This window comes from Micromonospora sp. WMMA1976 (assembly GCF_027497335.1).
Classification (GTDB): domain Bacteria; phylum Actinomycetota; class Actinomycetes; order Mycobacteriales; family Micromonosporaceae; genus Micromonospora; species Micromonospora aurantiaca.
Window position 1 is genome coordinate 4,659,256 of the sequence record NZ_CP114912.1, and the last position, 203,245, is coordinate 4,862,500.

General features: G+C 72.9%; 193 protein-coding genes, 2 tRNA genes, 2 rRNA genes and 2 riboswitches (2 of these 199 running past the window's edge). Of the genes, 72 read left to right on the forward strand and 125 right to left on the reverse strand.

The window, feature by feature from the left end; translation table 11 throughout:
* Nucleotides 1–779, forward strand: partial view of a cation diffusion facilitator family transporter gene (locus O7546_RS21280; protein ID WP_194802239.1) — the 3' portion only. The gene continues 136 nt to the left of window position 1, outside the view; the window shows 779 of its 915 coding nt (coding positions 137–915); its start codon lies beyond the left edge, outside the window; its stop codon occupies nt 777–779.
* 144 nt (nt 780–923) lie between these two features.
* Nucleotides 924–1,054: riboswitch (cyclic di-AMP (ydaO/yuaA leader) on the forward strand.
* A gap of 4 nt (nt 1,055–1,058) precedes the next feature.
* Nucleotides 1,059–2,135, forward strand: coding sequence for a hypothetical protein (locus O7546_RS21285; protein WP_281599978.1), 1,077 nt, complete (start codon nt 1,059–1,061; stop codon nt 2,133–2,135).
* Nucleotides 2,136–2,160: 25 nt separating this feature from the next.
* Here the strand turns inward: O7546_RS21285 and O7546_RS21290 are convergent, their stop codons facing one another.
* Both O7546_RS21290 and O7546_RS21295 read right to left on the reverse strand, forming a co-directional pair.
* Nucleotides 2,161–2,613: an SRPBCC family protein gene (locus tag O7546_RS21290; protein ID WP_194802241.1), complete on the reverse strand. Its 453-nt coding sequence runs from the start codon at nt 2,611–2,613 to the stop codon at nt 2,161–2,163.
* Nucleotides 2,614–2,714: 101 nt separating this feature from the next.
* Nucleotides 2,715–3,074: an STAS domain-containing protein gene (locus O7546_RS21295; protein WP_013475611.1), complete on the reverse strand. Its 360-nt coding sequence runs from the start codon at nt 3,072–3,074 to the stop codon at nt 2,715–2,717.
* Between the two features lie 419 nt (nt 3,075–3,493).
* On the opposite strand from O7546_RS21295, the gene O7546_RS21300 reads away from it, so the two are divergent.
* The 4 genes from O7546_RS21300 to O7546_RS21315 all read left to right on the forward strand — a co-directional run bounded on the left by O7546_RS21300 (nt 3,494) and on the right by O7546_RS21315 (nt 5,840).
* Entirely contained in the window at nt 3,494–3,898 is a 405-nt protein-coding gene (locus tag O7546_RS21300; RefSeq protein ID WP_194802242.1) for a hypothetical protein, read from the forward strand.
* A gap of 159 nt (nt 3,899–4,057) precedes the next feature.
* Entirely contained in the window at nt 4,058–4,732 is a 675-nt protein-coding gene (locus O7546_RS21305; RefSeq protein ID WP_281599979.1) for a BON domain-containing protein, read from the forward strand.
* 59 nt (nt 4,733–4,791) lie between these two features.
* Nucleotides 4,792–5,289, forward strand: coding sequence for a redoxin domain-containing protein (locus tag O7546_RS21310; protein ID WP_269697429.1), 498 nt, complete (start codon nt 4,792–4,794; stop codon nt 5,287–5,289).
* Entirely contained in the window at nt 5,286–5,840 is a 555-nt protein-coding gene (locus O7546_RS21315; RefSeq protein ID WP_269697430.1) for a DsbA family protein, read from the forward strand. The genes O7546_RS21310 and O7546_RS21315 overlap by 4 nt, the downstream gene beginning before the upstream one ends.
* Nucleotides 5,841–5,843: 3 nt before the next feature.
* Here the strand turns inward: O7546_RS21315 and O7546_RS21320 are convergent, their stop codons facing one another.
* Nucleotides 5,844–8,606, reverse strand: coding sequence for a LuxR C-terminal-related transcriptional regulator (locus O7546_RS21320; RefSeq protein ID WP_194802245.1), 2,763 nt, complete (start codon nt 8,604–8,606; stop codon nt 5,844–5,846).
* 152 nt (nt 8,607–8,758) lie between these two features.
* On the opposite strand from O7546_RS21320, the gene O7546_RS21325 reads away from it, so the two are divergent.
* The 5 genes from O7546_RS21325 to serS all read left to right on the forward strand — a co-directional run bounded on the left by O7546_RS21325 (nt 8,759) and on the right by serS (nt 14,380).
* Nucleotides 8,759–9,202: a hypothetical protein gene (locus O7546_RS21325; protein ID WP_269697431.1), complete on the forward strand. Its 444-nt coding sequence runs from the start codon at nt 8,759–8,761 to the stop codon at nt 9,200–9,202.
* Nucleotides 9,199–10,335: an alcohol dehydrogenase catalytic domain-containing protein gene (locus tag O7546_RS21330; protein WP_194802247.1), complete on the forward strand. Its 1,137-nt coding sequence runs from the start codon at nt 9,199–9,201 to the stop codon at nt 10,333–10,335. Before O7546_RS21325 ends, O7546_RS21330 begins: the two co-directional genes overlap by 4 nt.
* A gap of 31 nt (nt 10,336–10,366) precedes the next feature.
* Nucleotides 10,367–11,542 carry a saccharopine dehydrogenase NADP-binding domain-containing protein gene (locus tag O7546_RS21335; RefSeq protein ID WP_281599980.1) on the forward strand — a complete coding sequence of 392 codons (1,176 nt, stop codon included), beginning with the start codon at nt 10,367–10,369 and terminating at the stop codon, nt 11,540–11,542.
* A 31-nt stretch (nt 11,543–11,573) separates the two neighbouring features.
* Nucleotides 11,574–12,668, forward strand: coding sequence for a MerR family transcriptional regulator (locus O7546_RS21340; RefSeq protein WP_194802249.1), 1,095 nt, complete (start codon nt 11,574–11,576; stop codon nt 12,666–12,668).
* A gap of 428 nt (nt 12,669–13,096) precedes the next feature.
* Nucleotides 13,097–14,380: a serine--tRNA ligase gene (gene serS, locus O7546_RS21345; protein WP_281599981.1), complete on the forward strand. Its 1,284-nt coding sequence runs from the start codon at nt 13,097–13,099 to the stop codon at nt 14,378–14,380.
* Here serS and O7546_RS21350 read toward each other — a convergent pair.
* Genes O7546_RS21350 through O7546_RS21365 form a run of 4 tightly spaced genes read right to left on the reverse strand, consistent with a single transcriptional unit; the run spans nt 14,367 to nt 19,065 of the window.
* The gene (locus tag O7546_RS21350) at nt 14,367–15,311 is read right to left on the reverse strand and encodes a cytochrome c biogenesis protein CcdA (protein ID WP_281599982.1); all 945 of its coding nucleotides are present in this window, start codon (nt 15,309–15,311) and stop codon (nt 14,367–14,369) included. The genes serS and O7546_RS21350 overlap by 14 nt on opposite strands.
* Nucleotides 15,308–15,895: a redoxin family protein gene (locus O7546_RS21355; RefSeq protein WP_194802252.1), complete on the reverse strand. Its 588-nt coding sequence runs from the start codon at nt 15,893–15,895 to the stop codon at nt 15,308–15,310. The genes O7546_RS21350 and O7546_RS21355 overlap by 4 nt, the downstream gene beginning before the upstream one ends.
* A 15-nt stretch (nt 15,896–15,910) precedes the next feature.
* The gene (locus O7546_RS21360; RefSeq protein WP_194802253.1) at nt 15,911–17,377 is read right to left on the reverse strand and encodes an NADH-quinone oxidoreductase subunit NuoF family protein; all 1,467 of its coding nucleotides are present in this window, start codon (nt 17,375–17,377) and stop codon (nt 15,911–15,913) included.
* Nucleotides 17,374–19,065 carry a hypothetical protein gene (locus O7546_RS21365; protein ID WP_281599983.1) on the reverse strand — a complete coding sequence of 564 codons (1,692 nt, stop codon included), beginning with the start codon at nt 19,063–19,065 and terminating at the stop codon, nt 17,374–17,376. Before O7546_RS21365 ends, O7546_RS21360 begins: the two co-directional genes overlap by 4 nt.
* A gap of 237 nt (nt 19,066–19,302) precedes the next feature.
* Here O7546_RS21365 and O7546_RS21370 point away from each other — a divergent pair, with 237 nt between their 5' ends.
* Together O7546_RS21370 and O7546_RS21375 are read left to right on the forward strand one after the other, a co-directional pair.
* Nucleotides 19,303–20,748, forward strand: a complete 1,446-nt coding sequence (locus O7546_RS21370; RefSeq protein ID WP_194802254.1) for an alpha-amylase family protein — start codon at nt 19,303–19,305, stop codon at nt 20,746–20,748.
* A gap of 98 nt (nt 20,749–20,846) precedes the next feature.
* Nucleotides 20,847–21,737, forward strand: coding sequence for a L,D-transpeptidase (locus tag O7546_RS21375; protein ID WP_194802255.1), 891 nt, complete (start codon nt 20,847–20,849; stop codon nt 21,735–21,737).
* 42 nt (nt 21,738–21,779) lie between these two features.
* Here the strand turns inward: O7546_RS21375 and O7546_RS21380 are convergent, their stop codons facing one another.
* On the reverse strand, nt 21,780–22,523 hold the full coding sequence (locus O7546_RS21380; RefSeq protein ID WP_281599984.1) for an SDR family oxidoreductase: 744 nt from the start codon (nt 22,521–22,523) through the stop codon (nt 21,780–21,782).
* A 137-nt stretch (nt 22,524–22,660) separates the two neighbouring features.
* Here O7546_RS21380 and O7546_RS21385 point away from each other — a divergent pair, with 137 nt between their 5' ends.
* From O7546_RS21385 to O7546_RS21395, 3 genes are all read left to right on the forward strand, one after another.
* On the forward strand, nt 22,661–23,512 hold the full coding sequence (locus O7546_RS21385) for an alpha/beta fold hydrolase (RefSeq protein WP_194802257.1): 852 nt from the start codon (nt 22,661–22,663) through the stop codon (nt 23,510–23,512).
* An 88-nt stretch (nt 23,513–23,600) separates the two neighbouring features.
* A complete protein-coding gene (locus tag O7546_RS21390; RefSeq protein WP_194802258.1) occupies nt 23,601–23,810 on the forward strand; it encodes a type II toxin-antitoxin system VapB family antitoxin in 210 nt (69 codons plus the stop codon).
* Entirely contained in the window at nt 23,807–24,226 is a 420-nt protein-coding gene (locus tag O7546_RS21395; protein WP_194802259.1) for a PIN domain nuclease, read from the forward strand. The genes O7546_RS21390 and O7546_RS21395 overlap by 4 nt, the downstream gene beginning before the upstream one ends.
* A gap of 68 nt (nt 24,227–24,294) precedes the next feature.
* Here O7546_RS21395 and O7546_RS21400 read toward each other — a convergent pair whose 3' ends face one another.
* From O7546_RS21400 to O7546_RS21410, 3 genes are read right to left on the reverse strand one after another with little or no spacing between them, the layout of a single operon-like run.
* Nucleotides 24,295–24,507 (reverse strand): hypothetical protein, encoded by a 213-nt coding sequence (locus tag O7546_RS21400; RefSeq protein ID WP_194802260.1) that lies wholly within the window; start codon nt 24,505–24,507, stop codon nt 24,295–24,297.
* Nucleotides 24,504–24,758, reverse strand: a complete 255-nt coding sequence (locus O7546_RS21405) for a hypothetical protein (protein WP_194802261.1) — start codon at nt 24,756–24,758, stop codon at nt 24,504–24,506. Before O7546_RS21405 ends, O7546_RS21400 begins: the two co-directional genes overlap by 4 nt.
* Nucleotides 24,755–25,069, reverse strand: a complete 315-nt coding sequence (locus O7546_RS21410) for a DivIVA domain-containing protein (protein ID WP_194802262.1) — start codon at nt 25,067–25,069, stop codon at nt 24,755–24,757. The genes O7546_RS21405 and O7546_RS21410 overlap by 4 nt, the downstream gene beginning before the upstream one ends.
* 273 nt (nt 25,070–25,342) lie before the next feature.
* On the opposite strand from O7546_RS21410, the gene O7546_RS21415 reads away from it, so the two are divergent.
* Nucleotides 25,343–26,179: a helix-turn-helix transcriptional regulator gene (locus tag O7546_RS21415; RefSeq protein WP_194802263.1), complete on the forward strand. Its 837-nt coding sequence runs from the start codon at nt 25,343–25,345 to the stop codon at nt 26,177–26,179.
* A 37-nt stretch (nt 26,180–26,216) separates the two neighbouring features.
* Nucleotides 26,217–26,399: a DUF397 domain-containing protein gene (locus O7546_RS21420; RefSeq protein WP_194802392.1), complete on the forward strand. Its 183-nt coding sequence runs from the start codon at nt 26,217–26,219 to the stop codon at nt 26,397–26,399.
* A gap of 30 nt (nt 26,400–26,429) precedes the next feature.
* On the opposite strand, the gene O7546_RS21425 is transcribed toward O7546_RS21420, so the two are convergent.
* Nucleotides 26,430–27,044 (reverse strand): DUF6082 family protein, encoded by a 615-nt coding sequence (locus O7546_RS21425; RefSeq protein WP_194802264.1) that lies wholly within the window; start codon nt 27,042–27,044, stop codon nt 26,430–26,432.
* Between the two features lie 151 nt (nt 27,045–27,195).
* On the opposite strand from O7546_RS21425, the gene O7546_RS21430 reads away from it, so the two are divergent.
* Nucleotides 27,196–28,335: a site-2 protease family protein gene (locus tag O7546_RS21430; RefSeq protein WP_194802265.1), complete on the forward strand. Its 1,140-nt coding sequence runs from the start codon at nt 27,196–27,198 to the stop codon at nt 28,333–28,335.
* A 22-nt stretch (nt 28,336–28,357) separates the two neighbouring features.
* On the opposite strand, the gene O7546_RS21435 is transcribed toward O7546_RS21430, so the two are convergent.
* Nucleotides 28,358–29,584: an FAD-binding protein gene (locus O7546_RS21435; RefSeq protein WP_281599985.1), complete on the reverse strand. Its 1,227-nt coding sequence runs from the start codon at nt 29,582–29,584 to the stop codon at nt 28,358–28,360.
* A 67-nt stretch (nt 29,585–29,651) separates the two neighbouring features.
* On the opposite strand from O7546_RS21435, the gene O7546_RS21440 reads away from it, so the two are divergent.
* Nucleotides 29,652–30,089, forward strand: a complete 438-nt coding sequence (locus O7546_RS21440) for a hypothetical protein (RefSeq protein WP_281599986.1) — start codon at nt 29,652–29,654, stop codon at nt 30,087–30,089.
* A 166-nt stretch (nt 30,090–30,255) separates the two neighbouring features.
* Here O7546_RS21440 and O7546_RS21445 read toward each other — a convergent pair whose 3' ends face one another.
* Nucleotides 30,256–31,185 (reverse strand): LLM class F420-dependent oxidoreductase, encoded by a 930-nt coding sequence (locus O7546_RS21445; RefSeq protein WP_281599987.1) that lies wholly within the window; start codon nt 31,183–31,185, stop codon nt 30,256–30,258.
* Nucleotides 31,186–31,272: 87 nt separating this feature from the next.
* On the opposite strand from O7546_RS21445, the gene O7546_RS21450 reads away from it, so the two are divergent.
* On the forward strand, nt 31,273–31,581 hold the full coding sequence (locus O7546_RS21450; protein ID WP_269697445.1) for a metalloregulator ArsR/SmtB family transcription factor: 309 nt from the start codon (nt 31,273–31,275) through the stop codon (nt 31,579–31,581).
* A 3-nt stretch (nt 31,582–31,584) separates the two neighbouring features.
* A complete protein-coding gene (locus tag O7546_RS21455; protein ID WP_269697446.1) occupies nt 31,585–32,106 on the forward strand; it encodes an SRPBCC family protein in 522 nt (173 codons plus the stop codon).
* Between the two features lie 9 nt (nt 32,107–32,115).
* Here O7546_RS21455 and O7546_RS21460 read toward each other — a convergent pair whose 3' ends face one another.
* A complete protein-coding gene (locus tag O7546_RS21460; RefSeq protein ID WP_013287882.1) occupies nt 32,116–32,499 on the reverse strand; it encodes a hypothetical protein in 384 nt (127 codons plus the stop codon).
* Between the two features lie 127 nt (nt 32,500–32,626).
* On the opposite strand from O7546_RS21460, the gene O7546_RS21465 reads away from it, so the two are divergent.
* Together O7546_RS21465 and O7546_RS21470 are read left to right on the forward strand one after the other, a co-directional pair.
* Nucleotides 32,627–33,583, forward strand: coding sequence for an ATP-binding cassette domain-containing protein (locus O7546_RS21465; protein WP_194802271.1), 957 nt, complete (start codon nt 32,627–32,629; stop codon nt 33,581–33,583).
* Nucleotides 33,580–34,404, forward strand: coding sequence for an ABC transporter permease (locus tag O7546_RS21470; protein ID WP_281599988.1), 825 nt, complete (start codon nt 33,580–33,582; stop codon nt 34,402–34,404). Before O7546_RS21465 ends, O7546_RS21470 begins: the two co-directional genes overlap by 4 nt.
* A 55-nt stretch (nt 34,405–34,459) precedes the next feature.
* On the opposite strand, the gene O7546_RS21475 is transcribed toward O7546_RS21470, so the two are convergent.
* Nucleotides 34,460–37,603, reverse strand: a complete 3,144-nt coding sequence (locus O7546_RS21475) for a BTAD domain-containing putative transcriptional regulator (protein ID WP_281599989.1) — start codon at nt 37,601–37,603, stop codon at nt 34,460–34,462.
* 56 nt (nt 37,604–37,659) lie between these two features.
* On the opposite strand from O7546_RS21475, the gene O7546_RS21480 reads away from it, so the two are divergent.
* Nucleotides 37,660–38,343 carry a hypothetical protein gene (locus tag O7546_RS21480; protein ID WP_194802394.1) on the forward strand — a complete coding sequence of 228 codons (684 nt, stop codon included), beginning with the start codon at nt 37,660–37,662 and terminating at the stop codon, nt 38,341–38,343.
* Nucleotides 38,344–38,370: 27 nt separating this feature from the next.
* Here O7546_RS21480 and O7546_RS21485 read toward each other — a convergent pair whose 3' ends face one another.
* The 3 genes from O7546_RS21485 to O7546_RS21495 form a co-directional block, all read right to left on the reverse strand.
* Nucleotides 38,371–38,757 (reverse strand): DUF6036 family nucleotidyltransferase, encoded by a 387-nt coding sequence (locus tag O7546_RS21485; protein ID WP_269697448.1) that lies wholly within the window; start codon nt 38,755–38,757, stop codon nt 38,371–38,373.
* 52 nt (nt 38,758–38,809) lie between these two features.
* The gene (locus O7546_RS21490; protein WP_194802274.1) at nt 38,810–39,202 is read right to left on the reverse strand and encodes a hypothetical protein; all 393 of its coding nucleotides are present in this window, start codon (nt 39,200–39,202) and stop codon (nt 38,810–38,812) included.
* Nucleotides 39,203–39,282: 80 nt separating this feature from the next.
* Entirely contained in the window at nt 39,283–40,044 is a 762-nt protein-coding gene (locus tag O7546_RS21495; protein ID WP_194802275.1) for a GNAT family N-acetyltransferase, read from the reverse strand.
* A gap of 156 nt (nt 40,045–40,200) precedes the next feature.
* On the opposite strand from O7546_RS21495, the gene O7546_RS21500 reads away from it, so the two are divergent.
* Complete coding sequence (locus O7546_RS21500) at nt 40,201–40,668, forward strand: SRPBCC family protein (protein ID WP_194802276.1); 468 nt, start codon at nt 40,201–40,203, stop codon at nt 40,666–40,668.
* Between the two features lie 50 nt (nt 40,669–40,718).
* A complete protein-coding gene (locus O7546_RS21505) occupies nt 40,719–41,906 on the forward strand; it encodes an FUSC family protein (protein ID WP_194802277.1) in 1,188 nt (395 codons plus the stop codon).
* Nucleotides 41,907–41,911: 5 nt separating this feature from the next.
* Here O7546_RS21505 and O7546_RS21510 read toward each other — a convergent pair whose 3' ends face one another.
* The 3 genes from O7546_RS21510 to O7546_RS21520 form a co-directional block, all read right to left on the reverse strand.
* Nucleotides 41,912–42,496 carry a GNAT family N-acetyltransferase gene (locus O7546_RS21510; RefSeq protein WP_194802278.1) on the reverse strand — a complete coding sequence of 195 codons (585 nt, stop codon included), beginning with the start codon at nt 42,494–42,496 and terminating at the stop codon, nt 41,912–41,914.
* 125 nt (nt 42,497–42,621) lie between these two features.
* Nucleotides 42,622–43,089, reverse strand: a complete 468-nt coding sequence (locus O7546_RS21515; protein ID WP_269697451.1) for a hypothetical protein — start codon at nt 43,087–43,089, stop codon at nt 42,622–42,624.
* Complete coding sequence (locus O7546_RS21520; protein ID WP_194802279.1) at nt 43,086–43,592, reverse strand: SigE family RNA polymerase sigma factor; 507 nt, start codon at nt 43,590–43,592, stop codon at nt 43,086–43,088. Before O7546_RS21520 ends, O7546_RS21515 begins: the two co-directional genes overlap by 4 nt.
* 108 nt (nt 43,593–43,700) lie before the next feature.
* Between O7546_RS21520 and O7546_RS21525 the strand changes: the two genes are divergently transcribed.
* Nucleotides 43,701–44,492, forward strand: coding sequence for an AAC(3) family N-acetyltransferase (locus O7546_RS21525; protein ID WP_194802280.1), 792 nt, complete (start codon nt 43,701–43,703; stop codon nt 44,490–44,492).
* Nucleotides 44,493–44,623: 131 nt separating this feature from the next.
* Here the strand turns inward: O7546_RS21525 and O7546_RS21530 are convergent, their stop codons facing one another.
* Nucleotides 44,624–45,064, reverse strand: coding sequence for a hypothetical protein (locus tag O7546_RS21530; protein WP_269697452.1), 441 nt, complete (start codon nt 45,062–45,064; stop codon nt 44,624–44,626).
* A gap of 586 nt (nt 45,065–45,650) precedes the next feature.
* Between O7546_RS21530 and O7546_RS21535 the strand changes: the two genes are divergently transcribed.
* The 3 genes from O7546_RS21535 (at nt 45,651) to O7546_RS21545 (ending at nt 47,599) form a co-directional block, all read left to right on the forward strand.
* The gene (locus O7546_RS21535; RefSeq protein ID WP_194802282.1) at nt 45,651–46,082 is read left to right on the forward strand and encodes a hypothetical protein; all 432 of its coding nucleotides are present in this window, start codon (nt 45,651–45,653) and stop codon (nt 46,080–46,082) included.
* A gap of 118 nt (nt 46,083–46,200) precedes the next feature.
* Nucleotides 46,201–46,878 (forward strand): hypothetical protein, encoded by a 678-nt coding sequence (locus O7546_RS21540; RefSeq protein WP_194802283.1) that lies wholly within the window; start codon nt 46,201–46,203, stop codon nt 46,876–46,878.
* Between the two features lie 46 nt (nt 46,879–46,924).
* Entirely contained in the window at nt 46,925–47,599 is a 675-nt protein-coding gene (locus tag O7546_RS21545; protein WP_194802284.1) for an HAD family hydrolase, read from the forward strand.
* Between the two features lie 170 nt (nt 47,600–47,769).
* Here the strand turns inward: O7546_RS21545 and O7546_RS21550 are convergent, their stop codons facing one another.
* The 5 genes from O7546_RS21550 to O7546_RS21570 form a co-directional block, all read right to left on the reverse strand.
* Nucleotides 47,770–48,153, reverse strand: a complete 384-nt coding sequence (locus tag O7546_RS21550) for a hypothetical protein (RefSeq protein WP_269697454.1) — start codon at nt 48,151–48,153, stop codon at nt 47,770–47,772.
* 168 nt (nt 48,154–48,321) lie between these two features.
* Nucleotides 48,322–48,398: transfer RNA gene (locus O7546_RS21555), tRNA-Ile, on the reverse strand.
* 120 nt (nt 48,399–48,518) lie between these two features.
* On the reverse strand, nt 48,519–49,754 hold the full coding sequence (locus tag O7546_RS21560; protein WP_281599990.1) for an FAD-dependent oxidoreductase: 1,236 nt from the start codon (nt 49,752–49,754) through the stop codon (nt 48,519–48,521).
* Nucleotides 49,747–51,882 carry an MMPL family transporter gene (locus tag O7546_RS21565; protein WP_281599991.1) on the reverse strand — a complete coding sequence of 712 codons (2,136 nt, stop codon included), beginning with the start codon at nt 51,880–51,882 and terminating at the stop codon, nt 49,747–49,749. Before O7546_RS21565 ends, O7546_RS21560 begins: the two co-directional genes overlap by 8 nt.
* Nucleotides 51,883–52,060: 178 nt before the next feature.
* Nucleotides 52,061–52,133, reverse strand: a tRNA-Asn gene (locus tag O7546_RS21570).
* Nucleotides 52,134–52,402: 269 nt separating this feature from the next.
* On the opposite strand from O7546_RS21570, the gene O7546_RS21575 reads away from it, so the two are divergent.
* Together O7546_RS21575 and O7546_RS21580 are read left to right on the forward strand one after the other, a co-directional pair.
* Entirely contained in the window at nt 52,403–52,789 is a 387-nt protein-coding gene (locus tag O7546_RS21575) for a hypothetical protein (protein ID WP_135241524.1), read from the forward strand.
* Nucleotides 52,790–52,885: 96 nt separating this feature from the next.
* Nucleotides 52,886–54,070, forward strand: coding sequence for an ROK family transcriptional regulator (locus O7546_RS21580; protein WP_281599992.1), 1,185 nt, complete (start codon nt 52,886–52,888; stop codon nt 54,068–54,070).
* A gap of 135 nt (nt 54,071–54,205) precedes the next feature.
* Here the strand turns inward: O7546_RS21580 and O7546_RS21585 are convergent, their stop codons facing one another.
* From O7546_RS21585 to O7546_RS21665, 17 genes are all read right to left on the reverse strand, one after another.
* Nucleotides 54,206–55,213, reverse strand: a complete 1,008-nt coding sequence (locus O7546_RS21585; protein WP_194802288.1) for a sugar phosphate isomerase/epimerase family protein — start codon at nt 55,211–55,213, stop codon at nt 54,206–54,208.
* 174 nt (nt 55,214–55,387) lie between these two features.
* Nucleotides 55,388–57,496: a ThuA domain-containing protein gene (locus O7546_RS21590; RefSeq protein WP_269697457.1), complete on the reverse strand. Its 2,109-nt coding sequence runs from the start codon at nt 57,494–57,496 to the stop codon at nt 55,388–55,390.
* A 17-nt stretch (nt 57,497–57,513) separates the two neighbouring features.
* Nucleotides 57,514–60,348 (reverse strand): RICIN domain-containing protein, encoded by a 2,835-nt coding sequence (locus tag O7546_RS21595; RefSeq protein WP_194802290.1) that lies wholly within the window; start codon nt 60,346–60,348, stop codon nt 57,514–57,516.
* Between the two features lie 289 nt (nt 60,349–60,637).
* Nucleotides 60,638–61,705 carry a polyprenyl synthetase family protein gene (locus O7546_RS21600; RefSeq protein WP_194802291.1) on the reverse strand — a complete coding sequence of 356 codons (1,068 nt, stop codon included), beginning with the start codon at nt 61,703–61,705 and terminating at the stop codon, nt 60,638–60,640.
* Nucleotides 61,702–63,096, reverse strand: coding sequence for a nucleotide pyrophosphatase/phosphodiesterase family protein (locus O7546_RS21605; RefSeq protein ID WP_269697459.1), 1,395 nt, complete (start codon nt 63,094–63,096; stop codon nt 61,702–61,704). The genes O7546_RS21600 and O7546_RS21605 overlap by 4 nt, the downstream gene beginning before the upstream one ends.
* Nucleotides 63,093–64,313 carry a metabolite traffic protein EboE gene (eboE, locus tag O7546_RS21610; protein WP_194802293.1) on the reverse strand — a complete coding sequence of 407 codons (1,221 nt, stop codon included), beginning with the start codon at nt 64,311–64,313 and terminating at the stop codon, nt 63,093–63,095. The genes O7546_RS21605 and eboE overlap by 4 nt, the downstream gene beginning before the upstream one ends.
* A complete protein-coding gene (locus O7546_RS21615) occupies nt 64,313–65,164 on the reverse strand; it encodes a TatD family hydrolase (RefSeq protein WP_194802294.1) in 852 nt (283 codons plus the stop codon). The genes eboE and O7546_RS21615 overlap by 1 nt, the downstream gene beginning before the upstream one ends.
* Nucleotide 65,165: 1 nt before the next feature.
* Complete coding sequence (locus tag O7546_RS21620; protein ID WP_194802295.1) at nt 65,166–65,771, reverse strand: EboA domain-containing protein; 606 nt, start codon at nt 65,769–65,771, stop codon at nt 65,166–65,168.
* Nucleotides 65,772–65,805: 34 nt separating this feature from the next.
* Nucleotides 65,806–66,702 (reverse strand): sugar phosphate isomerase/epimerase family protein, encoded by an 897-nt coding sequence (locus O7546_RS21625; RefSeq protein WP_194802296.1) that lies wholly within the window; start codon nt 66,700–66,702, stop codon nt 65,806–65,808.
* Complete coding sequence (locus O7546_RS21630; RefSeq protein ID WP_194802297.1) at nt 66,699–67,598, reverse strand: SCO3242 family prenyltransferase; 900 nt, start codon at nt 67,596–67,598, stop codon at nt 66,699–66,701. The genes O7546_RS21625 and O7546_RS21630 overlap by 4 nt, the downstream gene beginning before the upstream one ends.
* Entirely contained in the window at nt 67,595–68,743 is a 1,149-nt protein-coding gene (locus O7546_RS21635) for an inositol-3-phosphate synthase (protein ID WP_194802298.1), read from the reverse strand. Before O7546_RS21635 ends, O7546_RS21630 begins: the two co-directional genes overlap by 4 nt.
* A 206-nt stretch (nt 68,744–68,949) precedes the next feature.
* On the reverse strand, nt 68,950–70,155 hold the full coding sequence (locus O7546_RS21640) for a Gfo/Idh/MocA family oxidoreductase (RefSeq protein ID WP_194802299.1): 1,206 nt from the start codon (nt 70,153–70,155) through the stop codon (nt 68,950–68,952).
* 20 nt (nt 70,156–70,175) lie between these two features.
* Nucleotides 70,176–71,228 (reverse strand): substrate-binding domain-containing protein, encoded by a 1,053-nt coding sequence (locus O7546_RS21645; protein WP_194802300.1) that lies wholly within the window; start codon nt 71,226–71,228, stop codon nt 70,176–70,178.
* Nucleotides 71,229–71,319: 91 nt separating this feature from the next.
* On the reverse strand, nt 71,320–72,408 hold the full coding sequence (locus tag O7546_RS21650) for an ABC transporter permease (RefSeq protein ID WP_269697467.1): 1,089 nt from the start codon (nt 72,406–72,408) through the stop codon (nt 71,320–71,322).
* A 76-nt stretch (nt 72,409–72,484) separates the two neighbouring features.
* Nucleotides 72,485–74,065 (reverse strand): sugar ABC transporter ATP-binding protein, encoded by a 1,581-nt coding sequence (locus O7546_RS21655; RefSeq protein WP_194802302.1) that lies wholly within the window; start codon nt 74,063–74,065, stop codon nt 72,485–72,487.
* Complete coding sequence (locus O7546_RS21660) at nt 74,062–75,240, reverse strand: ROK family protein (RefSeq protein WP_194802303.1); 1,179 nt, start codon at nt 75,238–75,240, stop codon at nt 74,062–74,064. The genes O7546_RS21655 and O7546_RS21660 overlap by 4 nt, the downstream gene beginning before the upstream one ends.
* Nucleotides 75,241–75,443: 203 nt before the next feature.
* Complete coding sequence (locus tag O7546_RS21665; protein ID WP_194802304.1) at nt 75,444–76,535, reverse strand: YihY/virulence factor BrkB family protein; 1,092 nt, start codon at nt 76,533–76,535, stop codon at nt 75,444–75,446.
* Between the two features lie 1,019 nt (nt 76,536–77,554).
* Here O7546_RS21665 and O7546_RS21670 point away from each other — a divergent pair.
* The 5 genes from O7546_RS21670 to O7546_RS21690 all read left to right on the forward strand — a co-directional run bounded on the left by O7546_RS21670 (nt 77,555) and on the right by O7546_RS21690 (nt 84,600).
* The gene (locus tag O7546_RS21670; protein ID WP_269697469.1) at nt 77,555–79,849 is read left to right on the forward strand and encodes a TRAP transporter fused permease subunit; all 2,295 of its coding nucleotides are present in this window, start codon (nt 77,555–77,557) and stop codon (nt 79,847–79,849) included.
* The gene (locus tag O7546_RS21675) at nt 79,825–80,844 is read left to right on the forward strand and encodes a TAXI family TRAP transporter solute-binding subunit (protein WP_194802306.1); all 1,020 of its coding nucleotides are present in this window, start codon (nt 79,825–79,827) and stop codon (nt 80,842–80,844) included. The genes O7546_RS21670 and O7546_RS21675 overlap by 25 nt, the downstream gene beginning before the upstream one ends.
* A 65-nt stretch (nt 80,845–80,909) precedes the next feature.
* Nucleotides 80,910–83,246 carry a nitrate- and nitrite sensing domain-containing protein gene (locus O7546_RS21680; protein WP_194802307.1) on the forward strand — a complete coding sequence of 779 codons (2,337 nt, stop codon included), beginning with the start codon at nt 80,910–80,912 and terminating at the stop codon, nt 83,244–83,246.
* The gene (locus O7546_RS21685; RefSeq protein WP_194802308.1) at nt 83,243–83,635 is read left to right on the forward strand and encodes a roadblock/LC7 domain-containing protein; all 393 of its coding nucleotides are present in this window, start codon (nt 83,243–83,245) and stop codon (nt 83,633–83,635) included. The genes O7546_RS21680 and O7546_RS21685 overlap by 4 nt, the downstream gene beginning before the upstream one ends.
* Nucleotides 83,632–84,600 carry a TAXI family TRAP transporter solute-binding subunit gene (locus O7546_RS21690; protein WP_194802309.1) on the forward strand — a complete coding sequence of 323 codons (969 nt, stop codon included), beginning with the start codon at nt 83,632–83,634 and terminating at the stop codon, nt 84,598–84,600. Before O7546_RS21685 ends, O7546_RS21690 begins: the two co-directional genes overlap by 4 nt.
* Nucleotides 84,601–84,648: 48 nt before the next feature.
* On the opposite strand, the gene O7546_RS21695 is transcribed toward O7546_RS21690, so the two are convergent.
* A complete protein-coding gene (locus O7546_RS21695; protein WP_194802310.1) occupies nt 84,649–85,188 on the reverse strand; it encodes a GNAT family protein in 540 nt (179 codons plus the stop codon).
* Between the two features lie 78 nt (nt 85,189–85,266).
* Between O7546_RS21695 and O7546_RS21700 the strand changes: the two genes are divergently transcribed.
* The 5 genes from O7546_RS21700 (at nt 85,267) to O7546_RS21720 (ending at nt 88,231) form a co-directional block, all read left to right on the forward strand.
* The gene (locus O7546_RS21700) at nt 85,267–86,190 is read left to right on the forward strand and encodes an ABC transporter ATP-binding protein (RefSeq protein WP_269697470.1); all 924 of its coding nucleotides are present in this window, start codon (nt 85,267–85,269) and stop codon (nt 86,188–86,190) included.
* Nucleotides 86,191–86,307: 117 nt separating this feature from the next.
* Complete coding sequence (locus tag O7546_RS21705; protein WP_281599994.1) at nt 86,308–87,018, forward strand: ABC transporter permease; 711 nt, start codon at nt 86,308–86,310, stop codon at nt 87,016–87,018.
* A complete protein-coding gene (locus tag O7546_RS21710) occupies nt 87,015–87,572 on the forward strand; it encodes a TetR/AcrR family transcriptional regulator (RefSeq protein WP_194802313.1) in 558 nt (185 codons plus the stop codon). The genes O7546_RS21705 and O7546_RS21710 overlap by 4 nt, the downstream gene beginning before the upstream one ends.
* A gap of 33 nt (nt 87,573–87,605) precedes the next feature.
* Nucleotides 87,606–87,860, forward strand: a complete 255-nt coding sequence (locus tag O7546_RS21715; RefSeq protein WP_194802314.1) for a type II toxin-antitoxin system prevent-host-death family antitoxin — start codon at nt 87,606–87,608, stop codon at nt 87,858–87,860.
* A complete protein-coding gene (locus tag O7546_RS21720) occupies nt 87,857–88,231 on the forward strand; it encodes a type II toxin-antitoxin system VapC family toxin (protein WP_194802315.1) in 375 nt (124 codons plus the stop codon). Before O7546_RS21715 ends, O7546_RS21720 begins: the two co-directional genes overlap by 4 nt.
* Before the next feature lie 3 nt (nt 88,232–88,234).
* Here O7546_RS21720 and O7546_RS21725 read toward each other — a convergent pair whose 3' ends face one another.
* The 10 genes from O7546_RS21725 to ppdK all read right to left on the reverse strand — a co-directional run bounded on the left by O7546_RS21725 (nt 88,235) and on the right by ppdK (nt 99,993).
* The gene (locus O7546_RS21725; RefSeq protein ID WP_194802316.1) at nt 88,235–88,777 is read right to left on the reverse strand and encodes a hypothetical protein; all 543 of its coding nucleotides are present in this window, start codon (nt 88,775–88,777) and stop codon (nt 88,235–88,237) included.
* Nucleotides 88,777–90,672: a DNA primase gene (dnaG, locus tag O7546_RS21730; RefSeq protein WP_194802317.1), complete on the reverse strand. Its 1,896-nt coding sequence runs from the start codon at nt 90,670–90,672 to the stop codon at nt 88,777–88,779. Before dnaG ends, O7546_RS21725 begins: the two co-directional genes overlap by 1 nt.
* Before the next feature lie 73 nt (nt 90,673–90,745).
* Nucleotides 90,746–90,991, reverse strand: a complete 246-nt coding sequence (locus O7546_RS21735; RefSeq protein WP_013287928.1) for a helix-turn-helix transcriptional regulator — start codon at nt 90,989–90,991, stop codon at nt 90,746–90,748.
* A gap of 10 nt (nt 90,992–91,001) precedes the next feature.
* Nucleotides 91,002–91,853: an ABC transporter permease gene (locus O7546_RS21740; protein ID WP_018787372.1), complete on the reverse strand. Its 852-nt coding sequence runs from the start codon at nt 91,851–91,853 to the stop codon at nt 91,002–91,004.
* Entirely contained in the window at nt 91,850–92,824 is a 975-nt protein-coding gene (locus O7546_RS21745) for an ABC transporter ATP-binding protein (RefSeq protein WP_194802318.1), read from the reverse strand. Before O7546_RS21745 ends, O7546_RS21740 begins: the two co-directional genes overlap by 4 nt.
* A 44-nt stretch (nt 92,825–92,868) precedes the next feature.
* Complete coding sequence (locus O7546_RS21750; protein WP_194802319.1) at nt 92,869–94,488, reverse strand: BCCT family transporter; 1,620 nt, start codon at nt 94,486–94,488, stop codon at nt 92,869–92,871.
* Nucleotides 94,489–94,694: 206 nt separating this feature from the next.
* The gene (locus O7546_RS21755; protein WP_194802320.1) at nt 94,695–95,531 is read right to left on the reverse strand and encodes a siderophore-interacting protein; all 837 of its coding nucleotides are present in this window, start codon (nt 95,529–95,531) and stop codon (nt 94,695–94,697) included.
* A 39-nt stretch (nt 95,532–95,570) separates the two neighbouring features.
* The gene (locus O7546_RS21760; RefSeq protein WP_281599995.1) at nt 95,571–96,797 is read right to left on the reverse strand and encodes a deoxyguanosinetriphosphate triphosphohydrolase; all 1,227 of its coding nucleotides are present in this window, start codon (nt 96,795–96,797) and stop codon (nt 95,571–95,573) included.
* Nucleotides 96,794–97,141, reverse strand: coding sequence for a VOC family protein (locus O7546_RS21765; RefSeq protein ID WP_269697472.1), 348 nt, complete (start codon nt 97,139–97,141; stop codon nt 96,794–96,796). Before O7546_RS21765 ends, O7546_RS21760 begins: the two co-directional genes overlap by 4 nt.
* 116 nt (nt 97,142–97,257) lie before the next feature.
* Nucleotides 97,258–99,993 (reverse strand): pyruvate, phosphate dikinase, encoded by a 2,736-nt coding sequence (gene ppdK, locus O7546_RS21770; protein WP_281599996.1) that lies wholly within the window; start codon nt 99,991–99,993, stop codon nt 97,258–97,260.
* Between the two features lie 476 nt (nt 99,994–100,469).
* On the opposite strand from ppdK, the gene O7546_RS21775 reads away from it, so the two are divergent.
* The gene (locus tag O7546_RS21775; RefSeq protein WP_281601175.1) at nt 100,470–102,182 is read left to right on the forward strand and encodes a beta-N-acetylhexosaminidase; all 1,713 of its coding nucleotides are present in this window, start codon (nt 100,470–100,472) and stop codon (nt 102,180–102,182) included.
* A gap of 557 nt (nt 102,183–102,739) precedes the next feature.
* On the forward strand, nt 102,740–103,387 hold the full coding sequence (locus tag O7546_RS21780) for a C39 family peptidase (RefSeq protein WP_194801693.1): 648 nt from the start codon (nt 102,740–102,742) through the stop codon (nt 103,385–103,387).
* 64 nt (nt 103,388–103,451) lie between these two features.
* Here the strand turns inward: O7546_RS21780 and dusB are convergent, their stop codons facing one another.
* The 5 genes from dusB to O7546_RS21805 form a co-directional block, all read right to left on the reverse strand.
* Nucleotides 103,452–104,543 (reverse strand): tRNA dihydrouridine synthase DusB, encoded by a 1,092-nt coding sequence (dusB, locus tag O7546_RS21785; RefSeq protein ID WP_281601176.1) that lies wholly within the window; start codon nt 104,541–104,543, stop codon nt 103,452–103,454.
* 109 nt (nt 104,544–104,652) lie between these two features.
* A complete protein-coding gene (locus O7546_RS21790) occupies nt 104,653–106,077 on the reverse strand; it encodes an MFS transporter (RefSeq protein ID WP_269697474.1) in 1,425 nt (474 codons plus the stop codon).
* 156 nt (nt 106,078–106,233) lie between these two features.
* A complete protein-coding gene (locus O7546_RS21795; RefSeq protein WP_194802327.1) occupies nt 106,234–107,613 on the reverse strand; it encodes a glycine--tRNA ligase in 1,380 nt (459 codons plus the stop codon).
* 113 nt (nt 107,614–107,726) lie between these two features.
* Nucleotides 107,727–108,200 (reverse strand): hypothetical protein, encoded by a 474-nt coding sequence (locus tag O7546_RS21800; RefSeq protein ID WP_194802396.1) that lies wholly within the window; start codon nt 108,198–108,200, stop codon nt 107,727–107,729.
* A 94-nt stretch (nt 108,201–108,294) separates the two neighbouring features.
* Complete coding sequence (locus O7546_RS21805; protein WP_194802328.1) at nt 108,295–108,636, reverse strand: antibiotic biosynthesis monooxygenase family protein; 342 nt, start codon at nt 108,634–108,636, stop codon at nt 108,295–108,297.
* Nucleotides 108,637–108,663: 27 nt separating this feature from the next.
* On the opposite strand from O7546_RS21805, the gene O7546_RS21810 reads away from it, so the two are divergent.
* The 7 genes from O7546_RS21810 (at nt 108,664) to O7546_RS21840 (ending at nt 112,782) form a co-directional block, all read left to right on the forward strand.
* Nucleotides 108,664–108,927, forward strand: a complete 264-nt coding sequence (locus O7546_RS21810; protein WP_120568528.1) for a DUF6703 family protein — start codon at nt 108,664–108,666, stop codon at nt 108,925–108,927.
* Nucleotides 108,928–109,015: 88 nt separating this feature from the next.
* Nucleotides 109,016–109,963: a metal ABC transporter substrate-binding protein gene (locus tag O7546_RS21815; RefSeq protein WP_194802329.1), complete on the forward strand. Its 948-nt coding sequence runs from the start codon at nt 109,016–109,018 to the stop codon at nt 109,961–109,963.
* Entirely contained in the window at nt 109,960–110,724 is a 765-nt protein-coding gene (locus O7546_RS21820) for a metal ABC transporter ATP-binding protein (protein ID WP_194802330.1), read from the forward strand. Before O7546_RS21815 ends, O7546_RS21820 begins: the two co-directional genes overlap by 4 nt.
* Nucleotide 110,725: 1 nt before the next feature.
* Nucleotides 110,726–111,601, forward strand: a complete 876-nt coding sequence (locus tag O7546_RS21825; protein ID WP_135241564.1) for a metal ABC transporter permease — start codon at nt 110,726–110,728, stop codon at nt 111,599–111,601.
* 43 nt (nt 111,602–111,644) lie between these two features.
* Nucleotides 111,645–111,947 (forward strand): metalloregulator ArsR/SmtB family transcription factor, encoded by a 303-nt coding sequence (locus O7546_RS21830; RefSeq protein ID WP_013287947.1) that lies wholly within the window; start codon nt 111,645–111,647, stop codon nt 111,945–111,947.
* 52 nt (nt 111,948–111,999) lie between these two features.
* Nucleotides 112,000–112,605 (forward strand): hypothetical protein, encoded by a 606-nt coding sequence (locus O7546_RS21835; protein WP_194802331.1) that lies wholly within the window; start codon nt 112,000–112,002, stop codon nt 112,603–112,605.
* A 9-nt stretch (nt 112,606–112,614) separates the two neighbouring features.
* Entirely contained in the window at nt 112,615–112,782 is a 168-nt protein-coding gene (locus tag O7546_RS21840; protein ID WP_194802332.1) for a hypothetical protein, read from the forward strand.
* 52 nt (nt 112,783–112,834) lie between these two features.
* On the opposite strand, the gene O7546_RS21845 is transcribed toward O7546_RS21840, so the two are convergent.
* The 4 genes from O7546_RS21845 to O7546_RS21860 all read right to left on the reverse strand — a co-directional run bounded on the left by O7546_RS21845 (nt 112,835) and on the right by O7546_RS21860 (nt 117,091).
* Complete coding sequence (locus O7546_RS21845) at nt 112,835–114,808, reverse strand: acyl-CoA dehydrogenase family protein (protein WP_194802333.1); 1,974 nt, start codon at nt 114,806–114,808, stop codon at nt 112,835–112,837.
* Between the two features lie 108 nt (nt 114,809–114,916).
* Nucleotides 114,917–115,417, reverse strand: coding sequence for a DUF6328 family protein (locus O7546_RS21850; protein WP_194802334.1), 501 nt, complete (start codon nt 115,415–115,417; stop codon nt 114,917–114,919).
* Nucleotides 115,418–115,508: 91 nt separating this feature from the next.
* Nucleotides 115,509–116,258 carry an SIS domain-containing protein gene (locus O7546_RS21855; RefSeq protein WP_269697476.1) on the reverse strand — a complete coding sequence of 250 codons (750 nt, stop codon included), beginning with the start codon at nt 116,256–116,258 and terminating at the stop codon, nt 115,509–115,511.
* Entirely contained in the window at nt 116,255–117,091 is an 837-nt protein-coding gene (locus O7546_RS21860) for an alpha/beta hydrolase (RefSeq protein ID WP_281599997.1), read from the reverse strand. Before O7546_RS21860 ends, O7546_RS21855 begins: the two co-directional genes overlap by 4 nt.
* Before the next feature lie 76 nt (nt 117,092–117,167).
* Nucleotides 117,168–117,274: riboswitch (TPP riboswitch) on the forward strand.
* Between the two features lie 75 nt (nt 117,275–117,349).
* Between O7546_RS21860 and O7546_RS21865 the strand changes: the two genes are divergently transcribed.
* From O7546_RS21865 to O7546_RS21875, 3 genes are all read left to right on the forward strand, one after another.
* Nucleotides 117,350–117,940 (forward strand): ECF transporter S component, encoded by a 591-nt coding sequence (locus O7546_RS21865; RefSeq protein WP_194802337.1) that lies wholly within the window; start codon nt 117,350–117,352, stop codon nt 117,938–117,940.
* A 113-nt stretch (nt 117,941–118,053) separates the two neighbouring features.
* Nucleotides 118,054–119,487 (forward strand): ABC transporter ATP-binding protein, encoded by a 1,434-nt coding sequence (locus tag O7546_RS21870; protein ID WP_194802338.1) that lies wholly within the window; start codon nt 118,054–118,056, stop codon nt 119,485–119,487.
* Nucleotides 119,484–120,284 (forward strand): energy-coupling factor transporter transmembrane component T, encoded by an 801-nt coding sequence (locus tag O7546_RS21875; RefSeq protein ID WP_194802339.1) that lies wholly within the window; start codon nt 119,484–119,486, stop codon nt 120,282–120,284. The genes O7546_RS21870 and O7546_RS21875 overlap by 4 nt, the downstream gene beginning before the upstream one ends.
* 227 nt (nt 120,285–120,511) lie before the next feature.
* Here O7546_RS21875 and O7546_RS21880 read toward each other — a convergent pair whose 3' ends face one another.
* Nucleotides 120,512–120,874, reverse strand: coding sequence for a hypothetical protein (locus O7546_RS21880; RefSeq protein ID WP_281599998.1), 363 nt, complete (start codon nt 120,872–120,874; stop codon nt 120,512–120,514).
* Nucleotides 120,875–121,217: 343 nt separating this feature from the next.
* On the opposite strand from O7546_RS21880, the gene gndA reads away from it, so the two are divergent.
* Complete coding sequence (gene gndA / locus O7546_RS21885) at nt 121,218–122,660, forward strand: NADP-dependent phosphogluconate dehydrogenase (RefSeq protein WP_194802341.1); 1,443 nt, start codon at nt 121,218–121,220, stop codon at nt 122,658–122,660.
* Nucleotides 122,661–122,687: 27 nt separating this feature from the next.
* Here the strand turns inward: gndA and O7546_RS21890 are convergent, their stop codons facing one another.
* From O7546_RS21890 to recO, 4 genes are all read right to left on the reverse strand, one after another.
* The gene (locus O7546_RS21890) at nt 122,688–122,912 is read right to left on the reverse strand and encodes a thioredoxin reductase (RefSeq protein ID WP_128138750.1); all 225 of its coding nucleotides are present in this window, start codon (nt 122,910–122,912) and stop codon (nt 122,688–122,690) included.
* A gap of 147 nt (nt 122,913–123,059) precedes the next feature.
* Nucleotides 123,060–123,245 carry a hypothetical protein gene (locus tag O7546_RS21895; RefSeq protein WP_194802342.1) on the reverse strand — a complete coding sequence of 62 codons (186 nt, stop codon included), beginning with the start codon at nt 123,243–123,245 and terminating at the stop codon, nt 123,060–123,062.
* A 68-nt stretch (nt 123,246–123,313) separates the two neighbouring features.
* Nucleotides 123,314–124,090: an isoprenyl transferase gene (locus O7546_RS21900; RefSeq protein WP_194802397.1), complete on the reverse strand. Its 777-nt coding sequence runs from the start codon at nt 124,088–124,090 to the stop codon at nt 123,314–123,316.
* 32 nt (nt 124,091–124,122) lie between these two features.
* A complete protein-coding gene (gene recO, locus O7546_RS21905) occupies nt 124,123–124,995 on the reverse strand; it encodes a DNA repair protein RecO (protein WP_194802343.1) in 873 nt (290 codons plus the stop codon).
* A gap of 102 nt (nt 124,996–125,097) precedes the next feature.
* Between recO and O7546_RS21910 the strand changes: the two genes are divergently transcribed.
* Nucleotides 125,098–125,877, forward strand: a complete 780-nt coding sequence (locus O7546_RS21910; RefSeq protein ID WP_194802344.1) for a DUF4097 family beta strand repeat-containing protein — start codon at nt 125,098–125,100, stop codon at nt 125,875–125,877.
* 22 nt (nt 125,878–125,899) lie between these two features.
* Here O7546_RS21910 and O7546_RS21915 read toward each other — a convergent pair whose 3' ends face one another.
* The 8 genes from O7546_RS21915 to O7546_RS21950 form a co-directional block, all read right to left on the reverse strand.
* Nucleotides 125,900–127,075: an acyltransferase gene (locus tag O7546_RS21915; protein ID WP_194802345.1), complete on the reverse strand. Its 1,176-nt coding sequence runs from the start codon at nt 127,073–127,075 to the stop codon at nt 125,900–125,902.
* Nucleotides 127,076–127,226: 151 nt separating this feature from the next.
* Entirely contained in the window at nt 127,227–128,123 is an 897-nt protein-coding gene (era, locus tag O7546_RS21920) for a GTPase Era (RefSeq protein WP_194802346.1), read from the reverse strand.
* Nucleotides 128,120–128,506 (reverse strand): cytidine deaminase, encoded by a 387-nt coding sequence (locus tag O7546_RS21925; protein ID WP_194802347.1) that lies wholly within the window; start codon nt 128,504–128,506, stop codon nt 128,120–128,122. Before O7546_RS21925 ends, era begins: the two co-directional genes overlap by 4 nt.
* The gene (locus O7546_RS21930; RefSeq protein WP_228532661.1) at nt 128,499–129,923 is read right to left on the reverse strand and encodes a hemolysin family protein; all 1,425 of its coding nucleotides are present in this window, start codon (nt 129,921–129,923) and stop codon (nt 128,499–128,501) included. The genes O7546_RS21925 and O7546_RS21930 overlap by 8 nt, the downstream gene beginning before the upstream one ends.
* Entirely contained in the window at nt 129,899–130,372 is a 474-nt protein-coding gene (gene ybeY / locus O7546_RS21935; protein ID WP_013287968.1) for an rRNA maturation RNase YbeY, read from the reverse strand. Before ybeY ends, O7546_RS21930 begins: the two co-directional genes overlap by 25 nt.
* Nucleotides 130,373–130,411: 39 nt before the next feature.
* A complete protein-coding gene (locus tag O7546_RS21940; protein ID WP_194802349.1) occupies nt 130,412–131,470 on the reverse strand; it encodes a PhoH family protein in 1,059 nt (352 codons plus the stop codon).
* 135 nt (nt 131,471–131,605) lie between these two features.
* Entirely contained in the window at nt 131,606–132,982 is a 1,377-nt protein-coding gene (locus O7546_RS21945; protein WP_281599999.1) for a serine hydrolase domain-containing protein, read from the reverse strand.
* Nucleotides 132,979–133,323 carry a histidine triad nucleotide-binding protein gene (locus O7546_RS21950; protein WP_013475524.1) on the reverse strand — a complete coding sequence of 115 codons (345 nt, stop codon included), beginning with the start codon at nt 133,321–133,323 and terminating at the stop codon, nt 132,979–132,981. Before O7546_RS21950 ends, O7546_RS21945 begins: the two co-directional genes overlap by 4 nt.
* A gap of 80 nt (nt 133,324–133,403) precedes the next feature.
* On the opposite strand from O7546_RS21950, the gene O7546_RS21955 reads away from it, so the two are divergent.
* Nucleotides 133,404–134,165 carry an SDR family oxidoreductase gene (locus O7546_RS21955; protein ID WP_194802351.1) on the forward strand — a complete coding sequence of 254 codons (762 nt, stop codon included), beginning with the start codon at nt 133,404–133,406 and terminating at the stop codon, nt 134,163–134,165.
* Nucleotides 134,166–134,291: 126 nt separating this feature from the next.
* On the opposite strand, the gene O7546_RS21960 is transcribed toward O7546_RS21955, so the two are convergent.
* The 3 genes from O7546_RS21960 to hrcA form a co-directional block, all read right to left on the reverse strand.
* Nucleotides 134,292–135,026 carry a 16S rRNA (uracil(1498)-N(3))-methyltransferase gene (locus tag O7546_RS21960; RefSeq protein ID WP_194802352.1) on the reverse strand — a complete coding sequence of 245 codons (735 nt, stop codon included), beginning with the start codon at nt 135,024–135,026 and terminating at the stop codon, nt 134,292–134,294.
* Nucleotide 135,027: 1 nt separating this feature from the next.
* Nucleotides 135,028–136,173 (reverse strand): molecular chaperone DnaJ, encoded by a 1,146-nt coding sequence (gene dnaJ / locus O7546_RS21965; RefSeq protein WP_175438744.1) that lies wholly within the window; start codon nt 136,171–136,173, stop codon nt 135,028–135,030.
* A 73-nt stretch (nt 136,174–136,246) separates the two neighbouring features.
* Nucleotides 136,247–137,269: a heat-inducible transcriptional repressor HrcA gene (hrcA, locus tag O7546_RS21970; protein ID WP_135241584.1), complete on the reverse strand. Its 1,023-nt coding sequence runs from the start codon at nt 137,267–137,269 to the stop codon at nt 136,247–136,249.
* A gap of 232 nt (nt 137,270–137,501) precedes the next feature.
* Here hrcA and O7546_RS21975 point away from each other — a divergent pair, with 232 nt between their 5' ends.
* Complete coding sequence (locus tag O7546_RS21975; protein ID WP_269697482.1) at nt 137,502–138,122, forward strand: DUF4870 domain-containing protein; 621 nt, start codon at nt 137,502–137,504, stop codon at nt 138,120–138,122.
* Between the two features lie 39 nt (nt 138,123–138,161).
* Here the strand turns inward: O7546_RS21975 and hemW are convergent, their stop codons facing one another.
* On the reverse strand, nt 138,162–139,385 hold the full coding sequence (gene hemW / locus O7546_RS21980; protein ID WP_194802354.1) for a radical SAM family heme chaperone HemW: 1,224 nt from the start codon (nt 139,383–139,385) through the stop codon (nt 138,162–138,164).
* 19 nt (nt 139,386–139,404) lie between these two features.
* Here hemW and O7546_RS21985 point away from each other — a divergent pair, with 19 nt between their 5' ends.
* Nucleotides 139,405–140,190, forward strand: a complete 786-nt coding sequence (locus O7546_RS21985; RefSeq protein ID WP_135241587.1) for an enoyl-CoA hydratase-related protein — start codon at nt 139,405–139,407, stop codon at nt 140,188–140,190.
* A gap of 111 nt (nt 140,191–140,301) precedes the next feature.
* Nucleotides 140,302–141,162 (forward strand): hypothetical protein, encoded by an 861-nt coding sequence (locus O7546_RS21990; protein WP_269697483.1) that lies wholly within the window; start codon nt 140,302–140,304, stop codon nt 141,160–141,162.
* A gap of 13 nt (nt 141,163–141,175) precedes the next feature.
* Here the strand turns inward: O7546_RS21990 and O7546_RS21995 are convergent, their stop codons facing one another.
* The 7 genes from O7546_RS21995 to O7546_RS22025 form a co-directional block, all read right to left on the reverse strand.
* The gene (locus tag O7546_RS21995; RefSeq protein ID WP_013287980.1) at nt 141,176–142,009 is read right to left on the reverse strand and encodes a carbohydrate ABC transporter permease; all 834 of its coding nucleotides are present in this window, start codon (nt 142,007–142,009) and stop codon (nt 141,176–141,178) included.
* Nucleotides 142,006–142,992, reverse strand: coding sequence for a sugar ABC transporter permease (locus O7546_RS22000; RefSeq protein WP_013287981.1), 987 nt, complete (start codon nt 142,990–142,992; stop codon nt 142,006–142,008). Before O7546_RS22000 ends, O7546_RS21995 begins: the two co-directional genes overlap by 4 nt.
* Nucleotides 142,989–144,281 carry a sugar ABC transporter substrate-binding protein gene (locus O7546_RS22005; RefSeq protein WP_194802357.1) on the reverse strand — a complete coding sequence of 431 codons (1,293 nt, stop codon included), beginning with the start codon at nt 144,279–144,281 and terminating at the stop codon, nt 142,989–142,991. The genes O7546_RS22000 and O7546_RS22005 overlap by 4 nt, the downstream gene beginning before the upstream one ends.
* 223 nt (nt 144,282–144,504) lie before the next feature.
* Entirely contained in the window at nt 144,505–144,789 is a 285-nt protein-coding gene (locus O7546_RS22010; RefSeq protein WP_030503112.1) for a transglycosylase, read from the reverse strand.
* A 252-nt stretch (nt 144,790–145,041) separates the two neighbouring features.
* The gene (locus tag O7546_RS22015) at nt 145,042–145,329 is read right to left on the reverse strand and encodes a GlsB/YeaQ/YmgE family stress response membrane protein (RefSeq protein ID WP_116507974.1); all 288 of its coding nucleotides are present in this window, start codon (nt 145,327–145,329) and stop codon (nt 145,042–145,044) included.
* Between the two features lie 222 nt (nt 145,330–145,551).
* A complete protein-coding gene (lepA, locus tag O7546_RS22020; protein WP_194802358.1) occupies nt 145,552–147,429 on the reverse strand; it encodes a translation elongation factor 4 in 1,878 nt (625 codons plus the stop codon).
* 126 nt (nt 147,430–147,555) lie between these two features.
* Nucleotides 147,556–148,092 carry a DUF4240 domain-containing protein gene (locus tag O7546_RS22025; protein ID WP_135241591.1) on the reverse strand — a complete coding sequence of 179 codons (537 nt, stop codon included), beginning with the start codon at nt 148,090–148,092 and terminating at the stop codon, nt 147,556–147,558.
* Between O7546_RS22025 and O7546_RS22030 the strand changes: the two genes are divergently transcribed.
* Nucleotides 148,091–149,143: a phosphotransferase gene (locus O7546_RS22030; protein ID WP_281600001.1), complete on the forward strand. Its 1,053-nt coding sequence runs from the start codon at nt 148,091–148,093 to the stop codon at nt 149,141–149,143. The genes O7546_RS22025 and O7546_RS22030 overlap by 2 nt on opposite strands.
* 486 nt (nt 149,144–149,629) lie before the next feature.
* Nucleotides 149,630–149,896 (forward strand): 30S ribosomal protein S20, encoded by a 267-nt coding sequence (gene rpsT, locus O7546_RS22035; RefSeq protein ID WP_013287988.1) that lies wholly within the window; start codon nt 149,630–149,632, stop codon nt 149,894–149,896.
* Nucleotides 149,897–150,019: 123 nt separating this feature from the next.
* On the opposite strand, the gene O7546_RS22040 is transcribed toward rpsT, so the two are convergent.
* The 11 genes from O7546_RS22040 to pepN all read right to left on the reverse strand — a co-directional run bounded on the left by O7546_RS22040 (nt 150,020) and on the right by pepN (nt 162,607).
* Nucleotides 150,020–151,225 (reverse strand): IS30 family transposase, encoded by a 1,206-nt coding sequence (locus tag O7546_RS22040; RefSeq protein ID WP_281601177.1) that lies wholly within the window; start codon nt 151,223–151,225, stop codon nt 150,020–150,022.
* 60 nt (nt 151,226–151,285) lie between these two features.
* Nucleotides 151,286–151,777, reverse strand: a complete 492-nt coding sequence (locus tag O7546_RS22045) for a hypothetical protein (RefSeq protein ID WP_281600002.1) — start codon at nt 151,775–151,777, stop codon at nt 151,286–151,288.
* Nucleotides 151,774–152,754: a DNA polymerase III subunit delta gene (gene holA / locus O7546_RS22050; RefSeq protein ID WP_013287990.1), complete on the reverse strand. Its 981-nt coding sequence runs from the start codon at nt 152,752–152,754 to the stop codon at nt 151,774–151,776. Before holA ends, O7546_RS22045 begins: the two co-directional genes overlap by 4 nt.
* Nucleotides 152,755–152,877: 123 nt before the next feature.
* The gene (locus O7546_RS22055) at nt 152,878–155,289 is read right to left on the reverse strand and encodes a ComEC/Rec2 family competence protein (RefSeq protein ID WP_281600003.1); all 2,412 of its coding nucleotides are present in this window, start codon (nt 155,287–155,289) and stop codon (nt 152,878–152,880) included.
* Nucleotides 155,286–156,077, reverse strand: coding sequence for a ComEA family DNA-binding protein (locus tag O7546_RS22060; protein ID WP_269698143.1), 792 nt, complete (start codon nt 156,075–156,077; stop codon nt 155,286–155,288). Before O7546_RS22060 ends, O7546_RS22055 begins: the two co-directional genes overlap by 4 nt.
* Nucleotides 156,078–156,580: 503 nt before the next feature.
* Entirely contained in the window at nt 156,581–157,357 is a 777-nt protein-coding gene (locus O7546_RS22065) for an SDR family oxidoreductase (RefSeq protein WP_194802361.1), read from the reverse strand.
* Between the two features lie 9 nt (nt 157,358–157,366).
* Complete coding sequence (locus O7546_RS22070; RefSeq protein ID WP_194802362.1) at nt 157,367–158,221, reverse strand: DegV family protein; 855 nt, start codon at nt 158,219–158,221, stop codon at nt 157,367–157,369.
* 48 nt (nt 158,222–158,269) lie between these two features.
* Complete coding sequence (locus O7546_RS22075) at nt 158,270–158,899, reverse strand: histidine phosphatase family protein (protein ID WP_194802363.1); 630 nt, start codon at nt 158,897–158,899, stop codon at nt 158,270–158,272.
* On the reverse strand, nt 158,896–159,300 hold the full coding sequence (rsfS, locus tag O7546_RS22080) for a ribosome silencing factor (protein WP_194802364.1): 405 nt from the start codon (nt 159,298–159,300) through the stop codon (nt 158,896–158,898). The genes O7546_RS22075 and rsfS overlap by 4 nt, the downstream gene beginning before the upstream one ends.
* Before the next feature lie 110 nt (nt 159,301–159,410).
* Nucleotides 159,411–160,007: a nicotinate-nucleotide adenylyltransferase gene (nadD, locus tag O7546_RS22085; RefSeq protein ID WP_013475510.1), complete on the reverse strand. Its 597-nt coding sequence runs from the start codon at nt 160,005–160,007 to the stop codon at nt 159,411–159,413.
* A gap of 83 nt (nt 160,008–160,090) precedes the next feature.
* Complete coding sequence (gene pepN / locus O7546_RS22090) at nt 160,091–162,607, reverse strand: aminopeptidase N (RefSeq protein WP_194802365.1); 2,517 nt, start codon at nt 162,605–162,607, stop codon at nt 160,091–160,093.
* 66 nt (nt 162,608–162,673) lie between these two features.
* Here pepN and O7546_RS22095 point away from each other — a divergent pair, with 66 nt between their 5' ends.
* Complete coding sequence (locus O7546_RS22095) at nt 162,674–162,892, forward strand: DUF397 domain-containing protein (protein ID WP_013287999.1); 219 nt, start codon at nt 162,674–162,676, stop codon at nt 162,890–162,892.
* Nucleotides 162,893–162,899: 7 nt separating this feature from the next.
* Here O7546_RS22095 and O7546_RS22100 read toward each other — a convergent pair whose 3' ends face one another.
* Nucleotides 162,900–163,286, reverse strand: a complete 387-nt coding sequence (locus O7546_RS22100; protein WP_194802366.1) for a hypothetical protein — start codon at nt 163,284–163,286, stop codon at nt 162,900–162,902.
* A 237-nt stretch (nt 163,287–163,523) separates the two neighbouring features.
* Between O7546_RS22100 and O7546_RS22105 the strand changes: the two genes are divergently transcribed.
* On the forward strand, nt 163,524–164,807 hold the full coding sequence (locus O7546_RS22105) for a cytochrome P450 (RefSeq protein WP_194802367.1): 1,284 nt from the start codon (nt 163,524–163,526) through the stop codon (nt 164,805–164,807).
* A gap of 22 nt (nt 164,808–164,829) precedes the next feature.
* Here the strand turns inward: O7546_RS22105 and O7546_RS22110 are convergent, their stop codons facing one another.
* On the reverse strand, nt 164,830–166,008 hold the full coding sequence (locus tag O7546_RS22110; protein WP_135241602.1) for a zinc-dependent alcohol dehydrogenase: 1,179 nt from the start codon (nt 166,006–166,008) through the stop codon (nt 164,830–164,832).
* Nucleotides 166,005–166,643, reverse strand: a complete 639-nt coding sequence (locus O7546_RS22115) for a cyclase (RefSeq protein ID WP_194802369.1) — start codon at nt 166,641–166,643, stop codon at nt 166,005–166,007. The genes O7546_RS22110 and O7546_RS22115 overlap by 4 nt, the downstream gene beginning before the upstream one ends.
* Nucleotides 166,644–166,765: 122 nt before the next feature.
* On the opposite strand from O7546_RS22115, the gene O7546_RS22120 reads away from it, so the two are divergent.
* Complete coding sequence (locus tag O7546_RS22120; RefSeq protein WP_194802370.1) at nt 166,766–167,854, forward strand: glycosyltransferase family 2 protein; 1,089 nt, start codon at nt 166,766–166,768, stop codon at nt 167,852–167,854.
* A 65-nt stretch (nt 167,855–167,919) separates the two neighbouring features.
* Here the strand turns inward: O7546_RS22120 and O7546_RS22125 are convergent, their stop codons facing one another.
* Genes O7546_RS22125 through O7546_RS22135 form a run of 3 tightly spaced genes read right to left on the reverse strand, consistent with a single transcriptional unit; the run spans nt 167,920 to nt 169,824 of the window.
* Nucleotides 167,920–168,558: a DUF3618 domain-containing protein gene (locus O7546_RS22125; protein ID WP_194802371.1), complete on the reverse strand. Its 639-nt coding sequence runs from the start codon at nt 168,556–168,558 to the stop codon at nt 167,920–167,922.
* Nucleotides 168,555–169,007, reverse strand: a complete 453-nt coding sequence (locus O7546_RS22130; protein WP_018787295.1) for a phage holin family protein — start codon at nt 169,005–169,007, stop codon at nt 168,555–168,557. The genes O7546_RS22125 and O7546_RS22130 overlap by 4 nt, the downstream gene beginning before the upstream one ends.
* Before the next feature lie 31 nt (nt 169,008–169,038).
* Nucleotides 169,039–169,824, reverse strand: coding sequence for a hypothetical protein (locus tag O7546_RS22135; protein WP_194802372.1), 786 nt, complete (start codon nt 169,822–169,824; stop codon nt 169,039–169,041).
* 208 nt (nt 169,825–170,032) lie between these two features.
* Between O7546_RS22135 and O7546_RS22140 the strand changes: the two genes are divergently transcribed.
* The gene (locus O7546_RS22140; protein ID WP_194802400.1) at nt 170,033–170,497 is read left to right on the forward strand and encodes a DUF4383 domain-containing protein; all 465 of its coding nucleotides are present in this window, start codon (nt 170,033–170,035) and stop codon (nt 170,495–170,497) included.
* Nucleotides 170,498–170,582: 85 nt separating this feature from the next.
* Nucleotides 170,583–171,242 (forward strand): DUF6766 family protein, encoded by a 660-nt coding sequence (locus O7546_RS22145; RefSeq protein ID WP_194802373.1) that lies wholly within the window; start codon nt 170,583–170,585, stop codon nt 171,240–171,242.
* Between the two features lie 15 nt (nt 171,243–171,257).
* On the opposite strand, the gene O7546_RS22150 is transcribed toward O7546_RS22145, so the two are convergent.
* From O7546_RS22150 to O7546_RS22195, 10 genes are all read right to left on the reverse strand, one after another.
* A complete protein-coding gene (locus tag O7546_RS22150) occupies nt 171,258–171,707 on the reverse strand; it encodes a GNAT family N-acetyltransferase (RefSeq protein WP_194802374.1) in 450 nt (149 codons plus the stop codon).
* Between the two features lie 59 nt (nt 171,708–171,766).
* A complete protein-coding gene (obgE, locus tag O7546_RS22155) occupies nt 171,767–173,218 on the reverse strand; it encodes a GTPase ObgE (protein ID WP_194802375.1) in 1,452 nt (483 codons plus the stop codon).
* An 89-nt stretch (nt 173,219–173,307) separates the two neighbouring features.
* A complete protein-coding gene (gene rpmA, locus O7546_RS22160) occupies nt 173,308–173,562 on the reverse strand; it encodes a 50S ribosomal protein L27 (RefSeq protein ID WP_013288010.1) in 255 nt (84 codons plus the stop codon).
* A gap of 11 nt (nt 173,563–173,573) precedes the next feature.
* The gene (gene rplU, locus O7546_RS22165; RefSeq protein ID WP_018787289.1) at nt 173,574–173,888 is read right to left on the reverse strand and encodes a 50S ribosomal protein L21; all 315 of its coding nucleotides are present in this window, start codon (nt 173,886–173,888) and stop codon (nt 173,574–173,576) included.
* 294 nt (nt 173,889–174,182) lie between these two features.
* The gene (locus O7546_RS22170; RefSeq protein WP_194802376.1) at nt 174,183–177,491 is read right to left on the reverse strand and encodes an Rne/Rng family ribonuclease; all 3,309 of its coding nucleotides are present in this window, start codon (nt 177,489–177,491) and stop codon (nt 174,183–174,185) included.
* A gap of 130 nt (nt 177,492–177,621) precedes the next feature.
* Complete coding sequence (locus tag O7546_RS22175; RefSeq protein WP_281600004.1) at nt 177,622–178,317, reverse strand: TIGR03936 family radical SAM-associated protein; 696 nt, start codon at nt 178,315–178,317, stop codon at nt 177,622–177,624.
* A 384-nt stretch (nt 178,318–178,701) separates the two neighbouring features.
* Nucleotides 178,702–180,141 (reverse strand): type VII secretion-associated serine protease mycosin, encoded by a 1,440-nt coding sequence (gene mycP / locus O7546_RS22180; RefSeq protein WP_194802377.1) that lies wholly within the window; start codon nt 180,139–180,141, stop codon nt 178,702–178,704.
* A 10-nt stretch (nt 180,142–180,151) separates the two neighbouring features.
* On the reverse strand, nt 180,152–181,648 hold the full coding sequence (locus O7546_RS22185; RefSeq protein ID WP_281600005.1) for a hypothetical protein: 1,497 nt from the start codon (nt 181,646–181,648) through the stop codon (nt 180,152–180,154).
* Between the two features lie 14 nt (nt 181,649–181,662).
* Nucleotides 181,663–182,100, reverse strand: a complete 438-nt coding sequence (locus O7546_RS22190) for a hypothetical protein (RefSeq protein ID WP_135241614.1) — start codon at nt 182,098–182,100, stop codon at nt 181,663–181,665.
* Nucleotides 182,101–182,266: 166 nt separating this feature from the next.
* The gene (locus O7546_RS22195) at nt 182,267–184,252 is read right to left on the reverse strand and encodes a TIGR03960 family B12-binding radical SAM protein (RefSeq protein ID WP_194802379.1); all 1,986 of its coding nucleotides are present in this window, start codon (nt 184,250–184,252) and stop codon (nt 182,267–182,269) included.
* 207 nt (nt 184,253–184,459) lie between these two features.
* Here O7546_RS22195 and O7546_RS22200 point away from each other — a divergent pair, with 207 nt between their 5' ends.
* Nucleotides 184,460–186,466, forward strand: a complete 2,007-nt coding sequence (locus O7546_RS22200; RefSeq protein ID WP_269697490.1) for a hypothetical protein — start codon at nt 184,460–184,462, stop codon at nt 186,464–186,466.
* A gap of 4 nt (nt 186,467–186,470) precedes the next feature.
* Here O7546_RS22200 and O7546_RS22205 read toward each other — a convergent pair whose 3' ends face one another.
* The 3 genes from O7546_RS22205 to O7546_RS22215 all read right to left on the reverse strand — a co-directional run bounded on the left by O7546_RS22205 (nt 186,471) and on the right by O7546_RS22215 (nt 192,353).
* A complete protein-coding gene (locus O7546_RS22205) occupies nt 186,471–187,178 on the reverse strand; it encodes a lysophospholipid acyltransferase family protein (protein WP_194802380.1) in 708 nt (235 codons plus the stop codon).
* Nucleotides 187,179–187,319: 141 nt separating this feature from the next.
* The gene (ileS, locus tag O7546_RS22210; RefSeq protein WP_269697491.1) at nt 187,320–190,466 is read right to left on the reverse strand and encodes an isoleucine--tRNA ligase; all 3,147 of its coding nucleotides are present in this window, start codon (nt 190,464–190,466) and stop codon (nt 187,320–187,322) included.
* Between the two features lie 327 nt (nt 190,467–190,793).
* Nucleotides 190,794–192,353, reverse strand: coding sequence for an alkaline phosphatase D family protein (locus tag O7546_RS22215; RefSeq protein ID WP_281600006.1), 1,560 nt, complete (start codon nt 192,351–192,353; stop codon nt 190,794–190,796).
* A 196-nt stretch (nt 192,354–192,549) separates the two neighbouring features.
* Between O7546_RS22215 and O7546_RS22220 the strand changes: the two genes are divergently transcribed.
* Complete coding sequence (locus O7546_RS22220; protein WP_013288022.1) at nt 192,550–192,990, forward strand: carboxymuconolactone decarboxylase family protein; 441 nt, start codon at nt 192,550–192,552, stop codon at nt 192,988–192,990.
* Nucleotides 192,991–193,050: 60 nt separating this feature from the next.
* Here the strand turns inward: O7546_RS22220 and ndk are convergent, their stop codons facing one another.
* Nucleotides 193,051–193,476 (reverse strand): nucleoside-diphosphate kinase, encoded by a 426-nt coding sequence (gene ndk, locus O7546_RS22225; protein WP_013288023.1) that lies wholly within the window; start codon nt 193,474–193,476, stop codon nt 193,051–193,053.
* Nucleotides 193,477–193,621: 145 nt separating this feature from the next.
* Here ndk and O7546_RS22230 point away from each other — a divergent pair, with 145 nt between their 5' ends.
* A complete protein-coding gene (locus O7546_RS22230) occupies nt 193,622–194,995 on the forward strand; it encodes a VOC family protein (RefSeq protein ID WP_281600007.1) in 1,374 nt (457 codons plus the stop codon).
* 21 nt (nt 194,996–195,016) lie between these two features.
* On the opposite strand, the gene O7546_RS22235 is transcribed toward O7546_RS22230, so the two are convergent.
* Genes O7546_RS22235 through O7546_RS22245 form a run of 3 tightly spaced genes read right to left on the reverse strand, consistent with a single transcriptional unit; the run spans nt 195,017 to nt 199,388 of the window.
* Nucleotides 195,017–195,442 carry a DUF4233 domain-containing protein gene (locus tag O7546_RS22235; RefSeq protein WP_194802384.1) on the reverse strand — a complete coding sequence of 142 codons (426 nt, stop codon included), beginning with the start codon at nt 195,440–195,442 and terminating at the stop codon, nt 195,017–195,019.
* Entirely contained in the window at nt 195,439–196,773 is a 1,335-nt protein-coding gene (locus O7546_RS22240) for a folylpolyglutamate synthase/dihydrofolate synthase family protein (RefSeq protein ID WP_194802385.1), read from the reverse strand. The genes O7546_RS22235 and O7546_RS22240 overlap by 4 nt, the downstream gene beginning before the upstream one ends.
* Nucleotides 196,770–199,388 (reverse strand): valine--tRNA ligase, encoded by a 2,619-nt coding sequence (locus O7546_RS22245; protein WP_194802386.1) that lies wholly within the window; start codon nt 199,386–199,388, stop codon nt 196,770–196,772. Before O7546_RS22245 ends, O7546_RS22240 begins: the two co-directional genes overlap by 4 nt.
* A gap of 69 nt (nt 199,389–199,457) precedes the next feature.
* Here O7546_RS22245 and O7546_RS22250 point away from each other — a divergent pair, with 69 nt between their 5' ends.
* A complete protein-coding gene (locus O7546_RS22250; protein WP_194802387.1) occupies nt 199,458–200,135 on the forward strand; it encodes a hypothetical protein in 678 nt (225 codons plus the stop codon).
* Between the two features lie 424 nt (nt 200,136–200,559).
* Here O7546_RS22250 and rrf read toward each other — a convergent pair.
* Together rrf and O7546_RS22260 are read right to left on the reverse strand one after the other, a co-directional pair.
* Nucleotides 200,560–200,676, reverse strand: a 5S ribosomal RNA gene (gene rrf, locus O7546_RS22255).
* 80 nt (nt 200,677–200,756) lie between these two features.
* Nucleotides 200,757–203,245 (reverse strand): 23S ribosomal RNA (locus tag O7546_RS22260) (it continues 620 nt past the right edge of the window).

Below are 203,245 nucleotides of genomic sequence, written 5' to 3' on the forward strand. Positions count from 1 at the left end.
TGGCGCTGCTCTCCGACGCCGGGCACATGTTCACCGACGTCCTCGGCATCGGCATGGCCCTCGCGGCGATCACCGCCACCCGCCGGGCCGGCACCGACCCGCAGCGCACGTTCGGGCTCTACCGGCTGGAGGTGCTCGCCGCCCTCGCCAACGCCGTCCTGCTCGGTGCCGTCGCCATCTACGTCCTGGTCGAGGCGGTACGCCGGTTCGGCGAGCCGCCGGAGGTGCTGGCCGGACCGATGCTCGTGGTGGCGGTACTCGGCCTGCTCGCCAACATCGTCGCGTTCGCGCTGCTGCGCGCCGGGTCGAAGGAGAGCATCAACCTGCGCGGGGCGTACCTGGAGGTGCTCGGCGACCTGCTCGGCTCGCTCGGCGTGATCGCCGCCGCGCTGGTCATCGCGGTCACCGACTGGTGGTGGGCCGACCCACTCGTCGCCGTCGGCATCGGCGTGTTCATCCTGCCGCGCACCTGGCGGCTCGGCCGGGCCGCGCTGCGCATCCTGGTGCAGGCCGCGCCGGAGCACCTCCAGGTCACCGCCGTGCACGACCGGCTGGCCGCCGTACCGGGCGTGGCCGAGGTGCACGACCTGCACGTCTGGACCCTCACCTCGGGCATGGAGGTGGCCTCGGCGCACCTGACCACCGACCCGGGCGCGGACCCGGCCGGGGTGCTGGCCGCCGCGCGGGCCGCCCTGCACGAGGACTTCTCCATCGATCACGCCACGTTGCAGGTCGAACCCGGAGCGTCGGCCGGAGTGTGCGGCAAGACCGAGTGGTGATTAGGACACACTTAAATCACTGGGACTAATGTAGTCTTATGCCGGTTTTGCCCCGCCTAGTGGCGTTGCTCGACGGAGCCGCGCCCGGGCAGCGCCGGTAGTCTCGGTCGCGGCCGCACCCGCGGACGCCACCCGGCCCCGGTGGGGCGGCCGTCGCCTAATCGTCCGCAGGGACGAGCCGGGGAACCACGTACGTGGGGTGCATCCGCGTCAGCGGTAGGGATCTTCCGTCCCGAACCCGTCAGCTAACCCGGTCGGCGTTGACGGAAGGACGTGTGAATGCCCCCAGTGGCACCTGTACGACGGACGGCCGCCCGGTTGGCGGCCCTGCTCGTCGCGACGCTGACCCTCGGCGTCGCGACCGTTCCGGTCTCCCCCGCCTCCGCGGCGCCGGCGACCGGCCTGCTCGCTGCCGCGCCCGGCGGCAACGACGAGGGCGGCACGCCGGAACTGCGCGCCCAGCTCGACGCGGCCAGCAAGGGCTGGCTGGAGGCGAAGGCCGCGCTGAACCGGTCGGTGACCCGCCAGAAACAGCTCAACGACCAGCTCAAGACGGTCGGCGCCGAGCTTGCCGTCCGCGACGCCAAGGTCGGCGAGATCGCCGTCGTGGCGTACCGCAACGGCCGCCTGGGCACCGCCGGGGCGCTGCTCGGCAGCAGCAGCCCGGAGGGCTTCATGGACCGGGCCGCCGCCCTGGAACAGGTCGCCGCGCACGAGGACCGCACGCTGCGCGACCTGATCGCCACCCGCGACGAGGCCACCCGCACCCGCGCCCAGCTCGACGGGGAGATCCTCGAGCAGCGCAAGCAGGTGACGGTGATGGCCAAGCGCAAGGAACAGGCCGAGCGCGCCCTGGAGGTGGCGAACGACCGCGCGTCGCGCAGCAGCAGCGGCGGCGGCAGCGTCCAGGGCACCTCCAGCAAGAACGCGAAGCCGGCGCCGCGCAACTCGGACGGCTCCTGGCCGTCGGAGTCGTGCAGCGTCAACGACCCGACGCCGGCGAACGGCTGCATCACGCCGCGCACGCTGCACGCGCTGCAACAGGCGAAGGCGGCCGGCTTCACCAGGTACGTCTCGTGCCACCGGCCGAGCGGCTCGGGTGAGCATCCGAAGGGGCGGGCCTGCGACTTCGCCGCGCAGAAGAGCGGCTTCGGCGGCGTGGCCACCGGCGGTGACCGGACGTACGGCAACAACCTGGCCGCGTACTTCGTGCGCAACGCCGACCCGCTCGCCGTGCTCTACGTGATCTGGTTCAAGCAGATCTGGCTGCCCAGCAGCGGGTGGAAGTCGTACAGCGGCGGCAACGGCGACCCGTCCAGCGACCACACCAACCACGTGCACCTGTCGGTGTACTGAGCACGCCCCTGCAGGGTCGGCCGGATCAGACCGGCCGGCCCTCCAGGGTCGCGCCGAGGCGAGCCGCCAGGCCAAGGTGAGCCGCCCGGGCCTGGCGGAACGCGTACCCGAACAGCGGCGCCGGCGCGGTGAGCGTGATCTCCACGTCGATGCGTACCGTGCCGTCCGGCTCGTCGCGCAGGCGGGTGTGGTTGCGGACGGTCGTCGCGGGTTGCTGCCGCGCCACGGTGACGACCTCGTCCTCGCCCGCGACGAGCACGTCCGCCTGGTACGTGACCGGGAAGTGCAGCGGGCCGAGTTGCAGCCGGTCGGTGATCGCATAGCTGGCCAGCGCGCCCGGCCGGGCCGGCAGCTTCCGGACCCGGACGATCAGCGGATGCAGCTCACCCTGGCGACTCAGGTCACCCAGCAGGGCCACCGCTTCGGCCCGGGTGCACCGGGCCTGCACGGTGTAGCTGAAGCTGTCGCTGCTCTGCAAGCGGGCCCCCTCGCCGTCGTGCGTCGCGACGATCGTCCCGTACCGACGCCGGACTGGCAACGGGTAGAAGGTCCCCTGGCCGCAGGGGGTGTGAACGGCGCTCAGGCGCCGGGCAGCACCTCGGGGGTGTCGTCGGCGAACCACGGCTCGGGCGCGCCGAACAGGCCGAGCAGGCCGGTCACCCAGAGCTGCCGGTGCACGAACCGGCTCGGCTCGGTGACCACGAGCTTGACGCCGCTGACCTCGCAGGTCTGGAAACCCGCGACCATGGCGCTGATACCGACCGAGTCGATGAACGTGACGAGCCGCATGTTCAGCTCGATCCGCGCGGGACGGCCCTTCGCGAGCACCTCGGCGATCGCTTCCCGCACCTCGTACGCGGTGTCGACGTCGATCTCCCCACGGGGCGCGATCTGGACGACACCACCCGGCCGCACCGACTTCACGATCGACAGGCTCACGCGAGCACCTCCACTCGCCCATGACGGGCGCCTCATCAGTACGCGGGCCGCGACCGAGAGTATTCCTCCAACGGCCCGGTCGCCACCCCCCGGGATGAGCAATTCGCGAACTGGGCACACCTGGGCGTACCCAATCCGGACCTCCGGGTTCCAGTTTCCCCTGTACGGCGGGCCGCGGCCAACCGTGCGACCGGGCGGGCCCGCCGATCCGCCGACCAGGGTAGCTGGCGCACGCACGTCCCGTCGGCACCGGTCCCGGCGCGTTCGGGTGGTTCGTCCCGTTCGCTGCTCACGGCCCGGCACCACCCCGTGGGTTTGCCGCGTGCGCCGGTGGGGCACTGCCCGAGACAGTGAACCCGCCGGATGGACACCGGAGTCCGAAGTGGCCGCCGGCCTTCGGCACCCGAGGAGGTAGAACGATGTTCGGATCCAACCTGCTGGACCGCCGGGGCAAGGCCGAGCGGGTCGCCGACCAGGCGTGGCAGAACCTGCTCTCCGCCGTCGGTTCCGCCGGTGACAGCGTGCGCGACGCCACCCGGACCGCCCGCCGCAGCTCCTCCGGCCTGGCCGACGACGCCACCGACCTGGTCGGTTCCGCCGCCGACGAGGCACGCCGCCGGGCGTCCCTCGCGTTCGACGCGCTCGCCGGCCGCCGGCCCGCCCTGCCCTGGACGCTGCTGATCGCGGCGGCGCTCACCGGCGCGGCGATCGGCTGGGCCGCCGGCACCGCGGCGCGCGCTGCCGGCAGCCGGGACCGCGCCGCCGAGGAGATCGAGTTCGTGGACGTGGACCGGCCGAACTCGCCCGCCGGCCTGGACGGCTGACCCGCCCGTACGACTCGACGACGGCCGCCCCGGGAGGTTCCGGGGCGGCCGTCGTGCTGCCTCACCCGGACCGGGCGAGGGCCGCTCACCCGGGACGCGCGCAGGATCGCGGGTGCGGGACCACGTGCCCGTGCCGCGATCGACGGGAGGGAGAGCCGGATGACCACCGACACGATCACCCGTACCGACCGGGACATCCAGTCCGCCGTGCTCGACGAGCTGACCTGGGAACCGCGGGTCGGCGCGGACGAGATCGGGGTGACCGTCACCGAGGGCGTGGTGACGCTCACCGGCCGGGTCGACAGCTACGCCAAGAAGTGGGCCGCCGAGCGGGCCGCGCACCGGGTCGCCCGGGTCCGCGCGGTCGCCAACGACCTCGCCGTCCGGATCGACACCGCGGCCGGGCGGGAGGACCCGGAGATCGCCGTCGCGGCCGTACGGGCGCTGGAGTGGGACGCGTTCGTGCCGATCGAGGCGTTGCAGGCGACGGTGGCCGACGGCTGGGTCACGCTGCACGGCGAGGTCGAGTGGGAGTACCAGCGGCGGGCCGCCGAACGCTCGGTCGCCCGGCTCACCGGCGTGTGCGGGGTGAGCAACGGCATCGCGGTACGCCCCGCGGTGCGCGCCGACGGCGGTGACCTGGCCGAGCGGATCGTGGACGCGCTGGCCCGCAACCGCGCCACCGAGGCCGAGGAGGTCGACGTGCGGGTGCACGGCGACACGGTGCTGCTGGACGGGCGGGTCCACTCGCCCGGCGAACGCGAGGAGATCGAGCGGGTGGTGTGGAACGCACCAGGCATCCGGGAGGTGCGCAACCACCTCGCCGTGCGCTGACGGGAACCACCCCGCCCGGGTGAGCCCGCCTCACCCGGGCCGCGGGCATCGTGGGCGGCATGAGTGATCCGAACGGGCTGATCACACCGGGCACGGACGCGCCAGGGTTCACGCTGCCGGCGGCGCCGGACGGACGCGAGGTGGGCCCCGGGCAGTTCCGGGGCCGTCCCGTGGTGCTGGCGTTCTACCCCGCGGACTGGTCACCTGTGTGCGGCGAGCAGATGACCCTGTACCAGGCCGCCCTGCCCGAGCTGGAGCGGTACGACGCGGTGCTGCTGGGCATCTCGGTGGACAGCGTCGACTCGCACCGGGCGTTCGCCGAGAGCCGGGGCATCCGGTTCCCGCTGCTCGCCGACTTCGAGCCCAAGGGTGAGGTGTCACGCCGGTACGGCGCGTACGCGCCGCACGGGCAGTCGGACCGGGCGCTCGTGGTGATCGGCCCGGACGGCCGGGTGGCCTGGAGCCACCTGTCCCCGCCCGAGGTCAACCCGGGTGTGGACGGCATCCTCGACGCGCTGGCACGGCTGGACGCGGATCGGCGGGTGAGTGCCCGATGACCACGCCACTTCAGGTCACCACCGCGCGGCTGCGGATCCCGGTGACCGACCGCGACCATGTCCGCGGGCCGGTGGACGCGCCGGTCACCATCGTCGAGTACGGCGACTTCCAGTGCCGGTTCTGCGGCGCCGCGTACCCGAACCTGGCCGAGGTGCTGCGCCAGCGGGCCGACACGGTCCGGCTGGCGTACCGGCACTTCCCGATCACCAACGTCCACCCGTACGCGGAGAGCGCCGCGGAGACCGCCGAGGCCGCCGCCGCCCGGGGCCGGTTCTGGGACATGTACGACTGGCTCTACCAGCACCAGGACCAGCTCGACCCGGTGCACCTGTCGCTGGGCGTCGAGCAGATCGGCCTGTCGCCGGAGGAGATCGCCGCGGAGGTCGGCCGGCAGGAGTACGCCGACCGGGTCCGGCAGGACTTCGTCGGCGGCATCCGCAGCGGCGTCAACGGCACGCCGACGTTGTTCGTCAACGACGTCCGGCACGACGGCGGCTACGACCTGGCCGAACTGCTGGCGGTGGTGGACGCCGCCACCGACGACGGCTGACAGTCAGATCAGCCGCAGCTCGCGCGCCCGCCGGACGGCGTCACGCCGGCGGGTCGCGTCGAGCTTGCGGTAGATGTTGCGCACGTGCGTCTTCACCGTGTTCACCGACAGGGACAGCTCGGCGGCGATCTCCACGTTGGACAGGATGCTCTGGAGATAGCGCAGGATGGTCAGCTCCCGCTCGGTGAGCGGCTCGTCGAGCGTCCGGGCCGGACCGTCGGCGGTCGCGGCCACCGGTTGCGCGTCCACGCCGCGCACCAGCTCGCTCACCGTGGCCCAGTACGCGGTGCCGGAATCCAGGCGCGCGGCGAGCAGATCCCGTACCCCCGGGTCGGCGCGGGTGAAGACGCGCCGGAAGCCGTCCGGCTCGGCGAGCGCCAGCACCTCCTCCAGCAGCCGCCCGGCGCGCCGGGAGTCACCGGAGGCGTCGGCGAGCGCCGCGTCGAGCAACCCGGCGCCCAGCCGCACCGGCAGCGGCCAGTCCGCCGCGCCGGGCCCGGTCCAGTCGGGCAGGGCCCGCTCGGCCGCACGGGCGTCACCGGCGCGCAACCGCAGCCGGGCGTCCGCCAGCGCCGGCGCCGGCCCGTCGCCCGCCGCGTCGAGCAGCGACCGGGCGCCGTCGACGTCACCGACGACGGCGCGTACCTGTGCCTCGTCGGCGGCGAGCCACGCGCCCAGCTGCGGGCCGGGCGCGGCGGTCCGCGCCTCGGCGAGCGTGCGCAGCGCGCCGCCCGGATCCCCGCCGTCGGCGAGCAGCCCGGCCCGGCACAGCGCGGTGAGCGCCGCGCCGCCCGGCTCCGCGCCGGCCGGCCCGGCGAGCGCCAGGTGGGCCGTGGCCTCCGCCGGCCGGTCCCGCTGCCAGTCCACGATCGCCAGCGCCAGGTACGCGTAACCGCAGTCGGACCGGGACGACCAGCCCTGACACGGCGGCATCGCCAGCGCCTCCCGGGCCAGTTCCTCGGCGGCCCGCAGCGCGCCCCGGGCCGCCTCCAGCAGCGCCGAGCGGCTGACGCAGAGCAGTTCGGTACGCGGCCGCCCGGCCCGCCGCGCCGCCTCCCGCGCCGTGGCGAACCGGTCCCGGGCGGTGGACAGCTCCCCCTCGGCCAGCGCGGCCAGCCCGTGCGCGGCACCGGCCACCGCGCGCACGTCGTCCCGCTCGGCCGCCCCGGCGCGCGGATCGGCTCCCGCGTCGGCGGGCGGGCCGGACGCAGTGGCGAGCAGGCGGTCGGCGGCCCGGCGTACCTCCTCGTGGTCGCCGCCGAGCCGGGCGAGGCTCAGCTCCACGGCGGCGGCCAGCCGGCCGAACCGGTCGCGGCGCGGCGCGGGCAGGTCGGCGGCGGCGGCCAGCGCACGCCGCAGCTGCACGTCGGCGGCGGCCCGATCCCCGGCGTACGCCCGCTCGGCGGCGGCGGCCAGCGCCAGCTCCGGATCCCGGCGGATCGCCTCGGCGGGCGGCTCGGGTGGGGCGGGTACGGCGGCCGGTTCGTCCGGTGCCAGCTCGGGCCAGCGGGTGACGAGCAGGTCGGTGGCGTCGGCCCACGCACCGGCGAGAAGCGCGTGCCGCAGTGCCTCGGCCGGACGGTCATGGGTGCCGTACCACCCGGCGGCGCGCCGGTGCAGCTCCCGCACCTCGTCGGCGGGCAGCCGGTCCAGCTCGTCGCGCAACACGTCGGCCAGCAGCGGGTGCGGCCGGTACCACTGCGGGCTGCCGCCGTCCCGGTGCAGGAAACCGCCCTCCCGGGCCGCCTCGGCGAGCAGGTGCCCGGCGTCGGGCCGCCCGGTCAGCGCGGCGGCCAGGTCGGCGTGGACCGCGACGGCCACCGCCACCCGGCGCAGGACGTCGCGGGTCGCCGGTTCCAGCGGGGCCAGCACCTCGTCCCGCAGGTACGCGGCGACGTCCGGCTGGTCACCGGCGAACCGTTCCACCGCGCGGGCCGGGTCGGCGGCGTCGCCGAGCGCGAGCGCGGCGAAGCGCAGCCCGGCCGGCCAGCCGGTGGTGCGCTCGGCCAGGCGGGCCACGGCCGGGGCGGGTACGGCCACGCCGTGCGCGACGAGCAGGTCGGCCACCTCGTCGGCGGTGAACGCCAGGTCGTCGGCGCCGATCACGGTCAGCTCACCGGCCAGCCGCCAGCGGTGCAGCGCCAGCGGTGGTTCGCCACGCCCGCCGGCCACCAGCCGCAACCGGCCGTCGGAGTGCCGGAGCAGGAACTCCAGCCCGGTCAGGGCGGCCGGGTCGGTGACCCGGTGCAGGTCGTCCAGGACCAGCAGCACGGGCCGCTCCCGGGCGGCGAGCGCGGCGGCGAGCGTTTCGAGCTGCTCGGGCCGGGGCGGCCCGTCCGGCACCGGCGGCGGCCCGTCGTCCGGGTCGTCGGCGGCGGCGGTGCGCAGGGCCGCCGCGAGGTAGCCCCAGAGCCGCCGGGTGGTCTCCCCCTCGGCCACCGTCACCCAGGCCGGGGCCGGCCCGGCCCGCTCCCCCTGCGCCCACGTCGACAGCAGCGTCGTCTTGCCCCAGCCGGCCGGCGCGCAGACGAGCGTCACCGGGCCGGACGCGCCCTGTTCCAGCCGGTCGAGCAGCCGCGGACGCAGCAGGACCGGCTCCGGCGGCACGGGCGGCGTCAACCGGGACGCCAGCAGCGGCGGGCCACCCGGCAGCGCACCACCGGCGACATCGGGCGAATCGAGGCCGGTGGTGAGCAGATCGGGCGTACCGGTGATGTCGCTTGTGCCGCTCGGTGCGGTGACGACCTGGTCTGCCTCCTCCGGCATGCGTCCCTCCCCCCGTCGGTGCGGGCAGCGGTTACCCGCACCGCGCCGGTTCACCCCTTCCGGGCGAACCCCGCTCACCCGGGCGCCGCGCACCCTGTAGGCACGCGGAGCGGCGGCCGGGTGTCGGCGCCCTCGGGACGGCGGGAGGTCAGGTGGCGCGGAGCAGACGGCTCGCGGCGGGCGCGCTGGCGCTGGCGGGGGCACGGGTGCTGGCTCCGGCGGGCGCGCGGGTGCTGGCCCGCCGCCGGGTACGGCGGTCCGGCGCCGATCCACGGCCGGGCCGGTGGCAGGTGGTGACGATCGCCGGGGCGCCCGAGCAGGTGCTCCCGGCCGGGCGGTGGCCCGAGCCGCTGCGCCGCCTCGAAGGCGCGGTCGAGCTGTGGGCCCGTCCGGCTCCCGGCGGGCGCGGTACGGAGCTGGCGGTCCGCCCGCTGGGCGGGGAGTGCACGCTCCCGGGGTTCGCCGCCCACCTGGTCGGCGACGACCCGGGCCGGTTCCTGCGCCACGTGCTGCGGCAGACCAAGCAACTGCTGGAGACCGGCGAGGTGCTGCGGGCGGACCGTTCGCCGCTGGACCGGCCGGGGAGCGCGACGTGAGGGCGCTGTGCTGGGCCGGTACCGGCCTGGTGGAGGTGCGCCGCGTCCCGGATCCGGAGCTGCGCAACGCCCAGGACATGATCGTCCGGGTCCGGCGCAGCACGACGTGCGGCGCGGACCTGCCGCTTCTCGATGGGCAGGTGCCCGAGGCGTCCGCCGGAGAGGTGCTCGGACGCGAGTTCCTCGGCGACGTGGTCGAGGTCGGGCCGGAGGTACGCCGGCACCGGGTCGCCGACCGGGTGGTGGTGGGCGCGGCGGTCGCCTGCGGTGCGTGCTGGTTCTGCCGGCAGGGGCTGCCGGCGTGCTGCGACAACGGTACGAGCGGCGTGGCGGCCGAGCCGGAGTGGGGGCAGCCGCCCGCCGGGGGTTACGGCCGCCCGGCCCGGCTGGGCGGCTTCCCCGGTGGTCACGCCGAGTACGTGCGGGTGCCGTACGCCGATGTGGGCGCGTTCGCCGTGCCGGAGTCGGTGAGCGACGAGCGGGCGGTGTTCGCCGCCGACGCCGCGCCGGCCGGCTGGTACGGCGCCGAGCTGGGCGAGGTCGCCCCCGGCGACGTGGTGGCGGTGTGGGGTGCGGGCGCGGTCGGTCAGCTCACCGCCGACGCGGCGGTGGCCCGGGGCGCGGACCGGGTGGTGGTGGTCGACGACCGGGACGACCGGCTGCGGATGGTCACCGGGCACGACGGCGTGGAGGCGCTCAACCACAGGTACGTGGACGTGCTCGCCGAGCTGCGCGAACGCAGCGGCGGCCGGGGCCCGGACGTGTGCGTCGACGCCTCCGGGGTGCCGGCCGCGCCGGGCCGGTGGCCGGTGGCCGAGCCGGACGGCGGGGCGGCGCTGCGCGACGCGGTGCACGCCTGCCGTAAGGGCGGCGTGGTGGTGGTGCTCGGCGCCCGGCCCGGTTTCGTGGACCGGGTCCCGCTCGGCGCGTTCGCCGACAAGGGGCTCACCGTCCGCGCCGCCCGGCGCCGGGGCGGTGCCGCGATCCCGGCGCTGCTGGAACGGATGGCCCGCGACGAGCTGGTCACCGAGCACCTGGCCACGCACCGGATGCCGCTGGAGCGCGGCGCCGAGGGGTACGCGTTGTTCCGGGACCGGGCCGACGGCTGCGTCCGGGTGGTCTTCACACCGTGAAGGTGAGCGCCGTGGATGGCACACTCGGCGGATGCGCGCAGACCGTCCGTACGACCTCGTCCTGTTCGGCGCCACCGGCTTCACCGGCGGGCTGACCGCCGGATACCTGGCCCGGCACGCGCCGGACCGGCTGCGCTGGGCCCTCGCCGGGCGTAACCCGGACAAGCTCGCAGCGGTACGGGACCGGCTGGCCGCGATCGACCCGGCCCTGGCCGAGCTGCCGCTGCTCACCGCCGACGTGACCGACCCGGCGTCGCTGCGCGCGGTGGCGCAGAGCGCCCGGGTGGTCGCCACGACCGTCGGCCCGTACGTGCACCACGGCGAGCCGCTGGTCGCCGCATGCGCCGCGGCCGGCACCGACTACCTCGACATCACCGGCGAGCCGGAGTTCGTGGACCGGATGTACGTGCGGCACCACGCCGAGGCGGTGCGCACCGGGGCACGCCTGGTGCATGCCTGCGGCTTCGACTCGATCCCGCACGACCTGGGCGTCTGGTACACGGTCAAGCAACTGCCGGCCGACGGGCCGATCGCCGTGGACGGGTACGTCCGGGCCGGTGGCCGGTTCTCCGCCGGGACGTACCACTCGGCGCTCACCGCGTTCTCCCGTACCGGTGAGATGAGCCGCGCGGCGCGGGCCCGCCGGGCGATGGAGCCCGGCCCGGAGGGACGCCGGGTCCGCGCGGTCCCGGGCAAGGTCGGCCGGGTACGCGAGTTCGGCCAGTGGGCGGTGCCGCTGCCCACCATCGACCCGCAGGTGGTCCGCCGATCCGCGGCGGCCCGCCCGGAGTACGGCCCGGACTTCCGCTACCGGCACTTCGCGGCGATGAAGCGGCTGCCCACGGTGCTGGTCGCGGGCGTCGGGCTGGCCGGTGTGGTGGGGCTGGTGAAGGTGGCGCCGACGCGGCGGTGGCTGCTCGGGCGGCTCGCCTCCGGGCAGGGGCCGACCGCCGAGCAGCGGGCCAGGTCGTGGTTCCGGGTGCGGTTCGTGGGCACCGGCGGCGGCCGGCGGGTGGTGACCGAGGTGGCCGGCGGCGACCCGGGTTACGACGAGACGGCCAAGATGCTGGCCGAGTCGGCACTCTGCCTGGCCTTCGACGACCTGCCGGAGACCGCCGGGCAGGTCACGCCGGTTGCGGCTATGGGTGACGCGCTGCTGGACCGGCTGGTACGAGCGGGCATCACGTTCCGCACGCTGCCGGCGTGAGGTTGACCCTCGACCCGCTTGAGGTCACAGGATGACGGCTGTGGAGAGCGAGCTTCGCAGCATCGGCGAACTGGCCCGGGCCAGCGGGTTGACGGTCAGCGCACTGCGGTTCTACGACCGTTCCGGGGTGCTGGCCCCCGCCCGGGTGGACCCGGTGACCGGCTACCGCTGGTACACCGAGGAGCAGGTGGGCCCGGCCCGCCTGGTGGCCGGGCTGCGCCGGGTCGGGATGCCGCTGACTGGCATCGCCGAGGCGCTGCGGAACCGGCACCGGCCGGCCGAGGTGCACCGGCTGCTGGACGCGCACCTGCGCCGCCTGGAGGACGGCCTGGCCGACGCGCGTCGCGAACTCTCCCGGATCCGTAGCCTGATCGACCCGGAGGAGACCATCGTGACCACCCGCCTCGTGCTGTCCCGCACCGACCTCGCCGCCGCCGTGGACGCCGTACGCTTCGCCGTCGGCGCCGACCCCGGCCTGCCGGTCCTGTCCGGCGTGCTCGTAGAGGTCGAGCCGGACGGTGTCCGGCTGGTCGCCACCGACCGGCACCGGCTGGCAGTGGCCCGGGTCGGCGGCACCGTCGACGGCCCGCCGGTGAGCGCGCTGCTGCCGGTCGCATTTGTGGACGACCTCCGCGCGCTGCTGGACGCCGACGGCGCCGAATCCGCCGACGTCGTCGTCGCCACCGACCGGGTGACCGTCACGGTGGCGGGCCGGCCGCTCACCGCGGTGCCGCTGCCGTACGACTTCCCCGACTACCGGCGGCTGCTGCGGGCGCAGCTCGGCGACGTACCCGCGTACCGGATCCCGTTCGACGGCGCGGCGCTGCGGGCGGCGCTCACCGCCGACGGCGTCCCGGTCTGTCACCGCGCGCACGAGGGCGCCGAGCACGAGGTGGTGGCGCTCGGTCTGGACGGCCGCGGCGAGCTGCGCCTGGTCGACCCGAACGGCGCGGGCGGCGGCGCGGATGCGCTTCGCGTGGCGGTCAACCGGGAGTACCTGCTGGACGCCCTGGGGTCCGGCGACGGCCAGCTCGTGCTGGAGCTGGACGGCCCGATCGCCCCGCTGGCCGTGCGGCGGCCCGACGACGCGCACGCCTTCTCGGTCCTGATGCCGGTACGCCTCTGACGGTGCGCGCTCACCGGTGCCGGCACCCGCATAGCGACAGCGATCCGTGACCGTGCGTGACGCCGCTGCCCTCCCGCGTGCTTCACCCCTTGCGCACTTTGCTCTGCAGCCATCCGCGCGACGCTGACGCTCCGTCGAACGCCGCGTCGGTGGCTGCAGAGCAAAGTCGCCGGAGAGGCATGTCCGCCGGAGAGCGGAGCCGCGAGGTTGACCAGGTCAGCGGGCTGGCGATCCGCAGCGAGGCCGCACGGGCACCGGAGCACCATCACGGAACGTGAGCACGCCCCGTCGACGGCTGAACCACCACACACCGTCACCGGAAAGGGCCTCGCGGCGGCGGGCTGCGCGGGCCGGGCCAGGGCGGCGGGGGCGCGACGGTAGCATCTGGAGGTCCCACCTGACTGCCTGGACGGAGGCGTACGAGCAGCATGCTCGACATGGAGTTGATCCGGAAGGATCGCGAGGCGGTGGCGACCGCGCTGGCGAAGCGTCTGGATCCCGCCGAGGTCACCCGGGCGCTGGACGACATCCAGCGGCTCGACCAGGAACGACGCGCCCTGATCACGGAGATCGACGCCGAGCGGCAGCGCCGCAAGGCCGAGGCGCGCGCGTACGCGGAGGCGAAACGGTCCGGCGGCACGCCGCAGCCGGTCGCCCCGGAGGCCGAGCGCAAGCAGCTCGCGGAGCTGGAGTCCCAGCTCGACGAGGTGCAGTCCCGGCTCCGCTCGGCGATGAGCGAGCTGCCCAACCTGCCCGCCGACGACGTGGTCGCCGGGGGCAAGGAGGCCAACCGGGTGGTGCGGACGTTCGGTGCGGCGCCGGCCATCGAGAAGGTACGCGACCACGTGGAGCTGAGCCGTGCGCTCGGCCTGGTCGACCACGAGCGGGGCGTGAAGCTCGGCGGCTCGGGCTTCTGGATGTACACCGGTCTCGGCGCCCGGCTGGAGTGGGCGCTGGTGAACTGGTTGATCGAGCAGAACATCCAGGCCGGCTACGAGTTCCTGCTCCCGCCGCACCTGCTGCTGGACAGCGCCGGTTTCGCCGCCGGGCAGTTCCCGAAGTTCCACGACGACGTCTACCACATCGACAAGCAGTCGTCCTCGCGCGGCCAGTTCCTGCTGCCCACGGCGGAGACGGCGATCCTCGGCGCGTACCAGGACGAGATCCTGGAGACGCCGAAGCTGCCGTTGAAGGCGTTCGCGTACACGCCGTGCTACCGGCGCGAGGCGGCCGGTTCGCACTCCGACGAGCGGGGCACCGTACGCGGCCACCAGTTCAACAAGGTGGAGATCTTCCAGTTCACGCTGCCGGAGCAGGCGGGCGAGGCGCTGGAGGCGATGGTCGGGCACGTCGAGGGCCTGGTCGGCAAGCTCGGTCTGCACTTCCAGACCAGCCTGCTCGCCGCCGGTGACGCGAGCGCCTCGATGAAGAAGACGCTCGACGTCGAGGTGTGGATGCCGAGCACCGGCAAGTACAAGGAGGTGTCGTCGGTCTCCTGGGCCGGCGACTACCAGGCGCGCCGGGCGGCGATCCGCTACCGCGAGCCGGGCGCGAAGCAGACCCGTTTCGTGCACACGCTCAACGGTTCGGCGCTGGCCACCAGCCGCCTGTTCCCGGCCATCCTGGAGCAGTGCCAGCAGCCCGACGGCTCGGTGGTGGTCCCGGAGGTCCTCCGCGACAAGCTCGGCACCGACCGCCTCACCCCGCGCTGACCCGCTCCCCCGCCCCCGCCGCTCCCCCGCGATCTTGCTCTTCCGGCCCGCGAGAAGTCCGCTTCACCCCTTCTGCCCGGGCGCCAACTGCAAGATCGCGGGAGCGAGGGCGGGGGCGGGGGCGGGTGAGGGCGGCGAGGAGGAGCAGGAGCAGCGCCGCGAGGACGGCGGGGCCCAGCGTGTCGACGGCGCTCACCAACGACTGCTGGATGCGGGCGGCGGTGCGGATGACCGGGTCGGTGAAGGCGTCGTAGCGGCCCTGGGCGAGGCGTACCTCGTACCAGCCGTACCAGGCGACGTAGCCGCCCGCGACCAGCAGCACCAGGCCGCTCAGCCGCGGCACCCACGCGCCCGCGCCGCGCAGCAGCGCCACGACCCGGCCGCGCAGCAGCGCCACGGCGAGCGCGGCCACGCCGACCACGAGCGCCATCCCCAGCGCGTACGCCCCGAACAGCGCCAGCCCGCGCAGCGGCGACCCGGCCCGCAGGCTGGTCACCACGATCGCCAGGAACGGCGCGATCGCGCAGGTCAGCGACGTGAGCGCGTACGCCGCACCGAAGAGCACCGTGGACGGCCAGGTGCGGGTGAGCCGGGGCGCGACGCGCAACGGGCGCGGCGCGGGCAGCCGCCGGCCGGTGAGCAGCCAGCATCCGGCCAGTGCCAGCAGCACGCCGAGCGTCAGCGTCAGCCACGGCAACCGGGGCCGCAGCCAGTCCGCCGCCGGTGCCAGGGCCAGCCCGAACGCGCCGAACACCAGCACGTACCCGAGAGTGAGCCCGGCCGTCGCGGTGAGCGCGCGGCCGACCGTGCCGCGCCCGCCGTCGGGGCCGGCCACCAGCAACGACAGGTACGCGGGCAGCATCGCGAAGCCGCACGGGTTGACCGCGCCGAGCATGCCCGCGGTCAGGGCGAGCAGCAGCGCGCCGGTCATCCCCGGGCCAGCGTCTCGACCTGCCGGGTCAACGCCTCGCCGTCCAGGAATCCCTGGTGGACGACCCGGCCGGTGCGGTCCAGGACGACGAACGTGCTCTGCTCGGCCACCTTGAACCGGCGCCACAGCGCGCCCGCCCGGTCGTCGATCTGTGTCGTGCCGGCCAGGTCGAACTCGCTGACGAACGACTTCATGGCCTTCTGCTCGCCGAGTCCGGCGACGCCGACGATGGGGACGGTGTCGCGGTAGGCGGGGGCGATCTCGGCCACCGTCCACGCCTGGCTGGCGCAGGTGGCGCACCAGGGCGCCCAGAACCAGAGCACTACCGGCCGCCCGGCCAGGGCGGCGGCGTCGAACGCCGTACCGTCGAGGGTCTTGCCGGTGAACGACAGCGCGGCCGGCACCACGGCCGGTGACGCGGACGCCGGTGCGGATGCCGACCCGGACGGGGAGGCGGCGGCCGGGGGCGCCGGGGCGACCGCTGCGTCCCGCGCGCCGGGCTCAGGCCCGGCGGCGCAGGCGGTCACGGCGGCGAGCGTGGCGGCCAGCAGGGCGGCGGCTGTGACACGAACGGCGGTACGCATCGGCGGCTCCTGGTTCTACTCGGCCCGGACGAGGCGGAGCGCGAGTTCGGGACAGACCTTTACCGCCTTGAGCGCGCCCTCACGCAGCCACGTCGGCACCGGGGTGGGCGGGAACGCCGGGTAGCCGTTGCCGTCGAGCCGGATGAAGTCCGGCACCACGTGCGCGCAGAGTCCGTGACCGTCGCAGCGCGACCAGTCCAGGGTGAGCTTCTGCGGGTTGGCGTCGGGCGCGCCGGGCAGGCCCATCATGCCCTTGACCCGTTTTCCGCAGCCCTCGCCGGTGGCGTGCAGCCGCAGGTCGTCGGCGAACACCTCCATCGCGGACAGTGCGAACCGGGCGGTGCCGTCCGGGTGGCTGCACGCGCCGCGTCCCTTGACGTCGCCGGCCGCGGCCCGGACCAGTTCGACCGGTGCGCTGCCGGAGACCGCGAGGTCGACCGAGCGGGCCAGGTCGGGCAGGCCCATCTTGCACGGGCCGCACTGCCCGGCGGACTCGCCCGCGAGGTAGCGCACCACCTGCGCGGCCTCGCCGAGCGGGCAGGTGTCGGCACCGAGCGGCACGATGATGCCGGCGCCGAGCGTGCCACCCACGGCGGTGAGCCCCTTGCGGGACACCTCGGCCCGCTCGGCGGCCGCCGCGGTGATCCACTTGCCGTGGTAGCCGCCCATCAGGATGCCCGGGCCGGGCGGCACCTCGCACAGGTCGAGGATCTCGCGCAGCGGGGTGCCGGCGGCGCACTCCACCACGGCCGGACGCTTCGCCGACCCGGTGACGGTGAGCAGCACGGTGCCCGGCTCGTCGTCGGTGCCGAGCGCGGCGTACTCGTACGGGCCGATCCGGGCGGCGACGGCGAGCTGGGAGTACGTCTCGGCGTTCGACAGCAGCGTGGGCAGCCCGCCGACGCCGGAGTCGCTGGAGCGCTTCTTCGTGCCGGGCGGGATGTGCGGCAGGCCGTTGATGCCGTTGACGAGCGCGCCGCCCTCACCGGAGATGAACCGGTGCGGCACGGTGACGATCGTGGTGGGCACCGGCATCCGCCGTTCCCGCAGCGCCTCGGTCAGCGAGGGCCGGCCCACGTCGTCGTCGGCGACCCCGATCACGATCTCCTCGGCGTCGAGCGCGAACGCGGCGAGCGCGGCGCCGTCCAGGATGAGGTGCGGGGCGCGGGTGAGCAGCACCTTGTCCTTCCAGCTCGCCGGCTCCCCCTCGGTGGCGTTCACCACCACCACGGCGCCGAGGTCCTGCCGCTCGCAGGACTCCAGCACGGCGCGCAGCTTGCGGGCGAACGGGAAACCCGCGCCGCCCTTGCCCTTGAGGTCGATGGCTTCGGCGAGCCGCAGCAGCGCGGCCGGTTCCATCGGGCCGATCGGGCCGTGCACCTCCTCGTGGGCGAGCAGGTCGAGCCGGCCGAACTCGGCGAACCCGGCGGTCAGGCGGGGCTCGCCGACACAGGCGACCGGCGGGACGGTCGTACGCGTCACCGCGCCTCACCCCGCAGCCCGGCCCAGTACGCGCCGTCGACCGCGTCCGCGTCGGCCCGCTTGCGACGGCTGGACCGGCTCTCCTTGCCCGCGCGCATCGCCCGGCGGGAGGCGAGGTCGACGAGCGTCGGGGTGTCGTCGACGAACGCCTCGTCGGCGGCGTAGCGGGCCGGCGGGCGCCAGTAGTCCGGCTCCTCCGGCACGTCCTCCTCGTCCCGGTAGCGGCGGCCGGATCCGCTGAGCGGTTCGGCCGTGACCGGGGTGCCGGAGATGGGGCCGGCCGAGATCGGCTCACCGGAGACCGTGCGGGTCTCCCAGCGGCGCGGGCTGTCCCACGGCTCCTCCGGCTCGTCGGTGGCGCGCGGCGGCGCGGAGTAGCGGGCCACCTCGGCGGCGGTGGCGTACCGGCCGCTGTCCGGGGGTGCGGAGTGGCGGCCGCCGGTGTCCGGCGGCGCCGAGTGCCGGCCGCCGCTCTCCGGCGGCGCGGAGTACCGGGCCACCAGGTCCTCGTCGTCGCGGGAGCGGCGGCTCACCCGCTCCTCGGTCCGGGAGCGGCGGGTCACGCGTTCCTCGTCGTCGCGGCGACGGCGGCGGGGCCGTTCGCCGCCGGTCCGGCGGGCCGGCGCCACCTCCTCGTCGCGGGCGCGGGCGACGGGCTCGCGCTCCTCGTCGCGGCGGCGGGCGGCTGCTGCGCGGACCGGTTCGCGCAGCGACCCGGGTTCCGGCACCACGGGTACGGCGAACCGCTCCGGGTCGCGCCGCCGGGCGGTGCCGGCCGGGGCGGTCCAGGTGGCGCTCGCCTCGGCCCAGCGGCCCCGGCCGGCGCCCTTGTCCTCCTTGTCGGCGGCCTTCTTGCGGGTGAGCGCGGCGAACACGCCGGTACGCTCCTCGCCCTTGCCGGCCATCGCCTTGTTGAGCGCGACGGCCTGGTGCTGCTCGCGGCTGCGCTTGCCGAGGTGGACCGAGACGCGCACCAGCAACGCCATCACCACGAGCACCACGCAGGCGAGGTAGCTCAGCACCACCCAGCCGGCGGCGGGCCGGCCGGCGTTGAGGCCGTGTACGAGCGCGAACGGCCAGGACACGTACGCCATCGAGTGCAGTCCGCGCCAGAACCACTTCGGACCGACGCCGGCGAACCGGACCCGGACCAGCCCGGTCCAGAGCACGCCCACCATCAGCAGCGCGGCGACGGTGCCCAGTCCGACGTAGAGGCCGCTGCCGCTGAGGAACGGCACCACCGCGTCGGTCGGTCCGGCCCGGCCGATCGCGACCTTGGTGATGACGTGGAAGACCAGCCCGGCCACGCCGAGCACGCCGGTGGCGCGGTGTGCCGACTGGAGCAGCACGCGGTGCCGGATGAGCAGCACCAGGCGGTCGGTGGCGAGCAGGCCCAGCATCACGGTGATGCTGAGCGAGACCAGGGCGACCACCCCGGCGAAGAACTCGGTGAAGAAGAATCCGTACGAGTACATGACGCCGCCGGCGCCGGCCAGCTCCACACCCGCCCACGCGAGGCCGAGCGCGGAGGCGGTCAGCGCCACCATCGCGGACTTCGACATCGTCCGGGCACCACGGCTGGTGCTGGTGGTCCGGACGGTCGTCGCCTTCTCGTTCTGCTGTGCCCGGGCCATCTGCTCCTCGATCGTCTCGCGGCGGCGCCCCCACCGGCCGACCCTGCTCCCCACTCAGGTACGGAGGGACGGCGCGGACGGATCACCTCCGGTGGCGAATTTCTCGGCCGGTTTCTCGAACCGTCCGGACCGGACGCGCGTGTAGCGCCTGACGCAACGACGGATGCCCATGCGTTGACAGACTTTGCAACAGGCTCGTAACCTTGCCGCAAAATTTCAGTCCGGTTGCAAGAAGCCGGCACTGATACAGGCTCCACTCCCCCGCATCCCCCGCACCCCGCAGGAGTCCTGATGCATCGACGCCGATGCCGCGCCGCGGCGCTCGCCCTGAGCCTGGCCGCGAGCCTGCTCGTTCCCCTCACCGCGGCGGCACCCCCGGCCGCCGCCGCCACCCCCGGCGCCAAGAAGGTCATCGTCCAGCTCTTCGAGTGGAACTGGACCTCGGTCGCCGCCGAGTGCACCAGCACCCTGGGCCCGAAGGGCTACGGCTACGTTCAGGTGTCCCCGCCGCAGGAGCACGTCAACAGCAGCCCGTGGTGGGTGTCGTACCAGCCGGTCAGCTATCGGATCGAGTCCCGCAAGGGCACCCGGGCGCAGTTCCAGTCCATGGTGAACACCTGCCACGCCGCGGGCGTCAAGGTGATCGTCGACGCCGTGGTCAACCACATGTCCGGCCAGGAGAACGGCGGCACCGGCTGGGCCGGCTCGTCGTACGGCCACTACAACTACCCGGGCGTCTACTCGGCGCAGGACTTCCACTACTGCGGCCGCAACGGCAACAACGACATCGCCAACTACAACGACCGGTACGAGGTGCAGAACTGCGAGCTGGTCAACCTCGCCGACCTCAAGACGGAGTCGGACTACGTGCGCGGCCGGCTGGCCGCGTACCTCAACGACCTGCTCTCGCTCGGCGTCGACGGCTTCCGGCTGGACGGCAGCAAGCACATGCCGGCCGCCGACATCGCCGCGATCAAGGCCAAGCTGAACCGCAGCGCGTACCTGGTGCAGGAGGTCATCTACGGCGCCGGTGAGCCGATCCAGCCGACCGAGTACACCGGCAACGGCGACGTGCACGAGTTCCGGTACGGCAAGGACCTGGCCCGGATGTTCAACAACGAGCGGCTCGCGTACCTGAAGAACTTCGGCGAGTCCTGGGGCTACCTGTCGAGCGCGAAGGCGGTGGTCTTCACCGACAACCACGACACGCAGCGTGATGGCGGCGTGCTGACCTACCGCAACCGTGGCACGTACGCGCTCGCCAACGCGTTCATGCTCGCCTGGCCGTACGGCACCCCGGCGGTCATGTCGAGCTTCACCTACAGCGGCCGGGACCAGGGCCCGCCCGCCGACGGCAGCAACCGGATCACCAACGTCACCTGCTACTCGGGCTGGGAGTGCGAGCACCGCTGGCCGGTGATCGCCAACATGGTCGGCTTCCGCAACGCCACCGAGGGCGCCGGGGTCTCCAACTGGTACGACAACGGCTACCAGCACATCGCGTTCAGCCGTACCGGCAAGGGATATCTGACCATAAACGACGAGGACAGCGCGGTGAACGGCCGCTCGTACTACACCGGGCTGCCGGCGGGCCGCTACTGCGACGTCGTCCACGGCACGTTCAGCAACGGCTCGTGCAGCGGGCCGGTGATCACGGTGGACTCGTCCGGCTGGTTCGCCGCGAACGTCCCCGCGCACGACGGGATCGCCCTCCACATCGGCGCGAAGCTGAGCTGATCCAACCGGCGCGAAGCTGAGCTGAGCCACCCGGGCCGCGAAGCCCTCGTACCCGTAGTACCGGGTACGGGGGCTTCCGGTCGGTTACAGTCGGTTTCGTGCTGTTCGACCGGTTCGCCACACGTCGGCCTCCCGGCTGGCTGATCGCCGCGCTCGCCGTACCGCTGCTGCTCGTCACCGCGCTGCTGGTCGGCCGCGCGCTCACCGCCGCGCCCGCGCGCCAGGCGACGCCACCCGCCGCCGCACCCCCTGCCACGACCGCCGCGCCGAGCCCGTCGCCGGTGGAGTCGGTGCCGCCCGCCGCGCCGCCGCCGGACGACCTGCCGGTGGTCACCTACGACCCGGCGCCGCGCGGCTTCCCGCCCGACCCGGACCCGGCCGACACCCGCCCGCTGAGCGAGGGGCTGCGCCCGAACCGAAACGTGGCCGCCTACGACGCACCGGGCGGCCGCCCGCTGGCGTTCCTCGCGCCGACCATCAGCGGCGTACGGCTCACCGTGCCGATCGTCGACCGCCGCTCCGGCTGGACGGCGGTGCTGCTGCCGTCGGCGAACCGCACCATCGCCTGGCTGCCGTCGGGTGGCTGGACCACAGTGGTGCTGCGCGACCAGATCGTGGTGGAACGGCGCACCCACCGCCTCACCTGGAGCCGGGACGGCCGCGCGATGCGCACCTGGCCGGTCAGCCTCGGCATGTCCGGGCAGCTCACCCCGCTGGGCCGTACGTTCGTGCTGGGCCGCACCCCGCCCCCGCAGGCCGTCTACGGCGGCGTCGACATCTTCGCCCTCGGGGCGATCCCCGACGACCCCGGCGCGGTGCCGACCGGGCTGCGCGGCGCCCACATCGGACTGCACAGCTGGTACAACGACGAGACGCTCGGCAGGAACGTCACGAACGGCTGCATCCGGCTGACCCGCAGCGCCCAGCGCCTACTGCTGACCGAGGTCGAGCCGGGCACCGCCTTCGTGGTGGTCGACCGCCTGCCCTGACCGGACTCACCCCAGCAACCGGCCGTTGGCCTGGGGGTCCGATCAGGCCGTCGCGCCGCCGTCGATCGCGATCGACGCGCCGGTGATGTGCCGTCCGCCGACGCCCACCAGGTGACTGACAGTAGCCGCCACGTCTTCCGGCTCCGCGTACCGGCCGAGAGCGATGTGCGACCGCTGCCCGTCCGCGCCGACGCTGTCCGCCGGGTTCATGTCGGTGTCGGTCGAGCCGGGCAGGATCAGGTTGACGGTGATCCCACGCGGACCGAGTTCCCGGGCGAGCGCCCGGGTCAGCCCGTTCACGGCGCTCTTGGTCATCGCGTAGGCGCTCACCCCGGGGGCCGGGACACGACTGGCGAAGCTGCTGCCGATGTTGACGATCCGCCCGCCCGCACCCATGTGGCGCACCGCCGCCTGGGTGGCGAGGTAGACCCCGCGCACGTTCACCGCGATCGCCCGGTCCAGGGCGTCCAGGCTGACCGACTCGATCGGCCCGCCCGCGAACACGCCGGCGTTGTTGACCAGGATGTCCAGCCGCCCCAACTCGGCGACGGTCCGCTCCACGGCGCCGACCACGGCCGACGCGTCGGTACTGTCCGCGTTGATCGCCAGGCCGGTCCGCCCGTACGCCTCGATCTCGGCCACCACGGACTTCGCGCTGTCCTCCGCGGTGCGGTAGGTGAACGCGACGTGGATGCCGTCCTCGGCCAGCCGGCGCACGACGGCGGCGCCGATTCCCCGGCTCCCACCCGTCACCAGGGCGACCCTGTCGGCAAGTCTGACCGTCATGTCCTCATCCTGACAGTCGACTCAGGACAGCGATCACCCGGGTCGCCGGCCGGCTCCCGACTGTTCGATCAAACAGGGTTGCCGGCGCCCAGTCCGGGTACGCGCGGGCCGTCCAGCGGCGAAACGGGGAGGCGGACATGAGCGCACCGACGGGACGGGTCGACACGATAGTGCTCATCCACGGGCTCTGGATGACCTCGCGGAGCTGGGAGCACTGGGCGCAGCGGTACTCAGCGCGCGGCTTCCAGGTGCTCACGCCCGCCTGGCCCGGGATGGACCGCGAGGTGGAGGAGCTGCGGGCCGACCCCGCGCCGATCGCCGCGCAGCGCATCGCCGACATCGCCGACCACTACGCGGCGATCATCAGGGACCTGCCGCGCCCGCCGATCATCATGGGCCACTCGTTCGGCGGCCTGATCGCCCAGTTGCTGGCGGACCGCCGCCTCGGCGCCGCGGTGGTCGCCGTGCACCCCGCGCCGGTACGGGGTGTGCTGAAGCTGCCGCCCAGCACGCTGCGCTCCGGGTACTCGATCCTGCACAACCCGGCGAACCGGCACCGCGCCGTGCCGTTCACCCCGGAGGACTTCCGGTACGCCTTCGGCAACACCATCAGCCAGGAGCAGTCCGACGCGGCCTGGGAGCGGTACGCCGTACCGGGCGCCGGGCACGTGCTGTTCGAGGCCGCGTTCGCCAACCTGGACCCGAACTCGGCCACCGAGATCGACAAGAAGCGCAGCGACCGCGCCCCGCTGCTGATCACCGCGGGCGGCGAGGACCACGTGGTGCCCGCAACCTTGGCCAGCTCGATCGCCAACCTCTACCGGAGTTCGACGGCGCTCACCGGCTACCGGGAGTTCCCCGGCCGGTCGCACTTCGTCGGCGGCGAACCGGGCTGGGAGGAGGAGGCGGACTTCGCGCTGGAGTGGGCGGTCGAGGCGGCGAACGAGTTCTCCCCGACGGTGGTCGCCGAGGCCCCGCGACGGCGCTGACCCAGCCCGACACCTCCGCATGCGTATATCAAGAAACCGAAAACTTGATATCATCACCTCGTTCGCCCGCTGGACGAGGAGGCATGCCATGTCCCGCACCATTCTCGACGTCGACGATGAACTCCTGGCCGAGGCCGCCGAGATCCTCGGTACCGGCACCAAGAAGGCCACCGTCAACGCCGCGCTTCAGGAAGTGGTCAACCGGGAGAAACGACGGGAGTTCGCCGACTGGCTCAAGAGCGGCGGCCTGCCGGACCTCACCGACCCGGGGCAGGCGTCGAAGCCCGAAGCGGCATGACGCGGGAGCGCTACCTCCTCGACAAGTCGGCGCTGGCCCGGTGGCCGAAGCCCGCCGTGGCACCGGTCCTGGACGAGTTGTCCGATCGCGGCCTGCTGGCGGTCTGCGGCGCCATCGAGATCGAGGTCGTGCACAGCGCCCGCTCGGCCAAGGACGCGAAGCGCGCTCGGTGGCTGCTCCGCGGTTTCGACTGGCTCGCCATGCCCGACGACATCTGGGATCGTGCGATCGACGTCCAGGTGCAGGCGCTGCACAAGGGCAACCACCGAGCGCTCTCGATGGCCGATCTGCTGATCGCCGCGACAGCCGAACGGCATGGCGTGACCGTTCTGCACTACGACGGTGACTTCGACCTGATCACCGCGATCACCGGCCAGCCGACGACGTGGGTCGTCCCGGCCGGAAAGGCCGACTGACCGACTCCGGGCCTCGATGCCGGGTGGGGCCGCCGGGAGTAGCGCCGAGGTGTCCAGGACGAGCCCGTTCACGCGCCAGCCGCCCTGTCGCCCCCGAATTGGCGCAGCCACTCCATGTTCCGGTCGTGCTGCTCGTCGGTGATCGGCGGCTGTTGTGCCAGCCTCCGGCGGGCCCGCTCGACGTCCTCGTCGGTCACTGCATAACCGATGTTCTCGACCGCGGCTCGTGCATATTCCGCTTCCGGTTGCGGGCGTCCGACGCTGCTCCGGCGCATGCTCATCGCGGCCGGAACCGCCGGGAGCACTCGTCGTCGTGTCCGGGCCGTAGCAGACACCGCTGCCCACCGGGCAGCAACCGGTCGCAGAACACCCAGTGACGGACGTTCTGGTCGTCCTCCGCCGAGACAGTGGTGCCGCCCGGCTCGGTCTGCGGCAGGACGTGGGTCCAGTGCGCCACCACGCGGGCCAGCCGCTGAGCGGAGAGCAGGTCGTTGACGACGACCGGCAGGTGGATCACCCATCGCTCGGTCATCTGTCGTATCCCCGTTCGTTGCGCGCCTGGGCCTGCTCCGACTGCCAGCGGCGCAGCGCGTTCTTGATCCGGTCCGTCTCCCGGCGGCTCTGCGCCAGTGCGTCGTAGACGGCGGACAGGTCACCGGCAACGCGGTCGAGGAACTCCCGCACCTCCTGCGGATCGAGCCCGCGCCGTCCCAGCGGGGTCGGCCGGAAGCTCCGCTCACGAACCTGCCAGGGGCGCAGCGGGTGGTAGGCGGAGGAGCGGTAGCAGGTCGATCCGAGGACCGACCGTCGGCGACGCCGGACACGCCGGAGGAAGACGCGCATGACAGGACCTGCCTCTCTCACCGTCGAGATCGAACCGTGGAAGGGCGGGCCCGCCGGCCCGCCCCGCACCGGCGGACCCACCCCGGCACCTGCCACCGCAGCCTTCGACCAGCAGTACGTCAGCAGGGCACAGCACGTGACTCAGGTCGACAAACCGGTAACCCAGCCGATCCGGCCACTCACCCATCGTGCAGCGAACTGCACCCTCTACGCAACTCCCGATTCGGGAGCGTGTCATTGCGAAGCTCGTCCGGTTCCGCCACACTGACCGGCATGACTGGAAGCCCGACCGTCCGACGTCGACGCCTGGCCGCTGCGCTGCGTCGCCTCCGTGAACAGACCGGCATGACCGCCGACCAGGCCGCCAAGGAGGTGGGCATCTCGAAGTCGGCGATCAGCCGCATCGAGAACGCCCAGGTGTCCGTCATGCCGCCGGTCGCCCGTGGGCTCCTTGAGCTGTACGGCGTGGAGGGCGACGAGGTGGACGCGCTCGTCCAGGTCGCCCGCGACGCCCGCAAGCGGGGCTGGTGGCAGGCGTACGACGACGTGCTGCCGGACTGGTTCGAGGTCTACGTCGGGCTGGAGGCCGAGGCGTCCGAGATCCGCGCGTTCCAGCCACAACTGATTCCGGGTCTGCTCCAGACCGCCGACTACGCCCGCGCGGTCATCCGCGCCGAGCATCCGGACGCTCCGAGCGACGAGGTCGACCGGCGGGTGGAGTTGCGCATGCGCCGTCAGGACACCGAAACTCCGCCGAAGCTCTGGGTGGTGCTGGACGAGGCAGCGCTACGGCGGCCGGTCGGCGGCGCGGAGCTGTTCGCGGCGCAGTTGCGGCGACTGGCCGAGGAGGCCGATCGGCCCGGCCGCACCATCCAGATCCTGACGTTCGGCGCCGGCGAGTACGGGTCGATGGGCAGCGCCTTCAGCGTGCTGGCCTTCCCCGAGCCGGCCGATCCGGGGGTCGTCTACGTCGAGACCCGCGCGGGTAGCCTCTATCTCGAAGGCCAACAGGTCAGGGAGTACAGCCGCGTCTTCGAGCATCTGGTCGCCACGGCGGCCGGCGCCCGGGAGTCGCGCGACCTCATCCTGGGGGCGATCGACGAGCTATGAGAGGACGGCGCGGGTGGACGAGGCCAACCAGGCGACGATGACCTGGCGCAAGAGCACCCGCAGCAACGGTTCCGGAGACTGCGTCGAGGTCGCCGACAACCTGCCCGGCGTGGTCGGGCTACGCGACAGCAAGGACCCGCGAGGTCCTATCCTCGCCTTCGACCCGGCAGCCTGGTCGACCTTCGTTGCGAGCGTCAAGCACGAGACGTTCCGGAACTGAACGCGGCAGGCATCGCCTGCCCACCCTGCCCTACGATCCGGTGCCCGAAGCCTCCGCGCTTCGTAGCTTCGCAAGGGCGCGCAGGTACTCGTCCTCCACAATCCGGTCGAACGCTGCTGGCTGCGCCCCCGCGTGCACGACCTCCCGCGTAAGTCGCGCCTGTTCCCAGAACCTCAAGCCGATCTCGGTGGCGAAGATGTCAGCTGCCAGCAGTCCTCGCAACTGACTCTCAGGCATCCCGCCCAGCTGCCAGGTCGCGGCCCAGAAGTTGAGGATCAGGTTGATGTAGGCCCGCTGCCTCCGCCTTTCAGGGGCAGGGTCCTGGGTCAGCGACCCCCAGCACTCCATCAGCACGGCATCATCTATGGCCATCTTCAGCAACAAGGCATGCTGGTCACGTTGCGCGTATTCCAATGCGATGCGGGCCTGCCTGTTTTGACTGATGGTGGTGGCGACCACACCCACGAGAGCCAGCGCAGAGAGAAGCATGGATACCGAGCCGTAGGCTTGGCCGATATTCGCCAAGCGCTCCCAGTCGGTACTCGGATCGAAGGCGTAGTCGATCAGGGGCGGGGAGAGCAGCAGCGCAAGCCCTCCCAAGAAGACCAACAACGCCCAGACGGCTACGCCGCGAACACTCCTCATCTACGCAAGGCTAGTTCTCTCATCAAAGTTGATCAATCATGTGCGCTGCCTCCTGGCACCCCGATCCTCCTGGCTCTGCACTCACCGCAGGTCCGGCACGCCGTGCAGCAGGTTCTGGTGTGCGGGTGGGTGCGCCGGGTATGACGGGAACATGAGGGCGAGTTTCCGTCTGGGTCGGATCGCTGGCGTACCGGTCGGCGTCAACTGGAGTGTCCTGGTCATCTTCGTGCTGATCGCGTGGGCGCTGTCGGCGAGCCTGTTCCCTTCCTCGTACCCCGGTCACTCCCCCGTCGCCTACATCGCGGCCGGCCTGGCCGCCGCCGTGGTCTTCTTCCTCGGCCTGCTCGCCCACGAGGTGGCGCACGCGGTGGTCGCCAAGCGCAACGGCATCGAGGTCGAGGGCATCACGCTGTGGTTGTTCGGCGGCGTCGCCGAGCTGAAGGGCGAGGCGAAGGACCCGGGCGCCGAACTGCGGATCGCCGGGGTCGGGCCGCTGGTCAGCCTGATCATCGGCGTGGTGTTCGCGGCGATCGCGGTGGCCGTCGCCGCCGCGGGCGGGCACGGGCTGCTGCTCGGCGCGCTGGCCTGGCTGGCCGGCATCAACGTGCTGCTGGCGATCTTCAACGTGCTGCCGGCCGCCCCGCTGGACGGCGGGCGGCTGCTGCGCGCGGCGGTCTGGAAGTTCACCGGCGACCGGACCAAGGCGTCGGTGGTGGCGGCCCGCGCGGGCTGGGTGCTCGGCGTCGTGCTGATCGGGCTGGGGCTGTGGCGGTTCTTCACCGGCGCCGGGTTCGGCGGGCTCTGGCTGGCGCTGATCGGCTGGTTCCTGCTCGGCGCCGCCGGCCAGGAGGAACGCGCCGCCCGGATGGGCGACGCGCTGCGCGGCATCCGGGTCGGCGACGTGATGACGCCGCAGCCGCAGACCGCGTCCGGCGACCTCACAGTGGCCGACTTCGTCGACCACTACCTTTTCGCGTACCGGCACTCGGCACTGCCGCTCACCGTCGACGGCAGGCCGGTCGGCCTGGTCACGCTCGATCGGGTACGCGGCATCCCGGCGGACCGCCGCGCGTCGACCACCCTGGCCGAGGTGTCCTGCCGGGCCGACGAACTGGTGCTCGCCCGCCCGGAGGAACAGCTCACCGACCTGCTGCCCCGGCTCAACGAGTGCACCGACGGCCGGGCGCTGGTGGTGATCGACGAACAGTTGGTCGGCATCGTCTCGCCCAGCGACATCAGCCGGGCGGTGCAGCGCGGCAGCCTGCGCCAGCAGGTGCCGGCTGGACGCTGATCCAGTCCCGAGGAAAGCCGGCTCAGTCCCGGAGGAAGTAGCGGTCCATCTCGGCGGTGCGGAACTTCCCCTTCGGGTCGAACTCGCGCAGCAGCGCGGCGAAGTCGGCGTGCCGGGGGTACGCGCTGGCGGGATCGCGGTCGAACAGCTTGCCCCAGTGCGGGCGCGGCGCGAACGGGGCGAGCCGCTCCTCCACCTCCGCCAGCACCGGCGCCACCGCCACCGGATCGCCGATCCAGGTGAAGTGCAGCGCCAGCGAGTCGCGCCGGAAGTTCGGGCTCAGCCACAGCTCGTCGGCGGCGATCGTCCGCAGCTCGCAGATCTGGAGCACGGCGGCGATCCGGTCGGCAATCGGGTCGAGCGCGGCGAGCGCCGCCGACGCGTCGGCCCGGGCCACGTGCCACTCGGACTGCAACTCGTCGCCGCTGCTCGGCGTGAATCCGAGCCGGAAGTGCGGCAGCCGCTCGTGCCACGGCCCCGGCTCGCCGAGCTGCGCCGTGCAGTGCTCCGGCGACATTCCGGGCACCGGGTGCCGGGGCGAGTCGGCGGCCACCGTGTCCAGCCAGTCGGCGGGCGGCGGCGCCTGGTCCGCGTACTGCTTCACCCACACCTGGTCGAAACGCTCCGAGCGCCACGAGGTGAAGACGCTGACGCTGTACGCGGCGTCGAGCGCCTCGTCCAGCGCCGCACGAGGCAGGCCGAGGCGGACGTGCTGGCGCACCGCGTACATGGGCACCACGTCGAGCGTGAGCCGGGTGACCACGCCCAGCGCGCCCAGGTTGACCACCATCCCGGCGAACCGCGGGTCACCGCGGTCGACGGTGATCAGGTCGCCGTCGGCGGTGACCAGTTCCAGCCCGGCGACGGCGGCGGCGAGGTTGCGGTTCCGCGCGCCGGACCCGTGGGTGGCGGTGGCGACCGAGCCGGCCACCGAGATGTGCGGCAGCGAGGCGAGGTTCGCCAGCGCGTACCCCTGAGCCTGGAGCGCGGTGGCCAGGTCGCCGTAGCGGACGCCGGCCGCGACGGTGACGGTGCCGCGCTCGGGGTCGAGCGCGACGGCCGGTGGCAGGCCGTCCAGCGCGATCTGGACGCCGGTGGTGTCGCCGAGCCGGTTGAACGAGTGGCCGGTGCCGACGGCCCGGACCAGGTCGGCCTCCGCGACCAGCCGCCGCAGGTCGTCGGTCGAGGCCGGCCGCGATCGGGTACGCGCCGACCAGCTGACGTTTCCGGCCCAGTTCGTGTCCCTCATGCGCTGCATCATGCGCCATGATGCGCCGGCAGGGTTGCCCCGGCCACTCGGCGGGAATCCTGGCGGGATGAGCAGCTACCGCGACCCGAGCCTCCGCGGCGACGTGTACCCGTCGGAGGAGGAGATCGACCCGACCGGCGTAGACCCTGACGCTGCGGAGATGCCGCCCGGCGGTGTGGAACCCGTCGCTGTGGGGCCCGCCGGTGCAGGGCCCGCCGGTGTAGGGGTGACGCCCGCCGCGACCGCGCCGGTCCCGGGGCCCACGCCGGAGCCCGAGCCGGACCCGGTGCCCCACCCGGGGCCGCCGCCGCGCCAGGTGTCCGGCCGGTCGATCGTGACCCGGCACCTGGACGGTTCCGTCGAGGTGGTGACGGACCTGGACGGCGACGGCGTGGCCGACGTGGTGCAGGTCGACCTGGACGGCGACGGTGTGCCCGACGTGACGTACCTGGACAGCGACCGCGACGGCCGCCTCGACACCGTCCGCCGCGCCACAGCGAGCTGACCCGTCCGCCGCCCACCCGCACGCCCCGCCCCAGCCCGCCCCAGCCCGCCCCAGCCCGTCGATCTTGGAGTTTTGGCGCCCGGATTGTCGCTCGAGCGAGGCTTGTCAGGTGCCACAACTCCAAGATCGATGGGGACGGTCGAGCGGCGGGCGGGCGGGGGCCGGGTCAGATGTGGGGCATGACCTCGGCGGCTACCAGCTCCAGGTGGTCCAGGTCGGTCAGGTCCAGCACCTGGAGGTAGGCGCGCGCGCTGCCCGCCTCGGCGTACCGGCTGAGCGTGTCCACCACCTCGGCGGGCGTCCCGGCGGCGCCGTTGGCGCGCAGCTCGTCCGGGTCACGTCCGATCGCCTCGGCGCGGCGCCTCACCTCGGCCTCGTTGCGGCCGCAGCAGAGCACGAGCGCGTTGGACCAGGTCATCGTGGACGGGTCGCGGTCGATCGCGGCGCAGGCGTCGCGTACCCGCCCGAACTGCGTGACGGTGTCCTCGACCGAGGCGAACGGCAGGTTGAACTCGTCGGCGTACCGGGCGGCCAGGCGGGGCGTGCGCTTCGGGCCCATGCCGCCGAGCAGGATCGGCGGGCGGGGGCGCTGCACCGGCTTGGGCAGCGCCGGCGAGTCACTGACCGGGTAGTACGTGCCGGGGAAGTCGAACGTGGCGCCGTCCGGGGTGGACCAGAGCCCGGTGATGACGGCGAGCTGCTCCTCCAGCCGGTCGAACCGCTCCCCCAGCGCCGGGAACGGGATGCCGTACGCGGTGTGCTCCTCGGCGTACCAGCCGGTGCCGATGCCCAGCTCGACCCGGCCGCCGCTCATCTGGTCGACCTGCGCCACGGTGATCGCCAGCGGGCCGGGTAGCCGGAACGTGGCGGCTGTCATCAGGGTGCCGAGCCGGATCCGGGTGGTGTCGCGGGCCAGGCCCGCGAGCGTGGTCCACGCGTCGGTCGGGCCGGGGTCGCCGCTCACCGAGCCCATCTTCAGGTAGTGGTCGGAGCGGAAGAACGCGGCGAAGCCGGTCTCCTCCGCGCGGCGTGCCACGGCGAGGAGCTGGTCGTATGTGGCCCCCTGCTGGGGCTCGGTGAAGATCCGCAGTTCCATCCCCCGAGCATATGGAGCCCGCCGGGCCGGGGCAGCGCGACCTGTCATTCCTTGCCAGGCATATAACCAGTGAGGCATATTGCACGGGTGACCGTCGACGCCTTCGCCGTGCTGGCCGAGCCCTCCCGGCGCCGCATCCTGGACCGGCTGCGCCGGGCGGAGAGCAGCGTCGGCGAACTGGTGGACGCGCTGGGCATGAGCCAGCCGGCCGTCTCCAAGCACCTGCGGGTGCTCCGCGACGCCGGGCTGGTCACCTGCCGTACGGCGGCGCAGCGGCGGATCTACCGCGTCGACACCGCGCCGCTACGGGCAGTGGACGACTGGCTCGGGCCGTACCGGTCGATGTGGACCGCGCATCTCGACGCCCTCGAACGCCATCTCGACAGTCAGGAGTGACAGATGGACCGCGACTCGTTCCGTCCCGGCCCGATCGCCCGGGTAGAGCTGACACCCGAGAACGAACTGGTCTTCGTCCGCGACCTACGACACCCGCCGGAGAAGGTGTGGGCCGCGCTCACCGACCCGGACCGGCTCGCCGAGTGGGCGCCGTTCCTGGCCGACCGCGACCTGGGCCGCCCTGGCGACGCCGTGCTCAGCGCCATCGACGGCGACCAGAGCCACCCGGCACCGGCCCGGGTGCTGCGCGCGGACCGGCCGCACCTGCTGGAGTACACCTGGGGCGACGACAGGCTCCGCTGGGAGCTGACAGCGAACGGCGACGGCACCACTCTCACGCTGCGGCACCGGGTCGGCGGTCCGGACCTCGCCCCGATGACTGCCGCCGGCTGGCACATCTGCCTCGACGTCGCCGCGCATCTGCTCGACGGCGACCCGGTCGGCCCGATCCGGGGCGCGGAGGCGAAGGACTTCGGCTGGGCGGAGCTGCGCGACGCGTACGCCGAACGCCTGAACCGCGACTGACGACGGCAGTCACGCGGTCCGGCGGCGCAGCCACCCGGCGGCCCCGCCGACCAGCGTCGTCCCGATGGTGGTGCCGATCGCCACCAGTGCCGCACCGACCGCCCACAGGCCGGTGTCGTCGGTCGAGGCGGCGTGCACCGCCCACGGCACGGTGAACGCCACCGTCATCACTGTCGCCACCAGCCAGATGTTCAGCCACCAGCCGCCGACGGCGGCCAGCGCGCCCAGGGTCAGCACCGCGGCGGCGACCTGCCAGACCGCGTACGGCCCGCTCATGTCGCCGGTCTGCGGGTCCACGGTCCAGCCGGACTCCCAGCTCAGCCAGGCCACCCAGGCACCGGCAGTGGCCAGCGCCAGGAGCAGACCGCCGAGCAGCGTACGTCTCGTCGTCACGCCTCCGATCCTGCCCGGGCCGGCGGGGCGGGCGAATGAGCACGCGTACTCGATTCCGCCACCGCGCACACGGCGGTGTGCGCGGCGTGTGCGCCCGGTGCCAGCGGGCCCGGCCATCGTCGGCGTCATGAGTTACGCATTCGAGGCGGAGGGCCTGGTCAAGCGGTTCGGTACGACCACCGCGCTGGCCGGGATCGACCTCGCCGCACGACGCGGGACCGTGCTGGGGGTGCTGGGGCCCAACGGCGCCGGCAAGACCACAGCGGTACGGATCCTCGCCACGCTGTTGCGCCCGGACGGGGGGCGCGCCACTGTCGGCGGCCACGACGTGGTCACCGACGCCGCCCGGGTACGCCGACTGATCGGGCTGACCGGCCAGTACGCCTCGGTCGACGAGGACCTGACCGGCACCCAGAACCTGGTGCTGATCGGCCGGCTGCTCGACCTGAGCCGCCGCGAGGCCCGGGCGCGGGCGGCGGAACTGCTCGCCTGGTTCGGCTTGACCGACGCGGCCGGACGCCCGGCCAAGACGTACTCCGGTGGCATGCGCCGCCGCCTGGACCTGGCCGCGAGCCTGGTCGGCCGGCCGGAGGTGATCTACCTGGACGAGCCGACGACCGGCCTGGACCCGGCCAAGCGGGAGGAGATGTGGGGCGTGGTCCGCTCGCTGGTCGACGACGGGTCGACGGTGCTGCTGACCACGCAGTACCTGGACGAGGCCGACGCGCTCGCCGACGAGATCTCGGTGATCGACCACGGCCGGGTGATCGCGCACGGTACGCCGGGCGAGCTGAAGCGGATCGCCGGCAGTCAGACGATCGTGGTCCGGCCGACCGAGCCGGGCCGGATCGGCGCGGTCGCCGAGATCCTGCGCGCCGCCACCGGGACCGATCCCGAGCTGCCCCGGCCGGGCGTGCTCACCGTGCCGGTGGACGACGACGCCACGTTCACCGCTGTGGTCCGCCGGCTCGACGACGCCGGCATCGGGGTGGTGGAGCTGGCGTTGCGGCTGCCCAGCCTCGACGAGGTGTTCTTCACGCTGACCGGCCACGGCGCCGAGGAGCAGGCGGAGGTGGCGGCATGACCACGACCACTCGTACGGCGGCGATGCCGTCCCGGCCCGCCACCGCCCACGCTGCGGTCCGTCCGTTCGCAATGGTCCGGCACAGTCTCGCGCTGGCCGGCCGCAGCCTGGTCAAGACGATCAGGACCCCGGAGCAACTGCTCGACGTCACGCTCCAGCCGGTCGTCTTCGTGCTGATCTTCGTCTACCTGCTCGGCGGCGCGGTCGCCGGCTCACAGCACGAGTACCTCCAGTTCCTGCTTCCCGCGATCATGGTGCAGACCGTGCTGTTCGCGTCCATCGCCACCGGCGTCAGCCTCAACACCGACGTGGAGAAGGGCGTGTTCGAAAGGTTCCGCAGCCTGCCGATCGCCCGGTCCGCGCCGCTCGTCGGCTCGGTGGTCGGCGACCTGGTCCGGTTCGTGGTCTCCATCGTGGTGCTGCTGGGGTTCGGGTACGCGCTCGGTTTCCGGATCGGCACCGATCCGCTCTCCGCGCTCGCCGCGTGCCTGCTCACCATCGCGTTCGCGTTCGCGGTCAGCTGGATCGGTGTGCTGCTCGGGGTGCTGATGCGCAGCCCGGGCGCGGTGCAGGGCACGGCGTTCCTGCTGCTGTTCCCGCTGACCTTCGGCACCAACATGATGGTGCCGACGGACACGCTGCCCGGCTGGTTGCAGTGGTGGGTCGGGGTCAACCCGGTCGCCGACGTGATGGAGGCGGCCCGGGGCCTGATGATCGGTGGCCCGGTGGCCGGGCCGGTGAGCCGCTCGCTGCTCTGGACCGTGGCGATCATCGCGGTCTTCGCGCCGCTCGCCGTGCTCGCCTACCGCCGCCGCGCCTGACCGGCCGCGCCGCCCGGGACCGGTCCGCGCCGGGCCGGCCCGGGCCGCACGAGGATCAACCAGCCGGGTCGCCGCCCACGAACGCGAGGGCGTCGGCCCGGCTCAGGCCGTGACCCCTGGTGTACGCGGCGGCGTACCCGTCCTCACCCAGCTCCGCGCGCAGCCGCTCGGCGAGCCGCTGCGCGTCCGGGTTGGACCGGTCCGGCCGGCCGCGCAGCGAGTCGGAGACGCCGAGCAGTTCCGCCGCCCGCTCGTACCGGCCCTCCGCAGCGGCCAGCGCCACCCAGCCGACAGTGACGATCGCGACCACCGGCATGTCCCGGGCGGCGAGGGCCCGCGTCGTCGCCTCGTCGAGGCACCCGCGCGCGCCCGGCAGGTCATCGCGGGCCAGCGCCAGGTGGCCCATCTCGGCCAGCAGCAGGCCCCGGAACTGCGGGGCGACAAGCGGCGTCTCGGCCTGGCGGCGCATCGCCTCGGCGAGGCACTCCTGCGCCTCGTCCAGCGAGCCGTCGGAGCGGGCGATGCTGCCGAGCATCATCAGCCCGAACGCGCCGTCCCGGCCGTCCCGGTCGGTCACGAACCGGCGCAGTTCGGCCTTGGCGCCGGCCACGTCGCCGGAGCGGGCGCGGATGGCCGCGAGCCAGATCAGCTGGAAGCCCGGCTCGGAGGCCGGGTTGAGCTCCCGGGCCAGCCGAACCGACTCCTCCAGCGCCGCGGTCGCCGCCTCGAAGTCGCCGCGTTTGGTGAGCGCGTCCGCGTACTCGCTGAGCACGTGCGACAGGCTCATCCGCTCGCCCACGGCGCGCAGTTCGGCGGCGGCGTCGGTCAGGTCGCGCAGCATGCCCTCGGCGTCGCCGTCGTTCTCCTTGAACTTGCCGCGCATCCCCAGCAACGTGCCGTCGGTCCACGGGTCGGGGTGCCCGCGCGCCCGGTCGATCGCCGCGATCCCGGCCGCCGTGTCGTCGTCGAAGATCGACAGCATCGGTGCGAGCAGCCCCACGATCGGATGCTTGGTCCCCTCCGCCGCCCGCAGGGCCGTGGTCAGCTCGGCGAGCTGCTCCGGCGGCGGCACCTGCTCGCCGCGTGCCAGCTCGGAACCGATGCGGATGGCGAGCACCACCGCCCGCTCCTCCGCCGGTGCCGGGCCGGGCAGTGCCAGCGCGCGGGCCAGCACGTCACCGCCGATGCCGCCGTCGTCGCCCCAGATCACCAGCGGCAACGCCAGCCCGGCGCCGATGCGCAGCGCGGTGTCGGCGTCACCGGCGTCGCACGCGTAGTGCAGCGCGCCGACGATGTTCTCCCGTTCCGCCTCCAGCAGCCGCAGCCACGGCAGCTGACCGGCCGTGCGCAGGTGCGGCTCCGCGGTCCGGACCAGTTCCCGGAAGTACGCCGCGTGCGCGGCGCGCGCCCCGGCCACTGCCCCGGCGGCGGCGAGCCGTTCCAGCCCGTACTCCCGGATGGTCTCCAGCATCCGGAACCGCCCGTCGCCGACCACCTGGAGCAGCGACTTGTCGACGAGCGCGTCGAGCAGCGCGGCGGCGGCCGGGCCGGCGACGCCGGCCGCCGAGTCGGCGGTGACCGACGCCGGGAAGACCGCGAGCCGTTCGGCGAGCCGCCGCTCGTCGTCGGTGAGCAGCCCCCAGCTCCAGTCCACCACCGCCCGCAGCGTGCGGTGCCGGGGCAGCGCGGTGCGGCTGCCGCCGGTCAGCAGCCGGAACCGATCGTCCAGACCGGCCGCGACCTGCCGCGGCGACAGCGTCCGCAGCCGCGCCGCCGCGAGTTCGATGGCCAGCGGCAGGCCGTCGAGCCGCCGGCAGATCTCCACCACGGCCGCCACGTTCTCGCCGGTCACCGCGAACCCGGGCCGCACGGCGGCGGCCCGGTCACGCAGCAACTGCACCGACGGGTACGCGAGCGCGTCGCCCGGCGTCGCGTCCGCCGGTGGCAGCCGCAACGGGGGTACGGGTTCCAGCACCTCGCCGACGATGCCGAGCGGCTCCCGGGAGGTGGCCAGCACGCGCAGCCCCGAACAGTGGCCGAGCAGGTCCTCGGCGAGCCGGGCGGCGGCCTCGACGACGTGTTCGCAGTTGTCCAGCACGATCAGCGTCTCGTCGGTGGCGATCGTCTCCACCAGGCGGCCGAGCGGGTCGCGGGCCGGCGGGCGTACCGGCTCCAGCGTCCGGTCCCGGCGGCCGAGCGTGTCGAGCACGGCCCGTGGCACGTCCGCCGGGTCGGTGATCGGCGCCAGCTCGACCAGCCAGGCCCCGCCGGGTACGCCGTCGGCGAGCCGGCCCGCCGCCACGCTCGCCAGCCGCGTCTTGCCGGCTCCGCCCGGCCCGAGCAGGGTGACCAGGCGGTTGCCGGCGAGCAGCCCGGTGAGCCGGCGCAGGTCCTCGTCGCGCCCGACGAACGTGGTGAGCGCGGCCCGCAGGTTGCCCCGCGTCACGGCCGTCGGCTGCGGCGGTGCCGCCTCGCCACGCAGCAGCTCCAGGTGCGCGGCCCGCAACTGGGGCGACGGGTCCACGCCCAGCTCGTCGGCGAGCCGCTGCCGGATCCGCTCGTACGCCGCGAGCGCCTCGGCGGGCCGCCCGGCGGCGGCGAGCGTCCGCAGGTGCAGTTCGGCCAGCCGCTCCCGCAGCGGATGCGCGGCGGTCAGCTCCTCCAGTTCGGCGACGAGCAGCTCCGGCCGCCCGGTGCGCAGCTCCGCGTCGATCCGGTCCTCCTGCGCGGTGAGCCGCAGTTCCGCCAGCCGCGCCACCGCTGCCGCCGCGTACGGCGCGTCGGCGACCTCGGCCAGCGCCGGACCCCGCCACAGCGCGAGCGCGTCGCGCAACGTCGTCCGTGCCCCCGTCGCGTCCCCGTCACGAAGCGCCGCCCGCCCCTGCCGGGTCAGCCGCTCGAACCGCCCGGCGTCCACGTCGTCCGGGTCGAGGTCGAGCCGGTAGCCCGCCGGGCTGCTGCGTACCGCGAGCCCGGGCACCGCCCGGCGCAGCCGGGACACGAGCGTCTGCACCGCGTTGGCGGTGTCGGTGGGCGGCTCGTCACCCCAGAGCGCCTCGGCCAGCGCGGGCACGCTCACCGGCCGGCCCGGGTCCAGGGCGAGGCGGATCAGCAGCGCCCGCAGCCGCGCCCCGGCGACGTCGACCGGCCGCTCGCCGTCGCGGACCTCAAGCGGCCCGAGGATCCCCACCCGCACCATGCCACTCTCTCACCCGCCGTCGAACCGATGGTGGCAAGATCGCGGGCGTGACGAGTGTGTCCCGCCCGCTGCCACGGCTCGTGGAGGCGGAGGCGTTCGCTGACGTCCCGGCCGACCGGCTCCTGGCGGTGCTGGAGGTGGTCACGATGGTCCTCACGCTCCCCCACCGCGCCGCCGAGCGGGTGGACGCGCTGGTGGTGGCCACCGGCCAGGGCGAGGACTGGCGTCTCACCGACGCGATCCGCGCCTGGGAGACCAGTCCGGCGCTGCGGCACCTGCTGGTGGCGAACACCGATTCGGCCGAGCGGACGTACCGCCCGCTCACACTGGACCGGTTGCGCGGGCTCGGTCTGCGCCGGACCGACGGGGTCGTGCTCCAGCCCGAGCCGGTCACCGGCACCGGCCGGCAGGCCACCTGGGTCGTGGAGCAGGTACGGGCGCTGGGCGTCGGCAGCGTCGCGCTCGTCGTCTCGCCGTACCACCTGGTCCGGGTCTATCTCACCGTGCTGCGGGCCTGCGACGACGCCGGCCTGCGGATCCCGATGGTTCCGCTGCCAGTGGCCGTCGCACCGGACGCCCCGGTGCCGGAGACCGGCGCGGCCGGGTACGACCTGGTGGCCGGCGAGGTCAGCCGGCTGCTCCGCTATCCCGCCCAGGGGTGGATCGCCACCCCGGAACGGCTGCGCGACTACCTGCGCTGGCTCTGGTCCGAGCACCGCCCTCTGCTCACCGGCGTCTGAAGGTTCACCGCGCGGCTACTCCTGGCCTCAATCGGCGCCGAACACGTCGTCGAGCACAAGCCTTGCCCGGCCCGGCACCTCCTCCTCGGGAAAGATCTCGGCGCACAGATCCAGCACCTGCTCGGCACTCGTCAGCCCGAGGTGATCGATGAGGAAGCGGATGTCTTCGGCATCCCGCCGCCGGGCGCCACCGCCAGGAGCCACATAGGCGCTCGCCTGCTCGTTGAGCCACCAGTGCGGCAGGCCGAGTTCGTCCGCCACCGCTCGGGCCTCGTCGAGAACCACCCCGTGCGGCTGGAAAACGGCGTCGATGTCCCGCGTCGACCGCCGCGCGTCGTAGGCCAAGGCCATCGCCGCGCCGCCGAAGATGTAGAGGTCCGCGATCACCCCCCGCTTCGCGAGCCGGTCGCCCAACCTGCGGAAGCGTTCTCGATCGCGGCGCGATCCAGAAGGGGATCTTCCGGCCTCATGCCACATCCAGCTCATGTGCGGAGACGTAGACGCCCCGGCGACGGAACGCCGCCGGGGCGTGAACGACCGCATCCACTCGAGCAGCTTTGGTGTTGAACGGGAACCAGAACCGCCGCAGCGACCGCGTCTCGACCCACGGCGGCGGGCCGTGCCCGTCCTTCGCGCTCAGGTGCTCGACCAGCGCCGCGAGAAACACGTCCCAATGCTCGTCTCCGGTGGGTGCCGGCTCCCCCTGCAGCAACCGTATGCGGGTCTCGCGCGGCTCCCAGCGGAACTCCTCCAGAAACTCCGCAACCAACCGCCAGCGACGGCTGTCGTCCACCTCGACGAGCAACTCGCCCAGCCGCGCCACAGTCAACGGCTCGTAGCTCGCAGCATGCTTCCCCACCCAGCCGACGCTAGTGCATGGAAGGAACCGCAGTGGACCGGCGCGGCGACCGCGAACTACGCCGCGTTGACGCCAGCGGCCTACGCCTCGGGGATCCGGACCGTGAGCACCCGGGTGAGGACGCGGAAGCCGGCCGCGTCGTACATCCGGCGGGCCGGGTTGCCGTCGACCACCGACAGGCCGACCGACGGCAGTCCTGCCTCGCGCGCGCCGCGCAACGCGTGCACCAGCAACGCCCGGCCGAACCCGCGCCGCTGCGCGCGGGGCGCGACGCCCAGGTTGAGGATCCAGACGCAGTCGTCGTCGGTCCACGGCACCGGCCCGGCGCACAGGACGTGCCCGGCGCTGCGGCCGTCCGGGTCGACCAGCCGTGCCGAGGCGGGCACCAGGGGCGGCACCGGCTCACCGGTGTCGAAGATCGCCCGTACCTCTTCGGTGTCGCTCGGCTGCCAGCGGCCGTCCGGGTGGTCCGGGCCGTACGCCGCGTCCAGCCCAGCGGCGAGGTCGTCGTCCCAGCCGGGGGCGCCGAGCGACCAGCCCTCCGGCAGCGCCACCGGTTCGGGTACGTCGGCCAGGTCGTGCCGCATGTCCGTGGCGGCCCGGTCCAGCGTCAACCCGTCGGCCACCAGGGCCGACGCGAGCGCCTCATCCGGCGTCTCCAGCCGGTGCCCGGCCAGGTCGCGCCGCACCTGCGCGACGAGCCGGGTCAGCGGCGCCTCGGGCAGCGCCCGGACGTCGGCCGCGACCGCCGTGCCGTCGTCGTCCCGCAGCCGCATCCGGGCCAGCGGCGTGTCGTCATCCCCGAGCAGCAGCGAGTCGTGGAGGTGCGGTCGTACCGGCATTCGTGGCAGCGTACCGGGCGCGCCCCGCTCCCGCTCCCCGCCGATCTTGGAGTTGTGGCGCCTCAGATGCCCGCTTCGCGGCTTACGCGAGCTGCCACAACTCCAAGATCGCCGAGCACACCCGCGGCGGGGTGGGGCGGGGCCTAGGGTTGGGGGGTGAGCAGGGTCGATCGGGGCAGCAGGACGATCGCCGCCGATCCGGGGGCGGTGTACGGAGCGCTCGTGGACCGGGCGGCCCTGGAAGCGTGGTTGCCGCCGGACGGGATGCGCGGGCGGATCGAGCGCTGGGATCCGCGGCCGGGCGGCGGGTTCCGGATGGTGCTCACCTACCTCGACCCGGCCGGCAGCCCGGGCAAGACGTCGGACGCCACCGACGTGGTCGACGTCGGGTTCGCCGAACTCGTACCGGCGCGCCGGGTCGTGCAGACGGCCGTGTTCCAGGCCGACGACCCGGCGTACGCGGGCACCATGACCATGACCTGGCACCTCGCGGCCGCAGGCGACGGCACCGATGTGACAGTCGCCGCCACCGGCGTACCGCCCGGCATCGACCAGGCGGTGCACGAGGAGGGCATCGCGTCCTCGCTGGCGCACCTGGCCGCGTACCTCGAGCCGGGCGCCTGACCACGACGGACGCCGGGATTGGCGGCGGCTTTTGCGGGTAGCCGCCGGCGGTGACCGGGCAGCGGGAGGGGCGCGGCGGCCGGCGGGGGTCGTCGCGGCGCGCCGGCCTGGACGCGGAACGGTTCGACGAGGCGTGGGAGCGCGTGAACGAGCGCGGCCGGGCCGCCGGGCGGGACCGGATGCAACAGTTGCGGATCAAGTCCGTACTCGCCGTGCAGGCCGGACTGGCGGCGGCGCTGGCCTGGGCCGCCGCGCGCTGGCTCACCGGCATGCCGAGCCCGATCTTCGCCCCGGCCGCCGCGGTCGCGGTGATCACCTCGTCGTTCGGGCGACGCCTTTCCAACACGGTTGAGCTGCTCGCCGGGGTGACGCTCGGCATCATCGTGTCGGACCTGCTGATCGGCGCCGTCGGCGCCGGCGTGTGGCAGACCGGCGTGATCGTCGCGGCGTCCGTCCTGGTCGCGCTGGCACTGAGTACGCGGGGCGGGATCGTGGGCAACGCCAGCGGTACGGCGGTGCTGCTCGGCGCGCTCTCCTCCTCCCGGCACACGCTGGAGTTCCCCCGCTTCGTCGACGCGCTGATCGGCGGCGGCGTGGGACTGGTGGTGACACTGCTGCTGGTGCCGATCAACCCGCTGCGGGTCGTGCGGCGGGTGGCCGCGCCGACGCTGCGGCAACTCGCCGGCCAGCTCGCCGCGACCGCCGCCGCGCTACGGCGACGCGACCACGACCTGGCCGACCGGGCGCTGAGCCGGTCGCAGGCGATCGGCGCGGACCTGGGCCGGTTCTGGGACGTCTTCGGCGGCGCGAAGGAGACCGTCGACCTCGCCCCGGCGCGGTGGCCGAGGCGGCGTTCCGTCCGGCACTACCAGCTCAGCGCGCCGGACGTGGACCAGGCGGTCTGGAACACCCGCGTGCTGGCCCGGCGGGCCGTCGTGCTGATCGAGGACGGGGAGCCGATACCGGAGAGCCTGCCGGACGCCGTGGAGGCGCTCAGTGCGGCAGTGCACGCCGTACAGGAGGAGGTTCTCGCCGGCCAGGGCCCGGAGGACGCCCGCCGCCACGCGCTGCGTGCGGTGGCGGCGGCGACGCGCGCGGAGCTGGCCGGGACCGGGCTGTCCGGCACGGTGATCGTGGGGCAGGTCCGGACCGCCGCGAGCGACATCCTCCAGGCGACCGGGATGGACCGGGCGGAGGCGCTGCGGCGCATCCGGGAGGTCGCCGCCGCGCAGTCGTGAGCCGGTCAGTCGTCCTCGCGGACGCGGGCGTGCAGATGCATGTCGTGCCGTCCGTCGTGGTGCACTGCAGCGCTGCGCTTGGTGCCCTCCAGCCGGAACCCGGCCTTGATCGCCACCCGGCACGACGCGACGTTGCCGGTCGAGTGGTCCAGCCACAGCCGGTGCAGCCGGCCGTCGCCGAGCGCCCACGCGCTCAGCGCCCGCAGCGCACCGGAGGCCACGCCCGCGCCACGGGCGGCCGGAACCACCCAGTACGCGCACGCGGCCTCGCCGTCGTCGAGGTTGAAGCCGCCCAACGTCATACGGCCCACCACCTCGTCGCCTCGGGTCACCGCCCAGCTCGCGCCCGTCTCCTCCTGCCAGGCACGACGGAAGTGGGCGAACCACCGGAGGACCTGCTCCGGCGACGTGGGCCGGCGGGTGTGCCAGCGGCGGATCTCCGGATCCTGGTAGGCGGCCAGGACGGCGGGCGCGTCCCCGTCCTCCCAGGGGCGCAGGACCAGGCCGTCGGTAGCGAACAGCGTGGGTTGCGGGCCGGTGGTGAGCGTGCCGGCGGGTACGGCGGATGGCGTCGACAGCGGAAAGCTCATGCCCGACTCTCCCCCGCGGACCGCCCCGCGTGTCAATCCGGTTCAGATCGGCAGCAGAGCTGGGCCCGCCACCATCGGCGCGGACCCAGCTCTCGGCACCGATCCGATCGGATCGTGCGCGTCGATCAGCGCCTGACGGGGCTCGGCGACGGGCCGACGGGGTTGTCCGACCGCACGCCCGGCGAAGCCGGTACCGGACTGGCCGGCATGCTCGGGTCCGGGTCAACCGGGACGGGCGACGGTGCGCCCGGGCGAGTCGGGTCCGCGCCGTCCGGCATCCGCCGGCCGTCCGGGCCGACAGGGACGGGCGACGCCAGGCCCGGCGGGGGCGGAACCGGCTCGGTGCGGTCCGGCTGCGGGGCGCTCGTGCCCGGCTGCGGCGAAATCACCGGGTCGTCGTCCCGGCTGGCGTAGGCGAACGGCGCCCCGATCACCAGCACCGCCAGGACGCCCGCCGCACCTGCCGCCACCGTGTTGCGTCGACGGTTACGCACCCGCCGTTCCGCCCTGGTCAATGAGTCCTGCACAGTCGGTGCCTCCTCGGCGATGTCGGTGAGGGTGGCGCGGAGCAGACCTTCGAACGGATCACTCATCGCCGCATCTCCAGAAGCTCGCTGTCCGGCAGGATCTGACGCAGTCGGCTGACCGCCCGGTGGGTCCGGCTGCGCACCGTCCCGACCGAGCAGCCGAGCAGTTCGGCGACCCGGGCCTCCGGCAGGTCCTCGTAGTAGCGCAGGACCACGACGGTGCGCTGCGCCGGCGGCAACTGCCACAGCGCCGTCCGCAACGCCAGCCGCAGATCCGTACCGCCGGCCGGGTCGGCCACCACCGGCTCGTGCAGCCCGACCGGTGACTCCCGGCGACGACGCAACCGCCGCCACCAGCTCACCTGCTCCCGGTACATGACGGCACGGAGGTAGCCCTCCGGGTCGGCGTGCCGGATGCTCCGCCACTTCGGGATGACCTTCGACAGCGCCGACTGGAACAGATCCTCGGCACTGCTGCGGTCACCGGTGAGCAGGTAGGCGACCCGTATCAGCGCCGGCGCACGGCTCGCCACGAACTCGGCCAGCACCGCCCGTTCGTCCTCGTCCACCGCACCACCCTCGTTTTCTCGTTCACCAGTGACAGACGCCGGAGGGCACCGCCGCTATCCCGGGATCGGCGAGAATGCGGTGCGGCGGTTCCGCCTACACTGCGCCGCGTGGACCAGGCCGCACCGCACACCGTCACCTCGATCGCGTACGACCTGCGCGCGCTCGGCATCGTCCCGGGTGACGTTCTGCTGCTGCACTCGTCGTACCGGAGTCTCGGGTTCGTCGCCGGCGGCACCGAGGCGGTGGTGCTGGCGCTGCTGGCGGCGCTCGGGCCGGAGGGCACCCTCGTCGTGCCGACACACACCCCGGACAACACGGACCCGGCCGGGTGGCGGCATCCGCCCGTACCGGAGGCGTGGTGGCCCGTCATCCGCGAGCACACCCCCGGCTTCGACCCCGCGCGCACGCCGAGCCGGTGGATGGGCGCCGTCGCCGAGACGGTACGCACCTGGCCCGGCGCCCGCCGCAGCGACCATCCGCAGGTGTCCTTCGCCGCGCTCGGCGCGCACGCCGCCGACATCGTGGCGGGGCACCGCCTCGACGACGCGCTGGGCGAGCACTCCCCGCTCGGTGCGGTGTACCGGCTCGACGGCAGGGTGCTGCTGCTCGGCTGCGACCACAGCTCCAACACCTCGCTGCACCTGGCGGAGTGGCGGCAGGCGTCACCGCCGCGGGCGATGACGGGCTCGGCGGTACGGCTGCCGGACGGCACGAGCCGGTGGACCACGTGGACAGACGTCGTCACCGACGAGGACGATTTCGACCGGCTGGGCGCCGACTTCGAGGCGACAGACGGCGCGACGATCGGCCGGGTGGGCACCGCGACGGCCCGGCTGATGTCCCAGCGCACCCTGGTCGACTTCGCCACCGCCTGGATGGCCACGAACCGCGGGCGCTGACCGCCCGCCGCGCGGGTTCTTCGGCGATCTTGGAGTTGTGGCGCCTCGGATGTCCCGCACGCGGCTTTTACGAGGTGCCACAACTCCAAGATCGATGCGGACGAGGGCACCGGGTACGACGGGCCGCGCGTTCAGTCCGGCGGTTTGGGGGCGAAGGGGTTACGGCGGGGCTGGCGTAGTTCCCACTCCGCCGGGCACAGGTGGGTCCACGCGGCTCCCGTCACCGATCGCCGGTCGGGCAGCTCGTCGCCCCAGGCCGGCAGGTGGTTCTCGACCTGCCGGACGTAGCGCTCGTAGACGACAAGCTCGCGGTACTCCGGATCGTGCCGCCACAGCGCGTACGGCTGTTCGCGCAACCAGTCGCACGCCGCGTCGCCCTCGGCGACCAGATCCGCGGTCGGCGGCAACACCGCCAGCGGCCTGTCGTTCTGCCGGTCGCCGTACTGCTTCAGGTGCGCCAGGTATCCGTCCTCGTTCCGAGGGTGGGTCACGTGGACGCCGACGACGGTCACCGGCACGGCGAGCAGCGCGGTCGCGGCCAGTGCCGACACCACCCACAGGCGTCTGTTCACGCGGCAACCATAGGCCGCGGTGCATCTGTCCGTCGCCCCCTCGCAGCGGCGGACCCCGCCTACGATCCTGCGCATGAACTCGCCGCGCCTGCGCCTCCTCAGCTGCCTCGCCGTGCCGTTGCTGGCTGCCTGCGGCGCCGAACCGCCGAGATGGTGCCGCCGCCGGCATACACCTGCTGTACGGACCTGGACGTCGACAAGCCCTACCACCCGGGCCAGACCCTGACCGTGCAGTGGACGGTCGAGCCGGGCTCCACCTCGTCGCAGGTCGAGTTGACCGCGCAGCTCGCGGGCCCGTACGGCACGGTGGACGACCTGAAGGCCGCTTCGGCGGTGCCCGGGCTGGTCACCTTTACGGCGACACCGGTCCGGCCGGCGGCCGGTTCCGGCGAGCGTCCCGTCAGCACGATCGTGATCGGTCCCCCGATGCCAAGCCGGGCTTCTACGACCTGGTCACCTCAGTGGTCGGCGACGGCAACGCGCGACGCCGACGCGTGCAGGTTCTCCATCCGGCTAGCATGCCGACGCGAGTTGCGATCGGGAAGACAGGCGACGGCCGTCAGCGAAGACCATCTATCATCTGCCGGTGCTTCGCATACACCCCGCGTTTCTCGCCGTCGCCGTGGTCCTCGCCGCGTCAGGCTGCCAGGGCGACAGCCCCGCGCCGGAGCCCTCGTCGGGTGGCACCACGGCCCCCGCCTCGCATCCCGCCCTGGAGGGCGTCGCCCTGGCCGCCTGGGTGTGCGAGCAGATCAACGAGGTGGTGAAGAACGGCACCCACGGCGAACCGGCGACGATGCGCCCGATCGCCGAAGCGGCAAAGCGGTCCGGCGTCGATGGTTTCGACTTCAAGGGTTCGGTGCTCCTGAAGAAGGCCGACAAGGTCGAAGCGACGAGGGCGCACGATCCCTCAGTGGTCCTGGAGCTTCAGAGCAACGCTCTCGACCTCAGATGGACATGCAGAGGGGCGGTTCAGCGGCCCGGCTGGCCGAGTTCCACTCGCACCCCAGCCGAATGACCGGGACGGACGGCCTACTGCTACAGCGAAGAAGTGATTGCCCCGGGCGGCCGGCCCAGCCGGTTGATGGTCGCCACTGCGTCCGCCATGTATCGTCACGCTCCCGCAAGATCGCGAGATGGGACACGACGTGACGGTACGACGGTTCGGGCTCTGTGCGGCGGTCGCTGCGATGCTGCTCACCGCCTCGGCGTGTGGCCGCGCCGACGAGATGCCGGGCACGCCCACCGCCGTGGCGGCGAGCGCTTCCACGGAGTCACCCAGCGCTGCGGAGTCGCCCATCCCCACGCCCACGATGGCGACGGCCACACCGACCCGTGCACCCGAGACCTCGCCGCCCCCCCGGTCCTCGGGCACCCCGCGATCCTCGACGGCCCCCGCAGCTCCGACCACTACCAAGAAGGCCACGCAAGTGGCCACCGCCGGCAACAACAAGGCGGCCTGCACCGCCGTCAAGGGTCCGTTGGAGAAGGCCATCGCCGGCCTGATCATCCTGGTCGGGGTCGCCTCCAGCTCGACAGTGGAGGCCGAGCTCGTCAACGCCCGGGCAGAGGCGTCCACCCGATTGGTCAACCTCGAGGCGGTGGCGAACCGGGTGGCCGGCGAGCAGACCGACCGTACGCTGCGGAGCAAATTCAGGTCGCTCGCCGTGGCCGCAGGCCTGAAGGGCGTCGAAGTCCGCTCGATCAAGCCCAAGCTCGAACATGCGGAAGCGATCGTGAAGGTGGCGAGCGACACGGGCGACCTGGAGAGCGCGGTCGACAAGCTCGAGCCGGACTGCGGCAGGTACTGGTAGCTCGGCTGAGCCCACAGAACTCATCGTATTTATCTAGGGTGATGCGATGGCCGCCAAGCCCGTGACGACGGTACTGTTCGACTTCGCCTGGACTCTGTTCGCCAGGGACTCGGAACGCTGGGTGGGCAACGCGGCGGCATCGATCGGCCGGACATTGGCTGTCGGCGAGGAACACCGCATTGCCGGCGACTTCGCGGAACTGTTGCGGAAGACGGCCACGGATCCGGCCCACATCGCCCGGGATCTGGATCCGCGAGTCTGGGATCGGGCGATCCTCACCGTGTTGGAGCAGATTCCTGGGGTGGACCGGGCGCTGGCATCGGTCATGCACGAAACACACGCCGAAGCGATCGAGCCGTACGCCGACACCGTCGCCACCCTGTCCGCACTGCGTGACAGCGGTGTTCGCATCGGCGTCGTCAGCAACGTCGGCTGGGACATCCGCAAATGCTTCGCGCGGCACGGACTCGACGGCCATGTCGATGCGTTCGTCCTGTCGTACGAGGTCGGCTTCGTCAAACCGGACCCTCGGATCTGGGGCGTCGCCCTCGAAGCCCTCCATGCCGTACCGGGCCAGACCCTGATGGTCGGTGATCATCCCACCGGCGACGGCGGATCGGTTGCCGCCGGCATACCGGCGCTGATCCTGCCAATGGTGGAGTCACCGACGCAGAAACGCGGCTTCGAACACGTGCTCAGGCTTGCCCAGGTTGCGTCCTGACAGGTCTGTCGCCGGCACTCAGGGGAAACTTCTTGCGAAGTTGGTCCCTCGGCAGAGACCTTCGTGTGACGCGTCGCTCGTGCAGCCGGTGAGAAGCGTCGCGAGGGCTACCTGTCCCTTCATCTGCGAAATCAGGGGCGCGGCCGCCCAGCCGGCCGTCTCTGATGCCGCTACCAGATGATGATGCCGCCGCGTACCGCCTTGGCGCGCTCCACAGCGTGCTGCATGTTGGTCAGGTAATGGAGGATGCGATCCGCGTCGTATCCAGTCGCGGCGGACAGTTGCTCGACGTTCTCCGCCAGGAGTACGCACTCCTGCTCGAAGGCGTCGAGCCGGCCGGGCGGGACCTGGAGATTCCCACGGTTCTCGACCGTGATGTCAGCGAGTTGCGGCAGGATCATCGCGCCGAGACGCCGAGCGGCTGCGGAACCCCACAGCTCATGGCGGAAGCTCTCAGCTCCCACTCCAGTGCTGGTGCCCGGCGGATCCGCGACGACGTTCCGGCCGGCGTAGGCGTCGTCGTCCGGTATCCACACCGCGATGTCGAGGCTCATCCCACACTCCCGCCCTGTCGCGAATCATGGCGATCGTAAGCAACGACCGAATGCACCGATCCACCGTGATCACTGTGGTGTGGCAGATCAGTTGGCGAACTTGCGAGGTGAACGGGCGGGCGGTGTTCGGCACGTACGTCGGCAGCAGCACTGACCAGGGAAAACAGGTGGTGGGGCGGGCGGGGTTCGAACCCGCGACCGAGGGATTATGAGTCCCCTGCTCTAACCGGCTGAGCTACCGCCCCGTGACCGCGCCGGATCGTAACCCGCCGATCGCTGCGCGGACCACCACCTACCGGGCGGAAACACGGCCGCGACAGCACGATGGGCAACGCGAGGATAACAACGCGCTACCCGTCGGCGGCTCACCCGCGCCGCAAGTCCGCGAGGACCGCGCCGACCGTACGCCACCCGCTGGCGAGCGCCCCCTGGATGGACGGGCTGTCGCGGTGGTCGCCTGCCACGTACAGGCCGTCGCCGAGCGCCACCGGCTTGCGCAGCCGGCCCTGTGGTGGCGGTGCGGCCGGGAGCGCCTCCGGCACGGCGACTGTGGTGAGGTGGGTCCAGTCGGCGGTGGAGCGGCCGTAGAGGCGGTCCAGTTCGCGCCGGATCACCGGTTCGGGCGGGGCCTGCGGGCCGACCACCGAGGTGGCGACCAGGTGCTGGCCGTCGGGGGCATAGGTGGGCGCGGCCCGGCTCACCACCACCGTGTTGGCGATCATTTCCCGCCGGTCGCCGTCGAGCAGCAGGATCGGCTCGTCCAGCGGTGCCGTGCCGGTGCGGTGGTAGTAGGTGGTGTAGGCGTGCATGCGTACCCTCGGCAGCCCTGGCAGCAGCGTGGCCGCCGCGGGCGGGTCGGCGGCGACCACGACGGCGCGGCAGGTGATCTCGCCGGACGGGGTGCGGACCCGGCCGGGTGCGACCTCGGTGACCGGGGTGTTCAGCTCGATCAGCTCGGCGGGCAGCGGCGCGGCGAGCGCCGTCGGCAGCGCCGCCATGCCGTTCGCGGGCAGGCCGATCCGGCCCCGGGCGAAGGAGCGCATGATGACCGCGAGGACGTGGCTGGAGGTGGCCAGCTCGCGGTCGAGCAGCACGCCGGACAGGAACGGCCGGAGCAGTTCCTCGATGATCCCGTCGGAGAGCCCGGCCCGGCGCAGCGCCGTCTCGGCGCTGGTCTCGGGTGTGCCGAGCAGCCGCCCGACCGGCACCGTGGCGTAGCCGGCGGCGAGCGCGGCGAACCGCAACCGGTCGGTCAGTGAGCCGATGCCGGCGGTGAGCGTGCCGGGCGCGCCGGTCGGTTCGCGCAGCGGGTTGACCAGGCGTTCCAGCCGGTCGCCACGGCGTACCAGCACGCCGGGCGTGAACCAGCCCATCCCGAGCGCGCCGACGTCGACCAGGCCGGTGAGTCGCGGGTACGCGGCGTTGAGCACCTGAAAGCCCCGGTCCAGCAGGAACCCGTCGACCCGGTCGGTGGCGACCCGCCCGCCGAGCCGGTCGCCCGCCTCCAACAGCCGCCACGGCACGCCGGCGCGGTGCAGCCGCCGGGCGGCGGCGAGACCGGCCAGGCCGCCGCCGACGACCACCACGTCCGTGTCAGGCACGGTCCACCCCCGCCCCGGCTCGGTCGCCCTCGGGGTGCGACCGCGACAACCGGCCCGGCCACCAGACCTTCGGCCCGATGTCGTACGCGAGCGCGGGCACCAGCAGCGAGCGGACCACGATGGTGTCCAGCAGGACGCCGACGGCTACCGCCACGCCCAGCTCGACGAGCACCACGAGCGGCAGCACGGCGAGCGCGGAGAACGTGGCGGCGAGCACGATGCCGGCGGAGGTGATGACGCCGCCGGTGACGGCCAGTCCGGCGAGCACACCGGCGCGGGTGCCGCGGCGGACCGACTCCTCGCGGACCCGGCTCATCAGGAAGATGTTGTAGTCGATGCCGAGCGCGACCAGGAAGACGAACGCGAACAGCGGGAAGGACTGGTCGACGCCGGGGAAGTCGAAGACGTACCGGAACAGCAGCGCGCACAGGCCCAGCGTGGCCAGGAACGACAGCACCACTGTGGCGATCAGCAACACCGGTGCGACGAGGGCGCGCAGCAGCAGGGCCAGGATGACCGCGATGACGAGCAGCACCACCGGGATGATGACGTCGCGGTCGCGTACCGAGGCGTCGGCGGTGTCCACGTTGATCGCGGTGAAGCCGCCGACCACGGCGTCGGCTCCGGGTACCCGGTGCACCGCTTCGCGCAGGTCGCGGATGGTGCGTTCGGCGCCGTTGCTGTCCGGCGGGTCGGCGAGCGTGACGTTGAGCTGCACCCGCCCGTCGACCACCTTCGGGGGCGCGTCCGGGTCGGGCGGCGCGTTCTCGCCCCGCTCGCCGAGCGGCAGCACCGAGGCGACGCCAGGTACGCCCTGCGCCACCTGGGCGACCTGCCGCGCGGTGTCCTGGGTGGTGAAGATGGTGGCGGGGCTGCCGGTGCCGGCCGGGAAGTGCCTGTCGATGACCTCCTGCCCGGCCACCGAGTCGGTGCGCTGGGTGAACAGCTGGGACTGGCCGAGCGTGGTGGCGCCGAGCTGGGTCAGCCCGATCGCGAGGGCGGCGAGCACCACGGCGGTGACCACCCACACGGTACGCGCGCGGCGCGCCACGAAGCCGGCGATCCGCGCCCAGATGCCGTGTTCGGCGCGCGGGTCGGCCTGGTCGTACCGGGGTCGCCGGGGCCAGAACGCCCAGCGGCCGCCGAGGACCAGCAGCGCGGGCAGGAAGGTGAGCATCACCAGCAGCGTGGCGGCGATGCCGACGGCGCTGACCGGGCCGAGCGCGCGGTTGGAGTTGAGGCTGGACAGCAGCAGGCAGAGCAGGCTGACGATGACTGTGGCGCCGGAGGCGACGATGGCCGGGGCGGCGCCCTTCCAGGCGGTCCGCATCGCGTCCCAGGGGCGCTCGTGCCGGTGCAGTTCCTCCCGGTAGCGGGCGATGAGCAGCAGCGCGTAGTCGGTGCCGGCGCCGAAGACGAGCACGGTGAGGATGCCCTGTGCCTGCCCGTTGAGCTTGACGATGTCGTGGTCGGCGAGCAGGTAGACGAAGACGGCGGCGAGCGAGTACGACATCCCGGCAGCCAGCAGCGGGAAGATCCAGAGGACCGGGCTGCGGTAGACGACGAGCAGGATGACCAGCACCACTGTCAGCGTGACCAGCAGCAGCGGCCCGTCGATCGCACTGAACACCTCGATCAGGTCGCCGAGCAGCCCGGCGGGTCCGGCCACGTCGACGGTGAGCCCGTCGCGGTCCGGGCCGGCGATGTCACGCAGGCGTTCCACCACGGACCGGATCTGTTCGCCCTCGGCGCTGTCGATCGGCACGATCACCTGGGCGGCCTGCTCGTCCTGGCTGACGACCGGTGGCGGCAGCGGGCCGACCACGCCCGGCACCTCGGCGAAGCGGGCCGCGTCGGCCTGGATGCGCTGCTGGTCGGCGGGGGTGAGACCGCCGGGTCGTTCGTAGACCACGAGGGCCGGGGTGGTTTCCCGGTCGACGAATCCGCCGGCCAGGTCCTGCGCCCGGGTGGCCTCGGCGTCGGCCGGCAGGAAGGAGGCGTTGTCGTTCGTGGAGACCTCGCCGAGCTTGCCGGAGTACGGACCGGCGATGCCGCCGACGATCAGCCAGCCCAGCACCACCGCCACCGCGATCAGCGTCGCGGTCCAGCGGCTGCGTCCTGCGGCCATCTCCACCGTCCTCGAATCGACGCATCAATCGACGCAGCGGGAGTCTAAGTCGACGCCGACCATCCTGCCGGGCGAACGAGGCCTCGCGGGCGGAAACCGGGCAGCCGGGCACGCGCGAGGGGAGGCAGGAACGACGAACGCCCGCCGGATCTACCGACGGGCGTGAAGTGGAGCGAAGCTCCCCCGATTGGACTCGAACCAATAACCTGCCGGTTAACAGCCGGCTGCTCTGCCAATTGAGCTACAGGGGACCGTGCACCGCTCGGTTCGGATCTCTCCGCTCCGTGCGACGGGGACAAGAGTACAGGACATCGGGGGGTGGTGCGCCAGGGGGTTACCGGAGGAGGACCGGACCGGCTGACGCGCCAGGATTCCGGACAAATCGTCATCTCGGCACAGGGAGGCATGAGCGGAGAGCAAGATGGGTAGTTAGCCGTCGACAGAGAACGCAGGCGCGAGACGGTCGTTCCGCCGAGCTGGCGGGAAACCGGCGAGAGCGTCAGGTACGGAAGGAGCCGCCATGCGCGGAAAGATCATGTTTCTTGGCGGGCTGGCTGCGGGATTCGTCCTGGGCGCCCGTGCCGGCCGGGAGAAGTACGAGGAGCTGGTGGTCCGCGGGCGCAAGGTGCTCGACCACCCGACCGTCCAGGAGGCGGCCGGGGTCGCGCAGGCCCAGGCGAACCGGCTCTACTCGGAGGGCAAGGACAAGCTGGGGCAGACCAAGCTCGGTGAGAAGCTCGCCACCAACGGCGGCAAGCCGGGCATGACCGACGCCGACAAGCCGTTCGCCGGCACGCCGGCCGCGGTCGGCAGCCGCAGCGCCAACGGGACGGGCTCGACCAGCGCGTCCGGCTCGACCACCACCGGCACGAGCACCAAGCCGTCCAGCACCGGCAACACGCTCTGACGCAAGCGGACAGCGGGCCGGTCACCTCCGGGTGACCGGCCCGCTCCCGTGTGCGCGGGCGGCGGTGTGGCACATTCTCCCTGGGGAGGTGACCACATGCCGATGGTCGGACCGGAGACGGCGGATCAGGCGCGACTGCTGCGCCTGCTGCGCGACGACGGCCCACGCTCCCGGGTCGAACTGGCCGACCTCCTCGGCCTGCCCCGGGCACGGTTCGCCGCCGAGGTCGACCGGCTGACCACGCTCGGCCTGGTGGAGACCGCCGGGCCGGCCGCGTCCCGGGGCGGACGCCGCTCGTCGCTGCTGCGCATCGGCGCGCAGGTCCGGTTCGGCGCGGCGCTCGTCGGCGACGGTGTCCTGCGGGTCGCGCTCACCGACGGCGAGCTGAACCCGCTGGCCCGGCACGACGAGCCGGTGGACGTCCGGCTCGGGCCGGACGTGGTGGTCGGGCGCATCGTCGAACTGCTCGGCAAGCTGCGCGTCGAGGCGGGACTGACGTCGCTCACCGGCGTCGGCGTGGCGCTCCCCGCGCCGGTCGAGGTCCGCGACGGCTCGCCGGTGTCCGCGCCGGCCCTGCCCGGCTGGCACCGCTTCCCGGTACGCGACACGCTCGCCGCCGAGCTGGGCTGCCCGGTGCAGGTGGACAACGACGCCAACGCGATGGCCCTCGGCGAGCGGCACGCGGGCACCGGCCGGCCGTTCGACGACTTCCTCTACGTCAAGCTTGGCGAGGCGATCGGCTGCGGGCTGGTGCTCGCCGGCGCGCTGTACCGGGGCGCGGCCAGCGGGGCGGGCGACATCGGCCACTTCCAGCTCGCCGAGGACGGGCCGCTCTGCGGCTGCGGCAACAACGGGTGCGTCGAGGCGTACTGCGGGGATGTCGCCCTGGTGCGGGAGGCGGTGACCGCCGCGCGGGCCGGCCGCTCGACGGCGCTGGCGGACCGGCTGGTCGCGGCCGGGACGCTGTCGGTGGCCGACGTGGCGGCGGCGGCAACCGAGGGGGACCCGGCGGCGCAGACGCTGGTGCGCGACGCCGCCCGCCGGCTCGGGCGGGTGCTGGTCGGGCTGGTCAGCTTCGTCAACCCGGCCATCGTGATCATCGGCGGTGCGCCGGCCGGGATCGGGCCGGTCCTGCTCGCCGAGATCCGGGGCGTGGTCTACCGGCGGTCCACGCCGCTGGCCACCGGCAGCATGCCGATCGTCCTGTCCGACCTCGGCGACACCGCCGGCCTGATCGGCGCGGCCCACCTGGTAAGCACCCAGACCTACGCCGCCCGCTAGCCCCACCCCCCACCCCCCGCCCCGCCCTCCACCCCACCCTCCGCGCCGCCGATCTTGCACTTGCGGCCCTCCCGAAACGGGCATAAGCGGCATCACGTGGGCCGCAAGTGCAAGATCGCGCGCGCGGAAGGAGGGTCAGTCGCGGCTGCTGAAGGCGGCGTCGAAAGCTGCCGTGGGGGCGTCGAAGGCCAGGCGGCGGACGAACTGGAGCGCCTCCGGCGCGCCCACCAGGCGGTCCATGCCGGCGTCCTCCCACTCGACCGAGATCGGGCCGTCGTAGCCGATCGCGTTGAGCGCCCGGAAGCAGTCCTCCCACGGCACGTCGCCGTGGCCGGTGGAGACGAAGTCCCAGCCGCGCCGCAGGTCGGCCCAGGGCAGGTGGGAGGAGAGCCGGCCGCGCCGCCCGTCGCCGGTGCGGACCTTCGCGTCCTTGCAGTCCACGTGGTAGATCCGGTCGGCGAAGTCGAAGATGAAGTTCACCGGGTCCAGCTCCTGCCAGACGAAGTGCGACGGGTCCCAGTTGAGCCCGAACGCCTCCCGGTGCCCGATCGCCTCCAGCGTGCGCTTGGTGGTCCAGTAGTCGTAGGCGATCTCGCTGGGGTGCACCTCGTGCGCGAACCGCACGCCCACCTCGTCGAACACGTCCAGGATCGGGTTCCACCGGTCGGCGAAGTCCTGGTAGCCGCGCTCGATCATGGCCGGCGGCACCGGCGGGAACATCGCCACGGTGTGCCAGATCGACGAACCGGTGAAGCCGACGACTGTGCGGACGCCGAGCTTCGCCGCCGCCCGCGCGGTGTCCTTGATCTCCTCGGCGGCCCGCTGCCGCACCCCCTCCGGCTCGCCGTCGCCCCAGATCCGGGCCGGCAGGATGTCCTGGTGCCGCTCGTCGATCGGGTGGTCGCAGACCGCCTGGCCGACCAGGTGGTTGGAGACGGCGAACACCTGGAGGTTGTGCTTGGCCAGGGTGGCCCGCTTGCGCTCCACGTACGAGTCGTCGGCGAGCGCCTTGTCCACCTCGAAGTGGTCGCCCCAGCAGGCGATCTCCAGCCCGTCGTAGCCCCACTCGGCGGCGAGCCGGCAGACCTCGTCGAACGGCAGATCGGCCCACTGGCCGGTGAAGAGCGTGATGGGTCGCGCCATTGTCCTTCTCCCCTGTGGTGATGGGGGATTCCGTCACGGACCGGGGCGAGGACGACCGGAGGCGGCGGTCGCGTGGGCACCGGTGGACGCCGGAGCGTCTGCTCCCGGACGGGTTGCGCCTCCCGCCGGGTCACCGGCCACCTCGCGGTCGCCGCCTCCACTCTATGGCCTCCGTCAGGGCAGGGTCCAGCGCTGGTTCGCCGCACCCGTGCAGGTCCACAGGTGCACCGCAGTGCCGTCGGCCGAGTTGTTGCCGGACACGTCCAGGCACTTGCCGGACTGCGGGTTACGCACCGTGCCGTCCGCCTGCGCCGACCAGGTCTGCGCGCCGGTGCCGTTGCACGTGTAGAGCTGGATCTTCGTACCGTTGGCGTTGCCGCCACCCGACACGTCCAGGCACTTGCCCAGTGCCTTCACCGGCCCGTTCGGCGTCACCGTCCACGACTGCGCCGTCGAGCCGTTGCAGGTGTAGAGCTGGATCTGGGTGCCGTCGGCCGACGACCCGTTGCGCACGTCCAGGCACTTGCCGGCCAGGCCCCGGATCGGGCCGGTGCCACCGCTCGCGGTGCCGCGGACCAGTGTGAAGTCGTCGACGTCGAACAGCCCGGAGCCGCTGCCGGTGAACGTCAGGTGCACCGTCTGCGTACCGGACGGCACTCCGGTGAGCGCGGTGCTCACGTCGGCGAACGTGGTCCAGCTACCGGTGTTCGGCACCGCCACCTGGCCGAGCACCGGGCCGGTCGGCGAGCCGGTCCGCACCTGGAGCGTGCCGCCCGGGCCACCGGAGACCACCCGGGCGCGCAGCGACGTCACAGCGGTCAGGTCCAGCCCCGGGTACGCGGCCCAGTCGCCCGGATCCACGTACCCCAGGGTCTGGCCGCCGTTGGCACCGGCCTTGGGGTACGCGCTGACGCCGCTCGCCGAACCGAACGCCTCGGCCTGGACGGTGGTGTTGCCGGTCGGCGGCGGCGTGCCGCCGAGCTCCTTGATCCGGATGTTGCGGAACGACACGTCGTCGCCGGTGCCGTGGTTCTGGATACCGACGTGCCCGGCGAGCGACCGGGCCGGGTCGGTGTTGGTGAAGTCGTTGATCCGGACGCCGTTGAGGAAGACCTGGAGCCGCTCCCCCTCCACCAGGATCTCGTAGGTGTTCCACTCCCCCGCCGGGTTCAGCGCCGCGTCCCGGGCCGCCAGGTCGGCGGACTTGAAACCGTAGATCGCGCCGGTGGTCCGGTCGGCTGCGTCGGTGGGGTCGATCTGGATCTCGTAGCCGTTGTTCACCGCCGAGTTCGGGTCGCTCGACGGCGGGAAGCCGACGAACACGCCCGAGTTGTCGTCACCGGCCAGCCGCCAGTCCAGCTTCAACGAGTAGTCGGTGAACTGCTTCGCGCTGTACCAGTAGAGGCCCATGCCGCCGACCGAGGTGAGCGTGGCGTCGGCGTTTGTGAAGCTGCCCGGCCCGGCCTGCGACCAGCCGGTGGTGCCGCCGTTGTAGAGCGCGGTGTAGCCGGTCTCCGGCCGGCAGTCCGCCTTCGTACGCCCGGCGGCGTAGCGGATGCCGCCGAGCAGGTGCGACCGGAACGCCGCGTCGGCGTACGACGCCTGGGTGTGGCCGCCGCCGGTGTAGAAGGACCGGCCGCCGCTGTACGTCTTGCACCAGGCGTGCGGGTGGTCGCCGCCCATCGAACCCCCGGAGTACGTGGACTCGTCGAGGCTGGCCAGCACGTGCGCGGTGGAGCGGGCGTTGGTGCGGTAGTCGTACCACTCGTCGGTGCGGTTCCACCGCTGCGGCAGGTGCGCGGTGGCGGCGTGGGCCCGGTCCTCCACCGTCACGGTGGCCGGCTGGATGGCCGGGTGGGACGCGAACCAGGCGCCGACCAGGTTGCCGTAGAACGGCCAGTCGTACTCGGTGTCGGCGGCGGAGTGCACGCCGACGTACCCGCCGCCGGCGCCGATGTACGCCTCGAACGCCGACTGCTGGGTGGCGTTGAGAACGTCCCCAGTGGTGTTGAGGAAGATCACCGCCTCGAAGCGGGCCAGGTTGGCGGTGGTGAACTGGGCGGCGTCCTCGGTCGCGGTGACTGTGAAGTTGTTCGCCGCGCCCAGCTCCCGTACCGCCTGCGTGCCGACCGCGATGGAGTCGTGGCGGAAGCCGGCGGTCTTGGAGAAGACGAGCACGTCGTAGGGGGCGTCGGCGGCGGCGGCCGGGCTCGCGGGGACGGTGCAGGCGATGGTGGCGAGGACGGCGGTCACCGCCGCCAGCGCGGTGCGCACGAGTTTCATCTGGTTCTCCTTCATCCTCACGGCAGGGTCCAGCGCTGGTTCGCCGCGCCGGTGCAGGTCCACAGGTGCACCGCCGTGCCGTCGGCCGAGTTGTTGCCGGACACGTCCAGGCACTTGCCCGACTGCGGGTTACGCAGCGTCCCGTCGGCCTGCGCGGACCAGTTCTGCGCGCCGGTGCCGTTGCACGCGTAGAGCTGGATCTTCGTGCCGTCCGCGCTGCCGCCACCGGACACGTCCAGGCACTTGCCGAGCGCCTTCACCGTGGCGTTCGGCGTCACGGTCCACGACTGCGCCGTCGTGCCGTTGCAGGTGTAGAGCTGGATCTGGGTGCCGTCGGCGGTGGCGGCGTTGCGCACGTCCAGGCACTTGCCGGCCAGGCCCTTGACCGGGCCGGTGCGGACCGCCGACGTGGTGAGCGTGAACGCGTCCAGGTCGTAGAGCGCCCCGGTGCCACCGGCGAACGTCAGGTAGAGCGTGGTGGTGCCGGACGGCGGGTTGGCGATCGTGCCGGTGACTGTGGTGAACGTGTCCCAGGCGCCGGTGACCGGGACGGTGGCCGAGCCGAGCACGGTGCCGGTGGCCGAGCCGGCCCGCACCTGGAGCGTGCCGCCGGCTCCGGCGGAGGAGACCCGGGCGGTGAACCCGGTGGCGTCGGCCAGCAGATACGGCTGGAACGCGATCCAGTCGCCGTTGTGGATGTCGCCGACGGTCCTGCCGCCCTCGGCGGTGGCCTTGTCGAACGTGTTGATCCCGGACGACGTCCTGAAGTGCTCGGCCTGCCGGTGCCGGGGCTGGAGCGTGTGCTGGGTGTGCGTGGTGAGGCCGCCGGAGTCGGTGTACTCGGCGTCGAAGACGGCGAAGATGTTCGCCGCGTCGTCGTGCTCACCGTCGACGGGTACGGCGATCGAGCCGGTGCAGCCGGTCGCCGAGGTGATCTGGTGGCCGTGCTGGTCGTGGCCGAGCACGTAGGTCATCTTGACCTTCGTGCAGTCGATCGTGGCGTCCTCCGGGTCGGTGACGGTGATCCGGAACGGCACGGTGTCGCCGAAGGAGAACAGCTTGCCGTTGCCGGGCGTCTCGATGACCACCGTCGGCGCGGTGTTGCCCACTGTGACAGTCACGCTCGCGGTGCCGGTGGCGCCCTGCGGGTCGCGGACGGTGAGCGTGGCGGTGTACCTGCCGTTGGCGGTGAAGGTGTGCGACGGGTTCGCCGCGGTGGAGGTGCCACCGTCGCCGAACGTCCAGGCGTACGTCAGCGCGCCACCCTCCGGGTCGGACGAGCCGGCCGAGGAGAACGCCACCGCGAGCGGCGCGGCGCCGGAGGTCCGGTCGGCGGCGGCACGGGCCACCGGGGCGCGGTTGGCGCCGCCCAGGTAGTCGAAGCGGTACAGCGCCGAGTTGGCGTCGCCGTTGAAGTAGCCGGTGCCGTAGTCGAGCACGTAGTACGCGCCGTCCGGGCCGAACGCCGAGTCCATCACCTGCTTGCCGGTCCACGGGAAGCTGTCGATGGTGCCGGGTGAGCCGTCGGCGTTGACGTGGATCGGCTTGATCCAGCCCCGGCCGAACTCGGTGGCGAAGAACTGCCCGTCGAACGACTGCGGGAACTTGGTGGTGGAGGGGTTCGCCGCGTCGTACCGGTAGACCGGGCCGCCCATCGGCGACTCGGAGCCGCCGCCGAACTCGGGCGGGCTGCCGGCGTCGCCGGCGTAGCGGATCCAGGACGGCTTCGCCGCCGGCAGCGTGGCCAGGCCGGTGTTGCGGAACGAGTTGTTCGCCGGGCCGCCGGTGCAGTTGAACTTCGCGCCGGCGGTGCCGGTGGCGAAGTCCCACTCGGCGTACGTCTCGGCAGCCGTGTTGGTGCCGGTGCAGTACGGCCAGCCGTAGTTGCCCGGCCCGGTGACCCGGTTGAACTCGACCTGCCCGGACGGGCCGCGGGCGGTGGTGGTGCCGGCGTCCGGCCCGTAGTCGCCCACGTAGACGACACCGGTGGCCTTGTCGACGCTGATCCGGAACGGGTTGCGGAAGCCCATCGCGTAGATCTCCGGGCGGGTCCGCGCGGTGCCGGGCGCGAAGAGGTTGCCGGCCGGGATCGAGTACGTGCCGTTGGCGTTCACCTTGATCCGCAGGATCTTGCCCCGCAGGTCGTTTGTGTTGCCGGCGCTGCGCTGCGCGTCGTACCCGGGGTTGCGGTTGGTGCGCTCGTCGATCGGCGCGTAGCCGGCCGAGTCGAACGGGTTGGTGTCGTCGCCGGTGGACAGGTAGAGGTTGCCTGCGGCGTCGAAGTCGATGTCGCCGCCGACGTGGCAGCACAGCCCCCGGTCGGCCGGTACGTCGAGCACGTCGACCTTGCTGGCCTGGTTGAGCGTGAAGTCGGCGTTGAGCGTGAATCGGGACAGCCGGTTGACGCCCTGCCAGGCGGAGAAGTCGGTGCCGGTGGCGGGCGCGTCGCCGGCCGGGGTGGACAGCGGCGGCGCGTAGTAGAGGTAGATGTGCCGGTTGGAGGCGAAGCCGGGGTCGACGCCGACGCCCTGGAGCCCTTCCTCGTCGTGGGTGTAGACCGGCAGCGTGCCGATGACAGTGGTGGCGCCGGCCGCGTCGGTGCGGCGCAGCGTGCCGTTGCGGGCGGTGTGCAGGACCGACCGGTCGGGCAGCACCGCGAGCGACATCGGTTCGCCGGTCTCGGCGACACCGCGGGCGAGTTCGACCTGCTGGAAGTCGCTCGCGGAGATCGGGTGGGCGGACGCCGGAACGGACGCCGCGGCCACTGTGACGGTGCCGGCGGTGGCCGCGAGCAGCAGCGCTGCGGCAGCGGCGAACGGTCGTCGGGCACGGGGGTGGTGGTGGCTGGACATGCTGTGCTGTCCCTTCCTGACGCGCGCAGCCAGGACCGGGCGCGCGTCGCGCCGGATGCCGAGCAGGGGGATGCTGCGCCGGCCCGCCGGGAGGTCGGCGGGCCGCGACCTCCGGTCAGGGCCGGAGGTCACCTCGCCGAGGCGGGCGGTGCGGGGCGATCTGGTGCGGGGCGATCACCTCGGCGAAACAGCGTTGTGCTGTGCACGACATTAAGACCTTTCGATCAGCCTGTCCATAGCTTCTGATCGATCGGCTTTGACTTTCGCCGCTCAGCGACAAAAGTAGGTGTCACTCATGGCGGTCGACCGCCCGCTCCGCGAGCGCCGCCAGCACCTGTCGCGCCGGTTCCGCCAGTGGTAGCGCCTCCAGCGCGACGAGCGCCGCGTCGGCCCGGGTGCGGATCATCCGCTCCACCGCCTCCCGGGCGCCGGACTCCTCGACGATGCCCCGCACCTCGGCCGCGCCCGCCTGATCGAGTTCCCGATCGCCGACCAGCTCCTCCAGCCGGGCCGCGCCGGCCGGGGAGGCGGACGCCCGGGCCAGCGCCAGCAGCACCGTCGGCTTGCCCTCCCGCAGGTCGTCCAGGTTGGACTTGCCGGTCACCGCCGGATCACCGAACACGCCGAGCAGATCGTCGCGCAGCTGGAACGCGTCACCGAGCGGATCGCCGAAGCCGGCCAGTGCCGCCACCTCCTCCGGTGGGGCACCGGCGAGCGCGGCGCCGATCTGCACCGGACGGGTCACCGTGTAGCGGGCCGTCTTCAGCCGTACCACGGTGAGCGCGCTCGCCACCGAGCCGTCCCCGGCCGCCCCGACCACGTCCAGGTACTCCCCCGCGATCACCTCCGAGCGCATCCGGGCCAGCAGCACGTGCCCCCGGCGCAGCCGCTCGGGCGGCAGCCCGCATCCGTGGAACATCTGCGCCGACCAGGTGGCGCAGAGATCCCCGCAGAGCAGCGCCGCCTGCCGCCCGTACGCCGCCGGGTCGCCCGGCCGGCCGGAGCGGGTGTGCAGGTCGGCGAAGAACCGGTGCAGCGTCGGCGCGCCCCGGCGGCGGTCGCTGCGGTCCACGATGTCGTCGTGGATCAGCGCGAACGCGTGGAACAGCTCCAGCGAGGCGGCGGCGGTCACGATCGACGGGCCGTCCGGGCCACCGAACCCCCGCCAGCCCCAGTAACAGAACAACGGCCGCATCCGCTTGCCGCCGGCCAGGACGAACCAGCGCACAGCGGTGTGGACGGCCCCCGTACCGTCGTCCGGCCGATCCGGCTCTCTCGCGTCCAGGAACGCGGCTAGCGCGGCGTCGAAGCGGCCCCGCAGCAGGGCCGGATCGGTCGGTGCGACGGTTACGGTCATGGTGCCTCCCTGGCCAGTCCGGCGAGTTCGAGCAGCAACGCCTTCACATCGGTGGCCTCCACCCGGGGCCGGATCGCGGCCCGGTCGGAGCAGATCAGCACCGGGCCGTCCGCCGGGTCGGCGGGCAGGCGCCCGTGTGAACCACGTACCGCCCGCGCGCCCGCGTCCAGCCCCACCACGGACATCAGGTAGCGCAGCCCGAGCTTCTTGCGGGCCAGCGCCACCGCCGCGCGGCGCTTCGCCGCACCCGGCGCGGCCGGGTCGAAGAACAGCTCCGCCGGGTCGTAGCCGGGCTTGCGGTGGATCTCCACCAGCCGGGCGAAGTCGGGCGCCCGCGCGTCGTCGAGCCAGTAGTAGTACGTGAACCAGGCGTCCGGCTCGGCCACCAGCACCAGCTCACCCGATCGGGGGTGATCCAGCCCGTACCCGGCCTGCCCGGCGGCGTCGAGCGCCTCGGCCACGCCCGGAAGCGCGGCGCAGAGCTTCGCCACCACCGGCACGTCCGCCGGATCCCTGACGTAGACGTGCGCCACCTGGTGGTCGGCCACCGCGAACGCCCGTGACGTCCACGGGTCGAGGTATTCCATCCCGGCCTGGGTGTAGACCCGCAACAGCCCTTCGGCGCGCAGCATCCGGTTCACGTCCACCGGGCGGGACACGTCGGTGATGCCGTACTCGGACAACGCCAGCACTGTGGCTCCCTGCTCGCGCGCGGCGTCCAGCAGCGGACCGAGCACGGTGTCCAGTTCGGCCGCCGCGACGGCGGCCTCCGGACCGGACGGGCCGAAGCGTTGCAGGTCGTAGTCCAGGTGCGGCAGGTAGACCAGGGTCAGGTCGGGGGCATGGTCGGTGAGGATGCGCTGCGCGGCCCGGCTGATCCACGCCGAGGACGGCAGCCCGGCCCCCGGACCCCAGTAGCTGAACAGCGGGAACGTGCCGAGCGCGTCGGTGAGCGTGTCCCGCAGCTCGGGCGGGTCGGTCCAGCAGTCCGGCTCCTTGCGGCCGTCGGCGTGGTAGACCGGGCGCGGCGTGACCGTCCAGTCCACGTCCGCGCCCATCGCGTACCACCAGCAGACGTTCGCCACCCGGTAGCCCGGCTCGACGCGGCGGGCCGCCTGCCACACCTTCTCGCCGCCGACGAGGGCATTGTGCTGCCGCCAGAGCAGCACCTCGCCCAGGTCGCGGAAGTACCAGCCGTTGCCCACCACGCCGTGCCCGGAGGGCAGCTCACCGGTGAGGAACGTGGACTGCGCCGAGCAGGTCACCGCCGGCAGCACGGTGCCCAGCTCGGCGGCGAACCCGGCTTCGGCCACCGCGCGCAGCCGGGGCATGTGCGCCAGCAGCCGCGGCGTCAGCCCGACCACGTCGAGCACCACCAGCCGCCGGCTCACGAGGGCACGCCTTCCGCCGCCCGCGGACCCGGAGCACCCTGCGCGCCGCCGTCGGCCAGGCCGAGCGCGGTCAGCTCGTCGCGGGCGAACGCCAGCTCGGCGGCGATGCCGGCGGCGAGCTCCGCGTCACCGCGCGGCCGCCGCGCCTCCGGCAGCACCCCCCAGGTGTACGTCTCGACGTCGAGGTGGTCGCAGCCGGCGACCGGACCGGCGTAAAACGCGGCAAGCGCCTCGCGCAGCACCGGCACGGTGGAGCGCAGCGGCGGCTCGGGCGGGGCGTGCAACGGCACGTGGTAGTGCACCCGCCACGCCCCCGGCAGCCGCGCGTCCAGTGCGGCGTCGAGGTCGTCGGCCGCGTACGCCGGATCGGCCGGATCGGCGGCGCCGGCGCAACCGGCGGCCCGGGTCTGGTGCAGGAACCTCGGTTCGACGAAACGGTGCAGCGCCGCGCTCGCCCCGGCCGGGTCGGGCGCCTCGATCGCCGCTGACACCTGGACCTTGACCACCGGCAGCCCGGCGGCACGCAGCCCGGCCAGGGCATCCGCCGGCTGCTCCCAGGCACACGCCAGGTGCGCGAGATCCAGGCAGATCCCGAGCCGGTCGGTATCCATGTCTGAGAATACCTCGCGTGCTTGTCCCGTCGACTCCACCAGGCAGCCCGGTTCCGGTTCGAAGCCGACCCGGATCACCCGGCCGGTCTCCCGCTGCACGGCGGCCAGCCCGTCGGCCAGCGCGTCCAGCCGGCGCCGGGCGGTGGCGGCACGCGCGGCGTCCCACGGGGTGCGCCAGGCGATCGGCAGCGTCGAGATCGAGCCCCGGACGGCGTCGTCGGGCAGCAGGTCGGCGAGCACCCGGGCCAGGTCCAGCGTGTACGCCGACCGCTGCGGCCTGGTCCAGTCCGGGTGGTACACCGCGCCCTTCACCACCGGGGCCTGGAACGCGGCGTACGGGAAGCCGTTGAGCGTGACCACCTCCAGCCCGCGTACGGTCAGCTCGTGCCGCAGCCGCCGGCGGGCCGGCGGGTCGGCGGCGAGCGCGGCGGCCACCGGCGCGGCCAGCCAGAGCCCGAGCCCGAGCCGGTCGGCGTCGAGTGCCCGGCGCACCGCCACCGCGTACGTGTCGAGCTGGGCGACGATGCCCGGCAAATCCTCGGCCGGGTGCACGTTCGTGCAGTAGCCGAGGTGGACGACCGTGCCGTCGGCGTGACGCAGCCGCATCACTGCCCCCCGCGCGCGATCGAGTTGCCGGCGAAGGTGGGGTCTGCGGCCTCCAGGTCGGTCAGGTCGAGCCGGCCGGACTGGCCGTAGAACTCGACCGGGTTGCGCCACAGCACCCGGTCCACGTCGTCGGCGTCGAACCCGGCCAGCAGCATCGCCTCCCCGGTGGCCCGGGTCAGCAGCGGATCCGAGCGGCCCCAGTCGGCCGCCGAGTTCACCAGCATCCGCTCGGTGCCGTACCGCTTCAGCAGCTCCACCATGCGCGGCGGCGACATCTTGGTCTCCGGATAGATCGAGAAGCCCAGCCAGCAGCCGGTGTCCCGGACCAGCTCCACTGTCACCTCGTTGAGGTGGTCGACCAGCACCCGCCCGGGCGGGATGCCCGACTCGGTGACCACCGCGAGCGTCCGCTCGACGCCGCGCGCCTTGTCCCGGTGCGGCGTGTGCACCAGTGCGGGCAGGTCGTGCGCGACGGCCAGGGCGAGCTGCCCGGCCAGTGCGGCGTCCTCGGCCGGCGTCATCGCGTCGTAGCCGATCTCGCCGACCGCCACCACGCCGTCCTTGTCCAGGTAGCGGGGCAGCAGGTCGAGCACCGGCCGGCAGCGCGGGTCGTTCGCCTCCTTCGGGTTCAGCGCCACTGTGGCGTGGTGCCGGATGCCGAACTGGCCGGCCCGGAACGGCTCCCACCCGATCAGCGAGTCGAAGTAGTCCACGAAGCTGTCCACGCTCGTACGCGGCTGGCCCAGCCAGAACGCCGGCTCGACCACCGCGCGGACACCCGCGGCGGCCATCCGCTCGTAGTCGTCTGTGGTGCGGGACGTCATGTGGATGTGCGGGTCGAAGATGCGCATGTCACGCCTCCGTGGTGGGGATGGTCAGCCGGCGCAGCAGGTCGGCCGCGTCGGCGGGCATGTCGCGACCGGCGGCGTGCCGCTCGGCGGCGAACGCGGCGAGCATCCGGGCCAGCTCGCCGTCGGCCCGCTCCGGCAGGCCGTCGACCACGGCGAGCGGTACGCCGGTGAACACGCACTTGAGCACCGCCTGCCGCCAGGTCGCCTGCTCCAGGTGCCGGGCGTACGGGCCGAGCGCGGCGGCGACCAGCCGGGTGTCGTTGGTGCGGATCGCGTCGTGCAGAAGCGGCACGCACTCCGCGCCGATCGGCAGCAGCGGCAGCGCGCGCAGCACCGCGCGTTTCTCGGCGGCGTCGCCCTGCCGGTACAGCGTCTCCGCGGCGGCGGCGTGGCCGTGCGGCAGCGCGGTCAGCAGCAGCGCCCGGGCCGCCTCGTCCGCCGTCCAGCCCGGCGGGTCGGGCAGCGGCAGACGACCGCACCGCCGGGCGGCGGTGGCGAAGAACCGCCCGATCGCCGTGGGTTCGGTCGCGACGCGGCGCAGCGCCGCGTCCAGCCACTGCGGATCGGGTACGCCCCGAAGCGCGGCGCACAGTCGGTCGGGTGTCATGCCGTCTCCCCTCTGCCGGGTGGAAGGTGGTGGGTCACCGCCCCTCGCCGCGCGAGGCGGCGGTGCGCAGGAAGTCCAGTGAGCGGGCGGCGACGGCTGGGGCGGCGTGCGAGTGCCGGGGCAGTTCCACTGCCACCAGGCCGCGGTAGCCGGCGTCGGCCAGGGCCCGCAGCACCGGCGGGAAGTCGATCTCGCCGGTGCCGAACTCCAGGTGCTCGTGCACGCCCCGGCGCATGTCGTCGATCTGCACGTTGACCAGGTGCGCGGCGACCTCGGACACGCACTGCGGCACCGGCAGCGGCTCCAGGCAGCGGCAGTGTCCGATGTCGAGCGTGATGCCGAAGCCTGGTGGCGCGCCGAGCGCCTCGCGCAGCCACCACCACCCGGCGACGTCCTCCACGAGCATGCCCGGCTCGGGTTCGAAGCCCAGCGGCACGCCCACCTCCGCCGCCTCGTCGCAGACGGTCGCGCAGCCCGCGACCAGGCGGTCGGCCGCGACATCGGGTGGTACGCCGGGCGGGCGTACGCCGGCCCAGAAGGAGACCGCCTCCGCGCCCAGGTCGGCGCCGATCCGGACGGCCCGGCGCAGGAACTCCACCCGCCGGGCCGGATCGTCGTGCAGCAGCGTCGGCGCGTGCTTGTGCCACGGGTCGAGCAGGTAGCGGGCGCCGGTCTCGACCACCACCGCCAGCCCGAGCGCGTCCAGCCGGCGGCGTACGGCGGCGACCCGGCGGGCCAGGCCGAGGGCGAACGGGTCCAGGTGGTCGTGGTCGAGGGTGAGCGCGACGCCCACGTACCCGAGGTCGGCGAGCACCGCCAGCGCGTCGCCGAGCCGGTGGTTGGCGAAGCCGTTGGTGCCGTACCCGAAGCGCAGCGCACCGGGCCCGGACAGCAGGCTGGCGGCGGCCCGGGTGGCCGGCGCGGCGGTCATGTCGGTGAGATCAGTCGGGCCAGGCGGCGGCCGAGCGGGGCGGCGCCGGCCACGGCGAGGCCGAGCAGCCGGGCCCCGGCGCGGGCGGTCAGCGCGCCCTGCAACGCGGGCAGCCCGGTGATCCCGGCACCGACCGCCGCCCGCACCCGGGACGGCGACGGGTCGGCGAGCACCCGGGCCTGCGCCCGGCCGTAACGGGCGGCGTACCCGGCCGCGAGGACCGCCGGCACCAGCTCCCCGAGCCGGGCGGCGCGGCCGGCACCGCTGCGGCCGGAGCCGGTGGCGGACGGGGTGGGCCGGGCCGGGGTGGTGAGCGCGATCAGCGCGGTGCCGGCCAGTGTGAGGCCGGGCAGACGCCGGTCCGCGCCGGTCACCTCGCGGCGGGACAGCGCGGTCACGGTCCAGGTGTGCGCGGCGACTGTGAACGCGGCGGGCAGCGCCCGGACCACCCGGCCGCCGGACGCGCCGAGCAGCACGTCCAGCCCTCGGCAGGCGGCCATCACCGCAGGCCCGACGGCGGTGTTCTTCGCGCGCAGGTCGTACCCCCAGATCGTCGCGGCGAGTGGGAGCGCGACCGCTGCCGCGCGGCGGCCTCCGGCGGCGGTGGCGACGGCGAGCCCGGCGGCGCTCAGGCCGGACGCGACGCCGAGCGCGACCGACGGGCGCACCCGGCCGGACGGGATCGGGCGATCCGGCCGCTCGACCGCGTCCAGCCGCCGGTCCGCCCAGTCGTTGGCGGCCATCCCGGCCCAGTAGAGCAGCACCGACGCGCCGGCCAGGGCCGGTGTGCGCGGGCCGAGCGCACCGGCGGCCGCCGCGCCGGAGAGCACATCCCCCGGGACGGAGAGCGCGGCCGGCGCGCGCACCAGCTCGGCCAGGTCGGCCAGGCGGGTCACGGCGTCACCCGGGCGTGCAGGCCGGCGGCGAAGTCCCGCAGCACCGTCCACTGGTCACCGAGCGCGTGGCCGGTCGCGCCGAGCGGGTCCTTGAAGAAGAACGCCAGCTCGGTCAGCGGACCCTCGCGTCCGGCCGCGTGGGCGGCGGCGGTGAGCCGGGCCAGGTCCAGCACGAGCGGCGCGGCCAGCGCCGAGTCGCAGCCGTGCCAGGTGAACTCCATCCGCATGCCGGTGCCCAGGAAGCCGGCGAACGTGACCAGGTCCCAGGCGGTCTTGAAGTCACCGAGTTCCTCGACGTACTCGATCCGGGTGTGGCCCTGCGGACGGTAGCCGAGCGTCTCGGCGAGCACCCGCTGCTTGCTGCCCACCTTCGCGGCGTTGGCGGCCGGGTCGGCGAGCGTGGCACCGTCGCCGCCGCCGAGCAGGTTCGTGCCGGACCAGGAGCGCACGGCCAGGTGCCGCATCGCGAACATCGGTGCGAGCACCGACTTGAGCAGCGTCTCGCCGGTCTTGCCGTCGTGCCCGGCGTACGGCAGCTTCCGTTCGGCGGCGAGCGCGGCCAGGGCCGGCAGGCGGGCGCCTGTGGACGGGGTGAAGTCCACGTACGGGCAGCCGGCGGTGAACGCCGCGTACGCGTACGCGGAGCTGGGCGGCAGCACGTCGGCCGGGCCGGTCAGCGCGTCGCGCAGCGCGGCCGGGTCGCTGTGGGCCGGATGCGGTGCGTGCGCCGGTTCGGTGGCGGCGACGTTCACCACCACCACCCGGTCCAGCCCGTGCCGGGTCCGGAACCCGGTCAGGTCGCGCACCACTGCGGCGACCCGCTCGCCCTGGTCGCCCTCGGCCGGTGCGGGGCGCAGCGCCGCCTCGACGGCGGCCAGGTCGGGTGCCACGGCGTCGGCCAGCCGGGCGGGCAGCACCCCTGCGGCGGCGAGCGCCTCGGCGCGTTTGGTCAGCGGGGTGGCGACCACGTCGTGGCCGCCGAAGACGAGATCGGCGAAGCCCGGCAGGGCGGGCCCGCGCACGTCGGGCAGCTCGGTCACGCAGCCGGTCGGCGCGGTGAGCCCGGCCCGCAGGGCCAGTCCCCCGACCACGGCGGTGGTGGCGACCGAGCCCCGCGCACCCACCAGCCAGACACCCGTACGCATTCGCGCTACCTCCCCAGGTAAGGCCGGTCCGCCGGTGCGGCCGGGGAATCCCGGTCCGGCCGCACCGGAGGGCCGTGCTGGTCGTGCCGGCGGACACCGGCGGCACGCTCCCCGGAGCCGGCCTCGTCCCCACCGCGGGGCGCAACCGCGACGGGCCCTCGCCGGCCGGCGCCGGTGAGTGTCGGGCGGGCCTGGCCCGCCTCGGGTCAGGCGGAAGCTTCGGCCAGGGCGGGCTCCACCTCCGTCCAGGCGGCCCGCTCGGCCGAGCGGGTCACCGCGTCGAGCACGAGCTGGACCTGAAGCGCGTCGGCGAACGACGGTGCCGGGTCGGCGCCGGTGGCGACCGCCTCGACGAAGTCGCGCGCCTGGTGGGTGAAGGAGTGCTCGTAGCCGATGATGTGGCCGGGCGGCCACCACGCACCCAGGTACGGGTGGTCCGGCTCGGTCACCAGGATCCGGCTGAAGCCCTGCTCGGCGGCCGGCCGGGTGGCGTCCAGGAACTCCAGTTCGTTGAGGCGTTCCAGGTCGAACACGACGCTGCCGCGCGAGCCGTTGATCTCGACCCGCAGGGCGTTCTTGCGGCCGGTGGCGAACCGGGTCGCCTCGTACGTGGCGAGCGCTCCCCCGTCGAGCCGGGCCACGAACACCGCCGCGTCGTCCACTGTCACAGGCCCCACGGCGCTGCCGTTGCCGTCGGCCTGCGCCGCCAGGCCGCTCGACCCGGCGACGAGGGGCCGCTGACGCACGAACGTCTCGGTGAGCGCGCTGACCCCGCTGACCAGCTGACCGGTGACGTACTGGGTCAGGTCGATGATGTGCGCGCCGATGTCACCGAGCGCGCCGGAGCCCGCCCTGTCCTTCTGCAACCGCCACACCAGCGGGAACTGCGGGTCGACGATCCAGTCCTGGAGGTAGGTCGCCCGCACGTGCCGGATCTCGCCGAGCCGCCCGTCGGCCACCAGCTGCCGCATCAGGGCGACAGCGGGCACCCGCCGGTAGTTGAAGCCGCACATCGCGCGTACGCCGGACTCGCGTGCCCGGGCCGCGGCCTCGGTCATCTCGCGGGCCTCGGCGACGCTGTTCGCGAGCGGCTTCTCGCACAGCACGTGCTTGCCTGCGGCGAGCGCGGCGAGTGCGATCTCGCGGTGACTGTCCCCCGGTGTGCAGATGTCGACCACGTCGATCTCGTCGGACTCGACGAGCCGCCGCCAGTCGGTGGTGTAGCCGTCCCAGCCGAGCCGGTCGGCGGCTTCGGCCACCTTCGGCTCGTCGCGGCCGCAGACGAGCGCCATCCGCACCCGCGCCGGCAGGTCGAACACCCGGTTCACGGTGCGCCACGCCTGGGAGTGCGCGGCGCCCATGAACGCGTAGCCGACCATGCCGACCCGCAGGATGCTGTCGTGACTGGACAAGGTGGGTCTCCCCCCGTGTGTCAGAACCCGAGCTTCAGGTAGTCGCTCGCGTTCTCCTTGGTGATCGTCTCGGAGGCGAGCACGATCTCCTTCGGTACCTGGAGTTCGACCAGGTCGGACATGCCCTTGCCCTGGCCGATCAGGCGGGCCAGGGAGATGGCCGAGGAGGCCATCGAGGGGCTGTAGGTGACTGTGGCCTTGAGGACGGTGCTGTCGGCGGCGATGTCCTCCATGGCCTTCTTGGAGCCGGCGCCGCCGACCATGATGAATTCCTTGCGGTTGGCCTGGTTGACCGCCGCGAGCACACCGATGCCCTGGTCGTCGTCGTGGTTCCAGACCGCGTCGATCTTCGGCAGCGCCTGGAACAGGCCGGTGGCGGCCTGCTGCCCGCTGTCCACTGTGAACTCCGCGGGCCGCCGGTTGGCGACCTTGAACCCGTACGAGGCGAGCGTGTCGGCGAACCCCTTCGAGCGTTCCTGGGTCAGCTCCAGCGACTCGATGCCGGGGATCTCGCCGATCACCGGGTTGCTCACGCCCTTGGCCTTGAGCTGCTCGGCGATGTAGGTGGCGGCGGCCACCCCCATGCCGTAGTTGTCGCCCTTGATCTGCAGCCGGTAGGCGCGCGCGTCCGGGAAGGCCCGGTCCAGGTTGACCACCGGGATGCCGGCCTTCATCGCCTCCAGGCCGAACGCGTTGAGCTCCTTGCCGTCGTGCGGCAGCAGCACGATCACGTCGGGCTTCTGCGAGATCAGCGTGGACAGCGCCGCCCGCTGGGCCGCCGCGTCCGCGCCGGCCTCGACCGACTTCAGCTCCACGTCCTGGTACGCCCCGGCCTGCGCCTTGGCGTTGTTGGTGATCGCGGCGATCCAGCCGTGGTCGGCGGCGGGGGCGGAGAAGCCGATGCTCACCTTCTTGCCCGTCTCGGTGTTGGCGCCGGAACCGGCCGCCTTGGTCTGCGCCTCGGTCGGGCTCTGCTCGTTGCTGGTGCAGCCGGCGAGCAGCACCCCGGCGGAGACGGCGGCCCCGCCGAAGAGCAGCCGGCGGCGGGACAGGTCATGGCGCGGTGTTCTCATGACGCCTCCTGGGATGAGGTGGTGGGGTGGTTTCGGGTGTGGCGGGCCGGACCACCGTCGGTACGACGGCAGCCGGGGTGTGCGCGTGGGGTCAGGTGGTGGTGGCCCGGTTGCGGGCGAGGAACTGGGTGAGGCTGCCGAACTGCACCTGCTGGACCAGGACGGCGGCGACGATGATGCCGCCCTTGACCATGTTCTGGGCCTCGGCGGACAGGTTGTTGATGGCGAACAGGTTGGTGATCGTGGAGAAGATGATCACCCCGAGCAGGGAGCCGATGATCGTTCCCCGCCCGCCGCTGAGCAGCGTGCCGCCGATGATCGCGGCGGCGATCGCGTCCAGCTCGTAGAGGTTGGCCATCGCCGCCTGCGCGGAGGTGGCCTGCGCGGTCAGCATGACCGCGGCGATGCCGCAGCACAGACCGGACAGCGCGTAGAGCATCACGGTGTGCCGGCGGACGTTGATGCCGGCCAGCCGGGCCGCCTCCGGGTTGCCGCCGACCGCCACCGTACGGCGGCCGAACGTGGTGCGGTTCAACAGCACCCAGCCGGCCGCCACCACCGCCACCAGGATGTAGACCAGCAGCGGGATGCCGAGCACGTTCGTGCTGGCGATGCCGTTGATGAATGTGTTGCCCGACACCTGGGTCTGCTTGTCGGAGATCTCCGCCGCCAGCCCTCGCGCGGCGACGAGCATGGCCAGCGTGGCGATGAACGGCACCAGCCGCCCGTACGACACGAGCAGCCCGTTCACCACGCCGACGGCGAGCCCGACGGTGAGCGCGGTGAAGATCATGCCGCCCGCGCCGTAGCTCTGCGTCGCCACTGTGGTGCACCAGACCCCGGCGAGCGCGACGATCGCGCCGACCGACAGGTCGATGCCCCCGCCGATGATCACGAACGTCATGCCGACGGTGACCACGCCGACCACCGAGGCGAGCTTGAGGATGGTGAGCGTGTTGCCCCACACCCAGTTCGGGTCGCCGTAGAGGTCGGGGCGGGTCAGGATGCCGATGACCACCAGCACGACGAGCGTGGCGAGCAGGCCGAGGTTGCGCTTGACGCCCTCCCCGCCGTCGCCGCGCCACCAGGAGAGCTTCGCCGGCGCGTCGACCTTCGCGGTCTCCGTCCGCTCCACCGGCGGCGACTGCGCGGGCAGCGAGGTGTCGGTGGCTTCGCTCATGCCGGCGCCCCGCTTCGCGCGGCGCCGCCATGAGGCTCTCCGGCGCTGTGTCGATGATTCGCTCGCTGTCGCTCGCTCATGCCGGTGCGCCTTCCATGAGGGACCCCGCCATGACGAGGTCGAGCACGGTGTTCTCGTCCAGTTCGCCGGCCGGGGCCTCACGGACCACCCGGCCCTCCCGCATCACCAGCACCCGGTCGGCCAGGCCCAGCACCTCGGGCACCTCGCTGGAGACCAGCAGCACCCCGACGCCACGGGCGGCCAGATCGCGGATCACCTGGTACAGCTCGGCGCGGGCGCCCACGTCCACGCCCCGGGTCGGCTCGTCGAGCAGCAGCAGCCGGGTGTCACCGAGCAGCCACCGCCCGACCACCACCTTCTGCTGGTTGCCGCCGGACAGCGTGCGCACCGGCCGGCGTACGTCCCGGGGCCGCAACTCCAGCGACGCGGCGATCCGGTCGGCCTCGGCGCGTTCCCGTCCGGTGTCGGTGAAGCCGAGACGGGCGTACCTGCTGAACGTGGCGAGCGTGACGTTGCGGTAGATCGGTTCGCCGAGCAGCAGCGCCTGGCTCTTGCGCTCCTCCGGTGCCATGCCCATCCCGGCCCGTACCGCCGCGCCCACGCTCCCGGGGCGCAGCGCGCGGCCGTTCACCCGGACCGTCCCGGCGTGTGCCCGGCGCGCGCCGAAGATGGTCTCCAGCAGCTCCGACCGGCCCGAGCCGACCAGCCCGGCGATGCCGACGATCTCTCCCGCCCGGACCCCGAGCGAGACGTCGGCGAACTCGCCGGGCCGGGTCAGCCCGTCCACCCGCAACAGCTCCGCGCCGCCCCCGTGGTCGGCCGGGCGCTGCGGGAAGACGTACTCGATGGTCCGCCCGGTCATCCGGGCGACCAGGTCGCGGGTCGGTGTCTCGCGGGCCGGCAGGCTCGCCGCCGTGGTCCGGCCGTCCTTGAGTACGGTGACCCGGTCGCCGATCTCGCGGATCTCCTCCAGCCGGTGCGAGATGTAGATAACCGCGATGCCCTGCGCGGTGAGTTCCCGGATGATCCGGAACAGGTTCGCCACCTCGTCGTGGGCGAGCACCGCGCTCGGCTCGTCCATGATGATCAGCCGGGCCTCGTGGGACAGCGCCCGGGCCATGCTGACGATCTGCTTGCCGGCGGCGGGCAGGTGCCGCACCAGCCGTCCCGGCGGGATCTCCGGGTGGCCGAGCCGGGCCAGGATCTGCCGGGTACGCCGGGCCATGAGCCCCCGCCGGACGAAGCCGAACCGGCGCGGCTCGTGGCCGAGGAACGCGTTCTCCGCCACCGACAGGTCGTCGACCAGGTCGAGTTCCTGGTAGATGGTGGCGATGCCGGCGCGCATGGCGGCCTGCGGGTTGGCGAACGAGGCCGGCTCGCCCCGCCAGAGCACCTCGCCGGAGTCCGGCCGGTGCACCCCGGCCAGCACCTTGATGAGCGTGGACTTGCCGGCGCCGTTCTGCCCCAGCAGGCAGTGCACCTCACCGGCCCGTACCTCCAGTTGCACGCCGTCGAGCGCGCGTACCCCCGGGAACGTCTTGACCACGTCGGTGAGGCGCAGGACCACCTCGCCCGCGACGGCGTCCGCGGGCGCCTCGACGAGCGGCCGGGCCTCGGGCCGTCCGATCTCGCTCATGCTGCTTCTCCGAACGCGAGGTCACTTGCGAGCACCGCCGCGCCGGCGACGCCGGCGCGCGGGCCCAGCTCGGACAGGACGACCGGCAGGTTGCCGGTGGCCAGCGGCAGCGAGCGGCGGTAGACAACGCTGCGGATCTCGGCGAGCAGGATGTGGCCGAGCTGGGCGAGCCCGCCGCCGATGACGATCATCGACGGGTTGGTGAAGCTGACCAGCCCGGCCAGCACGCTGCCGACCCGCCGGCCGCCGTCGCGGATGAGCTGGATGCAGGTGACGTCCCCCTCGATCGCCCCCTGCGCCACGTCCAGCGCGGTCACCGCACCCCGGGCCGCCAGCCGCTCGGCCAATGCCGGGGACACCTCGGTGCGGGCCGCGACTGTCGCCTCCCGGGCCAGCGCGGCGCCGCTGAACACGGCCTCCAGGCAGCCGACGTTGCCGCACGAACACATCGGACCGTTCGGGTCGACCTGGATGTGGCCGATGTCCCCGGCGCAGCCGTCCGTGCCGCGGTAGACCTCGCCGTGCAGGTAGATGCCGCAGCCGATGCCGGTACCGATCTTGATGAACAGGAAGTCGTCGACGGAGTGGGCCACGCCGCCGTGCCGCTCACCGATCGCCATGATGTTGACGTCGTTGTCGACCACCGCCGGGCAGCCGTGCTCGCGGGTGAGCAGTTCACGGACCGGGAACCGGTCCCATCCGGGCATGATCGGCGGGGAGACCGGCACGCCGTCGCGGAAGCTCACCGGCCCCGGTACGCCGATGCCCACCGCGTCGAGCCGCTCGTACGCGCCGTCCACCTTGGCCTTGTGCAGCAGCTCGTTCACTCGCTGGAGCGTCACCTTCGGACCGGAGCGGATGTCGGCGGCCTCGGTGTAGGCGGCCACCGTCTCCAGCCGGCCGTCCACCACCTCCACGTCGATCGAGCTGGCGCCCAGGTCGACGGCGGCGAAGCGCAGGTGCGGGCTCAGCTCGACGAGGGTGGAACGGCGCCCGCCCCGGGAGGCGGCCAGCCCGGCCTCGGCCACGTATCCGAGGGAAACCAGGCGTTCCAGCTCGGCGAGCAGGCGCGGGCGGGGCATCTGGAGCCGGTCGCCGAGTTCGGCGCGGGACACCGCGCCCTCGTCCCGGAGCAGTCGCAGAAGCCGTACGTGCAGGGGGTCGACCGTCCGCACCGGCAGTCACCTCCGCATCGGCGTTGGGTGTTGTGTCCGACACAGTAGGAGCCTTCCGGGCCGCATGTCCATAGCTTCGGCACGCCTGATGCAAACTTTTGTCCATACGAACAAAAGCGAGTTACGGATCATGAAAACGTGACGCCCCGCCCGGGCGACTTCCGGGCGGGGCGACACGATCTCGGGTCAGGTGCGTTCTCGGGTCAGCGGGAGGGCGCGCGGCCCTTCTTGCGCAGCTTGCGGTCGTCGCGCAGCTCCACGTAGGGCTCCTCGTCGGCCGGGTGCCCCGCCGCGATGGCGCGGCTGCGCTCCAGTTCGGCGTCGAACTCCGCACCCAGCAGGATCGCGACGTTGCTCAGCCAGAGCCACACCAGGAAGATGATCACGCCGGCCACCGCGCCGTACGTCTTGTTGTACGAGCCGAAGTTGCTCACGTAGAGCGCGAACAGGCCGGACACGACCAGCCAGAGCACCACCGCGAGCACGCCGCCGGGGCTGACCCAGCGGAAGCCGCCGTGCCGGGCGTTCGGCGAGGCCCAGTAGAGGATCGCGAACATCAGGCTCACCAGCACCAGCAGCACCGGCCACTTGGCGATGTTCCACACCGTCACGGCGGTCTCGCCCAGGCCGATCGCGTTGCCGGCCTGCTCGGCCAGCCCGCCGGTGAACACCACGATCACGGCGCTGATCAGCAGCATCACGCCGATCACCGCGGTCACACCGAGGCGTACCGGCAGCGTCTTCCAGATCGGCCGCCCCTCCGGCACGTCGTAGATGCTGTTCGAGGCGCGCATGAACGCGGCGACGTAGCCGGACGCCGACCAGAACGCCGCCACCAGACCGACGATCGCCGCGATGCTCGCCAGCCCGCCGGACTGGCCGGCCTGGTCGATCGCGCTCTCGATGATGCGGCGGATGTTCTCCTCCGGCACGGCCTGCCCGACGGTGTCCCGTACCCCCTCGGTGGCCCGGTCGCCGAGCAGGCCGAGCACCGAGATCAGCACCAGTACGCCCGGGAAGATGGAGAGCACGCCGTAGTAGGTGAGCGCGGCGGCCCAGTCGGTCAGGCTGTCGTCCTGGAACTCCCGCACGGTCCGCTTGAGGGTCGCCATCCAGCCCGTCGCCGACAGGTCGGCCGGGCTGTCCGGCCCGTCGTCCGGCCCCACCGGCCCGGCGTGCTTCCGCCCGTCGGGCCGGTCCTGCCCGGCGCGGGCGTCGTCGCGCATGGTGGGGGCGTCCTCGCGCCCGTCACGGGTGTCGTCGTGGACGTCGTGGGCGTCGTCGCGGGCGGCCATGGCACCTCCTCGTCGTCATGTCGTCCCGCACGACATGCCCTGACGAGGGCAGCGATAACCACCGCACCCGCAAACCGGCCACTCGACCGCCGGCGACCGGTCCCCGCCCCTTCCCTGCCGGCCCGGCCCCCGGCCGAGCCCTGCCCTCGACTCCCACCCACGCCCCCACTCGCGCCCCACTGCTCGCACCCTGCCGCCGCCTCCCCCGTCGGCACGTTCACACCGCTGGCCGCCGCTTGCTCTGCAGCCATGCGCGCGACGGACACGCTCCGTAACCATGTGCGCCGATGGCTGCAGAGCAAAGAAGGCGTGGGCAGCGCTCCCACCGGCACCCCACCACTCCCCCGCCCGAAATCCTGGCGAGCCGCCGCTCCGCCGCGACCACCAATCGCCACCATCTCGACGACCGTCACGACGAGTGGAACATCATGGGTGTCAAACGGGACCGGAAGCACCCATGACGTTCCACTCACCGAGGGTCGATCACTGGCGTGCGCGGAAGCGAGAGCGCGGGGCACGGGCGGCAGAGGCCGGGGCGCTGAAGTGACGCGTGATCCGTCCTCCGATGCCACCACCTCGGGAAAGTGGAGATGACCGTGGAAACGCGAGCCGGCGAACACACTCTCCGGCCACTTCCCCACCGGGTGAGCGCGGCAGGCACGAGCGCGCACGACCCGGCGCGACGGGCGTCCCCCGCGCGAGCCGACACGGGAGACGCACCCACCTGAGTGGACACGTTGCGTGACGACAAGCATCACGGGCACGCCCATTGTTCATCGTTGTAAGCGATATCGGGAGAGAGTCGCGCGAGACCACCTCCCACCATTGCGAAACAGTTTCAAGAAATATGCGACGCGAATGAGCGAAGCTCCATTCCGTCACTCATTGCAATCATGATCGGCAATGTTCCCAACATGCGCGCTATTCGCGTATCGTGCCCCCTCGTGCCGCCCGTTCGCCCCTCCGACGCGACTCCCCCCAAACCCCGGCCGCCGTCCGGCGGACGACCGGGGTCCGACGTGGACGCCGAGGTGGTGTCGCTGCCGCCGGACGACGGAAGCGTCGCCGGGCCCGAGTGGGCCGACGACGGGCCGGGCGAGACGCACCACCACAGCCGAGCAGCGCACCACACCGCAGGCGAGCAGCACACTGCGGACGATCACCACACCCCGGACGAGAACGAAGCCCGCGACAAGGACGACGAGACCCGCGACAAGGGCGAGAGCCCGGACCAGACCCGGGACGCCCGTGAACTGGCGGCCCGGTTCGAGGAGGAGAAACCGGGACGGGTGCTCGCCGGCCCGGTCGGGGTCCTCTTCACCGGCGTCACCGTCGCGGTCGGACTGCTGACGCTCTGGCAGGTGTTCTTCCCGCTGGCTCAGGGCAGCAAGTACTACCTCATCTTCTTCCTGGCCGGCGTCCTGCCGGTGGTTTTCCTCGCGTACCCCTCGGGGGTGCGGCTGCGACGCGCCAAGGCCGACGCGGACGACGCGGACGACCGGCGCGGGCCCACGCCCGTGGACTGGCTGCTGGCCCTCGCAGCGCTCGTCGTCTGCCTCTACCCGGTGCTGCCGGTCACCATCGGTGCCGGTGGCGGCGGGTACGACGCCTTCCTCGACCGGCAGGGCCTGCTGGATCCGCTGGACGTGGCGTTCGGCACCGGGCTGCTGCTCCTGCTGCTGGAGGCGTGCCGGCGTACCACCGGATGGATCCTGCCCGCGGTGTGCGTGCTGTTCCTGGGGTACGGCTACTACGGCGGCCTGCTGCCGCAGTCCTGGCCGGTGGCGCACGCGGGGCTCGACTTCGGGCAGCTCGTGGACGCGTTCTACAACTCCGACAGCGGCTTCTACGGCACCCCGCTGGACGTGGCCGCCTCGTACATCGTGCTGTTCACGATCTACGGCGCGGTGCTCGACCTGTCCGGCGCGGGCCGGTTCTTCGTGGAGCTGTCCGCCGCCGCGTTCCGCCGCTCGCGGACGGCCGCCGGGCGTACCGCGGTCGCGTCGGGTTTCCTGCTCGGCACGGTCTCCGGCTCCGGCGCCGCCACCACAGTCAGCATCGGCGCGGTGACCTGGCCGATCCTGCGCCGCGCCGGCTACCCGGCCGAGCGGGCGGGCGGCATGCTCGCCGCCGCGGGTGTGGGGGCGATCCTGTCGCCGCCGACGCTGGGCGCCGCCGCGTTCATCATCGCCGAGTACCTGGGCGTGTCCTACCTCCAGGTGCTCGGCTGGGCCACGGTGCCGACGATCCTCTACTACCTGGGCATCCTGCTCTCCGTCGAGATCGACGCCCGGCGCTCGGGCGTGCGCCCGGTGGTCATCGACACCGGCTCGGCGTGGCGGCTGCTGGCCCGCTTCGGCTACCACTTCCTCTCGCTTCTCGTGATCATCGTGGTGCTGGCGCTCGGCGCGTCGGCGATGCGGGCGGTGGTCATCGCCACTGTGATCGCGGCGGCGCTGTCCTTCCTGGACCGCCGGCACCGGCTCACGCCGGCCCGGCTGGTGGCGGCGCTGCGCGACGGCGTACGCGGGGTGCTCGCGGTGAGCGCCGTCTGCGCCGCGGCCGGCATCATCACCGCCACCACCACGAAGACCGGCCTCGGGCCGCAGGCCGCCGCGCTGCTGATCGACGGCGCGCAGGCGGTCAGCTCGGAGCCGGCCGTGGTGCTGGCGCTGACCGCGGTGCTCGCCGCCGTCGCGCTCAGCCTGCTCGGCCTCGCCGTGCCGGTCACCGCCTCGTTCGTCATCGGCTGGGTGATCATCGGCCCCGCGCTGCTGAACCTGGGCGTCGAGGCGCCCGCCGCGGCCATGTTCGTCTTCTACTTCGCGGTGCTGTCCGAGGTCTCGCCGCCGACCGCGCTCGCCGCGGTCGCCGCCGCGGCCGTCACCGGCGGCCGGCTGGTGCCGACCATGTGGCAGACCCTGCGGTACGCGCTGCCGGCGTACCTGATCCCGCTGGCCTTCGTCATCACGCCCACCGGCCTCGGGCTGCTCGGCATCGGCGGGCCTGGGCGGATCGTGACGGCCGGCCTGGTGTCGGCGCTCGGCGTCGCGGTGCTGGCGGTCGCGGCCGGCGGCTGGCTACCCGGTGTGGGCCCGGCCGGCGTGCCGGAGCGGATCGTCGGGGCGATCGCCGGGCTGGTGCTGCTCTGGCTGGAACCGCTGCCCATGGCGATCGGCGCGGCACTCGCCGCGCTCGCGGTCGCGGGCGTGTACGTCCGACGTGGCGCCGCCGGACACCCCGGCTGCCCGGCGGTCGAAGAATCCGTGGACCTTGGGGAGGAGAGAGAGTGGGACGGATCGACGCGAGGATAGTGGCGGGTGTCGGGGCACTTGTCCTGGTCGCCGCCGGTGCCGCCGGCTGCGGGGGCCGTCAGGACGGCGCGGCGAAGGACGACGCCGCCCGCGAGGTCAGCTGCAAGGTCACCAAGGACACCCGGGTCGGCATCGCCACCGGAAACGCCACCGGCGTCTACTACGTGGTCGGCAACGCGCTCGCCGGTGAGCTGAGCAAGACCACAGACGGCAAGCTCACCGGGACGGCCGCCGAGACCGGCGCCTCCGTGCAGAACGTCGAGCAGCTCGTCGCCGGCCAGTACGACGTGGCGTTCTCGCTGTTCGACACCGCCGTCAACGCGGTGCAGGGCAAGGGGAGCTTCACCGCGCCGCAGCCGGTGAAGGCGCTGGCCCGGATCTACGACAACTACACGCAGGTGGTGGTCCGCGCCGACGCGGGAATCACGTCGGTGGCCGACATGAAGGGCAAGAAGATCTCCACCGGCTCGCCGAAGTCCGGCACCGAGGTCATCGCCAACCGACTGCTCACCGCCGCCGGGCTGGACCCGGCCACTGACATCCAGGCGCAGCGGCTGGACCTCACCAAGACCGTCGACGGCATGAAGGACGGCAGCATCGACGGCTTCTTCTGGTCCGGCGGCGTACCGACCGGCGGCGTCACCGACCTGTTCACCACGTCCGGCGACAAGGTGAAGTTCGTCGACATCAGCCCGCTGCTGCCGAAGATGGCCGAGCTGAACCCGGCGTACCAGGCGGGCACCATCGGCAAGGACATCTACCGGACCCCGGCCGACGTGCCCACCATCGTGGTGCCGAACGTGCTGCTGGTGCGGGACGACCTGGACGCCGACGTGGCCTGCGCGATCACCCGGACGGTCTTTGACTCCAAGGACGCCCTGGCCCAGGCGAACCCGGCGGCGAAGGGCATCGAGCTGGGCAACGCCCGCAAGACCGACCCGGTGCCGCTGCACCGCGGCGCGGAGCGGGCGCTGAGCGACCTCGGCGCGAGCTGACCTGAACGGGCCGGGCCCGGACTCGTGTCCGGGCCCGGCCCGCCCGACCCGACCCGGAGACCCCCGTGCCGCTGCCCCACCCGGCTCGCGTACGCCGGCATCACCGCTCCGCGGACCGCACCGGACGCCTCCGCTCGGTCCGCGTCCAACTGCTGGCCCCGATCCTGGTGGCCACCGCCGGCCTGGTCGTGCTGGGGGCGGCGCAGACCGGCGCCGCGCTCGACGCGTCCGCCGACGCCGACCGGGCCCGCGTGCTGGCCGGCACCGCCACCGCGACCGTACGGCTGGTGCACGAGCTGGAACGCGAGCTGGGCGAGACGGCCGCGTTGCGCCAGCGCGGCGGCACGTCCGGCCGCCCGCTCGTGGACGCGCAGCGTCGCCGGGTGGACACGGCCGTGGAGCGCTACCGCTCGGCACAGGGAGACGCGCGCCGGGCCGCCCCGGATCTGGCCGGGGTGCTGGACGACGCACGCGGACGCCTGGATCAGCTCGCGCCCACCCGGGAACAGGCGGTGGCCGGCGAGGACGCCGACCCGGCGTACGTGTCGCTCGTGGAGTCGCTGCTCGCGGTCGCGGACGCGCTGCCGAGCCAGCTCCGCGACGCCGACCTGGCCAACCAGGCCCGTGAGGTCGCAGCGGTGGCCGCCCAGGAGCACCTGTCCTCACTGGAGCGTGACCTGCTGCGGGCGGTGTTCGTCCGCGGTGGGCTGCAGAGTGGCGAGCTGGCCCGGCTGGGCCGGCTGCGGGGTGCCCGGGAGCAGCGGCAGGCCGAGTTCCTGCGGATCGCATCCACTCCGGCGAACCGGGCCTGGTACCGCCTGGTCGACGGCGTCGACGTGACCACGGCCCGCCGGATGCGGGACGCCGTTCTCGACTCCGACGGCGCGCCGGGCACGGTGAAGATCGACGGCGACGCCTGGTACGTGGCGCAGAGCGGCGCGATCCGCCGGTACAACCTGCTCGGCCGGGACCTGACCGACGGGCTGGACCGGGACGCGGCGGACCTGGCCGGGGCGGCCCGGTTGCGTGCGGTGCTGACCGCCGGCGCGACGAGCACGGTCGCGCTCGGCTCGCTCCTCACCGCCGTGCTGCTGGCGGTCCGTACGAGCCGCCGGTTGCGCCGGCTGCGGGTGGCCGCGCTGACCATGGCGAACCGGGAACTGCCGGAACGGATCACCGCGATCGCGGCGGGCGAGCGGACCCCGGCGGAGGGCCCGGCGACCCGGATGACCGACGGGATCAGGCGGGGCCGGGACGAGGTGGCGCAGGTCGCCGAGGCGTTCGACACGGTGAACCGGGCCGCGTTGCGGCTGGCCGGTCAGCAGGCCGAGTTGCGGCTGGACGTGACCCGGATGGCGGAAGCGCTGGCCCGGCGCATCCGGACGCTCATCACCCGGCAGCTGCGGCTGCTCGACGACTTCGAGCGCGAGGAGACCGACCCGGACGCGCTGGCCCGGCTGTTCGCGCTGGACCACCTCGCCGCCCGGTTGCGCCGCAACGGGGAGAACCTGCTGGTGCTCGCCGGCGGTGAGCCCGGCCGGGGGCACGAGGGCGCGTTGCTGCTGGACGATGTGGTGCGGGCGGCGGCGTCCGAGATCGAGGACTACCCGCGGGTGGAGATCGACGTGCCGACCGCGGCGGTGCACGGCACGGCGGCCGGCAACCTGGTGCACCTGCTGGCCGAGCTGCTGGAGAACGCCACCGTCTACTCGCCACCCGAGGCCCGGGTGCTCGTCGACGGCCGGCGCACAGTCGACGGGCTGGTGCTGCGCGTCCGCGACCAGGGCATCGGCATCAGCGAGAGCCGGCTGACCGAGATCAACGAGCGGCTGGCCGCGCCGGCCACGCTGTCCAGCGCGGCGGCGGGCAGCATGGGCCTGCACGTGGTGGCCCATCTGGCCGCCCGGCACGGGATCCGGGTGCAGTTGCACAACCCCGGTACCGGCACTGTGGCCCAGGTCGACGTACCGGAATCGGTGCTGACCCGGGTCGAGTCGGTGGCGTCCCGGCCTGCCGCCGAGCGGCGGCCGCGCGCCGCGGCCTGGTTCAAGTCCGGGCCGGCCGCCGGTCGCAGTCTCGTCACCAGCGCCACGGCCGTCGGGCCGGTGCGTGGCGTCGCCGCGGTCCGCACGCCGGGTGGCGCGTTGCTGGCGCCGAGCACGGCGCGGATCCGGCCGGTGAGTGTGCCGCCGACGCCCGTCCCGACCACCGCCGCCGGGCTGCCCCGGCGGCAGGTGGGCGGCCACCTGCCCGAGCCGATGCCGGACACCACCGCGCCGCCGCCGGCCACCGACCTGCTCGACCCCGAAGTGGTACGTGCCCGGCTGTCCGCCCTCGCCGAGGGGGTGGCCAGCGCGACCCGCCGTGCCCCGAACACCACACCCAACGGGAGAAGACCATGACCTCACCGTCCACCACCGGACTGGACTGGCTGCTGGCGAACTTCGCCGAGCAGGTGCCGGACGTCTCGCACGCGCTCGCGGTCTCCGAGGACGGGTTGCGGCTGGCGTCCTCGCCGGACCTCTCCCCCGACCAGGTCGACCAGCTCGCCGCAGTGATCAGCGGGCTGGCGAGCCTGACCGTGGGCGCGGCCCGGCTGATGTCCGCGGGCCGGGTACGCCAGCAGATCGTGGACATGGACGGCGGGGTGATGCTGGTGATGGCGGTGGGTGAGCGGGCACTGCTCGGCGTGCTGGCCGCTCCCGGCTGCGACCTGGGCCAGATCGGCTACGAGACGGCGACGCTGGTGCAGCGGGTGGCGGAGGCGCTGGAACCGGCGGTCCGCCGGTGACCGGCCGCGCGCTGCGGCTGACCGCCGCGCTGATGTCGGCGGTGCTGGTGGCCGGGTGCGCGGCCGAGGACTCCGCGCCGGAGGCGTGGCACGGCGGGCGGATCTTCCTGGCCACCGGCAACACCACAGGCGTCTACTACCAGCTCGGCGGCGGGTACGCCGACCTGATCACCCGCCACCTGCCCGGGTACGAGGCGCGGGCCGAGCCGACCGGCGCGTCGGTGGAGAACATCACCCGGGTGGCGAGCGGCGACATGGAGATCGCGTTCAGCCTGGCCGACACGGCGGCGGACGCGGTCGACGGGCGCGGGGCGTTCGACAAGCAGCCGCAGCCGGTACGCGCGCTGGCCCGGGTCTACAGCAACTACACGCACGTGATCGTCCGTGCCGACGGCAAGATCCGCAGCTTCGCCGACCTGCGCGGCAAGCGCATCTCCACCGGTTCACCGAAGTCCGGCACCGACATCATCGCCGGGCGCCTGCTCACCGCCGGTGGCATCGACCCGAACCGGGACATCCAGCGGTTCAACCTGTCGCTGCCGGAGACGGTCAAGCGGATGCGGGCCAAGGGCCTGGACGCCATGTTCTTCTCCGGCGGTCTGCCCACCCCCGGTGTCAAGGATCTGCTCTCGTCCGCACCGGGCACGTTCCGGCTGCTGCCGATCGACGAGCTGATCGAGCCGTTGAGCGCCCGCTTCGGCGCCGTCTACACCACGGCGACGCTGCCGAAGGAGGTGTACGGGACACCCGAGCCGACGCCGACCATCACGGTGGCGAACGTGATCCTGGTGGGGGCGGACATGCCGGACCAACTGGCGTACGACCTTACCCGGGTGCTGTTCACCTGGCAGGGCGAGTTGATCCAGGTGCACCCGGAGGCGGCGAACTTCAACCGGTCCAGCGCCGCGTCGACCCGGCCGATCCCGTTGCACCCGGGCGCGCAACGGTTCTACCGCACCGGCTGAGTGCGGGACCGCGCCGCCTCGACCGCGCCGGGGCGGGACCGCGTCTGCTCACGGCGTCCAGTCGCGTCGTAGCAGGCCGTAGATCGCCAGGTCGGTGAAGCCGTCGCCGTCGTACTCGCGGTCCCGTTGGGTGCCCTCGTGGACGAAGCCGCACCGCTCGGCGGTGCGTCGCATGGCCGTGTTGGCGGCGAGCGTCTCGATCTCCAGCCGGCGCAGGTTGCGGTTGCGGAAGCCGTACCGGCAGAGCAGCCGGATCACCTCGGTGCCGTAGCCCTGGCCGCGCGCCTCGGGGAGCAGGGTGATGCCGAGGTGGGCGTACCCGTTGAAGGCGTTGATGCCCCAGAGCACGCCGGTGCCGAGAAACGTGCCGTCGGCGACGGTCTCGGCCAGCAGCGACACCGGGGCGCCGGCTTCCGGCTGCTCGGCGGCGCGCTTCTCCAGCCGGGCCCGGACCTGGCCGACGTGGTGCGGCAGGAACGGTTCGTCGTCGGTGACCAGGTGCAGCTCCGGATCGGCGTGCAGCCGGAACAGGTCCGGCGCGTCGTCGGGGGTGGGGGGACGCAGGCGGACCCGGTCGGTGGCGAACATGCCGCGACGCTAACGGTGGGTGGGCAGGGCGACAACCGGATTTGGCTCCCCTACCGACGGGTCGGTAGGTTGGTGGGCATGACTCCGCTCGTGCTCGCCACCGCCCTGACCAAGACCTACGGGACGCGCCACGCCCTGCGCGCGCTCGACCTGACCGTCGCGCCGGGCAGCCGGTTCGTCGTGCTCGGCCACAACGGCGCCGGCAAGTCCACGCTGCTGGAGATCATCGCGACGCTGCGCACCCCGACGTCCGGCTCGGTACGCGTCGGCGGCTTCGACACCGTCACGCAGGCGCGGGACGCCCGACGCCTGATCGGCCTCGCGCCGCAGTCGAACGCCCTGGACCCGCTCGCCACCCCCACCGAGGTGCTCGACTTCCAGGGCGTCGCGCTCGGGCTCGGCCGCCGCGAGCGGGCCCGCCGTACGCGCGAACTGGTCGACCTGTTCGGCCTGGGCGAGCACCGCTCGACCCGGGTCGCCAAGCTCTCCGGCGGCACCCGCCGCAAGCTGGACCTGGCCGTGGCGCTCGTCGCCGAGCCCGCCGTGGTGATCCTGGACGAGCCGACCACCGGCCTGGACCCGCTCGCGCGCATCGACTTCTGGACCGAGCTGACCCGTCTCAACCAGGCCGGCACCTCGCTGCTCATCTCGACCCAGGACCTGCACGAGGCGGACGTGCTCGCCACCGACATCGCCGTGCTCCGGGACGGCCGGGTGGTCGCCCAGGGCCCGCCGGCGTCGCTGAAGCAGCGCGTCGGCGCCCGCACGCTCACGCTCGACCTGTCCGGCGCCGCCGCCGCTGCCGCGTTCGCCGCCGCGTCGGAGGCCGGGTTCCGCGCCGACCCCGACCGCCCGGACCGGGTACGCCTCAGCGTGCCCGACGACCCGCGTGCCCTGGCGAAGGCCCTGACCGAGGCCGGAGACGCCGCCGCCGACATCACCCGGCTGCATCTCGCCGAGCCCTCCCTCGACGACGTCTTCGTCGCCCTCGCCGCCCGCTGAGGCGAGACCCCACCGCACCCCGAAAGGCCCGAACCCGTGCTCCCGCTGGCAGTCGCCCCGCCCCGCCGCTCTCCTGCCCCGGTCGTCCTCGCGGCGATCAGACGCTCCACGCGTGCCGTGCTCCGTACGCCCGCGCTGCTCGTCGCCCCCGTCGCCCAGTCCCTGTTCTTCCTGCTCGTCTACGCCGGGCAACTCGACGCCGTGGGCAGCACCTACCTGGACGGCACGAGCTTCATCGCGTTCCTGCTGCCGCTGATCCTGCTCACCGGCGTCGCCACCGGCGCGGGCGCCGCCGGCACGCTGGTGCTGGGCGACATCACCAGCGGCTACCTCGACCGCCTCCGGCTCGCCCACGGCACCACCACACCGTTCCTCGTCGGGCCGCTCGTGGCCGCGCTGGTCGCCGTCGTCCTCCAGATGGCGGTGACGATCGCCGGGGCCGCGCTGATCGGCTACCGGCCGGCGAGCTGGTCCGGAGTCGCCGCCATGCTGCTGCTGATGCTGGCCCTGGGCCTCGGTGTCGCGCTGCTGAGCATGGCGCTCGCGATCCGGTCGGCCTCGGCGTCGGCCACGAACCTGGTCACGCTCGCCGTGTTCGGCCTGTCGTTCTTCACCGGCGTGTTCGCGCCGGTCGACCGGCTCGCCGGCTGGATGCGGATGATCGCCACCGTCAACCCGCTCACCTATATCGTCGACACCGCCCGCCAACTCGGCGGCGACGCGTCGCTCACCGCGGCTCCGGCCGGCGTCACGGCGGTCGCCGTCCTCGCCGTCGCCGGAACCGCCGCCTGCGCGCTCGCCCTCCACCACGCGAGGAAGAACCGATGAGTCCCACCGACACCCGCACCCAGATCATGGACGCCTTCGCCGAGCAGCTCGCCGCGACCGGCTACCAGGGCATCTCCCTGGTCGGCGTGGGCCGCAGCGTCGGCATCCAGAAGCCGTCCATCTACCACCACTTCCCCGGCGGCAAGGAGGACCTGTACATCGCGGTGGCGGAACGGTACATCCGGGACGTCGGCGGCCGGATCGCGGCGGCGCTTGCCGAGCCCGGCGACGTGACGCACCGGCTGCACGCGCTCGCCGCCGTCGCCGCCGGGCAGCACGGCGACGCGATCACGTTCGAGCAGCGCATCTACGACACGCTGCCGCTCGTCTCCGCCGGGACCAGCGAGCACGTGTCGGGCCTCTACGTCGCGCTGATGCTGGAGCCGGTGACCCGGTTCTTCGCCGACGCGAAGGCCGAGGGCGCCGTCACCGGCGACCCGGAGTTCCTGATGAACGCGTTCCTGCACCTGGCCCGCGCGGCCGACCTCACCGACGAGACCGGACCCGCCCGGGTCGTCGCGCTCTTCCTCGACGGCGCCCGCCCACGTGCCTAAACTAAGTACTTAGCTAACTGAGGAGGTCGCGCTGTGTCTGCTGAGGCTGCGCACTACAACATGCATGACGCCAAGACCCACCTGTCGCGCATCATCGAGCGGGTGGAACGCGGCGAAGAGATCATCATCGACCGGGCGGGCACCCCCGTGGCGAAGGTCGTGCCGCTCGTGCGCCGAACCGACCGCACGGCGGTCGGCTCCCTCGCCGGGCAGGTGGACCTCTCCGGTGACTGGGACTCGCCACAGACCAACGCCGAGATCGCCGCCGACTTCGGAATCGGCGCATGACCCTGCTGCTGGACACCCACGTCGCGCTCTGGGCCATCACCGGCGACGCCACTCTCGGCGTCGAGTTCCTCGACCGGCTACGCCACGACCCCGATGTCTTCCTCTCCCCGGTCAGCCTCTGGGAGATCACCATCAAGCAGCAGGCGGGAAAGCTCTCCGGTCCTCCCGACCTCGCGGAACGGGTGCGGGACATGGGTTTCCGTGAACTCCCGGTGACCCACGACCACGCCATCACCGCGGGCCGCCTGCCGCCGCATCACCGGGATCCCTTCGACCGGATGCTGGTGGCGCAGGCGATCACGGAGAACCTGACCCTGGCCACCCGCGACGCCTCCATCCCGCTCTACGACGTCGACGTCCTCAAGGTGTAGGCCTCAGGCGTCGGCGGGGGCGGTGGCGGCCCGCGCCGCCGCGACCAGCCGGGCGGTCTCGGCGGTCACCGCCTCGTCGTCGGCCGGCGTCCCCGGGTCGTAGCGGACCGTCCAGGTCAGACCGTCGACCCCGGACACCCGCCGGGCCGCGATCCGCCCGGAGCCGCCGGGCACCTCGTGGTGCGAGGTGTACGCCACCGAGCCGGTGACCCGGGCCCGGACCTGGTGCGGCAGGTCACCCGGGTCGACTAGTAGGTAAGTCTCGGGGAGGCCGTCCGCGACCACCAGGTAGCCGTCGCGCTCGGCGACCGGCTCGGCCGGGGTGACCGTCAGCTCCCGGCCGGACCAGACCGCCTTGAGGATGTCGTGCCAGCCGAGGCGGTCCACCCGGCCGGGCAGCCAGAGCCCGCGGTTGCTGGCGACCAGCACGCCGTCGTTGCCGCCCTCGCCGGTGCCGGCGGCGGCCCAGGCGAGGACCCGCTCGTCGGCGGCCAGCGGCGGCCGGTCGGCCGAGGGCAGTTTCGGCCGGCGGTTGAACAGACCCATCACAAACCTCCGGCGGCCTGCTCGCGCAGTGCCCGTGCGTGCTGTTCCAGCGAGAGCAGTTCCCCGAACAGGGCGAAGTACTCGTCCTTGTTGCTCACCGGGTTGACTCGCTGGATCTTCGACTTCAGGTCACGGATGCGGCCGGTGACCGAACTCCACTGGAGCCGGGCCATGGTGATCGAGACGTACCGCGGGTCGGGCTCGCCGTCGATGCGCAGCGGCTCCACCGCCAGCTCACCGATCAACGCCTGCCCGGCCAGGTCGTCGCACGCGTCGCGGACCCGCTCGATCCAGACCGCGCCGCCGGTGGCGCCGGACGCCCCGCCGGCCGCTGCGACGGCGGCGCGTACCGCGAGGTGCACCGGATGCTGGTAGTCGGTCGCCTCGACCGCGTCGAACATCGGGCCGGCCAGGACCGGCTCCTGCAACGCAAGCTTCAGCGCCTCCCGCTCCACCATGGAACGCGGGCTGTCCACACTCGGCGCGGCCGGGCCGGAGCGGGCGGGTGCTGCGGGCGCGCCACCGGCCTGCGGCCCGTGCGCGGCGGCCAGCACCGCGCGCTGCACCGGCTCGATCTCCATGCCGAGGTCGCCGGCGAGTTTGCGGACGTACTCCGGGCGCTTCTCCCGGTCCTTGATCTTCGCCACGAGCGGCGCGGCGCGGCGCATGGCCTCGACCCGGCCGTCGACGGTGTCCAGGTCGAACCGGTTGATCACGTGCCGGAGCGCGAAGTCGACGAGCGGCTCCCGGCGGGCCACCAGGTCGCGTACGGCCAGGTCGCCCTTTGCCAGGCGCAGATCGCACGGGTCCATGTTGTCGGGGCTGACCGCGATGAAGGTACGCCCGACGAAGCGCTGGTCGTCCTCGAAGGCGCGCAGCGCGGCCTTCTGCCCGGCGGCGTCGCCGTCGAAGGTGAAGATGATCTCCCCGGCCCGCTCGTCGCTGTCGAACAGCACCCGGCGCAGCACCGAGATGTGGTCGCCGCCGAACGCGGTGCCACAGGTCGCCACCGCCGTCGGCACGTCGGCCAGGTGACAGGCCATCACGTCGGTGTAGCCCTCGACCACCACCACCTTGCCCTGCTTGGCGATCTCCCGCTTGGCCTGGTCGATGCCGTAGAGCACGTGCGACTTCTTGTAGATCGGCGTCTCGGGGGTGTTCAGGTATTTCGGGCCGTCGTCGTCGTCGAACAGCTTGCGGGCGCCGAAGCCGATCACGTCGCCGGTGATGTCCCGGATCGGCCACATCAGGCGGCGGCGGAACCTGTCGATCAGCGAGCCGGAACGGGCCGGGCGGGACAGCCCGGCGGTGACCAGCTCGTCGTGGGTGAAGCCCTGCTGACGCAGGTGCTTGGTGAGCAGGTCCCACCCGTCGGGGGCGAAGCCGCAGCCGTACCGCTCGGCGGCGGCCCGGTCGAAGCCGCGCCCGGCGAGGAACTCGCGGGCCGGGCGGGCGCCGGCGGTGGTGAGCTGGGCCCGGTAGAACTCGACGGCGGCGGCGTGCGCGGCCACCAGGCGCTGCCGCTGCCCCTGCTGCGGCCGGGGACGCGGCGCCGACCTGTCGTCCTCGACGTAACGCAACTGGATGCCGGCGCGGGCGGCCAGCCGCTCGACCGACTCGACGAAACTGAGGTGCTCGGCGTCCATCAGGAACTTGATCGCGTCGCCGCCGACCCCGCAGCCGAAGCAGTAGAACACGTTGCGGGCGGGCGAGACGTTGAACGACGGGCTCTTCTCGTCGTGGAACGGGCAGAGCCCCTTGAGGTTGCCGCCGCCGGCCGACTTGAGCGTCACCACCTCGGAGATGACGTCCGCGATGGCGGTGCGCTCGCGGACCAGCGCGATGTCCTCGTCCCGGATCCGCCCCGCCATGACCGCCACCCCCTCGGCGTACATCCTGCCCTGCCGGACCGACGTTCCGGCGGCCGGGGGGACGGGCGTGTGGCCGGCCACGCCCGTCCCCGCCGGCTCAGGCCGAGCGGGCCGCCGCGGGGTCGCCGATACGCGGGAACGGCTCGATCGAGAAGACCACCTCGACCGGCACCTCGAAGTACGCGGCGATGCGCAGCGCCAGGTGCAGGCTGGGCCGGAACTCGCCGCGTTCCAGGTAACCGACGGTCTGGTAGTGCACACCGAGCGCGTCGGCCAGTTGCCGGCGGGAGATGCCCCGTTCGGCGCGCAGCACCGCGATACGGTTGTGCACGGTCTCGCTCATCGACGCCCTCTCATCCGACCCGCTGCATGGCCCGCTCCCGCCGGGCCGCGACCCGCGAGCCGGACTCCCGGCGGGCCATCCGGCGCAGCACCACCGGGGCCAGCACGAGCCCGAGCACCGCCCAGGCGCCGAGCACGCCGACCGTCTCCAGGTGCCGCCAGGAGCCGCCGAGTTCGACAGCAGCGAGGTCGCCGGGGAGCAGCGCCGAGCGCATGCCCAAGCCTAGCCAGTAGAGCGGGAAGACCTGGGCGACGCCCTGGAGCCAGCCGGGCAGGCCGTTGATCGGGTAGAAGATGCCGGACAGCGCGATGAGACCGAAGATCGGCATCACCACCAGGCCCATGTTGCGGGGGTTCTCCACCAGCGAGCCGATCACCGCGCCCAGCGGCAGCGTCGCCACCAGTCCGAGCGGCACCACCCAGGCCAGCGTGAGCCAGGCGCCGGGGTCGCCGAGCCGCAGCCCGTCGAGGAAGAACAGCCCGGGCGTGAGCTGGATGACCACGCCGATCAGCGCGACCGCCGAGACCAGCACGATCTTGCCGACCAGGTAGCCGAGCATGCCGTCCGGGATCGCCTTGGCGCGCAGCAGCGTGCCGTCCTCCCGGTCGATGACGAGCTGGTTGGCCAGCCCGAGCAGGCCGCCGAAGAGCAGGCCCATGCCGAGCGCGCTGGGCAGCGTACGGGCGCCGAGCGAGAAGTCGGTGCCGGGCACCGTCGAGCCGCGCATCCAGAACACGGCGATCAGCAGCACCACGGTGGGGAAGAAGTAGGTCCAGAGATCCTGACCGTTTGTGAACGTGGCGCGCAGTTCGATCGCGCCGCGCCGCAGACCGGCCCGTAGCGCGTTGGTGGTCGGATTCATCGGTTCGCCTCCTGCTGCCACACCCGCTCGGCCCGGCCGGTACGGATGCCGGTCTCCTCCTCGTGCACCAGCGCCAGGTAAGCGTCCTCCAGGCTGGCCCGGCGCACCTCCAGCTCTCGTATCCGGTCGCCGTGCTCGCGGAGCAGGTCGCGCAGGAACGCGGTGGCGTCGGCGGTGGCGTGCACGTACCGCTCGCCGTCGCGGGTCCAGCGCACCTCGGCGTCCCCCGCGACGCGCCGGGCGAGCTGGTCGGGCGACCCCTCGGCGATGATCCGGCCGCCGGCCAGGATGAGGATGCGGTCGGCCAGCTTCTCCGCCTCGGCCAGGTCGTGCGTGGTCAGCACGATGGTGGTCTCGTCCAGGTCGGCCAGGCGGTGCACCAGCTCGTGGAACTCGCGCCGGGCGGCCGGGTCGAAGCCGACGGTTGGCTCGTCCAGGAACAGCAGTTCCGGCCGGCCCACGATGCCGACAGCGACGTCGAGCCGGCGGCGCTGACCACCGGAGAGCCGGGACACCCGGCTGCCGGCGTGCGCGGCCAGGCCCACCGTCTCCAGCAGCTCGTCCACCGGCCACGGGCGTGGGATCCGATCGGTGGCGTACGGCGCGTAGAAGTCGCCGAGGTGGGCCAGCAGCTCCCGTACCCGCCACTTGCCGTGGTCGCGCCAGGACTGCAGCACCACGCCCAGTCGTGCGCGCCACCGCTCGTCGCCGCGGGCCGGATCGGTGCCGAGCACGCGCACCGTGCCGGCCGAGGGCAGCCGGAAGCCTTCGAGGATCTCGATGGTGGTGGTCTTGCCGGCGCCGTTGGGCCCGAGCAGCGCCACCACCTCGCCCCGCCGGGCGGTCAGGTCGACGCCGTGCAGCACGTCGACGGCGCCGTAGCGCATACGCAGATCCCGCACGTCGAGGACGAGATCCTCGTCGGGCGGTCGGGGGGACGCGACGGCCCCGGGAAGTTCGACCGCAGTCATGCCTCGGAATGTAGCACTCATGCTACAAACAGAGGTACCCCCACTCAGGAGCGTGGGCGGTGGAACCAGCGCGTGACGGGGGCCGGTTCCTCCTCCTCGTACGACCGGGCCGCGTTCACCGCGGCGGCCAGGCCGGAGCGGCGGGGCCGGGGCCCGGTGCGCAGCATCGGATCGGCGGCCATCTCCCGGAGCACCGCGACGGCCAAGCCCAACATCACCACGACGAACGGCAACGCGACCAGGATGGTCGCCTGTTGCAGCGCGGCCAGGCCGCCGGCCAGCAGCAACGCCGCCGCGACCGCGCCGATCAGCACGCCCCAGAGCACCACCACCCCGCGATGTGGCCGCAACGCGCCCCGCGAGCTGAGCGAGCCGAGCACCAGCGACGCCGAGTCCGCGCTGGTGACGAAGTAGAGACCGATCAGCACCATGGCGAGCACGCTCGTCAGCGTGGCCAGCGGCAGCGCGTCGAGCAGCCCGAACAGCCCCTGCTCGGACCCGGCGTCCACGTCCGCCACCAGATCGCGGGTGCCGGTGGTCTGCGTACGCAGGGCGGTCCCGCCCATCACCGCGAACCAGACGGTGCTCGCGCCGCTGGGTATCAGCAGCACCCCGATCAGGAACTGGCGGACCGTGCGGCCGCGCGAGATGCGGGCGATGAACGTGCCCACGAACGGCGCCCAGGAGATCCACCACGCCCAGTAGAAGATCGTCCACGAGCCCAGCCAGTCAGGATCGGAGAACGCCCCGGTACGCGTAGACATGCGCACCAGGCCGCTCAGGTAGTCACCGACCGAGGCCGGCAGCACCTCCAGCGTGTAGACGGTCGGACCGACCACGAACACGAACAGCATCAGCACGACCGCGATCAGCACGTTCGTGGTGGACAGCCACTTCACGCCCCGGTGCAGGCCGGAGAACGCGGAGACGACGAACGCGAGGGTGAGCGCGCCGATGATCGTCAGCTCGACGGCCCGGCTGTCCGGCACGCCGGCCACCAGATCCAGGCCGGCCGCCACCTGGAGCGCGCCCAGACCGAGGCTGGTCGCGGAGCCGAACACGGTGGCGAAGACGGCGAGCAGGTCGATCGCCCGACCGAGCGGGCCCTCGGTCCGGTCCCCGAGCAGCGGCGCGAACGCGGACGAGATCCGGTTACCACGCCCCTTGCGGAACGTCGAGTACGCCAGCGCCAGCGCCGCGATCGCGTAGATGCCCCACGGATGCAGCGTCCAGTGGAAGAGCGTGTACTGCATCGCCGTCGCCGCGGCGGCACCGGTCTGCGGCTCGACGCCGGACGCGGGCGGCGGCGTCGCGTAGTGCTGGATCGGTTCGGCGACGGCGAAGAACACCAGGCCGATGCCCATGCCGGCGCTGAACATCATGGCGATCCAGGCCAGCGTGTCGAACTCCGGCTCGTCGTCGTCGGCCCCGAGTCGGACCCGGCCGAACCGGGAGGCGGCCACGACCACCGCCAGCACCAGGAAGGCGTCCGCCGCGACCACGAAGAACCAGCCGAACGTGCTCACGGTCCAGGCCAGGCCGGACTCGCCGAACCGGGCCAGCGAGCCCCGGGCGAACACGCCCCAGGCCACCACGGCCAGCACGCCGGCCACGCCGAGCCCGAGCACCACCCGGTCGACCCGCTTGCCCACGTCTTCCCCCATGTCCCCATCCTGGGCAGCGCAGCCGCCCGGGTAGGACGAAACGCCCCACTCCACACCTCCGTCGATCTTGGAGTTGTGGCGCCCGGAATGCCGGCTTCACGCCGGTGTCAGAGGTGCCACAACTCCAAGATCGGCGTCGGGAGCGGGGCGGCGAGGGCGGGGCGGGGCGGGGGGGCGGGGGGCGGGGGGGGGTGGGGGGTGGGGGGTCAGGACACGACGGCGGCGGATTCCTCGGCCTCAACCGCGGCGTTCCAGGCCGGTTTGGTGGACCGCCAGCCCTCGTCGTCCAGGCCCTGCCGCCAGTAGCCGGAGATGGACAGGTCACCCCGGGGCACGCCGCGCTCGACGCGCAGCAGCCGCCGCAGCTCCTTCACCGCCCCGGCCTCACCGTGCACGAACGCGTGTACCCGGCCGGGCGGGAACTCCAGCGCCCGGACCGCCTCGACCAGCGGCGCGCCGTACGGGCGCCCGTCGCGGTGCAGCCAGCGCACCTCGACCCCGTCCGCACCGGCCAGGGGCAGTTCGTCGGCCGGGCCGCCGACCTCGACGTACACCTTCGCCGGAACGCCCGCGGGCAGCCGTTCCAGGGCGGCGGCGATGGCCGGCAGCGCGCTCTCGTCGCCCGCCAGCAGATGCCAGTCGGCGGCCGGGTCCGGCGCGTACGCGCCGCCCGGCCCGGTGAACAACACCCGGTCGCCGGGACGCAGCGCCGCCGCCCACGGCCCGGCCACACCCTCGTCGCCGTGGTGCACCACGTCCACCGTCATCTCACCCGCCGCGGCGTCCCAGGCCCGGACGGTGTACGCGCGCAGGCGCGGCCACTGCTCCGCCGGGAACTCCCGCTTGATCGTCGCCAGGTCGACCGGGTACGGGTAGGTCACCCCGGCCGGCGGGAAGACGAACTTCACGTAGTGGTCGGTGTACGCGCCCACCGGCAGCCCGGCCAGCTCCGGACCGCCCAGCACGAGGCGGATCAGGTGCGGGGTGGGCCGCGTGGTCCGGACGACCGTGGCGGCGGTGAGCTTCTTCGGACGATCCGTCATGCCGCTTAGGCTAGCCTAAGCTCCGCGAGGACGATCCGGTCAGCTCGGCGACACCAGGCGGGCGTGCCAGGCCAGCGCGGCCGGATCGGTGAGCGAAGCGACCTGGTCGATCACCACGCGCAGCCGCGCGGCGTCGTCCGCCGCGTCCCGCCACAGCGGCGCGAACACCGGGTCGAGCACGTCCGGCGCCCGGTCCAGCAGCGCCGCGACCAGCCCGGTCAGCACGTCCCGCTGCCGCCCGTAGCGGTCCTCGGCGCCGGGACGGCGCATCACGTACCGCAGGGCGATGCCCTTGAGCAGCGCACACTGCGCCCGGATCCGGCGCGGCACCACCAGGTCGGCCTCGTAGCGGCGGTGCGGGCCGGGACCGTGGCGCTGCTGCGTGGCGGCCACCACGCCGGCGACGAACCGGCCGGTGAGCACGCTCGTGGTGGCCTTCAACGCGGCGAGCGCGCGGTGGCTGCCGTCGTACGCGGCCAGCGGGGCGAGCACCGGATCGGCGAGCAGGTCGGCCAGCACCTCGCCCAGGTCCTCCGGCGCCTCACCCGAGTAGGTGGCGGCCACGTCGGCGCAGAGCGCCCGCCGCTCGTCCGCGTCGGCCAGCAGCGGGCGCAGGTCGACGTACCCGCCGTGGATGCCGTCCTCGACGTCGTGCACCGAGTACGCCACGTCGTCGGCCCAGTCCATCACCTGGGCCTCCAGGCAACGCCGCGCGCCGGGCGGGGCGCCCTCGCGCAGCCAGTCGAAGACCGGGTGGTCGTCGGCGTACACGCCGAACTTGCGCTCGCCGGGGCGGCGCGGCCACGGGTACTTGCTCACCGCGTCCAGCGCGGCCCGGGTCAGGTTCAGCCCGGCCGAACGCCCGTCCGGGGTGAGCACCTTGGCCTCCAGCCGGGTGAGCACCCGCAGCGTCTGCGCGTTGCCCTCGAAACCGCCGCAGGCGGCGGCCAGCTCGTCCAGCGCGTACTCGCCGTTGTGCCCGAACGGCGGGTGACCCAGGTCGTGGGCCAGCCCGGCGGTGTCCACCACGTCCGGGTCGCAGCCCAGCCGGGCGCCCATCTCGCGGGCGATCTGCGCGACCTCCAGCGAGTGGGTCAGCCGGGTACGCAGGAAGTCGTTCGTGCCGGCGGTGTGCACCTGCGTCTTCGCGGCGAGCCGGCGGAACGCCGCCGAGTGCAGCACGCGGGCGCGGTCCCGCTCGAACGGCGACCGGCCGTACCCGGTGTCCTTGGGCGCCTCGTCGACCAGCCGCGCCGCGTCGTTCACCTCTGCCGGAGTACGCAGAACTCGTTGCCCTCCGGATCGGCGAGCACCGTCCACTCCACGTCTCCCTGGCCGATGTCGACGTGCCGGGCGCCCATGTCGACGAGGCGCTCCACCTCGGCCTCCATGTCGGCCGGACGCAGGTCGATGTGCAGCCGGTTCTTCCCCTCCTTCGGCCCGGCGACCGGGACGAAGACGAGGCCGGGCAGCGTGTCGGGGGTCCGGCGGATCTCCACCTCGTCCGGCTTGTCGGTGATCACCTGATAGCCGAGGGCCTCCGCCCACCAACTGGCGAGCCGGGACGGGTCCCGGGCGTCGACTACCAGGTTCTCCCAGACGGCGGTCATGTGGACACCCCTCCTGATCGACACGCGGCGGAAGCTCAGGTTACGCCGAGGAGGCCGGAAAGGCGCGCTGGGCGTACGCGGGGCCGTCGATGAACACCGGCGGCCCCGCGTCCTCGTCAGCGGGAGTCGGAGCCGGTGGTGGTGATCGCCGCCCGTCCTGCCTCCAGGCGCGCCACCGGCACCCGGAACGGCGAGCAGGAGACGTAGTCCAGCCCGACCTCGTGGAAGAAGTGCACCGAGTCCGGGTCGCCGCCATGCTCGCCGCAGACGCCGAGCTTCAGGCCGGGACGTGCCGCCCGCCCCTCCTCGGCGGCGATGCGGACCAGCCGGCCGACACCGTCGGTGTCGATCGACTCGAACGGCGAGATGCCGAAGATGCCCAGCTCCAGGTACCGCCAGAAGAACGCGCCCTCCACGTCGTCGCGGGAGAAGCCCCAGCCCATCTGGGTCAGGTCGTTGGTGCCGAAGGAGAAGAACTCGGCCGCCTCGGCGATCTGCCCGGCGGTCAGCGCCGCCCGGGGCACCTCGATCATCGTGCCGATGAGCACCTCGACGCCGCTGTCCCCGACCACCTCGGCGATGATCCGCTCGGCCTCGGCGCGTACCGTCTCCAGCTCCTGCACGGCCCCGACGAGCGGCACCATGATCTCCGGACAGGCCTTGCCGCCGTCGCGGACGACCGCCACGGCGGCCTCGGCGATCGCGCGGACCTGCATGGCGAACAGGCCCGGGATGACCAGGCCGAGCCGGACGCCGCGCAGGCCCAGCATCGGGTTCTCCTCGTGCATCCGCCGCACGGCGGCGAGCAGCGCCTCCTCCTTCGCGACGTCCTCGCCGCGCTCCTGCGCGACCGCGACGTTCACCGCGAGCTGCTCCAGCGGAGGCAGGAACTCGTGCAGCGGCGGGTCGATCAGCCGCACGGTGACCGGCAGGCCGTCCATCTCGCGGAAGATCTCGATGAAGTCGGCGCGCTGCAGCGGCAGCAGCGCGGCGAGCGCGTCCTCCCGCTCCTTCTCGCCGGAGGCCAGGATGAGCCGCTCGACCAGCTCGCGCCGGTCGCCGAGGAACATGTGCTCGGTGCGGCACAGGCCGATGCCCTCGGCGCCGAAGCGCCGCGCCCGGGCCGCGTCCGCACCGGTGTCGGCGTTCGTGCGGACCCGCAGCCGCCGCGCGGCGTCGGCGTGCGTCATGATCCGGTGTACGGAGCGGACCAGCGCGTCGTCGGTGTTCTCCGGGTCGAGTTCACCCTCGAAGTACTGCACCACCTCGGACGGCATGACCGGCACCTCGCCGAGGTAGACCTTGCCGGTGGTGCCGTCGATCGAGACCACGTCGCCCTCGTTCACCACGTGGTCGCCCACTGTGAACTTCTTCGCCGGCACGTTCACGTCCAGCTCGTCGGCGCCGGAGACGCAGGTCTTGCCCATGCCACGGGCCACCACGGCGGCGTGGCTGGTCTTGCCGCCCCGGGACGTCAGGATGCCCTTGGCGGCGATCATGCCGTTGAGGTCGTCCGGGTTGGTCTCCCGGCGGACCAGGATCACCGACTCCCCTTCGGCGGCCAGCTCGACCGCCCGCGCCGAGGTGAAGACCACCTTGCCGGACGCGGCACCCGGGGAGGCGCCGATGCCCTTGGCGACCGCCTCGAACTCGTGGTCGAGCTGGAAGCGCGGGAACATCAGCTGGGCGAGCTGCGCGCCGTTGACCCGGTGAAGCGCCTCGTCCAGGTCGATCAGGCCCTCGTCGACGAGCTGCCCGGCGATGACGAACGCGGCGGCGGCGGTGCGCTTGCCGACGCGGGTCTGCAGCATCCAGAGCTTGCCGCGCTCGATGGTGAACTCGATGTCGCAGAGGTCCTTGTAGTGCTCCTCCAGCCGGGCCATGATGCCGAGCAGCTGGTCGTAGGAGGTCTTGTCGAGCTGCTCCAGCTCCTGCAACGGCACCGTGTTGCGGATGCCGGCCACCACGTCCTCGCCCTGGGCGTTGGCCAGGTAGTCGCCGTAGATGCCCTGTGCGCCGCTGCCCGGGTCGCGGGTGAACGCCACACCGGTACCGGAGTCCGGACCGAGGTTGCCGAAGACCATCGTCACCACGTTGACCGCGGTGCCCAGGTCGGCCGGGATGCGCTCCTGCCGGCGGTAGAGGATCGCCCGCTCCGCGTTCCACGAGTCGAAGACCGCGCGGATGGCGAGGTCGAGCTGCTCGCGCGGCTCCTGCGGGAACTCGCGGCCGGTGTGCTTGGCGAAGATCTTCTTGTACGCGTCGACCAGCCCGCGCAGGTCGTCGGCGTCCAGGTCGAGGTCGTTGTGCGTACCCTTGGCGCTCTTGATCTCGTCGAGCGCGTGCTCGAACTCCTCGCCCGGCACCTCGCAGACGGTCTTGCCGAACATCTGGATCAGCCGCCGGTACGAGTCCCAGGCGAACCTGTCTGCGCCGCCGGAGGCGGCCCGGTCAGCACTGCCGCCCGCCTGTCGTGCGAGTCCTTCGACGCTGCGGTCGTTGAGGCCGACGTTGAGGACGGTCTCCATCATGCCCGGCATGGAGAACTTGGCGCCGGAGCGTACCGAGACCAGCAGCGGGTCGTCCGGGTCGCCGAGGCGCCGGCCCATCTCGCGCTCCAGGGACTCCAGGTGCGCCTCGATCTGCGCGGCCAGGCCGTCCGGCTCGCGCCCGGTCGTCAGGTACGCCTTGCAGGCCTCCGTGGTGATGGTGAAGCCGGGCGGAACCGGCAGGCCGAGATTCGTCATCTCGGCCAGGTTGGCCCCCTTGCCGCCGAGCAGATCCTTGAGATCCTTGTTGCCCTCGGCGAAGTCGTAGACGTACTTCTGCTCGACCGAATCGTGCGCTGCCACCAGAGCCTCCCACGCGCGCCATTGACACTTAACGAAGGTTCAGTTCGGACATACCCCGGTAGTGACCACCGGCAATCCCGGCTCGTCAGCGTCGGTGGGCCGAAGGCTAGGCGAACTTCGAGAAACCTGGGAGCGTTCGGTGACTTTCGGCACAACGGTCACCACAATCCGCGTTCGTACGGGTTTTTGGGAACGCTTCCACGAGCACGATCACGCAATTCCGATTCCCCTCGTACTCTGGACGTCACTGCATCTCGCGGAACCTGACCTTTGCCATATCCCGCGCGAATACACCCCTCGGAGCCGTCGCCGTGCCGACAAACCCCGCCGCCCCGCAGATCGGGCCGGAGCCGTCCGACACCCCTCCCACCAGCCCTTCCGTCGACCTGCCGCCTTCGGAGGCGTCCTCGCCCGGCGCGCCCGCCCCGGCATCTCCCACCGGCCTGCCCGGGGCGGCGGCGCCCTCCTCCCCCGGCCTGACCGGTGGGGCGGCGCCCGCCGACGGCCTGCCGGGTGTGGCGGCGTCCTCCGCCGAGTTGGCCCGGGCCGCCGCGGGCCGGGCCGCCGGGGCGCTTGCCGGGCCGGCGCCGGTCCGGCTCGACGACGTGGTGCCGGCGCCCGAGCAGGTGCGCCCCGACCCGGCGGGTGACTTCACGCTGGACGCGGACGCGGTGCTGCGGGTCAGCCCCACCGGGCGGGACGTGGCCGAACAGCTCGCCGGCTGGCTGCGCCCGGCCACCGGCTTCCCGCTCCCGGTCACCGACACCACCGAGGGCGGCCCGCTGACGCTCACGCTGTCCGCGGCGGTTTCCACCGGGGCCGGCGGATCGGGCGGCCCGGGCAGCTTCGGCGGCTCCGGCGGTTCCGGCGGGCCGGGCGACGTGCGGCTCGGGGACGAGGGCTACCGCCTCGACGTGACCGCCGACGGCGTGCGGATCACCGCCGCCGGCCCGGCCGGGTTGTTCCACGGGGCGCAGACACTGCGGCAGCTGCTACCCGCGCCGATCGAGAACCCGGCCGCCGTCGCCGCGCGCTGGGCGATCCCCGGCGGCACGATCGTCGACCGGCCGCGCTTCCCCTACCGGGGCGCCATGCTCGACGTCGCACGCCACTTCTTCCCGGTCGAGGACGTACTGCGGGTGATCGACCACCTGGCCCGCTACAAGCTCAACCACCTGCACCTGCACCTCACCGACGACCAGGGCTGGCGGATCGCCGTCGACTCCTGGCCCCGGCTCGCCGAGGTCGGCGGCACGACAGCGGTCGGCGGCGGCCCGGGCGGCTGGTACACCCGTGACGACTACCGCCGCATCGTCGCGTACGCCGCCCGCCGCCACGTGACTGTGGTGCCCGAGATCGACCTGCCGGGCCACACAAACGCGGCGCTCGTCGCGTACCCCGAACTGGCGCCCGGCAAGGTCGCGCCGCCGCCTTACACAGGCACCGAGGTCGGGTTCAGCTTCGTCGACCCCGCCGACGAGCGGACGTACGCCTTCGTCGCGGACGTGGTCGGCGAGGTGGCCGCGCTGACGCCCGGGCCGTGGCTGCACCTGGGCGGCGACGAGGCGTTCAAGGTGCCGGCCGACAGCTACCGCGCGTTCGTGGCCCGGGCGCAGCGGCTGGTCGCCGCCACCGGCAAGACCGTCGTCGGCTGGCACCAGCTCGCCCCGGCCGAACACGTCGACGGGCGCGTCCTGCAATGGTGGGGTACGAACGGCGACGACCCGGAGACCGCCGACGCGGTACGCCGGGGCGCCCGGCTGATCCTCTCCCCCGGTAACCACGCGTACCTGGACATGAAGTACGCCCCGGACACCCCGATCGGACACGACTGGGCCGGTCTGATCGACGTACGCCGGGCATACGAGTGGGATCCGGCCAGTCACGTGCGGGGCGTACCGGCCGAGGCGGTGCTGGGGGTGGAGGCCCCGCTGTGGACCGAGTCGGTCACCACACTGGCCGAGGTCGAGTTCATGCTCTTCCCGCGTCTGCCCGCCGTAGCCGAGCTGGGCTGGTCACCCCGCGAGACGCATGACTGGTCCCGGTTCCGCAGCCGGCTCGCCGGCCACGGCCCCCGCTGGTCCACCGCCGGCATCACCTTCCACCAGTCCCCCGAAATCCCCTGGCCCACCACCCCACCCCAGATCCCCACCCAGCCCACTCCCCACCCCTCCCCAACCACCCCCTGACCCGCGCGGGGTCGCCGAACCCGGTCGATCATGAAGTTGACGGCGACAAACCGGACACAAGACACCGCCAACTTCATGATCGACGCCGTCATCCGGTGGGGGGAGCCCCTCGGGCGTGGCCGGGCCGGGTGGCTGCGGTGAGGCGGGCGGGGTCGGTGTCGGTGGCGGCGGGCCCGGTGGGGGCGGTGTCCGGATTTCGGGTGGTGGGGGTCACCGGTGGGGTGGAATCGGGGGTGGGTGCGGGGCGTTGTACATGGCAGACCGCGCCGCACCCACCGACCGCCCGCCCCCTCGGGCCGGGAATCGGGCCGGGCCGCCGGTCGTTACATCACCCGGGCCGCCGAGCAGGCCGACCGCCTGTCGAGCCGGCCCCACCGCCGGGCAGCGCCCCCGGGAATGACCCCGGGCCCCCGGTCGTTACATCCCCGAGCCGCCGGAGCAGGCCGTCCCCCTGGCCGCCCGAGCGAGCCACCGGCCCGACGCACATACCGGGCCACCTGATCTTTCTTCGCGGCATCCCCCATCGCCGCGTACCCCCGACAGAGAGGCAACTGATCATGGCTACCACTCTGCTGCGTAAGACCGTTCTGACCGCTGCTGGTGTCGTCGCCACCGCTGGTGGCATCGCCGGCCCCGCCATCGCCGCCCAGGCCACCCCGGCCGAGCGCGCCGCCGCCCAGGTCACCACCGACCGCAAGCACGGCGAGCGGGAACTGGACGTACGCTACGAGGCGCAGCCCAACTTCTACTTCTGCGGCCCGGCCGCGGCCCGCAACGCACTGAGCGTGCAGGGCAAGAACATCGACGTGCACGCGATGGCCGAGGAGATGGGCACCACCGAGGACGGCACCAACTCCATCAACGACATCACGCCGGTGCTGAACAAGGAGACCGGTAAGGACGTCTACAAGTCGACCGAGATCCCGGTGGACAAGGCCGGTGACAAGGTGGAGAAGCTGCGCGCCGACGTGGTGCGCACGGTCGACGACGGCCGGGCCGTGGTGGCGAACATCGCCGGCACCGCGACCGACACCGACGGCAACGCCCACTCGTTCGAGGGTGGCCACTACATCAGCGTGGTCGGCTACCGCGACGGCGGGAAGGTCGTGACGATCGCCGACTCGGCCAACCCGAACCAGGCCTCGTACCGCATGGACGTGGACGCCCTGGCCCACTGGATCGCCAGCCGCGGCTACAGCTCCTGACCGAGTGACAATGCCGAAGGGCCCGACCCCAGAACAGGGGTCGGGCCCTTCGGCGTGTCCGGGGTCAGCCGCCGGAGTCGTCCAGCTCGGCGCCGTCGGGCGGGGTGTCGTCGTCGCGGCTGGCCAGCCAGCCGTCGGGCAGGAAGACCTTGCCCGGGGAGTTGGTGCGGCCGCGCGGCTGCCCGAGGTTCTCCACCGGGAACGGTACGGCCGGGTCGAGCTTGCCGAGCAGGTCGTCGAGCTGCGCCAGGCTCTCGATCATGGCGAGCGAGCGGCGCAGTTCGCTGCCGATCGGGAAGCCCTTCAGGTACCAGGCGACGTGCTTGCGGAAGTCGGTGCAACCGTCCCGCTCGCCCCGGGCCGGGTTGCGCGCACCGGCCACGAACTGCTCCACCAGCAGCTCGGCGTGCCGCCGCATGGTCACCGCCACCTCGCCGAGGCTCGGCAGCCGCCGCTCGGCGCTCCCGTTGAACGCGGCCTCCAGGTCGGCGAACAGCCACGGCCGGCCCAGGCAGCCGCGCCCGATCACCACACCGTCGACGCCGGTGTGCGCGACCATCCGCAGCGCGTCGTCGGCCTCCCAGATGTCGCCGTTGCCGAGCACCGGCACGTCGAGCGCCGACTTGAGCGTGGCGATCGCGTCCCAGTCGGCGGTGCCGGAGTAGCGCTGCGCGGCCGTACGCCCGTGCAGGGCGACCGCCGCGACGCCCGCGTCCTGCGCGGCCAGCCCCGCCTCGACGTACGTCAGGTGGTCGTCGTCAATGCCCTTGCGCATTTTGACGGTGACCGGCACCCCGGCGGGTGACGCGGCGTCCACCGCGGCCTTGACCAGCCGGGCGAACAGCCGGCGACGCCACGGCAGGGCCGAGCCGCCACCCTTGCGGGTCACCTTGGGCACCGGGCAGCCGAAGTTGAGGTCGATGTGGTCGGCCAGGTCGCGCTCGACCACGATCCGTACGGCGGCGGCGGTGATCTCCGGGTCGGTGCCGTAGAGCTGGAGGCTGCGGGGCTGCTCCTCGGCGCCGAAGGCGATCATGCGCAGCGTCTTCGGGTTCCGCTCGACGAGCGCGCGAGTGGTGATCATTTCGCAGACGTAGATGCCGCCGCCCTGCTCACGGCAGAGCCGGCGGAAGCCGACGTTGGTGATCCCGGCCATCGGCGCGAGCACCACCGGCGGCCACACCCGGTGCGGGCCGATGGTCAACGCGGGCAGGATCGGAGCAGTCACCTGACCAGTGTAGGGAGGGGTTCTCGGGTATCGACGCCTACCGGGCCGCCACCCGCTGCGGCGCGGGCTCCGGCGCGGTCCCGGGGTTCCCCGCCGGCATGATCAGCAGCAACGCGAGGACGCCCAGCCCACCCGCCACGGCGCCGAAGAACTGCACGACGCCGTAGCCGACCCCGGCGGCGAGCAACGTGAGGAAGACCGCCACGGAGACGGCCCCGGCCACGTGGGTGGTCGACTCGAACACGGCCGAGGCCGTTCCCTGGTCGCCCGGCGGTGCGTCACCGACACACACGCGGGTCAGCCCGACGTAGATCGGACCGGCGCTGAGCCCCCAGGCGACCAGGATCGTCGTCACGAGGATCAGCGGGCCGCCCGCGTTGACCGCCACCAGCGCGAGCGTGACCGCGCACAGGGCAAGCGCCACCGCGACGACCCGCCGCGCGCCGAACCGGCGGATCAGCGCGCCCGCCGGAGCGGCGCTGACCAGCGCGCCGAGCAGCACCGGGGCCAGCACCAGCCCGGCGCCCGCCGGGGACAGGCCGTGGATCTCCTGGAGGTAGAGACTGCCCACGACCACCACCACCGCGTACGCCGCCGAGTGCGCGGCGAAGGCGAGGCAACCGGCGACCAGCGGGCGCGACCGGAACAGGGACGGCCGGACCAGCGGGTCGGCCACCCGCCGCTCGACCCGCACCAGCAGGAACAGCAGTACCAGGGAGGCGGCGACAGCGCCGAGCCCGACCGGGTCCGGACCCGACTCGGCGATCCGGTTGGCACCGAAGATCAGCGCGAGCAGCATGCCGGTGGCGAGGACCGCGCCGGCGAGGTCCAGCCGCTGCCGGCCGCCCGGTTCGGGCCGGCTCGCCGGCAGCAGCAGCCGGGCCGCCACCATCGCCACCAGTCCGACCGGCACGGTGGCCAGGAAGACCCAGCGCCAGCCCAGGTGCGAAGTGATCAGGCCGCCGACGATCGCCCCGGCCAGGCCGGCCGTGTTCGCGGCGGCGGCGACCACCGCGAACACCCGGCTGCGCCACGGCTCGTCGGGGAAGAACGTCGCCGCCGAGGCCAGGGTCGCCGGGATGGCGAGGGCCGCCCCGGCGCCCTGCAACACCCGGCCGAGCAGCAGCGGGAACAGCGCGGTCGCCAGCCCGGCCAGGGCCGAGCCGAAAGTGGCCAGCGCGAGGCTGACGACGATCAGGCGGCGGCGCCCCCACAGGTCGCAGAGCCGGCCCCCGAGCAGCAGCAGGCCGCCGATGCTCAGCGAGTACAACGTGACGACCCACTGGAGGCGGGCCGGGCCGAGGCGGAACTCGTCACCGATGCGCGGCAGCGCGGTGGCCACCGCCAGGCTGTCGAACAGCACCAGGAACATGGCGCTGGCCAGGACCAGTGCGGTGGGCCACCGATGCGCCACCACCGCGGGCGCCGGGGTGACAGTCGGTCCGCTGGTCGCCTGCCGCATCTCGCCCCCTCCGCTGCCGGTGAGGGATCTGCTACCCGGCGCTCCCGCCGGCTAACGCCACCGGCCTCGCGGGATCCAGACATGTCGACCTGTCGTCCCCGCGCGGAGGACATGAAGAAGGGCGCCGTCGGCGACGGCGCCCTTCTTCGTGCGACGTCAGCAGCCGGGCAGGCGCTCGATCAGGTAGCGCTCGACCTGATCCAGCGAGACGCGCTCCTGGGCCATCGTGTCCCGGTTCCGGACCGTCACGGCGTTGTCGTCGAGCGTGTCGAAGTCGACGGTGACGCAGAACGGCGTGCCGATCTCGTCCTGCCGGCGGTAGCGGCGGCCGATCGCCTGCGAGTCGTCGAACTCGACCACCCAGCGCTTGCGCAGGTCGGTGGCGAGCTGCTTGGCCTTCGGCGACAGCGCCTCGTTGCGCGACAGCGGCAGCACGGCGACCTTGACCGGGGCCAGGCGCGGGTCGAACCGCATGACGGTGCGCTTGTCCACGCCGCCCTTGGTGTTCGGCGCCTCGTCCTCGTCGTACGCCTCGAGCAGGAACGCCAGCACCGCGCGGGTGAGGCCGGCGGCCGGCTCGATCACGTACGGCATCCAGCGCTCGCCCTTGCCCTGGTCGAAGTACGACAGGTCGACGCCGGAGTGCTTGCTGTGCGTGGACAGGTCGAAGTCGGTGCGGTTCGCGATGCCCTCCAGCTCGGCGAACTCGCTGCCGCCGAACCGGAACCGGTACTCGATGTCGACGGTGCGCTTCGAGTAGTGGGAGAGCTTCTCCTTGGGGTGCTCGTAGAAGCGCAGGTTCTCCTCGGACAGGCCGAGGTCGAGGTACCAGTTCCAGCGCTCCTGAAGCCAGTACTCGTGCCACTGCTCGTCGGTGCCGGGTTCGACGAAGAACTCCATCTCCATCTGCTCGAACTCGCGGGTCCGGAAGATGAAGTTGCCCGGGGTGATCTCGTTGCGGAACGACTTGCCGGTCTGCGCGATGCCGAACGGCGGCTTCTTGCGGGCGACCGTCTCCACGTTCTTGTAGTTGACGAAGATGCCCTGGGCGGTCTCCGGGCGCAGGTAGTGCATGCCCTCGTCGCTCTCCACCGGGCCCAGGTAGGTCTTCATCAGGCCGTTGAACATCTTCGGCTCGGTGAAGGTGCCCTTGTTGCCGCAGTTGGGGCAGTTCAGCTCCGTCAGCGAGGTCAGCGGCTTGCCGTGCTTGGCCTCGTACGCCTCTTCCAGGTGGTCGGCCCGGAACCGCTTGTGGCAGGACTGACACTCGGTGAGCGGGTCGACGAACTCGGCGATGTGGCCGCTGGCCTCCCAGACCTTGCGGGCCAGGATGACCGCCGAGTCGAGGCCGACGACGTCGTCGCGCTGCTGCACCATGGTCCGCCACCACTGCCGGCGGACGTTCTCCTTCAGCTCGACGCCGAGCGGACCGTAGTCCCACGCCGACCGGGTGCCCCCGTAGATCTCGCTGGAGGGAAAGACGAAGCCCCGGCGCTTGGCGAGGCTGGTGACGGCGTCGATACGGTCGGCTGGCATGTTTCCTCCTACGCCGGCTGGCGGTCGGCGCGGTTGAGATGGATGGAACCGGGCTGTTCGGGACAACGGTACGACCGTGTCCGTCCCGAGCCCAGCAGAATACCGGGGGCCGGTCAGCTCACCCCGCAGACCTCCACGCCGCCCGTCTGCTGGTCCGGTGCCAGCGTCACGGTCTGCGCCTCCCGGCGGCCGCCGGCGAGTGTGACGTCCACCGGCACGGTGAGCGTGTTGAGGTCGACCTCGCCGACCCGGTAGCCGGAGATCTGCGGCTCGGTCGCCACCCGCCGCTCGAACTCGCGCCGGGGCTCGCGTCGCCGGATGTCGTCGCAGAGCGTGTCGTACGCCTTGGACCACTCCCGGGCCACGAGCGCCTGGTAGTAGTCGTTCGTGACGGCCCGGCCCTGCTCGCCGATCGCCTGGGCGTTGCTCACGGCCAGGCCGACCACCGCGGCGCCGCCTCCGCCGCAGCAGATCAGCACTGCGAGCGCGCCCGCGCCGAGGCCGAGCCAGAGCCGGGTCCGCCCGCCCTCGGTGGGCGGGGCGGCGAACGGCGGCACGGCACCGGGCCCCTGCGGCGGCGCGGGCACCCCGGGGTCCGCCGGCGGCGCGGGCGGAACTGACGACGGGGGTGGCGCGGCCGGTCCGGGAGCGGTCATACGCGCCAGGGTAGTGCCCCGGCACTCAGCGGTACGGGCCTGCGGCACGATCGCTGGCGACGACGACGATCTCCCCCTCCGGGGCGGCGCCGGCGAGCGTCTCGTACGCCGACGGCTCGTCCACCGATCGGGCGAGCAGCGGCACGGCGGTGACCTTGACGTCGAATCCGCCGAGCGCCCGGCGGTACGCACCGACCGACTCCCACTCGGTGACCAGGAGCCAGTGGTCCGGGTCGTCGAGCGCCCGCAGCAGTTCACCGCGCAGGTAGCCGGGGCGGGCGGCGAGCGCGGCCAGCGCGGCGTGCGCCTCCCGGGTGAACTCGTCCACCGTTTCGGCTTCCACCACGAACCGGTTGGTGACCAGCACGGCGTTCCTCCTCGTAGAGTTTGTGGCATGCAGCGTACGCAGAGTCCCGTGCTGTCCCGGCTGGCACGGCTCAACCCGACGGCGGTGTTCCTGGCCGCGCTGGCCCTGGTGCTTGTCGGCCTGTTCGCGCCCGGCCCGGCGGGTGGCGTCCTGCTGCTCGTGCTGGCCGGCGGGCTGGTCTGGCTGATGTCGGTCACCTGGCCGGTGCAGGCCCCGGCGACCCGGATGCTCCGGCTGGTGATGTTGACCTTGTTGATCGCGGTGGCGCTGGCGAAGCTCATGGTCGGCTGACCGCACGAAGCAGAGCCGAGCTGACCTGCGCTGACATGCAATCATGCGTTTTTGACAATAGTTTTCGTTGTCGCGGACAGTTGAGCCCATGACCGTTCGTGCACCGCGCCGCATCCTGACCGCCGCAACCACCGCCCTGCTCGCCGCCGCCGGCCTGACCGCCTGCGCCGACGGCTCGGGCGGCGCGAGCGAGCCCGGCAGGGTCGACGTGGTGGCCGCGTTCTACCCGCTCCAGTTCCTCGCCGAGCGGATCGGCGGCGACACGGTCGCGGTCAGCAACCTCACCAAGCCGGGCGCCGAGCCGCACGACCTGGAACTCAACCCGCGCCAGGTCGGCCAGGTGGTCGACGCCGACGTGGTCGTCTACCTCAGCGGCTTCCAGCCGGCGGTGGACGAGGCGGTGGAGCAGAACGGCGGCGACCGCGCGTTCGACGTGGCGGGCGTCACGCCGCTGCGGGACGCCGCCGCCGGTGGGCACGACCACGACCACGAGGGCGAGGCCGGGCACACCGAGGAGGGCGGCGGCAAGGACCCGCACGTCTGGCTCGACCCGACCCGGCTGGCCACCATCGGCGACAAGCTCGCCGAGCGGCTCGGCAAGGCCGACCCGGACCACGCCGCCGACTACACCGCCCGCGCCGGCGCGCTGCGCGCCGAGCTGACGAAGCTCGACACCGAGTACGCCGACGGCCTGCGCACCTGCCAGCGCCGGGAGATCGTCACCAGCCACACCGCGTTCGGCTATCTGACCGAGCGCTACCAGCTGGAGCAGATCGGCATCAGCGGGCTCACCCCGGAGTCCGAGCCGTCCCCGAAGCGCCTCGCCGAGGTCGCCGAGGAGGCCCGGGAGCACCAGGCCGGCACGATCTTCTTCGAGACGCTCGTCAGCCCGAAGGTCGCCGAGACGATCGCGCGTGAGGTCGGGGCGAAGACGGCGGTCCTGGACCCACTGGAGGGCCCGCCCGCCGACGGCGACTACCTCTCCGCGATGCGCACCAACCTGCAGACCCTGCGAACCGCTCTGGACTGTTCATGACCTCACCCGTGATCGAGATCGCGCACGCCACCGTCGGCTACGACGGCCGCCCGGTGCTGCGTGACGTCTCGCTGACAGTGACCGCTTCAGAGGTGGTCGCCGTGCTCGGCGCCAACGGCTCCGGCAAGTCGACGCTCGTGCGCGCCGCGCTCGGCCTGGTGCCGGTCGGCGCCGGGTCGGTCGCCCTGTTCGGCACGCCGCAGCGCCGCTTCCGGCAGTGGCACCGCATCGGGTACGTGCCGCAGCGGCTCGGCGCGGGCAGCGGAGTACCAGCCACCGTGCGCGAGGTGGTGGCGTCCGGGCGGCTGGCCCGCCGGGGCGTACTGCGTCCGGCCGGGCGGGCGGACCGGGAGGCGGTGGCGGCGGCGCTGGACGCGGTCGGGCTCGCCGACCGGGCCGGCGACCCGGTGTCGACGCTCTCCGGCGGCCAGCAGCAACGCACCCTGATCGCCCGCGCGCTGGCCGGCCGGCCGGAGCTGCTGGTGCTCGACGAGCCGACCGCCGGGGTGGACGCGGCGAGCCAGGAGGCGTTCGCCGGGGCGCTGCGCGCGTTCCGCGACGGCGGCGGCACGGTGCTGCTCGTCGCGCACGAGCTGGGCCCGCTGCGCCCGCTGATCAGCCGGGCCGTGGTGGTGCACCAGGGCGGGATCGCCCACGACGGCGCGGTGCCCGAACCGGCCGGTCACCACGCCGACCCGGACCACGAGCACGTGCACCCGCACTGCGACGAGGAGCCCGCCCGGCTCTGGACAGGCATCTGAGATGGATCTCTTCCAGTACGACTTCATGCTCCGCGCCCTGGTCGGCGCGCTGATCATCGGTTTGGCCGCCCCGGCGCTCGGCATCTACCTGGTGCAGCGGCGGCTGGCGTTGATCGGCGACGGGCTCGGGCACGTGGCGCTCACCGGCGTCGGCGCGGGGCTGCTGCTCAACCGCTCGCCCGTGCTGGTGGCGGTGATCGCCGCGACGCTCGGCGCGGTGGTGATCGAGCTGGTCCGCGCGTACGGGCGCACCTCCGGTGACCTGGCGCTGGCGCTGCTGTTCTACGGCGGCATCGCCGGTGGCGTGATGCTGGTCGGGCTCTCCGACGCCAGCAGCGGGTCGCTCAACGCGTACCTGTTCGGGTCGCTGACCACCACCTCCCGCACCGACCTGATCACCATCGGCGTCCTCGGCGTGGTGCTGCTGGTGACCATGCTGGTGCTGCGTCCGGCGCTGTTCGCGGTGTGCCACGACGAGGAGTACGCCCGGGTGTCCGGCCTGCCGGTGCGGACACTGAACCTGGTCATCGCGGTCGGTACCGCGGTCACCGTGACCATCGCGATGCGGGCGGTCGGGGTGCTGCTGATCAGCGCGCTGATGGTGGTGCCGGTGGCGACCGCGCAGCAGGTGACCCGGGGCTTCCGCTCCACCATGACGGCGGCCATGGCGCTGGGCCTGTTCGCCGCCGGCACCGGGGTCTGGGTGGCCGCCACCGCCGACACCGCGCCCGGCGCGTCGGTGGTGCTCGTCGCGATCGGCTCGTTCCTGCTGGTCGCGCTCGCGGCGGCCGGTGTGCGGGCGCTGCGGCGGCGGGTGCGGGCCGACCGGGCCACGCCCCCGCCCGAGCCGGTCGAGCACGAGGTGCTGCTGCGGTGAGGCCCTGCCCGCCGGCGCAGCTGGGATTGGTTACCGTTACAGGGTGACCGGCACGAACGGGTACGACGCCTTCGAGGGTGCGGGTGACCTGCTGCGCGCGCTCTCGGCCCCGATCCGGCTCGCGATCGTCAGCGAGCTGGCCGAGGGCGAGCGCTGCGTGCACGAGCTGGTCGAGAAGCTCGGTGCGCCGCAGCCGCTGGTCTCCCAGCACCTGCGGGTGCTGCGCGGCGCCGGGGTGGTGCGCGGGTCGCGGCGCGGCCGGGAGATCGCGTACGCGCTGGTCGACGACCACGTCGCGCACATCGTGGCGGACGCCGTCAGTCACGCCGGTGAAGGGTCGCACTGAGCGGGAAATCGGCCAGGTGCCGACGCGCCCGCGCCGTGGGACGCTGTCCGGCGTGAAGATCTACGCCGACCGTTTTCCCACCGCCGTCCGCCAGTTCCTCACCGACCTGCTCGTGGTCGTCTGGGTGTACGCGGCGATCCGCTTCGCGCTGTGGCTGCACGACGTGGTCGAGAAGCTCGCCGTACCCGGGCAGAAGCTGGAGGGGGCCGGCGGTGGTCTCGCCGACAACCTGGCCGACGCCGGCGGCAAGGTCGGCCGGGTGCCGATCGTCGGCGACGAGCTGACCGCGCCGTTCACCCGTGCCGCCGACGCCGCCCGCGCGGTCGCCGAGGCGGGCCGCGACCAGCAGGAGCTGGTCGGGCAGCTCGCGCTCGGGCTGACCGTCGCGGTGCTGGTGTTCCCGCTCGGCCTGGTGCTGTTCGGCTGGCTGCCGCTGCGCCTGCGCTGGATGCGCCGGGCCGGCGCGGCGAAGGCCCTGGCGGGCGTCCCGGCCGGCCGGGACCTGCTGGCGCTGCGCGCACTGGCGGGTCAGCCGCTGTCGAAGCTGACCCGGATCGCGCCCGACGTCGCCGAGGCGTGGCGGCGCGGCGACGACGCGACTGTCGACGCGCTCGCCGCGCTGGAGCTGCGCGAACTGGGGCTGCGCGGCGGCCGGTAAGGTGTGCGGGTGCTGTACTTCCTGATCGTCGTCGCCGTGCTGCTGCTCGGGTACGCGGCCGTGCTGGTGAGTTTCGTCCGCAAGGGCCGCAAGATCCCGCCGTCGGCGTACCTGGTGCTGGCCGGGCTCAACGGCCTGATCCTGGCCGGCGTCCTGGCCTGGGCGATCGCGCGCTGACCGCCCGCGGCGGCCGTCCGGGTGGGACGACCGCCGGGCGGGCGGGGCGGGGTCAGCCGGCGGGCGGGATGCGACGGCGGACGTCCTGCTCGGTGGACGCCCCCGGTTCCCAGCGGGCCACCCAGGGCAGGTCGGCGGGCGGGGTGACGACACCCTCCTCCACCGAGGCGTACCGGCCGGCGACGATCCGCTTGGCGGCGGCCACGTCGACCGAGTCGGTGTTCGACCACAGGCCGGTGAACAGCTCGTCGACGCGCAGCCGCGCCTGACGGCAGAACAGGTCGGCCAGCTCGACGTTCTCCGGGTGCGCGTCCCGCTCGGCGTAGGCCCGGACGCAGACCGCGCTCATCGCGAACAGCTCCGCGCCGATGTCCACCACCCGGCCGAGGAACGCCTGCTTGCGCTCCATCTTCCCCTGCCAGCGGGACATCGCGTAGAACGTCGACCGGGCCAGCTTGCGGGAGGTCCGCTCGACGTGGCGCAGGTGCCCGGCCAGCGGCCCGAACTCCTGGTACGCCCCGGGCGTCTGCCCCTTGCCGACGGCGAGCGTGGGCAGCCACTTCGCGTAGAAGGCGCCGGCCCGCGCGCCCGCCTTCGCCTTGCGGCCCAGCCCCGCGTCCGGGTCGATGATGTCGCCCGCGACGGACAGGTGCGCGTCGACCGCCTCGCGGGCGATCAACAGGTGCATGATCTCGGTGGAGCCCTCGAAGATCCGGTTGATCCGCAGGTCGCGCAGGAGCTGCTCGACGGCGGCCGGCCGTTCCCCGCGAGCGGCGAGCGAGTCGGCCGTCTCGTAGCCGCGGCCACCGCGGATCTGGATCAGCTCGTCGGCGATCCGCCAGGCCATCTCGCTGGCGTAGAGCTTGACCAGCGCCGCCTCGATCCGGATGTCGTTGCGGTCGTCGTCGGCGAGCATGCAGGACAGGTCGAGCATCGACTCCATGCCGTACGTGGTGGCGGCGATGAAGGACAGCTTCTTCGCCACCGCCTCGTGCTCGCCCACCGGGCGGCCCCACTGGACCCGGTCCGCCGCCCACTCGCGGGCCACGTTGAGCGCCCACTTGCCGGCGCCGACGCACATGGCCGGCAGCGAGAGCCGGCCGGTGTTCAACGTGGTCAGCGCGATCTTCAGGCCCTTGCCCTCGCCGCCGATCACGTTCTCCTTCGGCACGAACACGTCGTGGAACCGGGTGAGGCTGTTCTCCAGGCCGCGCAGCCCGACGAAGGAGTTGCGCCGCTCCACGGTGATGCCGTCGCTGTCGCCCTCCACCACGAACGCGGTGATGCCGCCGCGCCGCCCCTCACCGGCCGGCACCCGGGCCATCACCACCAGCAGCGTGGCGAGCGTGCCGTTGGTGGCCCAGAGCTTCACCCCGTTGAGCCGGTAGCCGGTGCCGTCGGCGGTGGGCTCGGCGGTGGTGGCGAGCCGGGCCGGGTCTGAGCCGACGTCCGGTTCGGTGAGCAGGAACGCGGAGACCTCACCGGCGGCGAGCCGGGGCAGGAACCGATCCTTCTGCTCGGGCGTGCCGAACATCTTCAGCGGCTGCGGCACGCCGATCGACTGGTGTGCGGAGAGCAGCGCGCTGACCGCCGGGTTCACCGAGCCGACGAGCATCAGCGCCCGGCAGTAGTGCAGGTTGCTCAGGCCGAGCCCGCCGTACTTCCGGTCGATCTTCATGCCGAACGTGCCGAGCCCGGCCAGGCCGTGGAACACCTCGTCGGGGATGCGCGCGTCCCGCTCGATCGCCTCGCCGTCCACCTCGGACGTCAGGTAAGCGCGCAGCGCGCCGAGGAACTCGTCGGCGCGGGCCACCTCGGCCGGGTCGGGGCGGGGCCACGGGTCGATCAGGTCGAGCCGGAACCGGCCGAGGAACAGTTCCTTGCCGAAGCTGGGCCGGTCCCAGGCCGACTCGCGGGCCGCCTCGGCGACCTGGCGGGCCTCCTTCTCGGAGACCTGGCCCGCCTCGGTGGGCAGCGGCCCCGCGCCGTCCGGTGACTCGGGCCGGCTGTTCTGGGTCGTGGTCACGGCTGCCTCCTCGTCGGTCCGGCTGCGTCGACACGTGCGACGAAAACGACGCTACCCCCGGGTGTTACCCAGGGGTAGCGCTGCGTGCACGTCCGATTTGGCGGACCGTCAGTCGGTCAGCGACTGAGGGCTGTCGTCCTCGTCGTCGATGTCGTCCTCACCCCAGTTGCGCCTGCTGAACGGCAGGATCGCCCAGAAGATCAGGAACCACACGCCGGTGAGCGCGCTGAGCAGGAACGCGATCGGCCGGTCCAGCACGAAGTCGGTGACCAGCAGGACCGAGCTGACCATCGCGATCAGCATGAAGAACAGGCCGCCGGTGGCCATCCGGTGGGCGAACCGGACCAGCTCCGGCTTACGCCCCTGCCGGAACAGCGCCCGGTGGAACGCGACCGGAGAGATGATCATCGCGGCGGACGCGGCGGCGGTCAGCAGCGCCAGGATGTAGACGTCGCGCTGGAACTCCGTGGTCCGGCCGAACCCGTTGCTGAACGGCAGCGTCAGCAGGAAGGCGAAGAGGATCTGCACGCCTGTCTGCGCGACCCGCAGCTCCTGCAACAGATCGGCGAAGTTGCGCTGCCAGCGCTGCTTCTCGGATTCCTTTGACACTCGCGGACCTCCCCGGGAGACGGCACGGCCGGCGGGTGAACGCCCACCGGCAGGAGCGCCTGTGCCCCGTACGGCTGATCACGAAACCGGTTCAGGATCCCCGGCGGATGCGGCCCGCGTACCGTGCCTCCAGCTCGGCGTTGTGCTCGTCGCCGCCGGTGATGTTCGCGGACAGGTAGACCGGCGGGCGCTGCCCCGCCGCGACCAGCCGGGCCACCACCTCGGTGACGATCTGCTGGGCCAGCAGCGCGGCAGTGATCGAGGAGACCGCGCCGACCGCGCCGCCGCCGGGTAGCGGCAGCGTGGCGTCGCCGTACGGGGCACCGTTGTCCAGCACCACGTCGGCGAAGTCGGCGAGCTTGCGGCCGGACGGGTGCCGCGAGGTCATCCGCGCCGAGTGCTGCGCGGAGGTGATCGCCACCAGGCCGTGCCCGCGTTCCTTCACGACGGACGCGAACTCGACCATCGCCCCGTTCACGCCCGAGTTCGAGGCCAGCACGAACACGTCCTGCGGCCGGATCGGCGCCAGCTCGTAGAGGCGGTGCGCCACCGCCGGATCGCGTTCCAGCTTCGGGCCGAGCACGTCGGCCGGGTCGCCGCCGACCAGCACCAGGTCACGCAGCGCGATCCGGTTGGTGGGCACCAGGCCGCCGGCCCGCCCGGCGATCTCCATGGCCAGCGCCTCGGAGTGCCCGGTGCCGAACGCGTGCACCACCCCGTCGGCCTGCAGTGCCGCCGCGATCAGGTCGGCCGCTTCGGCGACGTTCTGCCGCTGCTCGGCGGCGACCCGGCCGATCGTCTCGGTCACCACCGCCAGGTACGCCTCGGCGCTCACCGTCATGCCTCCTCCGTTCCTGCGCACCGGGCGAGGATCGCCTCGGCCAGCGGGCCGGGCGCCTCGTCCGGGATCCAGTGGCTGACGCAGGACAGCGTCACGAACCGGTAGTCACCGGTGACGTGCGCCGCGCACGCCTGCGCGGCCGTCCGGCCGATCGCCACGTCCTTGTCGCTCCAGACGAACGTAGTAGGCACCCCGACCGGCGCGACCGCCTTCATGTCCGCCCCGGTCATCGCGCGGTACCAGTTCAGCGCCGCCGTCAACGCGCCCGGCTCGCGCATCGGCTCGGCGTACCGGGCGACCGCTTCGGCGTCGCCCACGCCGCTCAGCAGCTTGCGCAGCGTGGCGCCGTTCCACGCCAGCAGCACCTTCTCCGCCGTACCGGGCTTGCGGAACAACGCGATGTACGCGGACTTGACCTTCTGCCGGGGGTCGGTGGCGAGCGCGTGGCCCATCGCGGACGGGTGCGGCACCGACACCGCGGTCAGCGTCCGCACCCGGTCCGGGTGCGCCGCCGCCAGGCCCCACGCCACGATCGCGCCCCAGTCGTGGCCGACCACGTGGGCGCGAGTCACCCCGAGCGCGTCGAGCACCGCGGCCGCGTCGGCCACCAGCTCCGGAATCCGGTACGCCCCGACGTCGGCCGGACGCGCGCCGGGCGAGTAGCCGCGCTGGTCGAGCGCGTACGTGCGCAGCCCGGCGGCGTGCAGCGCGGGCGTGACCGCGTCCCACTCACCGGAGTGCTGCGGGAAGCCGTGCAGCAGCAGGACGGGATCACCGCCCTCGGGGCCGCCGGCGCGTACCTCGAACGTCAGTCCCCGCGCATCCACCAGCATGATCGCCACCATACCGACACTCGCCCTGCTGGGCCGGGGGCCGTGGTCGGTGCTAGCGTCTGCGACGAGACAACTTCACATCCGACAGGGGAGCGCACAGCGCTGAGAGTGCGGGCCGGTGCCCGCAGACCCTCGAACCTGATCTGGGTAATGCCAGCGCAGGGAGTTCGGTCGACCTCCAGCCGCGTCGCCGTCCGGTGACCACCGGGCGCGGCGTGCGTCTTCTCCTGGTTCACCTCGACGAACTGGGAGCCAACCGTGAACCGTACCGACAGCAACCGCTGGCGTACCGTCGACATCGTCGTCGCCTCGGTCATCGCCGTCGCCTTCGGCGTCGTCTTCTGGGCCTGGGGCCTGCTCTGGAGCGCCACCGACGCGGCGTTCGCGTTCTTCCCGCCGGCACAGGCCGTGCTCTACGGCGTGTGGCTGATCCCGGCGGTGCTCGCCGGCCTGATCATCCGCAAGCCGGGCGCTGCGCTGTACTGCGAGACCGTGGCCGCGATCATCTCCGCCCTGCTGGGCAGCCAGTGGGCGAGCATCGTGATCCTCCAGGGCCTGATGCAGGGCATCGGCGCCGAGCTGGCCTTCGCCGCGTTCCGGTACCGCTCGTTCCGACTGCCGGTGGCGGTGCTGGCCGGTGCGCTGACCGGTCTCGGCGCGGCGATCTTCGACTTCGTCTACTGGAACAAGGCGTTCGACTTCGCCTCCTACCGCCTCCCGTACGCGCTGATCACGATTGTCAGCGCCACGATCGTCGCCGGTCTGGGCGCGCACGTCCTCACCCGCGCGCTGGCGAACACCGGCGTCCTGGACCGCTTCCCCGCCGGCCGGGATCGCGCCCTGGTCTGAGGCTCGCCTCGCACCGCCCCGGTGATCAAGGAGTTTGCGTCCGCCGGGCACGGTTTCCCGGACGCGAACTCCTTGATCACGCAGGCTGGGCCGGGAGAGGGGGTGGGTGGGCGGTGAGCGGGGTGGTACTGCGGGGGTTCGGGTGGCGGCACGGGGGACGGAAACGCTGGGCTCTGCGCGGGGTGGATCTGCGCGTGGAGAGCGGCGAGCGGGTGCTGCTGCTCGGACCCTCCGGCGCCGGCAAGAGCACGCTGCTGGCGGCGCTGGCCGGGCTGCTGCCGGAGGACTCCGGCGAGCAGGAGGGAACCGTCGAGATCGACGGGCTGGACCCGCGCAAGGCCCGCGAGCGCGTCGGCATCGTCTTCCAGGACCCGGTATCCCAACTCGTCATGGCCCGCTCCGGTGACGACGTGGCGTTCGGGCTGGAGAACCGTGGCGTACCCGCCGGGGAGATCTGGCCCCGCGTCGACGAGGCGCTGCACCGGGTCGGCTTCCCGTACGACAGGGACCGCCCCACCGCCGCGCTCAGCGGCGGCGAGCAGCAGCGGCTCGCGCTGGCCGGCACGCTCGCGCTGCGCCCCGGGCTGCTGCTGCTCGACGAGCCTACCGCCAACCTCGACCCGGCCGGCGCCGGCCTGATCCGCCGGGCCGTCGCGAATGCGCTCGACCCGGACACCACGATGGTCCTGGTCGAGCACCGGGTCACCGAGGCGCTGCCGCTTGTCGACCGCGTCGTGGTGCTGGAACCCGGCGGCGGGGTCCGCGCCGACGGGGCGCCCGACGCGGTCTTCGCCGCGCACGGCGAGGCGCTGGCCGCCGCCGGGGTCTGGGTACCCGGGCACGTCGCGCCGCCCCGGCACGCCACCACGCCGCCCGGCGACGTGCTGCTCACCGCGGAGCGGCTCGGCCTGCCGCCGCGGCTCGACCCCACCGATCTTCGGGTACGCGCCGGCGAGGCGCTCGCCGTCCTCGGCCCCAACGGGGCCGGCAAGTCCACACTGGCACTGCTCCTGGGCGGCCTGCTGAAGCCCGGCACGGGCGCCGTCACCGCGTCGGCGGAACTCGCCGGGCGGGACGCACGTACTCCCCCGCACCGCTGGCGGGCACCCGCGCTGGTACGCCGGATCGGTTCGGTGTTCCAGGACCCGGAACACCAGTTCGTCACCGCCACTGTGCGCGACGAACTGGCGCTCGGCCCGCGCCGCACCGGCCGGCCCGAGTCGGCGGTCACCGCCACCGTCGACGAGCTGCTGCACCGGTTGCGGCTGGACCGGCTGGCCGGCGCCAACCCGTACACCCTCTCGGGTGGGGAGGCGCGGCGGCTGAGCGTGGCGACGGCCCTGGCCACCGCGCCCCGCCTGCTGATCTGCGACGAGCCCACGTTCGGCCAGGACCGGCGGACCTGGCTGGAGCTGGTCGACCTGCTCGCCGAGCTGCGCGACGCCGGGCACGGCGTGGTCACGGTGACCCACGACGAGGACTTCGTCGCCGCGCTGGCCGACCGGACGCTCACCCTGCCCCGCTCCCCCGACGGGGTGGTCGCGTGATCGGCCTCGAACCGGTCGCCGCACCCGGCGCACCGCTGGCCCGGCGCAACCCGGTGGCGAAGCTGGCCGCCGCCGTGGTCTTCACGCTGATCCTGGTGGCGACGCTCGACCCGGTGGCCCCGGCCGTCGCCATCGCCGTCGAACTCGCGGTGCTCCCGCTGTTCGGCGTCCGCTACCGGGTGCTCGCCCGCCGGGCCTGGCCGCTGCTCGCCGGTGCCGTGGGCATCCTCGTCACGCTTGTGCTCTTCGCGGCCGACCGCTCCGGCCGTGTCCTGCTCGAAGCCGGCCCGGTGCTGGTCACCGAGGGGGTGCTCGTCACCGCGCTGGGCCTCGTGCTGCGGATGCTCGCCGTGGCGCTACCAGGCATCGTCGTGTTCGCCACCACCGACCCGACCGACCTGGCCGATGCGCTGATCCAGAACGCGAAGACGCCCGCCCGGTTCGCCATCGGGGCGCTCGCCGCGTTCCGGATGGTGCCGCTGCTGGAACAGGAGTGGCGGATGATCAGCATGGCCCGCCGGGCCCGCGGCGTGGACGCCGGCCGCAACCCGGTGGCGAAGCTGCGGCTGTTCGCGTCCACCGCGTTCACGCTGCTGGTGGGCGCCATCCGGCGGGGTACCCGGCTGGCCGTGGCGATGGACGCGCGGGGCTTCGACGCGGGTACGCCGCGCACCGTGGCCCGCCCGCAGCGCTTCACCCGCGCCGACGCGCTGCTCGTCGCGGGCGCCGCCCTGCTGGCAGCCGGCGCCCTGGCCACAAGCATCGCCCTGGGCACCTTCCGCCCCTTGATCGGCTGACCCCGAGCCCAGTCCCCGCCCAGCGCCCCGCCCCCCGCCCCGCCCCGTTGATCATGAAGTTGACGGTACCGGTTGCCCGTTTTGTCGCCGCCAACCTCATGATCAGCCAGGGTCGGGCGAGATCTTGGTACGGAAGGGCCCCTATGGGGGCCGGAATCTTCCAAGATCTTCGGGGATGCTCGGGCAGGCCCCGGATGAGGGGGCCTGCCCGGTGGGCGGGCTGTCGGTCAGCTGCGGCGGAAGGCGTAGAACCGGGTCTGGCCGGCGCGCTGGCTCCGCCCGGTGAACCGGGCCTGCTGCCCTGCCGGTGGACCCGATCTGGGCGGCGTCGCGGATGCGCCCGGCAGGACCGGGGTCTCCGGAGACTCCGAGGGCGACACCGTCGGCGCAGCCAGGACTGGCGACACCGCATCCGGGGACACGGCGGGCGCCGCCGGCTCGGTGGGAAGCACCACCGGGGACACGGACGCCAACGGCTCGGTGGGGAGCACCACCGCGGGTGGCGTCTCCATGAGCGCGTCGAGGTTCGGCGTGGTCACCTGCGGCGACGACTGCTTGCGGGACTTCTTCGGATTGCGCTTCGCGGGCATTCGCGGGCCTCCTGTCGTGCGGGCGCGCCGACCGGGACGCGCCGAGCGAGGGCTCCGGTGCGTTCCGATCACGACAGACACCGCGACCGACGGTGGCGGGGAAGGAATGCGGACGCCCGGAGCAGGACGGGTCCACGGCACTGGCGGCGGTGGACCGGGCTCGGAGGTGGGGCGTCACATACGCATGCGGCAACGCTACCCCGCCACCGGACGCCCCGCACCCGAATTAACGCAAGGACGCACGGCCACGCCTCGGTCACGCCCTGTCGACGTCCCCGCCCGCTCCCCCGGCGACCGCGATACGGTCGCAGCACGGCAGCACGAACGAGAGGTGGCGGTACGCATGGCAGAGCAGGCGACGGCGCAGATCGGGGTCACCGGTCTGGCGGTGATGGGCCGCAACCTGGCCCGGAACCTGGCCCGCAACGGCTTCGCCGTGGCGGTGCACAACCGGTCGCCGGAACGTACCCGCAGCCTGGTCGCGGAGCACGGCGACGAGGGCACGTTCGTGCCGTCGGAGTCGCTCGCGGACTTCGTCGGCTCGCTGGAGCGGCCCCGCGCGGTGATCGTGATGGTGAAGGCCGGCGCGCCCACCGACGCGGTGATCGACGAGCTGATCCCGCTGCTGGAGGAGGGCGACATCGTCGTCGACTGCGGCAACGCGCACTTCGCCGACACCCGCCGCCGGGAGGAGGCGCTGCGCGAGCACGGGCTGCACTTCGTCGGCACCGGTGTGTCCGGCGGCGAGGAGGGCGCGCTGCTCGGCCCGAGCATCATGCCCGGCGGGTCGGCCGAGTCGTACCGCAAGCTCGGGCCGATCTTCGAGAAGATCGCCGCGCAGGTGGACGGCGAGCCCTGCTGCCGGCACATCGGGCCGGACGGCGCGGGCCACTTCGTGAAGATGGTGCACAACGGCATCGAGTACGCCGACATGCAGCTCATCGCCGAGGCGTACGACCTGTTGCGGGCCGGTCTGTCGGCGAGCCCGGCGGAGATCGCGGAGATCTTCCGGGAGTGGAACGGCGGCGAGCTGGGGTCGTTCCTCATCGAGATCACCGCCGACGTGCTCGGCCACACCGACGCGGCCACCGGCCAGCCGTTCGTGGACATCGTGCTCGACCAGGCCGAGCAGAAGGGCACCGGCCGCTGGACCGTGCAGAGCGCGCTGGACCTCGGCATCCCGATCACCGGCATCGCCGAGGCCACGTTCGCCCGGTCGCTGTCCGGTCACGCCGACCAGCGCGAGGCCGCCCGCCGGGTGTTCGCCGACGCGGGCGACAAGTGGCAGGTGGACGACCGGGACGCGTTCGTCGAGGACGTGCGCCGCGCGCTCCTGGCCAGCAAGATCGTCGCGTACGCGCAGGGCTTCGACCACATCCGGGCCGGCAGCCGGGAGTACGACTGGGACATCGACCTGGGCGGTACGGCCACGATCTGGCGGGGCGGCTGCATCATCCGGGCCGGTTTCCTGGACCGGATCCGGGAGGCGTACGACGCGGAGCCGGACCTGTCGACGCTGCTCGTCGCGCCGTGGTTCGCCGAGCGGGTCAGCGCCGGCGTACCGGCCTGGCGACGGGTGGTGGCCGACGCGGCCCGGGCGGGCGTGCCGGCCCCGGCCTTCGGGTCGTCGCTGGCCTACTTCGACGCTCTGCGGGCGCAGCGGCTGCCGGCCGCGCTGATCCAGGGCCTGCGGGACGACTTCGGCGCGCACACCTACCACCGGGTGGACCGGCCCGGCTCGTTCCACACGCTCTGGGCGGGCGACCGCTCCGAAGTGGAGGCGTGAGCCGCACCGGCAGCCCGGCCGGACGCCTCACCAGGCCCGCTGGCCGTCCGGGTCGGGCGCCCACCCGGCGGCCGGCTCGCCCGCCGCCAGCTCGCCGATCTCACCGGAGCGGACGGCGGGGGTGTGCCCGAGGTCGGCGCACCACCGCTGGGCGACGTCGGCGCACAGTGCGGCGACGGCGTCCCGGCGAGCCGGCTCCACCAGGTCGGCGGCGGCCAGGGCAGCAGTCATCTCGTACCGGAGATCGCGCATCCTCCACCCCCGTGGCGGGCGCGCACCCGGCGGCACGCCCTGCGCCGATCGTAGAGCGCGACGCCCCGCGCCCGGCGGGAAAGCCGGATGCGGGGCGTCACGGTCGGGCCGGATGCCGGCCACGGCCACCAGGGCCGGACGTCGCGGTCAGAAGAACCGGCGACGCTTGGCCTTCTGCGGCCGGACCAGGTCGGCGCCCTTGGTCAGCAGACGGCTCACCCCGGACGGGCCGCGACGGGCCTCCAGGGTGTGGCTGAGCCGGCGCGCGCCGGCCGCTGCCAGCGGCACGGCGACCGCCATGAACGCCCACTGCGCGATCCGCTTCTGAATCATGTGGTTCACCTCCGCGTTTGCTGTCTGGAGGTATCGGTACCCAGCGCGGCGCCCCGGTAAGCGTGACGTCAGGCGCCCGGGGCGACCGGGTTGGGCAGGGCACCGCCGAAGCGGCGGTCGCGTTGCGCGTACAGCTCGCAGGCGTACCAGAGATGACGGCGGTCGAAGTCGGGCCAGAGCGTGTCCAGGTAGACCAGCTCGGCGTACGCGGTCTGCCAGAGCAGGAAGTTGGAGATGCGCTGCTCGCCGGAGGGGCGCAGGAACAGGTCGACCTCGGGCACCTCGGGGTGGTAGAGGTACCGCGCCACCGTCTTCTCGTTCACCTTCGCCGGATCCAGCTTGCCGGCGGCGACGTCACGGGCGATCCCGGCGGCGGCGTCGGCGATCTCGGCCTGGCCGCCGTAGTTGACGCAGAACTGCAGCGTCAGCGTCGAGTTGCCGCGCGACATCTCCTCGGCGGTCTGCAGCTCGGAGATGACGCTCTTCCACAGCCGGCCGGCGCGGCCCGACCAGACCACCCGTACGCCCAGGTCGACGAGCTGGTCGCGGCGGCGGCGGATGACGTCCCTGTTGAAGCCCATCAGGAAGCGGACCTCGTCGGGCGAGCGCCGCCAGTTCTCGGTGGAGAACGCGTACGCCGACAGGTAGGGGATGCCCATCTCGATCGCGCCCTCGACGGCGTCGAACAGGCTGTGCTCGCCCTGCTCGTGCCCCTTGGTGCGGGGCAGCCCGCGCTCCTTGGCCCAGCGGCCGTTGCCGTCCATCACGATGGCGACGTGGCGGGGCACCGCGGCGGGCGGCAGCGCCGGCGGACGGGCGCCGGAGGGGTGCGGGGTCGGCGGCACCGGCTCGCGGCGGGTCGCCCTCGTCGATCGGATCACTCGGTCATCTCCCTGTTCACACCGGCGACTGGCCCGGCGCCGGAGCGCGGCGGGACCACATCCGGTCCCGCGACGCCGGGCGGCGGGACCGCGCCGGCCGCCGGGGCACCCCGGTCGACCAGCGGCAGCGAGCGTAGCGCGCGCTCCAGATGCCACTGGAGGTGCGCCGCGACCAGCCCGCTGCACTCCCGGCGTACGCCGGTCTCCGCCGCGTCGGCGTACCCCCAGTCGCCGGAGGTCAGCGCGGACATCAGCTCCAGCGTGGCGGGCGCGGGGTGGGCGGCGCCCGGCGGGCGGCAGTCCGGGCAGACGGCGCCGCCGGCCGGTACGGAGAACGCGCGGTGCCGGCCCGGCTCGCCGCACACGGCGCAGGCGGCGAGCGCCGGCGCCCAGCCGGCGAACGCCATGCCGCGCAGCAGGTACGCGTCGAGCACCAGCGTGGTGGCGTGCTCGCCCCGGGCGAGCGACTTCATCGCGCCGAGGGTGAGCTGGAACAGTCGCAACGACGGCTCGCGCTCGACCGGGGTGAGTCGCTCGGCGGTCTCGGCGATCGCGCTGGCCGCGGTGTAGCGGGGGTAGTCGCCGAGGAACCGCTTGCCGTACAGCTCGATCGCCTCGACCTGGCTGACGGTGTGCAACGAGCTGCCCTGGTTGCCCTTGGGGTCACCGGCGAGCTGGAGGTCGACGTGCCCGAACGGCTCCAGCCGTGCGCCGAACCGGCTCGTGGTGCGCCGCACGCCCCGGGCCACCGCGCGCAACCGGCCGTGCCGGCGGGTGAACAGCGTGATGATGCGGTCGGACTCGCCCAGCTTCTGCACACGCAGCACCACCGCGTCGTCGCGGTAGAGCTGTCGGCGGTACCCGGCCATCAGGCCATTCTCCCTCCGGGTGCGATCTCAGGGTCGGCTCGGGGTGCACCGGCGGGCGATCCCCGATGTGCCGGGCGCCGAGCCGGTCCTAATGTGCTGGCCATGGCTTCGCTCCGCACCGCGGTGGCCGCGACCGCTGCCGCCGCCCTCATCGTTCTCTCCGGGTGTGACACCCTCTCGTTCCGCCGCCTCGACTACGACCACACCGAGCGGACCAGGATCACGAAGATCACCGTGGACGACGACGGCGCCGGCGACGTCGTGGTGCGGGCCAACGGCCCCGCCGACCAGGTACGCGTCAAGCGCGTGGTCCGCTACCAGGGCGACGAGCCGACCAGCCGGTACGAGATCAAGGGCGACGAACTCGTCCTGCCCACGGACTGCGGGCACCGGTGCAGCATCTCCTGGGAGGTGACCGCGCCGCCCGGTGTGGTGGTCCGCGGTGGCACCGGCTCGGGCAACGTCGACCTCACCGACGTGGGCGCCGTCGAGTTCACGCTCAGCTCCGGCGACCTGACCATCAGGGGCACCACCGGCGAGGTCCGTGCCTCCACCACGTCGGGCAACATCCGGGTCGTCGAGGCGGCCGGCCCGGTGCGGCTGCGGGCCCGCTCCGGCGACATCGAGGCCCGCCGGCTCGCCTCCGCCGTCGACGTGGAGACCACCTCCGGCAACATCGTCGTCGAGCTGGACGAGCCGGCTCCGGCCCGGGTGCACGCCACGAGCGGCGACGTCGACCTGGCCGTACCGGCCGGCCGCTACCGGGTGCGCGCCACCGCGACATCCGGCGACACCGACGTACGCGTCACCGACGACCCGACCGCGTCGGTGACGCTCGAAGCGTCCGCCACCAGCGGCAACGTCACGGTAAGCACGCGCTGAGCGGGCCGCGCCCGGTGGTCGCTCAGTCGCCGCCGGGCGCGTCCCGCCGGGACGCCGGGACGCCGTCTCTCCGGCCGGGGTCCTCGGGCGGGCGACGCGGGCCCGGCACCCGGGCGCCGACGCTGACCAGCGCGTCCTCCGCCCCGGCGGGGGCCGGGCTGGCCGGGGCGGCCGCCGCCCGGTCGGCCACGGTCCGCCGCGGCTTGCCGGGGAGCAGTTCGGGGGTACGCCGGGCGGCCACGTCCTCGACCCAGCCGACCATGAGCGTCACCACGCCGACGAGCGCGAAGACCAGCCCCACCCGCAGCCACAGGCCCACCGGGTCGCGTGGCGACCAGCCGACCAGGCCGACAAGCGGGGTGAGGAGCACCACGAACGGCATGTGCCAGAGGTAGATGGTCAGCGCGCGCCGGTTCACCACAGTGACCGCCCGGCCGAGCGCCGGCACGCGGTCGACCCAGGTCACCCCCGCCGGCGCCCGGCCGATCGCCACCAGGATGAACGCGGCCGACCAGAGCGCGTTGCCCAGCGGGATGTCGTTGATGTCGTACCCGCGCGGCCCCGGGTGGGTGACGATCCACGCCAGCCCGGCAGCGCCGACTACAGCGGCCACCGGCAGCAGCACCCGGTTGCGCATCCGGCGCAGCATCCCGTCGTGGTGGGCGAAGCCGAGCAGCCAGGCGCCGAAGTAGAGGCCGAACTCCCGCAGCACCGTCGGCGGGTTCGCCAGGAGGCCCACCTCGATCGCGACCAGCAGCAGGTACGGGGCGGCGAGCGTGGGCAGCGGCGCCCGGCGGAACAGCCGGAGCACCAGCGGTGAGGCGAGGACGAACCACAGGTAGTCCCGCAGGTACCAGATCGGACTGAGCGCCAGCCCGCCCCAGTAGTTGGCCGGCGGGTCGCTGATCGGGAAGAGCCAGAGGAGCACCTTCGGGCTGAACGCCAGCCCGGTGAGCAGCATGGCCGGCACGAAGACCGCGGCGACCACCCACAGCGACGGCAGCAGGCGGCGCAGCCGGCGGCCGACCGCGCGTACCCCGCTGCGATCGAGTGACGCCGCCATCAGCGACCCGGCCAGGGCGAACATCACCGACATCGCCGGGAACACCAGCGTGAGCGTGGCGTAGCCGGTGACGTGGTAGGTGACGACGCGCAGGATGGCCAGGAAGCGGAGCAGGTCCAGGTAGCGGTTTCGCATCAGCTCGCGGCGGGGTCCGGGGGCAGAGACAATGGTCCCTACCCTGCTCCCGGACACTGTGAAACAAGCAAGAACACCTATGGAAAGTGAGATGTCCCATAGGTCTGGCTGATCCTGATCATCCGCTACCCGGGCCTGCCCCGGCCGCCGGTCAGAAGCCGAGCTTGCGCAACTGCTTCGGGTCGCGCTGCCAGTCCTTCGCCACGCGGACGTGCAGGTCGAGATAGACCCGGGTGCCCAGCAGCTCCTCGATCTGCCGCCGGGCGGTCGTGCCCACGTGCTTGAGGCGACTGCCCCGGTGGCCGATGACGATGGCCTTCTGGCTCGAGCGCTCCACGTACACGTCGGCGTAGATCTTGGTGAGGTTGCCCTCCGGGATCATCTCCTCGACCACCACCGCGATGGAGTGCGGCAGCTCGTCGCGTACGCCCTCCAGCGCCGCCTCGCGGACCAGCTCCGCCACGAGCACCTGCTCCGGGTCGTCGGTGAGCATGTCGTCCGGGTAGAGCTGCGGCGACTCGGGCAGGTAGCCGGTCATCACGTCGACGAGCGTGTCCACCTGGTGGCCGGAGACAGCGCTGACCGGCACCACGTCGGCGAACTCGCCCAGCTCGCTGACCGCGAGCAACTGCTCGGCCAGCCGCTTCTTGTCGACCAGGTCGGTCTTGGTGACCACCGCCAGCACTGTCGCCTTGAGGCTGGCCAGCTCGCCGGTGATGAAGCGGTCGCCCCGGCCGACCGGCTCGTTCGCCGGCACGCACAGGCCGATCACGTCGACCTCGCTCCAGGTCTCCCGGACCAGGTCGTTGAGGCGCTCGCCGAGCAGCGTGCGGGGCCGGTGCAGACCCGGGGTGTCGACAAGCACGAGTTGCGAGTCCGGGCGGTGCAGCACCGCCCGGATGATGTGCCGGGTGGTCTGCGGCTTGTTCGAGGTGATCGCGATCTTCGTGCCGACGATCGCGTTCGTCAGCGTCGACTTGCCGGCGTTCGGCCGACCGACGAAACAGGCGAAACCGGCCCGGTAGGGACGCGGCTCGGGCGTTGTCACTCGACCACCGTGCCGAGGACGGTGCCGTCCGGCGCGGCCACGTGCACCGGCGCGTCGGCGGACAGGTCACGCACGGCGGCGTGCCCGGAGCCGTCCAGCGTCGACGCCTCGGTCACCACCACCGCGGCCTCCAGCCGGCTCGCGCCCGCCGCCACCGCCGAGGCCACCGCGAGCTGGAGGGCGGTCAGGGTCAGCGACGGCAGCGCCACGCTCGCCGCCGCGTACGTCCGGCCGTCCTGGTCGCGAACCGCGGCGCCCTCCACTGCAGCCACCCGGCTCCGCGCGCCCCGGGCCAGGATCACGAGCTTGGCGTCCTCCGCGCTCAGCTCGGCCGGGTCGGCGGGGGTGGGCAGGGCGGCCGGTACGGCGGGTGACTCAGGCATCGGCGGGTTGCCTCTCCTCGGAACGGTTGTTGTCGCCACGGTTGTTGTCGCCACGCGAATCGGGCGGCTCGCTGCGGTTGGTGCCCTCCGGCGCGTCACCCCGGTCGACCCGGCTCACCAGAACCGTGTCGATCCGGTTGCGCCGGCCGGTGGTGCCCTCGGCCACCAGCCGCAGGCCGGCCACCTCGGCCTCGGCGCCCGGGATGGGCACCCGGCCGAGCGCCTGGGCGAGCAGGCCACCGACCGTCTCCACCTCGTCGGTGGGCAACTCGGTGTCGAACAGCTCGCCCAGATTCTCCACCGGCAGCCGCGCGGTCACCCGCACGGCCCCGTCGGGCAGGTGCTCGACCGGCGGGCGCTCGACATCGTACTCGTCGGTGATCTCCCCGACGATCTCCTCCAGGATGTCCTCGATGGTGACCAGCCCGCCGGTGCCGCCGTACTCGTCGACCACGATGACCAGGTGGTTGCGGGCCGCCTGCATCTCGGAGAGCAGGTCGTCCACCGGCTTGGACTCCGGCACGAACGTGGCCGGGCGCATCAGCTCGGCCACCGGCATCTGCCGGGCGGCCTGGTCGCCCTGCACCCGGCGGATCAGATCCTTGAGGTAGAGCACACCGAGCACGTCGTCGACGTTCTCGCCGATCACCGGGATGCGGGAGAACCCGGAGCGCAGGAACAACGCCAGCGCCTGCGCGAGCGTCTTGCGTTCCTCGATCCACACCATCTCGGTACGCGGCACCATCACCTCGCGGGCGATGGTGTCGCCGAGCGCGAAGACCGAGTGGATCATCTGACGCTCGCCGTGCTCCACCACACCGCGCTGCTCGGCCAGGTCGACCAGTTCCCGCAGCTCCACCTGGGTCGCGAAGGGCCCCTCGCGGAAGCCCTTGCCGGGGGTGACCGCGTTGCCGATCAGGATCAGCAGCGACGCCAGCGGGTTGAGCGCGCGGCCCAGCCAGCGCACCAGCGGCGCGACCGCGCGGCCGACCGCGTACGCGTGCTGGCGGCCGATCGTCCGCGGGCCGACGCCGACCACGACGAAGCTCACCACAGTCATCGCGCCCGCGGTCACCAGCGCCGCCCGCCAGCCCGCGCCGAACGTGTCGACGGCCACCAGCGCGACGAGCGTGGTGGCGGTCAGCTCGGCCAGCAGGCGCAGCAGGAGCAGCAGGTTCAGATGGCGGACCACGTCACCGGCGACCGCCTGGAGAGCACGTCCGCCGCGGGCGCCGTCCCGGGTCAGCTCCGCGGCACGGGCCGGCGAGACCGCTGCCAGCGCCGCCTCGGTCATCGCGATCAGGCCGGCGAGCACCACCAGCCCGGCGGCGAAGACCAGGAGTTGAAGATCAGGCAGTCCGGCGGGGGTGCGGACCGCCGCCAAGGTGTCCATCACCGCGACCGGGTCGACCGCCAGCTGGCCAGCAGCCGGGCCTGGAGACCGAACATCTCCCGCTCCTCCTCGGGCTCGGCGTGGTCGTAGCCCAGCAGGTGCAGCACGCCGTGCACGGTGAGCAGGTGCAGCTCGTCGGCGGCCGAGTGTCCGGCCACGGCGGCCTGCTTGGCCGCCACCTCCGGGCAGAGCACGATGTCGCCGAGCAGGGCGGGCTCACCGCCGGCCGGGTTGCTCTCCCCCGGGCCGTGGTCGACGCTGCCCTCGTCCATGGGGAAGGCGAGCACGTCGGTCGGGCCGTCGCCACCCATCCAGCGGTGGTTCAGCTCCGACATGTATTCGATGTCGACGAGCAGCACGGACAGCTCGGCGAGGGGGTTGACCCCCATCTCGTCGAGGGCGTGCCGCGCGACGGCGAGCACGGCGTCGGTGTCGACGTCGACACCCGACTCGTTGGCGATCTCGATGGACAACTGTCTTCCTCTGATGATGTGACGGCTTCCGCCGGTGGTTCAGCGGCGCCGGCCGGCCCGGCCGCCCTGGGCGGTGCGCCCCGGTACGGCGTGCACGCTCTGCGCCTGCTGGTTCTCCCGCTCGGCGTCCCAGCGGGCGTACGCGTCGACGATGTCGCCCACCAGCTTGTGGCGCACCACGTCGGAGCTGGAGAGCTGGGCGAAGTGCACGTCCTCGACGTTGTTCAGGATCTCCCGGACCACCCGCAGGCCGCTGGTCGTCCCGCCGGGAAGGTCCACCTGGGTGACGTCACCGGTGACGACGATCTTGGAGCCGAAGCCGAGCCGGGTGAGGAACATCTTCATCTGCTCGGGCGTGGTGTTCTGCGCCTCGTCCAGGATGATGAACGCGTCATTAAGGGTGCGCCCCCTCATATATGCCAGCGGCGCCACCTCGATCGTGCCGGCGGCCATCAGCTTCGGGATGGTCTCCGGGTCGAGCATGTCGTGCAGCGCGTCGTAGAGCGGGCGCAGGTAGGGGTCGATCTTCTCGTTCAGGGTGCCGGGCAGGAAGCCCAGCCGCTCCCCCGCCTCGACCGCCGGCCGGGTCAGGATGATCCGGTTGACCTGCTTGGCCTGGAGCGCCTGCACGGCCTTCGCCATCGCCAGGTACGTCTTGCCGGTACCCGCCGGGCCGATGCCGAAGACGATGGTGTGGGCGTCGATCGCGTCGACGTACTTCTTCTGCCCCAGCGTCTTGGGACGGATGGTGCGACCGCGCCGGGAGAGGATGTTGAGCGTCAGAACCTCGGCGGGCCGCTCGGTGCCGCCCTGCTCGAGCATGCCGACGGTACGCCGTACCGCGTCTGTGGTCAGGGTCTCGCCTTTCTCGATCAGTTCGAGCAGCTCACTGAAGAGACGCTCGGCGAGGGCGTTGTCGGCGGGGGCACCGGTGATGGTGATCTCGTTGCCGCGGACGTGGACGTCGCTGTCGATCGAGCGCTCGACGAGCCGCAGGATCTCGTCGCCCGCGCCGAGCAGGTTCACCATGATCTTCTGGTCGGGGACCGTGATCCTGGTCTGCACACGCGGCGTGCCGGGAGGTGGGGTGCCGGTCATAGGTCGGGCCCGTCGGGCCCTGCGCCACCTGCTCTCCGCTTCTCGGGCGCCGGGCCCTGCTGGCGCGGCGTACGGTTACCTCCATCGTATCGGGTCGGCACCGTACGCACCGCGCCCATTTCCGGTGCCCGGCGGTCAGCCGCCGGCGCGGAAGTCGTACCCGTCGAAGGTCTCCTGGGTGCGGGTGAAGCGGTAGGTCGCCCAGTGCATCCGGACCACCACGCCGCATTCGTCGCGGGTCAGCCGCAGCAGCTCCCCCGCCTCCCGGCCGGAGACCGTGCGGAACACGTCCGGCCGGTCCGGCAGCGGCGCGAACACCGCGGGCGGCTTCCCGGCCGGGTCGTCGGCGCCACGCGCCCGCAGCGTCCCGTCGTGCCAGGAGAAGACGTACTCGAAGCCCTCGCCCCACCAGCGGCCCAGCACGCCGCGCAGGTGGTCCGGCGCGGGTGGGCCGGGACGCCACGGCTCGATCTCCGCCGGGTCGTGCTCGGCGGCGGCGGCCAGCAGCCGGTGTGACAGGTCGAACACCTCCACGCCGGTGCCGGACGAGCCGAGCACCGCGGCGCCCATCGCCCCGGCGGTGCCCTGCCCGCCGCGCCGCCCGTACACGGCGGCGAGGAATCCGGGCATCGCGCCGTCGTGGCCGACGTGGGTCACCCGCTCCGGCTGCGGGATCAGGATCAGTCCCAGTCCGAAGCCGGCCGACCAGACCGCCTCGTCGGTGGGGGTGAGCGGCCAGCGCATCTCCTCGACAGTCGTCGCGGCGAGCACCGTGCCGTCCGGGTCCAGCGCCGCCGGGTCGGCCAGGAACGCGGCCCAGCGGGCCATGTCCGACGCGGTGCTCCACAGCTGCGCGGCGGGGGCCACCGCGCCGAAGTCGGCGGGTGGTTCCGGGTGGGCCTCGTCGGAGTACGCGTCGACCAGGAACCCGGTCGCGGCCCGCTCGGTCGGGTACGGGCCGGTGGCGGTCAGCCCGAGCGGGCCGAGCACCCGGTCGGCCAGCACCTCGGCCCAGGTGCCGCCGCGCAGCCGGGCGACCGCCTCGCCGAGCAGCGCCAGTCCGAGGTTGGAGTAGTGGAAGCGCTGGCCGGTGGGCAGCACCCGCTCGACCCGGGCCAGGTCGGCAAGCATCTCGTCGACGGCCGGGGCGCGCAGGCTGTCCCACACGTCGCCGTGCGGCTCGCGTTGCAGGCCGGCGGTGTGCGACAGCAGCCGGCGTACCGTCGCGTCGCCGTGCGCGGGCAGGTCGAGGTGCCGCCCGATCGGGTCGTCCAGGTCGAGCAGCCCCTCGTCGCGGCACTGCATGACGAGCACCGCGGTGAAGGTCTTTGTGACCGAGCCGATCCGGAACACCGTCTCCGGCCCCAGCGGAGTGTCGTTGCCGGTGTCGCCCACGGTGCAGGTCCAGAGCGGCCGGTCGGCCCGGTGCAGGGCGGCCGACACCGCCGGGATCCGCCCGGTGGCCTGCGCCTGGCGCACCATCCGGGCGAGCCGGTCGGAGACGTCGGTCATCGGCAGAGCATCGGGCCGAGCGGCGCGCCGCCGAGCAGGTGGGCGTGCACGTGGAAGACCTCCTGGCCGCCGTACGGGCCGGTGTTGAACATCAGCCGGAACCCGTCCACGGTCAGGCCCTCCTCCTCGGCCACCACGGCGGCGGTCTGGAGCACCTCGCCGGCCAGCTCGGGCGCACCCTGGGCCAACGTGGCCACGTCCGCGTAGTGCTCCTTGGGGATCACCAGCACGTGCGTGGGCGCCTTCGGGTCGATGTCCCGGAAGGCCAGGGTGGTGGCGGTCTCGCGGACGATGGTGGCCGGAATCTCCCCGGCGACGATCCGGCAGAAGAGGCAGTCCATCGCAGCAGTGTAAGGACGCCGCCGCAAGCGTGGCGGGGGCACCGCCGGGCGGACCGGCAGGATGCGGCAGGATGGCCGCCATGTCGGGACGGGCGGTGCTGGTGACGGGGGCCTCGCGGGGCATCGGGCGGGCGGTGGCGCGGGCGTTCGCCGCCGGTGGGGACCGGGTGGCGATCCACCACCGGGACTCGGCCGAGCTGGCCGAGCGGCTGCGCGCCGAACTGCCCGGTGACGGGCACGTGGTGGTACGCGCCGATCTGGCCGACCCCGACGCGGTACGCGCCGTGGTGGACGAGGCGGCCCAGCGGCTCGGCGGGCTCGACGTACTCGTGAACAACGCCGGGGTGTTCGGGCCGGCCGATCCACCGCACCCGGTCTTCGAGAGCAGCTACGAACAGTGGCGGGCGCGGTGGCGGGAGGTGCTCGACACCAACCTGGTCGGCGCCGCGAACGCGGCCTGGTGCGCCGCGCAGCACATGCGCGACCGCGGGGGCCGGATCGTGAACGTCTCGTCCCGGGGCGCGTTCCGGGGCGAGCCGGCCAACCCGGCGTACGGGGCCAGCAAGGCCGGGATGAACGCGATGGCCCAGTCGCTGGCGGTGGCCCTGGCGCCGTACGGCATCGCTGTGGCCTGCGTGGCGCCCGGCTTCGTCGAGACCGACATGACGAACGAGCATCTGAAGAGCGAGCGGGGCGAGGCGGTACGCGCCCAGTCTCCGTTCCACCGGGTGGCCCGGCCGGAGGAGATCGCCGCGGCGGTGTACTGGCTGGCCGGCCCCGAGGCCGAGTGGGCGTCGGGCACCATCATCGACCTGAACGGCGCCTCCTACCTCCGCTCCTGACCCCCACCCTCGCCCCTGACCCCCGCGATCTTGCACTCTCGGCCCAGGCAAACGCCGCAAAAGGGGCGCCGCGCGGGCCGAAACTGCAAGATCAGCGCGCACCGAAAAGAGGGGCGGGCGCGGGGGTTACCAGTGGGTCAGGCGGGTGGCCAGGACTGTCAGGGCTGCCACGCCTGCCGTGGACGTACGCAGGACCGACGGGCCCAGGCGGACCGTGCGGGCGCCCGCCTCGGCGAACGCGGCCAGCTCGTGGTCGGCGATGCCGCCCTCCGGGCCGACCACCAGCACGATCTCGCCGGCGGCCGGAAGGTCGACTGTGGTCAGCCGGTCCTGCGCGCCCTCGTGCAGCACGAACGCGCCGGCCGCGCCGGCGATCCGGCGGGCCACCGAGGCGGTGGACTCGTCCGGCGCGCCGGCCACCACCGGCAGCCACGGGCGGCGGGCCTGCTTGGCCGCCTCGCGGGCGGTCGCGACCCACTTCTGCCGGGCCCGTTCGCCCCGCTCGCCGCGCCACTGCGCCACCGAGCGGGACGCCGCCCAGGGCACGATCTCGTCCACCCCGACCTCGGTCATCGCCTGCACGGCGAGTTCACCCCGGTCGCCCTTGGCGATGCCCTGCACCACGACGAGCCGGGGTACCGGCGCGTCCGCGTACCCCCGGCTCGTGACCCGCAGGTCGAGCGTGCCGCGGCCGACGGCGGTGACCACCGCGGCGGCGGTGCCGCCCCGGCCGTCGGCGAGCACCAGTTCCTCGCCGACACGCAGCCGCTGCACGGTGGCCGCGTGGTGGCCCTCCGGGCCGTCCAGCGTCAGCGTGTCACCGGTGGGCAGCGCCTCGACCAGGAACAGCGGCGCGGACACCTCAGGCGTGCCCGTTGAAGGCGTCGCGCATCCGGGAGAAGAAGCCGCCCTGCTTGGTCAGCTCGGCGACCTCCTCGCCGCGGGTCTTGGCGAAGTCGCGCAGCATCCGCTCCTGGTCGGCGTCGAGCTTGGTCGGGGTACGCACGTCCAGGTGCACGTAGAGGTCACCCCGGCCGGTGCCGCGCAGGTGCGGTACGCCCCGGGCGCGCAACCGCAGTGTGCTGCCGGGCTGGGTGCCGGGCTTGACGTCGACCGTCTCCTCGCTGTCCAGCGTCTTGATGGTCAGCCGGGTGCCGAGCGCGGCGGCGGTCATCGGCACCGTGACCCGGCAGTGCAGGTCGTCGCCCTTGCGGGAGTAGACGTCGTGCGGCCGCTCGTGGATCTCGACGTAGAGGTCACCGGCGGTGCCGCCACCGGGGCCGACCTCGCCCTGCTGGGCCAGGCGGATCCGCATGCCGTCCTCGACCCCGGCCGGGATCTTGACGGTCAGCGAGCGGCGGGTGCGTACCCGGCCGTCACCGGCGCAGGTCGGGCAGGGGTGCGGGATGGTGGTGCCGTAGCCCTGGCAGACGGTGCACGGCCGGGCGGAGACCACCTGACCGAGGAAGGTCCGCTGCACCGACTGCACCTCGCCCCGGCCGCCGCACGCCTCGCAGGTGGCCAGGTGGGTGCCGGCGGCGGTGCCGGCGCCGGAGCAGGTGGTGCAGAGCACCGCGGTGTCGACGGTGATCGGCGCCTCGACGCCGAACGCGGTCTCGTTGAGGTCCAGTTCCAGGCGCAGGATCGCGTCCGCGCCGGGGCGGGTACGCGGCCGCGGCCCACGGCTGCCGCCCGCGGCACCGCCGAAGAACGCGTCCATGATGTCCTGGAAGCCGACGAACGGGCCGGCGCCGCCGGGACCGCCCGGGCCGCCCATGCCACCGCCGCCCGGGGCGAGCGGGTCGCCGCCCAGGTCGACGATCTGCCGCTTCCGGTCGTCCGAGAGGACCTCGTACGCGGCGTTGATGTCCTTGAACTTCTCCTGGGCCTCCGGGTCCGGATTGACGTCCGGGTGGAACTGCCGCGCCAGCTTGCGGTAGGCGCGCTTGATCTCGTCGTCGGAGGCGTCCCGGCTCACGCCGAGAATGCCGTAGTAGTCCCTGGCCACTGCGTTAGGTGTCCTCATGTTCGTCTCGCGTCGCTCCGGTCGTCGGCCGGAACCGGCCGTCGGCCCAGACTGGTCAGTTCTGGGCCAGCAGTTCGCCCACGTAGCGTGCCACGGCCCTCACCATGGCGATATTGCCGGGGTAGTCCATCCGGGTCGGCCCGAGCACGCCGAGTCCACCGACGATCGTGCTGCCCGGTCCGTACCCGGTGCTGACCACCGAGGCGGCCCGCAGGTTGTCGAATTCGTTCTCGTCGCCGATGAGCACCCGGGTGGTGCTCGGCTCGGTCTCGCCGATCAGCTTGAGCAGCACTACTTCTTCTTCGAGCGCCTCCAGGATGGGGCGCAGCGAACCCTGGAAGTCGAGCAGGCCGCCCCGGGTGAGGTTGGCCTGGCCGGCCAGCGCGAGGCGTTCCTCGTGCCGCTCGACCAGCGTCTCCAGCAGCACGGTGGACAGCGTGGTCATGGCCGGGCGCAGGTGCGGCGCGGACTCGTCGACGAGCGCCTGCACCAGCGGCGGCGTCTCGGCGAGCTGGCTGCCGACCAGCTTCTCGTTCACCAGCCGGCGCAGGTCGGTCACGTCGTCGGCGGGCACCGGGGCGGGCAGCTCGACCAGCCGCTGCTCGACCCGGCCGGTGTCGGCGATCATGACGACCATCAGCCGGGTGGTGGAGATCGGCACCAGCTCCAGGTGGCGCACCTTGGACCGGGCCAGGCTCGGGTACTGCACCACCGCCACCTGACGGGTGAGCTGGGCGAGCAGCCGGACCGTACGGTGCACCACGTCGTCCAGGTCGACAGCGCCCACCAGGAAGCGCTCGATCGCCCGGCGCTCGGCCGGGCTGAGCGGCTTGACCCGGGACAGCCGGTCGACGAAGAGGCGGTAGCCGCGGTCGGTGGGCACCCGGCCGGCGCTGGTGTGCGGCTGCCGGATGTAGCCCTCCTCCTCCAGCACCGCCATGTCGTTGCGCACGGTGGCGGGCGAGACGCCGAGCTGGTGCCGCTCGACCAGGGCCTTGCTGCCGACCGGTTCCTGCGTGGCGACGTAGTCCTCGACGATCGCGCGCAGCACGGCGAGTTTGCGGTCGTCGAGACCCATTCCCCACCTCCTGACGCACCTCGGCCGGGCCGGCACGCGGCATCCGCCGGGCGGCTGGCACTCGACTGTAGCGAGTGCCAGTCTACGTCGGCACCCCCGCCGACGCGATGATCGCCTGACGGACCTGCGGTGCGGCCCACCACACAGCGCCGCCCACCAGGGCCGAACAGCCGGTCATCGTCGGTCTGTGTCGCTCTGGTGCGAGTTGACCGGTGCCCCTACCGTGGCGACCATGACAGAACCTCCTCGCCCTCCAGGGGCAGGGGACTCCGGCCCCCAGCCCGACCCGTCGGCGCCCTACGGCTCGTCGCCGGGCAGCGAACCGCCCACCGCTCCACTGTCCGGGGCGCCGGGCGCCGGCGGCTATCCCCCGCCCGGTGACTATCCGCCCCCGGGCGGCTACCCGCCCCCGGGCGGCGGCTACCCCCCGCCGGGCGGCTACCCCCCGCCGGGTGGCACGCCCGGCTACCCCGCCGGTGGCGGGTACGGCCCGGCCTCCTACGCCAACAACGACGAGAAGACGTGGGCCCTGGTGGCGCACTTCGGCGGCGCCGCCGGTGTCATCGTCGGTGGCGGTCTGCTCGGCTGGGTTGCCCCGCTGATCGCGATGATGGCCCGGGGTCAGCAGTCCCCGACGGTCCGCGCCCACGCGGTCTCGGCGCTGAACTTCCAGATCACCTGGACCATCGCCAGCGTGCTCGCCTGGGTGATCACGGTCATCACCTGCGGGATCCTGTTCTTCGTCCCGATGCTGGTCTGGCTGGTGCCGCTGATCTTCGGCATCATCGGCGGGGTCAAGGCCAACGAGGGTGTGCTCTACCGCTACCCGATGACCTACAACTTCATCAAGTGACACCGCCGGCCGGCCGAGGGGGCGGCCGGCCGGTGCCGGTCACGGCAGCAGGTCGCGTACCACCGCGTCGGCCAGCAGCCGGCCCCGCAGCGTCAGCACCACGAGCCCTCGCGCGTACGCCCCGGCGTCGAGCAGCCCGGCGTCCCGGGCCCGCTCGGCGCCCGCCCGGCCGGGTTCGTCCAGCACGTCCAGCGGCAGGCCGGCGGCGAGCCGTACCCGCAGCATCACGTCCTCCATGTGCTGCTCGTCCGGAGTGAGCCGCTCCCGGGCCAGCGCGGGCGAGGCGCCCTCGGCCAGCCGCGCCGCGTACGCGCTCGGGTGCTTGACGTTCCACCAGCGCACGCCGCCGACGTGGCTGTGCGCCCCCGGGCCCAGGCCCCACCAGTCGGCGCCGGTCCAGTAGAGCAGGTTGTGCCGGCACGCCGCCGCCGCCGAGCGGGCCCAGTTCGACACCTCGTACCAGGAGAATCCGGCCTCGCCGAGCGCGGCCTCCGCGGCCAGGTAGCGGTCCGCTGCCACGTCGTCGGAGGGGTACGGCAACTCGCCGCGTCGCATCCGCGCGGCCAGCCGGGTGCCGTCCTCCACGATCAGGGCGTACGCGCTGACGTGGTCCACGCCCGCGTCGACCACCTGGGCCAGCGAGGCGGCGAAGTCGTCGGCCGTCTCGCCCGGCGTGCCGTAGATCAGGTCCAGGTTCACGTGCTCGAATCCCGCGTCGCGCGCCTCCAGCGCGGCGGCGGTGGCCCGGCCCGCGCTGTGCCGCCGGTCCAGCACCGCGAGCACCCCGGGAGCGGCGGACTGCATGCCGAGCGAGATCCGGGTGTAGCCGGCCGCCCGCAGCGTCTTGAGCGACTCCGGGCTCACCGACTCGGGGTTGGCCTCGGTTGTCACCTCGGCGTCGGCGGCCAGCCCCCAGACCCGGTCGATGCCGTCGAGGATCCGGGCCAGGTCGTCGGCGGGCAGCAGGGTGGGCGTGCCGCCGCCGACGAAGACGGTGTCGACCCGGGGCGGCGGCGAGTCGCCCAGCACCCGGGCGGCCAGCTCCAGCTCGGCGAGCACCGAGTCGGCGTACGTCTCCCGGCTCGCCCCGCCGCCCAGCTCGGCGGCGGTGTACGTGTTGAAGTCGCAGTAACCGCACCGGCTGGCACAGAACGGCACGTGGACGTACACGCCGAAACCGCGCGCGCCGACGTCGCGGCGGGCGGTGGCGGGCAGCGATCCGTCGCGCGGGACGGGTTCGCCTTCTGGAAGGACGCCGGGCATGGCCACTAGTGTGCCCGGCATGACCTCTCCGGACGCTCTCGTGCGAGTCGCCACGGCCCGTGGGGTGACCACCCTCACCCTGGACAGCCCGCACAACCGCAACGCGCTCTCCACGCCCCTGATGACCCAGCTGCTGGCCGGGCTGGCCGACGCGGTCGCCGACGACGCGGTACGCGCGATCGTGCTCGACCACACCGGCCCGGTCTTCTGCTCCGGCGCCGACCTGAAGGAGACCGCCGCCGCGTACGCCAGCGGCACGGTGCCCGCCGGGATGCTCGGCGACGTGCTGGTGGCGGTGCGGGAGTGCCCGAAGCCGGTGGTGGCGAAGGTCGCCGGGCCGGCCCGGGCCGGTGGGCTGGGCCTGATCGCCGCCGCCGACCTGGCGGTCTGCGCGCAGGAGGCGACGTTCGCGTTCACCGAGGTGCGGATCGGCGTGATTCCGGCGGTGATCTCGGCGACCGTGCTGCCGCGGCTGGGCCAGCGGGCCGCCGCCGAGCTGTACCTGACCGGCGACACGTTCGACGGCCGCCGCGCCGCCGAGATCGGCCTGGTCACCGCCGCGGTGCCGGCCGACGAGTTGGACGCCGCCGTCGGGCGCTACTGCGACTCGCTGGTGAAGGGCGCGCCGGGGGCGCTGGCCGGGGCGAAGGAGCTGCTGCGCCGGCCCGCCGGGACCGACCTGCGGGCCGAGATCGCCGAGTTGGCCGCGCTGTCGACCGGGTACTTCCTCTCCGACGAGGGACGCGAGGGCGTCATGGCGTTCCGGGAGAAGCGTCCCGCCGCCTGGGTGCCCGCCGGAGACTGAGGTGCGCGGCGGGCCCCGCGGGAGCCATTGCGGCCGAGGTGGGGCCCGCCGGTCGGCCGAGACGCGCCGGTGCGGGTGGGACGTACGCTTGTCGGACTGTCGGGACAGGGGGTGCGGGTGCGGACGCGAGCGGCGATCGTGGCATCTGGGGTGGCGGTGTGCGTGCTGGCACTGCTCGCGGTCTATGTCGTGACCAAGCAGTTCGGCGAGCACCTGCGGCTCCCCCTGTCCAGCCGGACCTGCACCGTGAAGGCGGACGGCGAGGTGGTGCTCGGCGCCGACCAGATGGCGAACGCGGCCACCATCGCGGCCATCGGGATGCAGCGCCGGATGCCCGAGCGGGCGGTGGTGGTGGCGTTGGCGACCGCGTACCAGGAGTCGCACCTGCGCAACATCGCCCACGGTGACCGCGACTCGCTCGGCCTGTTCCAGCAGCGCCCGAGCCAGGGCTGGGGCACACCGGAGCAGGTCCAGGACCCGCGGTACGCGGCGAACAAGTTCTACGCCGCGCTGAAGAAGGTCAAGGGCTGGGAGCGGATGCGGGTCACCGACGCCGCCCAGCGGGTGCAGCGGTCGGCGTTCCCCGAGGCGTACGAGAAGTGGGCGGACGAGTCGGAGGTCCTGACCCGCGCGCTGCTCGGCCACGCGACCGGCGCGGTGGCCTGCACTGTCTCCTCGCCGCCGACGATGCGCGGCCCGGCCGCCGCCAGCGCCGTGCTGGAGAGTCTGTCGCTGGACTGGGGGCTGCCCCGGCTGCCCACGGCGACCGACCTGACCGCGCTCACCGTGCCGGCCGGCGGCGACCGCAACGGCTGGCGGTACGCGCACTGGCTGGTCTCGCACGCCGACGACCACGGCGTGAAGAAGGTCCGCTTCGGCAACCTGGAGTGGACCGCCGAGCAGGGCTCCTGGGCCCGGGTGAAGGGCGACCCGGCCACCGAGGTGCGGGCCGAGGTGTTCGCCGCGGCCTGACCGGCCGCGGCCCTCAGCCCTTCACGGCTCCGGCGACCAGCCCGGAGACCATCCGGCGCTGCACCAGCAGGAAGAAGACGATCACCGGCAGGGTGAACAGCGTGGACGCGGCCATCACCGAGCCCCAGGCGGTGTCGTCCCGGCCGAAGAAGAACGTCATCGCCACCGGCAGCGTGTACTTCTGCTGGTCGTTGATGAAGGTCAGCGCGAAGATCAGCTCGTTCCACGCGGTGATGAACGAGAAGATGCTGGTGGCGACCAGGCCGGGCGCGACGAGCGGGAACAGCACCTTGCGGAACGTCTGGGCCCGGCTGGCGCCGTCTATGGCGGCGGCCTCCTCCAGTTCCTTCGGCACCGCGGCGACGAAGCCACGCAGCATCCAGACCGCGAACGGCAGCGAGAAGCCGAGGTACGTGAGGATCAGGCTGGGCAGCGTGTTGTAGAGGCCGAGCCGCTGGATCATCAGGAACAGCGGGATGACCAGCGCCTCCAGCGGGATCATCTGCACCACCAGCAGCATGATCAGGAACGTGGTGCGCAGCTTGAACCGGAACCGGGCCACGGCTGTCGCGGCGAGCAGCGCGACCAGCCCGCTCAGCAGCACCGTCGCCAGCGCGACGAGCGCGCTGTTGAGGAAGAAGTCGGCGAACGTGACGCCCGGGATCAGGTTGCCGGTGAGGATCTCCCGGTAGTGCTCCAGCGTCGGCTCCGCCGGCACCGGCCGGGGCGTGGACGAGAAGATCTCCCGGTTGGGCTTCAGCGACGTCGCCACCATCCAGTAGACCGGGAACGCGGCGAAGAGCGCGACCAGCAGGCCCGCGCCGTTGAGGGCGATCTTCTTCATCATTCGTCCTCCTGCCGCAGCACCATGCGGACGTACAGGGCGGTCACCACGAGCAGGATCACGGTGAGGATGACTGCGATGGCGGAGCCGAGGCCGTACTTCGGCGGCGGCGAGAACGCCTCCGCGTACGAGTAGATCGACAGCATGAACGTGGACCGGTCCTGGGTGCCGCCGGCCAGCACGAACTGCTGGGTGAAGACCTTGAAGTCCCAGATCGTGGAGAGCACCACGAGGATGCCGAAGACCGGCCGCAGGACCGGGAACGTCACCGACCAGAACACCTTCCACGGCCCGGCGCCGTCGACCCGGGCCGCCTCCTGCAACTCCGTCGGCACGCTCTTGAGCCCGGCCAGCACGCTCACCGCGATGAACGGGAACGAGTGCCAGACCACCACGAGCGTCAGGATGGCGAAGAACAGCAGCGGGTCGTTGAACCAGCCGTACCCGGTCCAGTCGCTGCGCCCGAACAGGGCCGTGGACAGCCCGTCCGGGAGCTTGTTGAACAGCCACGTGACCAGGCCGCTCGTGTCGTCGAAGATCCACTTCCAGACGATCGTGCCGGTCAGCGCCGGAGTGGCCCAGGCGAGCATCACGCAGCTCGCCACGAACGTGGCCATCTTCTTGCCCAGGCGGTTGAGCAGCAGCCCGACCAGGGTGCCGAGGATCATCGTGAGCGCCACGTTGGCGAGCGCGAACAGCACCGTGTTGCGCAGCACCGTACGGAAGAACGGGTCGCCGAGGATCTGCGCGTAGTTGGCCAGGCCGACCCACGGCCACTCGCGGTCGCCGCGCAACTGCCGGACGCTGTCCAGCTTGTGGAAGGACATCCACACGACCTGGCCGAGCGGCCAGAGCAGCAGCACGGCGATGATCGCCAGGCAGGGCAGGAGGAGCAGGTACGGAAGGTGGTCCACCCGGCGACGGCGCCGCCGCGCGGGGGTCTCCCGCGCGGCGGCCTCGCCGGTGGCCTCGGTCAGCGTGGTCACTTGGCGTTGAGAATGCTTTCCATCTCGGTGGCCGCGTCGGCGGTAGCCTTCTCGACCGTCTTCTGGCCCTTGATGACCGAGCTGTTCATCGCCTGGGTCACCGTCTTGGTCCGGCTGACCTCGACCCACTTCGGGGTGAGCGGGGTCAGCTTGGTGTTCTGGATGGCGGTCGCGAACGCGGCCATCACCTTGTCGTTGGCGTAGTCGCCGCTGCTGACCAGGTCCTGGTAGACCGGGAAGAAGCCGAGGCTGCTGGCGAACTCCTTGTCCTTCTGCTTGCTCAGCAGCACGGTCATGTAGTCCCAGGCCAGCGCCTGCCGCTCGCTGTCCTTCCAGATGGCGATGTCGGAGCCACCGGCGAACGCCGGGGCGGCCTTGCCGTCCGGGCCGGGGATCGGGAACGTGCCCCACACCTTCTCGATGTCGGGGTTGTCCTTCTTCATCGCGCCGCCCTGCCAGCTGCCGGCGAACGCCATCGCGGCCTTCCCGGTGGCGAACTGGGTACGGGCGTCGACCTCGTTCCAGCCGGCGGCGGCCGGCGGGGCGACCTTGTGCACTGTGACCAGATCGGTCCAGAACTTGACCGCCTTCTGCGCCTCGGGGGTGTTGTAGCCGGACTTCCAGCTGTCGCCCTCCTTGGTGGCGATCTCCCCGCCGGCACCCCAGAGGAAGGAGTAGAACGGCAGCTCGGAGTTGCCGGGCAGGGCGATGCCGTAGGTGCCGGGCTTCTTGGCCTGCACGGCCTTCGCGGCGGCGACCATCTCGTCCCAGTTCGTCGGCGTCTTCACGCCCGCCTCGGCGAACCAGTCGGTGCGGTAGTAGACGGCGCGCACGCCGGCGTACCACGGCACGCCGTACTGCTTGCCGTCGAGCTGGGCGTTCTTGACCAGGTCGGGCAGGATGTCCTTGCCCTCGGACCAGCCGTTGAACTTGTCCGAGACGTCGGCCAGGGCCTCCTGCGCGGCCCAGCCCTGGGTCTCGGTGTTGCCCAGCTCGGTGACGTCCGGACCCTCCCCGCCGGCGAGCGCGGCCTGGAACTTCTTCGGCGCCTCGAGCCAGGGGATGTACTGCACCACGACGTCGGTCTCGGGGTGCTTCTTCTTGAACTCCGCCTCGACGCTGTCGAGGAACTTGGTCTGGGCGTCGCCGCCCTCACCCATCATCCACACAGTGAGCTTGCTGTTGTCGGCGGCCTTGTCGTCGTCGCCGGAGCCACCGCACGCGGTCAGCACCAACGCGGCCGACGCCACGATGGCGGTGACCGGAGCCAGCCGCTTCCACCTGTTCACGCCATATCTCCCTCAGGGCCGTTTGGCACTAACCTTCTCCGCCGCACCTTAGTAGGAAAATTTCCTTTACAACAGGGGGTGTTCGTGACGGAGGGCACAGGCGACCGTATCGCAGCCGGAGGCCCGGCCGACATCGATGCCGTCCGGGCAGCTCAAGGGGCCGCACACGGCGACGGGCGCCCGGCCGTGAGGCCGGGCGCCCGTCGAGGCGCGTGATGCGGGGTCAGTAGCGCGAGACGCCGCGGCGACGACCGACACCGGCCACCAGGGCCACGCCGATCGCGGCGAAGAGCACCTGCAGCATCAGCTCGCGCCAGTCGATACCGGCGGTCTCGGCGAAGCCGGAGGCCCGGGCCACGATCGTGCCCAGAAGCGCGGCGCCGACGCCGATCAGCATGTGCAGCCACATCGGCATGTTCTGCCGGCCCGGCACGACCAGCCGGCCCAGCGCGCCGACGATCAGACCAACGACCAGCGCCGTGATGATGCCCCAAACGGTGAGCTCCATGGTCGCCCTCCTCCTTAAGATCCGGTCACACGTTTTTGTGTGGTTACTGTCGTGATCGCTAAGTTCCCGACCGTCCGGAAATCCAAACCGACTCCGATGACGAATTGTTCAGACGTACCCTGACCTGCTGCTTCTCCCCGAAACCCGGCGCGGCGGGCGGGCCCGGCACACCGACGGGGTTCAATGCGCCGAATACGCCGACGGGCGCCCGGCCGTGGGGCCGGGCGCCCGTCGAGGCGCGTGATGCGTCGATCAGTAACGCGAGACGCTGCGGCGGCGGCCGACGCCGGCCACCAGGGCCACACCGATGGCGGCGAGCACGACCTGCACGGCCAGCTCGGCCCAGTCGATACCGGCGGTCTGCGTGGCGATGCCGAGCGCACGGGCCAGGACGGTGCCCAGCAGCGCCGCGCCGACACCGATCACCATGTGCAGCCACATCGGCATGTTCTGCCGGCCCGGCACGACCAGCCGGCCCAGCGCGCCGACGATCAGACCCACGACGAGCGCGGTGATGATGCCCCAGACGGTGAACTCCACGGTCGGTCCTCCTAAAGCGATTTCGCACGTTCTGTGCGGTTGCTGTCGTGACCGCTAAGTGCCCGACGCATCGAAAACCGAAACCGGCGGCAACGACCGCCGCTCCCCCGGCCGGGACGAACCCGCAGGTGGGAGCGCTGCCAGCAGCTGAAAATTTCCTGGGTACGCGAACGGCCGGCGCCCCTGCGAGGGGACGCCGGCCGGTTCGTGGGCTCTGGCGACCTACTTCTTGCCGGCGGGCTTGCCGTCGCCGGAGTCGGACGACAGCGCCGCGATGAACGCCTCCTGGGGGACCTCCACCCGGCCCACCATCTTCATCCGCTTCTTGCCCTCCTTCTGCTTCTCCAGCAGCTTGCGCTTCCGGCTGATGTCACCGCCGTAGCACTTGGCGAGCACGTCCTTGCGGATCGCGCGGATGGTCTCCCGGGCGATCACCCGGCTGCCGATGGCCGCCTGGATCGGCACCTCGAACTGCTGGCGCGGGATCAGCGTGCGCAGCTTCGCCGCGATCGTCGTGCCGTACGTGTACGCCTTGTCCTTGTGCACGATCGCGCTGAACGCGTCGACCGGCTCACCGTGCAGCAGGATGTCGACCTTCACCAGGTCGGACGCCTGCTCACCGGAGGGCTCGTAGTCCAGCGAGGCGTAACCCTTGGTGCGGCTCTTGAGCTGGTCGAAGAAGTCGAAGATGATCTCGGCCAGCGGCAGCGTGTACCGCAGCTCCACCCGGTCGGCGGAGAGGTAGTCCATGCCCAGCAGGCTGCCCCGGCGACCCTGGCACAGCTCCATTACCGCACCCACGTAGTCGTTCGGGGTCAGCACCGTGGCCCGCACGGTCGGCTCGTACACCTCGGCGATCTTGCCGGTCGGGTACTCGCTCGGGTTGGTGACCACGATCTCCTCGCCGTCCTCCTGGATGGCCCGGTAGACCACGTTCGGCGCGGTGGAGATCAGGTCGAGGTTGAACTCCCGCTCCAGCCGCTCCCGGATGATCTCCAGGTGCAGCAGGCCGAGGAAGCCACAGCGGAAACCGAAGCCCAGCGCGCCGGAGGTCTCCGGCTCGTAGACCAGCGCGGCGTCGTTGAGCTTGAGCTTGTCCAGCGCCTCGCGCAGGTTCGGGTAGTCCGAGCCGTCGATCGGATAGAGACCCGAGTAGACCATCGGCTTCGGATCCTTGTAGCCGCCGAGCGCCTCCTTGGCCGGGTTGTTGTTGATGGTGACCGTGTCACCGACCCGGGACTGGCGCACGTCCTTCACGCCGGTGATCAGGTAGCCCACCTCACCGACGCCGAGCGCGTCGGCCTTCACCATCTCCGGCGAGATGACGCCGATCTCCAGCAGCTCGTGGACCGCGCCGGTGGACATCATCTTGATCCGGTCCCGGGCCGAGATCCGGCCGTCGATCACCCGGACGTACGTGACCACGCCCCGGTAGACGTCGTACACCGAGTCGAAGATCATCGCGCGGGCCGGCGACTCGGCCTCGCCCACCGGCGGCACGAACTGCCGGACGATCTCGTCCAGCAGGTAGGGCACGCCCTCGCCGGTCTTGCCGGAGACCCTGATGCAGTCCGCCGGGTCGCCGCCGATCAGGTGCGCCAGCTCCTCGGCGTACTTCTCGGGCTGGGCGGCCGGCAGGTCGATCTTGTTGAGCACCGGGATGATGTGCAGGTCGTTCTCGAGCGCCAGGTAGAGGTTGGCGAGCGTCTGCGCCTCGATGCCCTGCGCGGCGTCGACGAGCAGGATCGCGCCCTCGCAGGCGGCGAGCGAACGGGACACCTCGTAGGTGAAGTCCACGTGGCCCGGGGTGTCGATCATGTTGAGCACGGCGCTCTCACCGGCCCGGTCGCCCTCGCGGATCGTCCACGGCATCCGCACGGCCTGGCTCTTGATGGTGATGCCGCGCTCGCGCTCGATGTCCATCCGGTCCAGGTACTGCGCGCGCATCTGCCGCGGGTCGACCACACCGGTGAGCTGCAACATCCGGTCGGCCAGGGTCGACTTCCCGTGGTCGATGTGGGCGATGATGCAGAAGTTCCGGATGCGCGCCGGGTCGGTGGCACCAGGAGCGTTCGCGCCGGGATCGAGCGTCGGTGGCACAGCGGTCCGTTCTGGTCGGCTGACGTGAGCGGGCCGGCGCGCCGCCGGCCCCCTCCATGGTCCCACGTCGCCCGGCGCGCGCCCGGGCTCCCCCTTCACTCCACCGCTATTCCACGGGTGGCTCGGCTATTCCACGGGTGGCTCGACGAAGAGTGCGGCCAGCCGCGGCAGGCGGCGGCGGGCCTCCTCCTCGTCGTCGAAGTCCCAGAAGTCGTTCAGGTCGGGCACCGGAACCGGGTCACGCTCGGCCGGCAGGTCGGACGCGGTGGCCTTCCGGTACGCGTCCCACGGCACCGCCAGCATCTGCTCGCACTCGAACTCCTCGCCGCTGAGCGCCGCGGCCCGGACCTGCGGCAGCTCGGCCAGCGCGTCCGGATCGCCGACCGCCCGCGCGAACACCGCCCGCCCCTGCGTCATCAGCCAACCCCGGAAATATTCGAAGCCGTCGTCCGAGGCACCCCCGTTGATCAGGTAGGCCGCGCCCCACAGGTCGACCTTGTATGAGGCGGCGAGCACCCGCCGCTGGTGGTGGGCGTAGCCGACGATCTCCTCCGGGTCGCGCTCGGCCAGCAGCGCGACCGCCCGGGCGGCCACCGCGTCGGGCTCTCCCCCGGCGCCGGCGCGCGCGTCGTCGATCAACTGCCAGAACTCGTCGGTCCTCATGGCAGGCAGTCTGGCAGAGCCCACCGACACGCCGGTCCGCCGCGCGCCGCCGGTGCGGCAGCATGGTGCGGTGCGCCCGATCTCCCTACCGCCCGTCCCGTACGGGTCGACAGCCGTCCGGCCCGGCTGGGCCGACCTGCCGGCCGGGCTGCGCGATGCGCTGTCCGCCCGGATCGGCGGCGAACCGTCAGCGGTACGGGTGACGGGTGGCGGATTCACCAGCGGCTTCGCCGCCGTGCTGACCGGCCCCGCCGGGGAGAGCGTGTTCGTCAAGGCGGCGGCGCTGCACGGGCAACGACACCTGGTCGACTGGTACGCCCACGAGGCGGCGGTCCTGGCCCGGCTCCCGGCCGGCCTGCCGGTGCCCCGGCCGCGCTGGGCGCTCACCGAGTCCGGCTGGTACGCGCTCGCGCTCGACGCGATCGACGGGCACACCCCCACGCTGCCCTGGGCGCCGGCCGAGCTGGACGCCGCACTCGCCACGTACGCCGAAGTGGCCGCCGCGCTCGCCGAGCCGCCCGCGGAGCTGGCCGCGCTCCGGCTACCCCGCCTCGCGGACCTGGCCCGCGACGACATCCTCTGGTGGGGCGAGGTGGCCGCCGGGCGGGAGCCGCCGCCCGAGCAGGCCGCCGGCGCCCCGCTGGCCGAGCTGGTCGCGCTGGAGTCGCGGCTGCCCGGGTACGCCGACGCGGCCCCCGGGCTGGCCCACGGCGACCTGCGGGTGGACAACCTCCTGATCGACCCCGACGGCCGCGCCTGGCTGTGCGACTGGCCCTGGCTCTGCCACGGGCCGGCCTGGTTCGACCTGGCCGGGCTGCTGCTCACCGCGTACGCCGGCGGCCTGGACGCGGACGCCGCGTTCGCCGGTCACCCGGCGACGGCGGGAGCGCCGGCCGACGCGCTGGACGTGACGCTCGCCGCACTGGCCGGGTACTTCCTGACCGGTGCCGCCGCCGGACCGTCGAACGCCTCCCCGCACCTGCGCGCCCACCAGCTGTGGAGCGGGGAGCAGGCGCTCGGCTGGCTGGCCGAGCGGCAGGGCTGGTCCTGACTGACGAGGGACAGCCATGTCAACAAGCAACCTGGTCCGCGAGCCGGCCCCACCCCGCCGGTTCCCCGTGATCCACCCCGGTTCGGCAAGGCGGCCGCATCCCACCGCCTCCTTGATCCACACCAGCACGGGGAAGTGGTCACATCACACTGCCCCCGACCCCGCCACCTCCCCGAACTGGCGAATCAGTCCACCGACCCTCACCCTTGATCCACACCAGCACGGGGAAAAGGCGGCATCACACGGGCTCTGACCCCGCCACCTCCCCGAACTGGCGCGCCGCCCAACCAGCCTGGGAACGCCGGTCGGCCTGGCGGCGTCCATGAGTGCGGCGGCATGCTGGTGACGAGGGTCGGGTGGGCCCCGGCCGGAGGCGTTTTGGCTCGTCCGGGGCCGACCTGGTAGCCTGGCTTTTCGCGCGGCGATGACGCATGCTCGTCGTGCGCGAAAGCAGACCAACCCGAGCTATCAAGACGAGGCTGTCGCGTGGCGAACATCAAGTCCCAGATCAAGCGCAACCGGCAGAACGAGAAGCGCCGGCTGCGTAACAAGTCGGTCAAGTCGTCGCTGAAGACCGCCATCCGGAAGTTCCACGAGGCTGCCGAGGCGGGCGACACCGAGAAGGCCACCGTGCTCATGCGTGAGGCCACCCGCAAGCTGGACAAGGCTGCCAGCAAGGGTGTCATCCACTCGAACCAGGCGGCCAACCGGAAGTCGGCGATCGCCAAGCGCGTCGCCTCGTTCTCTGCCTGACCAGCGCTACAGATTCCACCGGAAGCCCCGGGGCCACGAGCCCACGGGGCTTCCGCCTGTCCGCACTCCCCCGTCGCGCGCCGCGCGCGGAGATCTTGGAAGATTTCGGCCCCTCTGGCGGGTTCAACCGGTGGTTGCAACACCTAGTAGCTGGGTCATCTTCTCACCGGGGGTGGCCCAGCCCAGGGTCATGCGGGGACGGTCGTTGAGTTCGTCGGCGATGGCGTTGAGGCCGGTTTGGTCGATGGTGGTGAAGTCGAACTGGCCTTTGGGGAAGTACTGGCGCAGCAGGCCGTTGGTGTTCTCGTTGCTGCCGCGTTGCCAGGGGCTGTGGGGGTCGCAGAAGTAGACCGGGCAGTCGGTGGCGATGGTGAAGTCACGGTGCCGGGCCATTTCTGTGCCCTGGTCCCAGGTCAGCGAGGCCCGTAGGCGCTGCGGTAGCCAGGTCATCGCGGCAGCCAGCTGAGATACGACGTGTTCGGACACCTTGCCCTCGGGCAGTCCGACCAGGATCACGAATCGGGTAGCGCGTTCTACCAGGGTCGCGATCGCGGATCCACCACGTCCACCCCGTCGTACTCCCTCGAGCAGATCGCCCTCCCAATGCCCGGGCACGGCCCGATCGGCGACTTCAGCGGGCCGGGCACTGATGTTCAAACCGAGCCACGGCCGACTCGAGCGCACCGCCGCCGCAGCCACCGGCCGGCGCCGACGCGCCGCTCGCCCGGACCGCAGGGCCACCTGACGAGTCAGCTCGGCACGCAGATTCCCTCGCGCCTGCAGGTAGATCGCCTGATAGATCGTCTCGTGCGACACATGCATCTCCGGCTGCAGCGGATACTCCCACCGCAGCCGAGCGGCGATCTGCTGCGGCGAACGACGTCGACGAAGCATATCCACCACGGTCTGCCGCAACCGCCCGTCAACAGCCAACCGCGGCACACGCCTGGCACGGTTGTGCCGCAAGAACGACGCCCACTGCGCCATCGACGGCTGATACTGCTGCCCGTAACGCTCGAACCGGCCCACCTCACGCGAAACAGTCGAGACCGCCCGTCCCAACCGACGCGCAATCGACCGCAACGACTCACCCGCAGCCCGACCCAACCCAATCTGCTCCCGCTCCAGCGGGCTCAACCTCGACGCCACAACCACCCCAACGAAGATCACCGGAAGGGTGTTGCAACCACCGGTTGAACCCGCCTCTGGGGGCCATTTCGTACCAAGATCTACGGAGTGATCGGGCCCCCGGCGGCGGCTTCGGCGGTCGGTCCGGCGGGAAAGCGCGGGGCGTCCGGAGAGCGCGGGGCGCGGTGTCGGGAGGCGCAGCGCCGGGCCTCTGGAGGGCGCAGCGCGAGGCGGCGGGAGAGCGCACCCCGGTGGCTGCGGCTATCGCTCGTTCGGGCGGTCGAATGTCACGCGTTGCGGATGGTGGTAGCGGACGCCCCGGGAATCCGCGGTCACGCCGCCGGGCAACGCACGGGAACTCGCCGCGCCGCGCGGCAGCGACCCGATGCTCGTCGCGCCGCCCGGCAACGCACGGGCGCTCGTGGGCACCCGGGCCCGGCCGACCACCGGCTCCATCTGGCGGCGGAAGCGATCCCGCTCCTGCTCGGGCACCTGCGCCGCGGTGCGGACGACCATCTCGGCCACCACGTCGTTGAGCTTGACCATCGCGGCCACCGCGATCGGCAGCACCAGCACCGCCCACCAGCTCACCAGTTCGGCGAGCGCGAGCAGGACGGCCAGCGCCACCGCGCCCTCGAAGAACAGGAAGCAGAGCACCCCACCCGGGTTGACGAAACGCAGCCCCAGCACCCGGGCGTAGAGCGGGCGGTACCGCTCCTCGTCCGTGGCCACCGTCGACCACGCTCGGGTCACCGGGCGCCGCCCTGCCGGGCCGCGGCCACCGAGAACACGGCCCGCTCCAGCGCGTACGCCCGGTCGTCGGCGCCGCCCTTGACCGCCGCGTTGCACTCGGCCGCCACCCGCATCGCCTCGACCAGGCCCTCCGGCGTCCAGCCCCGGGCGCGTACCTGGGCCTTCTCGATCTTCCAGGCCGGCATGCCGAGCGTCTTCGCCAGTTGGAACGCGCTGCCCCGCCCTGCGGCGGCGACCCGGGCGACGGTCCGTACGCCGTCGGCCAGCGCGTCGGCGATCGGCACCGGGTCGACGCCGACGTGCAGCGCCCATCGCAGCGCCTCCAGCGCACCTGGTACGTCACCGACCATCGTCGCGTCGGCGACGGTGAAGCCGGTGACCTCGGCCCGCCCCCGGTAGTAGCGGGCGACGGTGTCCGCGCCGATCCGCCCGTCGGTGTCGGCGACCAGTTGCGAGCAGGCGGCGGCCAGCTCGCGCATGTCGTTCCCGACGGCGGCGACCAGGGCGTCGGCCGCGTCGGGCGTGCACTTGCCGCCGATGCGGCGGATCTCGTCCCGCACGAAGGCGGCCCGCTCCCGGTCGCCCTTCAGCTTCACCGCCGGCACCACTGTGGCGCCCGCAGCCCGTAGACCGTCGGCGAACGCCTTGCCCTTGGCCCCGCCCAGGTGCAGCACCACGAGCTGCACGTCCGGGTCGGGGTTCTTCGCGTACGCGAGCAGCGCTGTGGACAGGTCCTTGCGGGCGTCCTGCCCGGAGCGGAGCACGAGCACCCGGCGACCGCCGAACAGCGACGGGCTGAGCATCTCGGCGATCTCGCCGACGGTGAGCGTGCCGGCCTGGTATTCCCGTACGTCCACGTCGGGGTCGACCTCGCGGGCCCGGGCGACGGCTTCGGTGACCGCTCGCGTGGCGAGCAGCTCCTCGTCGCCGAGGACGAGCACAATAGGAGGCAGGTCGGCGGGGGTCACGTCGCCCATACTCGCACGCCCTCCGACCCGGCCGGGCCTGCTCATCGGGGACTGTGACGGCGCAGCCCGCACACAGCGCAAATCCAGACATTTGACTTGATTCCCCATCTATCGCAACAAGATTCCCCTGGTTCAGCGTGGCGGTCCCGACTCGGCGCCGCGTTTCACCACTGCGAGGCCGGCATCCACCCGGACCGCCGCGACGTCCCCGTCGGTGTCGGTACGCAGCACCCGCGCACCAGCCCGGGTCAGCCGGTCCAGCAACCCGGCGTTGGGGTGCCCGTAGTCGTTGCCGACGCCCACGCTCACCAGCGCCACCGCCGGACGCACCGCGGCCAGGAACTCCGGCGCCTGGTACGCGGACCCGTGGTGGGCGACCTTCAGCACGTGGGCCCGGATCGCGGCGGCCGGTGTGGTCTCCAGCATCGCCCGCTGCTCCTCCGTCTCGGCGTCACCGGTGAGCAGGATCCGTACCCCGCCCACGGTGGCGGCCAGCACCAGCGAGTTGTTGTTCGGATCCGACCGGCTGCCCCGCAGCGGGTACGGCGGCCCGACCGCGACCAGGTCCACCGCGCCCGCTGACCACCGCCAGCCCGCCTGCACCGGGGTCAGCGGCGCACCGGCCCCGCGGGCCGCCTCGCGTACCTGGGCGACACCGAAGGGCGGCTCGGACCAGGACGGACCCACCACCGCACCCACCCGCCGGCCGCGGAACACCCCGGCCACACCGCCGACGTGGTCGACGTGGAAGTGGCTGACCACCAGCAGCGGCACCTCGCGTACGCGAAGGCGGCGCAGGCATGCGTCCACGCCGGACGGCTCCGGGCCGGCGTCGACCACGACGGCCCGGCCGGCGGCGACCGGCAGCACCACCGCGTCCCCCTGCCCCACCGCGCACGCCACCACCACCCAGCCGCGCGGCGGCCAGCCCGAGGCGAGCAGCCGGATCGGCACCGCACCCAGCACCACCGCCACCACGACGACAGCGATCAGCCGCCGCGCCCGGCGTCGCCGGAAGGCGAGCAGCAGCGCCACACTCACCGCCGCCAGCAGCAGGGCTCCTGCCACCCCGCCCGCCCACGGCAGGTTCCCGGCCGGCAGGTCCGCCCCGTACGCGGCGACCGCCACCAGCCAGCGCGCCGGCCAGCTCGCCAGCCAGGCCAGGAACTCCGCACCGCCCGGCCACACCGGCGACAGCACCGCCGCCAGCACGCCGAGCACGGTGGCCGGCGCGACGGCCGGCACCGCGAGCAGGTTCGCCGGCACCGCCACCAGGCTCACCGTCGCGGACAGCCCGGCGATCACCGGGCCGCAGGCCAGTTGCGCAGCGGCCGGCACCGCGAGCGCCTCCGCCAGCCCGGCCGGTACACCCCGTCGCCGCAACGCGTCCCGCCATCCCGGCGCGAGCAGCAGCAGTCCCCCGGTGGCGCAGACCGACAACGCGAAACCCGGGTCGCCCGCGAGGTCCGGGTCGTACAGGACCAGCCCGGTGACAGCGGCGGCGAGCGCCGGCAGTGCCGACCGGGACCGCCCGGCGGCGAGCGCGGCGAGCCCGATCGCGCCCATCGCGGCGGCACGCACCACGCTCGGCGATGGCCGCACCAGGATGACGAACCCGACGAGCGCGAGGACGCAGAGCACGGCGGCGGTACGCGGACCGGCGCGCGCCCAGCGGGCCAGCAGCAGCACCGCTCCCACGACGATCGCCACGTTGGACCCGGACACCGCGTTGAGGTGCGTCATCCCGGTGGCCCGGAAGTCCTCCTCCACCTCCGGCAGCAGCCGGCTGGTGTCGCCCACCACCAGACCCGGCAGCAGCCCGCCCGGCGCGTCGGGCAGCGGCTCGCAGGCCCGTTGCAGCCCGGCCCGCAGCACCCCCGCCGCCCGTTGCGGCCACGACGCGTCGCCGCGCAGCGTGGGCGGTTCGGCGGTGGAGAGCACGGCGGCGGTCAGGTCACCGCCGCGCGGGGCGGCCAGCCTCCCCCGGCTGGTGACACGCTGGCCGGGAAGCAGTGGACGCCAGGCCGGGTCGGTGGCGAGCACCAGGGCGCGTACCGGGCCGGTGACGCGGGCGCCGCCGGGGCCGGTGAGCTGGATCAGATCCACGCGGACCAACAGCATCGGTTGCCGGCCGGGCGCGCCGCGTACCGGGCGGGGATCGTCGCGCAGCACCAGCTCGGCAGTGACCGGGGCGCTGTCGGCGACGAGCGCGCGGACCGGGGCGGCGTCGCGGACCGCGACCCGCGCGCCGGTGGCCGCCGCCCCGCAGAGGACGCCGAGCAGTACGGCGACCGCGATCCAGCCGTAGCGGCTGGCCGTCACGCCCGGCCGGCCGAGCACGCCGGCCAGGTGCAGGCCCGTGAGCAGGGCGAGCGCGGCGGCGACGGCGGCCACCCACACGCTCGACCGGACACTCAGGTGCAGCCCGGCCAACGCGGCGAGCCAGGCCGCCACCGCCAGCCCGGCCAGCCGCAGGTCGGGCACGTCGCGGCCGGCCACGTCACCGTCGAGGGGCGCGGGGCGTGGCCCGCGTCCGGCGGTCACACCGTCACCAGTTCTTTGAGCTGCTCGTACCGGGCGTCGCCGATGCCGTCGACCTGCCGCAGGTCGGACACGGACCGGAACCCGCCGTTGCGGTCCCGGTGGTCGAGGATCCGCTGGGCGAGCACCGGGCCGACGCCCGGCAGCGCGTCGAGCTGGGCCAGCGTGGCGGTGTTCAGGTTGACCGGGCCCGCAGGTGCCGCCGAGCCACCCGGTGCACCACCACCAGCCGCGGCCTGCCCGGGTGGGGCGGTGACGCCGACCAGGATCAGCTCCCCGTCGGTGACCTTGCGGGCCGGGTTGAGCAGCGCCACGTCGACGCCGGGCAGCGCGCCGCCGGCCGCCTCGATCGCGTCGGCCACCCGCGCGCCGGCCGGCAGGCGGACCAGGCCGGGACGCCGGACCTTGCCGGCGAGCGCGACGACCACCTGACCGGGTGAGCCGACCGCCACCGGCGCTCCGGGAGCCGCTTCGGTCGCCGCGCTCACCGGCGCCTCGGAGGACGCCGTGACGGGCTTTACGGGCTCGGCGCTGGGACGCGCGCGCCACGCCCAGACGGCGGCCACCAGGACCACCACTGCGGCCACCGCCGCGAGCGCGCGTACACCCCGGCGGCCGGGATCGAACGCCCCAGGACCGGGCAGCCGCGACGCGAGCCCACGCCCGGATCCCGGAGCGTCGCCTGTGCCGTCGGCGTCCGAATCGTCGGAGGCCGGATCAGCCCCGAACGGATGCTCCCGCCCGCCGTCGCGCTCCGGGAATCCGGGGCGCAGCCCGAAACCCGGCTCGATCTCGTCCGGCCCACGCCCGAGCCGCCCTCGGGCACCGGGCCGACGCCGAGCAGGCGGACCGGCGTCCTGCTCGCCCGGCGGCTGTGGGTCGCGGGTGCCGGCCCGGCCAGGGGCATCCCCGAGGCTCGCGCCGGACCCGCCGGTGAAGATCGGCACGGCACCGTCCGGCCCGGGCAGGGAAAGGCCGGGCGGCCAGGAGGACCGCGCCGGCCGGCCGCCCTGCTCGACGAGATCCGGGCCGGGCTGGGCCTCTCCGGCTCGATGGCCGGACTCCCCCAGCCGGCCGGCGCGGATCGACGGAACAGCGACGGCATCCGTGAACCCGAACAGCCGGGCGAGCCGCCGCCGTACCGTCGTCTCCTGGTCGTCTGGCACGGCTCGGGACGCTACGGCGACGGCTCGTCGACCGTCGGCCGGTGAACTCCCACCTGTGGACAGCCAGCGCGCTGTGGACAGGAGCCCGATCAAGCCCTGACTGTGCTAGGGCGGCCGGAAGGCGAAGCTCAGCGTGCCTCCGGGTCCAGCCCGAGCGCGGCCCGCCCACCGTCGACCGGCACCGTCGCGCCGTTGACGAACGAGGCGCGGTCGGAGAGCAGGAACGCGACCACCTCGGCCACCTCGTCGGTACGCCCGATCCGGCCGAGCGGGTGCAGCCGGGCCATCTCCGCGTCGACGTGCTCCACCCCGGCCGGGTCGAGTCCGGCCAGGTAGGCGGCGTGCCGTTCGGTGTGGATGGACCCGAGCGCGACCGCGTTGGCGCGGATCCCGCGCGGACCGTAGTCGACGGCGAGCGCCCGGGTCAGCCCCTCCAGCGCGGCCTTGGCGGTGGCGTACGGCAGTGCCCCCGGCACCGCCCGGCGGGCCTGGTGGGATGAGACGTTGACGATCGCGCCGCCGGTGCGTGCGGCCAGGAACCGGCGTACGGCGGTCGCGGCCCCGGCCACGGCGGGGCGCAGGTTCAGCGCGATCAGGTCGACGACCTCGCTCGCGGGCGCGCGGTGCAGGTCGGCGTCGCGGAAGACGGCGGCGTTGTTGACCCAGCCGGCCAGTGGCGCGTGTGCCTCGGCGCGGTCGGCGGCCCGGCCGGTGACCGCCTCGTCACCGGCGTCGCCGGTCAGGGCGTGCAGCCGGTCGGCGAGCGGGTGGCGGGCCAGCCAGTCCAGCGCGCTGGTGTCCCGCTCGACCACGACCACTGTGCCGCCGTCTGCGGCCAGCCGTTCGACGACGGCCCGTCCGACGCCGCGCCCGCCGCCGGTGACGACGTACGACAGAGCGCTCATCCGGCCACCCTATGGGGTGCGGCGGTGCACCACCACGCATGCCAGCCCGGGCCCGGCGTGCGCGGCGACGACGGCTCCGGCCTCGGTGACGTACGTGTCGTGCAGGCGATCGCCCAGCCGCTCGGTCAGCGCCGTCAGCAACTGCTCGGCGCGTTGCGGCGCGGCGAGGTGGTGCACGGCGAGGTCCACCTGGGCGTCACCTGCTGCCTCGACGGCGAGGTCGACCAGGCGTGCCACGCCCCGGCTGGCGGTGCGGACCTTGTCCTTCACCACGATCGCGCCGTCCGGCATGTGCATGATCGGCTTGACCGAGAGGGCGGTGCCGAGCAGCGCCTCGGCCGCGTTGATCCGGCCGCCCCGGCGCAGGAACTCCAGCGTGTCGACGTAGAAGTAGATGGTGGTCCTGGTGACCGCGTCCAGCGCCGCGTCGCGTACCCCGGTCAGGTCGGCGCCCTGCGCGGCGGCCGCGGCGGCGGCGAGCGCCGGGAAGCCGAGGCCCATGCCTGTGGATCGGCTGTCGACCACCGTGACGCGGTCGTCGCCGACCTCGGCGGCGGCCAGCCGGGCGGCCTCGACGGTGCCGGACAGCTCGGCGGACAGGTGCACCGACACCACGCCGTCGGCGCCCTCGGCGAGCAATCTGCGATAGACCTGCGCGAACTGTTCGGGCGCGGGCCGGGACGTGCTCACCGAGACCCGCCGGCCGCTCAGCGCGCGGGTGGCGTCGGCCGGGGAGGTCTCGACGCCCTCCAGTCCTTCCGCGCCGTTGAGCACGACTGTGAGCGGGACGACTGTGAGGCCGCGTGCGCGGATCAGGTCGGGGGGCAGGTAGGCGGTGGAGTCGGTGACGACCGCGACGGGCATGACCGGCACGCTAGCCGATGGCGCTGTGACGTGCCGGGGCCGGAGGTGTCAGACCGCGTCGGTGAGCGCCGGCTGGGTGATCAGGCCGACGTTGTGCGCGCGCAGGTGCCAGCCCCGCACGTCGTCGTGGCGCAGTTCGGTCCAGTGGCAGTTCGCCAGCGAGCCGAGGCTGCGCAGCACCGTGTGGTCCCAGCCGAGCAGGTGCCCGACGCCCTGCCGGGCGCCGCCACCGTGCGTGGTCACCACGACGGTGCCGCCGACGGCGAGGCCTGCGGCGTCCTGGAACCCGGCGCCGAGCCGGGCGCCCAGGTCGCCCAGGGGCTCGATGCCGGCGCCGGGGTCGGGGTCGCCGGCCCGCCAGCGGGCGTACTCGTCGGGGAACCGCTCGGCCGCCTCGGTCAGGGTGAGGCCCTGCCACTGGCCGAAGTGCCGTTCGCGCAGCCGGGCGTCGGAGCGGACCGGTAGCCCGGTCAGCGCCGCGAGCGCGGCGGCGGTGTCGGCGGCCCGGCGCAGGTCGCTGGCGACGATCGCGTCCGGGCGCAGCGCGGCGAGCACCGGCGCGGCGGCACGTGCCTGCTCCCGGCCGAGGTCGTTGAGCGGCACGTCGGTCTGGCCCTGGACGCGGCTTCCGGCGTTCCAGTCGGTGTTGCCGTGCCGCCAGACGATCAGGCGGGTCATTCGGCGGTGGCGGTGCCGGCGGCCGAGTCGGCCAGGTCGCGGTCCTCGAAGGGAATCTGCGGGCAGTCCTTCCAGAGCCGGTCGAGGGCGTAGAACTCGCGCTCCTCGGTGTGCTGGACGTGGACCACGATGTCGACGTAGTCGAGCAGCACCCAGCGGCCACCCCGCTCGCCCTCGCGGCGCACCGGCTTGGCCTTCTCCGGCAGCTCCAGCAGGCGCTCCTCGATGGCGTCGACGATGGCGAGGACCTGACGCTCGTTCGGAGCGGCGGCCAGCAGGAACGCGTCGGTGATCGCGAGCTGGTCGCCCACGTCGATGATGACGATGTCCTGTGCCTTCTTGTCGGCCGCGGCCTGGGCGGCGGCCATCGCCAGCTCGTGCGCGCGTTCGGAAACTGTCACCGTTCTCCTTCGATCAACCGTGCGACCCTCCAAGCGTCTCACACCCGGCGGTGCGGCGACTTGTCAGTTCTGGTCGATTTCAGGCATGAACCGGGACACACAGGGGCGAATCACCGCTGGTAAAGACGCCGCTTCGCGATGTACTGCACCACACCGTCGGGCACCAGGTACCACACCGGCTCTCCCCGGGCGACCCGCGCGCGGCAGTCGGTCGAGGAGATCGCCATCGCGGGCACCTGCACGAGGCTCACCGAGTCGGCCGGCAGGTGCTTGTCGGTGAGTTCGAAACCGGGCCGGGTCACGCCGATGAAGTGGGCCAGTTCGAGCGCTTCGTCCAGGTCCTTCCAGGAGAGGATGCGTTCCAGGGCGTCCGCGCCGGTGATGAAGAACAGCTGGGCCTTCGGGCCGTACTCGGCGTGCAGGTCGCGCAGCGTGTCGACGGTGTAGGTGGGACCGCCCCGGTCGATGTCGACCCGGCTCACCTGGAAGCGCGGGTTGGAGGCGGTGGCGATCACCGTCATGAGGTAGCGGTCCTCGGCCGGGGTGACAGCTTCCTCCGCCTTCTGCCACGGTTGCCCGGTCGGCACGAACACGACCTCGTCCAGACCGAACCGGTCGGCCACCTCACTCGCCGCCACCAGGTGCCCGTGGTGGATCGGGTCGAACGTGCCGCCCATGATGCCGACCCGCCGGATGTCTTCCTCCACCCCGCGATCGTAGGCCGCGCGGCGGGCGGGCTCGGGCGGGGTCGGCCACGCCGGGCGGGTGGGCCCCGCCCGGCGTGCCCCGGTCAGGCCGACGCGGCGGCCACCGCCGTCCGGGCCACCAGCGCCCGGCGCATGTCGTCGTCCAGGTCCGTCACCCATCGCCGCAGGCCGGGCGTGAGGTCGTCGCGGGCCAGCAGCGCCGCGGCCATCTCCCGGGTGGGTTGCGACACGGCGTAGCGGGGGTACGCGGCCACTGTGACCGCGTCGGCCACCCACGCGGTACGCAGCCGCGCCGCCGCCGGCATGTCGGTGAAGTAGCGCTCCACGTACCCGGCGGTCAGCTCGGCCTGCTCGGGCTGCCAGAAGCCCTCGGCGGTCGCCTCGACCAGCCGGTTCGACAGCTCGGTGCTGCGCGTGACGATCTCCCACGCGGCCCGCTTCGCGTCGACGTCGGGCAACGCGGCCCGGCACGCGGCAGCCTGCTCGGCGCCGGTGGCGCTGCGGTCGGCGTCGGCCTCGGCGTCGATCTCCGGCGCACCGGCGGCCCCGAGCACCACGAGTCGGCGCAGCACCGCCCAGCGCAGGTCGGCGTCGACCGCCAGACCCGGCGGCACGTCCTTGCCGGCGAGCCAGCCGGTCAGCATGGCGGTGTCGGTTGTCGCGCCGATCAGACCCCGCGCCGCCGCCAGTTGCAGGGAGCCACCCGCGGGCGCCGAGTCGAGCAGCGCCCCACATGCGGTCGCCACCCGCACCAGCGCCGCGGCCCGGGCGAGCGGGTCGAGGTAGCGGTCGATCAGCCGGCGGCTGAGCAGCAGCACGTCCTCGACGATCGTCACCTCGGTCTCGGCGGACAGCGCCGCCGCGATCAGCCCGGCGAGCGCGCCGGCCGGCCGTTCGCCGTCGGTGACCGCGTCAAGCGTCTCGGCCCAGAGCAGCGCCCGGGCCAGCGAGTCGTCGAGCCCCGGCAGCAGCAGCGGCACCGCGTCCGCCGAGGCCGGGTCGAGGCGGATCTTCGCGAACGTCAGGTCACCGGCGTTCGGCAGCACGAGCCCGGTGGCGGGCCGTCCGACCAGCTCGGGCAGCGGCGTCCGGCCGCCGTCGGCGTCGGGGTCGAGGTCGACCTCGAACCGGTACGCCGGGCCGTCCGCGGTGTGGTGGGCCACACCGATGCGGTGCGGCCGCAGCACCGGGTGGCTCGCCGGGGCGGTCTGCACGATCGCCACGTCGGTCCACCGCCCGTCGGCGTCCACGGCGGTGTCGACCCGCAGCGTGTTCACCTGCGCGCGGCGCAGCCAGCGTTCCGCCCAGCCGTCCAGGTCGCGGCCGCTCGCCGTACCCAGGGCGGCCAGCAGGTCGGCGAGCGTCGCGTTGCCGAACCGGTGCGCGGCGAAGTGCGCGTTCAGCCCGGCCAGGAACGCCTCGTCACCGAGCCAGGCGACGAGCTGGCGCAGCACGCTGGCGCCCTTGGCGTACGAGATGCCGTCGAAGTTCAGCAGCGCCTGTGCGGCGTCTGCCACCTCCTCCGGCGCCACCGGGTGGGTGGAGGGACGCTGGTCGGCGGTGTAGCCCCAGGCCTTGCGGTGGCTCGCGAACGTGGTCCACGCCCGGTCGAACCGGGTCGCCTCGGCGGTGACCCGGGTGCCCAGGTATTCGGCGAAGGACTCGTTGAGCCACAGGTCGTCCCACCAGCTCATGGTGACCAGGTCACCGAACCACATGTGCGCCATCTCGTGGGCGATGGTGGTGGCGCGCAGCTCCCGCTGGGTGTCGGTGACCGCTGAGCGATAGACGTAGTCGTCGCGGATCGTGACCAGGCCCGGGTTCTCCATCGCGCCGGCGTTGAACTCGGGCACGAACGCCTGGTCGTACTTGCCGAACGGGTAGCGCTCGGCGAACAGCTCGTGGAAGCGGTCGAGGCACTGCCGGGTGACGGTGAGGATCTCCTCGGCGTCGGCGTCCAGGTGCTCGGCGAGCGAACGCCGGCAGTAGAGGCCGAGCGGGATGCCGTCGTGTTCGGCGCGCAGCACGTGCCAGGGCCCGGCGATCAGCGAGACGAAGTAGGTGGCCAGCGGCTCGGTGGTGGCGAACTCCCAGCGCCCCGGTGCGGGCCGGTCGGCGAGCGGCCCGTTGGCGGCGACGGTCCACTCCGGCGGCGCGGTGACGGTCAGCGTCACCGGGGCCTTCAGGTCGGGCTGGTCGAACGCGGCGAAGATGCGCGGCCCGTCGTCCAGGAAGGACAGCGCGTAGAGGTAGGTCTCGCCGTCGGCCGGGTCGACGAAACGGTGCAGCCCCTCGCCGGTGTTGGAGTAGGCCATCTCGGCCTCGACGGTGAGCGTGTTGTCCTCGGCCAGGCCGGTCAGCGGCAGCCGGTCGCCGGCGAGCAGGGCCGGGTCGAGGTCGTTGCCGTTGAGGCGGGCGGCGAGGAGTCGGCGCGGCTTGACGTCGACGAAGGTCTCGGCGTCGGGGGTGGCCCGGAACCGGATGGTGACGGCGGAGCGGAACCGCTCGGCGTCGCCGGTCAGGTCGAGGTCCACATCGTAGGACTCGACGGTGATCGACGCGCGGCGCGCGGTCGCCTCTGCACGGGTGAGGCTCGGCATCCGCTTATCCTGCCCGATGTGGTCCGCTCGGGCCGCCTCGTTACGCATGGCGATGGAGGAGCAGCGATGGGTCAGCACCCCAAGGGCGATTTCGACCTCTCCCGGGCGGTTTGGCAGCGGGCTGAGGGCGACACCTCCGAGGGAGCGGTCGAAGTGGCCTTCGTCGACGACCTGATCGGTATGCGCAACTCCGCCGAGCCGGACGGGCCGGTGCTGGTCTTCACCCAGGCCGAATGGGACGCGTTCGTCGCGGGCGCCCAGGACGGCGAGTTCGACCTGGACTGAGCGCACCTCAGTCACCGTCGCCCCAGCCGAGCCCGCCCGGGCCGGGCGCGTGGTGGAAGCCGGGGTGACCGGCCACGTCGGCGCAGCGCTCGCCGTCGGGCCCGGCGGCGTCGCAGAACAGCCGCTCGGCGCGGTGCCAGGCGTCCGCCGGGGACAGCGCCGCCGCGGCGAGCGCCAGCTCCGGGCGGAGCAGGCCGAGCGCTTCGGCGTACGCCACGGCGTGCTCGCGCGCGACCGCCGGATCGTCGGCGGCGAAGCCCAGGTGCACGGTGAAGTAGCGCGGCGGGCGGGCGGCGGCGCGCCGGGGCGTGCCGATCAGCGGCCCGTCGCGGCCGTCGCCGCGCAGCCGGGCCGGTGCCTCGCGGTGCCGTCGTGCCGCCCTGTCGTCACGCATCGGTACCCTCCCCCGTCGTCGATGACGCCCCCGGACGTCGCGCCGGCGGGCGGCGGGCCGGTCGCCGCCGGTCCGCGAACCCGAGCCAACCAGCTTTTCCGGGCCCGGGGAGGGGCCAGCGCCCGCCCGCGTGGCCGGCCCCTCCCCCAGGGGGCCGGAGCTGCTGGAATGGAGGGTTCGGCCGCGTCGGCCCGGGTAGGTAGGCAGCGCCGCCGAACCGCGTCAGGAGCAGCCGAGATGAGCACCATGCCGAGCGACCGGAGCCCGGACAGCACGCTGGCGTTCCTCCGGGAGGGCTACCGCTTCGTCGGCTCCCGCTGCGACCGCCTCGGCAGCGACGTCTTCCAGACCCGGCTGCTGTTGGAGCCGACGATCTGCCTGCGCGGCCGGGAAGCAGCCGAGCTGTTCTACGACGAGGAGCGGTTCGTCCGGCGCGGCGCCATGCCGATGCGCGGGCAGCGCACGCTCACCGGCGTCGGCGGCGTGCAGGGCCTCGACGGGCAGGCCCACCAGGTCCGCAAGGCGATGTTCATGTCGATCATGACGCCGGCCGCGATCCGCCGCCTCGGGGAGATCTTCGACGAGCAGTGGCAGGCCCGGATCCCGGTCTGGGCGCAGGACGGCCCGGTGGTGCTCTACGACGAGGTGGGCCGGATCCTGACCCGTACGGTCTGGGCCTGGGCCGGGGTTCCGCTGGCCGAGGCAGACGTGCCGCGCCGCACCGCCGAGATGCACGCCATGATCGAGGCGCCGGCCGCGGTGGGCCCCCGGCACTGGCGCGGACGGCGCGGCCGCCGGCACGCGCAACGCTGGGCCGGCGAGCTGATCGAGCGGGTACGCGCGGGCGCGGTATCCGCCCCGGAGGGCAGCGCACTGGCGGTGGTGGCCGGGCACCGGGACGAACGAGGGCTGCCGCTGCCGCGCCGGATCGCCGCTGTGGAGCTGCTGAACGTGCTGCGCCCCACCGTCGCGGTGGACCGGTACGTGGTCTTCGCCGCGCTGGCGCTGCACGACCACCCGCACTGGCGGGACCGGCTACCGGGCGATGACGCCGCGACCGAGCAGTTCGTGCAGGAGGTACGCCGCTACTACCCGTTCTTCCCGGTCGCCGCGGCCCGGGTCCGCCGCTCGTTCCAGTGGCGCGGGTACGCGTTCCCGCAGGGCCGGCGGGTGCTGCTCGACCTGTACGGCACCAATCACCACCCCGACGTGTGGCCGGAGCCGGAACGGTTCCGCCCGGAGCGCTTCGTGGGCTGGCGCGACGACCCGTTCGGCCTGGTCCCGCAGGGCGGCGGCGACCACTTCACCGGCCACCGCTGCGCCGGTGAGTGGATCACGATCGAGCTGATGAAACGGGCGGTGACGAACCTGACCGGCGCGATGAGCTACCGCGTACCGCCGCAGGACCTGGCGCTCGACCTCGGCGCCATGCCGGCGTTGCCGCCCGGCGGCCTGGTGCTCGACGGGGTACGCCCGGCCGACGGCGCACGCCCGGCCGGTGGGGTACGCCCGCTGCGCTGAACCGGGCGCACCCCTGGCACGGTCAGGCGGCCTGCGGGTGCAGCACGGTACGCAGGCAGCCGTCCTCCTTCTTCTCGAAGATCTCGTAACCCCGGGCGCCCTGCTCCAGCGACATCGGGTGGGTGGCCAGGTAGCCGGGGTCGATCTCGCCGGCCGCTACCCGGTCCAGCAGCATCGGGATGTAGCGCTGGGCGTGCATCTGCCCCATCCGCAGCACCAGGGCCTTGTTCATGGCCGCGCCGAGCGGGAACTTGTCCACCAGACCGCCGTACACGCCGACGATGCTCACCGTGCCGCCCTTGCGGGCCGCCATGATCGCCTGCCGGACCGAGGTGGGGCGGTCGGTCTGTGCGCGTACCGTCTGCTTGGCCTTGTCGTACGCGTAGACCGGGCCGACGTCGTGCGACTCCATGCCGACGGCCTCGATGCAGGCGTCCGGGCCGCGCCCGGCGGTCATCTCCCGCAGCGCCTCCAGCACGTCGGTCTCGGCGTAGTTGATCGTCTCCACGCCGAGGCGCTGCGCGGCGGTGGCGAGCCGCTCCGGCAGCCGGTCGATGACCACGACCCGCTCGGCGCCGAGGATCTGCGCGGACCGGGCCGCCATCTGGCCGACGCCACCGGCACCCCAGACCGCCACCACCTCGCCGCCCTTGAGGTTGCAGAAGTCGGCGGCCATCCAGCCGGTCGGCATCGCGTCGGAGGCGAACACCACCGAGTCGTCCGGCACCCCGTCCGGCACGGTGAACGCGCCGACGTCGCCGAACGGCACCCGGATGTACTCGGCGTGACTGCCCGCGTAGCCGCCCGCCGCGTGCGAGTAGCCGAGGATGCCGGCGGGCGAGTGGCCCCACAGCTTTTCCGTGAAGACCGGCTGCGGGTTGGAGTTGTCGCACAGCGAGAACTGCTCGGTGCGGCAGTACCAGCACGAGCCGCAGGCCACCACGGATCCGACCACGACACGGTCGCCGACGGAGATCCGGCGCACGTCCGGGCCGGTCTCGACCACCTCGCCCATGAACTCGTGGCCGAGGATGTCACCCTCGCGCATCGCCGGCAGGTAGCCGTTGATCAGGTGCAGGTCGGAGCCGCAGACGCTGCTCGCGCGCACCTTGACGATGATGTCGCCGCCGGACCTGACCGTCGGCTCCGGCACGTCCCGCACGGCCAGCTTGCCGACGCCCTCCCAGCACAACGCCCTCACGGTCGTCCTCCCGCCATCAGCTTCTCGCGTACCTTGTCCGTCGCCCGTTCCTGGCGCGGGCTGCGCCCGGACGGGTCGTGCCGGGTGTCGAGCACCTGGCCGGTCTCGACCAGCGACTTGATCCGGCGCAGCGCCGTGCGCAGTCCCAGGTCCGGGTCGCTGCCGCCGACGAGGCCGACCGCCCGCCGGATCGGCCCGGAACGCCACCGCAGCTCGGCCCGGATCTCGGTGCCCCGGTCCTGGGGGGCGGCGGCCAGTTCGACCCGGCCGCGCTGGGCGACCGGCCCGTCGGTGACCCGCCAGCTCAACCGGCCCGGTCCGTCGACGGTGATCTCGGCCCGCCACTCGGTGCCGCCGCCGGCCGGGTCGGCCGCCACACAGCGCCACCGGTTCGCGTCGAGCTGCTCCAGCGTGGCCCACTCGGCCAGCCCCCGGTCGAGCCGTTCCCGGTCGGTCCAGAACCCGATCACCTCGTCCACCGGCCGGTTCACGGTGATCCCGCGGCGCACCACGTACCAGCCGTCCTCCCGGTCGGGTTGGTGCCGGTGCCGCCGACGGGCCACCGTCCGGGTGACTCCGAGCGCGGCCACCGCGGCAGCGCCGGCCAGCGTCCATCTCGTCGCGTTGCTGGGCATCACGTCTCCCTCCGACTCGGACCGTCCGTATCCGGCTGCGCTACCCGACACAGCCCGCCCGAAACGGTTTCAGCAGCCGCATTCCGGGCAAGTCGCGTGACCCGACACGAGGGGGAGGCGACGTGAACCGACCTGCCGCCGCACACCCGCACGACGAGGGCGCCGCGTCCGCGCCGGTCCGGCTGCCGATGGCGTACGTCCTGCCGCTGCGCGCCCGCGACGGCGAGGGCCTGGACGAGCTGACCGGGTACCTGCGCGAGCTGAGCCGCTGGGTCGACGTGGTGGTGGTGGACGGATCGGCGCCGGAGCTGTTCGCCCGGCACGCCGACGCCTGGCGTGGGCTGGTCCGGCACGTACCGCCGGACCCGGCGCTGCGCGGGCGCAACGGCAAGGTGCTCGGCGTGCTCACCGGCGTCGCGCTGGCCCGGCACGAGCACGTGGTGATCGCCGACGACGACGTGCGGTACGACCGGGCGGCCCTGTGCGCGGTGCACCAGCTGCTGGACGGGATGGACCTGGTCCGGCCGCAGAACCACTTCGAACCGCTGCCCTGGCACGCCTGGTGGGACACCGGCCGGACGCTGCTGGCCCGCGTGTTCGGCGGGGACTGGCCGGGCACGCTCGCGGTGCGGCGGAGCACGTTCCTGGCGATGGGCGGCTACGACCCCGACGTGCTCTTCGAGAACCTGGAACTGGTCCGCACCGTGCGCGCGTACGGCGGCAGCACCGCCACCCCGGCGTGGCTGTACGTGCGACGACTGCCGCCCACCGTCGGGCACTTCCTCGGGCAGCGCGTCCGCCAGGCGTACGACGAGACGGCCCGGCCGGTGTGGCTGCTGGCCGCGCTGGCGGTGCTGCCGGCGACGGCTGTCGCGCTCGCCACCCGCCGGCCCGGGCTGCTGCTGCGGGCCGGGCTGGCGACCGTCGCAGTGGCGGAGCTGGGCCGGCGGCGGGCCGGCGGCACCCGGGTCTTCCCGGCGCACACGAGCCTGGCCGCGCCCGCCTGGGTGCTGGAACGCGGGCTGTGCGCCTGGCTGGCGGTGGGCCGGCGGCTGCGCGGCGGGGTGCCCTACGCGGGCGCCCAGGTGCGGACGGCGGCCAACTCCACACGGGTTCTCCGCCGACGGATGACCCGGCGCCGCCCCGACGACCTGGTGCTCTGGGTGGAGACCGGGGCGGTGCCCCCACCACCGTTGCGCGCCGAGGTGTAAGGAAGGGCCCCTTTTCATCGCCTGGGCGGTGAAAAGGGGCCCTTCCTAACGGGAGGCGCGGACCTTCAGGACCGCACCTGCTCGGCGCTGTGCCGGACGTCCTGGGCGGCGGCGCGGCCGTCGTCCTTGACCGTGTGCGCGGCGTCCTGCGCGGTGGCCTTCACCGACTCGGCGGCGTGCTGCGCCGGTTCGCGCAGCTCGTCCTTCAGCTCACCGGCGAACTCGCCCAGCTTCTCCTTCACCACCCCGCCGTGCTCGGCGGCCTTCTCCTTGACCTGCGCGGCGACCTGCTGCTCGCGGCGGGTGGCCGGGATCAGCGAGGAGACCAGCATGCCGACACCGAAGGCGATCACGCCGGCGGCGATCGGGTTGCCCTCGGACTTGCGCCGCACCACCTGCGGCGCCCGGTGCGCGGCGTCGCTCACCGTGGCGGCGGCGGACTGCGCCTTGTCGCCCACCGTGGACGCCATCGAGGAGGCGTGGTCGCCCACCGAGTGGGCGGCGTGGCCGGTGCCGTGGCCGAGATCCGATGCGGTTCCCATCACCTTGTCCTTCACGTTCGTCAGCGCGCTGCGGACGCGCTGCTTGCGGTCGTCGACGATGCGGCTCGGGCTGACCTTGTACGCCAGGGCGTCCACGTCCGAGCTGAGGTTGTTGCGGGTGGCTTCGATCTCGCGGCGGATCTGCTCGGGATCGGTGCTCATCGGGTCACTCCCTCCGGGTGCGGCTTGAGCGCGTCGGGGATGCGCTGCACGCTGTCGTTCGTCTGCTTCAGGCCGCGGATCCGCTCGGCGTTCTTCTTGCCCATCGAGTACAGGACCGCCGCGACAGCGGCCCAGATGACGGCCACGATCAGCGCGGCCAGCCCGGAGTCCATGACGTTGTCGAGGAACTGCCAGATCGCGATCGAGACGAAGAGCGCCACCATGTAGCCGCCGAAGCCGGCGCCGCCGAACAGTCCGGCGGCCTTGCCCGCCTTCTTGCCCTCCTGGCGGATCTCCGCCTTTGCGAGCTCGACCTCCTGGCGCATCAGCGTGGACAGGTCAGTGGTGACCTGACGCATCAGGTCGCCGAGCGAGCTGCCGCGCACCTCGTCGGCGTGGGGCGGGGCACCCGCCGCCTGATAGCCGGGGTCCTGCGTGGGTACGGTCATGCCGTCGCCTCCCTTCTGCCGGTGCGGCCGGTCACGGGCGGGGAGCGCCGGTCGACGGGACACCCGGCAGCGGGTCGGTGCGCTCCGGCGGCGGCAGCGGCTGACCGGTGCCGCCCGCCGGGTCGGCCCAGGTGTTCGGGGCGCCGCCGGTCGGGTAGGTCGCGCCCGGCGCGGAGTAGCCCGGGTCCGGCTCGGCGTAGCTGCCCGGCGTCGGGTCGAGGTAGCCGCCCGGCGGCACCTGGTCCGGCATCTCACGCGCGGTCGGGATGACGGCGGTGCGGTCCGGGTCGTACGCCGGCCGCGCCGCGCTGTCGTCGCCGAGCGCGGTGATGTTGCGGGTGAGCCGTCCGGCGACCACGCCGAGCAACGCCGCGCCGACGAGGAACGTGCCCGGGTTGCGGCGGGCGTAGCTCTTCACCTCGTGGAGGAGGTCGCCCGGCTCGCGCTGCTCCAGCCAGCCGGCCACGCCGTGCACCCGCTCGGCCGCCTGGTGGGCCAGCTCGGTGACCGGGCCGGAGCCGCCGCCCTGCTGCGCCATGGTGCGCATCTCGTCGGCGAGCGAGCGCAGTCCGCTGGCGGCGCGCTGCTGCTGCTGACCGGCCTGCGCGGTGACCTGGCTGCGGGTCTCGCCGTAGAGGTCGCGGGCCTGCCGCTTGGCCTCGCCCACCACCTCCCGGCCCTGCTCCTTGGCGGTCTGCGCCACGGCGCCGCCCGCGTTCGCGGCGTCGGAGCCGACCTGGCGGGCCTGGTCACGTACGCCACCACCACCGTTCGTCGACTGGTACGTGGCCGAACTGGGGGAAAGATCCTGAGTCATGGTGTCCCTTCCGCTCGTGGTTCCCAGCGGGTGTCTTCGGGGGGTACGCGGATTTGTTTCCGCGTGACAATCGCCCTACCCCAGGTCGACGGCTCCATGCCTGATTCGTGAATTCTCTGCGGGAGCGCCCCACCCCGGTCAGACAATGGGGTGCGCGCCCGCCCGGGCGGCGGCGAGTTCCACGGGGGTGACAGGGATGGCACGTGACCTGCGCGAACACGCGACCGCCCGGCCTGCGGTGCAGAAGGTCGCCCTCGCGGCGGCGGCCCTGTTCGCGCTCATCGGCGTGCTCGGTTTCATTCCCGGCATCACCACGCACTACGGCGAGCTGACGTTCGCCGGGCACCACTCCGAGGCGAAGCTGCTCGGGGTGTTCCAGGTGTCGGTGCTGCACAACCTGGTGCACCTGCTGTTCGGGCTGGTCGGTCTGGTGATGGCCCGGCGACTGGCCGGGGCACGGGTCTTCCTGGCCGGTGGCGGCGCGCTCTACCTGGTGCTGTGGCTGTACGGGTTCGCCATCGACCGGGACACCGCTGCCAACTTCGTGCCGGTGAACGACGCCGACAACTGGCTGCACCTGGTCCTCGGTTTCGGCATGCTCGCCGCCGGCCTGCTGCTGAACAACAGCCTCGGCACCGGCACCCGGGTGGAGGCACCCTTCGACCGCCCCTGACCAGGCGCGACACGCCGAGCGGGCGTTTGCCGCGGGCCGTCGCCGGGCAGGAGGACCACCGCGAACGGGTCGAGGAGGTCCGGCGATGCCACGGTGGTTGCGCGACAACATGCTCTCGGTCGCCATGCTCGGCGCGTTCCTGGTCTTCCTGCTGCTGCAGAGCGTCTTCGGCTGGCAGGTGCACAACGAGGAACTGAGCCGGTACGGCGCCGAGCCGCTGAGCTGGTGGGCCTACCTCGGCACCGGGCACTTCGCCGAGGCGGTGTTCGAGAACTGGGAGTCGGAGTTCCTCCAGATGGGCGGCTACGTGCTGCTCACCGCGTACCTGGTGCAGAAGGGCTCGGCCGAGTCGAAGCCGGAGGACCAGACGGACCGGCCGGAGGACAACCGCGACCACGCCGGCCCCGACTCGCCGTGGCCGGTACGCGTCGGCGGGCTGCCGCTCGTGGTCTACCGGAACAGTCTCGCCATCGCACTCCTGATGATCTTCGGGGGCGCGTTCCTGGGGCACCTGTTCGGTGGCGTGGCCGCCTACAACCAGGAGCAGACGCTGGAGAGCGGCGCCGCCCCGATCAGCGCGTGGCAGTTCCTCGGCACCAGCGACTTCTGGTTCCAGTCGATGCAGAACTGGCAGAGCGAGTTCCTCGCCGTCGGCGTGCTGATCCTGCTCAGCGTCGTGCTGCGCCAGCACGCCAGCCCGGAGTCGAAGCCGGTCACCGCGCCGCACGCGCAGACCAGCGCCTGAGCGTCAGGCCGCCGATCAGGCCGCCACCGGCAGCCGCTTGGCGAAGCAGACGCTGTACGGGTTGTCCACGTACTCGCCGTACACCGGGATCGGCTCGTAACCGCTTGATCGGTAGAGCGCGATCGCGGCCGGCAGGTAGGTGCCCGTCTCCAGGCACACCGTGCGGTGCCCGTGCCGGAACGCCAGTTCCTCCAGCGCAACCAGCAACTGCCGGGCGATGCCCCGCCCCCGGTACGCCGGACGCACGTACATCCGCTTCAGCTCGCCGGTCTCGGCGTCGAGCGCCTGGAGCCCACCGCAGCCGACCGCCCGGCCGCCCACCACGGCGGCCAGGTAGTGGATGTCGGTGTGCACGACCGTGACCTGCCCGTCCAGCCCGCCGTCCGCGTCGCGCAGTTCACGCTGCTGGGCGACGACGAGCGCGGCGATCTCCGGATCGGTGGCGGGACGGGACTCGATCAACATGCCCGTACGCTAGATCGGCCGGATTTCGCGCACGTTTCCCGCCACCGGCCCGGAAACGGCTACTCGGCGTCCGCTTCCGCCGCAGGCGCGGCCTCGACCTCGTCCTCCGGCCGGACCCGGCGGGCCTTGCGGGCCGCCAGCCGGTCGGACGCCGACGGCCGGTTCGACTTCTCCTCCAGCCGCACGTCGGTGCCCCGGTTGCCGGGCACGAAGTCGACACCGGCGTAGAGCGTCGGCTGCCAGTCGAACTCCCGGTCACCGATGCGCACCAGGTCACCGGCCTGCGCGCCGGCCTTGGCGAGCTTCTCCTCGACGCCGAGGCGGGCCAGCCGGTCGGCCAGGTAGCCCACTGCCTCGTCGTTGTCGAAGTTGGTCTGCTTGACCCAGCGCTCCGGCCGGCTGCCGCGCACCGTGTACGAGCCGTCCGGCTCGGCCTCGATGGTGAAGCCGGCGTCGTCGACCGCCTTCGGGCGGATCACGATCCGGGTCGGTTCGGCGGGCGGGGCGGCGCGGCGGCCCTGGTCGACCAGCTCCGCCATCGCGTACATCAGCTCGCGCAGGCCCTCGCGGGTGGCGGTCGAGACGTCGAAGACGCGCAGGCCGCGCGCCTCCAGGTCGGGGCGGACGATGTCGGCGAGGTCCTTGCCGTCCGGCACGTCGACCTTGTTGAGCGCGACCAGCCGGGGCCGGTCGGCCAGGCCGCCGTACTGGGACAGCTCGGACTCGATGGCGTCGATGTCGGCGAGCGGGTCGCGGCCGGGCTCCAGCGTCGCGGTGTCGATCACGTGCACCAGCACGGCGCAGCGCTCGACGTGGCGGAGGAACTCCAGGCCCAGGCCCTTGCCGCTGGCCGCACCAGGGATCAGGCCCGGTACGTCGGCGACGGTGAAGGTGTGGTTGTCGACCCGGACCACGCCCAGGTTCGGCACCAGCGTGGTGAACGGGTAGTCGGCGATCTTCGGCTTGGCCGCGGAGATCACCGAGATCAGCGACGACTTGCCGGCCGAGGGGAAGCCGACCAGGCCCACGTCGGCGACGCTCTTGAGCTCCAGCACGACGTCGAGCCGGTCGCCGGGCTCACCCAGCTCGGCGAAGCCGGGCGCCTTGCGGCGGGCGTTCGCCAGTGAGGCGTTGCCGCGCCCGCCCCGGCCGCCTCGAGCCGCCTCGAACGTGGTGCCGACGCCGACCAGGTCGGCCAGCACCTCGCCGTCGAGGCTCTGCACGACGGTGCCGTTCGGCACCTTGATGAGCAGGTCGCGGCCGTTGGCGCCGTCCCGGTTCGAGCCGGCGCCGCCCTTGCCGTTCTCGGCCTTCAGGTGCGGCCGGAAGTGGAAGTCGAGCAGCGTGGTGACCTGCGCGTCGACCACCAGCGACACGCTGCCGCCGTGGCCGCCGTTGCCGCCGTCCGGCCCGCCGAACGGCTTGAACTTCTCCCGGTGGATCGAGACACAGCCGTGCCCGCCGTCGCCGGCCTGCATGTGCAGGACGACCCGGTCAACGAACGTCGTCACGACGCCAATCCTTCCAGCGGGGTCCGCCCCGCACGGGGAAAAGCGAAGCGGGCCGGGACTCGAGGTCCGCGGCCCGCTTCGCAGGAGAACTACTGCTGCGGCACGATGCTGACGGTCTTGCGACCGCGCTTGGTGCCGAACTGCACCGAACCGGCGGCCAGCGCGAACAGCGTGTCGTCGCCGCCACGGCCGACCAGGTCACCGGGGTGGAACTTGGTGCCACGCTGACGGATGAGGATCTCACCCGCGCTGACGACCTGACCACCGAAGCGCTTCACGCCGAGTCGCTGGGCCGCGGAGTCACGGCCGTTACGCGAGCTGGACGCACCCTTTTTGTGAGCCATTGGAGGACGACCTACTTCCCGCTGGAGATGCCGGTCACCTTGACCTGGGTCAGCGGCTGGCGGTGACCCTGGCGCTTGTGGTAGCCGGTCTTGTTCTTGAACTTGTGGATCCGGATCTTCGGGCCCTTGGTGTGCGCGGCGATCTCGCCGGACACCGCGACCTTCGCGAGCTTCGCCGCGTCGGTCACCAGGTCGTCACCGTCGACGAGGAGCACCGCGGTGAGCTTCACCGCGTCGCCGGGGGCACCGGCGAGCTTCTCGACCTCGATCACGTCGCCCTCGGCGACCTTGTACTGCTTGCCGCCGGTCTTGACGATCGCGTACATCGGAGGCGGACTCCCTGTCGTTGAGGCTACTGGCGTCTATTCCACCGCAGTCGGCTGTCACACCGTTCGCGGTCGTTCCCACGGCGTCTCGCCGGGAGCCGTGACACCGGCAGCGCGGGCACGCGGGAACTCGGCACACCAAAGTGCGCCGCAGGCAAGCGTACGCCATACCCGGCCCGGCCCCCAAACCGGGCCCGCGGTCCGCGCCCTCCCGGTGGCCGGCGGACACGACAGAACCCCTGAATCCACCCATAGCGTCCGGATTCAGGGGTCCTGTTCGAGCAGGTCAGAGCCTCACGGCCGGGTACGCCGCCGGGCGCCACCACGGCGCGCCCGCCGGCGCGGGGCGCCGCTGTCGTCGTCGTTGTCGCCGTCACCGATCGCGTCCGGGTCGTCGGCGGCGGCCAGCCGGGCCGAGTCGCCCTCCTGGCTGTCCGCGACCGCCGGCGCGGCCGGTGTGTCCGTCTCGAACCGGGACAGGTCGTAGCCCTGGGTGTCGTAGTAGTCGTCGTCGGTCTCGACCACCTCGGCGACGGTCCGCTCCGGGGCGGCCGGTGCGGCAGGCGCCTCGGCGGCCGGCGGTTGCGCGGCTGCGGCCTCCGGCGCGGCCTCCCCGGCGGGCTTGTCCGCGGCGGCCTTGCGGCCCCGGCGCCGGCCGCTCTTCTCCTCGGCCGGCGCGGTGACAGCCGAGGCGACCGCCTTGACCTTCTCCCCCGCCCCGCCTCGCGGCTTCTCCGGCACCGGCTCGGTGTGGATGATCACGCCCCGGCCCTTGCAGCACTCGCAGGTCTCGCTGAACGCCTCCAGCAGGCCCGCGCCGATGCGCTTACGGGTCATCTGCACCAGGCCGAGCGAGGTGATCTCGGTGACCTGGTGCTTCGTACGGTCCCGGCCGAGGCACTCGGTGAGCCGGCGCAGCACCAGCTCCCGGTTCGACTCCAGGACCATGTCGATGAAGTCGATCACCACGATGCCGCCGAGGTCACGCAGCCGCAGCTGGCGCACGATCTCCTCGGCCGCCTCCAGGTTGTTGCGGGTGACCGTCTCCTCCAGGTTGCCCCCGGAGCCGGTGTACTTGCCGGTGTTGACGTCGACGACAGTCATCGCCTCGGTGCGGTCGATCACCAGCGAGCCGCCCGACGGGAGGAAGACCTTCCGGTCCAGCCCCTTGAGGATCTGCTCGTCGATCCGGTACTCGGCGAACACGTCCGCCACCCCGGCGTGCCGACGCAGCCGCGCCACCAGGTCCGGCGACACGTGCGACAGGTACGACTCGACCAGGTCGTACGCCGGCTCGCCCTCGATGACCAGCTCGCGGAAGTCCTCGTTGAAGAGGTCCCGGACCACGCGGATGACCAGGTCAGGCTCCTCATAGAGCAGCACCGGGGCGCCGCCCTCGGTCGCCTTGGCCTGGATGTCCTCCCACTGCGCCTGGAGCCGCTTGACGTCACGCGCCAGCTCGTCCTCGCTGGCGCCCTCGGCTGCGGTCCGGACGATCACCCCGGCGCCGTCCGGCACCAGCTTCTTCAGCACGTCCCGCAGCCGCTTGCGCTCGGTGTCGGGCAGCTTGCGGCTGATCCCGGAGGCGTTGCCGTTCGGCACGTAGACCAGGTGCCGGCCGGAGAGCGCGATGTGGCTGGTCAGCCGCGCGCCCTTGTGCCCGATCGGGTCCTTCGTCACCTGCACCAGCACCGAGTCGCCGGAGCGCAGCGCCTGCTCGATCGAGCGGGCCCGGCCCTCCAGGCCGGTGGCGTCCCAGTTGACCTCACCGGCGTACAGGACCGCGTTGCGCCCGCGCCCGATGTCGACGAAGGCCGCCTCCATGCTCGGCAGGACATTCTGGACCTTGCCCAGATAGACGTTGCCGGCCATGGTGCCGGACGAGTTCCGCGTGACGTAGTGCTCCACGAGCACGCCGTCCTCGAGCACGGCGATCTGGGTGCGGTCGCCGCGCTGGCGGACCACCATCACCCGGTCCACCGCCTCGCGGCGGGCCAGGAACTCCGACTCGCTCAGGATCGGCGGCCGGGTACGCCGCTGCTCGCGGCCGTCCCGCCGCCGCTGCCGCTTGGCCTCCAGCCGGGTCGAACCGGAGACACCCTGCACCTCGTCGACCGGCTTGCGCGGCTCACGGATCTTGACGACGGTCGGCACACCGTCCTCGGCGGCGGTGTCCGCCTCCCCGGCTCCCCGGCGGCGACGACGGCGACGGCGACGGGTCATCCCCTCGCCCTCGGCCTCCTCGTCCTCCGCGGGCTCCTCGGCCTCGCCCTCGGCGGTCTCGGCCGCGACGGGCTCCTCGCCGTCCTCGTCGTCTGCCTCGTCCGCGCCGCCCTTGCCCCGGCCACGACCCCGGCGGCCCCGGCGACGGCGACGCCGGCCCGCGGCCGTCTCGTCGTCCTCGTCCCCCTCGACGGCCTCCTCGGCCTCGGCGGCGGACTCCTCCTCGGCGACCTCCGGCTCGACCTCGGCCTCGACCGGCTCGACCTCACGGCGGCCGCGACGGCGGCGCCGGCCGGTCTCGACCGCTTCCTCGATCGGCTCCTCCGCCGCCGGGTACGTCACCTGGACGGCGGGCGCCTCGTCGGGCTGCGGCGCCATGAACAGGACGGTCGGCGCGGAGAGCGCGGCACGACGGCGGCGGCTGGTGGGCGGCGGCGTCTCGGCCGGCTCCTCGGCCACGCGCGGCACGGCGGCGCCCGTCGACACGGCGCCCGTCGCGTCCGCCGGGCCGCCGCTGCGGGCCAGGTCGACCTCCTGGGTACGCGCGGCAGCGGCGCCCGCGTCCTCGACGGTCCCGCTCTCGGCGTCCTCGTCCTCGACGTCCTCGACGGTGCTCTCGGCGGCGCCGGTGCTCGCCGTACCGGCGGCGGCCCTGCTCCCGCTGGTGGTCTTGTCGCCGGCGGCGGTGGTCTCGGTGGCGGCGCGCCGGCGGGTACGGGCCCGCCCGCCGGTCCCGGCGGCGCTCTCTTCGGTGGCGGTCCCGCCCGGGGCGGTGGCTTCGCCGCCGTCGATGTCGGCGCGTCCCTCAGCGATCAGATCGCCACCGGGCGCGGACACCGGCCCGTCGATCATGCCGTCCGCGGGCATCTGCCCCGCGGCGGCGGCCTCGTCCGGGGCGACGGTCTCGGCAGCCGGCGTGGCCTTGCGGCGACGGGTCCGGGTCACCTTGACCGGCGGCACGACCTCCTCCGAGGCGGCCTCCACCCCGGCTGCGGCCACCGGCTCCTCGACCGCCTTCGCCGGCGTCGCCTTACGACGCCGCCGGGTGGTCTTGGGCGCGGTGTCCAACTCACCGGCGATCGGTGCGAACACCTCGGCCTGCGGCGACTCGCCGCTGCCGGTCACCGCGGTGGACGCCTCGACCGGCGCGTCGGTCTGCTCCGGCTGGTTCAGCGGAGCGGCCTTGCGGCGGCTGGCCCGCTTACGGGCCGGCGGCTTGGTCTCGGCGACGCCCTCCACGGTGCCTTCCGTGGTGGCTCCCTCGGCGCCGGCCGGGGTCGCGCTCGCGGCGCTGCCGGAGGCGGTGGCGGCACTGTCGGCGGTCGTCCCGGTCGGCTCTGCGCCGGTCCGTTCGCCGCCCTCGGGCTCGTTCTCGAGCATGGACGTTCTCCAGTTCTGGCCGCCCCGGGCGCGGGTGAGCGCTGCCACGCAGGGTTGCCGCAAAGGTGTTTCCGCCGGGCGCGCAAACGCGCGACCGCCGAAGTCTGCCTGCCAGAGCGTTGACCGACGGTCAGCGCTCTCCGATGGTTGCCCCGTCGCGATCCGCTTCCAACGGATCGACGATCTCGCCCTGCGCGGTCAGCGTGCCCTGCGCCACCCGGATCACCTTCGGGGTGACCGGCGGCTCCAGGGCGGCCACCGCGCGGAGGCCGGACAGGACGTCATCGGGCCGAACGGACGGGGTGACCTGCCGCACGACCAGTTCGAGTATCGCACACGGTACGGCCGCCGCCCCGGAAGGCGTCTCAGCCGGAGCCATCACATCGATGGATACCACTGCTGCCCGGGCATCGAACGTACGCCGTCCCTGCTTGGTCATCCGCTCGACCTGGATCTCGTCGGCGGCGGTGAAGGCCGCCACCGCCTGCGCGAGCACCTTCGGGTCGACCTCGGGCAACTCGATGCGCCAGTACGACGCCTCGATCCGGTCGGCCAGGCTGCCACCGGTGGCCTCCACCGCGTCGAGCACGTCGAGTCCGGGCGACAGGGCGCCGTCGAGGGCTTCGCGCAGCTTCGCCGGGTCGACCGGCTCACGGAGCCCGATCTCCAGGTACTCGGCCTCACTCGCCACCCCCGTCGGGGCGGCCGAGGCGTACGAGATCTTCGGGTGCGGGGTGAACCCCTGGGAGAAGGCGATCGGCACGCCGGCCCGGCGCAGCGCGCGCTCGAAGGCCCGGGCGAAGTCCCGGTGCGAGGTGAACCGCAACGGCCCACGCTTGGCGTACCGGATACGGACCCGCTGGACGACAGGGGCCTGGCCGCCCTCGGGTTGAGGCTTTCTGGCGATCGTGAGCTCCTCGGCTGTGCCTGCGTATCGGTCTCATCCTGACGCAGCGCCCACCACGCCCCACACCCGGGGCCACCCCACCCACCCCAAACCCACCCAAACCCCACCCGCCCTCGCCCCGCACCAGCCCCGCACCCGCCCCGTTGATCATGAAGTTAGCGGCGAAGTCGATCTCCGAATGTGCCGCCAACTTCATGATCGTCGGGCCGAGGCGGGCCGGGTGGGTGGGCGCGGGCGTGCGGGTGCGGTGCGGGTGCGGGTGGGGGTGGGGGTGGGCGCGGGACCGGGCGGTAGCGGGGTGGGTCAGGAGCGGTTGTCGCCGGGTGGGGCGTAGGGGCTCTGGCCGGGTGGGGCGTGGTGGGCCTGCCCCTGGGGCGGGTAGGCGCCGTCGCCCGGCGGCGGGTACGCCCCCGGCTGGGGGTATCCGCCCTGCTGGGGATACCCGCCCGGGTGGGGGTGCGCGCCGGGCTGCGGGTAGCCGCCGGGTGTGCCGTAGCCGGGCGGCGGGGCGGTCGCCTGACCGGCGGGCACCGGTGGGCCCTGCCCGTTCAGCCGGTCCAGTTCGTCGTCCGGGATCGCGGCCCGGGCCAGCTCGCGCCGGTGACGGCGGCGGTTCCAGATCAGGAACGCCACGAGCGCCAGCAGCACCACCAGCGCCACGGCGATGCCGATGCCGATGACCATCACCTGCTGGTCGGTGGGGCCGCCTCGGTCGCCGTACTTCGTCACGTCGAAGTTGTCGTCCTCGGCGGCGGCCGGTGGCGCTGACGCGCTCGGCACGGCAGCCCCGAGCAGCGGGTTCGCCGACACCCCCGGCACGTCGGCGGTGAGCGCCGCCACCGGGTCGATCCGGCCGAAGCCGAACCGGGGGTCGCGGCCGGGCGGTCCCGCGTCCCGGGCGGTGCGGATGATCCGGTTGATCACGTCGGGTGCGGAAAGCTTCGGGTACTTCGACCGGATCAGCGCCGCGACGCCGGAGACTACGGCGGCGGCGTCGGAGGTGCCGTCACCCCAGCCGTAGCCCCGGTCCGGTCCGATGTTGTAGACCTCGTCGCCGGGCGCGGCGATCACCGCCTCCGGCCCCGAGGCCGATCCGGACCAGAATCCCCCGCCCCGGACCGTGCCGGTCACCGCGATCACGCCGGGGATCTTGGCGGGTGAGGTGACGTCCGGGCCGGCCTGCCGGGCGTTGCCTGCGGCGGCCACCACGACCACGTCGCGCTCCAGCGCGTACCGGATCGCGGCCGCCTCGACCTCCTCCACGGCGCCGGCACCGCCGTACGACAGGTTGAGCACCTTCGCCCCGCCGTCGACGGCCATCCGGATGCCCCGCGCGGAGTCGTCCGAGGTGAACGCGTCGCCGGCAGGCTTCCGGATGGGCAGGATCCGGGCGTCGGGCGCGATGCCCACCACCCCGGTCCCGTTGGCCGCGATGATCCCGGCCATGTGGGTGCCGTGACCGTCCGGGTCGCGCCGCCCGTCGCCGGAATCGCGGGTGCTTCCCCCGGCCAGCAACTGGCCCCGCATGTCGGGGTGCCCCGCGTCGACGCCGGTGTCCACCACGCCCACGACGACACCCCGGCCGGTGGAGATCTGGTGCGCCCGGTCGATCCGAAGCTCGTCCAGGTACCACTGCTCGGCGCGACGCGGAGCGGCGACCGCCGGCTGGGCGGCGCCCAGCAGCATCAGTCCGGCAAACAGGCCGGCAGCCACCGGCCGGAGCGCGCCGACGTGCACCTTCATCCGTCCGTCCTCATCGCAGGATGCCCGGGGACGCACCGTCACCGGCGCCCCACGGATCGTCGTCCTCAGTCAACCATGAAGAGTGCCCTGCCGCGTCGCCGCCGTGACCGGCGCCGCCGTGACCGCCCATCATCCCGCCGCCCATCATTCCGGCGCCGGCCATCCCGCCACGCGCACCGGCCGCGCCGCCCGGGCCCGCCGCGGCCGCCGCCTTCAGCGCGCTGGCCGCGCTGGTCAGCGGCGGAACCTTGCCGTTGCCGCCGCCGACCATGCCGGGCAGCCCGCCCATGGCCATGCCGCCGGCCGCGCCGATCCCACCGCCGCCGATCCCACCGGCCGAGCCCAGGCCGGCGCCCCCGCCGCCGAAGCCGCCGCCACCGGCGCTCAGTCCACCCGCGCCACCGCCGACGCCGCCGGCGCCCAGGCCGAGCGTGCCCGGCCCGCCGGCGGTGACCGTGCCGGGCCCGCCCGCGCCGGCCAGACCGCTGCCGTACTCCGGTGTGCCCGAGCCGGGGGCGCCACCGAGCTCGGGGATACCCCCGGTGGTCGGCGGGGTGTAGGAGCCGCCGCCCGGCAGGCCGCCGCCGGGCCCACCGGGGGGCGGCGTGTACGAGCCGCCACCGGGCGTGCCACCACCGATGCCGGTGCTGCCGATGCCCGGCATCGGGCCGCCGCCGGGCATACCGCCGCCGGGCATACCGCCGCCGGGCAGGCCACCACCGGGCAGGCCACCACCGGGTACGCCCGACGGGGGAACACGCGGGTCGCCCCGGTAGCCGTCGCCGAAGTCGTTCTTGGGCTGGGGTACGGCCAGCTTGGGGCGCTCGGCCTCGACCGCGGCCGGCAACGGCGACATCGCCGCGTTGGCCGCCTTCTGGTTGTCGTTGTACCAGTTGTCGAGGTGCGACTTGGTGTCCCACCAGCCGCCGCGCTTCTGGTCGCTGGCGTTGCCGTCGATCTTCATGGTGGCTTCGAGGTCGTCGGCCTTGTCGCGGAACGCGCCGTCGGCGTACAGGGACTGGTTGCCCTGGTAGTCGCTGCGCAGGGCGGCGAGGAAGCCGGACTGGCTCTCCCCGTCGCGGGCGTCGTCCAGCTCGGTGCCGCCGGGCAGGCTCCACTCGTTCCAGCCGAAGTTGTCCATCAGCGGAATCGGGATGCTCGCCACCGTCTTGCGGATGTCACCCTCGATCCGCGACAGCGCGCCACTGACGTTGCTGGCGTGCGTGATGAGGTCCTCGATGTCCTTGCCGATCTCGGACAGGTGCTCGCGGTACGCGTCGCCGCCGCTGCCCTTCCAGCCGGCGAGCATCCCGGGCAGGCCGCCGGTGTGCGGGCGCTCCTGGCCGGCCGCGATCGGACCGACGAACGACCGGCCGACGAGGGAGTCGCGCAGGTGGCCGAGAGCGGTGGAGAGGTTGCTCCACCCCGAGCCGACCACGCCGACGGTGTACGGATCCGCCGACAGCGTCACCTCGCGGACACAGCGTTCCCAGGTTGCTCCAGCCATGACCGTCTCCTCTCTCAGGCCGGGTACGGATAGGTGGGCGGCTCGGCGCCGCCGGGCGGCGGAGCAGCGGACTCCAGCAGCCGTTCGATGTCCTTGCCGTTCGCGGCGTTGCGCTCCTCGGCATCGCGGAACGCCTTGGCGATGTCCTCGGTGCCCTTCTTCAGGCCGGCCAGCTTGGCGGAGAGGCCCTTGAGGTGGGCCTCCATGTTGGCCGTGGAGCGTTCCAGCGCCTGCCACTGCAACCGGGCGTCGGCGAACGCGCCGAACGGGGTGCCGTTGGACATGATCTGCGGGCTGTTGCTGTCGCCCTTCATGTTCTCCTTGATGCGCTCCATCTCCCAGGAGATGGTGTCCTCGACGTACTGCTTGAGGCGCTCGATGTACTCGGCCGCCGCATCCAGGTCCTCGACGCTGACGTGCAGATCGCCGGTGTCCGGCGGATTGATGCCCATGCTGCCTGTCCTCCCCGCTACCGGCCCGGCCGGTCCATTACGGACGCAGCGTATCGAGGAAGGACCAGTCGGGGCACCCCCACCCCGCGTACCACGGCGGTCACCGGAGACGACGGAGCGCGGGAACCCGTGTCGGGTTCCCGCGCTCCGGTGCGTGCGGGCGGGCTCAGCCCTGGGCGGCGGCGGGCAGCTTCAGCCCGTTGACCGGGGTGAGCGGCAGCAGCTTGCGGCCGGTCGGGCCGATCTGGATCTCGGTGTCCATGGACGGGCAGACGCCGCAGTCGAAGCAGGGCGTCCAGCGGCAGTCGTCCTGCTCGTACTCCGACAGCGAGTCCTGCCAGTCCTGCCAGAGCCAGTCCTTGTCGAGGCCGGAGTCGAGGTGGTCCCAGGGCAGGACCTCCAGCTCCTCGCGCTCGCGGGTGGTGTACCAGTCGAGGTCCACGCCGTACGCCGGCAGCACCTCGGCGGCGGCGTCCACCCACCGCTGGTACGAGAAGTGCTCGCTCCAGCCGTCGAACCGGCCGCCGTTCTCCCAGACCTTGCGGATCACCGCGCCGACCCGGCGGTCGCCCCGGGACAGCAGGCCCTCGATCAGCGACGGCTCGCCGTCGTGGTAGCGGAAGCCGATCGCCCGGCCCAGCGACCGGTCGCTGTTGATGGCCTGCTTGAGCAGCTTGAGCCGGCCGTCGATGACCTCCGGCCGCTCCATCGAGGCCCACTGGAACGGGGTGTGCGGCTTCGGCACGAACCCGCCGATGGAGACCGTGCAGCGGATGTCCTTGGACCCGGTGGCGGCGCGGCCGGCCCGGATCACCTCGTGCGCCATGTCGGCGATCTCCAGGACGTCCTCGTCGGTCTCGGTGGGCAGGCCGCACATGAAGTAGAGCTTCACCTGCCGCCAGCCGTTGGAGTACGCGGTGACCACGGTGCGGATGAGGTCTTCCTTCGACACCATCTTGTTGATCACCTTGCGGATCCGCTCCGACCCGCCCTCGGGGGCGAAGGTCAGACCGGTCCGGCGGCCGTTGCGGGACAGCTCCTGGGCCAGGTCGATGTTGAAGGCGTCCACCCGGGTCGACGGCAGCGACAGCGAGACGTTGGTGCCGGCGTACTGCTCGGCCAGGCCGGAACACATGTCGCCGATCTCGGAGTGGTCGGCCGACGACAGCGACAGCAGGCCCACCTCGTGGAAGCCGGAGAACTCCAGCCCTTGCTGCACCATCTGGCCGACGGTGGTGATCGACCGCTCCCGCACCGGGCGGGTGATCATGCCGGCCTGGCAGAAGCGGCAGCCCCGGGTGCAGCCCCGGAAGATCTCCACCGCGTACCGCTCGTGCACCGTCTCGGCGAGCGGGACCAGGGGCTTCTTCGGGTACGGCCAGGCGTCCAGGTCCATGGTCGTGCGCTTGTGCACCCGGAACGGCACGTCCGGGCGGTTCGGCACGACCCGCTGGATCCGGCCGTCCGGCAGGTAGTCGACGTCGTAGAAGCGCGGCACGTAGACGCTCTCGGTCCGGGCCAGCCGCAGCAGCAGCTCGTCCCGGCCGCCCGGGGAGCCCTCCGCCTTCCACTCCCGCACGATGGCGGTGATCTCCAGCACAGCCTCCTCGCCGTCGCCGAGCACCGCGGCGTCGACGAAGTCGGCGATCGGCTCCGGGTTGAACGCGGCGTGCCCGCCGGCCACGATCACCGGGTCGGCGTCGGTGCGGTCGGCGGCGAGCATCGGGATGCCGGCCAGGTCGATCGCGGTGAGCAGGTTGGTGTAGCCCAGCTCGGTGGAGAACGAGACGCCGAACACGTCGAAGTCACGCACCGGGCGGTGGGCGTCGACGGTGAACTGCGGCACGCCGTGGGCGCGCATCAGCTTCTCCAGGTCCGGCCAGACCGCGTACGTCCGCTCGGCCAGCACGTCGGGCAGCTCGTTGAGCACCTCGTACAGGATCTGCACGCCCTGGTTGGGCAGGCCCACCTCGTACGCGTCCGGGTACATCAGCGCCCACCGGACGGTCGCGGCGTCCCAGTCCTTGACCACGGCTCCCAGCTCTCCACCCACGTACTGGATGGGCTTGGTCACCTGCGGCAGCAACGGCTCCAGCCGGGGCCAGACCGAGTTGGCGGCGGTGGGACGCGGGGTCGTGGACGGGGCACTCATGATGCCCAAGCGTACGCGGTGCCCCCGCCCTCTCCCGCGCCCGCGCCCGTGTCCACCGCGTTGATCAAGGAGTTCGCGGACTGTCCCGCGCTCCCACCGGACACGAACTCCTTGATCACCGGAGTGGGGGGCCCGGGGCGGGCGGGATTCGTCCCGGGTGGCGGGGCGGTACTAACCTCGCAACGGGCGCGAGAGGAGATAGCCGCGATGCCGCAGCCGCAGCCGGGGGCGGACCGGCCGGCCGACGGGGCCGAGATGCCGTCCGTCACCGAGCCGGCGACCGCCGCCGACACCGAGGACGCCGCCGGCGCCTCGGCTCCGGCGTCCCCGTCCACCACGCCGGAGGGCGCCGACGACCGGACGGCCGAGGAGCCGTCCGGCGCCGCCGAGAGCAGGGCGCACGACGGTACGCCCCGCCGCCCGCCGTCCGCCGTCGCGCCGGATGAGCAGCCGCACCGCGCCGAGCCCGGTGACCAGCCGTCCGGCGGCGCGGCGCCCGCCTCCCCGCCCGACGTCCCGGTCACGCCGAGCCCGGCGACCCCGCCCCCCGGCCGATCGACGACCTGTCCGGCATCGAGGAGAACGCAGCCGGCACCCGCCGAGCAGTCGGAGCAGGTCGAGCCCGCGCAGCAGGACGGACGGGCGCTGCCGGAGGACCGCCCCGAATCGTCCGAGCAGGCCGAACCGGCACGGCGGGACGAACGAGCCGAACCGGCGGGCGAGCCGGCAGACCCGGCCGACACCGCCGCGCTCGACGACACGAGCCAGCACGCGCCGGCGAGCACGACGACCGCCGACGCCCTCACCGGCGACGCCGGAACGCCGGCCGACGCGCCCACGGACAGCGAGGCCCCGACCGCCGACGCCGGAACACCTGCCGACATCGACGCCACCCCGCCCGTCCCGGTGACCAGGGCGCGCGGATCCGCAGCGGTTCCCGGCCGCACCACGCCCGTCCCCGCTCCGCGTACCGGGGGCCGGCCGGATCCGACCCGCATCGACGTCGCGGCGCAGCCACCGCCGGCCGCGACCACGCCGGATCCCACCAAGGTCGAGAACGCCCCGGAATCCATGCGGGCCGGGAACACGCCGGACCCGACCCGCGTGGAGAACGCCCCGAACCCGACCCGGGTCGAGGCGCCCCGCTGGAGCGGTTCGGCAGCCGTCCCGCCACCGCCGGCACGCCGGCCCGCCTGGGGCGAGTCCGCCGAGCCCACCCCGGTGCCGCCGCTCGCGTCGCCGGAACACGCCACGCCTGTCGACCCGTGGGCGGGGGTGGACACCACCGGCTGGGAGCTGCACGCCCCGGAGCTGCCGCCACCGACGCCGACGCTGCCGTACACCGCGCCCTGGGCCGTGCCGAACAATCCGCACCCGGCCCACCCGGCGCCACCGGCGGCGCACCCTGCCCCGCCACCGGCCCGTCCCGCGCCGCCCGCCGCCCGGCCGGTCTCGCCCCCGCCGCACAGCGCCCCGTACCCCGGACCGGCCCGGCCGGTCTCGCCGCCGCACCATCCCGCTCAGCCCGCCGCCCGGCCCCTGCCGCCCGCGACGCCCGTCGCGCCGCCGGCGAAGCCCGGGCGGCCGCCGAAGCAGCGCCGGGGCAAGGCCGGTCCGCCTGTCGCACCGCCGCCGGGCTGGCAGCAGCCGCCGAAGCGGACCCGCCGCCGGCGCCGCTGGCCCTGGGTGCTGCTGCTCTCCGTCGCCTGCTGCTGCGGGCTCCCGCTCTGGTGGTTCCAGCCGATCTCCACCCAGTACCCGGCCAGCGCCACCCTCCCGGACCAGATCGACTCGATGCGGCTACGCCAGGACGACAGCAGCCGGGCCGCCGCCGAGGAGCTGAAGTCCCGGGTACGCGAGTCGAACCTGCTGGCCGAGGACACGTTCGCCGGCATCTACAGCACGAGCGACGGCAAGCGGGTGACGTTGTTCGGCAGCACCGGGCTGCGGTTCAGCCCGGAGTCGGACGCCAAGTCGGAGATCGAACGTCTCGCCGGGGACTACGCCCTGCAGGAGCCGGTGGTGGTGGACACCGGCGTACGGGGACGCCACGAGCGCTGCGCCGTCGGCCGCGCGGACGGCGACTCGGTGGTGGTCTGCGTCTCGGCCGACCACGGCAGCCTCACCACCGGCGTGTTCACCCGGCTGTCGGTGGACGACAGCGGACGGCTGCTGAACGACCTGCGCCAGCGCGTGGTGGTGCCGAAGTCCTGACCGCTCAGGCGGTCTGATCGCCGCCGGTCTGGCCGCCGGTGGCCTGGTCGGCGCGCTTCGGGGCGTAGCGCGGGACGTACTCCTGGCCGCTGAGCTTCTGGATCTCGGCCATCATCTCGTCGGTCATCGCGCGCAGCGACGTGCGGTCGTCGGGACGGCCGGTGAAGTCCAGCGGCTTGCCGAACTTCATGGTGATCTTGGCACGACCCGGTCGCGGGATCCGCGTACCGATGGGCTGGGCCTTGTCGGTGCCGGTCACGCCGACCGGGATGATCGGCACGCCCGCGGCGATCGCCAGCCGGACGGTGCCGGTACGCCCGCGGTAGAGCCGCCCGTCCGGGGAACGGGTGCCCTCCGGGTAGACGGCGACCAGGTCGCCGGCCTTGAGCACCGGGATCGCCGCGTCGAACGCGGTGAGCGCGGCCCGGCCGCCGGCCCGCTCGACCGGGATGGCGCCCAGCCCGGTGAGCACGAACTTCGAGAAGCCGCCCTTGAGGCCGGTGCCCGTGAAGTACTCCGACTTGGCCCAGAACGCCAGGTGCCGGGGCACCACGGTGCCGAGGAGCAGTTCGTCGGCGACGGAGAGGTGGTTGCTGGCGAAGATCGCGCCGCCGGTCGCCGGGATGTGCTCCAAACCCTCCACGTGCGGACGGAAGGCCAACCGGAGCGCGGGCGCCACGGTGAGCTTGCCGATGGTGTAGAGCAGGGGCACGGGTCCTCCGGCGGTCGTACGTGAAACAGGCGCTGTCACGGTAGCCGACGCGGCCGTCCGCCACCGAGCGGGTGGCCCGCAGTCCACTCGCTGGGTGCGGGCCCTCCTCCACCCGAGAGGGTGCAGGAGGGCCCGGTCCGCTCACACCTTGCGGACCGTCACGGTCACGCGCTCGCCCTCGCCGGCTTCGCCGGCGAAGCCGTCGAGGCCCTCGGCGAAGTCGATGCTGTCGGCGAGCACCTCCCGCGCCACGAACCCGGTGTACGCGGCGACCGCCGCCCGCACCTCCTCGGACGCCGAGACCGCCACCGTGATCCGGTCGGAGATGTCCAGATCGGCGTCGCGGCGGGCCTGCTGCACGACCCGGACCACGTCCCGGGCCAGCCCCTCGGCGGCGAGTTCCGGCGTGACCTCGGTGTCCAGCACGACCACTCCCTCACCACCTGGTAGCGGCGCGGAGTGCTCGGCGTCGGCGGCGACCAGGCGCAGCTCGTACTCGCCCTCGGCCAGCGTGACCCCGGCGGCGACCGGGGCGCCGTCGCGCAGCTCCCACTCCCCCGCCTTGACCGCCTTGATGACCTGCTGGACGGCCTTGCCGACGCGCGGGCCGAGCGCCCGCGGCACCACGGTGAGCACCTGCTGGCAGTACGCGGACACCTCGCCGGTGAGCACGACCTCCTTGACGTTGACCTCGTCGGCGACCAGATCGGCGAAGGGCCGCAGCTGGGCGGCGACGGGCGACGCCACGGTGAGCGTCGCCAGCGGCAGCCGTACCCGCAGGCCCTTGGCCTTGCGCAGCGACAGCGCCGCCGAGGCGACCGCCCGGACGTTGTCCATCGCGGAGACCAGCTCGTGGTCGGCCGGGAACTCCTCCGCCTGCGGCCAGTCGGTCAGGTGCACCGACCGCTCGCCGGTCAGCCCGCGCCAGATCTCCTCGGCGGTCAGCGGCGCCAACGGCGCCACCACCCGGCAGAGCGTCTCCAGCACGGTCCACAGCGTGTCGAACGCGTCCGCGTCGCCGGCCCAGAACCGGTCCCGGGACCGGCGCACGTACCAGTTGGTCAGCGCGTCCAGGTAGGACCGCACGGTGGCACAGGCGCCGGAGATGTCGTACGCGTCCATCTGCGCGCCGACGGTCGCGACCAGCTCGTTCGTCTTCGCCAGCACGTACCGGTCGAGCACGTTCGCCGAGTCGGTACGACGACGCGCGGTGTAGCCGTCGGCGTTGGCGTAGAGCGAGAAGAAGTACCAGACGTTCCACAGCGGCAGCAGCACCTGGCGCACCGCGTCTCGGATGCCCGACTCGGTGACCGCCATGTCGCCGCCGCGCAACACCGGCGAGGACATCAGCATCCACCGCATCGCGTCCGACCCGTAGGAGTCGAACACGTGGTAGACGTCCGGGTAGTTGCGCAGGCTCTTGGACATCTTGCGGCCGTCCGAGCCGAGCAGGATGCCGTGGCTCAGGCAGTTGCGGAACGCCGGCCTGTCGAACAGCGCGGTGGCCAGTACGTGCATGGTGTAGAACCAGCCGCGGGTCTGCCCGATGTACTCGACGATGAAGTCACCCGGGTAGTGGTGCTCGAACCACTCGCGGTTCTCGAACGGGTAGTGCACCTGGGCGAACGGCATCGAGCCGGACTCGAACCAGCAGTCCAGCACCTCCGGCACCCGGCGCATCATCGACTTGCCCGTCGGGTCGTCCGGGTTGGGGCGGACCAGGTCGTCCACCGCCGGCCGGTGCAGGTCGGTCAGGCGTACGCCGAAGTCCCGCTCGATGTCGGCCAGCGAACCGTAGACGTCCACCCGCGGGTAGTTCGGGTCGTCGGAGCGCCACACCGGGATCGGCGAGCCCCAGAACCGGTTCCGGCTGATCGACCAGTCCCGGGCGTTGGCCAGCCACTTGCCGAACGAACCGTCCTTGATGTGGCCGGGCGTCCAGTTGATCTGCTGGTTCAGCTCGACCATCCGGTCCTTGAACGTCGACACCGCGACGAACCACGACGACACCGCCTTGTAGACCAGCGGGGTGTCGCAGCGCCAGCAGTGCGGGTAGGAGTGGGTGTAGGTGTCCTGCCGCAGCACCACCCCCCGCTCCTTCAGCTCCCGGATCACCGGCTTGTTCACGTCGAAGACCTGCTCGCCCTGGTACGGCGGCACCAGTGCGGTGAACCGGGTGTGGTCGTCCACCGTCACGACGGTGGGGATGCCGGCGGCGTTGCAGGTGTTCTGGTCGTCCTCGCCGAAGGCGGGCGCCAGGTGGACGATCCCGGTGCCGTCCTCGGTGGTGACGAAGTCCGCGCCGAGCACCTGGTAGGCGTTCTCCCCGGCCGGCTCGACCAGGAAGTCGTACAGCGGCGTGTAGCGGCGTCCGACCAGGTCGCGGCCGTACACGGTGCCGACCTGCTCGTATCCCTCCAGCTCCTTGGCGTACGCGCCGAGGCGCGCGGCGCCGACGACGTAGCGCTCACCGTCGCGTTCCAGCAGCGCGTACTCGATGTCGGGGCCGACGGCGAGCGCCAGGTTCGACGGCAGCGTCCACGGCGTGGTCGTCCAGACGCCCAGCTTGACCGGCCCGCGCAGCGGTTCCGGCGCGTTCTCGTCGGCGGTCAGCTCGAACCAGACGGTGAGCGTCGGGTCGTGCCGGTCCCGGTAGACGTCGTCCATCCGGGTCTCGGTGTTCGACAGCGGCGTCTCGCACCGCCAGCAGTACGCGAGCACCCGGAAGCCCTCGTAGACCAGGCCCTTGTCGTGCAGGGTCTTGAAGGCCCACATGACGCTTTCCATGTAGTCCAGGTCGAGCGTCTTGTAGTCGTTGGCGAAGTCGACCCAGCGGGCCTGCCGGGTGACGTACCGCTCCCAGTCGTGGGTGAACTCCAGCACCGACGTGCGGCAGGCGTCGTTGAACCGGGCCACGCCGAGGTCGAGGATCTCCGCCTTGGTGGTGATGCCGAGCTGCTTCTCGGCCACCACCTCGGCGGGCAGGCCGTGGCAGTCCCAGCCGAACCGGCGCTCGACGTGCTTGCCGCGCATGGTCTGGTAGCGCGGCACCACGTCCTTGACGTAGCCGGTGAACAGGTGGCCGTAGTGCGGCAGGCCGTTGGCGAACGGCGGGCCGTCGTAGAAGACGTACTCGTTCTCGCCGTCGCGGCCGGCGTCGCGGGCCTCCACCGACGCCTCGAAGGTCTTGTCGGCCGTCCAGTGCTCCAGCACCCGGCGCTCGACCGCGGGCAGGTCCGGGCTCGCCGGGACACCGGCGCCGGTCGGGTCGTGCAACGGATAGGCCATCGCCTGTCGCTCTCCCTCAGCAGCTCACTCGTCTGTGGTCTGCGAGGACGAGCCGAATCCGGTACGCCGTGACCGGCGTTCCGGGCGTGGCCCGCGGTACCACCCCGCTTGGCGGCCGAGGTGCGACCGCCCGCTCGTTGGCCGGCTGTGACGGGCCGTCCCGTCCGGTTCTACTGAGCCGGTCACCCGGCCGTTCTTCCGGAGGCTCGCCGGTGATGGCCGGGTCGTCGCCTGTGCGTTCAAGCGTACTCGACCCCCCACCCACCGCGCCGCCGAGTATCTCCCGCCCCACCCCACCCCGCCTCCACCCCGCCTCCACCCCGTGTGTCAGCGGTGGGACGGGGCCGGGAGGGTGGTGGTCCAGAGGGAGACGCCGGAGCGGTCGCGCAGGTGGACCGTGAGCGCCGCCGACGGGCCGTCGATGGTCACCTCGCCGAAGTGCTGGAAGCCCTCGGCCGGTGAGGTGTTGGCGCGCGGCGGCGCGTGCACGAAGACCGCCTTCGGGCCGAACGTGCCGTCCAGCGCGTTCGGCCCGAACGCACCGGCGTGCGCCGGGCCGGAGACGAACTCCCAGAACGGGCTGAAGTCCCGCACGGCGGCGCGCGCCGGGTCGTAGTGGTGGGCGGCGGTGTAGTGCACGTCGGCGGTGAGGAACACCAGCCCGGTCACCCCGGCCCGGTGCGAGGCGCGCAGCACCTCGGCGAACTCCAGTTCCCGGCCGGCCGGCGCGCCGTGGTCGCCCTGCGCGACACCCTCCTGGGCGTCTGACCCGTCCGGCACCACCACGCCGATCGGCAGGTCGTTGGCGATCACCTTCCAGGTGGCGCGGGACGCGCGCAGCTCCCGGATCAGCCACTCCCGCTGCGCCGTGCCGAGCAGGCCGCGACTGCGGTCCGCGTACGTGTTGCCGTCGTTCGGGTCCTTGTAGGTGCGCATGTCCAGCACGAACACGTCCAGCAGCGGCCCGTACGACAACTTGCGGTACATCGGCCCGCCCGACGGCACCGGCAGCCACTCGTGGAACGCCTGCCGGGCCCGGGCGGCGAGCACGTCCACGCGCTTCTCGCCGTACCTGTCGTCGGTCAGGATCTCCCCCGGGTACCAGTTGTTCACCACCTCGTGGTCGTCCCACTGGTTGATCTGCGGCACCTCGGCGGCGAACGCCCGCAGGTGCTCGTCGAGCAGGTTGTACGCGAACTGCCCCCGGTACTCGGCGAGCGTCTCGGCCACCTTGCTCTTCTCCGGCGTCACCAGGTTGCGCCAGGTGCGGCCGTCCGGCAGCACCACGCTCTCGGCCAGCGGGCCGTCGGCGTACACGGTGTCGCCGCTGCACAGGAAGAAGTCCGGGCGGCGTTCCCGCATGGCCCGGAAGATCGCCAGGCCGTCGAAGTCGGTGCTGATCCCCCAGCCCTGCCCGACGATGTCGCCGGTCCACACGAACCGCACGTCACGCCGCTGGTGCCGCCCGGGGGCGGTGGCGAACGAACCGGTCAGCGGCTCGCTGCACAGGCCGTGCCGGTCCAGGCTCTCCACCCGTACCCGGTAGTGCAGCCGCTCCCCCGCGGGCAGGCCGCGCAGGCGGACCTTGCCGGTGAGGTCGCCGGTGGGGTCGACCACCGGGCCGCGCACCAGGCGGGCGCCGCGCAGGTCCGGGCGGCGGCTCAGCTCGACGAGCATCCGGCCGGGCCGGTCCGCGCGGGTCCAGACCAGCGCCGAGTCGGCGGTCACGTCGCCGCTCTGCACGCCGTGGGTGAGCAGCGGCCGGCCGCTGCGCCGCAGGCCGGGTGCGGCGGGCGCGCCGGGCGCGCCGAGCAGCGCGCCGCCGGCGACTCCGGCACCGGCGACCAGGCCGGCGCGGAGCAGGGTACGTCGATCGAAGTGCGTCATGGGTTCTCCCGGTCTCGGCAGTGTCGCCAGCCCGGTCTACCGGCCGCAGGTGGCCGGGAACTCCGGTCGAGGTGACCGGCACGTCAACGACTGCTGTCCAGCGCCCCGGCATGACAACCGTCACACCGCCGGGCCGTCACACCGCGCCCACCGTGCCCCGTCCTGTGCGCGTACCCGAACCCTCAAGGAGGCGGCGATGAGCCGGATGGACATGGCGGCGGTGGCACCGGAGGCGTACCAGGCCGTGCTGGGCCTGGAGAAGTACGTCCGGGCGAACGTGGACCACACCGTGCTGGAGCTGGTGAAGCTGCGGGCGTCGATGCGCAACGGCTGCGCGTTCTGCGTGGACATGCACAGCCGCGAGGCGCTGGCGGCCGGTGAGGACAGCCGCCGGCTGTTCGCTGTCGCGGCGTGGCGCGAGGCGCCGTTCTTCGACGAGCGGGAGCGGGCCGCGCTGGCCCTCACCGACGCGGTGACCCGGCTCGGCGAGCACGGCGTGCCGGATGACGTCTGGGACGCCGCGGCGAAGGTGTGGTCGGAGAAGGAGCTGGCGGACCTGGTGATGGCGATCGCCACCATCAACGTGTGGAACCGGGTCGCGGTGACCTGCCGGACGCAGCCGCCGGCGCAGGTCTGATCGCTGACACACGACGGCCCCGGTCCCGCCAGGAGCGGGCCGGGGCCGTCGGCGTGTCGGTCAGGCCAGCTCGGGGAACCAGAGCGCGATCTCGCGCTTGGCGCTGTCCGCCGAGTCGGAGGCGTGCACCAGGTTCTCCCGGTTCGACAGCGACAGGTCACCGCGGATGGTGCCGGCGGCGGCCTTGCGGCCGTCGGTGCTGCCGATCATCGCGCGCACCACCTCGACCACCTGGTCGCCGGAGAGCACCAGCGCCACCAGCGGGCCGCTGGTCATGAACGTCTTCAGCGGCGGGTAGAACGGCTTGTCGACGTGCTCGGCGTAGTGCTGGTCGGCGAAGTCGCCGTCCATGGTCCGGCTCACCATCGCGTCGATCCGCAGGCCCTTGCGCTCGAAACGGGACAGGATCTCGCCCACCAGACCGCGGCGCACCGCGTCGGGCTTGATCAGTACGAGCGACCGCTCGTCCGGGCTGCTGCTGGACACGCTGGGTTCCTCCTGCGCACTCAAACGGGGTTCGGCTGGGTACGGTCAGCGTAGCGACCCGGTCCCGGCGCCGGCGCGGCGGCTGCGTCTTCCCTGGCCCGCCGCGGCGGCCTAGCCTGGCCCTGGAACCCCTGGGAGGTCCACTGTGGCGAATGGCGGGAACCGCACGATCGCGCCGGTACGCAAACTGATCGGGGCGGTGCTGGGCACCGTCGCCACCTTCGTGACCGTGTTCGGGCTCGGCATGACCAGCTGGGCCATCGTGGCGCTCGGCGTGGCGCTGCTGGTGCTGGCGATCGCCCTGGCCACGGTACGCGGCGGCGGCCGCACCTGGGTGATCGGCCTGGGGCACGTGCACAGCGCCTCCGAGCCGCCCACCCAGTACGCGTTCGGCCGGTGCGAGCTGCAACTGGTGATCGACGCGCCGGGGCTGCCGCCTCGCTCCAAGAAGATCATCGAGCCTCGGGTGCCGGTCGCCAAGTGGCCCTCGCTGGGCCAGGCGCTGCCGGTCCGGGTGGCGCTGGACGACCAGCGGCACGTACGCGTGCTCTGGGACGAGGTGCCCACGCACGCCGAGAGCGCCGCCGCGGTCGCCGACCTGCCGCCCGAGTACGCCGTCGAGCCGGACCCGCTGGACGAGCCGCTGATCGCGCAGGAGGCGCCGCCGTGGGCTGGGCGCGCGCCGGAGGACGACTTCCGCGACGACTACCCGCCCGCGCCGGACCCGTACCTGGACGACGTACCGCCCCGGGCCGAGGACCGCGAGCCGGTGGTGCTGCACCAGAGCCCCGGCGGCCCGGTGGTGCTGGAGGGCCAGCTCGTCGAGCGGGCCGAACGCACGGCCGGCCCTGACCCGCTCCCCCGCCGCGCCCCGGCGCCCCGCTCGCCGGCCGAGGAGCCGGTCGACACCGTGCCGGTCGAGACAGTGCTCGTCGACTCCGGGCCGGCCGACTCAGGGCCGGCCGGCTCAGGGCCGGCCGGCTCAGGGCCGGCCGGCTCAGGGCCGGCCGAGATCGACCCGATCGACGTGGCGCTTGACGACCCCGCGGACGCCCCTCGGCGCTCCGACGCGCCGCCGACGCCCGAGGAACTGGACGAGGCGATCTTCGGCCCGTCCGGCGCGGCCGAGCCGGACGAGCTGGCCGGCCCGATCAGCGGCGTCGGCATCACGCTGCTCGTCACCGACCTGGACCGGTCCCTCGACTTCTACCGGGAGCTCGGCTTCGAGGAGCTGGATCGGGGCGAGGGCAACGCCGTGCTCGCCTCCGGGCCGACCCGGCTTGTGCTGCGCCGGGTGACCGGCGCCGCCCCGATCAGCCGCCGCCTGGTGCACGTCAACCTGGAGGTGGACGACATCCAGGGCGCGTACGAGCGGCTGCGCGAGTCCGGCGTCCGGTTCACGTACGCCCCGCGCGTGGTCAACCGGGGCACCAAGCTGGAGGTGTGGGCGGCTGCCTTCCGCGACCCCGACGGCCACGGTGTCGCGCTGACGCAGTGGCGCACCCTCGCCGACGCCTGAGCGGTACGCGGCGGCCCGTCCTCAGCCGAGGATGACCCGCCGCACGTGCAGCGCGTACGCCCACACCAGCGCGAACATCACCCCGAGCGCGAACAGCGACCAGTGCAGCAGCCCGGAGAGCAGCAGCAGTCCCTGGATCACGGTGCCGGCGTGCCATGCCCACGGGCGGCGCATCATCCCGGCGAGCACCACACAGGCGACCGCCAGCGTCACGATCGCGCCGATCGCCGCGCCGCTCAGGTCACCGCCGACCACCCGGATCGGCTGGATGGCCAGCAGCAGCACCAGCGCCTCCAGCGACATCGTGCCGGCGCCGAGTCCGCGTACCGCCTTGTCCGGGTTCCGCAGCCCGGACCGCCGCACGCCGCCCACCGGCTCCGAGCCGCCTGCCTGCTCCGGGCCCGTCGGCTGCTCAGCGCCGGTCGGGCGCTGCTGCGGGCCGGTCATCGCTTGAGCAGCCGGCGGGCGTCGGCCACTGTCACCACCGATCCGGTGACCAGCACGCCCACCCCGGACAGCTCGCCCGGCACGTCCGACTCGGCCTCCGCCACCGCCGCCTCGATGGCGTCGGGCATCTCCCGGGCCACCTGCACCCGCTCCGGCCCGAAGATCTCCCGCGCCAGCGCCGCCAGCTCGTCCACCGGCATCGCCCGGGCCGAGCTGTTCTCCGCCACCACGATCGAGTCGAGCACCGGTTCGAGCAGTTCCAGCAGGCTCGCCGCGTCCTTGTCGCCGAGCACCGCCAGCACGCCGACGAGCTTGCTGAACGCGAACTCCTCCTGCACGGCGGCGACCGTCGCGGCCATCCCGTGCGGGTTGTGCGCGCCGTCGAGCAGCACCGTCGGGGCGCTACGCACCCGCTCCAGCCGGCCCGGCGAACTGGTCGCGGCGAAGCCCTCACGGACCGCATCGATGTCGAGCTGCCGCCGTGCGCCGGCACCGAGGAACGCCTCCACGGCGGCCAGCGCGACCGCCGCGTTCTGCGCCTGGTGCGCGCCGTGCAGCGGGATGAAGATCTCCTCGTACACTCCGCCCAGGCCCTGGATGGTCAGCACCTGGCCGCCGACCGCGACCGCGCGGCGCAGCACGCCGAACTCGGCGCCCTCGCGGGCGACTGTGGCGTTGACCTCGGCGCAGCGTTCCAGGATCGGGCGGGCGGCCTCCTCCTCCTGCGCCGCCGCGATCACTGTGGCGCCGGGGTGGATGATGCCGGCCTTGTGCAGCGCGATGTCCTCGATCGTGTCGCCGAGCCACTCGGTGTGGTCCAGCCCGATCGGGGTGATCACGGCGACGCCGGCCTGGATGACGTTCGTCGCGTCCTCCGCGCCGCCGAGCCCGACCTCCACCACCGCCACGTCGACCGGGGCGTCGGCGAACGTGGCGAACGCCAGCGCCGTGGTCATGTCGAAGTACGTCAGCGGCTCGGCGAACCGCTTGTCGACCAGCTCGGCCAGCGGCGCGATCTCACGGTACGTGGACACGAACCGCTCCTCGCTCACCGCCTCGCCGTCCAGGCTGATCCGCTCCCGGACCGTCTCCAGGTGCGGGCTGGTGTAGCGGCCGGTGTGCAGCCCGAACGCCCGCAGCAGCGAGTCGATCATCCGGGCCGTCGAGGTCTTGCCGTTGGTGCCGGTCAGGTGGATCGACGGGTACGCCCGCTGCGGGCTGCCCAGCAGATCGAGCAGGGTCTCGATCTTCTCCAGCTCGAAGTGCATCCGGGTGAAGCCGCGCGCGTTGAGCGCGGCCTCCACCTCGGCGAACGCGGTGCGGTCGTTCACGAGGAAAGCGCCTCCAGGGCGGCGTCGATCCGGACCAGGTCCGCCTCGGCCACCGCCAGCCGCTCGCGGATCTTCGCCACCACCGGCTCGGGCGCCTTGCCCACGAACGCCGGATTGTCCAGCTTCGCCCGCGCCTGGGTGGCCTCCTTCTCGGCTGCCGCCCGGTCCTTGGTGAGCCGGGCGCGCTCGGCGGCCACGTCGATCGAGCCGCGGGTGTCGAGCGCGACGCTCACCGCGCCGGGCATGGCCAGCGTGGCGCTCGCCTGGAAGTCGTCGCCCGGCGCGTCCAGCCGGGCCAGCGAGCGGACCAGCGGCTCGTGCGCCGCGATGCCAGCGCCGGTCAGGCCGTCGAGCCGCGCGGCGACCCGCTGGGTCGGCCGCAGCCCCTGGTCCGACCGGAACCGCCGGACCTCGGTCACCACCCGCTGGAGGGTGCCGACCTCGCTCTCCGCGGCGTCGTCGATCAGGGTACGGTCGGCGACCGGCCAGGACGCCGTCAGTACGGTGTCGCCGCCGCTGAGCGCGGCCCACAGCTCGTCGGTGACGAACGGGATGACCGGGTGCAGCAGCCGCAGGAGTTGGTCCAGCACGTGCCCGAGCACCCGGCGGGTGGCGTCGGCGGCGGGGCCGCCCTCGGCCAGGACCGGCTTGCTCAGCTCCACGTACCAGTCGCAGACGTCGTCCCACGCGAAGTGGTAGAGCAGGTCGCAGACCTTCGCGAACTCGTACGCCTCGAACTGCTCGTCGACCTCGGCGGTGACGTGCGCCAGCCGGGACAGGATCCACCTGTCGACGGTGGAGAGGTCAGCGGCGGCCGGCAGCGGGCCGTCGGTGTGCGCACCGTTGAGCAGCGCGAACCGGGTGGCGTTCCAGAGCTTGTTGCAGAAGTTGCGGGAGCCCTGGCACCACTCCTCGCTGACCGGCACGTCCTGGCCGGGGTTGGCGCCCCGGGCCAGCGTGAACCGGGTGGCGTCGGCGCCGAACCGGTCGATCCAGTCCAGGGGGTCGACCACGTTGCCGAACGACTTCGACATCTTCTTGCCGTGCTCGTCGCGGACCATGCCGTGCAGCGCCACCACGTCGAACGGCTGCACGCTGTCCATCGCGTACAGGCCGAACATCATCATCCGGGCGACCCAGAAGAACAGGATGTCGTAGCCGGTGACCAGCACGCTGGTCGGGTAGAACTTCGCCAGGTCGGGGGTACGCTCGGGCCAGCCGAGCGTGGAGAACGGCCACAGCCCGCTGGAGAACCAGGTGTCCAGGACGTCCTCGTCCTGCCGCCAGCCCTCGCCGGACGGCGGCTCCTCGTCCGGGCCGACGCAGACGATCTCGCCGCCCGGGCCGTACCAGACGGGGATGCGGTGGCCCCACCAGAGCTGGCGGGAGATGCACCAGTCGTGCATGTTGTCGACCCAGGCGAAGTAGCGCTTGGCCAGCTCGGCCGGCTCGATCTTCACCCGGCCGTCGCGCACCGCGTCACCGGCGGCCTTCGCGAGCGGGGCGGTGTTGACGAACCACTGCAGCGACAGCCGCGGCTCGACGGTCGTCTTGCACCGCGAGCAGTGCCCGACCGCGTGCAGGTACGGCCGCTTCTCGGCGACGATCCGGCCCTGCTCGCGCAGCGCCGCGACGATGGCCGGGCGGGCCTCGTACCGGTCCAGGCCCTGGAACGGTCCGGGCGCGGTGATGACGCCGCGCTCGTCCATGATCGTCAGCGAGGGCAGGTCGTGCCGCTGGCCGATCTCGAAGTCGTTCGGGTCGTGCGCCGGTGTCACCTTGACCATGCCGGTGCCGAAGCTCGGGTCGACGTGCTCGTCGGCGACGATCGGGATCCGCCGGTCGGTGAGCGGCAGCTCCACCTCGGTACCGATCAGGTGCCGGTACCGCTCGTCGTCCGGGTGCACCGCCACCGCGGTGTCGCCGAGCATGGTCTCAGCCCGGGTGGTCGCCACCACGACCTCGTCGCCGTAGCGGATCGAGACGAGCTCGCCCTCGTCGTCGGTGTGCTCCACCTCGATGTCGGACAGCGCGGTGAGGCAGCGCGGGCACCAGTTGATGATCCGGTTGGCCCGGTAGATGAGCCCGTCGTCGAAGAGCTTCTTGAACATGGTCTGCACGGCCCGGGACAGGCCCTCGTCCATGGTGAACCGCTCACGGTCCCAGTCGACGGCGTCGCCGAGCCGGCGCATCTGGCCGAGGATCGCGCCGCCGGACTCGGCCTTCCACTGCCAGACCCGCTCGACGAACTTCTCCCGCCCGAGGTCGTGCCGGGACAGCCCCTCACCGGCGAGCTGCCGCTCGACCAGGTTCTGGGTGGCGATGCCGGCGTGGTCCATGCCCGGCAGCCAGAGCGCCTCGTACCCCTGCATCTTCTTGCGCCGGGTGAGCGCGTCCATGAGCGTGTGCTCGAACGCGTGCCCCATGTGCAGCGAGCCGGTGACGTTCGGCGGCGGGATGACGATGGTGAACGGCGGCTTCTCGCTGTCCGCCGACGCCCGGAAGTGCCCGCCGGCTACCCACTGCTCGTACCGTCGCTGCTCTACCTCGCCGGGCTGGTACTGGCCGGCGAGGGTCGGGGCGTCGGGGCGTCGGGCATCCAGTCTCTCGGTCACTCTGAAAGTCTACGGAGCGCTTTCGGGGACCCGACGTGCACCACCTGTGATTCGCGTACGGTGGCGGTCATGTCCGACGCGCATCTCACCGAGCGCCCGGTCGACGGGGGCCCCGATCCGGTCGAGCTGACCGACGAGCCGATCGAGCTGAGCCGCCGCGATCCCGCGCAGGAGCCCGAACGCCGTCCCGTGTCCCGGCGCCGGAAGATCGTCCTCGCCGCCCTGCTGGCGGCCGGCCTGGCCGGCGCCGGCGCGCTCGGGCTGGGCGGCTGGCGGGTGGTCCAGCAGAAGGACACCACGCTCGGTCAGCCGGCCGAGGTGGCCGGGCTGGTCCGGGACGACAGCGAACGGGCTCGCAGCACCGCCGACTACCTGCGCGACGGACTGGCCGCCGACATCGAGCTGGACCGCGGCTACGGCGCCGTCTACTCCGACCGCGGGGACGCCAAGCGTTCGGTGCTGCTGTTCGGCGGCACCACGCTGCTCTGGCAGCCCGAACGTGACCTGGACACTCTGTTCGGCCTGATGGCCGACGAGACCGGCCGGGTGGCAGGGCTGCGCGAGGTGGACGCGGGCCGCCTGGGCGGCGTGATGAAGTGCGGTACGACCAGCGGCGACGGTGGCGACTTCGCGGTCTGCGGGTGGGCCGACCACGGCAGCGTGGTGATGGGCATGTTCCCGGGCCGCCGGGTCGACGACGCCGCGGCGCTGTTCCGCGAGATCCGCGAGTCCGTCCAGAGCCGCTGACCCGCGACCTCGGCGCCCTCTCACCGGGCCAGTACGCCGAGGTGCCCGCACACGCCCTGCCCCGCCCCCGCCACGTCGCCGTGTCGGCGCCCCCTGTCCCTCCCATGCCCCGGTCTCGGGGTAATGGCCGCCCAGCCCCTCCTGTTCGGGGAGGTGGGCCGGATGCCAGACAGTCCGTTGTGTCTCCCCCTCGGGGAAGCGGCGGGCCGACTCACCAGCTCGGCGAAGTGGCTGGATCCGGGGCACTCCGTTGCAGCCACTACGGCGTACTGGTGGCCGGCACACCAGTACGGCGAAGTGGCTAGGTCCGGGGTACTCCGTTACCCGCATCGGGGGCCAGCTTTGCGGCCGGTCTGGTGGTGTTTTCCGGGGGTGAACGTAATTCAGGGCCACCCCGGTCGGGGTGGCCCTGAATTGAAAGATTGTCCGGCGGTGTCCTACTCTCCCACACCCTCCCGAGTGCAGTACCATCGGCGCTGGAGGGCTTAGCTTCCGGGTTCGGAATGTGACCGGGCGTTTCCCCTCCGCCATGACCGCCGTAACTCTATGAACATGTCAACCAACCCAACCCTGGTGGGTGATCGTTTGTTCAGAGTTGCACAGTGGACGCGTAGCAGCTTAGTAGTCAAGTCCTCGGCCTATTAGTACCGGTCAACTGAACCCGTTACCGGGCTTACATTTCCGGCCTATCAACCCAGTCGTCTAGCTGGGGGCCTTACCCCACAATGTGGGTGGGATACCTCATCTTGAAGCGAGCTTCCCGCTTAGATGCTTTCAGCGGTTATCCCTTCCGAACGTAGCTAACCAGCCGTGCCCCTGGCGGGACAACTGGCACACCAGAGGTTCGTCCGTCCCGGTCCTCTCGTACTAGGGACAGCCCTTCTCAAGTATCCTACGCGCACGGCGGATAGGGACCGAACTGTCTCACGACGTTCTAAACCCAGCTCGCGTACCGCTTTAATGGGCGAACAGCCCAACCCTTGGGACCTGCTACAGCCCCAGGATGCGACGAGCCGACATCGAGGTGCCAAACCATCCCGTCGATATGGACTCTTGGGGAAGATCAGCCTGTTATCCCCGGGGTACCTTTTATCCGTTGAGCGACACCGCTTCCACATGCCAGTGCCGGATCACTAGTCCCGACTTTCGTCCCTGCTCGACCTGTCAGTCTCACAGTCAAGCTCCCTTGTGCACTTGCACTCAACACCTGATTGCCAACCAGGCTGAGGGAACCTTTGGGCGCCTCCGTTACCCTTTAGGAGGCAACCGCCCCAGTTAAACTACCCACCAGACACTGTCCCTGAACCGGATAACGGTCCGAAGTTAGATACCCAAATCAACCAGAGTGGTATTTCAAGATTGCCTCCACCCATACTGGCGTATGGACTTCACCGGCTCCCACCTATCCTACACAAGCTAATTCAGATACCAATGTCAAGCTATAGTAAAGGTCCCGGGGTCTTTCCGTCCTGCCGCGCGTAACGAGCATCTTTACTCGTAATGCAATTTCGCCGGGCCTGTGGTTGAGACAGTGGGGAAGTCGTTACGCCATTCGTGCAGGTCGGAACTTACCCGACAAGGAATTTCGCTACCTTAGGATGGTTATAGTTACCACCGCCGTTTACTGGCGCTTAAGTTCTCCGCTTCGCCCCGAAGAGCTAACAGGTCCCCTTAACGTTCCAGCACCGGGCAGGCGTCAGTCCATATACATCGAATTACTTCTTCGCATGGACCTGTGTTTTTAGTAAACAGTCGCTTCCCCCTGCTCTCTGCGGCCATACAACGCTCCACCCGCGCGGGGCTTCACGTCTCCGGCCCCCCTTCTCCCTAAGTTACGGGGGCAATTTGCCGAGTTCCTTAACCACAGTTCGCCCGATCGCCTCGGTATTCTCTACCTGACCACCTGTGTCGGTTTGGGGTACGGGCCGCTAAGAACTCGCTAGAGGCTTTTCTCGGCAGCATAGGATCACTGACTTCACCTGAATCGGCTCGGCATCACGTCTCAGCCCTAGTGGTGTGCGGATTTGCCTACACACCGGCCTACACGCTTACCCCGGCACAACCACCGGCCGGGCTCAGCTACCTTCCTGCGTCACCCCATCGCTTGACTACTACCCGCCAGGTTCCCACGCTCCCCACCATTGGTCCGAAGACCGCCGGCAGTTCGGGTGGTTAGCACAACGAGGTTCATCAGGGTCGCTCTTTCGCGGGTACGGGAATATCAACCCGTTGTCCATCGACTACGCCTCTCGGCCTCGCCTTAGGTCCCGACTCACCCAGGGCGGATTAGCCTGGCCCTGGAACCCTTGGTCATCCGGCGGAAGGGTTTCTCACCCTTCTTTCGCTACTCATGCCTGCATTCTCACTCGTGCCGCGTCCACAACTGGGTCACCCCGCTGCTTCACCCCCGGCACGACGCTCCCCTACCCATCCACACACCTGCATACCCCATCAAGGAGGCACGAAGTTAAAATGTGAATGCCACAGCTTCGGCGGTGTGCTTGAGCCCCGCTACATTGTCGGCGCGGAACCACTTGACCAGTGAGCTATTACGCACTCTTTAAAGGGTGGCTGCTTCTAAGCCAACCTCCTGGTTGTCTATGCGACCCCACATCCTTTTCCACTTAGCACACGCTTAGGGGCCTTAGCTGGTGATCTGGGCTGTTTCCCTCTCGACTACGAAGCTTATCCCCCGCAGTCTCACTGCCGCGCTCTCACTTACCGGCATTCGGAGTTTGGCTGATTTCGGTAAGCTTGTGGGCCCCCTAGACCATCCAGTGCTCTACCTCCGGCAAGAAACACGCGACGCTGCACCTAAATGCATTTCGGGGAGAACCAGCTATCACGGAGTTTGATTGGCCTTTCACCCCTAACCACAGGTCATCCCCCAACTTTTCAACGTTGGTGGGTTCGGCCCTCCACGCGGTCTTACCCGCGCTTCAGCCTGCCCATGGCTAGATCACTCCGCTTCGGGTCTAGAGCATGCGACTAAAAACGCCCTATTCAGACTCGCTTTCGCTACGGCTCCCCCACACGGGTTAACCTCGCCACATGCCACTAACTCGCAGGCTCATTCTTCAAAAGGCACGCCGTCACCCCGCAAGGCTCCG

What these genes read in the sequence shown, in the direction of transcription:
- O7546_RS22215 (WP_281600006.1), bottom strand. Translation starts at nt 192,353, where the DNA reads ATGACGCACTTCGATCGACGTACCCTGCTCCGCGCCGGCCTGGTCGCC.
- ileS (WP_269697491.1), bottom strand. Translation starts at nt 190,466, where the DNA reads ATGGCCTATCCGTTGCACGACCCGACCGGCGCCGGTGTCCCGGCGAGC.
- dusB (WP_281601176.1), bottom strand. Translation starts at nt 104,543, where the DNA reads ATGGCCGGGATCACCAACGTCGGCTTCCGCCGGCTCTGCCGTGAGCAG.
- O7546_RS21315 (WP_269697430.1), top strand. Translation starts at nt 5,286, where the DNA reads ATGACCACGCCACTTCAGGTCACCACCGCGCGGCTGCGGATCCCGGTG.
- holA (WP_013287990.1), bottom strand. Translation starts at nt 152,754, where the DNA reads ATGGGCGACGTGACCCCCGCCGACCTGCCTCCTATTGTGCTCGTCCTC.
- O7546_RS21650 (WP_269697467.1), bottom strand. Translation starts at nt 72,408, where the DNA reads ATGAGCGAAGCCACCGACACCTCGCTGCCCGCGCAGTCGCCGCCGGTG.
- O7546_RS21685 (WP_194802308.1), top strand. Translation starts at nt 83,243, where the DNA reads ATGACCTCACCGTCCACCACCGGACTGGACTGGCTGCTGGCGAACTTC.
- O7546_RS22250 (WP_194802387.1), top strand. Translation starts at nt 199,458, where the DNA reads ATGTCCGACGCGCATCTCACCGAGCGCCCGGTCGACGGGGGCCCCGAT.
- O7546_RS21415 (WP_194802263.1), top strand. Translation starts at nt 25,343, where the DNA reads ATGACTGGAAGCCCGACCGTCCGACGTCGACGCCTGGCCGCTGCGCTG.
- O7546_RS21420 (WP_194802392.1), top strand. Translation starts at nt 26,217, where the DNA reads ATGACCTGGCGCAAGAGCACCCGCAGCAACGGTTCCGGAGACTGCGTC.
- O7546_RS21860 (WP_281599997.1), bottom strand. Translation starts at nt 117,091, where the DNA reads ATGCTGGTGGATGCGCGGGGACTGACGTTCGAGGTACGCGCCGGCGGC.
- O7546_RS21410 (WP_194802262.1), bottom strand. Translation starts at nt 25,069, where the DNA reads ATGCGCGTCTTCCTCCGGCGTGTCCGGCGTCGCCGACGGTCGGTCCTC.
- O7546_RS22100 (WP_194802366.1), bottom strand. Translation starts at nt 163,286, where the DNA reads ATGCGTGACGACAGGGCGGCACGACGGCACCGCGAGGCACCGGCCCGG.
- eboE (WP_194802293.1), bottom strand. Translation starts at nt 64,313, where the DNA reads ATGCGGCTGCGTCACGCCGACGGCACGGTCGTCCACCTCGGCTACTGC.
- hrcA (WP_135241584.1), bottom strand. Translation starts at nt 137,269, where the DNA reads ATGGGTCTCGACGACCGCAAACTCGCCGTGCTGCGCGCGATCGTCGAG.
- O7546_RS21940 (WP_194802349.1), bottom strand. Translation starts at nt 131,470, where the DNA reads ATGACCGGCACCCCACCTCCCGGCACGCCGCGTGTGCAGACCAGGATC.
- O7546_RS21955 (WP_194802351.1), top strand. Translation starts at nt 133,404, where the DNA reads ATGTCGGGACGGGCGGTGCTGGTGACGGGGGCCTCGCGGGGCATCGGG.
- O7546_RS21580 (WP_281599992.1), top strand. Translation starts at nt 52,886, where the DNA reads ATGCCGATGGTCGGACCGGAGACGGCGGATCAGGCGCGACTGCTGCGC.
- gndA (WP_194802341.1), top strand. Translation starts at nt 121,218, where the DNA reads ATGGCAGAGCAGGCGACGGCGCAGATCGGGGTCACCGGTCTGGCGGTG.
- O7546_RS22095 (WP_013287999.1), top strand. Translation starts at nt 162,674, where the DNA reads ATGGGTCAGCACCCCAAGGGCGATTTCGACCTCTCCCGGGCGGTTTGG.
- O7546_RS21795 (WP_194802327.1), bottom strand. Translation starts at nt 107,613, where the DNA reads ATGCCAGCCGACCGTATCGACGCCGTCACCAGCCTCGCCAAGCGCCGG.
- O7546_RS22150 (WP_194802374.1), bottom strand. Translation starts at nt 171,707, where the DNA reads ATGTTGATCGAGTCCCGTCCCGCCACCGATCCGGAGATCGCCGCGCTC.
- O7546_RS21405 (WP_194802261.1), bottom strand. Translation starts at nt 24,758, where the DNA reads ATGACCGAGCGATGGGTGATCCACCTGCCGGTCGTCGTCAACGACCTG.
- O7546_RS22030 (WP_281600001.1), top strand. Translation starts at nt 148,091, where the DNA reads ATGGCAGGCAGTCTGGCAGAGCCCACCGACACGCCGGTCCGCCGCGCG.
- O7546_RS21995 (WP_013287980.1), bottom strand. Translation starts at nt 142,009, where the DNA reads ATGATGAAGAAGATCGCCCTCAACGGCGCGGGCCTGCTGGTCGCGCTC.
- O7546_RS21755 (WP_194802320.1), bottom strand. Translation starts at nt 95,531, where the DNA reads ATGACGGATCGTCCGAAGAAGCTCACCGCCGCCACGGTCGTCCGGACC.
- O7546_RS21975 (WP_269697482.1), top strand. Translation starts at nt 137,502, where the DNA reads ATGACAGAACCTCCTCGCCCTCCAGGGGCAGGGGACTCCGGCCCCCAG.
- dnaG (WP_194802317.1), bottom strand. Translation starts at nt 90,672, where the DNA reads ATGTACGCCGAGGGGGTGGCGGTCATGGCGGGGCGGATCCGGGACGAG.
- O7546_RS21635 (WP_194802298.1), bottom strand. Translation starts at nt 68,743, where the DNA reads ATGCGTACGGGTGTCTGGCTGGTGGGTGCGCGGGGCTCGGTCGCCACC.
- O7546_RS21320 (WP_194802245.1), bottom strand. Translation starts at nt 8,606, where the DNA reads ATGCCGGAGGAGGCAGACCAGGTCGTCACCGCACCGAGCGGCACAAGC.
- O7546_RS21880 (WP_281599998.1), bottom strand. Translation starts at nt 120,874, where the DNA reads ATGCCCGCGAAGCGCAATCCGAAGAAGTCCCGCAAGCAGTCGTCGCCG.
- O7546_RS21725 (WP_194802316.1), bottom strand. Translation starts at nt 88,777, where the DNA reads ATGGGTCTGTTCAACCGCCGGCCGAAACTGCCCTCGGCCGACCGGCCG.
- O7546_RS22105 (WP_194802367.1), top strand. Translation starts at nt 163,524, where the DNA reads ATGAGCACCATGCCGAGCGACCGGAGCCCGGACAGCACGCTGGCGTTC.
- O7546_RS22170 (WP_194802376.1), bottom strand. Translation starts at nt 177,491, where the DNA reads ATGCTCGAGAACGAGCCCGAGGGCGGCGAACGGACCGGCGCAGAGCCG.
- O7546_RS21925 (WP_194802347.1), bottom strand. Translation starts at nt 128,506, where the DNA reads ATGCCTGAGTCACCCGCCGTACCGGCCGCCCTGCCCACCCCCGCCGAC.
- O7546_RS21380 (WP_281599984.1), bottom strand. Translation starts at nt 22,523, where the DNA reads ATGACGGTCAGACTTGCCGACAGGGTCGCCCTGGTGACGGGTGGGAGC.
- O7546_RS21595 (WP_194802290.1), bottom strand. Translation starts at nt 60,348, where the DNA reads ATGTCCAGCCACCACCACCCCCGTGCCCGACGACCGTTCGCCGCTGCC.
- rpmA (WP_013288010.1), bottom strand. Translation starts at nt 173,562, where the DNA reads ATGGCTCACAAAAAGGGTGCGTCCAGCTCGCGTAACGGCCGTGACTCC.
- O7546_RS22070 (WP_194802362.1), bottom strand. Translation starts at nt 158,221, where the DNA reads ATGCCCGTCGCGGTCGTCACCGACTCCACCGCCTACCTGCCCCCCGAC.
- O7546_RS22190 (WP_135241614.1), bottom strand. Translation starts at nt 182,100, where the DNA reads ATGGGCATCAATCCGCCGGACACCGGCGATCTGCACGTCAGCGTCGAG.
- O7546_RS21335 (WP_281599980.1), top strand. Translation starts at nt 10,367, where the DNA reads ATGCGCGCAGACCGTCCGTACGACCTCGTCCTGTTCGGCGCCACCGGC.
- O7546_RS22010 (WP_030503112.1), bottom strand. Translation starts at nt 144,789, where the DNA reads ATGGAGCTCACCGTTTGGGGCATCATCACGGCGCTGGTCGTTGGTCTG.
- O7546_RS21945 (WP_281599999.1), bottom strand. Translation starts at nt 132,982, where the DNA reads ATGACCGACGTCTCCGACCGGCTCGCCCGGATGGTGCGCCAGGCGCAG.
- O7546_RS21825 (WP_135241564.1), top strand. Translation starts at nt 110,726, where the DNA reads ATGGATCTCTTCCAGTACGACTTCATGCTCCGCGCCCTGGTCGGCGCG.
- O7546_RS22145 (WP_194802373.1), top strand. Translation starts at nt 170,583, where the DNA reads ATGCCACGGTGGTTGCGCGACAACATGCTCTCGGTCGCCATGCTCGGC.
- O7546_RS21445 (WP_281599987.1), bottom strand. Translation starts at nt 31,185, where the DNA reads ATGGAACTGCGGATCTTCACCGAGCCCCAGCAGGGGGCCACATACGAC.
- O7546_RS21655 (WP_194802302.1), bottom strand. Translation starts at nt 74,065, where the DNA reads ATGAGCGAGATCGGACGGCCCGAGGCCCGGCCGCTCGTCGAGGCGCCC.
- O7546_RS22220 (WP_013288022.1), top strand. Translation starts at nt 192,550, where the DNA reads ATGAGCCGGATGGACATGGCGGCGGTGGCACCGGAGGCGTACCAGGCC.
- O7546_RS21300 (WP_194802242.1), top strand. Translation starts at nt 3,494, where the DNA reads ATGTTCGGATCCAACCTGCTGGACCGCCGGGGCAAGGCCGAGCGGGTC.
- O7546_RS21750 (WP_194802319.1), bottom strand. Translation starts at nt 94,488, where the DNA reads ATGGGGGAAGACGTGGGCAAGCGGGTCGACCGGGTGGTGCTCGGGCTC.
- serS (WP_281599981.1), top strand. Translation starts at nt 13,097, where the DNA reads ATGCTCGACATGGAGTTGATCCGGAAGGATCGCGAGGCGGTGGCGACC.
- O7546_RS21790 (WP_269697474.1), bottom strand. Translation starts at nt 106,077, where the DNA reads ATGCGGCAGGCGACCAGCGGACCGACTGTCACCCCGGCGCCCGCGGTG.
- O7546_RS22135 (WP_194802372.1), bottom strand. Translation starts at nt 169,824, where the DNA reads ATGACTCAGGATCTTTCCCCCAGTTCGGCCACGTACCAGTCGACGAAC.
- mycP (WP_194802377.1), bottom strand. Translation starts at nt 180,141, where the DNA reads ATGAAGGTGCACGTCGGCGCGCTCCGGCCGGTGGCTGCCGGCCTGTTT.
- O7546_RS22185 (WP_281600005.1), bottom strand. Translation starts at nt 181,648, where the DNA reads ATGGCTGGAGCAACCTGGGAACGCTGTGTCCGCGAGGTGACGCTGTCG.
- O7546_RS21395 (WP_194802259.1), top strand. Translation starts at nt 23,807, where the DNA reads ATGACGCGGGAGCGCTACCTCCTCGACAAGTCGGCGCTGGCCCGGTGG.
- O7546_RS22235 (WP_194802384.1), bottom strand. Translation starts at nt 195,442, where the DNA reads ATGACCGGCCCGCAGCAGCGCCCGACCGGCGCTGAGCAGCCGACGGGC.
- O7546_RS22075 (WP_194802363.1), bottom strand. Translation starts at nt 158,899, where the DNA reads ATGACCCGCCTGATCGTCTGGCGGCACGGCAACACCGACTGGAACGCC.
- O7546_RS22115 (WP_194802369.1), bottom strand. Translation starts at nt 166,643, where the DNA reads ATGCCCAGCAACGCGACGAGATGGACGCTGGCCGGCGCTGCCGCGGTG.
- O7546_RS21435 (WP_281599985.1), bottom strand. Translation starts at nt 29,584, where the DNA reads ATGAGGGACACGAACTGGGCCGGAAACGTCAGCTGGTCGGCGCGTACC.
- O7546_RS21890 (WP_128138750.1), bottom strand. Translation starts at nt 122,912, where the DNA reads ATGCGCGATCTCCGGTACGAGATGACTGCTGCCCTGGCCGCCGCCGAC.
- O7546_RS21355 (WP_194802252.1), bottom strand. Translation starts at nt 15,895, where the DNA reads ATGCGTACCGCCGTTCGTGTCACAGCCGCCGCCCTGCTGGCCGCCACG.
- O7546_RS21815 (WP_194802329.1), top strand. Translation starts at nt 109,016, where the DNA reads ATGACCGTTCGTGCACCGCGCCGCATCCTGACCGCCGCAACCACCGCC.
- O7546_RS21820 (WP_194802330.1), top strand. Translation starts at nt 109,960, where the DNA reads ATGACCTCACCCGTGATCGAGATCGCGCACGCCACCGTCGGCTACGAC.
- O7546_RS21540 (WP_194802283.1), top strand. Translation starts at nt 46,201, where the DNA reads ATGGGACACGACGTGACGGTACGACGGTTCGGGCTCTGTGCGGCGGTC.
- O7546_RS22200 (WP_269697490.1), top strand. Translation starts at nt 184,460, where the DNA reads ATGCCGCAGCCGCAGCCGGGGGCGGACCGGCCGGCCGACGGGGCCGAG.
- O7546_RS21895 (WP_194802342.1), bottom strand. Translation starts at nt 123,245, where the DNA reads ATGATTCAGAAGCGGATCGCGCAGTGGGCGTTCATGGCGGTCGCCGTG.
- O7546_RS21425 (WP_194802264.1), bottom strand. Translation starts at nt 27,044, where the DNA reads ATGAGGAGTGTTCGCGGCGTAGCCGTCTGGGCGTTGTTGGTCTTCTTG.
- O7546_RS21440 (WP_281599986.1), top strand. Translation starts at nt 29,652, where the DNA reads ATGAGCAGCTACCGCGACCCGAGCCTCCGCGGCGACGTGTACCCGTCG.
- O7546_RS22125 (WP_194802371.1), bottom strand. Translation starts at nt 168,558, where the DNA reads ATGAGCACCGATCCCGAGCAGATCCGCCGCGAGATCGAAGCCACCCGC.
- O7546_RS22025 (WP_135241591.1), bottom strand. Translation starts at nt 148,092, where the DNA reads ATGAGGACCGACGAGTTCTGGCAGTTGATCGACGACGCGCGCGCCGGC.
- O7546_RS21565 (WP_281599991.1), bottom strand. Translation starts at nt 51,882, where the DNA reads ATGGCCGCAGGACGCAGCCGCTGGACCGCGACGCTGATCGCGGTGGCG.
- O7546_RS21550 (WP_269697454.1), bottom strand. Translation starts at nt 48,153, where the DNA reads ATGAGCCTCGACATCGCGGTGTGGATACCGGACGACGACGCCTACGCC.
- O7546_RS21740 (WP_018787372.1), bottom strand. Translation starts at nt 91,853, where the DNA reads ATGAATCCGACCACCAACGCGCTACGGGCCGGTCTGCGGCGCGGCGCG.
- O7546_RS21985 (WP_135241587.1), top strand. Translation starts at nt 139,405, where the DNA reads ATGACCTCTCCGGACGCTCTCGTGCGAGTCGCCACGGCCCGTGGGGTG.
- O7546_RS21810 (WP_120568528.1), top strand. Translation starts at nt 108,664, where the DNA reads ATGCAGCGTACGCAGAGTCCCGTGCTGTCCCGGCTGGCACGGCTCAAC.
- O7546_RS21510 (WP_194802278.1), bottom strand. Translation starts at nt 42,496, where the DNA reads ATGAGCTTTCCGCTGTCGACGCCATCCGCCGTACCCGCCGGCACGCTC.
- O7546_RS22195 (WP_194802379.1), bottom strand. Translation starts at nt 184,252, where the DNA reads ATGAGTGCCCCGTCCACGACCCCGCGTCCCACCGCCGCCAACTCGGTC.
- recO (WP_194802343.1), bottom strand. Translation starts at nt 124,995, where the DNA reads ATGGCCGGGTACCGCCGACAGCTCTACCGCGACGACGCGGTGGTGCTG.
- rplU (WP_018787289.1), bottom strand. Translation starts at nt 173,888, where the DNA reads ATGTACGCGATCGTCAAGACCGGCGGCAAGCAGTACAAGGTCGCCGAG.
- O7546_RS21430 (WP_194802265.1), top strand. Translation starts at nt 27,196, where the DNA reads ATGAGGGCGAGTTTCCGTCTGGGTCGGATCGCTGGCGTACCGGTCGGC.
- O7546_RS21455 (WP_269697446.1), top strand. Translation starts at nt 31,585, where the DNA reads ATGGACCGCGACTCGTTCCGTCCCGGCCCGATCGCCCGGGTAGAGCTG.
- O7546_RS21615 (WP_194802294.1), bottom strand. Translation starts at nt 65,164, where the DNA reads ATGCGCATCTTCGACCCGCACATCCACATGACGTCCCGCACCACAGAC.
- O7546_RS21310 (WP_269697429.1), top strand. Translation starts at nt 4,792, where the DNA reads ATGAGTGATCCGAACGGGCTGATCACACCGGGCACGGACGCGCCAGGG.
- O7546_RS21780 (WP_194801693.1), top strand. Translation starts at nt 102,740, where the DNA reads ATGGCTACCACTCTGCTGCGTAAGACCGTTCTGACCGCTGCTGGTGTC.
- O7546_RS21700 (WP_269697470.1), top strand. Translation starts at nt 85,267, where the DNA reads ATGACTCCGCTCGTGCTCGCCACCGCCCTGACCAAGACCTACGGGACG.
- O7546_RS21495 (WP_194802275.1), bottom strand. Translation starts at nt 40,044, where the DNA reads ATGCCGGTACGACCGCACCTCCACGACTCGCTGCTGCTCGGGGATGAC.
- O7546_RS21350 (WP_281599982.1), bottom strand. Translation starts at nt 15,311, where the DNA reads ATGACCGGCGCGCTGCTGCTCGCCCTGACCGCGGGCATGCTCGGCGCG.
- O7546_RS21590 (WP_269697457.1), bottom strand. Translation starts at nt 57,496, where the DNA reads ATGAAACTCGTGCGCACCGCGCTGGCGGCGGTGACCGCCGTCCTCGCC.
- O7546_RS22130 (WP_018787295.1), bottom strand. Translation starts at nt 169,007, where the DNA reads ATGACCGTACCCACGCAGGACCCCGGCTATCAGGCGGCGGGTGCCCCG.
- O7546_RS21745 (WP_194802318.1), bottom strand. Translation starts at nt 92,824, where the DNA reads ATGACTGCGGTCGAACTTCCCGGGGCCGTCGCGTCCCCCCGACCGCCC.
- O7546_RS21475 (WP_281599989.1), bottom strand. Translation starts at nt 37,603, where the DNA reads ATGGTGCGGGTGGGGATCCTCGGGCCGCTTGAGGTCCGCGACGGCGAG.
- O7546_RS21285 (WP_281599978.1), top strand. Translation starts at nt 1,059, where the DNA reads ATGCCCCCAGTGGCACCTGTACGACGGACGGCCGCCCGGTTGGCGGCC.
- O7546_RS21735 (WP_013287928.1), bottom strand. Translation starts at nt 90,991, where the DNA reads ATGAGCGAGACCGTGCACAACCGTATCGCGGTGCTGCGCGCCGAACGG.
- O7546_RS21600 (WP_194802291.1), bottom strand. Translation starts at nt 61,705, where the DNA reads ATGACCGTAACCGTCGCACCGACCGATCCGGCCCTGCTGCGGGGCCGC.
- O7546_RS21765 (WP_269697472.1), bottom strand. Translation starts at nt 97,141, where the DNA reads ATGACCGCCGTCTGGGAGAACCTGGTAGTCGACGCCCGGGACCCGTCC.
- O7546_RS21470 (WP_281599988.1), top strand. Translation starts at nt 33,580, where the DNA reads ATGACCACGACCACTCGTACGGCGGCGATGCCGTCCCGGCCCGCCACC.
- O7546_RS21915 (WP_194802345.1), bottom strand. Translation starts at nt 127,075, where the DNA reads ATGCGAAACCGCTACCTGGACCTGCTCCGCTTCCTGGCCATCCTGCGC.
- O7546_RS21575 (WP_135241524.1), top strand. Translation starts at nt 52,403, where the DNA reads ATGCGCGGAAAGATCATGTTTCTTGGCGGGCTGGCTGCGGGATTCGTC.
- O7546_RS21385 (WP_194802257.1), top strand. Translation starts at nt 22,661, where the DNA reads ATGAGCGCACCGACGGGACGGGTCGACACGATAGTGCTCATCCACGGG.
- O7546_RS21665 (WP_194802304.1), bottom strand. Translation starts at nt 76,535, where the DNA reads ATGGCCGCCCGCGACGACGCCCACGACGTCCACGACGACACCCGTGAC.
- O7546_RS21645 (WP_194802300.1), bottom strand. Translation starts at nt 71,228, where the DNA reads ATGAGAACACCGCGCCATGACCTGTCCCGCCGCCGGCTGCTCTTCGGC.
- O7546_RS21465 (WP_194802271.1), top strand. Translation starts at nt 32,627, where the DNA reads ATGAGTTACGCATTCGAGGCGGAGGGCCTGGTCAAGCGGTTCGGTACG.
- O7546_RS21620 (WP_194802295.1), bottom strand. Translation starts at nt 65,771, where the DNA reads ATGACACCCGACCGACTGTGCGCCGCGCTTCGGGGCGTACCCGATCCG.
- O7546_RS21340 (WP_194802249.1), top strand. Translation starts at nt 11,574, where the DNA reads ATGACGGCTGTGGAGAGCGAGCTTCGCAGCATCGGCGAACTGGCCCGG.
- O7546_RS21515 (WP_269697451.1), bottom strand. Translation starts at nt 43,089, where the DNA reads ATGAGTGATCCGTTCGAAGGTCTGCTCCGCGCCACCCTCACCGACATC.
- O7546_RS22065 (WP_194802361.1), bottom strand. Translation starts at nt 157,357, where the DNA reads ATGAGCGCTCTGTCGTACGTCGTCACCGGCGGCGGGCGCGGCGTCGGA.
- O7546_RS21625 (WP_194802296.1), bottom strand. Translation starts at nt 66,702, where the DNA reads ATGACCGCCGCGCCGGCCACCCGGGCCGCCGCCAGCCTGCTGTCCGGG.
- O7546_RS21305 (WP_281599979.1), top strand. Translation starts at nt 4,058, where the DNA reads ATGACCACCGACACGATCACCCGTACCGACCGGGACATCCAGTCCGCC.
- O7546_RS21370 (WP_194802254.1), top strand. Translation starts at nt 19,303, where the DNA reads ATGCATCGACGCCGATGCCGCGCCGCGGCGCTCGCCCTGAGCCTGGCC.
- O7546_RS21695 (WP_194802310.1), bottom strand. Translation starts at nt 85,188, where the DNA reads ATGTTCGCCACCGACCGGGTCCGCCTGCGTCCCCCCACCCCCGACGAC.
- O7546_RS21400 (WP_194802260.1), bottom strand. Translation starts at nt 24,507, where the DNA reads ATGAGCATGCGCCGGAGCAGCGTCGGACGCCCGCAACCGGAAGCGGAA.
- O7546_RS21585 (WP_194802288.1), bottom strand. Translation starts at nt 55,213, where the DNA reads ATGGCGCGACCCATCACGCTCTTCACCGGCCAGTGGGCCGATCTGCCG.
- O7546_RS21855 (WP_269697476.1), bottom strand. Translation starts at nt 116,258, where the DNA reads ATGACGGTGAGCGCCGAGGCGTACCTGGCGGTGGTGACCGAGACGATC.
- hemW (WP_194802354.1), bottom strand. Translation starts at nt 139,385, where the DNA reads ATGCCCGGCGTCCTTCCAGAAGGCGAACCCGTCCCGCGCGACGGATCG.
- O7546_RS21710 (WP_194802313.1), top strand. Translation starts at nt 87,015, where the DNA reads ATGAGTCCCACCGACACCCGCACCCAGATCATGGACGCCTTCGCCGAG.
- pepN (WP_194802365.1), bottom strand. Translation starts at nt 162,607, where the DNA reads ATGCCGAGCCTCACCCGTGCAGAGGCGACCGCGCGCCGCGCGTCGATC.
- O7546_RS21910 (WP_194802344.1), top strand. Translation starts at nt 125,098, where the DNA reads ATGGCTTCGCTCCGCACCGCGGTGGCCGCGACCGCTGCCGCCGCCCTC.
- O7546_RS21950 (WP_013475524.1), bottom strand. Translation starts at nt 133,323, where the DNA reads ATGGACTGCCTCTTCTGCCGGATCGTCGCCGGGGAGATTCCGGCCACC.
- O7546_RS21720 (WP_194802315.1), top strand. Translation starts at nt 87,857, where the DNA reads ATGACCCTGCTGCTGGACACCCACGTCGCGCTCTGGGCCATCACCGGC.
- O7546_RS21545 (WP_194802284.1), top strand. Translation starts at nt 46,925, where the DNA reads ATGGCCGCCAAGCCCGTGACGACGGTACTGTTCGACTTCGCCTGGACT.
- O7546_RS21390 (WP_194802258.1), top strand. Translation starts at nt 23,601, where the DNA reads ATGTCCCGCACCATTCTCGACGTCGACGATGAACTCCTGGCCGAGGCC.